The sequence below is a fragment of the Gemmatirosa kalamazoonensis genome (assembly GCF_000522985.1).
GTDB classification, from domain to species: domain Bacteria; phylum Gemmatimonadota; class Gemmatimonadetes; order Gemmatimonadales; family Gemmatimonadaceae; genus Gemmatirosa; species Gemmatirosa kalamazoonensis.
The window spans coordinates 341288-571973 of sequence record NZ_CP007129.1; the positions used below are offsets into that span (position 1 = coordinate 341288).

Annotated in this window: 198 protein-coding genes, 2 pseudogenes and 1 riboswitch (2 of these 201 cut by a window edge); of the genes and pseudogenes, 100 read left to right on the plus strand and 100 right to left on the minus strand. The window is 73.4% G+C overall.

The annotated features are described in order from the left end of the window. The 8 genes from J421_RS24480 to J421_RS24515 form a co-directional block, all read left to right on the plus strand. A protein-coding gene (locus J421_RS24480) for a VPS10 domain-containing protein (protein ID WP_025413750.1) crosses the window boundary here: on the plus strand, window positions 1-231 show its final stretch. Its footprint begins 3150 nt before the window's first position; the window shows 231 of its 3381 coding nt (coding positions 3151-3381); its start codon lies beyond the left edge, outside the window; its stop codon occupies window positions 229-231. 210 nt (window positions 232-441) lie between these two features. Continuing rightward, on the plus strand, window positions 442-1713 hold the full coding sequence (locus J421_RS24485; RefSeq protein WP_025413751.1) for a M24 family metallopeptidase: 1272 nt from the start codon (window positions 442-444) through the stop codon (window positions 1711-1713). Window positions 1714-1769: 56 nt separating this feature from the next. Next, complete coding sequence (locus J421_RS24490) at window positions 1770-2516, plus strand: GntR family transcriptional regulator (RefSeq protein WP_025413752.1); 747 nt, start codon at window positions 1770-1772, stop codon at window positions 2514-2516. Further along, complete coding sequence (locus J421_RS24495; RefSeq protein ID WP_025413753.1) at window positions 2513-3976, plus strand: aldehyde dehydrogenase family protein; 1464 nt, start codon at window positions 2513-2515, stop codon at window positions 3974-3976. The genes J421_RS24490 and J421_RS24495 overlap by 4 nt, the downstream gene beginning before the upstream one ends. Before the next feature lie 53 nt (window positions 3977-4029). Next, entirely contained in the window at window positions 4030-4998 is a 969-nt protein-coding gene (locus J421_RS24500; protein ID WP_025413754.1) for a proline racemase family protein, read from the plus strand. Between the two features lie 54 nt (window positions 4999-5052). Then, window positions 5053-6216 (plus strand): NAD(P)/FAD-dependent oxidoreductase, encoded by a 1164-nt coding sequence (locus J421_RS24505; RefSeq protein ID WP_104023253.1) that lies wholly within the window; start codon window positions 5053-5055, stop codon window positions 6214-6216. Between the two features lie 77 nt (window positions 6217-6293). Beyond that, window positions 6294-6569 carry a (2Fe-2S)-binding protein gene (locus J421_RS24510; RefSeq protein ID WP_025413756.1) on the plus strand — a complete coding sequence of 92 codons (276 nt, stop codon included), beginning with the start codon at window positions 6294-6296 and terminating at the stop codon, window positions 6567-6569. Further along, window positions 6569-7876 carry an NAD(P)/FAD-dependent oxidoreductase gene (locus J421_RS24515; protein WP_025413757.1) on the plus strand — a complete coding sequence of 436 codons (1308 nt, stop codon included), beginning with the start codon at window positions 6569-6571 and terminating at the stop codon, window positions 7874-7876. Before J421_RS24510 ends, J421_RS24515 begins: the two co-directional genes overlap by 1 nt. 162 nt (window positions 7877-8038) lie before the next feature. Here the strand turns inward: J421_RS24515 and J421_RS24520 are convergent, their stop codons facing one another. Continuing rightward, window positions 8039-9007, minus strand: a complete 969-nt coding sequence (locus tag J421_RS24520) for a dihydrodipicolinate synthase family protein (protein ID WP_025413758.1) — start codon at window positions 9005-9007, stop codon at window positions 8039-8041. Between the two features lie 129 nt (window positions 9008-9136). On the opposite strand from J421_RS24520, the gene J421_RS24525 reads away from it, so the two are divergent. The 4 genes from J421_RS24525 (at window position 9137) to araD (ending at window position 14549) form a co-directional block, all read left to right on the plus strand. Then, complete coding sequence (locus J421_RS24525; protein WP_025413759.1) at window positions 9137-10189, plus strand: proline racemase family protein; 1053 nt, start codon at window positions 9137-9139, stop codon at window positions 10187-10189. A gap of 140 nt (window positions 10190-10329) precedes the next feature. Beyond that, the gene (locus tag J421_RS24530) at window positions 10330-12132 is read left to right on the plus strand and encodes a hypothetical protein (protein WP_148306519.1); all 1803 of its coding nucleotides are present in this window, start codon (window positions 10330-10332) and stop codon (window positions 12130-12132) included. 34 nt (window positions 12133-12166) lie between these two features. Next, entirely contained in the window at window positions 12167-13852 is a 1686-nt protein-coding gene (locus J421_RS24535) for a ribulokinase (protein ID WP_025413761.1), read from the plus strand. Further along, window positions 13842-14549: an L-ribulose-5-phosphate 4-epimerase AraD gene (gene araD, locus J421_RS24540; protein WP_025413762.1), complete on the plus strand. Its 708-nt coding sequence runs from the start codon at window positions 13842-13844 to the stop codon at window positions 14547-14549. The genes J421_RS24535 and araD overlap by 11 nt, the downstream gene beginning before the upstream one ends. Before the next feature lie 78 nt (window positions 14550-14627). On the opposite strand, the gene J421_RS24545 is transcribed toward araD, so the two are convergent. After that, on the minus strand, window positions 14628-15296 hold the full coding sequence (locus J421_RS24545; protein WP_025413763.1) for a hypothetical protein: 669 nt from the start codon (window positions 15294-15296) through the stop codon (window positions 14628-14630). 124 nt (window positions 15297-15420) lie between these two features. Between J421_RS24545 and J421_RS24550 the strand changes: the two genes are divergently transcribed. From J421_RS24550 to J421_RS24560, 3 genes are read left to right on the plus strand one after another with little or no spacing between them, the layout of a single operon-like run. Beyond that, window positions 15421-17865 carry a protein kinase domain-containing protein gene (locus J421_RS24550; RefSeq protein ID WP_025413764.1) on the plus strand — a complete coding sequence of 815 codons (2445 nt, stop codon included), beginning with the start codon at window positions 15421-15423 and terminating at the stop codon, window positions 17863-17865. Next, window positions 17862-20246, plus strand: a complete 2385-nt coding sequence (locus J421_RS24555) for a protein kinase domain-containing protein (protein ID WP_158508890.1) — start codon at window positions 17862-17864, stop codon at window positions 20244-20246. The genes J421_RS24550 and J421_RS24555 overlap by 4 nt, the downstream gene beginning before the upstream one ends. A 10-nt stretch (window positions 20247-20256) precedes the next feature. After that, window positions 20257-21756, plus strand: coding sequence for an aminopeptidase P N-terminal domain-containing protein (locus J421_RS24560; protein ID WP_025413766.1), 1500 nt, complete (start codon window positions 20257-20259; stop codon window positions 21754-21756). A 189-nt stretch (window positions 21757-21945) separates the two neighbouring features. On the opposite strand, the gene J421_RS24565 is transcribed toward J421_RS24560, so the two are convergent. The 6 genes from J421_RS24565 to J421_RS24590 form a co-directional block, all read right to left on the minus strand. Then, window positions 21946-24588, minus strand: a complete 2643-nt coding sequence (locus tag J421_RS24565) for a DUF5916 domain-containing protein (RefSeq protein ID WP_025413767.1) — start codon at window positions 24586-24588, stop codon at window positions 21946-21948. Between the two features lie 63 nt (window positions 24589-24651). Further along, entirely contained in the window at window positions 24652-25914 is a 1263-nt protein-coding gene (locus tag J421_RS24570; protein ID WP_025413768.1) for a DUF6895 family protein, read from the minus strand. Between the two features lie 102 nt (window positions 25915-26016). After that, entirely contained in the window at window positions 26017-26280 is a 264-nt protein-coding gene (locus J421_RS24575) for a hypothetical protein (protein WP_025413769.1), read from the minus strand. A 113-nt stretch (window positions 26281-26393) separates the two neighbouring features. Then, window positions 26394-27041, minus strand: coding sequence for a YceI family protein (locus J421_RS24580; protein ID WP_025413770.1), 648 nt, complete (start codon window positions 27039-27041; stop codon window positions 26394-26396). 231 nt (window positions 27042-27272) lie between these two features. Further along, window positions 27273-29918 (minus strand): ABC transporter permease, encoded by a 2646-nt coding sequence (locus J421_RS24585; protein WP_025413771.1) that lies wholly within the window; start codon window positions 29916-29918, stop codon window positions 27273-27275. Window positions 29919-29931: 13 nt separating this feature from the next. Next, the gene (locus J421_RS24590; RefSeq protein ID WP_025413772.1) at window positions 29932-30264 is read right to left on the minus strand and encodes a PadR family transcriptional regulator; all 333 of its coding nucleotides are present in this window, start codon (window positions 30262-30264) and stop codon (window positions 29932-29934) included. An 85-nt stretch (window positions 30265-30349) separates the two neighbouring features. On the opposite strand from J421_RS24590, the gene J421_RS24595 reads away from it, so the two are divergent. After that, window positions 30350-30664: a GNAT family N-acetyltransferase gene (locus J421_RS24595; protein WP_025413773.1), complete on the plus strand. Its 315-nt coding sequence runs from the start codon at window positions 30350-30352 to the stop codon at window positions 30662-30664. A 16-nt stretch (window positions 30665-30680) separates the two neighbouring features. Here J421_RS24595 and J421_RS24600 read toward each other — a convergent pair whose 3' ends face one another. The 3 genes from J421_RS24600 to J421_RS24610 are packed head-to-tail and all read right to left on the minus strand — an operon-like array spanning window position 30681 to window position 36433. Continuing rightward, complete coding sequence (locus tag J421_RS24600; protein ID WP_025413774.1) at window positions 30681-33365, minus strand: ABC transporter permease; 2685 nt, start codon at window positions 33363-33365, stop codon at window positions 30681-30683. Between the two features lie 6 nt (window positions 33366-33371). Continuing rightward, window positions 33372-36080 (minus strand): ABC transporter permease, encoded by a 2709-nt coding sequence (locus J421_RS24605; RefSeq protein WP_025413775.1) that lies wholly within the window; start codon window positions 36078-36080, stop codon window positions 33372-33374. Between the two features lie 17 nt (window positions 36081-36097). After that, window positions 36098-36433 (minus strand): PadR family transcriptional regulator, encoded by a 336-nt coding sequence (locus J421_RS24610; RefSeq protein ID WP_025413776.1) that lies wholly within the window; start codon window positions 36431-36433, stop codon window positions 36098-36100. A 173-nt stretch (window positions 36434-36606) separates the two neighbouring features. Between J421_RS24610 and J421_RS24615 the strand changes: the two genes are divergently transcribed. Continuing rightward, window positions 36607-36852, plus strand: coding sequence for a DUF2191 domain-containing protein (locus J421_RS24615; protein WP_148306521.1), 246 nt, complete (start codon window positions 36607-36609; stop codon window positions 36850-36852). After that, complete coding sequence (locus J421_RS24620) at window positions 36849-37283, plus strand: type II toxin-antitoxin system VapC family toxin (protein ID WP_025413778.1); 435 nt, start codon at window positions 36849-36851, stop codon at window positions 37281-37283. The genes J421_RS24615 and J421_RS24620 overlap by 4 nt, the downstream gene beginning before the upstream one ends. Before the next feature lie 24 nt (window positions 37284-37307). Here J421_RS24620 and J421_RS24625 read toward each other — a convergent pair whose 3' ends face one another. After that, complete coding sequence (locus J421_RS24625) at window positions 37308-38126, minus strand: hypothetical protein (RefSeq protein ID WP_025413779.1); 819 nt, start codon at window positions 38124-38126, stop codon at window positions 37308-37310. A gap of 203 nt (window positions 38127-38329) precedes the next feature. Here J421_RS24625 and J421_RS24630 point away from each other — a divergent pair, with 203 nt between their 5' ends. Together J421_RS24630 and J421_RS33065 are read left to right on the plus strand one after the other, a co-directional pair. Then, a complete protein-coding gene (locus J421_RS24630; protein ID WP_025413780.1) occupies window positions 38330-39451 on the plus strand; it encodes a sensor histidine kinase in 1122 nt (373 codons plus the stop codon). Next, window positions 39448-40227 (plus strand): LytR/AlgR family response regulator transcription factor, encoded by a 780-nt coding sequence (locus J421_RS33065; protein WP_025413781.1) that lies wholly within the window; start codon window positions 39448-39450, stop codon window positions 40225-40227. Before J421_RS24630 ends, J421_RS33065 begins: the two co-directional genes overlap by 4 nt. Window positions 40228-40462: 235 nt before the next feature. Here J421_RS33065 and J421_RS24645 read toward each other — a convergent pair whose 3' ends face one another. Beyond that, complete coding sequence (locus J421_RS24645; RefSeq protein ID WP_025413782.1) at window positions 40463-41908, minus strand: phytoene desaturase family protein; 1446 nt, start codon at window positions 41906-41908, stop codon at window positions 40463-40465. Beyond that, entirely contained in the window at window positions 41905-42705 is an 801-nt protein-coding gene (locus J421_RS24650; RefSeq protein ID WP_025413783.1) for a helix-turn-helix transcriptional regulator, read from the minus strand. The genes J421_RS24645 and J421_RS24650 overlap by 4 nt, the downstream gene beginning before the upstream one ends. Window positions 42706-42854: 149 nt before the next feature. Between J421_RS24650 and J421_RS24655 the strand changes: the two genes are divergently transcribed. After that, window positions 42855-43697: an alpha/beta fold hydrolase gene (locus tag J421_RS24655; protein WP_025413784.1), complete on the plus strand. Its 843-nt coding sequence runs from the start codon at window positions 42855-42857 to the stop codon at window positions 43695-43697. A gap of 12 nt (window positions 43698-43709) precedes the next feature. Here J421_RS24655 and J421_RS24660 read toward each other — a convergent pair whose 3' ends face one another. Then, window positions 43710-44306, minus strand: coding sequence for a GNAT family N-acetyltransferase (locus J421_RS24660; protein WP_025413785.1), 597 nt, complete (start codon window positions 44304-44306; stop codon window positions 43710-43712). 172 nt (window positions 44307-44478) lie between these two features. Then, window positions 44479-46854 carry an ABC transporter permease gene (locus J421_RS24665; RefSeq protein WP_025413786.1) on the minus strand — a complete coding sequence of 792 codons (2376 nt, stop codon included), beginning with the start codon at window positions 46852-46854 and terminating at the stop codon, window positions 44479-44481. A gap of 60 nt (window positions 46855-46914) precedes the next feature. Here J421_RS24665 and J421_RS24670 point away from each other — a divergent pair, with 60 nt between their 5' ends. Next, entirely contained in the window at window positions 46915-48135 is a 1221-nt protein-coding gene (locus tag J421_RS24670) for an amidohydrolase family protein (RefSeq protein WP_104023256.1), read from the plus strand. Window positions 48136-48445: 310 nt separating this feature from the next. Continuing rightward, the gene (locus tag J421_RS24675; RefSeq protein WP_104023257.1) at window positions 48446-50431 is read left to right on the plus strand and encodes a glycoside hydrolase family 3 protein; all 1986 of its coding nucleotides are present in this window, start codon (window positions 48446-48448) and stop codon (window positions 50429-50431) included. Here the strand turns inward: J421_RS24675 and J421_RS32290 are convergent. Then, on the minus strand, window positions 50425-51801 hold the full coding sequence (locus J421_RS32290; protein ID WP_148306522.1) for a PAS domain-containing sensor histidine kinase: 1377 nt from the start codon (window positions 51799-51801) through the stop codon (window positions 50425-50427). The two genes, J421_RS24675 and J421_RS32290, sit on opposite strands and share 7 nt — an antisense overlap. A gap of 166 nt (window positions 51802-51967) precedes the next feature. Here J421_RS32290 and J421_RS32295 point away from each other — a divergent pair, with 166 nt between their 5' ends. The 3 genes from J421_RS32295 to J421_RS24695 are packed head-to-tail and all read left to right on the plus strand — an operon-like array spanning window position 51968 to window position 54767. Then, window positions 51968-53602: a tetratricopeptide repeat protein gene (locus tag J421_RS32295; protein WP_025413789.1), complete on the plus strand. Its 1635-nt coding sequence runs from the start codon at window positions 51968-51970 to the stop codon at window positions 53600-53602. A gap of 2 nt (window positions 53603-53604) precedes the next feature. Beyond that, the gene (locus J421_RS24690; RefSeq protein WP_025413790.1) at window positions 53605-53937 is read left to right on the plus strand and encodes a hypothetical protein; all 333 of its coding nucleotides are present in this window, start codon (window positions 53605-53607) and stop codon (window positions 53935-53937) included. Beyond that, window positions 53934-54767, plus strand: coding sequence for an N-acyl homoserine lactonase family protein (locus tag J421_RS24695; RefSeq protein WP_025413791.1), 834 nt, complete (start codon window positions 53934-53936; stop codon window positions 54765-54767). The genes J421_RS24690 and J421_RS24695 overlap by 4 nt, the downstream gene beginning before the upstream one ends. A 15-nt stretch (window positions 54768-54782) precedes the next feature. On the opposite strand, the gene J421_RS24700 is transcribed toward J421_RS24695, so the two are convergent. After that, window positions 54783-56573 (minus strand): response regulator, encoded by a 1791-nt coding sequence (locus J421_RS24700; RefSeq protein ID WP_025413792.1) that lies wholly within the window; start codon window positions 56571-56573, stop codon window positions 54783-54785. 136 nt (window positions 56574-56709) lie between these two features. Here J421_RS24700 and J421_RS24705 point away from each other — a divergent pair, with 136 nt between their 5' ends. Both J421_RS24705 and J421_RS24710 read left to right on the plus strand, forming a co-directional pair. Then, a complete protein-coding gene (locus J421_RS24705; RefSeq protein ID WP_104023260.1) occupies window positions 56710-57147 on the plus strand; it encodes a YceI family protein in 438 nt (145 codons plus the stop codon). Further along, the gene (locus J421_RS24710; RefSeq protein WP_236646372.1) at window positions 57102-57713 is read left to right on the plus strand and encodes a tetratricopeptide repeat protein; all 612 of its coding nucleotides are present in this window, start codon (window positions 57102-57104) and stop codon (window positions 57711-57713) included. Before J421_RS24705 ends, J421_RS24710 begins: the two co-directional genes overlap by 46 nt. A 26-nt stretch (window positions 57714-57739) precedes the next feature. Here the strand turns inward: J421_RS24710 and J421_RS24715 are convergent, their stop codons facing one another. Both J421_RS24715 and J421_RS24720 read right to left on the minus strand, forming a co-directional pair. Further along, window positions 57740-58273, minus strand: coding sequence for an opioid growth factor receptor-related protein (locus tag J421_RS24715; protein WP_025413793.1), 534 nt, complete (start codon window positions 58271-58273; stop codon window positions 57740-57742). 130 nt (window positions 58274-58403) lie between these two features. After that, window positions 58404-59366: an MBL fold metallo-hydrolase gene (locus tag J421_RS24720; RefSeq protein ID WP_025413794.1), complete on the minus strand. Its 963-nt coding sequence runs from the start codon at window positions 59364-59366 to the stop codon at window positions 58404-58406. 186 nt (window positions 59367-59552) lie between these two features. Here J421_RS24720 and J421_RS24725 point away from each other — a divergent pair, with 186 nt between their 5' ends. Continuing rightward, window positions 59553-61142 (plus strand): serine hydrolase, encoded by a 1590-nt coding sequence (locus J421_RS24725; RefSeq protein ID WP_025413795.1) that lies wholly within the window; start codon window positions 59553-59555, stop codon window positions 61140-61142. A gap of 37 nt (window positions 61143-61179) precedes the next feature. Here J421_RS24725 and J421_RS24730 read toward each other — a convergent pair whose 3' ends face one another. The 8 genes from J421_RS24730 to J421_RS24765 all read right to left on the minus strand — a co-directional run bounded on the left by J421_RS24730 (window position 61180) and on the right by J421_RS24765 (window position 70020). Continuing rightward, window positions 61180-64032: a hypothetical protein gene (locus tag J421_RS24730; RefSeq protein WP_025413796.1), complete on the minus strand. Its 2853-nt coding sequence runs from the start codon at window positions 64030-64032 to the stop codon at window positions 61180-61182. Window positions 64033-64130: 98 nt separating this feature from the next. After that, a complete protein-coding gene (locus J421_RS24735; RefSeq protein WP_025413797.1) occupies window positions 64131-65510 on the minus strand; it encodes a 1-acyl-sn-glycerol-3-phosphate acyltransferase in 1380 nt (459 codons plus the stop codon). Between the two features lie 9 nt (window positions 65511-65519). Then, entirely contained in the window at window positions 65520-65801 is a 282-nt protein-coding gene (locus J421_RS24740; protein ID WP_025413798.1) for an ArsR/SmtB family transcription factor, read from the minus strand. Between the two features lie 236 nt (window positions 65802-66037). Continuing rightward, window positions 66038-67402: an aminotransferase class V-fold PLP-dependent enzyme gene (locus tag J421_RS24745; RefSeq protein ID WP_025413799.1), complete on the minus strand. Its 1365-nt coding sequence runs from the start codon at window positions 67400-67402 to the stop codon at window positions 66038-66040. Next, on the minus strand, window positions 67396-67971 hold the full coding sequence (locus J421_RS24750; protein ID WP_025413800.1) for a rhodanese-like domain-containing protein: 576 nt from the start codon (window positions 67969-67971) through the stop codon (window positions 67396-67398). The genes J421_RS24745 and J421_RS24750 overlap by 7 nt, the downstream gene beginning before the upstream one ends. Continuing rightward, a complete protein-coding gene (locus J421_RS24755; protein WP_025413801.1) occupies window positions 67968-68570 on the minus strand; it encodes a YeeE/YedE thiosulfate transporter family protein in 603 nt (200 codons plus the stop codon). The genes J421_RS24750 and J421_RS24755 overlap by 4 nt, the downstream gene beginning before the upstream one ends. Continuing rightward, window positions 68567-69082: a YeeE/YedE thiosulfate transporter family protein gene (locus J421_RS24760; RefSeq protein ID WP_025413802.1), complete on the minus strand. Its 516-nt coding sequence runs from the start codon at window positions 69080-69082 to the stop codon at window positions 68567-68569. The genes J421_RS24755 and J421_RS24760 overlap by 4 nt, the downstream gene beginning before the upstream one ends. Beyond that, entirely contained in the window at window positions 69082-70020 is a 939-nt protein-coding gene (locus tag J421_RS24765) for a sulfurtransferase (RefSeq protein WP_158508891.1), read from the minus strand. The genes J421_RS24760 and J421_RS24765 overlap by 1 nt, the downstream gene beginning before the upstream one ends. Before the next feature lie 168 nt (window positions 70021-70188). Here J421_RS24765 and J421_RS24770 point away from each other — a divergent pair, with 168 nt between their 5' ends. Both J421_RS24770 and J421_RS34540 read left to right on the plus strand, forming a co-directional pair. Then, complete coding sequence (locus tag J421_RS24770) at window positions 70189-72831, plus strand: ABC transporter permease (RefSeq protein WP_158508892.1); 2643 nt, start codon at window positions 70189-70191, stop codon at window positions 72829-72831. 41 nt (window positions 72832-72872) lie between these two features. Next, the gene (locus J421_RS34540) at window positions 72873-74804 is read left to right on the plus strand and encodes an exo-alpha-sialidase (protein WP_312845252.1); all 1932 of its coding nucleotides are present in this window, start codon (window positions 72873-72875) and stop codon (window positions 74802-74804) included. On the opposite strand, the gene J421_RS24780 is transcribed toward J421_RS34540, so the two are convergent. From J421_RS24780 to J421_RS33075, 3 genes are all read right to left on the minus strand, one after another. Continuing rightward, a complete protein-coding gene (locus tag J421_RS24780; protein WP_236646365.1) occupies window positions 74786-75472 on the minus strand; it encodes a response regulator transcription factor in 687 nt (228 codons plus the stop codon). The genes J421_RS34540 and J421_RS24780 overlap by 19 nt on opposite strands. Before the next feature lie 121 nt (window positions 75473-75593). Then, window positions 75594-77018 (minus strand): sensor histidine kinase, encoded by a 1425-nt coding sequence (locus J421_RS33070; RefSeq protein ID WP_025413807.1) that lies wholly within the window; start codon window positions 77016-77018, stop codon window positions 75594-75596. After that, complete coding sequence (locus J421_RS33075) at window positions 77015-77404, minus strand: hypothetical protein (protein ID WP_025413808.1); 390 nt, start codon at window positions 77402-77404, stop codon at window positions 77015-77017. Before J421_RS33075 ends, J421_RS33070 begins: the two co-directional genes overlap by 4 nt. Before the next feature lie 161 nt (window positions 77405-77565). Here J421_RS33075 and J421_RS24795 point away from each other — a divergent pair, with 161 nt between their 5' ends. Then, a complete protein-coding gene (locus J421_RS24795) occupies window positions 77566-79452 on the plus strand; it encodes a multicopper oxidase domain-containing protein (protein WP_025413809.1) in 1887 nt (628 codons plus the stop codon). 64 nt (window positions 79453-79516) lie between these two features. Here J421_RS24795 and J421_RS24800 read toward each other — a convergent pair whose 3' ends face one another. Further along, window positions 79517-80446: a sulfite exporter TauE/SafE family protein gene (locus tag J421_RS24800; protein ID WP_025413810.1), complete on the minus strand. Its 930-nt coding sequence runs from the start codon at window positions 80444-80446 to the stop codon at window positions 79517-79519. Window positions 80447-80584: 138 nt separating this feature from the next. Between J421_RS24800 and J421_RS24805 the strand changes: the two genes are divergently transcribed. Both J421_RS24805 and J421_RS24810 read left to right on the plus strand, forming a co-directional pair. Further along, entirely contained in the window at window positions 80585-83875 is a 3291-nt protein-coding gene (locus J421_RS24805) for a WD40/YVTN/BNR-like repeat-containing protein (RefSeq protein WP_025413811.1), read from the plus strand. A 143-nt stretch (window positions 83876-84018) separates the two neighbouring features. Beyond that, entirely contained in the window at window positions 84019-85260 is a 1242-nt protein-coding gene (locus J421_RS24810; RefSeq protein WP_025413812.1) for a M28 family peptidase, read from the plus strand. Here J421_RS24810 and J421_RS24815 read toward each other — a convergent pair. Next, window positions 85250-85588 carry an antibiotic biosynthesis monooxygenase family protein gene (locus J421_RS24815; protein WP_025413813.1) on the minus strand — a complete coding sequence of 113 codons (339 nt, stop codon included), beginning with the start codon at window positions 85586-85588 and terminating at the stop codon, window positions 85250-85252. The two genes, J421_RS24810 and J421_RS24815, sit on opposite strands and share 11 nt — an antisense overlap. Before the next feature lie 27 nt (window positions 85589-85615). Between J421_RS24815 and J421_RS24820 the strand changes: the two genes are divergently transcribed. Then, window positions 85616-88021 carry a bifunctional YncE family protein/alkaline phosphatase family protein gene (locus J421_RS24820; protein ID WP_025413814.1) on the plus strand — a complete coding sequence of 802 codons (2406 nt, stop codon included), beginning with the start codon at window positions 85616-85618 and terminating at the stop codon, window positions 88019-88021. 166 nt (window positions 88022-88187) lie between these two features. Further along, window positions 88188-89480 (plus strand): NAD(P)/FAD-dependent oxidoreductase, encoded by a 1293-nt coding sequence (locus J421_RS24825; protein ID WP_025413815.1) that lies wholly within the window; start codon window positions 88188-88190, stop codon window positions 89478-89480. 443 nt (window positions 89481-89923) lie between these two features. On the opposite strand, the gene J421_RS24830 is transcribed toward J421_RS24825, so the two are convergent. From J421_RS24830 to J421_RS24840, 3 genes are read right to left on the minus strand one after another with little or no spacing between them, the layout of a single operon-like run. Continuing rightward, the gene (locus tag J421_RS24830; RefSeq protein WP_025413816.1) at window positions 89924-90424 is read right to left on the minus strand and encodes a hypothetical protein; all 501 of its coding nucleotides are present in this window, start codon (window positions 90422-90424) and stop codon (window positions 89924-89926) included. A gap of 34 nt (window positions 90425-90458) precedes the next feature. Continuing rightward, on the minus strand, window positions 90459-94028 hold the full coding sequence (locus J421_RS24835; protein ID WP_025413817.1) for an ABC transporter permease: 3570 nt from the start codon (window positions 94026-94028) through the stop codon (window positions 90459-90461). Next, entirely contained in the window at window positions 94028-94903 is an 876-nt protein-coding gene (locus J421_RS24840; RefSeq protein ID WP_025413818.1) for an ABC transporter ATP-binding protein, read from the minus strand. The genes J421_RS24835 and J421_RS24840 overlap by 1 nt, the downstream gene beginning before the upstream one ends. Before the next feature lie 71 nt (window positions 94904-94974). Here J421_RS24840 and J421_RS24845 point away from each other — a divergent pair, with 71 nt between their 5' ends. The 5 genes from J421_RS24845 to J421_RS24865 all read left to right on the plus strand — a co-directional run bounded on the left by J421_RS24845 (window position 94975) and on the right by J421_RS24865 (window position 101646). Further along, window positions 94975-95886: a LysR family transcriptional regulator gene (locus J421_RS24845; RefSeq protein ID WP_025413819.1), complete on the plus strand. Its 912-nt coding sequence runs from the start codon at window positions 94975-94977 to the stop codon at window positions 95884-95886. Between the two features lie 84 nt (window positions 95887-95970). Further along, the gene (locus tag J421_RS24850) at window positions 95971-96366 is read left to right on the plus strand and encodes a GxxExxY protein (protein ID WP_025413820.1); all 396 of its coding nucleotides are present in this window, start codon (window positions 95971-95973) and stop codon (window positions 96364-96366) included. Between the two features lie 205 nt (window positions 96367-96571). Beyond that, window positions 96572-96648: riboswitch (SAM riboswitch) on the plus strand. A gap of 185 nt (window positions 96649-96833) precedes the next feature. Next, on the plus strand, window positions 96834-97766 hold the full coding sequence (metX, locus tag J421_RS24855; RefSeq protein ID WP_104023267.1) for a homoserine O-succinyltransferase MetX: 933 nt from the start codon (window positions 96834-96836) through the stop codon (window positions 97764-97766). Beyond that, window positions 97763-99013: a cystathionine gamma-synthase gene (gene metB, locus J421_RS24860; protein WP_104023268.1), complete on the plus strand. Its 1251-nt coding sequence runs from the start codon at window positions 97763-97765 to the stop codon at window positions 99011-99013. Before metX ends, metB begins: the two co-directional genes overlap by 4 nt. A 125-nt stretch (window positions 99014-99138) precedes the next feature. Then, window positions 99139-101646 (plus strand): aspartate kinase, encoded by a 2508-nt coding sequence (locus J421_RS24865; protein ID WP_025413823.1) that lies wholly within the window; start codon window positions 99139-99141, stop codon window positions 101644-101646. 169 nt (window positions 101647-101815) lie between these two features. On the opposite strand, the gene J421_RS24870 is transcribed toward J421_RS24865, so the two are convergent. Then, the gene (locus J421_RS24870) at window positions 101816-102412 is read right to left on the minus strand and encodes a hypothetical protein (RefSeq protein WP_148306527.1); all 597 of its coding nucleotides are present in this window, start codon (window positions 102410-102412) and stop codon (window positions 101816-101818) included. An 89-nt stretch (window positions 102413-102501) separates the two neighbouring features. Between J421_RS24870 and ligD the strand changes: the two genes are divergently transcribed. The 3 genes from ligD (at window position 102502) to J421_RS24885 (ending at window position 107192) form a co-directional block, all read left to right on the plus strand. Next, the gene (gene ligD / locus J421_RS24875) at window positions 102502-103551 is read left to right on the plus strand and encodes a non-homologous end-joining DNA ligase (protein WP_025413825.1); all 1050 of its coding nucleotides are present in this window, start codon (window positions 102502-102504) and stop codon (window positions 103549-103551) included. A gap of 56 nt (window positions 103552-103607) precedes the next feature. After that, a complete protein-coding gene (locus tag J421_RS24880; RefSeq protein ID WP_158508893.1) occupies window positions 103608-106424 on the plus strand; it encodes a serine/threonine-protein kinase in 2817 nt (938 codons plus the stop codon). A gap of 84 nt (window positions 106425-106508) precedes the next feature. Then, window positions 106509-107192 carry a VPLPA-CTERM sorting domain-containing protein gene (locus tag J421_RS24885; protein ID WP_025413827.1) on the plus strand — a complete coding sequence of 228 codons (684 nt, stop codon included), beginning with the start codon at window positions 106509-106511 and terminating at the stop codon, window positions 107190-107192. On the opposite strand, the gene J421_RS24890 is transcribed toward J421_RS24885, so the two are convergent. Next, window positions 107189-107755, minus strand: coding sequence for an ECF-type sigma factor (locus J421_RS24890; protein WP_025413828.1), 567 nt, complete (start codon window positions 107753-107755; stop codon window positions 107189-107191). The genes J421_RS24885 and J421_RS24890 overlap by 4 nt on opposite strands. A 67-nt stretch (window positions 107756-107822) precedes the next feature. On the opposite strand from J421_RS24890, the gene J421_RS24895 reads away from it, so the two are divergent. The 9 genes from J421_RS24895 (at window position 107823) to J421_RS33400 (ending at window position 118832) form a co-directional block, all read left to right on the plus strand. Beyond that, entirely contained in the window at window positions 107823-108857 is a 1035-nt protein-coding gene (locus J421_RS24895; RefSeq protein ID WP_025413829.1) for an LLM class flavin-dependent oxidoreductase, read from the plus strand. A gap of 3 nt (window positions 108858-108860) precedes the next feature. Beyond that, the gene (locus J421_RS24900; RefSeq protein ID WP_025413830.1) at window positions 108861-109421 is read left to right on the plus strand and encodes a hypothetical protein; all 561 of its coding nucleotides are present in this window, start codon (window positions 108861-108863) and stop codon (window positions 109419-109421) included. A 293-nt stretch (window positions 109422-109714) separates the two neighbouring features. Continuing rightward, a complete protein-coding gene (locus J421_RS24905) occupies window positions 109715-113479 on the plus strand; it encodes a TonB-dependent receptor (RefSeq protein WP_025413831.1) in 3765 nt (1254 codons plus the stop codon). Between the two features lie 130 nt (window positions 113480-113609). Then, window positions 113610-114983, plus strand: coding sequence for an SMP-30/gluconolactonase/LRE family protein (locus tag J421_RS24910; protein WP_025413832.1), 1374 nt, complete (start codon window positions 113610-113612; stop codon window positions 114981-114983). 84 nt (window positions 114984-115067) lie between these two features. Next, entirely contained in the window at window positions 115068-115661 is a 594-nt protein-coding gene (locus J421_RS24915; RefSeq protein WP_025413833.1) for a YdeI/OmpD-associated family protein, read from the plus strand. Between the two features lie 78 nt (window positions 115662-115739). Next, window positions 115740-115934 carry a hypothetical protein gene (locus J421_RS24920; protein ID WP_025413834.1) on the plus strand — a complete coding sequence of 65 codons (195 nt, stop codon included), beginning with the start codon at window positions 115740-115742 and terminating at the stop codon, window positions 115932-115934. 221 nt (window positions 115935-116155) lie between these two features. Beyond that, window positions 116156-116860 carry a DUF969 domain-containing protein gene (locus J421_RS24925; RefSeq protein WP_025413835.1) on the plus strand — a complete coding sequence of 235 codons (705 nt, stop codon included), beginning with the start codon at window positions 116156-116158 and terminating at the stop codon, window positions 116858-116860. Beyond that, on the plus strand, window positions 116857-117813 hold the full coding sequence (locus J421_RS33395; protein WP_025413836.1) for a DUF979 domain-containing protein: 957 nt from the start codon (window positions 116857-116859) through the stop codon (window positions 117811-117813). The genes J421_RS24925 and J421_RS33395 overlap by 4 nt, the downstream gene beginning before the upstream one ends. Next, window positions 117810-118832: a DUF2891 domain-containing protein gene (locus J421_RS33400; protein ID WP_025413837.1), complete on the plus strand. Its 1023-nt coding sequence runs from the start codon at window positions 117810-117812 to the stop codon at window positions 118830-118832. Before J421_RS33395 ends, J421_RS33400 begins: the two co-directional genes overlap by 4 nt. 364 nt (window positions 118833-119196) lie before the next feature. Here J421_RS33400 and J421_RS24935 read toward each other — a convergent pair whose 3' ends face one another. Further along, window positions 119197-120015 carry an MBL fold metallo-hydrolase gene (locus tag J421_RS24935; protein WP_025413838.1) on the minus strand — a complete coding sequence of 273 codons (819 nt, stop codon included), beginning with the start codon at window positions 120013-120015 and terminating at the stop codon, window positions 119197-119199. A 24-nt stretch (window positions 120016-120039) separates the two neighbouring features. Beyond that, entirely contained in the window at window positions 120040-121977 is a 1938-nt protein-coding gene (locus J421_RS24940; RefSeq protein WP_025413839.1) for a HAMP domain-containing methyl-accepting chemotaxis protein, read from the minus strand. 325 nt (window positions 121978-122302) lie between these two features. Between J421_RS24940 and J421_RS24945 the strand changes: the two genes are divergently transcribed. Both J421_RS24945 and J421_RS24950 read left to right on the plus strand, forming a co-directional pair. Next, entirely contained in the window at window positions 122303-123328 is a 1026-nt protein-coding gene (locus J421_RS24945; RefSeq protein ID WP_025413840.1) for a DUF72 domain-containing protein, read from the plus strand. Window positions 123329-123460: 132 nt separating this feature from the next. Next, entirely contained in the window at window positions 123461-124234 is a 774-nt protein-coding gene (locus J421_RS24950) for an RNA polymerase sigma factor (protein ID WP_025413841.1), read from the plus strand. Here J421_RS24950 and J421_RS24955 read toward each other — a convergent pair. Beyond that, the gene (locus J421_RS24955) at window positions 124155-127088 is read right to left on the minus strand and encodes a serine/threonine-protein kinase (protein WP_158508894.1); all 2934 of its coding nucleotides are present in this window, start codon (window positions 127086-127088) and stop codon (window positions 124155-124157) included. The two genes, J421_RS24950 and J421_RS24955, sit on opposite strands and share 80 nt — an antisense overlap. 91 nt (window positions 127089-127179) lie before the next feature. Here J421_RS24955 and J421_RS24960 point away from each other — a divergent pair, with 91 nt between their 5' ends. Continuing rightward, the gene (locus J421_RS24960; RefSeq protein ID WP_025413843.1) at window positions 127180-127908 is read left to right on the plus strand and encodes an AfsR/SARP family transcriptional regulator; all 729 of its coding nucleotides are present in this window, start codon (window positions 127180-127182) and stop codon (window positions 127906-127908) included. A 102-nt stretch (window positions 127909-128010) separates the two neighbouring features. Here the strand turns inward: J421_RS24960 and J421_RS24965 are convergent, their stop codons facing one another. Further along, window positions 128011-128628: a hypothetical protein gene (locus J421_RS24965; RefSeq protein WP_025413844.1), complete on the minus strand. Its 618-nt coding sequence runs from the start codon at window positions 128626-128628 to the stop codon at window positions 128011-128013. 157 nt (window positions 128629-128785) lie between these two features. Continuing rightward, a complete protein-coding gene (locus J421_RS24970) occupies window positions 128786-129379 on the minus strand; it encodes a peroxiredoxin family protein (protein WP_025413845.1) in 594 nt (197 codons plus the stop codon). Between the two features lie 214 nt (window positions 129380-129593). Here J421_RS24970 and J421_RS24975 point away from each other — a divergent pair, with 214 nt between their 5' ends. Beyond that, window positions 129594-129854, plus strand: a complete 261-nt coding sequence (locus J421_RS24975) for a hypothetical protein (RefSeq protein ID WP_025413846.1) — start codon at window positions 129594-129596, stop codon at window positions 129852-129854. Between the two features lie 31 nt (window positions 129855-129885). Here the strand turns inward: J421_RS24975 and J421_RS24980 are convergent, their stop codons facing one another. The 5 genes from J421_RS24980 to J421_RS25000 form a co-directional block, all read right to left on the minus strand. Next, window positions 129886-130647, minus strand: a complete 762-nt coding sequence (locus J421_RS24980; protein WP_025413847.1) for a class I SAM-dependent methyltransferase — start codon at window positions 130645-130647, stop codon at window positions 129886-129888. A gap of 10 nt (window positions 130648-130657) precedes the next feature. Then, window positions 130658-131440 (minus strand): hypothetical protein, encoded by a 783-nt coding sequence (locus J421_RS24985; RefSeq protein WP_025413848.1) that lies wholly within the window; start codon window positions 131438-131440, stop codon window positions 130658-130660. Between the two features lie 91 nt (window positions 131441-131531). Then, on the minus strand, window positions 131532-132362 hold the full coding sequence (locus J421_RS24990) for a hypothetical protein (RefSeq protein ID WP_025413849.1): 831 nt from the start codon (window positions 132360-132362) through the stop codon (window positions 131532-131534). 176 nt (window positions 132363-132538) lie between these two features. After that, window positions 132539-133222 (minus strand): response regulator, encoded by a 684-nt coding sequence (locus J421_RS24995; RefSeq protein ID WP_025413850.1) that lies wholly within the window; start codon window positions 133220-133222, stop codon window positions 132539-132541. After that, window positions 133219-134946 (minus strand): sensor histidine kinase, encoded by a 1728-nt coding sequence (locus J421_RS25000; protein ID WP_025413851.1) that lies wholly within the window; start codon window positions 134944-134946, stop codon window positions 133219-133221. The genes J421_RS24995 and J421_RS25000 overlap by 4 nt, the downstream gene beginning before the upstream one ends. Before the next feature lie 123 nt (window positions 134947-135069). On the opposite strand from J421_RS25000, the gene J421_RS25005 reads away from it, so the two are divergent. The 5 genes and pseudogenes from J421_RS25005 (at window position 135070) to J421_RS25025 (ending at window position 140551) form a co-directional block, all read left to right on the plus strand. Next, window positions 135070-135870 carry a succinate dehydrogenase gene (locus J421_RS25005; RefSeq protein ID WP_025413852.1) on the plus strand — a complete coding sequence of 267 codons (801 nt, stop codon included), beginning with the start codon at window positions 135070-135072 and terminating at the stop codon, window positions 135868-135870. A gap of 106 nt (window positions 135871-135976) precedes the next feature. Further along, window positions 135977-137791, plus strand: a complete 1815-nt coding sequence (locus J421_RS25010; RefSeq protein ID WP_025413853.1) for a fumarate reductase/succinate dehydrogenase flavoprotein subunit — start codon at window positions 135977-135979, stop codon at window positions 137789-137791. Next, window positions 137788-139086: a DUF418 domain-containing protein gene (locus tag J421_RS25015; RefSeq protein WP_025413854.1), complete on the plus strand. Its 1299-nt coding sequence runs from the start codon at window positions 137788-137790 to the stop codon at window positions 139084-139086. Before J421_RS25010 ends, J421_RS25015 begins: the two co-directional genes overlap by 4 nt. Before the next feature lie 192 nt (window positions 139087-139278). Then, window positions 139279-140039: pseudogene (locus J421_RS25020) on the plus strand (succinate dehydrogenase/fumarate reductase iron-sulfur subunit). Beyond that, a complete protein-coding gene (locus J421_RS25025) occupies window positions 140036-140551 on the plus strand; it encodes a hypothetical protein (RefSeq protein ID WP_025413855.1) in 516 nt (171 codons plus the stop codon). The pseudogene J421_RS25020 and the gene J421_RS25025 overlap by 4 nt, the downstream one beginning before the upstream one ends. A gap of 99 nt (window positions 140552-140650) precedes the next feature. Here J421_RS25025 and J421_RS25030 read toward each other — a convergent pair whose 3' ends face one another. After that, window positions 140651-141166 carry a hypothetical protein gene (locus J421_RS25030; RefSeq protein ID WP_025413856.1) on the minus strand — a complete coding sequence of 172 codons (516 nt, stop codon included), beginning with the start codon at window positions 141164-141166 and terminating at the stop codon, window positions 140651-140653. Between the two features lie 155 nt (window positions 141167-141321). On the opposite strand from J421_RS25030, the gene J421_RS25035 reads away from it, so the two are divergent. Further along, window positions 141322-144045, plus strand: a complete 2724-nt coding sequence (locus J421_RS25035; RefSeq protein ID WP_025413857.1) for a DUF5916 domain-containing protein — start codon at window positions 141322-141324, stop codon at window positions 144043-144045. 239 nt (window positions 144046-144284) lie between these two features. Here J421_RS25035 and J421_RS25040 read toward each other — a convergent pair whose 3' ends face one another. The 3 genes from J421_RS25040 to J421_RS25050 all read right to left on the minus strand — a co-directional run bounded on the left by J421_RS25040 (window position 144285) and on the right by J421_RS25050 (window position 146235). Further along, on the minus strand, window positions 144285-144737 hold the full coding sequence (locus J421_RS25040) for a cupin domain-containing protein (RefSeq protein ID WP_025413858.1): 453 nt from the start codon (window positions 144735-144737) through the stop codon (window positions 144285-144287). 76 nt (window positions 144738-144813) lie between these two features. After that, entirely contained in the window at window positions 144814-145668 is an 855-nt protein-coding gene (locus J421_RS25045) for a PEP-CTERM sorting domain-containing protein (protein WP_025413859.1), read from the minus strand. Window positions 145669-145755: 87 nt separating this feature from the next. Beyond that, a complete protein-coding gene (locus tag J421_RS25050; protein WP_025413860.1) occupies window positions 145756-146235 on the minus strand; it encodes a MarR family winged helix-turn-helix transcriptional regulator in 480 nt (159 codons plus the stop codon). A gap of 56 nt (window positions 146236-146291) precedes the next feature. Between J421_RS25050 and J421_RS25055 the strand changes: the two genes are divergently transcribed. Continuing rightward, window positions 146292-146699, plus strand: coding sequence for a VOC family protein (locus J421_RS25055; protein ID WP_104023274.1), 408 nt, complete (start codon window positions 146292-146294; stop codon window positions 146697-146699). 10 nt (window positions 146700-146709) lie between these two features. Here J421_RS25055 and J421_RS25060 read toward each other — a convergent pair whose 3' ends face one another. Beyond that, window positions 146710-148425, minus strand: coding sequence for a M28 family metallopeptidase (locus J421_RS25060; RefSeq protein WP_025413862.1), 1716 nt, complete (start codon window positions 148423-148425; stop codon window positions 146710-146712). A gap of 234 nt (window positions 148426-148659) precedes the next feature. Here J421_RS25060 and J421_RS25065 point away from each other — a divergent pair, with 234 nt between their 5' ends. Beyond that, entirely contained in the window at window positions 148660-149745 is a 1086-nt protein-coding gene (locus tag J421_RS25065; protein WP_025413863.1) for a flavodoxin family protein, read from the plus strand. A 14-nt stretch (window positions 149746-149759) separates the two neighbouring features. Here the strand turns inward: J421_RS25065 and J421_RS34390 are convergent, their stop codons facing one another. The 3 genes from J421_RS34390 to J421_RS25075 all read right to left on the minus strand — a co-directional run bounded on the left by J421_RS34390 (window position 149760) and on the right by J421_RS25075 (window position 152269). Continuing rightward, entirely contained in the window at window positions 149760-150065 is a 306-nt protein-coding gene (locus J421_RS34390; RefSeq protein WP_260525866.1) for a POT-type proton-dependent oligopeptide transporter, read from the minus strand. Continuing rightward, window positions 150062-151060, minus strand: coding sequence for a peptide MFS transporter (locus J421_RS25070; RefSeq protein WP_260525867.1), 999 nt, complete (start codon window positions 151058-151060; stop codon window positions 150062-150064). Before J421_RS25070 ends, J421_RS34390 begins: the two co-directional genes overlap by 4 nt. 72 nt (window positions 151061-151132) lie before the next feature. Beyond that, the gene (locus tag J421_RS25075; protein WP_025413864.1) at window positions 151133-152269 is read right to left on the minus strand and encodes a tyrosine-type recombinase/integrase; all 1137 of its coding nucleotides are present in this window, start codon (window positions 152267-152269) and stop codon (window positions 151133-151135) included. A gap of 72 nt (window positions 152270-152341) precedes the next feature. On the opposite strand from J421_RS25075, the gene J421_RS25080 reads away from it, so the two are divergent. After that, window positions 152342-154006: a peroxidase family protein gene (locus J421_RS25080; protein ID WP_025413865.1), complete on the plus strand. Its 1665-nt coding sequence runs from the start codon at window positions 152342-152344 to the stop codon at window positions 154004-154006. 26 nt (window positions 154007-154032) lie between these two features. Here J421_RS25080 and J421_RS25085 read toward each other — a convergent pair whose 3' ends face one another. After that, entirely contained in the window at window positions 154033-154872 is an 840-nt protein-coding gene (locus tag J421_RS25085) for a helix-turn-helix domain-containing protein (RefSeq protein ID WP_025413866.1), read from the minus strand. A gap of 111 nt (window positions 154873-154983) precedes the next feature. On the opposite strand from J421_RS25085, the gene J421_RS25090 reads away from it, so the two are divergent. Further along, on the plus strand, window positions 154984-155211 hold the full coding sequence (locus J421_RS25090) for a hypothetical protein (RefSeq protein ID WP_025413867.1): 228 nt from the start codon (window positions 154984-154986) through the stop codon (window positions 155209-155211). A gap of 55 nt (window positions 155212-155266) precedes the next feature. On the opposite strand, the gene J421_RS25095 is transcribed toward J421_RS25090, so the two are convergent. Continuing rightward, the gene (locus tag J421_RS25095; protein ID WP_025413868.1) at window positions 155267-156487 is read right to left on the minus strand and encodes a tetratricopeptide repeat protein; all 1221 of its coding nucleotides are present in this window, start codon (window positions 156485-156487) and stop codon (window positions 155267-155269) included. Between the two features lie 14 nt (window positions 156488-156501). Here J421_RS25095 and J421_RS25100 point away from each other — a divergent pair, with 14 nt between their 5' ends. From J421_RS25100 to J421_RS25110, 3 genes are read left to right on the plus strand one after another with little or no spacing between them, the layout of a single operon-like run. Beyond that, complete coding sequence (locus J421_RS25100) at window positions 156502-156834, plus strand: hypothetical protein (protein ID WP_148306529.1); 333 nt, start codon at window positions 156502-156504, stop codon at window positions 156832-156834. Window positions 156835-156877: 43 nt separating this feature from the next. Beyond that, the gene (locus tag J421_RS25105; RefSeq protein ID WP_025413869.1) at window positions 156878-157129 is read left to right on the plus strand and encodes a hypothetical protein; all 252 of its coding nucleotides are present in this window, start codon (window positions 156878-156880) and stop codon (window positions 157127-157129) included. 56 nt (window positions 157130-157185) lie between these two features. Beyond that, entirely contained in the window at window positions 157186-158796 is a 1611-nt protein-coding gene (locus tag J421_RS25110; protein WP_025413870.1) for an alkaline phosphatase D family protein, read from the plus strand. Window positions 158797-158812: 16 nt separating this feature from the next. On the opposite strand, the gene J421_RS25115 is transcribed toward J421_RS25110, so the two are convergent. From J421_RS25115 to J421_RS25125, 3 genes are read right to left on the minus strand one after another with little or no spacing between them, the layout of a single operon-like run. Further along, window positions 158813-159613: a heme ABC transporter ATP-binding protein gene (locus J421_RS25115; RefSeq protein ID WP_025413871.1), complete on the minus strand. Its 801-nt coding sequence runs from the start codon at window positions 159611-159613 to the stop codon at window positions 158813-158815. 12 nt (window positions 159614-159625) lie between these two features. Beyond that, entirely contained in the window at window positions 159626-160693 is a 1068-nt protein-coding gene (locus tag J421_RS25120) for a FecCD family ABC transporter permease (protein WP_236646366.1), read from the minus strand. Beyond that, entirely contained in the window at window positions 160693-161592 is a 900-nt protein-coding gene (locus J421_RS25125) for a heme/hemin ABC transporter substrate-binding protein (protein ID WP_025413873.1), read from the minus strand. Before J421_RS25125 ends, J421_RS25120 begins: the two co-directional genes overlap by 1 nt. Before the next feature lie 185 nt (window positions 161593-161777). Here J421_RS25125 and J421_RS25130 point away from each other — a divergent pair, with 185 nt between their 5' ends. The 4 genes from J421_RS25130 to J421_RS25145 all read left to right on the plus strand — a co-directional run bounded on the left by J421_RS25130 (window position 161778) and on the right by J421_RS25145 (window position 168436). After that, window positions 161778-162422 (plus strand): DUF4230 domain-containing protein, encoded by a 645-nt coding sequence (locus tag J421_RS25130; protein ID WP_025413874.1) that lies wholly within the window; start codon window positions 161778-161780, stop codon window positions 162420-162422. Between the two features lie 338 nt (window positions 162423-162760). Further along, window positions 162761-163519 carry a hypothetical protein gene (locus J421_RS25135; RefSeq protein ID WP_025413875.1) on the plus strand — a complete coding sequence of 253 codons (759 nt, stop codon included), beginning with the start codon at window positions 162761-162763 and terminating at the stop codon, window positions 163517-163519. Continuing rightward, the gene (locus J421_RS25140; protein ID WP_025413876.1) at window positions 163431-165062 is read left to right on the plus strand and encodes a hypothetical protein; all 1632 of its coding nucleotides are present in this window, start codon (window positions 163431-163433) and stop codon (window positions 165060-165062) included. Before J421_RS25135 ends, J421_RS25140 begins: the two co-directional genes overlap by 89 nt. After that, window positions 165053-168436 carry a DNA polymerase III subunit alpha gene (locus J421_RS25145; protein WP_158508895.1) on the plus strand — a complete coding sequence of 1128 codons (3384 nt, stop codon included), beginning with the start codon at window positions 165053-165055 and terminating at the stop codon, window positions 168434-168436. Before J421_RS25140 ends, J421_RS25145 begins: the two co-directional genes overlap by 10 nt. Window positions 168437-168661: 225 nt before the next feature. Here J421_RS25145 and J421_RS25150 read toward each other — a convergent pair whose 3' ends face one another. The 4 genes from J421_RS25150 to J421_RS25165 form a co-directional block, all read right to left on the minus strand. Continuing rightward, on the minus strand, window positions 168662-169840 hold the full coding sequence (locus tag J421_RS25150) for a hypothetical protein (RefSeq protein ID WP_158508896.1): 1179 nt from the start codon (window positions 169838-169840) through the stop codon (window positions 168662-168664). 272 nt (window positions 169841-170112) lie between these two features. Continuing rightward, window positions 170113-170856: a hypothetical protein gene (locus J421_RS25155; protein WP_025413879.1), complete on the minus strand. Its 744-nt coding sequence runs from the start codon at window positions 170854-170856 to the stop codon at window positions 170113-170115. Window positions 170857-170886: 30 nt separating this feature from the next. Then, complete coding sequence (locus J421_RS25160) at window positions 170887-172410, minus strand: hypothetical protein (RefSeq protein WP_025413880.1); 1524 nt, start codon at window positions 172408-172410, stop codon at window positions 170887-170889. Window positions 172411-172442: 32 nt separating this feature from the next. After that, window positions 172443-173177 carry a hypothetical protein gene (locus tag J421_RS25165; RefSeq protein ID WP_148306530.1) on the minus strand — a complete coding sequence of 245 codons (735 nt, stop codon included), beginning with the start codon at window positions 173175-173177 and terminating at the stop codon, window positions 172443-172445. A 134-nt stretch (window positions 173178-173311) separates the two neighbouring features. Here J421_RS25165 and J421_RS25170 point away from each other — a divergent pair, with 134 nt between their 5' ends. From J421_RS25170 to nagE, 5 genes are all read left to right on the plus strand, one after another. Further along, window positions 173312-174187, plus strand: a complete 876-nt coding sequence (locus J421_RS25170; RefSeq protein ID WP_025413882.1) for a hypothetical protein — start codon at window positions 173312-173314, stop codon at window positions 174185-174187. Next, window positions 174184-176208, plus strand: a complete 2025-nt coding sequence (locus J421_RS33080; RefSeq protein WP_025413883.1) for a hypothetical protein — start codon at window positions 174184-174186, stop codon at window positions 176206-176208. Before J421_RS25170 ends, J421_RS33080 begins: the two co-directional genes overlap by 4 nt. A gap of 11 nt (window positions 176209-176219) precedes the next feature. After that, window positions 176220-177512 carry an alkaline phosphatase family protein gene (locus tag J421_RS25175; RefSeq protein WP_025413884.1) on the plus strand — a complete coding sequence of 431 codons (1293 nt, stop codon included), beginning with the start codon at window positions 176220-176222 and terminating at the stop codon, window positions 177510-177512. A gap of 73 nt (window positions 177513-177585) precedes the next feature. Then, on the plus strand, window positions 177586-180093 hold the full coding sequence (gene ptsP, locus J421_RS25180) for a phosphoenolpyruvate--protein phosphotransferase (RefSeq protein WP_025413885.1): 2508 nt from the start codon (window positions 177586-177588) through the stop codon (window positions 180091-180093). A 31-nt stretch (window positions 180094-180124) separates the two neighbouring features. Next, entirely contained in the window at window positions 180125-181924 is a 1800-nt protein-coding gene (gene nagE, locus J421_RS25185) for an N-acetylglucosamine-specific PTS transporter subunit IIBC (RefSeq protein ID WP_025413886.1), read from the plus strand. Window positions 181925-181970: 46 nt separating this feature from the next. Here the strand turns inward: nagE and J421_RS25190 are convergent, their stop codons facing one another. The 23 genes from J421_RS25190 to J421_RS25300 form a co-directional block, all read right to left on the minus strand. Further along, a complete protein-coding gene (locus J421_RS25190) occupies window positions 181971-182441 on the minus strand; it encodes a universal stress protein (protein ID WP_025413887.1) in 471 nt (156 codons plus the stop codon). 5 nt (window positions 182442-182446) lie between these two features. Beyond that, window positions 182447-182998: a hypothetical protein gene (locus J421_RS25195; protein ID WP_025413888.1), complete on the minus strand. Its 552-nt coding sequence runs from the start codon at window positions 182996-182998 to the stop codon at window positions 182447-182449. Next, window positions 182995-183396: a contact-dependent growth inhibition system immunity protein gene (locus tag J421_RS25200; protein ID WP_025413889.1), complete on the minus strand. Its 402-nt coding sequence runs from the start codon at window positions 183394-183396 to the stop codon at window positions 182995-182997. Before J421_RS25200 ends, J421_RS25195 begins: the two co-directional genes overlap by 4 nt. After that, a complete protein-coding gene (locus J421_RS25205) occupies window positions 183389-183838 on the minus strand; it encodes a hypothetical protein (RefSeq protein WP_025413890.1) in 450 nt (149 codons plus the stop codon). The genes J421_RS25200 and J421_RS25205 overlap by 8 nt, the downstream gene beginning before the upstream one ends. 797 nt (window positions 183839-184635) lie before the next feature. Then, window positions 184636-185073, minus strand: coding sequence for a hypothetical protein (locus J421_RS25210; RefSeq protein ID WP_025413891.1), 438 nt, complete (start codon window positions 185071-185073; stop codon window positions 184636-184638). Window positions 185074-185178: 105 nt separating this feature from the next. Continuing rightward, window positions 185179-185550 carry a hypothetical protein gene (locus J421_RS25215; RefSeq protein ID WP_148306531.1) on the minus strand — a complete coding sequence of 124 codons (372 nt, stop codon included), beginning with the start codon at window positions 185548-185550 and terminating at the stop codon, window positions 185179-185181. Window positions 185551-185615: 65 nt separating this feature from the next. Next, window positions 185616-186344, minus strand: a complete 729-nt coding sequence (locus tag J421_RS25220; RefSeq protein ID WP_104023280.1) for a methyltransferase family protein — start codon at window positions 186342-186344, stop codon at window positions 185616-185618. Between the two features lie 19 nt (window positions 186345-186363). Beyond that, window positions 186364-187164, minus strand: a complete 801-nt coding sequence (gene cmoA / locus J421_RS25225) for a carboxy-S-adenosyl-L-methionine synthase CmoA (protein WP_236646367.1) — start codon at window positions 187162-187164, stop codon at window positions 186364-186366. A 93-nt stretch (window positions 187165-187257) separates the two neighbouring features. Further along, the gene (locus tag J421_RS25230) at window positions 187258-187512 is read right to left on the minus strand and encodes a DUF542 domain-containing protein (RefSeq protein WP_025413895.1); all 255 of its coding nucleotides are present in this window, start codon (window positions 187510-187512) and stop codon (window positions 187258-187260) included. After that, window positions 187509-187985, minus strand: a complete 477-nt coding sequence (locus J421_RS25235) for a plastocyanin/azurin family copper-binding protein (protein ID WP_025413896.1) — start codon at window positions 187983-187985, stop codon at window positions 187509-187511. Before J421_RS25235 ends, J421_RS25230 begins: the two co-directional genes overlap by 4 nt. 28 nt (window positions 187986-188013) lie before the next feature. Next, complete coding sequence (locus J421_RS25240) at window positions 188014-188814, minus strand: ABC transporter permease subunit (protein ID WP_025413897.1); 801 nt, start codon at window positions 188812-188814, stop codon at window positions 188014-188016. Beyond that, window positions 188811-189545, minus strand: a complete 735-nt coding sequence (locus tag J421_RS25245; RefSeq protein ID WP_025413898.1) for an ABC transporter ATP-binding protein — start codon at window positions 189543-189545, stop codon at window positions 188811-188813. The genes J421_RS25240 and J421_RS25245 overlap by 4 nt, the downstream gene beginning before the upstream one ends. 2 nt (window positions 189546-189547) lie before the next feature. Beyond that, window positions 189548-190822: a nitrous oxide reductase family maturation protein NosD gene (gene nosD / locus J421_RS25250; RefSeq protein WP_158508897.1), complete on the minus strand. Its 1275-nt coding sequence runs from the start codon at window positions 190820-190822 to the stop codon at window positions 189548-189550. Next, entirely contained in the window at window positions 190812-191306 is a 495-nt protein-coding gene (locus J421_RS25255; RefSeq protein ID WP_025413900.1) for a hypothetical protein, read from the minus strand. The genes nosD and J421_RS25255 overlap by 11 nt, the downstream gene beginning before the upstream one ends. 3 nt (window positions 191307-191309) lie before the next feature. Next, a complete protein-coding gene (locus J421_RS25260; protein WP_025413901.1) occupies window positions 191310-191951 on the minus strand; it encodes a hypothetical protein in 642 nt (213 codons plus the stop codon). Window positions 191952-192011: 60 nt separating this feature from the next. After that, a complete protein-coding gene (gene nosZ / locus J421_RS25265) occupies window positions 192012-194057 on the minus strand; it encodes a Sec-dependent nitrous-oxide reductase (protein WP_025413902.1) in 2046 nt (681 codons plus the stop codon). Beyond that, window positions 194054-194512, minus strand: a complete 459-nt coding sequence (locus J421_RS25270) for an RrF2 family transcriptional regulator (protein WP_158508898.1) — start codon at window positions 194510-194512, stop codon at window positions 194054-194056. The genes nosZ and J421_RS25270 overlap by 4 nt, the downstream gene beginning before the upstream one ends. Window positions 194513-194739: 227 nt before the next feature. Next, entirely contained in the window at window positions 194740-196122 is a 1383-nt protein-coding gene (locus J421_RS25275; RefSeq protein ID WP_025413904.1) for a hypothetical protein, read from the minus strand. 45 nt (window positions 196123-196167) lie between these two features. Continuing rightward, entirely contained in the window at window positions 196168-196785 is a 618-nt protein-coding gene (locus tag J421_RS25280) for a YceI family protein (protein WP_025413905.1), read from the minus strand. A gap of 172 nt (window positions 196786-196957) precedes the next feature. Then, window positions 196958-197761, minus strand: coding sequence for a DUF3108 domain-containing protein (locus tag J421_RS25285; protein WP_025413906.1), 804 nt, complete (start codon window positions 197759-197761; stop codon window positions 196958-196960). A 133-nt stretch (window positions 197762-197894) separates the two neighbouring features. Continuing rightward, entirely contained in the window at window positions 197895-198656 is a 762-nt protein-coding gene (locus J421_RS25290; protein WP_104023281.1) for a response regulator, read from the minus strand. Window positions 198657-198775: 119 nt separating this feature from the next. After that, complete coding sequence (locus J421_RS25295; RefSeq protein ID WP_025413908.1) at window positions 198776-199867, minus strand: sensor histidine kinase; 1092 nt, start codon at window positions 199865-199867, stop codon at window positions 198776-198778. Between the two features lie 92 nt (window positions 199868-199959). Beyond that, window positions 199960-200370 carry a PAS domain-containing protein gene (locus tag J421_RS25300; RefSeq protein WP_025413909.1) on the minus strand — a complete coding sequence of 137 codons (411 nt, stop codon included), beginning with the start codon at window positions 200368-200370 and terminating at the stop codon, window positions 199960-199962. 186 nt (window positions 200371-200556) lie between these two features. Here J421_RS25300 and J421_RS25305 point away from each other — a divergent pair, with 186 nt between their 5' ends. Further along, on the plus strand, window positions 200557-202152 hold the full coding sequence (locus tag J421_RS25305) for a peptide ligase PGM1-related protein (RefSeq protein ID WP_236646368.1): 1596 nt from the start codon (window positions 200557-200559) through the stop codon (window positions 202150-202152). A 27-nt stretch (window positions 202153-202179) separates the two neighbouring features. On the opposite strand, the gene J421_RS25310 is transcribed toward J421_RS25305, so the two are convergent. Next, entirely contained in the window at window positions 202180-202725 is a 546-nt protein-coding gene (locus J421_RS25310; RefSeq protein WP_025413911.1) for a hypothetical protein, read from the minus strand. A gap of 220 nt (window positions 202726-202945) precedes the next feature. Here J421_RS25310 and J421_RS25315 point away from each other — a divergent pair, with 220 nt between their 5' ends. Next, window positions 202946-203620, plus strand: coding sequence for an HdeD family acid-resistance protein (locus tag J421_RS25315; RefSeq protein ID WP_025413912.1), 675 nt, complete (start codon window positions 202946-202948; stop codon window positions 203618-203620). Window positions 203621-203659: 39 nt separating this feature from the next. Here J421_RS25315 and J421_RS25320 read toward each other — a convergent pair whose 3' ends face one another. Continuing rightward, window positions 203660-204259, minus strand: a complete 600-nt coding sequence (locus tag J421_RS25320) for a DUF2225 domain-containing protein (protein ID WP_158508899.1) — start codon at window positions 204257-204259, stop codon at window positions 203660-203662. Window positions 204260-204584: 325 nt separating this feature from the next. Between J421_RS25320 and J421_RS25325 the strand changes: the two genes are divergently transcribed. The 6 genes and pseudogenes from J421_RS25325 to J421_RS25350 all read left to right on the plus strand — a co-directional run. After that, window positions 204585-204959, plus strand: coding sequence for a hypothetical protein (locus J421_RS25325; protein ID WP_025413914.1), 375 nt, complete (start codon window positions 204585-204587; stop codon window positions 204957-204959). Between the two features lie 28 nt (window positions 204960-204987). Continuing rightward, window positions 204988-205935, plus strand: a complete 948-nt coding sequence (locus tag J421_RS25330; protein ID WP_104023284.1) for a universal stress protein — start codon at window positions 204988-204990, stop codon at window positions 205933-205935. Window positions 205936-205967: 32 nt separating this feature from the next. Beyond that, a complete protein-coding gene (locus tag J421_RS25335; RefSeq protein ID WP_025413916.1) occupies window positions 205968-206978 on the plus strand; it encodes a PEP-CTERM sorting domain-containing protein in 1011 nt (336 codons plus the stop codon). Window positions 206979-206986: 8 nt separating this feature from the next. Next, the gene (locus tag J421_RS25340; protein ID WP_025413917.1) at window positions 206987-207892 is read left to right on the plus strand and encodes a helix-hairpin-helix domain-containing protein; all 906 of its coding nucleotides are present in this window, start codon (window positions 206987-206989) and stop codon (window positions 207890-207892) included. Window positions 207893-208154: 262 nt separating this feature from the next. Beyond that, complete coding sequence (locus J421_RS25345) at window positions 208155-208646, plus strand: pyridoxamine 5'-phosphate oxidase family protein (RefSeq protein WP_025413918.1); 492 nt, start codon at window positions 208155-208157, stop codon at window positions 208644-208646. Between the two features lie 76 nt (window positions 208647-208722). Then, a pseudogene (locus J421_RS25350) lies at window positions 208723-208932 on the plus strand (universal stress protein); the annotation flags it as partial. Here J421_RS25350 and J421_RS25355 read toward each other — a convergent pair. The 3 genes from J421_RS25355 to ppsA are packed head-to-tail and all read right to left on the minus strand — an operon-like array spanning window position 208919 to window position 212944. Next, window positions 208919-209590, minus strand: a complete 672-nt coding sequence (locus tag J421_RS25355) for a DUF4389 domain-containing protein (RefSeq protein WP_025413919.1) — start codon at window positions 209588-209590, stop codon at window positions 208919-208921. The pseudogene J421_RS25350 and the gene J421_RS25355 sit on opposite strands and share 14 nt — an antisense overlap. A gap of 7 nt (window positions 209591-209597) precedes the next feature. Next, window positions 209598-210509 (minus strand): universal stress protein, encoded by a 912-nt coding sequence (locus J421_RS25360; protein WP_158508900.1) that lies wholly within the window; start codon window positions 210507-210509, stop codon window positions 209598-209600. Window positions 210510-210559: 50 nt separating this feature from the next. Then, window positions 210560-212944 carry a phosphoenolpyruvate synthase gene (gene ppsA, locus J421_RS25365; protein WP_201773176.1) on the minus strand — a complete coding sequence of 795 codons (2385 nt, stop codon included), beginning with the start codon at window positions 212942-212944 and terminating at the stop codon, window positions 210560-210562. Window positions 212945-213074: 130 nt separating this feature from the next. On the opposite strand from ppsA, the gene J421_RS25370 reads away from it, so the two are divergent. From J421_RS25370 to J421_RS25390, 5 genes are all read left to right on the plus strand, one after another. Next, entirely contained in the window at window positions 213075-214727 is a 1653-nt protein-coding gene (locus J421_RS25370; protein ID WP_025413922.1) for a L,D-transpeptidase family protein, read from the plus strand. A gap of 24 nt (window positions 214728-214751) precedes the next feature. Further along, complete coding sequence (locus tag J421_RS25375) at window positions 214752-215369, plus strand: flavodoxin domain-containing protein (protein ID WP_025413923.1); 618 nt, start codon at window positions 214752-214754, stop codon at window positions 215367-215369. A gap of 37 nt (window positions 215370-215406) precedes the next feature. Then, on the plus strand, window positions 215407-216798 hold the full coding sequence (locus J421_RS25380) for a hypothetical protein (protein ID WP_025413924.1): 1392 nt from the start codon (window positions 215407-215409) through the stop codon (window positions 216796-216798). A gap of 82 nt (window positions 216799-216880) precedes the next feature. Further along, window positions 216881-217315 carry a response regulator gene (locus tag J421_RS25385; RefSeq protein WP_025413925.1) on the plus strand — a complete coding sequence of 145 codons (435 nt, stop codon included), beginning with the start codon at window positions 216881-216883 and terminating at the stop codon, window positions 217313-217315. A gap of 17 nt (window positions 217316-217332) precedes the next feature. Continuing rightward, window positions 217333-218109, plus strand: a complete 777-nt coding sequence (locus J421_RS25390) for a TrkA C-terminal domain-containing protein (protein WP_025413926.1) — start codon at window positions 217333-217335, stop codon at window positions 218107-218109. 141 nt (window positions 218110-218250) lie between these two features. Here the strand turns inward: J421_RS25390 and J421_RS25395 are convergent, their stop codons facing one another. After that, window positions 218251-218958, minus strand: a complete 708-nt coding sequence (locus J421_RS25395; protein WP_025413927.1) for a L,D-transpeptidase — start codon at window positions 218956-218958, stop codon at window positions 218251-218253. 393 nt (window positions 218959-219351) lie between these two features. Here J421_RS25395 and J421_RS25400 point away from each other — a divergent pair, with 393 nt between their 5' ends. Next, entirely contained in the window at window positions 219352-220149 is a 798-nt protein-coding gene (locus tag J421_RS25400) for a glucose 1-dehydrogenase (RefSeq protein ID WP_236646338.1), read from the plus strand. An 80-nt stretch (window positions 220150-220229) separates the two neighbouring features. Here J421_RS25400 and J421_RS25405 read toward each other — a convergent pair whose 3' ends face one another. Next, complete coding sequence (locus tag J421_RS25405; RefSeq protein ID WP_148306532.1) at window positions 220230-220607, minus strand: hypothetical protein; 378 nt, start codon at window positions 220605-220607, stop codon at window positions 220230-220232. 228 nt (window positions 220608-220835) lie between these two features. Between J421_RS25405 and J421_RS25410 the strand changes: the two genes are divergently transcribed. Next, window positions 220836-221732 (plus strand): sigma-70 family RNA polymerase sigma factor, encoded by an 897-nt coding sequence (locus tag J421_RS25410; RefSeq protein ID WP_025413930.1) that lies wholly within the window; start codon window positions 220836-220838, stop codon window positions 221730-221732. On the opposite strand, the gene J421_RS25415 is transcribed toward J421_RS25410, so the two are convergent. The 4 genes from J421_RS25415 to J421_RS25425 all read right to left on the minus strand — a co-directional run bounded on the left by J421_RS25415 (window position 221729) and on the right by J421_RS25425 (window position 226168). After that, on the minus strand, window positions 221729-222907 hold the full coding sequence (locus J421_RS25415) for an efflux RND transporter periplasmic adaptor subunit (protein ID WP_025413931.1): 1179 nt from the start codon (window positions 222905-222907) through the stop codon (window positions 221729-221731). The two genes, J421_RS25410 and J421_RS25415, sit on opposite strands and share 4 nt — an antisense overlap. Before the next feature lie 17 nt (window positions 222908-222924). Then, entirely contained in the window at window positions 222925-224697 is a 1773-nt protein-coding gene (locus tag J421_RS34545; RefSeq protein WP_312845253.1) for an ABC transporter permease, read from the minus strand. Further along, window positions 224601-225278 carry an ABC transporter permease gene (locus tag J421_RS34135; protein WP_236646339.1) on the minus strand — a complete coding sequence of 226 codons (678 nt, stop codon included), beginning with the start codon at window positions 225276-225278 and terminating at the stop codon, window positions 224601-224603. The genes J421_RS34545 and J421_RS34135 overlap by 97 nt, the downstream gene beginning before the upstream one ends. A gap of 119 nt (window positions 225279-225397) precedes the next feature. Then, window positions 225398-226168, minus strand: coding sequence for an ABC transporter ATP-binding protein (locus J421_RS25425; protein WP_025413932.1), 771 nt, complete (start codon window positions 226166-226168; stop codon window positions 225398-225400). Window positions 226169-226179: 11 nt separating this feature from the next. Between J421_RS25425 and J421_RS33085 the strand changes: the two genes are divergently transcribed. The 6 genes from J421_RS33085 to J421_RS25450 all read left to right on the plus strand — a co-directional run bounded on the left by J421_RS33085 (window position 226180) and on the right by J421_RS25450 (window position 230643). Further along, window positions 226180-226320 (plus strand): hypothetical protein, encoded by a 141-nt coding sequence (locus J421_RS33085; RefSeq protein WP_158508901.1) that lies wholly within the window; start codon window positions 226180-226182, stop codon window positions 226318-226320. Window positions 226321-226351: 31 nt separating this feature from the next. Further along, window positions 226352-227020, plus strand: a complete 669-nt coding sequence (locus J421_RS25430; RefSeq protein ID WP_025413933.1) for an SRPBCC family protein — start codon at window positions 226352-226354, stop codon at window positions 227018-227020. Window positions 227021-227194: 174 nt separating this feature from the next. Beyond that, on the plus strand, window positions 227195-228502 hold the full coding sequence (locus J421_RS25435) for a universal stress protein (protein WP_025413934.1): 1308 nt from the start codon (window positions 227195-227197) through the stop codon (window positions 228500-228502). Between the two features lie 191 nt (window positions 228503-228693). Next, window positions 228694-229359 (plus strand): DUF6064 family protein, encoded by a 666-nt coding sequence (locus tag J421_RS25440; RefSeq protein WP_025413935.1) that lies wholly within the window; start codon window positions 228694-228696, stop codon window positions 229357-229359. 56 nt (window positions 229360-229415) lie between these two features. Beyond that, window positions 229416-229910, plus strand: coding sequence for an Hsp20/alpha crystallin family protein (locus J421_RS25445; RefSeq protein ID WP_025413936.1), 495 nt, complete (start codon window positions 229416-229418; stop codon window positions 229908-229910). Between the two features lie 34 nt (window positions 229911-229944). After that, entirely contained in the window at window positions 229945-230643 is a 699-nt protein-coding gene (locus tag J421_RS25450) for a VIT1/CCC1 transporter family protein (protein WP_025413937.1), read from the plus strand. 19 nt (window positions 230644-230662) lie between these two features. On the opposite strand, the gene J421_RS25455 is transcribed toward J421_RS25450, so the two are convergent. Then, window positions 230663-230686, minus strand: partial view of a hypothetical protein gene (locus J421_RS25455; protein ID WP_025413938.1) — the 3' end only. The gene runs 498 nt beyond the window's last position; the window shows 24 of its 522 coding nt (coding positions 499-522); the start codon falls outside the window, past its right edge; its stop codon occupies window positions 230663-230665.

The window sequence follows — 230686 nt, forward strand, 5'->3', positions numbered from 1 at the left end:
TACCGCGTGTACATGAACCTGATCTGGCTCTCTGGCGAGGTCGGGAGCGGTGCCGGCGACGTCGCCGGCGGCGCCGAGTACCGCCCCACCGACGCGTCGCTCGCCACGCTCGCCGACATCGAGAAGGATCTCTCGGCCGCGAAGAGCGCCTACGCGCGGCTGCTGCGCGAGGACGTGCCGGCGTTCAACAAGGCGATGAGCGGGAAGATCGCCACGATCGCGATCATGTGACGTTCGACGCGCCGGCGCATGACTCCACGTACGTGTTCTCGTTGGACTGAAGAGGGACTGAAGGAGGACTGAAGCAGGACTGAAGCAGGACAACAACAAAGACGTTGTGTTTGGTCCTTCTTCAGTCCCTCTTCAGTCCTCCTTCAGTCCTCCACGAACACGTACGTGGAGCCCAGCCCGGCGAGCATCCACCGCGCACTCCGACCGCCCATGCGCCGCCGCGACTTCTGGAAATCGACGTTGGGCCTCCTCGGCGCTTCCGCGCTCCCGCGCGGCGCGCGCGCCGAGATGGCCGACGACTGCGACCTGCCGGCGCCGATCGCGAAGCTGACGCCGATGACGGCGGGGATCGTGAAGATCACCGACGACGAGCGGCGGGCGCGGATCGAGAAGGCGCGGCGGCTCATGACCGAGCACGGGATCGACGCGCTCGTGCTGGAGCCGGGGTCGAGCCTGTTCTACTTCACCGGCGTGCAGTGGGGGCTCAGCGAGCGGCCGTTCGTCGCCGTGCTCCCGGCGAAGGGCGACCTGGCGTACGTCGCGCCGGGGTTCGAGGAGGCGCGGGCGCGCGAGCAGACGCGGTTCTCGAACGATGTCCGCGTGTGGCAGGAGGACGAGAGCCCGTACCGCGTGGTGGCGCAGATCCTTCGCGAGCGCGGCGTGGGCACGGGGCGCGTCGGCGTCGAGGAGCGCATGCGCTTCTTCGTCGTCGACGGCGTGCGGCGCGAGCTGCCGCAGGCGACGTTCGTCGAGGCGGTGCCGGTCACGGCCGGCTGCCGCATGATCAAGTCGCCGGCGGAGATCGCGCTCATGCAGCGCGCGAACGACGTCACGCTCGCCGCGTACAAGGCCGCGTTCGCGACGCTGCACGAGGGGATGACGCAGTTCGAGTTCCAGCGCAACGTCGAGAGCGCGTTCGCGCGGCTCGGCGTGCCTAACGGGTCGGCCGGCGCGCAGTTCGGGCAGTACTCGGCGTACCCGCACGGCAGCGTCACGCCGCAGAAGCTGCGCGCGGGCGACGTGGTGCTCGTCGACGGCGGGTGCAAGGTGGAGGGGTACTCGTCGGACATCACGCGCACGGGCGTGTTCGGCACGCCGTCGAAGCGGCAGCGCGAGGTGTGGGATCTCGAGCACCGCGCGCAGGACGCGGCGTTCCGTGCGGCGCGGCCGGGCGCGACGTGCGAGTCGGTGGACGCGGCGGCGCGCAAGGTGATCACCGATGCCGGCTTCGGTCCCGACTACAAGGTGCCCGGCCTGCCGCACCGCACCGGGCACGGCATCGGCCTCGACGGGCACGAGTGGACGAACTTCGTGCGCGGCAACACGACCGTGATCCAGCCCGGCATGTGCTTCAGCGACGAGCCGATGATCGCGATCTACGGCGAGTTCGGGATCCGGCTCGAGGACTGTCTGTACATCACGGAGAGCGGGCCGCGCTTCTTCACCGCGCCGGCGACGTCGATCGACCGACTGTTCGGCTGACCGTCTTCAGGATATTTTATCCGCAGCCCCCCGCCGACCCTCAGCTCGGAGCCCCGATGGCACGACGCTCCACCGCCGATGCATCGCCCCGCACGACGCCGCTCGCTCCGCCGCCATCGCGCGGCGCCGAGCCGCGCGTCCTGCCCATCCAGCGGCAGACGCTCACGAGCATGACGCTCGACGCGCTCCGCGAGCGCATCCTGCACGGGACCTATCCCGAGGGCGAGCCGCTGCGCCAGGACGCCCTCGCCGAGGAGCTCGGCGTCAGCCGCATCCCCGTCCGCGAGGCGCTCCGCCAGCTCGAGGCCGAGGGGCTCGTCACGTTCAACCCGCACCGCGGCGCCGTCGTCTCCACGCTCTCGCTCGGCGAGATCGAGGAGCTGTTCGACCTCCGCGCGCAGATCGAGACCGAGCTGCTCCGCCGCGCCATGCCGCAGGTGCGCGCCGAGGACATCGCGCGCGCGAAGGACGTGCTCGACGCCTACGAGACCGCGCTGCGCAACGGCGACGTCGCGTCGTGGGGCGCCATGAACTGGCAGTTCCACTCCACGCTGTACGCGCCCGCCGACCGCCCGTTCACGCTCACCGTCGCGCAGAAGCTCCACCAGCAGTGCGACCGGTACCTGCGCATGCAGCTCGCCCTCACCCACGGCGAGATGCGCGCGAACGACGAGCACCGCGGCATCCTCGCCGCCGTGCGCAAGCGCGACGCGAAGCGCGCCGTGCAGCTGCTGCGCGACCACATCGTCGGCGCGGGACGGCTGCTGCACGACTTCCTGCAGAAAGAACGGAGCGTGTCGTGACCGGATCCAGCGTGAAGGGCGTGGGGAGCGTGAAGCTCGAGCACTTCATCAACGGCGGCTGGCGCGCCGGCGACGCCGCGGGGTGGCGCACCCACGTCAACCCGAGCGACTCCGCCGACGTCGTCGCGGAGGTGCCCGTCGGATCCGCGGCCGACGTCGCGCTCGCCGTCGATGCCGCGAGCGAGGCGCTCGAGACGTGGCGCGCGCTCCCCGGCCCGACGCGCGCCGAGCATCTCTACCGCTGGGCCGCCGCCATCGCCGACCGCCACGAGACGATCGCCGAGGCGATGATGCGCGAGGTCGGCAAGCCGATCGGCGAGTCGCGCGGCGAGACGACGCGCGCCGTCGCCATCCTGCGCTACTACGCCGGCGAGGCGGTGCGCGCCCTCGGCGACGTGATCCCCGCGCAGGCGCCGGGCGCGCTGCAGTTCACGCTGCACGAGCCGTTAGGCGTCGTGGCGCTCATCACGCCGTGGAACTTCCCGCTCGCCATCCCGCTGTGGAAGGCCGCGCCCGCGCTCGCGTTCGGCAACACGATCGTGCTGAAGCCGGCCGAGGCGGCGTCGCACACCGCGGTGCTGCTGGCCGAGGCGGCGGCCGCCGCGGGGCTCCCGGCCGGCGTGTTCAACGTCGTGCTCGGGACCGGCTCCGCGATCGGCCCCGCGCTGCTGCAGGCGCCCGCCGTGCGCGCGGTGAGCTTCACGGGCTCCGGCGGCGTCGGCGCGCAGGTCGCGGCCGCCGCGGCGGCGCGCAACATCCGCTACCAGACGGAGATGGGCGGGAAGAACGTCGCCATCGTCCTTCCCGACGCCGACCTGCGTCAGGCCGCGACGCTCACCGCGGCCGGCGCGTTCCGCTACGCGGGGCAGAAGTGCACCGCGACGAGCCGCGTCGTCGTCGCGCGCGAGGTGGAGGCGCCGTTCCTCGACGAGCTGCGCCGGCAGGTGGCGTCGCTCCCGTTAGGCCCGGTGAGCGATCCGTCGGCCGCGGTGGGTCCGGTCATCAGCGAGGGCTCGCGCACGTCGATCCTCTCCGCGCTCGACGGCTTCGACGCCGAGATCGTGGTGCCGGTGCCCGACGCGCCGGAGTACGCGCGCGGCTGGTTCGTGCCGCCGACGCTCGTGCGCAACGCCGCCGTCGACTCGTCGCTCGCCCAGAACGAGTTGTTCGGCCCCGTGCTCGCGTCGTTCGCCGCCGAGGACCTCGACCACGCGATCGAGCTGGCGAACTCCACGCCGTACGGGCTGAGCGCGTCGCTGTTCACGCGCGACATCCGCAGTGCGCTCCGCTACATCAATCGCATCCACGCCGGCCTCGTACGCGTGAACGGCGACACGACAGGCGTGGACCCGCACGCGCCGTTCGGCGGCATGAAGGGATCGAGCTCGGGGACGCGCGAGCAGGGGCCGGCGGCGCGCGAGTTCTACACGGAGATCAAGACGGTGCAGATAAATCCATGACAGACGCTCCACGCTCCACGCTCCACGCTCCACGCTCGACATCTCCCGCGACCATGCCGAGCGTGGAGCGTGGAGCGTCGAGCCTCGAGCGGATCCATGTGGTCGACAGCCACACGGAGGGCGAGCCCACCCGCGTCGTGATCGACGGCTGGCCGCTCCCCGACGGCGCGACGATGGCCGAGCGCCGCGACGTGCTGCGGTCGCGGTTCGATCATCTGCGGCGCGGCGTGGTGCGCGAGCCGCGGGGGAGCGACGCGGTCGTCGGTGCGCTGCTCACGCCGCCGGTGAACGAGGGCTCGGCCGCCGGGATCGTGTTCTTCAACAACGGCACGTACCTCGGCATGTGCGGCCACGGCCTGATCGGCGTCGTCCGCACGCTCGAGCACCTCGGCCGCCTGACGGTCGGCACGCACCAGTTCGACACGCCGGTCGGCACCGTGCGCGCCGAGCTCGCGGCCGACGGCACGGTGACCATCGAGAACGTGCCCGCGCGGCTGCACGCGCGCGACGTGTCGGTCGAGGTGCCCGGCTACGGCACGGTCACCGGCGACGTCGCGTACGGCGGCAACTGGTTCTTCATCACGCACGCGCATCCGGTCGCGGTGGACGTCGCGAACGTGCGCGAGTTGACGCGCTTCACGCAGGCGGTGCAGGACGCGCTCGACGCCGCGGGACTCTCGCGCGTCGACGGCGGCGGCGCGATCGACCACATCGAGATCTCCGCCGAGTCGGAGCAGGCGGACTGCCGCAACTTCGTGCTCTGCTCCGGCGGCGAGTACGACCGCTCGCCGTGCGGCACCGGCACCTCGGCCAAGCTCGCGACGCTCCACGCGCGCGGCGAGCTCGCCGTCGGCCAGCCCTGGCGCCAGGAAGGGATCGCGGGCGGCGTGTTCACGGGATGGCTCGCGCCTAACGACGCGGGCGAGATCGTGCCGTTCGTGCGTGGCACCGCGTACGTGACCGCCGAGTCGACGCTGATCCTCGACCCGAGAGATCCGTTCCGGTTCGGGATCGGCGGGTGACGTGCCTGGCCATGTCGCACGCGGAGGCGCGGAGAAGGCGGAGAACGGATAGCCATGCGCCCTGATGCCATCGTCGTCGGCGCCGGCATCGTCGGCGCCGCCTGCGCGCGGGAGCTCGCGCGCGACGGCCGCAAGGTGCTGGTGCTCGACGCGTCGTTCGCGTCGTCGGGCACGACGGCGGCCGGCATGGGGCACCTCGTGGTGATGGACGACTCGCCCGAGCAGCTCGCGCTCACGTCGCTCTCCGTGTCGCTGTGGCGCGAGCTGGCGCCGTCGCTGCCGCCGTCCGTGGAGTACGAGCCGTGCGGCACGGTGTGGGTCGCCGCCGACGAGTCGCAGCTCGCGGCCGTGCGCGCGAAGCGCGACGTGTACGCGTCGGCCGGCATCGCGAGCGAGGTGCTCGGCCCGCGCGAGCTCGCCGCGGTCGAGCCGTACCTGCGGCCGGGGCTCGCCGGCGGGCTGCTCGTGCCGGGCGACGCCGTCGTGTATCAACCGCGCGCGACGACGTGGCTGCTCGAGCAGGCGCGCGCATCGGGCGCGGTCGTGCGCGAGGGGTGCCGCGTGGACGCGATCACCGAGCGCGCCGTCGTCTGCGCGGGCGAGACGCTGCGCGCCGACGTGATCGTGAACGCCGCGGGCGCCGAGGCCGCGCGCCTGACGCCCGAGCTGCCGATCGTGCCGCGCAAGGGACACCTCGCCATCACCGACCGCTACCCGGGCACCGTGCGCCACCAGCTCGTGGAGCTCGGCTACCTCGCGAGCGCGCACGTGATGACGACCGAGTCGGTCGCGTTCAACGTGCAGCCGCGCGCCACGGGGCAGCTGCTCGTCGGCTCGTCGCGCGAGCTCGTCGGATGGGACGGCTCGATCAACCGGAGCGTGCTGCGCCGCATGCTCGACCGCGCGGCCGAGTTCCTCCCCACGCTCGCCGACCTCTCGGTGATCCGCACGTGGACCGGCTTCCGTCCGGCGACGCCGGACAAGCTGCCATTGATCGGCGCGTGGCCGGCGATCCCGGGGATGTGGATCGCCGCGGGACACGAGGGGCTCGGCATCGCCATGGCGTTAGGCACGGCGCGCCTGCTCGCCGATCTCGTCGCGGGACGGACGCCGCCGATCGACGCGGCACCGTTCGCGCCGTCGCGCGTGCTCGATGCGGCGACGATGGACGAGGCGTCGCACGCCGGGGCCGGGCTCCATGACGAGCACATTTCCTAGAGGTTTGGTAACGGATCGACTGATCCGCCGATCCGCGGCCAGACACGAGGAGCCTTGCATGCACATGGAGTTCTGAGATGGCGCACCCGAAGCACCACGATCCGACGACGATCGCTCTCACGCTCGACGGCGAGACGCTGCTCGTGCGCGAGGGCGTCTCGCTCGCCGCGGCGCTGCTCGACGCGGGCGTGCGATCCTTCCGCCGATCGGTGTCGAGCGAGTCGCGCGCGCCGCTGTGCGGCATGGGCATCTGCCACGAGTGCCGCGTTACGATCGACGGCGTGCCGCACCGGCGCGCGTGCCTCGTGCCCGTCGCGGCGGGAATGGACGTGCGCACGGGAGGCGCCGCGTGATGCACGGGTTGGGCGCCCGCGACGTCGTCGTGGTCGGCGGCGGGCCGGCGGGGATCGCGGCGGCGACGCGCGCCGCGGAGTCGGGTGCGCGCGTGGTGCTGGTCGACGAGAGCCCGCTGCCGGGCGGCCAGATCTGGCGTCACCGCACCGACGCGCCGGCGGCCGCGCGACCGTGGCTCGAGCGGCTGCGTCGCTCCGGCGCGACGCTCATGGCGAGCAGCGCGGTGATCGACGCGTGGGCCGAGCCGTCGGACGACGGCGAGCTGCTCGCGCTCGCGGTCGAGCGCATCGCCGCGGGCGACGGCGCGTCCGCCGGTGCGCCGAGCGTGGTGCGGACGCACGCGGTGGTGCTCGCGACCGGGGCGCGCGAGCGGTTCCTCCCGTTCCCTGGCTGGACGCTGCCCGGCGTCGTGGGCGTCGGCGGCGCGCAGGCGCTGCTGAAGGGCGGCACGTCGTTCGCCGGCCGGCGCGTGGTGATCGCGGGGAGCGGTCCGCTGCTCCTCCCGGTCGCGGCGGCGCTCAGCGGGGCGGGCGCGCGCGTGGCGCTCGTCGCCGAGCAGGCGCCGTTAGGCCGCGTGGCCGCGTTCGCGGCCGGACTGTGGCGCCGCCCGCGCGCGCTCGTGGAGGCCGCACGCTACCGCGCCGGCTTCCGCCGCACGCCGTACCGCGTGGGAGAGTGGGTCGCGGCCGCGCACGCGGGTGCGAACGGCGCTCTCGCCGCGGTGGAGGTGACCGACGGGACGCGCGTGCGCACGCTCGACTGCGACCTGCTGTGCGCCGGCTACGGCCTGGTGCCGAACACCGAGCTGGCGCGACTGCTCGGCTGCCGCACGCAGGCTGGCGCCGTCGTCGTCGACGCGCGACAGGCGACGACGCGCGCGGGGGTGTTCTGCGCGGGCGAGCCGACCGGCATCGGCGGCGTCGACCTCGCGCTCGTCGAGGGAGAGATCGCGGGGCTGTGCGCCGCGGGGCGCGACGACGGCGCGGCGGCGCTGCACGGTCGCCGCGAGGGGCTGCGCGCGCTCGCCGCGGCGATGGACCGCGCGTTCGCGCCGCGGGCCGAGCTGCTCGCGCTCGCGCGTCCCGACACGATCGTCTGCCGTTGCGAGGACGTGCCGCTCGGCGCGATCGAGCCGGGGTGGTCGGCGCGTCAGGCGAAGCTGCAGACGCGCGCCGGGATGGGTCCCTGTCAGGGACGCGTGTGCGGCGCGGCGCTCGAGCTGCTGCGCGGCTGGCCGGCTGATGCCGACTCCGTGCGTCCGCCCATCGCGCCCGCGTCGCTCGGCACGCTGCGGCGCGTGCAATGAGCGGTCTCACGTGGAGACGCGGAGCGTGCGGAGAACTGCCTTGGCAGTGTGAATGAACCACAGAGGACGCAGAGGGCCGCAGAGGAAACCAACAGCGATTGGTTCTCCTCTGCGGCCCTCTGCGTCCTCTGCGGTTCAGACTCGAAGAGACCCTTCCTCAGCTCACCGCCCCGCCGCGACCTTCGCCGAGCCGCCCTGGCCGTTGCTGGCGCCGTGGGCCGACGCGTTAGGCAGGGGGGGGCGGCTCGCCAGGCGCTCGCGGACGAGCTTCAGTGCCTCGTCGCGCTCGGCGCCCTCGAGCGGGAGGCGCGGGGGGCGCACGGTCTCGGTGCCGCGGCCGACCTCGGCCTGCACGAGCTTGATGAGCTGGACGAACTTCGGCACGGTGTCCATGCGGAGCAGCGGCAGGAACCAGTGGTAGAGCGCGTGCGCCTCGGCCCAGCGGCCGTCGCGCGCGAGCTCGTACACCCGCACCGACTCGACGGGGAGCGCGTTCACGAGGCCCGCGATCCAGCCGGCGGCGCCCATCGCGACCGCCTCGACGATCATGTCGTCGAGCCCGGCGAAGACCGCGAGGCGGTCGCCGAGCGCCTCACGGACGGCGGTGACGCGCCTAACGTCGCCGCTCGACTCCTTCACGGCGTGCAGGTTCTCGTGCCGCTCGGCGAGCTCCGCGAGCTGCTCGGGGAGGACGTCGGTGCGGTAGGCGATGGGGTTGTTGTAGAGCATGCACGACAGCCCCGTCGCGTTGATGATCGCGCTGTAGTGCTCCCGCGCCTCCGGCCAGTCGCTGTAGTAGACGTAGGCGGGGAGGGCCATGATGCCGTCGCAGCCGACCTGCTCGGCGGCGCGCGCGAGGGCGACGCACTCGGCGGTGGCGAGGCCGGCGATGCCGGCGACGACGGGGACGCGACCGGCGAGCGTGCGGACGCACGTCTCATTGACGGCGACCTTCTCCTCGAAGGAGAGCGTCGCGGCCTCGCCGAGGGAGCCGCCGGTGACGATGCCGGTGCAGCCGCTATCGACGAGCCAGTTGACGTGATCGGCGAGCGCCGCGTGGTCGACGGTGAAGTCGTCCCGGAGCGGGGTGGTGATGGCCGGGATGACTCCGGTCCACTGGGGCTGTTCCATCGGCATGGGCGCAGGGGCGGGGGTGGCGGATATTGTATCCATCCGCTCGGGGTGTGGCAATAGGCGGGGTTGCGGGAGGCGGTCCCACGGATATTGTATCCGATTCCTGTCCCCTCGGAGAGCCCCCGCGTGCGACTCACCAGCGCGATCCACGCCGTCGACGCCCACGCGTGCGGCGAACCGGGCCGCGTCATCGTCGGCGGCGTCCTCGACGTCCCCGGCGCCACGATGTTCGACAAGATGCAGCACCTCGCGACCCACATGGACGGCCTCCGCCGCCGCATGCTCCGCGAGCCGCGCGGCTACCCCGCCGCGAACTGCAACCTCGTCCTCCCGCCGACGCACCCCGACGCGCAGGCCGGCTACGTCATCATGGAGCAGGTCGAGTACCCTGGCATGTCGGGCACGAACACGATGTGCGTCGCCACCGTGCTGCTCGAGACGGGGATGCTCCCCATGCAGGAGCCGGTCACGGAGCTCGTGCTCGAGGCGCCCGCGGGGCTCATCCGCGTCCGCGCCGACTGCTCGAACGGCAAGGTGACCCGCGTCACGTTCCGCAACGTGCCCGCGTTCGCGACCCACCTCGACGCCGCCGTCGAGGTCCCGCACCTCGGCACCGTACGCGTCGACGTCGCCTACGGCGGCATGTTCTACGTCATCGCCGACGCCGAGCCGCTCGGCCTGCGTCTCACCGCGGACGAGGGGCGCGACATCGTCCGCGTCGGCGAGATGATCAAGGCCGCCGCCCGCGAGCAGCTGCCGGTGCGACACCCCGAGCAGCCGGGCTTCGAGGGGATCACCATCGGCCAGCTCTCGGGCCCACCGCACGACGCGGACAACGACATGCGCAACGCGGTGATCGTCTCCACCGGCACGCTCGACTGGGAGAAGCCGTCGACGTGGACCGGCGCGATCGACCGCTCCCCGTGCGGCACCGGCACCGCCGCGCGCATGGCCACGCTCCACGCGCGCGGCCGGCTTCCGCTCCACCGCGACTTCCGGCACGAGGGCGTGTTAGGCACCGTCTTCACCGGCCGCCTGCTCGAGGAGACGTCGGTCGGTCCGCACCGCGCCGTCGTCTCGTCGATCAGCGGCACCGCGTGGATCACTGGCATGGCCACGTACGTCGTCGACGCCGACGATCCGTTTCCCGAGGGGTTCACCGTGGGGGACATCTGGTGAGCACTCGCGATGTCTCGCGCGGAGCACGGCTTCTCACGCGGAGCCGCGGAGAACGCGGAGCACTGCAACACAACGTGTTGGTTTTCTCCGCGTTCCCCGCGGCTCCGCGTGAGCATACTCAGCGCAACCGAGTCCGACCCATGACCTGCCCTTCCCGCAGCCTTCGCACGCTGACATGCGTGGCGCTCCTCGCCGCGTGCTCCTCCGGCTCGCCCGCTCGCACCGACGTCACCGTGAACCGCGCCGTCACGCACGACGTCTCGGCGCCGCTCGCGGCCGGCGCGCCGCCTAACGCGCTCGCGCCCGAGAACGAACGCGAGGAAGAGTCGGCCCGTCCGGTGAGCCACGACGTGCCGCCGGGCGGCGCGGCGGTGGAGCAGACGGCCGAGGGGACGCGGCCCGCGGCGACGGTCGTCGCGAGCTTCGACGGGCTCGGCGTCGGATTCACGGGGCCGCAGGGCTACATGCCCACGCTCCGCAATCCGTCCGACAACACGCTCGCCGTCGGGCCCGACCACGTCGTGCAGATCGTCAACACGCGCATGGCGATCTACACGAAGAGGGGGAAGCTGTACGACACGACGGGCAAGGTGCTGTACGGCCCCGTCGAGACGCGCACCGTGTTCCGCGGCTTCGGCGGCCCGTGCGAGCAGCGCAACAACGGCGACGCCGTCGTGCGCTACGACCAGCTCGCGAACCGGTGGCTCGTCGTCATGCCGATCTTCTCGCGCGTCACCGACCGGCCTAACGAGCCGCCGCCGATGCAGGCCGGGCCGGCGCAGCGCACCGTGCCCGGCCGACCGGGACAGCCCGGCGCCGCCGTGCGCCTGTACGTCCCCGAGCCGACGCCGCCGCCCGCGCCGCCCGCGCCGGGCGACACCGGCCCGCGCCGCCAGGGCCAGCGCCCGCCGCAGCCGACGACCGGGTCGTACGCGATGTGCTACGCGGTGAGCACCGGTCCGGATCCCATGGGCTCGTACTACCGCTACGAGTTCGTGCGCCCGCTCTTCCCCGACTACCCGCGTCCCGCCGTGTGGCCCGACGCGTACTACGTGCCGACGAGCACCGGCGACGAGGTGATTCAGAAGCACACGTGCGCCGTGGACCGCAAGCGGATGCTCGCCGGGCAGGACGCGACCGAGCAGTGCGTCGTGATCGACGGCGTGAACTTCCTGAACAACGCGGACCTCGACGGCACGGCGCTGCCGCCGAAGGGCGCGCCGAACATCGTCCTCGCCGCCGGCGGCACGCAGCTGAAGAAGGTGATGGAGGACTCGGCCATCTACGCGTGGAAGTTCCACGTCGACTTCGACGACCCGTCGAAGACGCGCCTGGACGGGCCGCAGACCATCGCCGTCGCGCCCTACCACTACCTGTGCGACGGCCAGCTCACGAGCTGCGTGCCGCAGCCGGGCACCGACCGCCGGCTCGACGCGCAGGGCGACAAGCTCATGGCGCGCGTCGTCTACCGTCGCGTCGGCGGCCGCGAGATGGTCGTCGCGACGCACTCGGTGAACACGAGCGCCGGGGGCGGCGGCGTGCGCTGGTACGAGCTGCGGCCCGACAAGCACCGCGACCTCTCGCTCGCGCAGCAGGGCACGTACGCCCCGGGCGGCTTCTATCGCTGGATGGCGAGCCCCGCGATCGACAAGAAGGGGAACATCGGCATCGGCTACTCGTTCGGCGGCCTGCCGCACTTCGCCGGCCAGCGCTTCGCCGGCCGGCTCGCCGGCGATCCGCCCGGCGTGCTCACGCTGCACGAGACGGTGCTCGTCGAGGGCGAGGGCGCGCAGGCCAACACGCTGCGCTGGGAGGACTACACCCAGACCGCCGTCGACCCGAGCGACGACTGCACGATCTGGTACGTCGGCGACTACTACCACAAGGACGCGCCGAGCTACTCTACACGCATCGCCGCCGTGCGCATGCCCGGCTGCCGCTGACTCCTGCCCTCACGCCCTCCTGCCCTCCTGCCCTGTGTATTCGTTAGGCATCGACTACGGCACCAACTCCGTCCGCGCGCTCGTCGTCGACGTCGACACGGGCGCGGAGCTCGGGACCTGGGTGTACGACTATCCATCGGGACAGAAAGGGATCCTGCTCGACCCCACGGACCCCGACCTCGCCCGGCAGAACCCGCGCGACTACCTCGTCGGCCTCGAGGGCGCGGTGAAGGGCGCGCTCGCGCGCGCCGCCGAGCATGACGGGTTCGACGCGTCGCGCGTCGTCGGCATCGGCGTCGACACGACGGGGTCCACGCCGATCCCCGTCGACGTCCTCGGCCAGCCGCTCGCGTTCCAGGAGCGGTTCCGCACGGAGCTCGACGCGTACGTGTGGCTGTGGAAGGACCACACCGGCCACGCCGAAGCGCGTCGCATCACCGAGACCGCGGCGCGGATGCGCCCGCACTACCTCGCGAAGTGCGGTGGCACGTACAGCGCGGAGTGGTACTGGGCGAAGATCCTGCACTGCCTGCACTCGTCGCCCGACGTGTTCGACGCCGCGCACACGTGGGTGGAGCACGCCGACTGGATCCCCGCGATCCTCACCGGCACCGAGCGCCCCGCGGCGCTGCGCCGCTCCGTGTGCGCGGCCGGGCACAAGGCGATGTACCACCGCGAGTGGGGCGGCTACCCGGATGCCGAGTTCCTCGCCGCGCTCGACCCGCGGCTCGTGCGGCTGCGCGACGCGTTGCCTAACGAGGCGCACAGCGTCGCCGACGCGGCGGGCGGTCTGACGGTGGAGTGGGCCGGTCGGCTCGGCCTCCCGACCGGGATCCCGGTCGCCGTCGGCGCGTTCGACGCCCACCTCGGCGCCGTAGGATCGGGCATCCGGCGCGGCACGCTCGTGAAGATCATCGGCACGTCGACGTGCGACCTCATGATCGCGCCGCTCGACGCGGACTGCGCCGACGTCCCGGGGCTGTGCGGCGTCGTGCCCGAGTCGGTGCTGCCGGGACAGTTCGGCCTCGAGGCCGGGCAGAGCGCGGTCGGCGACATCTTCAACTGGTTCGTCGAAGGGGTGAAGCCGGCGGGGAAGGGGCACGCCGAGCTCACCGCGGAGGCGGAGCGGCTGCGCCCCGGCGAGAGCGGGCTGCTCGCGCTCGACTGGCTGAACGGCAACCGCACGGTGCTCGTCGACCAGCGCCTCACGGGCATGATCCTCGGCCTCACGCTGCACACCACGCCGGCCGAGATCTACCGCGCGCTCGTCGAGGCGACCGCGTTCGGCGCGCGCGTCATCATGGAGCGCTACGAGGAGTACGGCGACGCGGTCGATCGCATCGTGAACTGCGGCGGCATCTCCGACAAGAACCCGTTCGTCATGCAGATCTACGCCGACGTCATGGGACGCCCGGTGCAGATCTCGCGCAGCGCGCAGACGTGCGCGCTTGGCGCCGCGGTGGCGGGCGCCGTCGTCGCCGGCACGGACGCCGGTGGACACGACTCGTTCGACCGAGCGATGCAGGCGATGACCGGCGTGCGCGACACGGTGTTCGAGCCGGTGCCCGAGCGGCGCGCGGTGTACGACCGGCTGTACGCGCTCTACCGTCGCCTGCACGACGCGTTCGGCGTGCCGGGCGCGAACGGGGACCTGTACGACGTCATGAAGGATCTGCTCGACATCCGCGACGAGATGCGCCGGGAGTCCCATGTCGCATGACGCGCTGCGCGAGCAGGTGTGCCAGGCGAACCTCGACCTCGTGAAGGCGGGGCTCGTCATCCTCACGTGGGGTAACGTGAGCGGCGTCGATCGCGACGCCGGCGTGATGGCGATCAAGCCGAGCGGCGTCGCGTACGACGCGCTGCGGCCGGAGGACATCGTCGTCGTGTCGCTCGACACCGGCGACGTGGTCGAGGGCTCGCTCCGTCCGTCGTCCGACACGCCGACGCATCTCGTGCTCTACCGCGAGTTCCCGCGCATCGGCGGCGTGGCGCACACGCACAGCGCCGCGGCGGTGAGCTGGGCGCAGGCCGAGCGGGACGTGCCGTGCTTCGGCACCACCCACGCCGACCACTTCCGCGGCTGCGTTCCCGTGACGCGCCGCATGCGCGCCGACGAGATCCGCGGCGCGTACGAGCACAACACGGGGCTGCTGATCGCCGAGTCCTTCCGCGAGCGCGGCCTCGACCCGTCCGACGTGCCCGGCGTGCTCGTCGCCGGCCACGGGCCGTTCGCGTGGGGCCACGACGTGCCTAACGCCGTCGAGAACGCCGTCGCCCTCGAGGCCACCGCCCGCATGGCGCTCGACACGCTGCGCATCAACCCCGACGCGCGCGCGATCGACGACACGTTGCTCGAGCGTCACCACCGCCGTAAGCACGGCGCGGAGGCGTACTACGGCCAAGGCAAGGCTTGAACCGCAGAGGACGCAGAGGAGAACCACGTTGTTGGTTTCCTCTGCGGCCTTTGCGTCCTCCGCGGTTCAATGCCGTTGCTAACGCGTGCGCGTGACGCGCAGGTTCGCGAAGTACCCGGGCGATCCCTCGCCGATCCAGACGCCGACGGAGCCGCCGGTGCGGTCGGTCAGCTCGTCGACGACGAGCGACGGCGCCGGCTGGTCGTCGACGTAGACACTCACCTTCGGCCGCTGCACGACGACGCGCACGTGGAACCACGCGTCGCCGTCGGGCTCGGGGACGATCGGCTTCTCGTACTTGCCGGGCTGCCCCGTGCGCAGCGGCTGCCACGGGAACTTCGGGTGCGACACGTACTGCACGGCGTGGGCGTGGCGCGTCGAGTCGGTCGCGCGGAAGTTGAACGGCCGGAAGTACACCGCCTCGTGCGTCGTGTCGTCGACGACGTGGAACGCGACGCCGAGGAAGCTGCCCTGCACGGGTTGGCTGCGACCGAGCACGTCGAGCTCGATGACGCCGTTCGTGAACTCGAAGCCGTCGAGCCAGATCACGTCGTAGCCGGGCGCCGAGTCGACGGCGAGCGCGCGCTTGCCCTTGATGTCCACGACCCGCGTCGCGCGGCCGGCGGGCGTCTTCCAGCGCGGGTCCTTGCCGACGGTCGTCAGGTCGAGGTTCTCCGGCGTCTGCGCGCGTGCTATCGCGGCGGCGAGCGTGAACGCGGCGGCGAGACAGCGGTGAGCGATGCGCATGGGCTCTCCTGGCCGTGGTACGCCCGATACGATCCGACCGCTGGGGTGGTTTCGCGAGCGCGTTCCGCCGGACGCTGGCGGTCGGCCGGGCGGCCGCGCACGTTTGCCGCCTCATGCGGCCCCGATGACCGACCTCCGCGAGCGCCTCCAGACCTCCCTCGGCGACGCCTACACGATCGAGCGCGAGCTCGGCGGTGGAGGGATGTCGCAGGTGTTCGTCGCCGAAGACACCGGACTCGGGCGGCGCGTCGTCGTGAAGGTGCTTCCCGCGGCGCTCGCGGCGAGCGTCTCCATCGCGCGCTTCCGGCGGGAGATCGCGCTCGCGGCCAGGCTGCAGCATCCGCACATCGTGCCGGTCCTCGCCGCGGGACAGACGGACGACGGGCTGCCGTACTACACCATGCCCTACGTCGAGGGCGAGAGCCTGCGCGCGCGCCTCGGCCGCGGCGGGCTGCCGATCCGCGAGGCGGTCGGCGTCCTGCGCGACGTCGCGAAGGCGCTCGCCTACGCGCACGCGCAGGGCATCGCGCACCGCGACGTCAAGCCGGACAACATCCTGCTCACCGACACGTCGGCGGTGATCACCGACTTCGGCGTCGCCAAGGCCCTCAGCGCGTCGGCGACGGGCGAGGCGTTGACGTCGGTGGGCATCGCGTTAGGCACCCCGGCCTACATGGCGCCCGAGCAGGCGGTCGCCGATCCGGCCACCGACGCGCGCGCGGACCTCTACTCGCTCGGCGTCGTCGCGTACGAGATGCTCGTCGGGCACCAGCCGTTCGCGGGGCGTACCGGGCAGGCCGTCCTCGCCGCGCACGCCACCCAGATGCCGACGCCGATCGCCACGCTGCGGCCGTCGGTGCCGTCCGCGCTGGCGGCGCTCGTGATGCGCTGCCTGGAGAAGCGCCCCGAGGACCGCCCGCAGACGGCGCGCGAGATCCTCGACGCGCTCGACGCGACGCCGGCGGCCGGCTTCGCGCCGGCGCGTGGCGCGCGCTCGGTGGCGCTCGCCGGCGGCGCCCGCCTCGCGCTCGCCGTCGGCGCCGTCGTGGTGTTGCTCGCCCTCGTGGCGGGTGCGTTCGCGTGGCGCGCGCGCACGGGCCGCTCCGCCAGCGGCGAGATCCGCTCGCTCGCCGTGCTGCCATTCGTGAACACGAGCGGCGATCGGCAGGACGACTACTTCAGCGACGGGCTCACCGACGAGCTGGCGCACGCGCTCGCGCACGTCCCGGGGCTCACGCTCGCCGGCCGCACGTCGACCTACGCGTTCAAGGGCAGGTTTGTGTCGGCGCCGGAGATCGGCAAGGCGTTAGGCGTCCGCGCGCTCGTGACCGGCACCGTCAGGCGCGCGGGCGACCGGTTGCGCGTGACGACGCAGCTCGTGAGCGCCGCCGACGGCACGGTGATGTGGGACAGCGTCTACGAGAGCCGCTCGGGCGACGTGTTCGCCGTGCAGGACTCGCTCACGCGCGCCGTCGCCGCCGCGCTCGCGCGGACGTTAGGCGGCCGCGACGACCCGGCCGACCGGCCGCGCGCGACCGAGGTGACGGTCGGGCGGGGCACCACGAACGCGGAGGCGTACGAGCTCTATCTCAAGGGGATGTACTACTGGCACGAGCGCGGCGCGGAGAACGTCGCGCGGTCGATCGGGCTGTTCCAGCAGGCCATCGCCCGCGACCCCACGTTCGCGCGCGCGTACGCCGCGCTGGCGTTCGCCTACGAGGTGCTGCGCGTCTACGTCCCCGACCCCACGGACTCGGCCACGTCGCTGTTCAATGCGAGTGCGCGGCGCGCGATGACGCTCGACTCCACGCTCGCCGACGCGCAGATCGCGCAGGCCCTCGCGTTCGAGCACGACTTCCGCTTTCCGGAGGCGGAGCGATACTACCGCGCCGTGATCGCCGCCGAGCCGTCGAACGAGTTCGCGCACCACGTGCTCGGCTTCATGCTGCGGAGCATCGGGCGCACCGACGAGGCGATCGCCGAGCTGCGCGTGGCGACGCGGCTCGACCCGCTGGCCAAGTCGGCGGGGACGGTGCTCGGGGCGACGCTCACCGAGGCCCGTCGATTCGGAGAGGCCGAGACCGCGATCCGTCGCATCCTGGCGATCGACTCCACGTTCTCGCTCGCGCTCGGCGACCTCGGGCTCATCCAGGCGTTAGGCGGCCGGCCCGACTGCGCGGTGCGCACGCTGGAGCGTGGCGTACGGCTGCACCCCGAGGCGCGCGGGATGCACGGGAGACTGCTCTTCGCGTACGCCGCGGCGGGCCGGTGGGATGACGCGGAACGCGTGCGCGCGAGCCTTCACCAGCCCGGAGGCGATCTGTCGGGCGGCGTCGAGACGGCGTTCGCGGACTTCGTGCTCGACGACCGCGAGCCGCTCGTGCGCCTGCTCACCACGCGCGCGGGCCAGTACCACTGGATCAGCACCTTCGGCAGTCTTGGCTGCAACCCCTTCCTCGACCCGCTGTGGACCGACGCGCGCTTCCGCGCGGCGATGCGCGATCTCGGCGTCGCCCCGTGCGCGCTCGCCCGGCCATGGCCGTTCGCCCCGCCGACGCTCGCTCGATGACCCACCTCCGCGAGCAGCTCCAGGCATCGTTAGGCACCGGGTACACCATCGAGCGCGAGCTCGGCGGCGGTGGCATGTCGCAGGTGTTCGTCGCCGAAGATACGACGCTCGGCCGCCGCGTGGTCGTGAAGGTGCTGCCGGCGGCGCTCGCGGCCGGCGTCTCGATCGCGCGGTTCAACCGGGAGATCGCGCTCGCCGCGCGCGTGCAGCATCCGCACGTCGTTCCCGTGCTCACTGCCGGGCAGACGGGCGACGGGCTGCCGTACTACACCATGCCGTACGTCGAGGGGGAGAGTCTCCGGGCCCGACTCGCGCGCGGCGAGCTGCCTGTAGCCGATGCGGTCTCCGTGCTGCGCGACGTCGCGAAGGCGCTCGACTACGCGCACGGGCAGGGCGTCACGCACCGCGACATCAAGCCCGACAACATTCTCCTGAGCCGGGGCTCGGCGGTCCTCACCGACTTCGGCGTGGCGAAGGCGCTCAGCGAGTCGGCCGCGGGCGAGGGGCTGACGTCGGTCGGCGTCGCGTTAGGCACGCCGGCCTACATGGCGCCCGAGCAGGCCGTCGCCGACCCGCATACCGACACACGCGCCGACATCTACGCGCTGGGCGTCGTGGCGTACGAGATGCTCGCCGGGCAGCCGCCGTTCGCCGGGCGCAACGCGCAGGCGCTGCTCGCCGCGCACGCCACCGAGGCGCCGGTGCCGCTCGCGACGCTCCGCCCCGCCTGCCCTCCGGTGCTGGCCGCGCTGGTGATGCGTTGCCTCGAGAAACGCCCGGGCGACCGGCCGCAGACGGCGGGGGAGATCCTGCACGCGTTAGGCACCGTCCCGACCGCCGACGTCGCGCCGACGCCCGCCGCCCGACCGACGCCGCCGCGCCTCGCCGGCCGCCTCCCACTCGCGCTGGCCGCGCTCGCGGCGCTGGCCCTCGTGGCGGGCGCACTCGCGCGGCGCGCCGGCGCGCCCGTCGGCGACGCGATTCGCTCGGTCGCCGTGCTCCCGTTCGAGAACACGAGTGGCGACACGTCGTATGCGTACCTGGAGGACGGGCTCGCCGACCGCGTCCGCGACGCGCTCAGCGCCGCGCCGGCGCTCACGGTGAAGGCGCGTGGATCGTCGCGGCAACTGAAGGGTCGGGACGCGCGCGAGGTCGGCCGCGCGCTCGGCGTCGACGCGGTGGTGCAGGGGACGGTGAGCCGGTCGCGCGACCGGCTGCACGTGACGGCGGAGCTCGTGCGCTCCGCGACCGACGCGGCGCTCTGGAGCCGCACGCTCGACGGCGGGGCCGACGAGCTTCCGCGCATGCAGGACACGATCGCCAGCGACATCGCCGAGCGGCTGCACGTGGCGACGGCGACGGCCCCCGTGACCAGCGCGCGCGGCACGACGAACGTCGACGCGTACAACAGCTTCCTGCGTGGGCGCTACGCCGCCGACCGCCTCGACTGGCCGCACGCGATCGCCCACTTCCGCGACGCCGTCGCACGCGACCCGGGCTTCGCGCGCGCCCACGGCTACCTCGCGATCGCGTACGTGAACGGCCCCACGCTCGGCGCCGCGAACGTCGACTCGATGAACGCGCTGGCGTCCGCGAGCGCGCGGCGGGCGCTCGCGCTCGACTCCACCATCGCGGAGGCGTACGCCGCGCAGTCGCTCGTGCTCACCGCCGAGATGCGTTTCGGCGACGCCGTCTCGCCGCTCGCGAAGGCGCTGGCGTTCGACTCCACGAACAGCGACCTCCTGGCGGGCTACGGCTTGGCGCTGGATCAGGTGGGGCGCGTGTCCGACGGACTCATATGGACGCGCCGCGCCCACGACCGCGACCCGCTCTCCGGGGCCGCGACGGGCATCTACGGCTACGCCCTCGGGCTGGCCGGCCGGTACGACGCCGCAGTCCCGATGATCCGCGCATCGCTCGAGATCGATCCGAACAACGTGCTCGCGCTCCAGGGCGTCGGCGTCCTCTACGCGCTCGTCGGGCGACCCGACAGCGCGGCCGTCTACCTCGAGCGAGCGTACCACACCGCGCCCGGCATGTTCTGGCGGCGCGCCAACCTCGTGCTGGCCGACGCGATGCGCGGGCGTCGCGCCGACGCGGCGCGGCAGCGCGCGCTGATGGAGCACGAGGACCTGGGCAACTCGCCCAACTTCCTGCGGGCGGTGGCGAGCATCGCGTTAGGCGACACCGACAAGGCGATGACGGCGCTCGAGCGCAGCGTCGCCGCGAAGGAGTCGCTCGCCGGCCTCGTCAGCCTGCCATGCGACCCGATGTTCGACTCTCTCAAGTCGGATGCCCGATTCGACGCGCTCATGCGCCGCGTCGGTGCGCGCGCGTGCCCCGCGACCGCGAAGTGGCCCATACCCCGCCGAACGCCCTGAGAACCCAGCCATGCGCCTCCGCCTCGCCTACTGCCTCATGATGCTCGTCGCCGCGCTCCCGAGCGCGGCGAGGACTCTCTCCGCGCAGATCCCAGCCGGTGAGTACGCGGACCGCCGCGACCAGCTGCTCGCGCACATCGACTCCGGCGTCGTCGTCGCGTTCGGCGGTGCGGGCGAGGTCACGCACTGGCCGCCGACGCGACAGCTCCCGTCGTTCATGTATCTCACCGGCTTCGACGAGCCCGACGCGGTGCTGCTGCTCGTGAAGCGCGGCGGCGCGCGCGCGGCGACGCTGTTCGTGCCGCCGCGCAACCCGCGCATGGAGCTGTTCGTCGGCGCGCGCGTGGGGCCGACGGAGGTACAGGAGCGCACCGGCATGACCGGCCGCCCCGTCGCGGACTTCCGCCGCGCGCTCGACTCGCTGCTCGACGCGGGCTTGCCGATGTACGTCGTGTCGGACGTGCACTCGATCGACTACGCCGCCGTCGACACGCTCACGCGCAGCGCGCGCTTCGTCGAGCACCTGCGCAGCGGGCGCCCCGCGCTCGGCGTGGTGTCGCTCGACTCCGTCGTGGAGCGGATGCGCGCGCGGAAGAGCCCCGCCGAGCTCGCGCTGCTGCGCCGCGCCGCGCAGATCTCCGTCGCCGCGCACCGCGAGGCGATGCGCGCCGCGGCGCCCGGCTGCAACGAGGGCGAGATCCAGGCGCTGATGGAGGGCGTCTTCCGACGCATGGGTGCCGAGCGCCCATCGTACGGCAGCATCGTCGGCTCGGGACCGAACGCGCTCGTGCTGCACTACGATCGCAACGCGCGGCAGATGGAGGCCGGCGATCTGCTGCTCATCGACGCCGCCGCGGAGTTCGACCACTACGGCGCGGACGTGACGCGCACCATGCCGGTGAGCGGCCGCTTCACGCCGGCGCAGCGCGCGGTGTACGACATCGTGCTCGCGGCGCAGGCGGCGTACGTCAGGCAGATCCGCCCCGGCGGCACGGTGCGCATGGCGAACGACTCGGGGCGCGCGGTCGTCGGCGCTGGGCTCGCGCGGCTCGGCCTCATCGACTCCGCGAACGCGACGTACGACGCACCGTCGCCGAACCGCTGCCCGCCCGCGGGGTGTCCGCAGATCGGGTTGTACGCGTGGCACGGCTTCGGCGGGCACGGCATCGGCCTCGAGGTGCACGACCCGGCTCAGTACTACGACGCACCGGGCAACTTCGCGCCGGGCGACGTGTTCACCGTGGAGCCGGGGATCTACGTCAACCCCGCGATCCTCGACGGCCTGCCCGACACGCCGCGCAACCGCGCGCTCGTCGCGCGCCTGCGTCCGGTGATGGACCGCTATCGCAACGTCGGCGTGCGCATCGAGGACGACTACGCGGTGACGGCGACCGGCGTCGAGTGGCTCTCCGCCGGCGTGCCGCGCGAGGCCGCCGAGATCGAGGCGCTGCGCCGACGTCCCTCGCCGCAGCTGCCCGGCGGCGGCACGTGCGCGAAGCCGCGCATGTGAGTGTCGCGTCCTCGTGCGCGCTCGTCCTGGACTCCACGTACGTGTTTATTGAGGACTGAAGGAGGACTGAAGAGGGACTGAAGCAGGACCAAACACAACGTCTTTGTTGTTGGTCCTTCTTCAGTCCTTCTTCAGTCCTTCTTCAGTCCTACCAGACCACGTACGTGGAGTCGTGAGGGCCGGGCCCGCCTAACGACTCAGCCAGTAGTTCGCCTTCACGAGCAGCACGTTCTGCGGCGGCAGGCCCAGCAGCGACCACAGATCCCCCGCGCCGCCGTAGCGGGCGCCGGTCGCGTAGTCGCTGCGCGCGTGCTGCCACACCGCGAACAGCGTCGCCCCCGGACGATATTCCCAGCGGAGCACGGCGCTGCCGCGGAGCGAGCGGAAGCGCGCGTCGGGGTCGTCGACGGTGAACTCGCGCACCACGCGACCGTCGCGCGCGAGCGTCACGCGGAACGCCCCCGACGCGAGCCGCTCGACGTGGGCGTTCGGGTCGTCGCGGTAGGGCACGATCTCCGACGTGCCGGGGCGCCGCAGCTCGCGCAGCTCGGACACCGACGCGCCCGAGGTGAACGGCTCCGCGTAGAGCTGCAGCGACAGCGCCGGCGTGAACGTCACGTTCGCGCGCAGGGACGCCGAGAGCGTCGACTGCGCGAGCGGACCGAAGACGTAGCGCGCGCCGAACGTGCTCGTGGCGAGCGTGTCGGGCACGCGCGCGACGAGGTAGCCCACCGTACGGCTGCGGCTCCAGCTCGGCCCCGCGCTCAGCTCCACCGCCGTCGTCGGGCGCCACGTGAGCGAGCCGTCGAGCGTGCTCCCGCTCGTCCCCGCCTCGCTGAGATAGCGGATCCAGGCCGTCGAGAACGACAGGGCGCGGCGCTCGTCGCTCGACACCGAGAGGTACCCGGACCGCGACGCGGTCTGCAGCACCGACGGACCGCCGCGCGTCGGCACCGGTGTGATCGACGACAGGCCGCGCGCGATGCTCCCGAACACGACCCAGTGGCTCTGGAGCTGCGCGACGACGTTGAGGTTCGCCGACGCGCCCGTGCGCTCGCCGCCGTTGTTCCAGCTGGCCAGCGCCACGAGCTCGGTCGCGATCTGACGGAAGCGGCGCGTCGGCTTCGGCGTCCCCCAGCTCACGCGCGCGAGCGTGCTGCGCGCGTCGGCCTGCTGCAGGTACCCGAGGTCGTTCAGCTCGTAGCCGGGCGTCGTGAGCGCGCCCTGCACGCGCCATCCGAAGCCGCTCGCGCCCGAGTAGACGAGGCTCGCCGTCGCCGTGCCGCCGTCGAGCGCCGTCGCCGTGGAGTCGAGGCGCAGGTAGTGCTGGTCGGGGCGCTGGTAGTAGCGCGCGCTCGACGTCTGCGCGGCGACGATCGCCGTCGGCGACCCGGCGATGCGGCTCCACACCGCGTTCCCGGTGAGGATGTACCGGCTGCGCGACCACCGGTGCTGCCAGTCGACGCCTAACGCGTCTGCCTCGCGCCGGAACAGCGAGTCGAGCCGCGCCGAGCGCAGGTCGCGCGCGGCGCGCGTGTAGATCGCGCCGACGGTGGTCTGGCCGCCGCGGAAGTCCTGGCGCAGCCGCGCGACCGTGTAGTGCGCGCGCGGCTCGACCTCGTCGCCGTATCGCACCGGCCCCGCGGCGACGCGCGCGAACACGCGCCCGGTCTCCGCCTGCAGCAGGCCGATCGACGTGCCGCGCGCGAGCTTGCCGCTCAGCTTCGCGGCGCCGAGGATCGGCGATGCGCTCGGCACGTCGGTGAACGTCTCCGCGTCGCCGGCGCGCGCGAGGTCGGGTGACAGCGTCGGTGCGCGGCCGATGCGGCGCGAGTAGAACAGCGACCCGGTGCTGCCGAAGCCGCCCGCGCCGAACTGGAAGATCGACGCGCCCTCGACGAAGAACGGCCGCCGCTCCTCGAACAACGGCTCGAACACGGTGAGGTTGAGCTGCGCGGGGTCGGCCTCCACCTGGCCGAAGTCGGGGTTCACCGTCGCATCGAGCGTGAGGTTCGACGTCACGCCGTACTTCACGTCCACGCCCCCGGCCTCGCTGCGCGCGCGGCCGTCGAAGAACGGATCGCCGGGGCGCGCGCGGTGCGCGTCGACCTGCGCGCGCACGTAGGGCAGCAGCTCCACGCGCTTCGGCTGCGGCACGCCGCGCACGCCGACGAGATGCGCGAACCGCGACGCGAAGCCCTGCTCCGTCTGCGGCACGACGACGAGCGCGTCGCTCTCGTTCCGCGCGGTGAGCGTGCGGAAGACGTTGATCCCCCACGTCTGCGCCTCGCGCGGCGGGAACCGCAGCTGCGAGAGCGGGATGCGCATCTCCACCGTCCACCCGCCCGCGTCCTGCCGCACGGCCGCCTGCCACACCGGGTCCCAGCTGTCGTCGCCGAACGCCTGGTCGTTCCCCGTGAGGCGGTCGGAGCGGACGCCTAACGGATTGACGCTGAAGACGGCCGCCGTCTGATGGTCGTGATACGTGTCCAGCGCGATCGTGAGCTCGTCGCTCGGCGACGATCCGTCGCGGCGCGTGAGCATGGCGCGGCGCTCGGCGGGGCCGCCGTCGTCGAGCCGCGCGCCGACGTAGAGCGCGGCGTCGTCGTAGACGATGCGCAGCGCCATGGGACGCGTCGCCGGCGCGCCCTGGTCGGGGTTCGCCTGCCGGAACGCCGTGACCGCGGGCGCGTCGCGCCACGCCGCGTCGTCGAGCCGGCCGTCGACGTCAGGCGCGTGGCGGGCGCGGACCGCGACGACCGTGGGGACGTCATCGGATCGCGTCGGCGGTCGGCCCGGTAGGGCGAGCGCGAGCAGGGACGGGACGAGCATGCGCGGCGGATCTCCATCGTGGGATGCATCCCACTAACTCCGCCGCCGCGTCCCGCGACACACTCACCATGCCTCCGCGCACGCGGCGACCCGGCCCAGCAACTCCGCCGCCTGCGCGCAGAGCGGCGTGTCGGCGAGGTCGTGCTGCACGGCGAGGCCGAGCAGACGTGCCACCGCGGCGTAGTCGTGACGCCGGCCGCGGTCGAGCAGCGCGAGGTCGAGCAGGAACGGCGCGAGCGCGCACCGTTCTTCACGCGCGAGTCGCCGGAACGTCTGCCGCCACGGCGTCTCGACCTCCGCGATGCTGTCCGACAGCTCGTCGATCAGCGCGTCCGACGCCGGCCGCCCATCGATGGTGGCCGGCGGCGCGTGTTCGGGCCGCAGGCCGAGCGCGCACAGCATGCCCATGACGAACGCCGTGTGGTACGCCGCGGCGAGCGCGTACTTCGTGCGCTCGTGGCCGGTCAACGTGAGGAACTTCTCCGGCGTGCCGTGCTTCGCGGGAAGGAAGCCGACCGTGTCCTCGAGCTCCGCGAGCGTGCGGAACCCGAACGCGGCCGCCGGGCTCCACGACGCGCCCGTGAGCGGCCATGCCATGAGCACTTCCGCCGTCAGATCGTAGTCCTCGACGAGGAGGCTGCGCGCGAGCAGGGCGCTCGACTCGGCGAGGACCTGCGCGCGCGGCCGCGGCAGCGTGCGCGACGCGTACCCGAAGTCGGTGGCGTACATGAGCGCGTGCGTGTGCGCGTACGCGTCGTCGCGCGCGCCCCACATCAGGTCCAGCGGGTGGTTCAGCACCGAGAGGGATGCGGCGACGTCGAACGCCGCGTCGAGCGCGCCGTCGTCGCGCCACATCGAGCGGAGCCACAGCCGCTCGAGCGCGCGGTGCGGCACCACCTCGCGCCCCTCGGCGGCCGGCGACGCGGCGCTGAGCGCGAGCAGACGATCGAAGCGTTCGTCGCGCAGCCCCAGTCGGCGCAACAGCAGGTGGGGCATCGCGAGCTGGAAGCAGATCGTCGGGTGCAGCGCGATCGCGCACGCCGTGCGATGCGAGCGCGCGAGCCGGGCGAGCAGCGCGCCGAGCTCCGCGACCCCCGCGTCGACCGCGGGCTCGTCGCGCGCCGCGGCCGCGACGTGGAGCAGCATCGCCGTCTCGGCGAACGGCTTGTCCGGCCCGAAGCTGCCGTCGGGCTCCTGCTCGTCGCGGTAGCCGTCCTGCGCGAGCACGGCGAGCGCGCGCTTCGCGATGTCGAACGCCAGGCATACACGCCGCACGAGATCGTCGCGCGGCCATGCGACGGGCGGGGAGAGCGGAGCGTGTCCCACGGGGCGGGTCGCGGGAGGGCCTAACGAGAACACCGAGCCGGCAGCTCTGGTCGCATGCCGGCTCGGTGGGGAACGGAAGCAACGATGGCTACGCGCGGCTGCCTAACGGCCCAGCACCTCGGACGCGATGCCGCTGCGCGCGATGTCGGCCCCGTTGAAGACCGGCGGCCCGATGTTGAAGCAGGCGAGGATGTTGTAATGCCCGAAGCGTACGCCGTAGTCGCCACGGCCCGAGATGACGATGGATTCGCCGAAGTTCGCGACGAACTTGCCGAGTGCGTTGAAGTCCACGGCCTTCGCGCCGAGGAAGTGCTTCACGATCTCCTCGTGGCTCAGCAGCTGCGCCCTGTCCTGGTTGTCGGCCATGTGGATCTCCTGCGCTGAGGTGGCCTGCGACGAGAAGCGTCACGACGATACCGATCGCCGGCGATTCGCGAAATGGTCGACGGGACGGACAGCGGACGAGCTCGGTGCCGGCGTCAGCGCACGGTGTCCGGCGTGAAGCGGAAGTCGTATTCGAGCTTGATCGTGTCCGCCACGCTGAGCACCACCGGCACGCGCGGCTGGTCGAGCCCCACGTCCTTGAACGTGAACGCGGTCCTCGCCGTGCCGACGACGTCCCTGCCGTCGGCGCGCGCCGTGACCTGCCACGTCGTCGGGTGCGTCACGCCGTGCACGGTGAAGTCCCCGACGAGCGAGAACGTCTTCGTCGCGCCCGCGGCGATCGGGGCCGCGAGCCCGTCGAACGTCGTCGGCACGAGCTCCACCTGCGGGTACTTCTCGGTCTCGAGCGTGCGCCGCTGCAGGAAGCCATCGCGGCGCGACTTGTCGCTCTTCAGGTTCGTGAGCAGCACGACGATCCGCGAGCTGTCCTTCACGACCTTCCCGTCCGACTCGACGACGAGGCGGCCCGTGATGTCGTGCGTGACGCCGACGGCGTCGTTGGGCAGGTCGAATCCCGCGAGCTGCTCGCGCACGCGGTAGCGCGCCTCGTTGCCCGCGGGCGCGACGACGTAGCGGAGACGCACGGGCTTCGCGGCCGACTTGGCGGGCTTCTTCGGTTTCGGCTGCGTGAGGCTCGTGCCCACGGAGAGCAGGGCGACGGAGGCGAGGAGGAGCGTCTTCATGCGGGCGTGGAAGGGTGAGGGATTCCCATTCCTACGCACCGCGGACGGCCGGCGTTAAAGCCTGTCCCAGAATGGAACCGCCGAGGACGCAGAGGGCCGCCGAGGACTGCCTCTTCGAACAGCAAAAAGATCTGGGGATGAGAGGAGTCTTAGGATCCTGAGATCCTTTCATCCCCAAGTATTGCTGTTGATGTTCTCTGCGGCCCTCTGCGCCCTCTGCGGCTCGAACGATCAGTCCGTGCGCAGCGTCACCGCCGGATCGACGATCGCCGCGCGCCGCGCCGGCAGCCAGCTGCCGAGCGTCGCGACGCCGAGCAGGATGACCGACACGCCGACGAACGTCGCCGGGTCGGTGGACGCGACGCCGTAGAGCACTCCGGCGATCACGCGGTTCAACGCGAGCGCGCCGACGACGCCGAGCACGACGCCGATGCCGGCGAGCGCGAGCCCGCGCTTCACGATCATCCCCGACACGTCGCTCGGCTTCGCGCCGAGCGCGAGGCGCACGCCGATCTCGCGCGGGCGCTGGCTCACGAGGTACGCCAGCACGCCGTAGATGCCTAACGCGCCGAGCCCGAGGCCGAGCACGCCGAACGCGCCCAACAGCACGAGCAGCAGCCGCGGACGGGCCACCGAGTCGCCGATCGCCTGGTCGAACGTGAACACCGCGCCCATCGACTGGTCCTTGTCGAGCGACCAGATCGTCTGCTGGATCGGGCGCACCATCGCGAGCGGCTCGCCGCGCGTGTGCACGACCACCGTGTGCCGCACCCGCCCGTTCCTGCGGTAGTTGATGTAGATCGTCGGCGTCGCGGGCTTGTCCATCGACTCCTGCCGGATGTCGCCGACCACGCCCAGGATCGGCGTCGGGTCGCCGCGCCCGAACCGGATCGCCCGTCCCGCGAGGTGCTGGCCGGGGAAGTACTTGCGGACGAACGCCTGGTTCACGATGAAGCCGACCGCGCTCGCCGAGTCGTCCTGCGTCGCGTACTCGCGCCCCTCGAGGATCGGCGTACCGAGCGTCTTGAAGTAGTCGTCGCTGATGTAGTTGATCGCGACCTGCGCGCTGTCGCCGCGGCCGCCGTAGAGCGGGATCTTTGCGGCCTCGCCGAGGCCGCGCAGCGGCGCGTCCTTCGCCGCACCCGCGGAGATCACACCGGGCGTCGCGCGGATCGCCTCGAGCATGCGGTGCGCGAACTCCTCGGCGCCCTTGCCGTACTTGTCGTAGCTGACGTTGACCGTCACCGCGACGAGATGGTCCGGCTTGAACCCCGGGTCGACGCTGAGCAGCGTCACGAAGCTGCGCGTCATCAGCCCCGCGCCCACCGCGAGCACGAGCGCGAGCGCGACCTCGGCGACGACGAGCCCGTCGCGCAGGCGCTGCCCCTCGCCGCCCGTCAGCCCGCGGCCGCCGGCGCGCAGCGTCTCCTGCAGGCCGCTCGTCGCGAGCCGCACCGCCGGCACGAGCCCGAACAGCAGGCCGGTGACGAGCGACAGGCCTAACGCGAACGCGAGCACCGGTCCGTGCAGCCCCGCCTCGGCGAGACGCGGGAGCTGATCGGCGCTCTGCGCGCGGATGAGCGCGAGCGCGCCCCACGCCACGAGGATGCCCGCCACGCCGCCGGCGAGCGACAGCACCACGCTCTCGGTGAGCAGTTGCCGCACAATGCGCCCGCGGCCCGCGCCGAGCGCGGCGCGCAGCGCGATCTCGCGCGAGCGGGCGACGGCGCGCGCGAGCAACAGGCTCGCCACGTTCACGCACGCGATGAGCAGCACGAAGCCGACGGCGCCCAGCAACACGAGCAGCGGCGTGCGCATCTTGCCCGTGATCGCCTCGTGCAACGGCTTCACCGTGACGGCGTCCCACTGCGCGTTCTCCGGATACTGCTGCGCGAGCCGGCGGGCGATCGCGTTCAGCTCCGCGGTGACGGCGGTGCCGCTCACGCCCGGCTTCGCGCGCGCGACGACGCCGAGCAGGCGGTTGGGTCGGATGCGCGGGATGCCCCCGTCGGGGATGACGTCGTACGGGAGATAGATCTCCGTCTGCCGCGCCGGGAACTCGAACGACGGCGGCATGACGCCGATCACCTCGTACGGCTGCCCGTCGAGCGTGACCGACTGGCCGACGACCGAGCGCGCGCCGGCGAACTCGCGCTGCCAGAAGCCGTGCGACAGCACCGCGACGTGCAGCTGCCCCCCGCGCACCAGCTCCTCCTGCCGCGGCCACCGGCCGACGAGCGCCGGCACGCCGAGCGTCGAGAAGAAGCCCGCCGAGACGTAGACCGCCTCGAGCCGCTTCGGGTTGCCGCGCCCCGTGAGGTCGACGCCGGAGCCCATGTTGCTCTGGTAGAACCACCCGCCGAGGTCCGCGATCTGCCGCCGCTGCGCGCGGAAGTCGTCGATGTCGACCGGCGAGACCTGCGACTCCATGACGTCGTCGGTCTTGTTCGCCGACCACACGCGATAGAGCTGCTGCGGATCGGGGAACGGGAGCGGGCGGAGCAGCACGCCGTGCACGACGGAGAAGATCGCGACGTTCGCTCCGATGCCCAACGCGAGCGTGACGACCGCGGTGAGCGTGAACAGCGGCGCGGCGACGAGCGTGCGCACCGCGTAGCGCACGTCCTGCGCGAGGTCGGCGAGCGAGCCGCGGCGGCGGCGGTCGCTCTCGGTGCGGTTGTCCATCGACCGCATGTAGTCTCGGGCGTCGTTCACGTCGCCGAACTCCTGCAGCGCCTGCGCGCGCGCCGCGGCCGGGGAGAGCCCGCGGGCGACGAGGTCCTCCGCGCGGGCGTCGAGGTGGAACCGCAGCTCGGCGTCGACGTCCTCGCGGATGTCGCGCGCGGAGCGCGAGGGGAGGTGGAAGGAGCGTCGCATGCGCGGGACGCCCTCAGGTCGGCTCGAGCACGCGGAAGACCGCCTCGGCGTAGCGGCGCCAGGTCGCCTCCTCGGCACCGAGCCGCTGACGGCCGCGCGGGGTGAGCTCGTAGTAGCGCGCGCGGCGATTGTTCTCGGACACACCCCACGACGCGGTCACCGAGCCGTCGTGCTCCAGACGGTGGAGCGCCTTGTAGAGCGGCGCGTCCTGGATGTCGAGCGCCCCGTCGGTGCGCTCGCGGATCCAGCGCGAGACGGCGTAGCCGTGCATCGACTGCCAGGCCAGCGTGCGGAGGATGAGGACGTCCAGGGTCCCCTGCAGCAGGTCCATCGCGTTCTGCGCCATTCGCCTCTCCCATTCCCAGGTAAGGGGAAAGTGCGAAGGTTTTCGCATCCTGTCAACGGCGAGATCGCGGGGCCACCTTCCGACCATGTCCGACGCCCCCGCGCTCGTCCCCACCGTCCTCGACGCGCCCGATGCGCAGCGCTACGAGGCGCACGTGGCCGACGTCGACGCCATCGGCACGCTCCACTACCAGCTTCACGACGGCGCGATCGTGTTCACGCACACCGAGGTGCCGCCCGCGCTCGAGGGGCACGGGGTGGCCAGCGCGCTCGCCCGCTTCGCGCTCGACGACGCCCGGCGGCGCGGGCTCCGCGTGCGGCCGTTCTGTCCGTTCGTCGCCGCGTTCATCCGGCGGCACCACGAGTACGCGGACCTCGTCGCCGGCGCCGCGAGCCGTTAGGCGCCGTGCGCTGCGCTCATTCCTCCTGCAGCGCCGCCGTCGGCGCGACGCGCGACGCGCGCAGCGCCGGCACGAGCCCCGCCACGAGCGCGACGAGTGCGAGCACCGCCGCCGCCCCCGCGAGCACCGCCGGCTCGACCGGCCGGGTGTGGAACAGGAGCGACGCCATCTCTCGTCCCACGAGCGCCGCCGCCGCCGTCCCGACGAGCGCGCCCACCAGCACGACCCGCCCGACGTCGCCGAGCACCATGCGCACGACACGCACACGGTCGGCGCCCAGCGCCTGCCGCACGCCGATCTCCGTCGTGCGCCGCGCGACCGAGTACGCCATCACCCCATAGAGCCCGAGCATCGCGAGCGCGAGCGCCACGGCGCCGAACACCGCCGAGAGCACCGCGAGCAGCCGCTCGCGGCTCACCGACGCCGCGAGCTGGTCGGAGAGCGTGGTGAGCTCGACGACGATGCGCGGATCGAGCCGTGCGATCGCCGCGCGCACCGCGGGGACCAGCGACGCCGGATCGCCGGTCGTCCGCAGCTCGGCGTTCATCGTGACGCCCGGCTCGCCCTGGGCCATCGCGACGTAGACGATCGGGCCGGGCTCCTCGCGCAGCGTCTGATACTTCGCGTTCTCCACGACGCCGACCACGGTGAGCGGTGCCGACAGCGTGTCGCCGACGCGGGTTCGGAGCTGGCGGCCCAGCGGGCGCGGGGTGCGGAAGAACCGTCGCGCGAACGCCTCGTTCACGATCGCCGCGCGAGGCGCCGTCGGCGCGTCGGTCGCGTCGAAGTCGCGTCCGGCGAGAAGCCGGGTGCCTAACGTGGCGAAGAAGCGCGGCGCGACGCGGTTGAACAGGATCTGCGCGTTGTCCGGATCGCGCGGCGTGTAGCCGTCGACGACGACCACGTCGTTCCACCGGTCGCCGCTCACCGGCGTGACGTGCGACTGGCTCGCGTCCGCCACGCCGGGCACCGCGCGCAGCGCCTCGAGCAGCGCGTCGCGGTAGGCGCCGAGCTGGCCCGGCGGCGCGCCGCCTCGCCGCAGGTCGGCGGTGACGAGGAGCACGCCGTCGGGCCGGAAGCCGGGGTCCTCGGTCGCGAGCCGCCGCAGCGATCCGACGAGCAGCCCTGCCGCGACGAGCAGCACGAGCGACAGCGCGACCTGCGCGCCGACGAGCGCCTTGCCGAGCGTGAAGCGCGAGTGCCCCTCGGCCACCGTACGCCCCGCGCGCTGCATCGCCGTCTGCGGCGCGACGCGCGTCGCACGGCGCGCGGGGAGCACGCCGAACAGCGCGACGGTCCCCGCGGCGACGAGCGCGGTGACGGCGAGCAGCCGCAGGTCGAGCGGCAGGTCGAGCTCCACGCGGCCGCCCGGTATCGTGATCATCCCGACGAGCGCGGACGCGCCCCACCGCGCGAGCAGCAGCCCGCCCGCGGCGCCCAACGCGGCGAGCAGCGCGCTCTCGGTGAGCAGCTGCCGCGCGAGCCGCCCGCGTCCGGCGCCGAGCGCGGCACGCACCGCGAGCTCGCGCCGGCGGCCGGCGCCGCGCGCGAGCAGCAGGTTCGCCACGTTCGCGCACGCGATCAGCAGCACGAGCGCGACGAACGTCATCAGCGCGACGAGCGCGCGGCCGAAGCGATCGTGCAGGCTGGAGAGGCCGCGCGGGAGCGCGCCGAGGCTGAACGTGTGCGTCAGATAGCTCTGCCGCTGCGCCGTCCCCGCGCCGCGCGGCAGCGTGGCGGCATACGATGCGGGCGCCATCGCCACGAGACGCGCCGCGATCTGCCGCGGGTCGACGTCGTGCGGGCGCCTCCCGATGACGTAGAGCCACCAGTCGCTCCGTGCGTCGAGCCGCGAGCGCTCGCCGCGCACCACGGCCTCGGCGCACAGCGGCACGAGGAACTGCGGCATGCGCCCGACCTCCGGGCCGCTGAACGGCCCGCGCGCCACGCCGACGATCTCGAACCGCTTGCCGTCGAGCGACAGTGTGCGACCGACGACGCGCGGGTCGCGCGCATACTCGCGCTCCCAGAACCGGTCGCTCAGCACCGCCACCGGGCGGCAGCCGCGCACGTCGTCGCGTGCGCCCAACAGGCGCCCGAGCGCCGGCACGACGCCGAACAGCCGGAAGTAGTCGCCGCTCACGACCGCGCCGAGCGCGTAGCGTGCCTCGCCTTCCTCGGCGAGGTTCACGCGAAGGTTGCCGTACGCGGCCACGGCGGCGAAGCCGTTAGGCCGATCGCGCAGCTGCTCCCACAGCGGGTTGCTGAAGCGCTCGTCGTCCGGCTGCACGCCGACGAAGCCGCCCTCGCCGACGTGCGCGACGCCGACCTGCAGCAGCTCCTCGGGATGCGGTACGGGAAGCGCGCGCAGCGACACGGCATCGACGAGCGAGAAGATCGCGGTGTTCGCGCCGGTGCCGAGCGCCAGCGAGCCGACCGCGACGACGGCGAAGACCGGCGACCGACGCAGCGCGCGCACCGTGTATCGGAGGTCGTCGGCCGCCGAATCGAGCCACGTGCCGAGGCTCGTCGGCGGCATCGGATTGCCGAAGCGGCGCCGCGCCTCGGCCGCCGCGTCCCGCTCCGCCAGCCCCGCCGCGCGCAGCTCGTCGGCGCGCTCGGCGAGGTGGAACGCGCGCTCGCGCTCGAACTCCGCCGAGCGGCGGCGGACGACGCGGAGCAGCCGACGGAGCCAGGTCATGCGCTCTCACTCCTCGCGCAGCGCGGTCATCGGCGCGACGCGCGACGCCCGGCGCGCCGGCACGAGCCCCGCCACGAGCGCGACGAGCGCGAGCAGCGCCGCCGCGCCGGCGATCACGAGCGGCTCCACGGGGCGCGTGCGGAAGAGCAGCGACTCCATGAACCGCCCGACGGGCGCCGCCGCCGCCGCGCCGACGATCGCGCCCACGACCACCACGCGGCCGACGTCGGCGAGGACCATGCGCACCACGCGCGCGCGGTCGGCGCCTAACGCCTGCCGCACGCCGATCTCCGTCGTCCGCCGCGTCACGGAATACGCCATCACCCCATAGAGCCCGAGCGTCGCGAGCGCGAGCGCCACGGCGCCGAAGACGGCCGAGAGCACGGCGAGCAGCCGCTCGCGGCTGATCGACGACGCCACCTGCCCCGAGAGCGTCCGGAACTCGACGACGACGCGCGGGTCGACGCGCGCGACCGCCGCCCGCGCCGCCGGGGCGAGCGCCGCCGCGTCGGCCCCGTCGCCCGCAGCGCGCAGCTCCGCCGTCAGCACGGCGCTCGAGAGATGCTCCTGCGTCATCGCGACGTACACCGTGGGGCTGGGGTCCTCGCGCAGCGTGCGGTACTTCGCGTTCTCCACCACGCCCACGATGGTGAATGGCGCCGACATCGTGTCCCCCATCCGCCGGCCGAGGTGGCGCCCGAGCGGGCTCGCCGCGCCGAAGAACTTCCGCACGAACGCCTCGTTCACGATCACCACGCGCGGCGCGCCCTGGCGGTCGGTCGCGTCGAAGTCGCGGCCGAGCAGCAGCCGCGTGCGCATCGTCGCGAAGTAGTGCGGGGTCACGCTGTTGAACCACACCAGCGCGTCCTCCGGGCTCTTCGGCGTGTAGCCGTCGATGACCAGATCCTCGTTCCACGCGCTGTCGCCGATCGGCGTCATCTCCGACGCGCTTGCGTCGGCCGCGCCCGGGACCGCGCGCAGCGCCGCAAGCAGCGCCTCGCGCAGCGCGCCGAGCCGCTCCTCCGGCAGACCGGTCTGCCGGAGGTCGCTCCTGACGATCAGCACGCCGTCGGGGCGGAAGCCCGGGTCCTCGGTCGCCAGCTTGCGCAGCGACCCGACGAGCAGGCCAGCGGCGACGAGCAGCACGAGCGAGAGCGCGACCTGCGCCGCGACGAGCATCTTCGCGGTGGTGAAGCGCGAATGCCCCTCGGCGACGCCGCGTCCCGCGCCCCGCATCGCCGACTGGGGCGCGACGCGCGACCCGCGCCACGCGGGGAGCACGCCGAAGATCACGAGAGTCGCCGTCGCCGCGAGCGCGGCGAAGGCGAGGAGCCGGCCGTTCAGCGCGAGGTCCAGCTCCACCGTGTCGCGCGGCGTCGAGATCATCGCGACGAGCGCCGCCGCGCCCCAGCGCGCGACGAGCAGACCCGTCGCCGCGCCGGAGACGGCGAGCAGCACGCTCTCGGCGAGCAGCTGGCGCACGAGCCGCGCGCGCTCGGCGCCGATGGCCAGGCGCACCGCGAGCTCGTGACGCCGCGCCGCGGTGCGGGCGAGCAACAGGTTCGCGACGTTCACGCACGCGATGACCATCACGAGCGCGACGAACGCCATGAGCGCGGCGAGCGCGCGGCCGAAGCGCGAGCGGAGCTCCGACAGGCCACGCGGCACCGGCGCGACGGCGAACGTGCGCGACGCGTACTCGCGCTGCTGCGATACGCCCCACTGCGACGGCACGGTAGTCCCGTAGACGTCGGCGGCGATCGCCTGCAGCCGCGCAGCGACGGTGGTGGGGCTCACGTCGGACGCACGGCGTCCGATGATGGCGAGCCACCACGTGCTCCGCGCGTCGAGCCACGACTGGTCGCGGCGCATCGCCGCCTCGGCGCACAGCGGTACGAGCACCTGCGGCACGCGTCCCACCTCGGGGCCCGTGAACCCGGCGCGCGTCACGCCCACGATCTCGAACGGCGTGCCGTCGAGCGAGATCGTGCGGCCGACGACGTGGCGATCGCCGGCGTACGTGCGCTGCCAGAACGCGTGCCCGAGCACCGCCACCGCGGGGCAGCCGCGTACGTCGTCGCGCTTCGAGAACAGGCGGCCGACCTCCGGCGCGACGCCGAACAGGCGGAAGTAGTCGCCGCTCACGAACGCGAGCGTGGCCCACCGCGCCTCGCCGGCGGGGGCGAGGTTCACGCGGCCGGTGCCGTACGCGGCGACCGACGCGAACCCGTTGGGCCGGTCGCGCAGCGCCTCCCACAACGGGTTCGTGAAGAACTGGTTGCCGAACGGGACCTCGCGGACGCCGCCCCGGGAGCGGTCGGCGGTGCCCACCTGCAGCAGCTCGTCGGGGTGCGGTACGGGGAGCGCGCGCAGCGACACGGCGTCGAGCAGCGAGTAGATCGCCGTCGTGGCGCCCATGCCTAACGCGATGGAGCCGACGGCGACGAGCGCGAACAGCGGCGAGCGGCGGAGCGAGCGGGCGGCGCGCCGCGCGTCGCCGGCCGCCGACTCGAGCCACGTCGCGACGCTCGGCCCGCGGGGAACCGCGGGGTTGCCGAAGCGTCGCCGCGCCTCGGCCGCGGCGGCGTGCGGCGCGAGGCCGGCGGCGCGCAGCTCGTCGGCACGCTCGGCCAGGTGGAACGCGCGCTCGCGCTCGAACTCGCGCGCGCGTCGTCCGGCGCGCGCGACGGTGAACAGCCGACGATACCAGGCCATGGCGGTGTCCTCGTCCGTCAGGTGTAGCGGAGCGCCCGGCCGACGCCCTCGGTGAGCCGCTCCCAGCTCTCGCGCTCCGCGTCGAGCTGCCGGCGCCCCTTCGGCGTGAGCGCGTAGAACCGCGCCTGGCGGTTCTTCTCCGTCGTGCCCCACGACGAGCGCACCCATCCCTCGTCCTCCATGCGGTGGAGGGCGGGGTAGAGCGAGCCTTCCTCGACGCGCAGCAGGTCCGCGGAGACGCGCTGGATGTGCTGGGTGATGGCGTAGCCGTGCAGCGGCCCCGCCGCCTCGAGCGCGCGGAGGACGAGGAGCGTCAGCGTCCCCTGGAGGATGTCGTTCTTCTGTCGTGGCACGCGATACCTACCTAGCTAGGTAAGCTAGCTAGGGATATGCGGCGCGCCGGCTCGGTCGTCAAGCGCTCCGCCGCGGCGACGTGACGAACCGCACGAAACCGCGGGCCGCGACCGGCGCGCGCGGCGGGTGATATGGATTGCCCATACTCGCCGATATGGGTAGTATGCATACCATGAAGACGACGGTGGACATCTCGGACGCCCTGTTGGCTCGGGCCAAACGCCACGCGCAGAAGGTCGGCAAGCCGCTCCGTGCGATCATCGAGGACGGTTTGCGTCGGGTGCTCCACGAAGAGTCGGCTGCCGTCCGCTACCGGCTTCCCGACCGGAGCGTGGGCCGCGCGGGCGGCGAGAATCCGTTGGACGCACTGTCCTGGCAGGATCTGCGCGCCGAGATCTACGGCGAGCCGCGCGCGTGATCGCCGTCGACACCAACGTGCTCGTCTACGCGCACCGGCGAGAGACCGCCGAGCACGCCGCCGCGTTTGCGCTGCTGCGCGACCTCGCCGAGGGCGCCCAGCCGTGGGGGATCCCGTGGCCGTGCGTGTACGAGTTCTTCAGCGTCGTCACCAATCCGCGCATCTGGAAGGAAAGCGCGAGCACTCCGAACGAGGCATGGGCACAGGTCGAGGCGTGGCTCGGCTCTCCCTCGGTGCGGCTGCTCGGTGAGACCTCCGACTTCGTGCAGCTGCTCGGCGGATTCGCCCGCCGCCCACGCGTACGAGGTCCCATCATCCATGACGCGCGCGTCGCCGCGATCTGTGTCGCGCACGGCGCGGAGACGCTGCTCACGCGCGACCGCGACTTCTCCCTCTTTCCGGAGCTCTCGATCGGGAATCCGTTCTCGTGACGACGCGCTGCGCGTCACGCGGCTTCACGGCTCGCGCGCGAGCTCCTGATCGATCCGCACCGAGCTGCCGTCGGAGTTGAGGATCGTCCACCGCACGAGCTTCGGCGCGCCGTCCACGATCCACATGCGGCCGAGCAGCGCGCCGTCGGCACCGTGGTCCTCGACGACCCAGGCCCGCGCCTGGGTGCGCCCGAACACCTCCACGTCCTCGCGCGCGGCGAACGTGTAGAGGTGCGTCTCCTCGCGCAGCGTCGGGCCGTCGGGGCCCGGCGCCGGCTGCCAGAGGCGCAGCCGGTACGTGCGCCCGAGCACGTGCGGCAGCTCCTCGACGACGAAGTCGGACCATGGCGCGTAGAACCCCGGCGTCGAGAGCACGAGGCGCGCCGAGCGGGGACCGGCCGGCGTCGGCATCGTCACGTCGACCGCATCCGACTCGGCGCGCAGCCGCATCTCGCCGCGCGGCGACGTGGAGCGCATCTCGCGCAGCGCGAGCGAGCGGCGGTCGAACGCGAAGTCCACGCGCACGTCGGCCGGGCCGTTAGGCGTCGTGACGCGCGAGAGGCTCCGCACGCGCACGAGCCGCACGCCCCCGGAGTCCGCGAACGAGATGGCGTTCGTCCCGTCCTGCTGCGGCGCCTCGCCGGTCGCGGTCACGCGCGTGACGGCGAGGTGCGTCGTGAACGCCGACATGTGCTCCCCGGAGACCAGCGGGGAGCCGAGCGGCACGTCGACGGTGTCGGCCGCCGCGGCACGGCATTCCGGCAGGCGCGCCGATGCGGGCGGCGGCGTGGGTGTCGCGCTGAAGAGGGGCATGGCGCACAGGCACAGGACGGTGGCGCGCATCCGTGGACCTCCGGTCGGGAAGGGGTCGTCGCGTGGTCGTGTCGCGTGCAATACGCGGCGTCGACACCGCGCTCGCCACGACGCCGGCGCGAACCCGCGCATCGCGAGCGCCAAGCGGACCGAGAGCGGCGCGAAGATCCGGCGCGCGAATCGACGAGGCGATCGCGTTGCGTCGGCCCGTCGCGTCGTGAAGATTCGGCGACATGAGCGACACGCGTCTCTCGTCGCGCCGCGGGATCGCGCGGCTCATGCTGCTCGTCGCGCCGATCGCCGTCGTGCTCACGGTGCTGGCGACGGCGCAGGAGGTGGTGCGCAGCGGCGGCGCGTACGGCGTCCGCGGCGTGGGGCGCGCGCTCGCGCTGAACGCGCTCGACTGGTTCGCGTGGGGACCGTTCGTGCCGCTGATCGTGTTCGTCGGCGAGCGGCATCGGCTCGACGTCCCCGCGCATCGGCTGCGCCGCGTGGCGGTGTGGCTGGCGCTCGGGCTGGCGTGCTGCGTGGGGGTCGGCCTCGTCACGGCGACCGTCGTGCTCAACGTGCCGCTCATGCCGCGCGGCGCGATCCCGGCGCACGTGCCGCTGCCGCGCTTCCTGCCGATGTGGATCCTCAACACCGCGCCGTTCAACCTGCTGCTGTTCTGCACGATCGGCGGCGCGCTGCACGCCGTGCTCGCGTACGACGACCTGCGCCGCCGGCAGCTCCGCGAGGCCGAGCTGGAGGCCCGCGCGACGCGCGCGGAGCTCAACGTGCTGCGCATGCAGCTGCAGCCGCACTTCTTCTTCAACGCGCTGCATACCGTGTCGTCGCTCATGATGACGGACGTCGCCGCCGCGCAGCGCGTGATCGCATCGCTCGGAGAGCTCGTGCGCGCGTCCATCGACCACACCGCGGCGCAGGAGGTGCGTCTGGGCGAGGAGCTGCAGTTCGTCGAGCGCTACCTCGAGATCCAGCGCGCGCGCTTCCGCAGCCGGTTGCGCGTCGAGGTGCGCGTGCCCGACGAGACGCTCGACGCGGTGGTGCCGAGCCTCATCCTGCAGCCGCTGGTGGAGAACGCGATCCGCCACGGCGTGGAGCGCACCCCGGGCGGCGGCGCCATCAGCATCGACGCGGCGCGCGAGCCGTCGCACCTGCGCCTGTCGGTGCGCAACGACTGCGATGCAGCGACGATGGCGGTGCAGCGACCGGGCTCCGGCATCGGGCTCGCGAACCTGGAGGCGCGGCTCTCGCAGCTGTACGGCGCGGACCACTCGTTCCATGCAGGCGCGGGCACCGACGGCGCGTTCGTCGTCGTGCTGCGCGTGCCCTATCGCCGCTGGGCCGCGTGAGCGCCGCCGTCGTGCGCGCCGTCGTCGTGGACGACGAGGAGCCCGCGCGCGAGCTGCTGCGCGCGCTGCTCGGCGAGCGCGGTGGTGTGGACGTCGTGGGGGAGGCCGGCGACGGCGCGGAGGCGGTGCGCACGATCGACGCGACGCGCCCCGACGTCGTGTTCCTCGACGTGCAGATGCCCGGCATGAGCGGCCTGGAGGTGGCCGCCGCGCTGGGGCGCGCGGCGTCGCCGCCGCTCGTCGTGTTCGTCACCGCGTACGACCGCTACGCCATCCAGGCGTTCGAGGTGAGCGCGTGCGACTACCTGCTGAAGCCGTTCGACGCCGCGCGCCTCGACGCCACGGTGCGACGCGTCGCGGCGCGGCTGCGCGACGCGGGCGCCACGAGCGCCGCGCAGCTGCGTGAGCTGCTGCGGCTCGTGGCGGCCGATCCCGCGCCGCTCGCGTTGAAGGTCGACGACCGCCACGTGTTCGTGGACCCGCGCGACGTCGAGTGGATCGAGATGGACGGCAAGGAGGCGCGCGTGCACCTCGTCGCCGGGCGCGGCGCGCCGCTCGTCGTCCGCGAGTCGATGCGCAGCCTGGAAGCGCGCCTCGACGCGGCGACGTTCCTCCGCGTGCACCGCTCGGCCATCGTGAACCGGCACCACGTGCGCGAGATGCAGCCGTGGTTCAAGGGCGAGCAGGTGCTGGTGCTGCGCGGCGGCGCGCGCGTGATCACCGGGCCGACGTACAGCGACGCCGTGACGCGCCTCCTGGTCGGGAAGGGGCGCTGACGGCCTCGCCGTCTCGAACCGCAGAGGGCCGCAGAGGGCCGCAGAGCCTTTCATCTGAACCACAGAGGACACGGAGGACACGGAGGAAAACCAACGAGTGACGTGGTTCTCCTCCGTGTCCTCCGTGTCCTCCGTGTCCTCCGTGGTTTCAATGCAAAGAGGCAGTCCTCTGCGGCCCTCTGCGTCCTCCGCGGTCCATTCGCGGAGCACCGGGCTCTCTGCGGCTGCCTCTTGCTCACCCGCGCGCGTCGCGCAGGGCGTCGCGCAGGGCGTCGCGCAGCGCGGCGCGCGCCGCGTGGTAGCCGCACATGCCGTGCACCCCGCCGCCCGGCGGCGTCGACGCGGAGCAGAGATAGAGCCCGCGCACCGGCGTGGCGTAGGGCGTGAGGCCCAACGTCGGCCGCGCGAAGACCTGGCGCAGCGTGTTCGCGCCGGCGCCGATGTCGCCGCCGACGAGGTTCGCGTCGTAGCCCTCCAGCGCGCGCGTGTCGCGCGTGGCGCGCGCGAGCACGCAGTCGCGGAAGCCCGGCGCGAACCGCTCGATCTGCGCCTCGATGCGCGCCGTCATGTCCTCCGTCGAGCCGTGCGGCACGTGGCAGTACGCCCACAGGGTGTGCCGGCCCGCCGGCGCGCGCGTGCCGTCGCAGAGGCTCTGCTGCGCGACGAGCACGAATGGCCGCTCCGCGTGCTCGCCGCGCCATGGCGCCGCCTCCGACGCCTCGATCTCCTCGAGCGTGCCGCCGAGGTGCACGGTGCCGGCGCGGCGGCACGCCTCGGCGCGCCACGGCACCGGCTCCGATAGCGCCCAGTCCACCTTGAACACGCCGGGCCCGTAGCGGAAGCGGTCCAGCGCGCGCGCGTATCGCGCGGGAAGTCGGTCGCCTGCGATGCGCACGATCTGCCGCGGCGTGAGGTCGAGGATCGTCGCGCGCGCGTCCAGCTCACGGAGCGACGTCACCGGCGCGTCGGTCACGATCTCCCCGCCCAACGATCGCAGGTACGCCGCCATCGACGCCGCGATGCCCGCCGAGCCGCCGCGCGCCACCGGCCATCCGATCGCGTGCGCGAGCGCGCCGAGCACGAGGCCGAACGCCGCGGTGCCCGCGTGGTCGAGCGGCACCATCGCGTGCGCGCAGAGCCCCGCGAACATCCCGCGTGTGCGCGCCGTCGTGAACGTGGCGCGCGCGAGCCCGCCCGCCGAGCGCAGCGCGCGCATGCCGAACCGCGCGAGCAGCCACGGATGGTGCGGCCGGTGCAGCAGCGGCCCGAGGATCTCCGGCGCGAGCGCATCCCACCGCTCGGCGAACGGCCCGACGAGCGCGCGCCACGCGTCGCCGTCGACGTCGAGCGATGCCGCGCTCTCGTCGATCGAGCGCACGAGCACCGCGGCCGATCCGTCGTCGAGTGGATGCGCGAGCTGGACCTCGGGCTCGACCCACCCGAGCCCGTGCTCGTGCAGCGGTACGCCGCGGAAGAACGGGGAGCCGAGGCCGAGGGGGTGCACCGCCGAGCAGACGTCGTGCGCGAAGCCGGGGAGCGTCAGCTCCGCGGTGCGCGTGCCGCCGCCGACGACCGACGCGCTCTCGCGCACGAGCACGGAGCGTCCGGCGCGGGCCAGCGTGATGGCGGCCGCGAGACCGTTAGGCCCCGAGCCGACGACGATCGCGTCGCGCGCCGTCAATCGCGGATGGATCGACGCGAGTGAATGCCGAGCTTCGCGAAGATGTTCTCGACGTGGTGGCGCACCGTGTGCGGGCTCACGTCGAGCCGCTCGGCGATCTCGCGGTTGGTGGCTCGCCGCGCGAGCAGCCGCGCGATCTCCGCCTCGCGCCTCGTCAGGCCGAAGCGTCCGAGCGACAGCTCCGCCGCCGCCGTCGCGCGGTCGTGCGCGAGGCGCATGGTCACGCCGACCTTGAGCGCGGGGAGCAGCAGCTTGAGCACCGCGCCCGCCGCGTGACGTGGCGTCGAGCGCCGCGGCCGCACCGACGACTCGGCGTTGCCGTACGAGATGCACAGCGCCACGTGCCCGCCGTCGACGGACCAGTCGATGTTCTCGCTGTCGGCCATGCGACCGGGCGTGACGACCTCGCCGAGGAACGCGGAGCGGCGCCGCGCGGAGGGCTGGCCGGCGGCGGCACGCCAGAACGCGCGGAGCCGGCTCCACACCTCCGCGCCCGAGCGCAGTCGCTCATGCTCGGCGGCCTGCAGCCACGGATCCGTCGGCAGGTCCGGCAGTCGGCCGAAGAGCGTCTGGATCGCCCGCTGCGGCTGCGTGCCAACGTTCATCGAGTGGACGTGCATCGGCATGCCGGCGCGCGGCATCCCGAACACGACGTGGTCGCCGTCGAGCAGCACCGCGACCGCCGACTCGACGGCGAGGCGCCAGTCGTCGCACCGCTGATGTGCCAGCGGCGACAGGATCGTGGTCAGCGTGCGGTCGAGCCGATCGAGATCCACGCGTCGCAACGCGAGACTCATGGCGTCGCATCCTCCGCGCATCGGACGATGTCTCCCGACGCGAACGTAGCGGCGCGCGTGCCGCCGCGCATGGGACGAATCGTCCGATGCGAACATACCGCGGGTCGCCCACCATCTCAATGCGGCGCGACCATCCACGGAGGCATCCCATGACGCACCACACCATCTCGGGCGGCGGCGGTACCCGGCTCCACGTCGTCGAGGCGGGGAACCCGACAGGCCCGTCCATCCTGTTCGTGCACGGCATGTCGCAGTCCTGGCTCACCTGGCAGCGACAGCTCGATTCCGAGCTCGCCCGCCGGTATCGGCTCGTCGCGATGGATCTGCGCGGGCACGGCGCGTCGGAGGCGCCGCGCGACGGCTACGACGACTCGCGGCTGTGGGCGGCCGACGTCGACGCCGTCGTCGGCACGCTCGGCCTCGATCGGCCGGTCCTCTGCGGCTGGTCGTACGGGCCGCTCGTCATGCTCGACTACGTGCGGCACTACGGCGAGGAGCGGGTAGGCGGGCTCCACCTCGTCGGCGCGGTCACGAAGCTCGGCAGCGCGGCGGCGCTCGCCGTGCTCACGCCGGAGTTCCTCGAATGTCTGCCCGGCCTGTTCTCGACCGACGTGACGGAGAGCGTGGGCGGGCTCCGCGCGCTGCTGCGCCTCTGCTTCTTCCGCCCCCCAGAGCAGTCGGATCTGTACACGATGCTCGGCTTCGGCTCGTCGGTGTCCCCGTCCGTGCGCCACGCGATGCTGACGCGCGTGGTCGACAACGACGACCTGCTGCCGACCATCACGCGCCCCGTGCTCGTCACGCACGGCGTCGCGGACGCGATCGTGCGCGCGGAGGTGGTCGAGCAGCACCGCGCCGCGATGCCGCACGCGCAGATCGACGTGATGCGCGGCGCGGGCCACGCCGCGTTCTGGGACGATGCCGCGTCGTTCAACCGGCGCCTCGCCGCGTTCCGGGATGCGATCGCGGCCGACGCGCTCGCGACGCGATGACCCGGCGACGGCCTATTCCGCGTGCCGCGCGAGCCGCGAGGCGAGATGCCGCTTCACGTCCGGCCACTCGCCGCGCAGGATGCTGAACATCACGCTGTCGCGCACCGTGCCGTCGCGGCGCGGCCAGTGATGGCGGATGACGCCGTCCTTGTGCGCGCCGAGGGCGGCGATGGCGCGCTGCGACGCGAAGTTGAAGTTGTCGGTGCGCAGTCCCACTACCGCGCAGCCGAGCGTGTCGAACGCGTGCGTGAGCAGCAGGAGCTTGCACGCGGTGTTCACGTGCGTGCGCTGCGCCCGCGACGCGTACCAGGTCCACCCGATCTCGACGCGGTCGATGTTCGGCACGATGTCGTGGTAGCGCGTGGTGCCGACGATCGTGTCGGTGCCGAGGTCGCGCACTGCCCACGGCAGCATGTGCCCCGCGGCCTGACCGTCGAGCGCCTGCGCGACGTAGGCGGCGGTCTGGGCCGGCTCGGGGACGGAGGTGAACCACAGCTCCCACAGACGGCCGTCGGCCGCGGCGGCGGCGAGCGGGTCGACGTGCGCGGTCGCGAGCGGCTCCAGGCGGACGCCGTGGCCTTCGAGCGTGACGGGGGCGAGAGAGATCACGGGCGGATGGGTGATGGGGCGGGACGCGGTGCCGCGTCGAAAGGAACGCCGCCCGGCCGCGGCCCGCCGTCAAGAAGCTGCACCCTCGCGCCGCGCCGGCGACGATCGCGATCGGCGCCTGCGGCTCGCGCTCGGGCGCCTGGACCGGCGCTGAACGGCGGCTCGCGCATCGTCAGTCCGCGCGCAGGCACTCGGCGGGATGCACGCGCGCCGCGCGCCGCGCGGGTGCGAGGCTCGCCACGAGCGTGACCGCCGCGAGCAGCGCCGCCGCGCCGGCGAACGTCATCACGTCGCTCGCCCGAACGCCGTAGAGCAGCGTCGCGAGCGCGCGTGCGAGCACCGCGGCGACGACGAGTCCCGCCACGATCCCCGTCGCGGCGAGCGCCGCTCCCTGCCGCAGCACGAGCGTCGCGATCTCGCGCGCCGTCGCGCCGAGCGCGGCACGGATGCCCATCTCGCGCGTGCGCCGCGCCGCCGCGTACGCCACCACGCCGTACACGCCGACCGCGGCGAGCGTCGTCGCGGCGAGCGCGAAGCCGCCGAGCAGCACGAGCAGCGAGCGGCGCACGTAGACCGCCGGCGTGCTCGCGACCTGCGTCGCCATCGTCGCGGCCCCGTAGACGGGGAGCGTCGGATCCACCTCGCGCGCCGCGCGCCGCATCGCGGCGACGAGCGCTGCCGGGTCCGCGCTCGCGCGCAGCACGACGGTCATGCGGTTCTCCGGTGCCTGCAGGTGCGAGCGGTAGACGATCGCCGGCGCGGCCGCGTCGAGGCTCGTGGCGCGCACGTCGGCCACCACACCGACGACGGTCCATGCCGTTTCGGGAGCCGCGTCGAAGCGAATGCGCCGGCCCACCGCCGTACCGGGCGCGAACAGGCGCCGCGGGAGCCCCTCGCTGACGACGACCACGCGCGGCGCGTCGGCGTCGTCGCGCGCGCCTAACGGCCGCCCGTCGAGCACGCGGATCCCCATCGCGCGGAAGTAGTCGCCGGCCACGCCGCGCAGCATCGCCGTGGGGCGCGCATCCGATGCCGGCTCCGGCGCGCCCTCCACGCGGAACGCGGCGGCGCCCGAGCCGGCGAGCGGCACGTTGCTGACCGCGCCCGCCGCTCGCACGCCCGGCAGCTCGCGCGCCCGCGCGACGAACGCCTCGAAGAACCGCTGTTGCGCGACCGGTGCGTCGTAGCGCGCGCCGGCGAGCGCGATACGGGTGGTGACGACGTCCTCCGTCGCGAACCCGGGATCGACGCGGAGCAGCGCGACGACGCTCCGGGTCATGAGCCCGGCCCCGACGAGCAGCACGGTCGTGAGCGCGATCTCGCCGACGACGAGCGCGCGACGCGCGCGTCCGGCGAGCACGGACCCGTCGCCGTCGCGCCGGCCGAGCGACGCGGTCGACAGGCGTCCCGCCTGCAGCGCGGGCACGAGCCCGAACGCCACGCCCGTCGCGAGCACGACGACGAGCGTGGCGCCGAGCACCGCGGGATCCATCGTCAGCGTGCGTAGGAACGGCATGCGGTCGACGACGTACGCCGGGGCCGCGGCGGCGAGCCACCACACGCCGAGCGCGGCGAGCGCCGCCCCGGCCGCGCCGCCTAACGCTGCGACGAGCAGGCTCTCCGTGAGGAGCTGTCGCGCGATGCGGGCGCGTCCCGCGCCGAGCGCGGTGCGCACCGCCATCTCGCGCGCGCGGCCGAGCGCGCGGGCGAGGAACAGGCTCGCGACGTTCGCGCACGCGACGAGCAGCACGAGGGCCACGCCGCCACCGAGCGCGACGAGCAGCGGGCGCGTGGGCCCGACGACCGCCTCGCGCAGCGGGACCACGAGCGCCGAGCGGCCGGCCGGCGTGTCCGCCGAGCGCGTGGCAAGCCGGCGCTCGATCGTCGCGAGCTCGGTCGACGCTCCGCGCACCGTCGCGCCGTCGCGCAGCCGCCCCACGACCGACAGCACGCGGTCGTCGTGCACCGGCAGCCACACCTCGGCGTCGCCGGCGGGCGCGAACAGGACGTCGCGCGGCAGCACCCCGATCACCGTCGCCGCGCGGCCGTCGAGCGTGAGCGTGCTCCCGACCGCGGCACCGAGCCGCCGCGCGAGCCCATCGCTCAGCACGGCCACCTCGGCGCCGGAGTCGGCCGGCACGAACGCGCGGCCGACCGCCGGCCGCACGCGCAGCATGGCGAGGAAGCCCGGCGTCGCGCGGATGCCCTGCAGCCGCTCGGGCGCGTCGCGGCCGGTGAGCGTGAGGTTCGTGCCGTCGAAGCCTTCGAGCATGGCGAACGCGCGGGCCCCGTCGCGCCACGCGCGCAGCTCGGCGGCCGTCGCCCTCGCCCGCACGGTGGGATCGCGCGCGTCGGTGGCCGATACCTGCACGAGGCGATCGGCCGCGTCGAACGGCACCGCGCGCACGAGCGCCGCGCGCGCGACCGTGAGCATCGCGGTGGTGGCGCCGATGCCTAACGCGAGCGTGAGCAGCGCCGCGGCGGCGAACGCCGGCTGGCGGCGCAGGGTCCGCGCGGCGTACGACAGGTCGGCCACGAGGCGTCGCATGGTTCCCCCTCGAAGGGACGATCGGCATAATACCGTCGCCTTCCAGCCCCTGCATCCGCCATGCGATTCCGCGCGCTCGCGCCGCTCCTGCTCGCCGTGTCCACCGCGCACGCCCAGACGCGCGCGTTCACCGGTCTCACGCTGATCGACGGCACCGACCGCGCGCCGGTGCGCGATGCGACCATCGTCGTGCGGGACGGCCGCGTGGTGGACGCCGGCGCCGCATCGCGCGTGGCGATCCCCGCGGGCGCCGAGCGCGTCTCGCTCGCCGGCAAGACGGTGATCCCGGGCATCGTGAACGCGCACGGCCACGTCACCGACGCCGACCGCGATCTCCGCACGTACGCCGCGTACGGCGTGACGACGGTGTTCAGCCTCGGCGACGAGCCGCCGGCGGTGTTCGCGGCGCGCGCGGCGCAGAACGTCCCCACGCTCGACCGCACACGCGTGTACCTCGCCGGCCCGGTGCTCGCGCCGAAGACGCCGGAGGAGGCGCGCGCGCTCGTGGCGCGCGACGACAGCCTGCACGTCGACGTCGTGAAGATCCGCGTCGACGACAACCTCGGCACGACGGCGAAGATGGCGCCGGAGATCTGGCGCGCGGTGATCGACGAGGCGCACCGGCGCGGGCTCCGCGTGGCGGTGCATCTCTTCTACCTCGCCGACGCGAAGGCGGTGCTCGACGCGGGCGCGGACTTCGTCGCGCACAGCGTGCGCGACGCCGACGTGGACGCGGAGCTGATCGCGAAGCTGAAGGCGCGCGGCGTGTGCGTGAGCCCCACGCTCATGCGCGAGGTGTCGACGTTCGTGTACGGGTCGACGCCGGAGTTCTTCTCCGATCCGTTCTTCCTCGCGCACGCGAACCCCGCGTGGGTCGCGACGCTCCGCGACACGGCGCGGCAGGCCTCGGTGCGCGCGAGCCCCGCGGCGCGCCGCTATCGCACCGCGCTGGAGGTCGCGAGCCGCAACGTGAAGGCGCTGTCGGACGCGGGCGTGCCGCTCGCCATGGGGACGGACACGGGCCCGGTGGGGCGCTTCCAGGGCTACTTCGAGCTCATGGAGCTGGAGTACATGGTGCGCGCCGGGCTCACGCCGTCGCAGGCACTGCGCGCCGCGACGCGCGACGCCGCGCGGTGCATGCATCTCGCCCGCGACGTCGGCACGATCGAGCCGGGGAAGTGGGCCGACTTCGTCGCGCTCGACGCGGATCCGCTGCAGGACATCCGCAACGTGCGACGCATCTCGTCCGTGTGGATCGCGGGGAACCGCGTCGCGCGATGAGGGATCGTTGGTTGTCGTTCGTGCTCACGCGGAGGCGCGGAGAACGCGGCGGGCGCTGGCGCTGCATACTTGAACCGCAGAGGGCCGCAGAGGGCCGCAGAGGACTGCCCTTTTGACTTGAACCACAGAGGACACGGAGGACACGGAGGAAATCAACTGCTTCGCTTGAAGGGTTGTCCTCTGTGTCCTCCGTGTCCTCCGTGGTTAGAAAAGCAGTTGTCGTTCTCTGCGGCCCTCTGCGGCCCTCTGCGGTCAATAAAGGGTGTTCCCCACATCTCCGCGCGAGACAGTCGAGTCAATCGGAGGATGGATGCTCTTCTCACGACGCTTCATGGCCGCCGCCGTCATCGCGGTCGCGCCGCTTGGCACCGGTGCGCAACCCGCGCAGCCCGTGCTCGGATCACGCTCGGCGCCGATCCTCACGATCGGCGGGCTCCGCTTCCGCGACCTGAATCGCAACGGCGCGCTCGACCCGTACGAGGACTGGCGGCTCACGCCCGCGGCGCGCGCGCGGGACCTCGTCGCCCGCATGACGCTCGAGGAGAAGGCGGGGACGATGATGCACGGCACCGCGCGCAGCGGCGGCCCAGGAGGCGCGTCCGGCGCGGGCACGGGCTACGACACCGCCGCCACGCGCGCGCTCATCGACGGCGCGAAGGTCACCAGCATGATCACGCGACTCGGCGGCGCGCCGGCGACGCTCGCGGCGCAGAACGATCTGCTGCAGGAGATCGCCGAGTCGACGCGGTTGGGCGTGCCGCTCACCATCAGCACCGACCCGCGGCACCACTTCCAGTACGTGCTCGGCGCGAGCGTCACCGCCGGACAGTTCTCGCAGTGGCCCGAGCCGTTGGGGCTCGCCGCGATCGGCGACTCGGCGCTCGTGCATCGGTTCGGCGACATCGCGCGGCAGGAGTACCGCGCCGTCGGGATCCACATGGCGCTGTCGCCGCAGGCCGACCTCTCCACCGAGCCACGCTGGAGCCGCATCAACGGCACGTTCGGCGAGGACGCCGCGCTCGCCGAGCGGCTCGTGCGCGCGTACGTCGAGGGGTTCCAGCACGGGGGCGCGGGCGTCGACAGCGTCGGCGTCGCCACCGTCGTGAAGCACTGGGTGGGCTACGGCGCGCAGAAGGAGGGGCTCGACAGCCACTCGTACTACGGCCGCTACGCCGAGATGTCGCCGTCGGCGCTGGAGTACCACATCCGGCCGTTCCTCGGCGCGTTCGCCGCGCACGTCGCCGGCGTGATGCCGACGTACTCCATCCTCGAGGGCGCCGCGTGGAACGGCAAGCCGCTCGAGCAGGTGGGCGCCGGGTTCAACGCGCAGCTCCTCACCGACGCGCTGCGCGGCCGCTACGGCTTCCGCGGCCTCGTCATCACCGACTGGGGCGTCACGAACGACTGCTCGGCGCGGTGCCGCGAGGGGGTGCCTAACGGCGAGCGGCCGTCGTTCGCCGACGTCGCGATGCCGTGGGGCGTCGAGGCGCTGCCGATGCGCGAGCGGTTCGTGAAGGCGGTGCGCGCGGGCGTCGACCAGTTCGGCGGGACCGAGCGCGCCGACGCGCTCGCGGCGGCGGTGCGCGCGGGCGAGCTGCCGGAGGCGCGCCTGGACACATCGGCGGCGCGGGTGCTGGAGCAGAAGTTCGCGTTAGGCCTGTTCGAGAACCCGTACGTGGACCCGGACGCCGCCACGCGGCGCGTCGGCACCGACGACTTCCGCGAGGCCGGGCTCGACGCGCAGCGCCACGCGCTCGTGCTGCTCGAGAACAAGCGCGGGATCCTTCCGCTGCGGCCGGACCCGCGGAGGCGGATGCTGCGCGTCTACGTGCGCGGGCTGTCGCCGGAGGTGGTGGCGCGCGAGGGATGGGAGGTGGTCCCGGATCCGGCGATGGCCGACATCGCGATCGTGCGGCTGTCGGCGCCGTTCGAGCGGCTGCACCCGGGCTACGTGTTCGGCGCGATGCAGCACGAGGGCAGCCTGGAGTTCCGTCCGGGCGACGCCGACTACGAGGCGTTCCGGCGCGCGAGCGCCGTGGTGCCGACGATCGTCACCGTGTACCTCGACCGGCCGGCGATCCTCGAGCCGGTCAGGGTGCGCGCGCGCGCACTGCTCGCGAACTTCGGCGTGAGCGACGCCGCGCTGCTCGACGTGCTCACCGGGCGCGCGCGGCCCGAGGGCAAGCTGCCGTTCGAGCTGCCGTCGTCGATGAACGCGGTGCGCGCGCAGCGCTCGGACCTGCCGCACGACAGCGCGAAGCCGCTGTACCCGATCGGGTACGGACGCCGCTACTGATCGGGGCCGGCGGCAGGGGCGCTGCGGCCGGCGCGGCCGCGTGGGAGCGTGAGCGTGAACACGCTGCCGACGCCGAGCGTGCTCTCCACCGTGATGTCGCCGCCCATGCGACGCGCGAGGTCGCGGCTCGTCGCCAGCCCCAGGCCGACGCCGTCGGTGTACGACGCGCCCGACCCCACGCGCACGAACGGCTGGAAGATCGCCTCGTGCTGCGAGGCGAGGATGCCGCATCCGGTGTCGCACACGCGCACGTGCACGGCGGGCCCGCCCCCCGCCGCGTCCACGGTCACGGTGCCCGCGCGCGGCGAGAACTTGATCGCGTTGCCGACGAGGTTCACGAGGATCTGCAGCACGCGCTCGGCGTCGGCGTACACGACGAGCGGACCCGTCCCGTCGTCGTCGTGCGCGTGCGCGTCGGCGCCGCCGATGCGGCAGTCGTAGCGCAGCGCCTTGCTCGCGACGTGCGGGGCGATGAGCATGCCGAGGATGTCGCACAGCGGATCCAGCCGCACGTCGGAGAGCGTGAGCGGCACGTCGGCCACCGCCTCGGCGCGCGCGGCATGCACGATGTCGGTGGTGAGCGCGAGCAGGACCGCCTGGGCGATGTCGATCCGCTCGAGCGCCTCGCGCTGCGCTTCGGTGATCGGGCCCATGACGCCGTCGGCGAGCAGCTCCACGTAGCCGGCGATGGCGGCGAGCGGCGCCCGGAGGTCGTGCGACGCGGCGGCGAGCACGCGCCCCTTCGCCGCGGTCGCCGCTTCGGCCGCCGCGCGCGCGGCCTGGGCCTCGGTGAGCGCCGTGTGCGCCGCGGCCTCGGCGGCCACGAGGTCGGTGATGTCGATGTTCGCGCCGACCCACTCGCACACCGCGCCGTCGGCGCCGCGCACGGGGACCATGCGCACGAGCGTGTGGCGCCACTCGTGCCCGCCCCCGCGGTCGGCGCGGCGGATGCGCGCCCGGTGCTCGTAGCGCGCCGCGCCGCGCCCGATGGCCTCGCGGCAGGTGCGGAGCGCCTCGGCGCGGTCGTCGGGGTGGATCGCGTCGGCCCAGCCATAGCCGTCGCGGCCGCGCGCGTCGGTGAACGACTGCCCGGTGAACGCCTGCCACGCGGGCTGCGGCGCGACGATCCGGGCCTGCGCGTCGAGCACCCACGTCACGTGGCCGGCGACCTCGACGAGGGCACGGAAGCGCGCCTCGCTCGTCTGCAGTCGGGCGGCGAACTCGGTCGTGGCGGCGCGGTCCGCGGCGCGGCTCTCCGTCAGCGCGCGGCTGTGCGCGACGGCGTCGGTGGCCCGGGCGATGTTCGTCCGCACCTCGTGCTGCACGCGCTCGAGGTCCGCCGGCCGGTCGGACGCGCGGCGGCGGGGCACGCTCTCGGACCCCTGTGACAGTTCCATGACTCGACCGGATCGGGCACCGTGGAACGACTGACCTACCATGCGCGTCCATCGGGAGTCCCGCAACGCTCGGCCGCTCCGTACCGTATCCTTTAGCTGCCGTCGATTCGTCGCGGCCCCGGATCGCCCTCCGTCGCAGATGACCCGTCCCGCTCCCACGCCCGACCGCCAGCGCCTCGTGCGTCGCCTCGTCCACCGCCTGCTGCTGCTGCCGGTGGTGCTGCCGGCGGCCGCGACGGCGCTCGCCACGCCCGCGCTGGCGCAGAAGAAGCCGCCGATGGAGTTCACCCGGCAGGGGCTGCTCGTCCTGAACTTCACCCCGGGGCCGGGGGTGGACGTGAAGGTCGGCCGCAAGGCGGGCGACCGGGTGCGCGATCGGGCGGGGGACCTCGTGAACTCGCGCGAGGTGGACGTCGTCTCCGCGGCGCGAGCGCGCGAGCGGCTCGAGCGCGACGGCTTCCCGTCGGACATCGGCCTCGAGCCGGCGGTGTTCAACCAGGTGTCGCGCGCGCTCCGCGCCGACGAGTACGTGATGGGCACCGTGACCCGGCGCGGCGACGCGTACCGGATCGACGGCGAGCTGCGGCTCGTGCGCAGCGCCGGGACCAGGCAGCCGCTGGAGCCCGGCGTGAACGCCGACCTCGATCTCGCCGGCGACGTGGTCGCGAGGTCGCTCGTCGCCATGCGCGCGCAGCTCGTCCACGAGCGGCGGTGCATGAACGCGCTGCGCGAGGGGCGCGGCGCGCAGGCCCTCGACGCGGCGAAGCAGGGGATCACCGCGGTGCCGCGCGGCGCGTTCGTGCGCGCGTGCGAGGTCGGGGCGCTCATCGCCACGAGCGCGCCGGCGGCGCGCGTGCTCGCGGCCGCGGAGTCGCTGCTCGCCATCGACTCGACGAGCCGCGAGGGGCTCGACGGGGCCGGCCGCGCGCTGAACGCGCTGCAGCGGCGCGACGCCGCGGGCACGATGTGGCTGCGGCTCGCCGCCACCGACACGGAGAGCGTGGACCTCACGCTGCGCGCCGCCGGCGGGCTGCTGGAGGGCGGCAACGCGAAGCGCGCGCTGCCGCTGCTGAAGAAGGCGATCGAGCTGCACCCCGAGGACGTCACGCTGGTGCGCCTGGAGTGGCAGGCGGCGTTCAACGCGAAGGAATGGGCGCTCGCGGCGGAGGTCGGCGACTCGCTCCTCACGCGCGACGAGCCGTCGGCGTCGGACACGACGTTCCGGCTGCGGCACGCCGCGGCGCACCGCGCGGCGGGGCACACGCTGAAGGCGATGGAGCTGGCCGCGCGCGGCGTGCAGCAGTTCCCGAAGCACGCGCCGCTCTACGTGCTGTACACGGAGCTCGTGCAGGCCGAGCGCGACTCGGTCGTGCCGCGCGGGCTCGCCACGTTCCCGAAGAGCGCCGAGCTGCACGCGCTCGCAGCGAAGGATCTGAAGACGCGCGGCAAGGCGGAGGAGGCGCTCGCCGCCATGCAGCAGGCCGTGGCGCTCGACTCCACGCTGCCGCAGGGCGTGCTCGCGATCGCGCAGGCGGAGTTCGACCTCGGACGGCCGGACAGCGCGTTCCTGTCGCTGTCGCGCGCGCTGAAGCGCGGCGAGGACACGGCGGCGGTCGCGCAGTTCGCGCTCGCGAAAGGGAACGTGCTGCTGCGCGCCGCCGGCCAGACGCAGGTGCGCGACGACTACGCGCGCGCGCGCTCCGCTTCTTCGCGCTCGCCGACTCGGCCCGCTCGACGCCGCAGTCGAAGTTCCTGCTCGGCACCGCGGCGCTGAACGTGTCGAAGGCCGCGCTCACCGAGGCGCCGAAGCTCACCGACAAGCCGGCGAGCTGCACGCTCGCGCGGCTCGGCGGCGAGACGCTCGCGGCGGCGCGCGCGGGGCTCGAGGCGGGACAGATGGTCGCCCCCGAAGTGGCGAAGCAGTACCTCGACTACGTGGGCCAGCTCGCGCCGTTCGCCGAGAAGCAGCTCACCGTGTACTGCGACGGCACGCCCGCCGCGGTGGGCGGCAACGGCTCGGCCACGCCCGCGCCGCGCGACACGCTGCCGGCCGCCGCCGCCGCACCGACGCCGACCGCGACGACGACGCCGGCGACGAAGGTGCCGTGAGGCGCCGCGCGGCGCTCGCGTTAGGCGCGGCGCTCGTCGCGTCGTGCCGCGGTCCGCACCCGGCGGCACCGGTCTACGACGTCGACGCGGTGCGCTACGCGACCATCGTCGGATTCCCGGCGCGCGCGCTCGTCGCCGGCGCCGACTCCGCGCGGCGGCAGGACATCGCGATGATGGTGTGGCTGCTCCGCGCGCCCGGACGCACGGTGCTCGTCGACGCCGGGTTCCACCGCGACAAGTTCGTGCGCCAGTGGAAGCCCGCGGACTACCGCACACCCGCCACCGCGCTCGCCGCGCTCGGCGTCGACTCGGCCGCGGTGACCGACGTCGTGCTGTCGCACGTGCACTGGGACCACGCCGACGGGCTCGATCTCTTCCCGAACGCGCGCGTCTGGATCCAGCGTGCGGAGTACGAGTACTACGTCGCCCCCGACGGCACGCCCGCGCACCCGGGGATCGACGCCGACGACGCGGCGATGCTGCACGCGCTGCGCGGCGCCGGGCGCGTGATGCTCGTCGACGGCGACGCGCGCGAGATCCTGCCGGGGATCGCGGTCTACACCGGCGGGCGTCACACGTACGCGTCGCAGTACGCGACGGTGCGCACGCACGCCGGGACGGCGGTGATCGCGTCGGACAACTGCTACCTCTACGAGAACCTCGACCGCCGCCGGCCGATCGCGCAGACGTTCGACTCGCTGTCGAACCTCGCGGCGCAGGACCGCATGAAGACGCTCGCGAGCTCGGCGCGGCTCATCGTGCCGGGACACGATCCGGCGGTGTTCGCGCGATTTCCCTCGCCGGGGAACGGAGTGGCGCGGATCAGGTGAGGTTCGTGAGCCCACTCAGCCGCCGAGCCGCTTCAGGAACTCCTCGCGGTAGCTCGGCCCCACGGTCACCCGCGTCCCGTCCGCGAGAATCAGCAGCTGCTCGCCGCGGAACCACGGCTGGATCTCGCGCACGCGCGACAGGTTGACCACGGCCGAGCGATGCACGCGCGCGAAGCGCGACGGGTCGAGGCGCGCGGCGAGCCCGCCGAGGGTGCTGCGCATCGTGCACGTGCGCCGGCCCGCGTGCACGGCGACGTAGTTGTCGCGCGCCTCGAGCCAGTCCACCTCGTCGAGATCGAGCACCACGGTGCGCTCGCCGGCGCGCGCCACGAGGCGGCGGAGGAACGGCTCGGCCGGTGCGAGCGCGGCGGCGCGGCGCGCGTGCACGCGCGCGACCGCCTCGGCCAGCTCGGTCGGGCTCACCGGCTTCACGAGGTAGTCCACCGCGCCGCTGCGCAGCGCGGCGATCGCGTGGGCGTCGTACGCCGTCACGAAGACGATCGGTGGCGCGTCGGCGCCGAGCGCGCTCGCGACGCCGAGGCCGTCGAGCCGCGGCATCTGCACGTCGAGGAAGAGGACGTCGGGGGCGAGCGCGCGCACGGCGCGGATCGTCTCGTCCCCCGCCGCGCACTCCCCGACGATCTCCACGCCAGGGACTGCAGCGAGCAGGCGGCGGAGCTGCTGCCGCGCGAGCGGCTCGTCATCGGCGACGACGGCGCGGAGCGCGGTCACGGCACTCTCATGTCGGATACGCGCGCGGCAGCGTGAGCACGACGCGCGCGCGCCGCGCGGCGTGTTGGGCAGGCAGGCGAGCGTGTGGTCGTCGCCGTAGAGCGAGGCGAGCCGCGCGCGCACGTTAGGCAGGCCGAGCCCGGCGCCCGCGCCCTCCGCGGCGCCGAAGCCGACGCCGTCGTCGCTCACCGAGAGCCGCAGCGCGCCGCCGGCGACCGCCGCCTCCACGCGCACCGCGCCCTCGCCCCGCGCGCCGACGGAGTACTTGATCGCGTTCTCCACGAGCGGCTGCAGGATGAGCGGCGGCACGAGCGCGCCGCGCGCCGCCGGCTCGGCGTCGAGCGTCACGGCGAGCGTCGGGAAGCGCACGCGCTGGATCGCGACGTAGCGCTCGAGCGTCGCCAGCTCGTCGTCGAGCGTGGTGACCGTCCCCCGCAAGCCGGTGAGCGAGCGGCGCAGAAGCTCCGACAGGCTGCGCACCATGCGCGCGGCCGCCCGCGGGTCGCTCTCGATCAGCTCCACCGTGGCGTTCAGCGCGTTGAACAGGAAGTGCGGCTGGAGCTGCGCGGTGAGCAGCCCGAGCTCGGCGCGCGCACCGCGCGCGTCGGATTCGGCGCGGGCGAGCGCGTGGCGCTGCGCCTGCACCGCGGCGACGAGCGCGACGTAGACGAGCAGGTTCACCACGAACGCTCCCGCGACGCGCTCGCGGAACACGTCGCGCAGCGCGGCCGCCGACGGCGCGTAGTAGAACAGCGGGTACACCGCCGCCACGAGCAGGCTGTGCGCGACGCTCACCGCCGCGCCGGCCGCGGCGTGCACCGTCAGGCCGCGGGCGAGCGCGCCGCGACGCAGCGGGACGCGCCGCGCCAGCTGCACGACGATCGGCGCGAGCGCGGCCCACGCGAGCCAGCTCACCGTCTGCCGCAGGAGCAGCGAGCGCCAGCCGCGCGTGCCGCCGTACCACCGCACGGCGAACAGCTCGTGCGCGGTGAACAGCGCGACGACGAGCGTCCATGCGGCGGCCCACGCGAGCGCGCGGCGGCGCGCCGACGGCGCGGGAAGGAGTGACGTCATCGCGGCTAGCGTACGTGTCGCCACCGCCGACGGCAAGCATCGCGCGCTCGCCCCACGACGCGCGCCTTCGCCCCTGCACGTGCGCCCTTCGCCCCCGCGCCGTGGCGCCGCCGCGCGCCGTGCCTACCGTGGCCGCATGCGCACCACACTCCGAGTACTGGCCGCGCTCCTCGTCGCGCCGCCGCTCGACGCGCGGCTCGACGCGCAGAGCGACCTACCCGCGCGCTACGGCATCGACGCCGCGCACTCCAGCGTCGGCTTCTCGATCGGGTTCATGGGGATGTCCACCGTGCACGGCGCGTTCACGTCGTACGACGGGACGATCCTGTACGACGAGCGCGACCCGACACGCTCGTCAGTGAGCGTCGCGATCGACGTGGCGAGCATCAGCACGAACTCGCGCGATCGCGACCGGCACCTGCGCAGCCCCGACTTCTTCGACGCCGCGCGCTACCCCCGCATCACGTTCCGCTCCACGAGCGTCGCGCGCGCGCGCCGCGCGGCTTCGTGCTGCGCGGCGTGCTCGCGATGCACGGCCAGCGCCGCGAGGTCGAGATCCCGTTCGAGCGGCTGAACGGTCCGATGCCCGACGCGTGGGGGAATCGACGCATGACGCTGCGCGGCACGCTCTCGGTGAGCCGCAAGGCGTGGGGGATCGAGGGCACGGCGTTCTGGAACTCGGAGTTCGATCCCGGCCGCATGGCGGTGAGCGACCGCGCCGACATCGAGCTGCTCGTCTCGGCCACGATCCCGAATGTCGACCGGTGGGCGCATCCGGTCGGCGACTCGCTCCTCGCGAGCGTCGAGCGCGACGGGGTGAACGAGGCCACCCGCCGCTTCCGCGCGGCGTATGCGGGCAGCACGCGCGCCGACTCGATCCCGGAGTTCGCGTTCGTCGACGCGGGGCAGAAGCTCGTCGCGCGCGGCCGCGCGGCGGACGCGATCGCGTTCTACCGCGCCGTGCTCGACGTGCGCCCCACGGCGACGACGACGCGCTTCCTGCTCGGCGAGGCATACCTCAGGTCGGGGCAGACCGCGGCGGCGCGCGAGGAGTTCGCGCGCGTGGTGCGCGAGGATCCGGATGCGACCGGGGCGGCGGAGTGGCTGCGCGTGCTCGACGAGCGAGCGGGCAGCGGCTAGCCAACGGCGACCACCGGCTACGCCACCTACGACTCGCCACTCGCGGCCCGCGTCCAGAACGCGAAGGTCCGCTCACCGATGGTCGAGCGACGCTCACGGTACAGCGCTTCGAGGCACGCGTAGAGCGCGCCGGCGCGCGGCGCCTCTCCAAGCAGGTGGAGCGAGCGCAGGATGCGCGTCAGGCGCAGGAAGTTGTGGTTCTGCCGCGTCAGCCAGTTCTCGGCGTGCCGTCCGAAGTCCTCCGCCCGAACGACCGTCAGGCCCTCGGCGCCGACGACGAGCCGCAGCCCGTAGAACGTGAGCATCCGATCGAACGCGCGGTGCAGCGTGGCACGCAGGCGCGGGTCGGCGGCGAACGCATCGCCGCAGTCGCCGTCGACCAGCGGCGCGTGCGGCATCACGCCACTCGGCACGTCGAGCGGGAAGAGCCACTGGATGTAGTCGTGCACGTCTTCCAGCGCCGAGTCGTCGAACGCGAGCACGTCGTCGATGCGACGTCCGCGGTCGTCGACGCCCGTCCCCGCGTAGAAGGCGAGGACACGTGTGCAGTCCGAGCTCACGGCGGCCTCCTCATGTGGCGTACAGGGCGAGCACGCGAGCCATCGTCCGGCGCACGAGCCGTGTGTTGATCTCGGGAGGGTCCTTCGGGCCGCGCTGATAGGTCGGGGGTGATCGCTCGCGCGACGCCTGTCAGCCCGCCAGCTCCCGATACCACGCCGCGAACGCGCGCTCGTAGAACACCGGATTCAGCAACACCCAGTCGCCTAACGCCGCCGGCAGCGTGAAGGCGGCGGCGCCCTCGGCGGCGGTCTTGCCGGCGGCGTGCGCCGCGCGCGCCGCCCGCTCCACCTCGCCCAGCATCGACATGTACCGGTCGAGGTCCGCGAGCCGGCCTAACGGCCCGTGGCCCGGCACGTACACCGTGTCGCGCGCGCGTCGCAGCGCGGCCACCGAGCGCGCGAGCCGGCTCGGCGTCGCGTCCACGTAGTTCGGGAACATCGCGTTCCACACGAGGTCCCCGGCGAACACCACGCTCGGCTCCTCCAGCTCGAGCGACGCGTCGCTCGGCGTGTGCCCGTCGCGCGGCACGAAGCGCACGACGCGGCCGCCGAGGTCGAACGTCGACGCCTCGGTGGCGGAGAGCAGCACGGCGTCGGCGAGCGCCGCGGTGCGCGCCGCGTCGGCGGGGAGGTTGCGCTCGTGCACGAGCGTGTGCGTGCGCTCCGTCGCCGACACCTGCGGCCGCGCCTCGCCGAAGTAGCCGGCGACGCCGCTCGTGTGGTCGGCGTGGAAGTGCGTGAGCGCGACGTGCGTCGGCCAGCGGCCGGTGAGCTCCTTCGCGCGGGCGGCGAGCCACGCCGCACCCGCCGGCTGGAAGAATCCCTCGACCGCGAGCACCCGCTCGCGGCCCACGACGATGCCGCCGTTGCACAGCGTCGTGCGATCGCCGCCGAGCGGCGTGGAGACGAGCGCCCACACGCCGTCGGCCACGCGCTCGAGCGTGCCGAACGGCTCGCGCGCGACCACGGCGCCGAGCGGGCGCTGCGCCCACGCCGCGCGGAGCGGGGCGGGGAGCGCCGCCGCGGCGAGCGCGAGGTGCGCGGCGCACGAGCCGGTGTGCGCGAGGAAGTCGCGACGTGAGATGCGAGACATGGGAGCGAGTGACTCTGTGGTCGTCTCACGCGGAGGCGCGGAGGACGCGGAGAACACCAATGCCGCTGGTCGTTCTCCGCGTCCTCCGCGCCTCCGCGTGACCAACGCGAGGGCTGGCGAGGATGTTCACCTTGCCTCACCTTGCGACGTCGCTCCCCGTTCCGCCACCCCGCCGCGAGTCGCTGCATGCGTCGCACGCTCCTCCCCGTCGCTCTCCTCCTCGCCGCCACGCCGGTCGCCGCCCAGAGCGGCGCGGGGCTCGATTCGATCTTCCGCGCCTACGCGCGCACCGACGGCCCGGGCTGCGCCGTCGGCGTGTCGCGCAAGGGCGAGCCGCTCGTCGAGCGCGCGTACGGCATGGCGGACCTCGAGCACGACGTGCCCAACACACCGCGCACGGTGTTCGAGGCCGGGTCGGTGTCGAAGCAGTTCACCGCGGGCGCCGTGGTGCTGCTCGCGCTCGACGGCAAGCTGTCGCTCGACGACGACGTGCGGAGATGGCTCCCCGAGCTGCCCGACTACGGCACGCCGATCACCATCCGCCACCTGCTGAACCACACGAGCGGGCTGCGCGACTGGGGGAGCGTCGCGGAGCTCGGCGGATGGCCACGCGGCACGCGCGCGTACACGAACGACCTCGTGCTCGACATCGCGCGGCACCAGCGCGCGCTGAACTACACGCCGGGGCAGTACTACTCGTACACCAACACCGGCTACAACCTGCTCGCGCTCATCGTCGGGCGCGTGTCGGGCAAGCCGCTGGCCGAGTTCACGCGCGAGCGGATCTTCCAGCCGTTAGGCATGACGCAGACGTCGTGGCGCGACGACTTCACGCGCGTCGTGAAGGGGCGGGCGATCGCGTACGCGCGCGCCGGCGCGGGCGGCTATCGCATGGACATGCCGTTCGAGAACGCGCACGGCAACGGCGGCCTGCTGACGACGCCCGCCGACCTGCTGAAGTGGACCGCGAACCTGGAGACCGGCGCGCTCGGCGGCCCGCGCTTCCTCGAGGAGATGCACCGCCAGGCCCGCCTCAACGGGGGACGCACGCTCGAGTACGCGAGTGGGCTGGTCGTGACGCGCTTCCGCGGCGTGCCGGAGGTCGACCACTCGGGCGCGACGGCCGGCTACCGCGCGTTCCTCACCCGCTTCCCGACGCAGGGGCTCGCGATCGCGGTGCTCTGCAACGACGGCACGGCCAACCCGACGGCGCTCGCGCACGCCACGGCGGCCGCGTACCTCGGCGACGCGCTGCAGCCGGTGACGCCGGCCGTGCGCGCCACGCTGGTCGCCGCGAGCGTCGACGGGGCGGGGCCTGCCGCGTTCGTCGGGACGTACCGCAGCACGCGCGACGGCGCGCCGCTCCGTCTCGTGGTGACGAACGGTCAGCTCCGCCTGTCGACGGGCGCCGTCGTCACGCTCGACTCGTCGGCGCACGCGCCGACGACGCTCCGCCTCGTCACCGCCGACGGCGACACGCTGCGCTACGAGGCGACGGCGCCGTTCACCCCGACCGCCGCGCGGCTCGCCGAGTACGCCGGCACCTACGAGAGCGACGAAGTGGACGGCACGATCGTCGTCACCGTCGACGGCACGGGGCTGCGGCTCGCCGACCGCTACGGCCGCGTGCAGCGCACCGCGCCGCCGCTCTACACCGACACGTTCGGCGACGCGAGCGGACACGTGCGCTTCGTGCGCGACGGCCGCGGGCGCGTCACCGGGCTCAGTGTGCGCGAGTCGCGCGCCTGGGACGTACGGTTCCGTCGGACGCGGTAGCGCGCCGCGCCGCGCGCTGCCGTCAGGCATCCCCGTCTCACCGCACCTCGAAGCGCCGCGCCGCGGACCAGGGACCCGCGCCGCCGCTCGCCGAGTTGGCGCGGACGCGATACCACATCGTCCGCGCCGGCAGCGCCGCCGTCGTGAGTTGCGACGCGGTGACCGTCTGGCTCAGCACCGCCGGCGCCGGGAACTTGTCGTCGTCGTCGATCTCGATCGTGTAGCTCGCCGCGCCCGACACGTCGCTCCAATCGAAGGTGATCGACTGGCCGAGCGTGAACCGCTGGTCGGCCGCGGGGCTCACGAGGCTCGGCGCCGTCAGCGCGGTGCCGGGCGGGTTCACGGTGAGTGTCGCGGTGCGCGTGACGCCGCCTGCCGTGGCCGTGATCGTGACACTGGTCGCACCCGCGACCGCGGACGTCGAGATGGCGAACGTCGCCGACGTCGCGCCGGCGGGGACCGTCACGCTCGTCGGCACGCTGGCGGCCGCACTGTTGTCCGAGAGCGTGACGACGATCCCGCCGCTCGGCGCGGCGGCGGTCAGCGCGACCGTGCCGTTAGGCGTGCCCCCGCCCGTGACGCTCGTCGGGCTCACGGCGACCGACGCGAGCGCAGCCGTGGTCGTCGTCGTCGCGGCCAGCGGCGTGAACCGGCGCGCGGCGGCGTACGGCCCGAACGTGCCGGCCGAGTTCTGCGCGCGCACGCGCCACCAGAGCCGCCGCGCCGGGAGGCCGCCTAACGTCGCCGCCGACGTCGTCACCGTGGCGCTCGTGACCAGCGGCGCGGCGAACGTGTTCTCGTCGTCGATCTCGATCACGTAGCGTGCGGCGCCCGTCACGTCGCTCCAGTCGAACCGGACCGGCTGCGCCGGCGTCGCATCGACGGCCGGGGAGAGCAAGGTCGGCGCGGTCGGCGTCGGCGGCGGTGTGGTGGCCGCGGGGGTGACGGTCAGCGCGGCCGAGCGGGTCACGCCGCCGCCGGTCACGGAGATCGTCACGACGGTGGTCGTGGACACCGCCGCCGGCAGCACGAGGATGCTCCCGCGCGTCGTTCCGGCGGGGATCACCGTCGCCGACGAGAGGAACGGGAGCACCGTCGGGTTGTCGCTCGTGACGCGCAGCGTCTGATCGAACGGCGAGGCGGCCGCGATGGTCACGAGGCCGTCGACCGAGCCCGGGCCACCGCCGACGAACGACGTCGGCGTGAGCGTGAGCGACGTCGGTGCGGGCGAGGGGCTCACCGTGAGCTGCGTGTGCACCGAGGTACCGTTCCAGCTCGCGGTGATCGTCGCGGGCGTGCTCGTCGCGACGTCGCTCGTCGGGATGCTGACCGGCACCGAGGCGCTGCCCGCCGGGACGGTCACCGTCGACGGGGGCAGGGCCGCGGCGGTGCTGCTCGTCAGCGCCACCACCGCCCCGCCCGTGGGCGCCACCCCGTTCAGGAGCAGCGTGGCCCCGGCCGGCATGCCGCCGCTCACGTTAGGCGACGAGACCGTGAGCGACTGGAGCGACGGCGGGAGCACGGTGACCGCGTTGCTCGTCGACACGCCGTTCAGCGTCGCGGTGAGCGTCACCGGCGTCGGTGCCGTCACCTGACCCGCCGTCGTCTGGAACTGCACGAGCCCGAACGTGCCCGGCACGGCGAGCGTCGCCGGCACGGGAAGCACCGCCGGGTTCGAGCTCGCGAGCGTGAGCGTCGCGCCGCCCGCGGGCACGCCCGCGCTGAGCTGCACCTGCACGAACGTGACGTCGCCGCTGTAGAGCGGCGTCTTCACCGGCGTGATCGACACCGGCGTCGCCGGCGCCGTGGAGAGGGTGAACGTACGCACGGTGGACCACGCGGTCATCGCGACCGTGGTCGACGACGCCATCCCCTGCGCGGAGCGCACGCGCCAGAACTTCTTGCCGGCCGTCAGCGACAGGACGTCGAACCGCGGGTTGGTGAGCTGCGCGCCGAGCACCGCCTCGTTCACGGCGAACGATGGGTCGGCGGCGATCTGCACCTCGTAGCCCGACGGCTGCGGGTTGGGCACGTCGGCCCACGTCAGCGTGAACGGGAGCGTGACCGCGGCGCCGTCGGCGGGCGCGGTCAGCACGGGCGGCGGTCCGATCGGGTTCGTGTAGGAGACGGTGAAGTCGATCGTGTTCGACGGGAGGCTGCGGACGCCGGTCTGCGGGTTGTCGGCGCTGACGGCGAACACGCGCGCGAAGAAGCGACCCTGGCCGAGGCTCGTGCCCCACTGGAATCCGTAGGTCGTGTCGGGGACGTTGTCGATCGCGAACGACACCGCGCCCGCGGTGACCGTCGCTGGGAACGTCGCGTCGCTCGACACCTCGAGCCGGTAGGTGACCGCGCCCGTCGCGGGCCGCCAGTGGAAGCGGATCACCTCCTCCGGGTGGAACGTCGAGTAGCCCTGCGTCGGCAGCAGCGTCGGCGTCGCCGGAGCGCCCGCGCCGGTGCCGGTCACGATGAAGCTCCGCGTCGCCGACCACGCCGACACCCCGTCGGTGAAGACGGGGCTCGCCGCGTCGACGCGCCAGTAGTACGTGCCGTTAGGCAGCCCGCTCACGACGGCCTGCGTCGTCTGCGGGTTGGTCGAGTTGGCCGCGGCGATCGTGGCGAACGTCGGCGACGTGCTGACCTGCCAGTTGTAGCCGCCGTTCGTCGCCGCGGGATCGATCGTCGCCGACCACGAGATGGTGAGCGGTGCGGTGACGCCGGCCCCGTCCGCGGGTGAGAGCGGCGTCGGTGCGGCAGGCGCCGACGTGGAGAACGACGGCAAGCCCGGCAGGTGGGCGGGCGACGTCGTCGGCGCCGCGTCGGGGCCGCAGGCGACGGCGAGGACAGCGAGTGCCGGAGCGAGCGCGAGGAGTCGGGTGCTCTGCTGCATCGTGAGTCTCGGGAACCGGGCCAGTCCGGGAAGGCCGACCGGTCCTCCCGCACCGAGCGACGCTGCGGCGGTGCGGATTTATTCCGGAGCGCCGGGCGCTAGTGCTGGAGCGTGTCCAGCCGCGCGACGACGGCCTCGATGCGGTGGGCGAGCGCCGCCTGTCGCGCGCGCAGCTCGGCCACCCGATCGGCGCGGCGGCGCAGCGTGAGGAAGCGGCGCGCATCGCGCCACGCGGCGCCCGTCGCCTCGTTCGTCATGAGCGCGACGACGAGCAGCGGCGGCACGAGCACGAGCGTCGCCAGCGCCGCCCACCAGCCGATGCGCCACCACGCCACGACGGCGAGCAGCACGATCCACGCGAGGAACACCGCGCCGCCGATCAGCGCCTTCGCCGTCGCGCGCACGTCGACCTCCGACGCGCCGGGGAACCGCGCGGCGATCGGAGCGGTCAGCCGGTAGGGGATCCAGCCGAGCACCGAGCCGACCGCGGCGAGCGCCGCGAGCAGCAGCAGATACGCTCGTCGACCCGCCCAGTGCAGCGCGGTCGCCGCGTCGGTCCGGAGCGCGAGGTCGCGCGGCCGCAGCCGCAGCGCGTGCAGCAGCCGCGCGTGGCGCCGCAGCTCGCCGCCTAACGCCGCGACCTCGGCGCGCAGCTCGCCGTGCGGCGCATCGTCGCCGTCCGCGCGGAGCCGCGCGAGCACCGTCGCGCCGAGCCGGCGCCGCTCGAGCCGCTCGCCGCCCGCGACGTGGGGCGTGTCGGACGGCGCCGTGGACGCGAGCTGCACCTCGTCAGCGAGCGCGATGAGCCGCGCGTCCTCCCACGACTCGTAGCTCACCGTGACGGCGGCGATCGCGCGCTCGATGCGCGCCGTCAGCTCGCGCACGCGCGTCGCCTCCACGGGGTCCGCGCCGTCGCGCGCCGCCGCGGTCGCGAGGTCGTCCCACGACACCGCGTCGCCGAGCGCGACGAGGCCGCGCGAGCGGAACGTGGCGCGGTCGTCGAGCGTGATGCCGACCGGCACGATGGGGAACGCGCCGCCGAGTCGCGCGGCGACGCCTAACGCGAGGCGCGCCGCGCCGGTCTTCAGCGGCGCGAGGCCGGGGCTCGCATGGCTGATCCCCTCGGGGAACAGCGCGATCGCGTCGCCCGCCACGAGCGCCGACTCGGCGGCGCGCAGCGAGTCGTCGTTCGCGCCGCTCGGCACCGCGCCATCCTGCCGGCGATACACCGGGATCGCGCCGCTCGCGCGCACGAGCCAGCCGACGCTCGCGTCGGTGAACAGCGGCGCCTTCGCGAGAAAGCGCACCGGCCGGCCGACGGCGAGCGTCACGAGCGCCGGATCGAGCAGCGAGTTGGGATGGTTCGCGACGGCGAGCAGCGGGCCGCGTGCGGGCGGCCGTTCACCGGCGAGCTCCAGGCGGTAGAACAGCCGCGCGACGAGCGTGGCGAGCCGGGACACGTGCACGTGCGGGGACATGCCGCGTGCCTAACGCATCCAGAAGCGCCGGTACGGCTCGGCCCACTCGGCCACCTGCCGCAGCGGCGCCGCGTCCAGCGTGCACGGACGCCACTGCGCGTCGCGGCCACGGCAGATGAGGCCCGCGCGCTCGAGCACCTTGAGGTGCTTCGACACCGCCGGCCCGGTCATCGCGAACGGCGCGGAGAGCTCCTTCACCGTCGCGGGGCCGTCGGCGAGACGCGCGAGGATGGCGCGCCGCGTGGGGTCGGCGAGGGCGGCGAACGTGAGGCTCAATGGGTCGGTGGCCATCGGCGGTTACCTAACCGGGCGGTTACGTAACCTGGCAACGTGCGCGCGGGCCGGCGACCCCCCCGGTCGTCGGCCCGCGCACTGGCTTCCACACATCGGCTGCTGCGTCCGTTGCTGCTTCCGTCTGGCACCGGAGCGCCCCCGTGACGGGTGCCCGGCGATCGGTGGACAGCGTCACCCCCGTGCGCTGACCGATCGATCGGCGACGAGTCTAGAGGGGGCCCGTCAACCGTTCGTCACCCGATCGTCATCCCGTCCACCACCGCCACGAGGCGCTCGAGATCGGCCGCGTTCGTCGGCACGCCGGTCGACGCGCGCACCGCGCCCACCGGGCGATCGCCGAGGCACGCCGCGAACCGGTCGAGCGACCAGCCCGTGCGCCGCGCCGCATCGAGGCAGGCGACGGTGGCGTCGCGCGGGAAGCCGAACGCCGCGGCCGCCGCGCCCGGGTTGCAGAAGCAGCCGCCGCGCACGGAGACGCGTGCCGCTCGTGCTCGCTCTTCGACGCGACAGTACGGCACCACGCGCCCCGCCGTATCGAGCACGTTGAACGACAGCGTCGCGCCGCGGCCCACGTCGTCGGCCGGCCCGTAGAGCGTGACCGACGGGTTCCCGTTGCGGTGCCGCAGCGCGCGCAGCTCGGCGGCGAGCGCGCCCGTCAGCTCGCCGGTGCGCTTGCGGATGCGCTCCATCCCCACGCCGTCGAGGAAGTCGAGCCCCGCGCACACGGCGGCGATGGCGAGAAAGCTCGGCGTGCCGTCCTCGAACGCCTCGACGCCGTCCTTCAGCAGGTGCGCGTCGTGGTGCACCGACACGAACTCCACGGTGCCGCCCGAGAACCATGGCCGCTTCAGCGCGTCGAGCGCGTCGATGCGCGCAACGAGCGCGCCGAGCCCCGTGGGGTAGCCGAACATCTTGTAGAACGAGAGCGCCACGAAGTCGGCGGGGACGTCGCGCAGGCTGAGGGGGCTCGTGGGCACGTACGCCGCCGCGTCGAGCAGCACGCTGTAGCCGAGCGCGCGCGCCTGGCGCACGAGCGACAGCGGATGCCGCACGCCGGAGAAGTTGGACTGCGCGGGGAACGCGAACAGCCCGCCGGTGCCTAACGCCTCCAGCTCCTCGGCCGCGCCGACGAGCCGCAGCTCCTCGTCGAGCGGCAGGTAGAGCACCGGTGCGCCGGCGCGCCGCGCGTACTCGCGCATGCCGTTCACCGAGTTGTGGTCGTCCTGCGCGAGGACGAGCGGCGCGCGCGGCGCGAACCGGAACCCTTCGGCCACGAGCCGGATCGCGCCGGTGGTGTTCGCGGTGAACACGACGCCGTAGCGCGCCGGGTCGGCGTCGAGGAAGCGGAGCACGCGCGACCGCGCCTCGGCCAGCAGCGCCGAGCTGGCGAGCGACGCGGGGCTCTCGGAGTGCGGGTTGCCGAGCACCGCCTCGCGCAGCATCGCCGCGTGCTCCGCGACGAGCGACTCGGGGTACAGCGCGCTCCCCGTGAAGTCGAGGTACGCGTGCGCGCCGGCGTCGAGCCGCGAGAACTCGCGCGCGCGCAGCTCGGCGAAGTCGACGATCGCGCGTGGCCGCTCGACGCGCTCGGTCAGCACCCGCGCCTCCGCAGCCGCGCCACCGCCGCGGCCGACGACGATTCGTCAGGCACGTCCGCGCCCGACCGCGGCGTGCCGCCGAAGTAGCGGCTGAGCGCCGCGACGCGCTCGGCGTCGGGCCCCGCGGCCACGGCGGGGCGCATGACGTCCTCCATCCAATCGAGCAGCCCGCCGGCGAGGAAGTACACGTCGCGGAAGCCGAGCGCGCGGAGCAGCACCCACGCCTGCCCGGCATGCGCACCGCCCTCGGAGTAGAGCACCAGCGTCTCCCCGGCGCGCGGTCGCATCGCCGCGAGCGTGGCGAGCGGCACGTGCTCGGCGGACGGGATGTGATACGTCTCGAACTCCGCCGCCGAGCGCACGTCGAGCACGCGCAGGCCGGGGCGGCGGTCGCGGATCCACCCCGCGAGCTCCAGCGCGCTCACGTGGTCGGTCTGGCCGTCGATCTCGCGCGCGAGCGCGGCGACGTCGATCGTGGTCGGCGCGTTCGGCGACGGCCGGCCGGCGATCGCTGCCAGCGCGCCGAGCACGCCGGCGGAGGTGCCGAGAACTCGTCTCGTGGTGATCATCGGTGCGTCGGCTCGTTGAAGGGCAGACGCTTCTCGATTCGCTCGGCCACCGCGAACCCGCCTAACGCGAGCAGCGCGATGCCGAACGCGACGAGGCCGTACGGCAGGTGCAGCGCGTCGGGGATCGTGTACGCGCCGCGCGGCGTGCTCGCGAAGAAGCGCGACATCGACGGCACCGCGGCGCCGGCGCCCAGCACGCCGAGGAACACGCCGAGCACCACCGCGAGCCCGTCGAGCCGCCCGGTGACGGCGGCGACGCACGACGTGCCGGGGCAGAGGCCCGCGAGCGGGAAGCCGACGCCGAACACCAGCCCACCGACGAGCTGCGGCGCGACGAACGTCTCCGGCACGTAGACGCGGCCGAGATCCAGCAGTCCGAGCCGGCCGAGCCAGAACGCGCCGAGCATCGCGGTGACGATCGCGCTGAACATGACCTTGAACACGGTGAGGTCGGTGAGATAGAACTGGCCGATCAGCTTGCGCGCGCTGCCGAGCCCCGCGCGCTCGAGGCACCAGCCGAACGCGACGCCGATGGCGAGCGCCGCGGCGAGCGCGCCGCCGGTGCCTAACGCGCCGTACTCCGTGAGCGGGGCGGTCACGTCCACACCCTCCGTGCGGCCCACGCGGCCGCGTACGCGGCGCCGAACGCGCCGGCGACGAACGTCCAACTCCCGACGCTGAGCAGTGCGCCGCCGGTGAGCGCCTGCCCGCTCGTGCAGCCGCGGGCGAGCACCGCGCCGGCACCCATGAACGCGCCCCCCGCGATCGCGAACGCGAGGCGCGCGCCGACGCCGGTGCGCGGGCCGCGCTCGACGTCGAGCCGCAGGCGCCGCGCGAGCGCCGCGGACAGGAAGCCGCCGAGCAGTACGCCGAGCATCTCCACCACGAGCCAGCCGCGCAGCAGCGGCCCGCCGAGGTGCTCGGCGAAGAACGCGTTGCCGCGCGCGCGAGCGAGCGACGCGACCTCCGCCGCCGTCGCCGCCACGCTCGCGAACGCGCCCGACGCGCCGAGCCCGCGTCCCACGATCACGTAGGCCGACAGCAGCACGAGGCCGAGCGCGACGCCGGTGACGTACGGGTCGGCGTACGGGCGAGCACGCGTGTCGCGCATCACCGCTTGCCCTCGGCCGGGTTCTCGACCGGGAGATCCGTGCGGCGCGACCACTCCTGGAACGAGCCGTCGTACAGCCGCACCGGGTGCCCCAACGTCCGCGCCGCGAACAGCACCGCCGTGCCCTGCTGCCCGATGTGGCAGTACGCGACGACGGTGTCCTTCGGGCCCACACCGGCCTTCGTGAACAGCGCCTCGAGCTCGGCGGCGCTCTTCAGCCGTCCCTTGTCGTCGGTGACCTCGGTGAACGGCACGCTCGCCGCGCCGGCGATGTGGCCCTTGCGCGGGCCGCCCGCCTCGACGCCGTCGTAGAACACCGCCGCGCGGCCGTCGACGACGCGCACGCCCGGCGCGGCGAGGTGCGCCTTCACCCACGCCGCATCGACGACGAGCGGCTTGATCTTCAGCGGAGCGAGCGTGCCCACCGTGCGCGCGGGCACCTCGCTCGTCGTCGGACGTCCCTCGGCCACCCACGCCGTGAGGCCGCCGTCGAGCCACACGGTGCGCGCGCCGAGCCCCGCGGCGTCGAGCGCGAAGACGACGCGCGTCGACGGCGACACCCACTCGTTCGCGTGGTAGACGACGATCCGCGAGCGGTCGGAGATGCCTAACGCCTGGAGCTGCTGGCGCAGCGAGTCGGGGGACGGCAGCTCGAGCATGAGCCCCTTCTCCATGTCGTGCCCGTGCTCGGGGACGGAGACGTCCTGCAGGCTGACGAAGCGTGCGCCGGCGATGTGCGTCGCCGGATACTCCTTGGGGTCGCCGACGTGCAGCAGCACGAGGTCGGGGTCGTGCAGGTGCTGGGCGAGCCACGCGGTGGAGACGGCGATCTGCGCGCGCGGGTCGGTGGTCTGGGCGCCGGCGAAGTGGACGCACGGCGAGTGCGCATAGAGGAGCAGCGAGACGACGGCCGGCACGACGCGACGAGTCCTACACATCGATTCCTCTCCTGTTGGGGGGTGCGGCGACAGGATGCGGGATCGGCCGGCCGAGTGGATGTGCGCGCCGTGGAGAGGTTGTGCAGGAGTTGTGACGTCCAGCGGCCCGTCCTCTTGATTTCTACAAGAAGCCGCCCAATGTTGACCGCGCATCCGAGGGAGGCCCGCATGAGCCGAGTGCAGGGGATCGCCGCCCGACTCCGCGCCGCGCTGTTCCGGCGCGCCGCGGACCGCCGCGCGCGGGAGGAGTTCGCGTTCCACCTGGAGATGGAGACCGCGGCCAACGTGCGTCGCGGCCTCCCCCCCGACGAGGCCCGGCGCCGCGCCCTCGCCGCGTTCGGCGGCGTGGAGCGCCACCGCGACGACCTGCGCGACCTGCGCGCCGCGCTCCCCGACGATCTCGGACGCGACGTGCGCATCGCGTGGCGCTCGCTGCGCGCGACTCCCGCGTTCATGCTCGCCACCGTCGCGTCGCTCGCCTTCGGCCTCGCGCTCGCCGCGTCTGCGGCGGCGGTCGTGCACGCGTACCTCGGCCGCACGGCGCTGCCGTACGCGCACGCCGACCGGCTCTACCACGTGATGTACGCGCCGCCGGGACCGGTCGAGCCGCACGGCATGTCGACGCTCGACTGGTCCACCCTGCGCGACGTGGTGCGCGACGCCGTCACCTCGCAGGGCGTGAGCTACACGCTCGGCGAGGGCGCCGACGCGCAGGCGCTCGCCGCGCTCCGCGTGTCGTTCGGCTTCGTGCGCGGGCTCGGCGTGCGCGCGACGATCGGCCGGCCGCTCGTCGCCGACGACTACGCGTCGGACGCCGACGGACGCGCGGCGCTCATCAGCGACGCGCTCTGGCGCGGGCGCTTCGGCGCCGACTCGCGCGTGCTCGGCCGCCGCCTGCGCGTCGAGGTCGAGGGGCACCCGGGCACGTTCGAGACGCTGCACGTCGTCGGCGTGATGGCGCCCGGCTTCTGGTACGGGCGCACGAGCGACACGCAGGTCGACGTGCTCACGCCGCTGCGCACGCACGCCACGACGTACGTCGTACGGCTGCGCGACGACGTGACGGCCGAGCGCGCGGCGCGGCGCCTAACGGAAGCGGTGCGCGCCGCCGCGACGTGGATCCCGCCGGACTGGCCCGGCGTCACCGTCGAGGGGATGCAGGAGCGCTACGTGCGCGAGATGCGTCCGCGGCTCGTCGCGATCGCGGTGGCGGCGGGGCTCGTGCTCGCCATCACGTGCGTCAACGTCGCCGTGCTCACTCTGCTGCGCACCATGCGGCGCGGCCGCGACGTCGCGGTGCGCGTGATGCTCGGCGCCGGCCGCGCGTCGCTGCTGCGACTGCATCTGGTGGAGATCGGCATGCTGTGCGGCGCCGCGCTCGCCGGCGGCGTCGCGCTCACCGCCGCCGCGCTGCGCGCGCTCGCGCCGCGCATCGAGGCCGAGCTGGGGAAGCCCGCGCCGGCCGGCCCGTCGGCGATCGGCGTCGACTGGACGGTGCTCGCGCTCGTCGGCGGCGTGAGCGTGCTCATCGCGCTGCTGCTGGCGTGCGTCCCCGCGCTGCTGCCCTGGCAGCGGCGGCTCGCCGAGTCGCTCCGCCGCGCCGGACGCGCCGGCAGCGACGGACCCGTGATGCGGCGCGCGCGCTCCACGCTCGTCGCGCTCGAGATCGCGGGCTCGCTCGCGCTCGTCGCGGGCTGCGGGCTGATGATCCGCAGCGCCGTGGCGATGATCGGCACGGACCTCGGCTACGACACGGCGGGGATCGTGCGCGTGCGCGTGCGGCTGCGACAGGAGACGTACCCCGACGCGGCCGCGTTCCAGCGCTTCTACGCGCGGCTGGCCGAGCGGATGGCCGCCGCGGGCGGCCCGCGTCCCGCGTACGCGAGCTGGCCGCCCTACGCTGACGTGCCGACGCAGACGGTGGACGTGGACGGGCGCGCCGGTGAAGGCGTCGCCGGCGGCGTCGTGGCCGTCGGCGACGGCTACTTCGCGACGCTCGGCATCGCGCTGCGGAAGGGCCGCGCGCTCACCGACGCCGACCGCGTCGAGAGCGAGCCCGTCGCCGTCGTGAGCGAGACGCTCGCGCGGCGGCTGTGGCCTAACGGCGACGCGCTCGGCCGGCGCATCCGGCCGCACGAGACGATGCAGCCCGGCGCCGCGCCCGCGCCGTGGCGCACCGTGGTCGGCGTCGTCGCCGACGTGCGGCAGACCTACGTCGACGCCGACGCGAACGACGTCTACATCCCGTACTATCAGAACCCGCAGCTCGGCCGCTACGGCTCGTTCTACCTGCGCGCACGCGGCACGTCGCCCGGCGCCGCCGCGCGGATGGCCCGGGCCGCCGTCGCCGAGGTCGACCCGCGCGCGATCGTGCGCGACGTGCTCACGGTCGACGACGAGGATCGGGAGCTGGCGAGCGCGCGGTTCATGACGTCGCTGCTGACGGGCTTCGCGGCGTTCGCGGCGCTGCTCGCGACGCTGGGCATCTACGGCGTGGTCGCCTACGCGGCGCAGCAGCGGCAGCGCGAGCTCGCGATTCGCATGGCGGTCGGCGCGACGCGTCCTGCGGTGGTCGGGCTGTTCGTGCGCGACAGCGGCGCGGTGGTCGGCGCCGGGCTCGCGCTCGGCGTGCTCGCGGCGCTCGCGGTGGCGCGCGTGCTGGCGCACCAGCTCTACGGCGTGGGCCCGTTCGACGCCGCCACGCTCGCCGCATCGTGCGCGGTGATGGCCGTCGTCGCGCTCGTGGCGGTGTGGTGGCCGGCGAGCCGCGCGACGGCGCGGAGCCCGGTGACCGTCCTCAGCGAGCCGTGACGCGACGTCTTCTCCGCGCGTGTCTCGCGCTCGGTCTTCTGGTGCCTGACACGGTCCATTCGCAGCGCGTCGTGCGCGCGGAATTCGTCTACGAGTCCGCGCCGTTCCCATCGGCGCACGCGTCGACGATCGTGGAGACGCGCGACGGGCTCGCCGCGGCGTGGTTCGGCGGTACGCGCGAGCGGGCGCCGGACGTCGGGATCTGGCTGTCGCGCTACGCGCACGGCGCGTGGACCGCGCCCGTCGAGGTGGCCACCGGCGTGGAGACCGACGGCACGCGCTACCCGTGCTGGAACCCGGTGCTGTTCCGCATGCCCGACGGCACGCTCTCGCTGTTCTACAAGGTGGGTCCGAGCCCCGCGGAGTGGTGGGGCATGGTGCGCACGTCGCGCGACGAGGGGCGCACGTGGAGCGCGGCGCAGCGGCTGCCCGACGGGATACTCGGCCCGATCAAGAACAAGCCGGTGCGTCTCCCGTCGGGAACGATCCTCGCCCCGAGCAGCACCGAGTCGAGCGACGCGCCGAGCGTGTGGCGCGCGCACGTGGAGCGCTCGACCGACGGCGGCCGGAGCTGGACCGCGGTCCCGCTGCCCGAGCCGCGCGACGGCGCCGCGATCGAGGCGATCCAGCCGAGCCTCCTGCTGCACGCGGGCGGGCGCGTGCAGGCGTTAGGCCGCACACGGTCGGGGCGCATCTTCGAGAGCTGGTCGGACGATGGCGGTCGGTCGTGGAGCCCGGTCGCGCTCACAAGCCTCCCCAACCCGAACGCCGGCATCGACGCGGTGACGCTCGGCGACGGCCGCCAGCTCCTCGTGTACAACCGGTCCACCGACGCGCGCACGCCGCTGAACGTCGCGCTCTCCACCGACGGCGCGTCGTGGACCGACGCGCTCGTGCTCGAGCGCGACCCGGGCGAGTACTCGTACCCGGCCGTGATCCAGACGTCGGACGGGCTGGTGCACGTGACGTACACGTGGAAGCGCGAGCGCATCAAGCACGTCGTCATCGATCCCGCCGCGCGATCGTCCGAGGACGCGCCGCGCGTCGCGTTCGCCTCGAAGCGCGACGGCAACTGGGAGATCTACCTCGCCGACGCCGACGGCCGCATGTCGACGAGGCTCACGACGCGCGCGGACCAGGACCGCTTCCCACTCCCGTCGCCCGACGGCTCGCGCATCGCGTTCGCCTCGCAGGTGAGCGGCACGCACTGGGAGCTCTGGGTGATGGACGCCGACGGCCGCGGCGCACGGCCGCTGTTCTCACCGATCGTCGCGAAGAGCACGCGCGAGTGGTCGCCGGACGGCACGCGCATCCTCGTCACGTCGCAGCGCGACGGCGACGCCGAGGTCTACGTGGTACGCGCCGACGGGTCGGGCGCCGAGCGCCTGACGCGTTCACCCGGCGACGACCGCGACCCGTCGTGGTCGCCCGACGGCTCACGCATCGTGCTCTCGTCGACGCGCGACGGGAACGCGGAGATCTACGTCATGAACGCCGACGGCAGCGGCGGGACGCGTCTCACGACGAACGCCGCGCAGGACGCCGAGCCCACGTGGTCGCCCGACGGCGCGTGGATCGCGTTCGTGTCGAACCGCGACGGCAACCGGGAGCTCTACCGCGTGCGCCCCAACGGACGCGACCTGGAGCGGCTGACGAACGATGCCGCCGAGGACGACGTGCCCGTGTGGTCGCCGGACGGCACGCGGCTCGCCTTCCAGGCCACGCGCGGCACGAACTACGACATCGAGGTCGTGCGCGTCGCGGACCACCGGCGCACGCGCCTAACGGTCGACGCGGCATACGACGGGCAGCTCGCCTGGTCGCCCGACGGCGAGCGGCTCGCGTTCATCTCCGCGCGCGGCGGCGCCGACGCGCTCTACGTGATGAACGCCGATGGGACGGGCGTGCGAGTGGTCTCCGCGGATCCGGCGCTCGACCCGCGGTGGGTGCGCGCTCAGCGCTCGAATCGATAGCCGACCTTCCACACCGTGACGACGTGGCGCGGCGCGGCGGGGTCGTCCTCGAGCTTGCGCCGCAGCTCCGCGACGTGCGAGTCGACGGTGCGCGACAGCACGAACGCGCCGTATCCCCACACCTCGCTCAGCAGCTCGGCGCGCGTGGCGACGGAGCCGTTGCGGCGCACGAGCGCGAGCAGCAGGTCGTACGCCTTCGGCGACAGCGTGCACGCGTGGCCGCCCTTCGTCACGGTGCGCGCCGCGGTGTCGACGACGATGTCGCCGAAGCGGATCTCGGCGCTCGGCACACCGGCACGCGCGGCGGAGCGGCGGAGCAGCGAGCCGACCCGCTCGAGCAGCTCCAGCACGCCGAACGGCTTCGTCACGTACTGGTCCGCGTCGAGCCGGAAGCCGCGCACCTTGTCCGCCTCCTCGCCGCGCGCGGTGAGGATGATGACCGGCACCTGGTTGCGGTCCTGCCGGATCGCCTGCAGCACCTGGTAGCCGTCCATCTGTGGCAGCGTGAGGTCGAGGATCACGAGGTCGGGTCCCCATGCGCGCACCTCGGCGAGCCCCGCGCGTCCGTCCTCGGCGATGCGCGCCTCGTGCCCCTCGTGCCGCAGGTTGTACGCGATCCCCTCGGCCAGCGGCAGGTTGTCCTCGACCACGAGCACGCGGCCCATCATGACAGCAGCCGTTGCCTTTCGTGCTCGACAGGATGCACAGGACGGACAGGATGAACTGCACCACCAACACCAAAGACATTGCCTTTGTTGTCGGTGTCGAAAGGCATCCTGTCCGTCCTGTTCATCCTGTCACAACGCCACGCGGCACGTCCTGTCGTTCGTGCACGCGCGCGGCGGCCGAGGGCGCGTCCATCCTGTCCGCCGGCAGCTCGACGACGAACGTGGCGCCGGCGCGGCCATCGTCGTCGGCGACCCACGCGCGTCCGCCATGCTGCGACACGACGTCGTGCACGATTGCGAGCCCGATGCCGCTTCCCGACGTGTGCCCCGCCGTGCGGCCGCGCTGGTACGGACGCCAGATCGCCTGCCGGTCGGCGGCGGGCACGCCGGGGCCCTCGTCGTGCACCTCGAGTCGCACCCGGTCGCCCGTCGATCGCACGCGCACGTGCACCGTCTGGCCGGTGGGGCCGTACTTCACCGCGTTGTCGAGGAGGTTGAGCAGCACGTGGCGGAGCGCGCCCTCCTGCAGGCGCAGCGTGGGCGTCGGCTCGGCGTCGCACGTCACCGTCGCGCGCCGCGCCGCGGCGAGCGGACGGAACTCGTCGACGATGCGCGCCGTCTCCGCGGACACGTCCTCCGGCGCGCGCGACACGTCGCCGCCGAGCCGACGGCCGACGCCGGAGAAGCGGAGCACGCGCTCCACGAGGTGGCCCAGGCGCGTCGTCTCGCGCTCCACGTTGTCGAGCGACCAGCGGCGCTGCTCCTCGGTGGTGAAGCGGCCGAGGCGCAGCGTCTCGAGGTAGACGCGCATCTGCGCGAGCGGCGTGCGCAGCTCGTGCGAGATGGAGCTCACGAAGTCGGCCCGCATGCGCGCGAGCTCGCCCTCGCGGCGGATCTGCCCGAGCGCGACGAGCGCGAGCGCCGCGGACAGGCCGAGGATGCCTAACAGGAACGGGAGGCGCGACTTCGGCAGGCCGCCGATGACGAGCGTGCCCGCGAGCTCGGGGCGGATCTGCGCGCGCACGAGCACCGAACCGTAGGTCTTCGGCAGCCGCGTCGTGTCGTCGAGCGTCCATCGCCCGGACCCCGGGTCGGAGTCGAACAGCGGCGTGCCGTGCGCGTCGCTCACCTGGAGACGCAACACCTCGCGCGGCCGGCGCCCGCGCGCGAACGTCTCGGGGAGCAGCGCGCGCTCGTTCATCACCTCGCGGAACAGCGCCTCGAGCGACGACCGCGGGTACTCGGCGCCGTACACCAGCGTGTCGCCCCACGACGTCGGCATGACGGTGTACACGAGCAGCCGCGGCACGCCGTCGTACGAAGCGAGCACGACCGGGAAGTAGCCGAGCCGTCCGGCGCCGCGCACCTGGCGCGAGATCGTGTCGTTGATCCACCGCCGCTCGCCGGCCGTGTAATCGACGAGGCGCCCATGCATCATGTGGTCGGCCATCATGTGGCCCATCATGCGCGGCGAGTGCGCGACGAACTCCTGCGGCAGCGGGCGGTCCACCTCCCATCCCTCGGTCGGATCGGGGTGCGTGTTCACGCCGAGTCCGAGCGTGTCGCTGCCGAGCTGCCAGCCGAAGAAGATGAGCGGGCTGCCGCCGTAGCGCGGGCGGTGGCAGTAGCAGCGCGGGTCCCATGGCAGGTAGTGCGCGAGGTCCGCCGCGGGGGGATGCGGTGGCTCGTGTGCACGCCCTCGCCGTGGTTCACCGCGCCGAGCGCCTCGCTCGTCGCGCGGCCGATCGCGTCCTGCACGTGCTGCGCGTAGCTCCACGCCGCGAACCCCGCGTAGTCGCGGAGCGCGTGCTCGGCGACCTCGCGCTGCCGCCGCACGGCGCGCGTCGCCTCGAGCAGGCCGAGCGCGGTGAGGCCGATGCTCGCGAGCAGCAGCAGCGTCGGCCAGCGGACGGCGGGGAGGCGGGGGGGCATGGGTCCACGATGCGCGTGCCCGCGCCGTCGAGGCAATGCCGGACGTGTGGAGAAGTTGTGAAGCGCGGCGTTCCGCGCCGGCACGCCGAGCCGTACGTTCGCCCGGCACGTCCCCGCGAGCAGCGGACCCGGACGCTCGAGACAACGAAGGGGAGGCGAGGATGTGGAGCTCGTTCGTCGCGGCCGGCGTCGTCGCGCTCGGCGCTCGCCACCCGGCTTCCGGAACACCCGCCGCCGACTGCGCGGGGCTGCCACGCGTCGAGGCGCCCGCGGCGGCGCCCAACGACAACCGTGTCGCCGCGGGCCGGCTGCGGGAGGGCGTGCTGACGGTGCACCTCGTCGCGCGCGGGGTCAGCTGGCGTCCGGACGGACCGCGCGGCTGCGCGTTAGGCGTACGCGCGTTCGCGGAGGAAGGGAAGACGGCACGCATCCCCGGTCCGCTCGTCCGCGTCCGCGCCGGCACCGAGGTGCGCGCGACCGTGCGCAACGCGCTCGCGTCGCCGCTGTGGGTGCGGGGGCTGCGGGATCGCGCCGACAGCACGTTAGACTCGGTGCTCGTGGCGCCCGGCGCGACGCGCGAGTTCCGCTTCCGCGCGACTGCGCTCGGCGCGTGGTACTACTGGGCCGGCGCCGTCGATGCGCGCGTCCCCGTGTCCGACGTGAACGGCCAGCTGGTCGGCGCGCTCGTCGTCGATCCGGCGAATGGGCCGCGGCTCGGCGACCGCGTGTTCGTGATGACACGCTGGACGCCCGACGGGCAGATCGGCACGGCGACGTTCCAGCTCAACGCGCTCAATGGGCTGTCGTGGCCGCACACGGAGCGTCTCGCGTACGCGGTCGGTGACTCGGTGCGCTGGCACGTGATCAACGCGTCGGACGAGCTGCACATGATGCACCTGCACGGCTTCTACTACCGCGTGATCGCGCGCGGCGACGCGGCGCACGACAGCGCGCTCACGAGCACGATCAAGCCGATGGCGGTGACGATCGCGACGCGGCGCGGCGAGTGGATGTCGATCGTGTGGTCGCCGGACCGGGCGGGCAACTGGCTCTTCCACTGTCACATCCTCGCCCACATGAGCGCCGCGCAGCGGCTCGGCGCCACGGACGGCCATGAGGCGCACGACATGGCGGGCCTGCTGCTCGGCATCACCGTGCGCCCGCCACCGGGTGCGCACACGGCCGCGGCGACGGCGCGGCCGGCGCGCGTGCTGCAACTCTACGCGGACACGCGGCCGCGCGTGTTCGGCGAGCGGCCGGGCTTCGGCTTCGTGCTGCAGGACGGGGCGCGCACACCGGCGCCGGACTCAATCCGTATCCCCGGCATGCCGCTCGTCCTCACGCGCGGGGAGCCCGTGCAGATCACGGTGCACAACCGACTGCCGACGCCGATCGGCGTGCACTGGCACGGGATAGAGCTGGAGAGCTACTACGACGGCGTCGGCGGATTCAGCGGTGCGGCGGGACGCATCGCACCCATGATCGCGCCCGGGGACTCGTTCATCGCCCGCATGACGCCGCCCCGCGCGGGGACGTTCATCTACCACGTGCACAGCGAGCGTGGCGACGAGCTGGTGTCGGGTCTCTACGGGCCGCTGCTCGTGCTGGAGCCCGGGGCGCCGCTCGACGCGCGCGTGGAGCGGCTGCTCGTGATCGCCACCGGCGGGCCGGGCGCCGACGCGCCGACCTTCGTCAACGGGAAGGCGACGCCCGACACGCTGTCGCTGGTCGCCGGCACGCGCTATCGCCTGCGCGTGATCGACATCTCGGCGAACGACGCGCACGCGCTCGCGCTGCGCGAGCCGGGCGGGGCGCTCGCGACGTGGCGAGTGATTGGGCGCGACGGGCGCGACGTGCCCGCCGCCCAGGCCGTCCCGCAACCCGCGCGGGAGAACACGGCGGCAGGCGTGACGCGCGACTTCGAGCTCACCCCCACCGCACCGGGCGACTACGCGCTGAGTATCGCGCTCATCGTCGCCGGGCGACCGACGGCGCACACGACCGTCGTGCCCGTGCGGGTCAGAGCGTCGCCGTCAGGGGATCGCTAGGCACACCGCGCCATGCTCACGGCTCGGGGGAGGACCAGTGAGACGGCGCGCGGGCATCCGCCTCTCAGGGCGTCGCCACCCCCGGCTCGTTAGGCACCGGCGCCGGCTGGCCGAGCGCCTCGCTCGCCTCGCGCTTGCGCGCCGCGAGCAGCAGCGTCGTCGCCGTGTAGAGCACGACGACCACGACGATCCACTTCACGACGGTGAGCGGGAGCGACTTCACGATGAGCCCCGCGATGAGCACCGCCGGCACGCCGCCGATGAGCAGGCCGAGCGCCGCGCGCACGTCGAACGCCTGCTCGCGCACGAACCGCGCGCTCGCCACCGGCATGAGGAACGCGCACGATCCCATCATGATCGGGAACGCCGCCTTCGGGTTCATGCCGAGCAGGCTGACGAGGATCATGCACGGCGCGTAGAGGCCGATGCCCAACGTCATCAGCATGCCGAGGAAGAAGTTCCCGGCGAGCGCGAGGACGAGGAGCGCGCCGTCGAGCTCCAGCAGGTTGCCGCCCGTCGGATCGCCGACGCCGGTACGCCACGCCATGATGAGCGCCATCGCGATGAGCGCGATCCCCATCCCGATCTGCACGCGCCGCCGCGACCAGCTCGCGACGACGCCGGCGCCGAGCCACGCGCCGAGGATCGCGGCGGCGATCATGCCGATGAGCGTCTTCGCACCGACCGGCACGAGCGTCGTGAAGATGAACGCCTGCGCGATGGTGGGGAGCGTGTGCCCAACGTTCAGCGTGCCCGGGATGCGCTCGTCGCGCACCATGCGCCACTGCCGGAAGATCGCCGTCGTCGTGGCGAACGAGCCGATGCCGAGCGTGTCGAAGAAGTTCGTCACGAAGCCCGTGGCGACGCCGGCCGGCGTCGCGGTGCCGCGGTCGCCGGTGCGCTGCCGCGCCTGACGGGCGCCGCGCACGAGCACGGCGAGGTAGAACGCAGCGAACAGTCCGAGCGCGACGAGGAGAGCGAGCTTGGCACTCATGAGTCGGGTGGGCCGGGGGGAGGGGCGCGCCTGTCCACACCATACCGCGCGCCTCTCTACTACGCAGGGGGGCCGTCGCTTGCTGCGGGGGGAGCCGCCGAATAGCGTTTCCGGCCTTCCCCCCAGGAGCGAGCCCTCGTGCGTCCGTTCTACCGCCTCACTTTCGCCCTCCTTCTCGCCCTCCCGTCCGCGGCCGCGGTCGCCCAGGCGCCGGTCGCGCCGGCCGACGTGTGGTCCGCGCTCCGCTGGCGGCAGATCGGCCCCACCCGCGCCGGCCGGGCCCGCGCCGCCGCCGGCGTGCCGAGCCAGCCGAACGTGTTCTACGCGGGGTTCGACAACGGCGGCGTGTGGCGCTCCACCGACTACGGCGCGAACTGGGTGCCGATCTTCGACGACCAGCCGACGGGCTCCATCGGCGCGATCGCGGTGGCGCCGAGCGACCCGAACGTGATCTACGTCGGCACCGGCGCGGGCATCATCCGCCCCGACCTCTCGACCGGCAACGGCGTCTACAAGTCCACCGACGGCGGGCGCACGTGGACGCACCTCGGCCTCGACGACACGCGGATGATCGCGATGATCGACGTCGACCCGCGGAACCCGGACCGCCTGTTCGTCGCCGCGTTAGGCCACCCGTACGGGCCGAACGCCGAGCGCGGGATCTACCGGTCCACCGACGGCGGGCGCTCGTTCCAGAAGGTGCTCTACAAGGACGAGTACACGAGCGCGAACGACGTGCGCGTGGACCCGCGCGACCCGAACGTCGTCTACGCGACGCTCTGGCAGCAGCAGCAGAGCTTCATCGAGGGCCAGGGCTTCGGCGGCGCGGGGAACGGCGTCTTCAAGTCGACCGACGGCGGCACGACGTGGAAGCAGCTCACCGAGGGGCTGCCCGCCGTCATCCAGGCGAACATCGCGCTCGCGCCGAGCAACCCGAGCGTCGTGTACGCGATGATCGCCGGCAATGCGCCCGGCGCGCAGGGGCCGCAGGCCGTCACCGGCATCGTCGGCTTCTACCGGTCGAACGACGGCGGCGAGCACTGGACGCTCGCCACGCCGAACACGCGCGACCCGCGGCCGCTCGCGCGCATCGGCGGCGGCGACCTGCCGACGGTGGCGGTGGATCCGAAGAACGAGAACGTCGTCTACAGCGCGTCGGTGGTGATGTGGCGCACCGAGGACGGGGGCGCGACGTGGAGCGCGGTGCGCGGCGCGCCGGGCGGCGACGACTACCAGCGCGTCTGGATCAACCCGAACGACACGAACATCCTCCTCGCCGTCTCCGACCAGGGCGCGGTGGTGAGCGGCAACCGCGGGCTGTCGTGGAGCGACTGGTACAACCAGCCGACCGCGGCGATGTACCACGTGACGACCGACAACGCGTTCCCGTACAACGTCTGCGCGGGCCAGCAGGACTCCGGCTCGGCGTGCGTCGCGAGCCGCGCGACGCTCGGCGAGATCACGTTCCGCGACTGGTTCCCGGTCAACATCCAGGAGTACGGCATCGCGGCGCCCGACCCGCGGGATCCGAACGTCATCTTCGGATCCGCGCGCACGAACGTGTCGCGCTACGACCGTCGCACGGGGCAGACGGCGCAGGTGGGGCCGAGCGCGGAGGCGCGCGGCACGCAGTTCTCGCGCAACGTGCGCACGATGCCGATCGCGTTCTCGCCGGCGAATCCCGACGTGCTGTTCTACACGTCGAACGCGGTGTGGAAGTCGACCGACCGCGCGCACAGCTGGACGCGCATCAGCCCCGACCTCGCGCGCCCGACGTGGGCCGTGCCGGCGAACACGGGCAAGTACGCGAGCCAGGTGACGCCGGCACCGTTGGGCAGCATCACCGCGCTCGGGCCCTCGCCGCGCGACGTGAAGGTGCTGTGGGCCGGCACCGACGATGGCAACGTCCAGGTGACGTTCGACGGCGGCACGACGTGGTCGAACGTGACGCCGCCGGCGATCACGCCGTGGACGCGCATCTTCAACATCGACGCCGGGCACTTCGACACGCGCACGGCGTACGCGGCGGCGAACACGTTCCGCGTCGACGACGACAACCCGCACTTCTGGCGCACGCACGACGGCGGCAGGACGTGGACGGAGATCAACACCGGCATCGCCGGCGGCGCGGTGGCGAACGCGATCCGCGAGGACCCGCGCAAGCCCGGGCTGCTGTACGCGTCCACCGAGACGCAGGTGTGGGTGTCGTTCGACGACGGCGACCACTGGCAGTCGCTCCGGCGCAACATGCCGGCGGTCTCCGTGCGCGACCTGCAGGTGAAGGACGACAGCACGTGCCTGTGCGCGGACCTCATCGCCGGCACGCACGGACGCGGCTTCTGGATCATGGACGACATCACGCCGCTGCGGCAGGAAGCCGAGCGTCGCGCGGCGACGACGTCCGGAGGCGCGTTCCTGTTCACGCCGGCGACGGCGGTGCGCGTGCGCTTCGCGACGGTGGACCCGACGCCGCTGCCGCCCGAGGTGACGGCCGGCGAGAACCCGCCGCCGGGCGGCATCATCGACTACGCGTTAGGCGCCGACGCGACGGGGCCGGTGACGATCGAGATCCTCGACGGCGCGCGGGTGATCCGCCACTACACGAGCGCCGACAACCGCACCGGCCCCGATCCCGCCGTCGACCCGCTGGCGTACGATCAGATCTGCCGCCGCACGCCGACCGCGCCCGACTGCGGCCTGCCGCTCTACTGGCCGGCGCCGCGCATGACCATCGGCACGAGCGCGGGGCTGCACCGCGTCAGCTGGGACCTGCGCTACGACCCGGTGTCCGAGGCGGACGTGCCGGCGGGGAGCGACGACGACGCGACGGGCGCGGTGCCGCGGCGCACGTTCCCGCAGGTGTACGCGCCGTGGGCGCCGCCGGGTCGGTACACGGTGCGCCTAACGGTCGGCGGGCGAAGCTACACGAAGCCGCTCACGCTGCGCCTCGACCCGCGCGTGAAGACGCCGGCGGCCGAGCTGACGCGGGTCGCGACGCTCACGCGCACGCTCTACGACGCGGCGGTCGCCGCGCACGCCGCGGCGGCCCGTGCGGCGACGCTGCGCCAGCGGCTCGATTCGGCCGGCGCCGACGCCGAGGCGTTCCGCGCGCAGGTGGAGTCGCTGGCACCCGCGCCGCAGCGGCCGGCGGGCGGCCGGCTGCCGGCCCGCTTCCGCCGCGGCGCGGCCGCGAACGCGCCGCCGACGCTCGAGTCGGCCAGCTCGGCGCTCGTCGCCGCGGCGATGGCGATGCAGAACGCCGAGGTGCCGCCGACGGCCGACCAGCTCGCGGCCGCCACCCGCGCCCAGCAGCGGGCAGCCAGCGTCATGGCCCGGTGGCGCGTACTGGAGACGACGGGGCTCCCGGCGCTGAACGCTCGCCGCCGAGCCGCGGGCCAGCCGCCGATCGCGGTGCCCGAGTCGCGTTAGAAGGTCGCGTTGGAACGCGCCCGGCACGGTTCCACGTTCTGGTTCTTCGATTCAGTGAATTCGTGGAATTCATTGAGTTGCGATCCTTCTCCGTGGAGTCGTGCGTGGCGCGAGAGGTCGAACCACGAGGAGCCAGCATCTACATGAAGACTCGCATCATCGCCGCGTCGCTCGTGCTGCTCGCCGCCGAGGCGGGCGCGCAGCAGGCGCAGGTCGTCCCGCTGCCGCCGGCGACGGTCGACACCACCGACCCCGCGTCCGTGCTCGTGGGTCGGCTCGACCTCGAGCACTACAAGGCGACGGTCAAGGGGCTCACGCAGTTCGGCGACCGGCGGCAGGGGACGAAGCGCAACCGCGACGCGGTCGACTGGATCGAGGCGCAGCTGAAGAGCTACGGCTGCACGAACACGGAGCGCATCAAGTACACGTACGAGCCGCCGCCGCCGCGCACGGTGGACAGTGCGACGCGGGCGCGCGCGGCCGCGGCGGGACGCAGCGCGCAGGCGCAGGGCGGCGGCCGGCTGCGCGGCGTGCGCACGCGCACCGGCGTGAACACCGACTCGCTCCGGCAGCCCGACCCGCGCATCCGCGCGCTCGACGCCGAGCCGACGACGCCGGGGCCGCGCGAGGAGGTCTACTGCACGAAGATCGGCGAGACGCATCCGGAGGAGATGTACATCGTCGGCGGCCACATGGACGGCCACGGCTGGAACGAGGCGGCGAACGACGACGGCTCCGGGACCGCGGTCGTGATGGAGCTCGCGCGCGTCTTCAGCATGCCCGACGTGCACACCGACCGCTCGATCCGCTTCATCCTCTGGAACAACGAGGAGACGGGGCTGAACGGCGCGCACGCGTACGTCGACCAGCGCGCGGCGCTGCAGGGGAAGGAGAGCCCGGCGGGATCCGGCAAGTACCCGGAGCCGAAGTGGCTCGGCATGATCCAGCACGACATGATGATGTTCGACCACGGCATGCCGCGCCCCGACGGCACGATCAGCCCCGAGCAGCGTCCGGAGGCCGACGTCAACATCGAGTTCCAGTCGAACTCGAAGATGGCCGACTCGTCGCAGAAGCTCGCGTGGATCTTCCACCGCGCGAACGAGAAGTACGCGACCGACTACCCGGCGCAGGTCGGGCCGCACATGACGAACACCGACAGCGACCCGTTCAAGGATCTCGTCGCGGCGATCAGCCTGCGCGAGAACGAGCGCGGCCGCGAGGTCGGCGCAGGTTGGGACCCGCACTGGCACCAGCCGACGGACGTGTTCGCGACGTTCAGCGACAAGGACTTCCGCCTCGGCCTGAACGCGGCGCAGACGACGTTGGGCGCCGTCGCGACGCTCACCGGCGCGAAGCTCGGCGGGATCCCGGTCAGGAAGTAGCGCGCATCTGCTCGCGCACCTGCTCCGGCGAGAGCACGGTGTCGTAGTGCACCGAGCGCTCGTCGAAGCGGGTGAGCAGGGCGCGGGCAGGCGGGTGGATGACGGCGCGCGTGTAGTCCTCGCCGGCGAACGCGCGCACCGCGTCGAGGTCGTCGAACAGCGTGATGGTCACGAACTCCACCTCCGCGCCGTCGTCGCGGCGCAGGAGGTGGGCCCCGCGGTAGCCGCGCACGCGGCCGATGCCCGGCAGCACCTCGGCGCGCAGCATCGCCTCGTACGCGTCGGCGTCGGCGCGCTGCGTCCAGCCGTGCCAGATGCGACTGATCATGGCGGCAGTCTAACCAGGAAGCCTCCGGTGGCGCACACCTCGACCGCGCCGGGCATCGCGTCGTGGGTCCGGCGACTGGCGGCAGTGGTCGCCGTCGCGGCCGCGTGCCGCGGCGAGACGCACGAGCTGAACGCCGGCGTCGGCGGCACGCCGCGGCGCCTTCCCACGGGGCACACGCTCGACCCGGCCGGCCGCACGATCGACGTCGGGAACATGCCGCTCGCCATCGCGGTCGCGCCCGACCGCCGGCACGCGGTGCTGCTGCTCAGCGGCTGGCGGGAGGTCGGGCTCCAGGTCGTCGATCTCGACGCGGGTCAGGTGATGCAGACGCTCCCCCAGCCGGGCGCGTTCCTCGGCCTCGCGTTCAGCCCCGACGGCCGGTGGATCTACGCGTCGGGGGCGGGGCGCGACGTGGTGTACCGCTACGCGTGGAGCGGCGCGCGCGCCGAGCTGCGCGACAGCATCGCCCTCGGCCCGTTAGGCACCGCGGGCGAGCCCCGATTCGTCGCCGGCCTCGCGACGTCGCGCGACGGGCGCACGTTGTACGTGGCCGAGAACCTCGCCGACTCGCTCGCCGTCGTCGACCTCGTGACGACGCGCGTGGTGCAGCGCGTGGCGGCGGGCCACTACCCGTACGGCGTGATCGTCGCGCCGGGCGGCGACGTGTTCGTGTCGGCGTGGGGCGGCTCGACGGTCGCGCGCTACGCCGTGGGCGCCGACGGCCGGCTCGTCGAGCGCGCGCGCATCGACGTCGGGCGCCACCCGTCGGCGATGGCGCTCGACGCGGCGGGCACGCGGCTCTACGTCACGTCGTCGAGCACCGACCGCGTGGTGGTGGTCGACGCGCGCGCCGATCGCGTGCTGGCGAGCGTGTCCGATTCCGCGCCGGGCGCGCCGTCGGAGGGCAGCACGCCGAACGCGCTCGCGCTGTCGCCCGACGGCGGCCGGCTGTTCGTCGCCGAGGCGGACAACGACGCCGTCGCGGTGCTCGACGTGCGCGGCGACCGCCCAACGGTGTTAGGCCGAGTGCCGTCGCTGTGGTATCCGGATGCGCTGGCGCTGGCCGGCGACTCGCTCGTCGTGGTGAGCGGCAAGGGACGCGGGACCGGCCCGAATCCCGCGGGCCCGCGCAACGGCCTCGCCGGCATCGATCCGCGCACGTACACGCTCGGCCAGCTCACCGGCACGCTCTCCGTGCTGCCGACGACGTGGAGCGATGCCGAGCTCGCGGCGCTCACGCGGCGTGTGGCGCGGAGCAACGGCTGGGACGCGGCGGCGGCGCGGCCGCGCTATCCGCCGCTCGAGCACGCGGTGCTCATCATCAAGGAGAACCGCACCTACGACCAGGTGCTCGGCGACCTGCGCGGCGGCGACGGCGACACGTCGCTGCTGTTCTTCCCGCGCGCCGCCTCGCCGAACCACCACGCGCTGGCCGAGCGGTTCGGCATCTACGATCGCTTCTTCACGAACGCCGAGGTGAGCGCGCAGGGGCATCCGTGGTCGACGTCGGCGTACGTCACGGAGTACGGGGAGAAGACGGTGCCGTCGGTCTACGCCGACCGTCGCCCCGACCGCGACGAGGGCGACGCCGACGAGCCGTCGACGGGATTCCTGTGGACCGCCGCGGCGCGCAGGGGCCTCACGGTGCGCAACTACGGCGAGTACGCCGAGCCGGCGCCGGCGGGGGGCGGCGTGCGCTATCGCGCGGCGAAGCCGAGCCTCGCGCCGTACACGAGCCCCGACTATCCGCCGTTCGACGTCACGATTCCCGACGCGCGCCGCGCGGACGTGTGGATCGGCGAGCTGGGGACGTTCGTGCGGCAGGGACGCATGCCGGCGCTCGAGATCCTGCACCTGCCGATGGATCACACCGCCGGGACGCGCCCCGGCGCGTGCGCGCCGCGCGCGTGCATGGCCGACAACGACCTCGCGCTGGGGCGCATCGTCGAGGCGCTGTCGCGCTCCCCGTTCTGGCGGAGCACCGCGGTGTTCGTGCTCGAGGACGACGCGCAGGCGGGACCCGACCACGTCGACTCGCACCGCTCGGTGCTGCTCGTGATCTCGCCGTGGTCGCGCGCGCGCACCGTGCACCGCTTCGTGAACACGACCGACGTGCTGGCGACGATCGAGGAGATCCTGGGGCTCGCGCCGCTGTCGCAGTTCGACCGGTTCGGCCGTCCGCTGCGCGACGTGTGGAGCGAGGAGCCGGACCTCACGCCGTACGTGGCGCTCGCGCCGACGCAGCCGCTCGACGAGAAGAACCCGCCCGCTCGCACCGGCGCGCGCCCCGCGCCGCGACTCGACCTCGCCGCCGCCGACCGCATCGACGACATGACGTTCAACCGGATCCTGTGGCGCGCGATCAAGGGCGCCGACGTGCCGTACCCCGCGGGGCGGCGCGGCTCGACGCTGGATCTCGTGCGGGAGCGGTGACCGTCGTCTGGCGTTCAGGGCTCCACGTACGAAATTTTCTGGGGGACTGAAGAGGGACTGAAGAAGGAAACACCAACAAAGTGTTGGTCCGTCTTCAGTCCTCGTTCAGTCCGCCGTGGTCCAACGAACACTCGTACGTGGAGCCCATGCGCGACGCGAGCGGATCATGACCGGATCGGAGCCCATCGTCATCGTCGGCGCCGGCCTCGCGGGTGTGGCGGCCGCGTACCACCTCGCCGCGCGCCGCGGCGTGCCTAACGTCGTGCTCGTCGACGAGCGCGAGCCGCTGACGCTGACGAGCGCCGTCGGCACGATGGGCTACCGCAACTGGTGGCCCGGCCCGGACGACACGATGTGCCGCTTCGTGTCGCGCAGCATCGATCTCCTGGAGGAGATGGCCGACGAGAGCGCGAACGCGTTCCGGCTGTCCGCGCGCGGCTATCTGTTCGCGACGGCACGCGCCGAGGAGGCGGCGCGCCTGCGGGCGACCGCGCGCGAGGTCTCGGCGTACGGCATGGGCGAGCTGCGCGAGCACGCCGACGTCGCCGGCTACGAGCCCGCGCGCGCCGAGGGCTACCGCGGCGCGCCGACCGGCGCCGACCTGCTGCTCGGCGAGGCCGCACGCGCAGCGTTCCCGTATCTCGCGCCGGACACGGTGGCCGCGCTGCACGTGCGGCGCGCGGGCTGGATGAACGCCGTGGCCCTCGGCGCGTGGATGCTGCGCCGCGCGTTAGGCGCCGGCGCCACGTTCGTGCGCGGCCGCGTCGACGCGGTGGACACGGCGGGCGGCCGCGTGCGCGGCGTGCGGCTCGACTCCGGCGCGACACTCGGCTGCGACCGGGTCGTGCTCGCGGCGGGGCCCGGGCTCCCCCGCGCGCTCCGGCTGCTCGACGCGGACGTCCCGCTGCTGCTCGAGCTGCACGCGAAGATGCTGTTCCGCGATCCGTTAGGCGCGGTGCCGCGCGGCGCGCCGTTCCTCATCTGGAACGACCCGGTCGACGAGCTGCCGCCCGGGATCCACGTGCGCCCGGTGGACGGCCCGCACGGCGACGAGACGTGGCTCATCTGGACGTACGACATCGAGCCGCGGGCCGAGCCGGTGTGGCCGCCGACGTTCGACCCGCGGCACGGCGAGTTCCTGCTCCGCGGCGCGGCGGCGCTGATTCCCGGGTTCGCGGCCTACGCCGGACGCGCGGGGGTCGTCGACGGCGGCTACTACTGCAAGACGCCGGAGAACCGTCCCGTGATCGGGCCGCTCGGCGCGGAGGGCGCATTCGTGTTAGGCGGGCTGTCGGGCTACGGCATCATGGCATCGCACGCGGCGGCGGAGCTGGCCGCGGCGCACGTCACGGGCGACGTGCTGCCGGCGTATGCGGGGGCGCTCTCGCCGGCGCGATACGAGGACGCGGGGTACCGGGCGCGGGTGGTGGCGGGAGAGGCGGGGGTGGGGCAGCTGTGAGCCTGATAGGGCGGGACGATCGACGGCGGGACGATCGACGGCGGGACGATCGACGGCGGGACGATCGACGGCGGGAAGGCTGCGCGTTCAGAGGGTTCCGATCGGCGTCGGATTGGTCCCGCGGCGCTTCGCGCGCATACCACCTTGGGCGAAGGGGGGGGAGCCCCCCTGGGACCTAGGTACGCGCCCGCAGTGGATCGTCCCGCAGTGGATCGTCCCGCCGTCGATCGTCCCGCAGTGAATCGTCCCGCAGTGAATCGTCCCGCGGTTGATCGTCCCGCCGTCAGGCGTCCCGCCGTCAGGCGTCCCGCCGTCAGGCGTCCCGCCGTCAGGCGTCCCGCCGTCAGGCGTCCCGCCGTCAGGCGTCCCGCCGTCAGGCGTCCCGCCGTCAGGCGTCCCGCCGTCAGGCGTCCCGCCGTCAGGCGTCCCGCCGTTCCAGCCTTTCAGTGCCACGCCCGCCCGTCGAGATCCTCCCGCGCCTGCTCCCCCGGCGGCCGGTCCGCCACCCCCGGCTCCAGCGCCACCGTCCCGCCGAGCGCCAGCTCCGCGAGCGGGATCGCGTCCCGGAACGGCGCGTACAGCACCCCCAGCACCACCCCCGGCAGCACGTCCGCCACGAGCAGCGCCACCACCGCCGTCGTCGCGAGGTACTGCGCCGCCATCTCCGATGGCGCCACCGGCGTCCCCGGCGGCCGCTGCTCGTACCACGTGCTGCCGCGGAACACCTCGTAGATCCGGTCCTGCACCGTCCACATCACGCCGTCGCGCCGAGCGCGCGCGACCGCGTCGCCGACTGCGTCCTCCGCCGCGTACCACGCGTCGCTGTCCCGCAGCGTGGCGCGCCAGCGACGCACCACGGCTTCGAAGTCCTCGAGGCGGAACTGCGCCAGGCGATCGAGGAAACGTTCGACGAAGCGGCCGCTCGGACCGTATGGGGATGTCACGGCCGGCGACGGAGCAAGCGCCGCGCCGCATCGCTCACCGAACGGCCACCCGCCGCCGGTCGTTCGTCCGGTCGCGGTCGATCCGCGTCACCGACGGGTCCGCGACCACCCACGCCGGACGCCCCGGCAGATCGAGCGTCAGATCGAACCGGCCGCCGCGCGCGCGTCCCGCGCCCGTCCACAGCACCCGCCCCACCTCCGGACGATCGTCGTAGACCGCGACGCCGATCGACTCGCCGTCCGCCGAGCGGGGCGTCTCGCCTGAGACGCCGCGCGCCCACTTGCCGACCGTGACGTGCGCCGCGAGCCGCCACCGGCCGCCGCCTAACGGGACCGCCGACGCGGTGTCGACGCGCAGGTCGTACACCGTGCGGTCGCCGAGCCACTCGCCGACCAGCGCGCTGTCCGCTGCCGTTAGGCACTCGGCCCACAGCGCCGCGCGCAGGTCGAGCGTCGTCGCCATGCCGGTGGGGCCGGCGTGCGCGTGCAGCAGCGCGGCGAGCGCGCGGTCCACGGCGGCGGGGCCGAGCAGGTCGCGCAGGCCGCGCATCACCACCGCGCCCTTGCCGTAGTACAGCCACGCCTCGTCCGCTGCCTCCAGCAGCGTCGGCTCGCCGCGCCGCGCCGCCGCGCTGCCGGCCAGGTAGCGGTCCTCGTCGAACGCGAGCATCGGCGCCAGCGCGCCGTCGCCGTACGCCGCGCCCACGACGAGCTGCTCCGAGTGCTTCGCGAGCGTCTCGGTCAGCGTCGACGCGCCGGCCATCGGCGCCGGGTCGAGCGTGTGCGCCCACCACTGGTGCGACACCTCGTGCGCGACGCGCCGCGTCACCAGATCCACGTCTGCATCGCGCGCGTCGGAGAGGAAGCCGCGGTCCTCGGGGAAGAAGATCATCCCCGGCAGCGACAGCGCGCCGAACGACGACCACAGCGGGATCTCGGCCACGCGCAGCTGCGGCAGCGCGTACGCACCGTACCGCGCGCCCAACAGGTCCAGCGTGCGCGTCGCCGATGCCAGCATGCGGTCGACGTTCACCGCGTGCGCGGGATGATACCACACCTCCACGTCCACGCCGGCGTGCCGCGTGCGGCGCACCGCGTAGCGCGCCGACACGATGCCGAAGCGCGGCGTCATCGGCCGATCGGCGACGTAGTGGAACCACCGTCGTCCGTCGGCGCGCCACGTGCGCACCAGCCGTCCGGGCGCGAGCGCGGTCTGGTCGTCGTCGGTGGCGACGGTCGCGTCGAGCGTGAGCCACGCCGCGTCGCGCGGCGCGCGGCGCACCGAGTCGGCGGCGGCGAGCGGCGCCTCGCGCGTCGGCTCGCTCGCGAGGCCGTGGCGACGACGCGCGGCGGGCTCGTCGAGCTCCCATCCGGCGCGGTAGCCGAGCGACGGTAGCGCATCGACGCTCGTGAGGAACGTGCCGTTCGCCGCGACGTCGCCGGAGAAATCGTCGGCCCGCACGCCGCCGCGATCGAGCGTGCCCGCGTAGCGCAGCACCACGCGCTCGCCGGGCGCGAGCGGGCGCGCGAGCGCGAACACGTGCACCGGGAAGCGCGTGTCGCGGGTCGCGGTGCGCGTGCCCGCGAGCGACACGCGGGCGCCGGTCACGCCGCGCGGCACGACCGCCCACACCGTGTCGATCGGCCGCGTCCACCGGTTCTCGAGCACGAGCGTCGCCTCCACCGTCGCCCGACGCGCGGCCGGAACGAGCTGCGTCGTCATCGCGACGTGCACGACGCTCGGCTGCGGCTGGCCCTCGAGGCGTCGGTAGGCGCGCTCGTAGTCGGCGCGCCACTGCTCGCGGGTCGCGCTCCCCGCCCACGCGTGCGCGGCCTGCGTGCGCGCGAACAGCAGCGCCGCCGCGGCGACGAACGCGACGACGCTGACCGCGAACGCACGGCGCCCGCCGCGGCCCCAGTGCGACGGCAGCTGCGCGAGCCGCGCGCGCAGCCCCACGTTCGCACCGCGCCGCCACAGCCCCCAGCTCACGCACGCGAGCACCACCGCGGCGAGCGTCCAGTAGCCCATGAACGCCGCGAACGACGCGGCTGCCGGCCCGAAGCCGTCGAGATCCGAGTGCTGCACCGACGGGCCGGCGCCGAAGTGCAGCATGGGGTGCTCGAGGCCCACCGTGTCGCCGCGCCGCGCGACGAGCGCGAGCGCGAGCCCGCCTAACAGCCCGAGCCACCGGTTCGGCGCCACCGCCTGCACGGCGAGCGCGCCGATCGCGAACAGCGCGAGCGGCACGCCGCCGAACCAGAGCAGCGACAGCCACAGCGCGGGCTCGACCTGCGTGTAGCCGTTCGCGAGCTGCACCACGATGCCGACGAGCACCGCGGCGAGCGCGAGGATCGCGGGCAGCGCACACAGCGCGGCGGCCTTCGCGAGGTAGAGCACCGCGCTCGACGCCGGCGTCGCGTCGACGAGCGGGTCGAACCCGACCACGCGCTCGCGCCACGCGACCTCCGCGGCGTAGTAGACGATCGTGATCGTGCCGACGAGCAGCAGCGGGAGCTGCATCGCGTCGAGCAGCAGCCCGGTGGTTGGCAGCACGTGCGAGCCGTACTCGCCGCCGAGCTGCGCGACCGCCTCCATGCCGGCGACGAACACCCAGAGCGCGAGCAGCGCGAGGAACGTCCAGCCGCGCAGCACGTGGCGCAGCTCGAGCCGCGCCGCGGAGCCTAACGCGGGCCGGAACGCGCCGCGCGTCGCGGGAGCCACCACGTGGTACGTGGCGACGGCCATGACGTCGACGGCGGTCGCGCCACGTCGGCGTGGCGCGCGCCGCGTGACCACCTCGAAGCGGAAGCGCGCGTACGTCCACGCGAGCACCGTCGCCGCGACGCCCATCCACAGCAGCCGGTTGAGCAGCATCCGTCCGCTCAGCGCCACCATGCGCACGTCGCGCTCCGCCGGCGTCCAGTAGCGCGTCTGCTCGAAGAACGCCGACAGCCCGAACGGATCGAGCAGCGCGGCGCGCGCGAGTCCTTCCGGCGTCGGCGGCGCGGCGCCGGCCATGAGCGGCGAGTCGACGAGCAGCGCGGTCACGAGGTACAGCGCGTAGATCGCCACCGCGCCGACGTACGTCGCGAGCGTCGAGCGCGTCAGCGTCGCGACGGCGTACAGCACCGCGCCGACGAGCAGCAGGTTCGGGAGCACGAGCACGACGAGCGCCCACAGATACGCGACCGGCCGCACGGCGCCGAGCCGGTCGGGCTCCACCTGGAGCACGAGTGGCGCGAGCATCAGCACGAGCGCCGCGAGCGTCATCGCCGTGAGTGCGGCGAGCAGCGCCCCGGCGAACCGGCCGAGCAGGTAGCGCGGCTTCCCGATCGGCCGCGAGAACACGAGCTCCGTCATGCCGTGCTCGGTGTCGCGCAGCGCCGCGTTCGCGCAGAAGATCGTGAGCACGAACACGGAGAACAGCGACAGGAGGCCGAGCGACTGCGCGATCGTGTAGGGCGCGTTCACGTCGACGCTCTTCGGCCCGTAGCCGGTGCCGACGAGCGTCGCGGCGCCGCCGGCGAGGGCGAGCGCGGCGGCCGCGAACGTGAGCCGGCGCGTGTGGTAGCGCCACTCGAAGCGGAGGATGCCTCCCAGCATCACGCCGCTCCCGCGGTGCCTAACGCGGCGAAGTACACGTCCTCGAGGTCCGGCGCGAGCGGCTCGAACCCGTCGTCGGGCGCCGCGTCGGCGAGCACGCGCAGCCGCGTGCGCCCCGCGTGGAGCTGGGCCGAGAGCACGCGGAGCCGCGCGGCGTACGATGCGACGTCGGACTTCGCGACGGTCCTCCCCCACACGCGCCCGTGCAGCTCGTCGACGAGCGCGTCCGGCACGCCCTCGCGCACCACGGCGCCGCCGGCGAGGATCGCCATGCGCGGGCAGAGCTGCCGAACGTCCTCCACGATGTGCGTGGAGAGGATGACGACGACGTTCTCGCCGATCTCGCTCAGCAGGTTGTGGAACCGGTTGCGCTCCTCGGGGTCGAGCCCCGCCGTCGGCTCGTCGACGATGACGAGCCTCGGGTCGCCGAGCAGCGCCTGCGCGATGCCGAAGCGCTGCCGCATGCCGCCGGAGAAGCCGCTCACCGCGTGCTTGCGATGCGCCCACAGGTTCGTCTGCGCGAGCAGCGCGTCGACCTGCGTCCGTCGCGCGCGCCGATCGGTGATCCCCTTCAGCAGCGCGAGGTGATCGAGCAGCTCCAGCGCCGACACGCCGGGATACACCCCGAAGTCCTGCGGCAGGTAGCCCAGCGCTCGGCGGTGCGCCTGCGGGTCGTCGAGCACCGGCCGGCCGTCGAGCGAGACGGTGCCGGCGTCGGGCGCCTGCAGCGTGGCGAGCGTGCGCATGAGCGTCGACTTCCCGGCGCCGTTCGGGCCCAGGAGGCCGAACAGCCCGCGGCCGATGGTGAGGTCCACGCCGCGCAGCGCCTGCACCCCGTTCGGGTACGTCTTCGTGATGCCCTGGATGATCAGCATGTCCTGGCCAACGGCCCCGGCCGGCGCCGGGATTCGCCCGTCCGGTAACTGTCGTGTTAATCTCCGACTTAATGCTGACGTCCTCCGACCTTCACTTCTTTGCCGGCATCGCCCGCGCCGAGTCGCTCGCCGCGGCCGCCCGGGCGCTCGGCGTCACGCCGCCCGCGGTGACCCAGCGCCTCCAGGATCTCGAGCGCCGACTCGGCGTCCGGCTCGTCGAGCGGAGCGGGCGGCGGGTGACCCTGACGGCCGAGGGAGAGCTGCTCGCCGCGCGCGGTCAGGAGATCGCCGACGACCTCGCGAGCCTCACCGAGACGCTCGCCGCGCGCCGCGGCGTGGTGGCGGGCCACCTGCGGGTGCTCGCCCCGCTCGGCTTCGGCCGCGCCCACGTCGCGCCGGCGGCGGGTCGCTTCTTCGCCGACCACGCCGAGGTGACGCTCGACCTCGTGCTCTCCGACCGCATGGGACGCGTGGCCGAGACGTCGTGGGACGTCGCCGTGCACATCGGCGAGCTGCGCGACTCGTCGCTCGTGGCGACCCGCCTCGCGCCGAACGACCGCATCCTCTGCGCATCGCCGTCGTTCGTCGCGCGATACGGCGTGCCCGACGCGCCCGCCGACCTGCGCGACTTCGCGTGCATCGCGCTCCGCGAGAACGACGAGGACGTGACGATGTGGCGCTTCGCGCGCGACGACGGCGCGGCCGAGTCGGTACGCGTGGAGCCGCGACTCGCGACGAACGACGGCGAGGTCGTGCGCGAGTGGGCCGTCGCGGGACGCGGGATCATCGTGCGCTCCGAGTGGTCCGTGGCCGCCGACCTGCGCGCGGGCCGACTCGCGCGCCTGCTCCCCGGTTGGCGTCTCCCCTCGGCGGACGTCATCGCGTTCGTGGGCCCGCGACGCGGACGCTCGGCGCGGGCGACGCGGTTCGTGGAGTACTTGCGAGAGGCGCTGACGCCCGTCCCGTGGCGCGCGGACTCCTGAGCTCGACGGCACCCGTCGCGTCGTGAGAGGTGCGCCGGCGTCGGAATGATGTCGTGGAAGGATGCCGGCCATCGAAGTTGCGCCATGAGCCGACACGATCTCATCGAGCGCGACCTCACGTACTCCGTCATCGGCGCCTTCTTCGAGGTGTACAACACGCTCGGCTACGGCTTCCTCGAGCAGGTGTACGTGGAAGCGCTCACGCTCGAGCTGCGCGACCGCGGCCATCTCGTCGAGCGCGAGCAGTCGGTGTCGGTGAGCTACAAAGGCCGAGTGATCGCGCGACTGAGGATGGACGTGATCGTCGATCACAAGATCGTGGTCGAGGTCAAGTCGACGCAGCACCTGTCGCCGTTCGCGTCGCGACAGCTGCTCAATTACCTGCGAGCGACCGATCTGCTCGTCGGGCTCCTGCTGCACTTCGGGCCGGAGGCGAAGCATCACCGCGTCGTCTGCGAGCGCGTGCGACGCTCCTCGTGACGCACGACGCCGAAATAGGAGACGCGGATGCCGCGGATCACGCGGATAGGCTCGCGACTGAAGCCTATCCGCGCGATCCGCGTGATCCGCGTCCGAACCACGAGGAGCTCTGCAGTCCAGGGAGCGACGCCCCGGCGCAGAGGCGCTCGCATCGCCGTCCCCCGCTTGACGCCGACCCGCCCCACCACTAGCATCCCAGACACAACTGAACGCCCGTGGTGATTTGCCGCCTATTGCCGCCACGTAAAACAAGGTGCTAAAACGCGACGCGCCCGGCGGCCATCTCCGCCCGGGCGTTTGTCGTTGGTAGCCAGGACCCACCGCGGCGCGGGGGGCTCGGCCACCGACTCCAGCAGAAAGCAGGTCGCTGGCGGCTCGTCCTCCCCCGGGAGGACGGTGGTCCGGCGGCCCCTCCAGCAGCGACCCCCGGACCTCGTCGGCCCGGGGGTCTTCGTTTGGAGGGTGCGATGCTGACAGTGGAGCGCGCGACAGGGGTGCCTAACTACGAGCTCGTCGGCCCGGCCGGTGCGCCGGTGGTCGTTGCGCTCGGCGGCATCTCCGCGAACGCGCACGCGGGCGCCACGGCGGCCGATCCCGCGCCGGGGTGGTGGGACCCCGTCGTCGGACGCGGCCGCGCGCTCGACACCACGCGCCTGCGCGTGCTCGGCATCGACTGGCTCGACGGCGGCCGCGGCGACGACGGTCGGCCGGCGCGCATCGTCACCACGTACGACCAGGCCGACGCGCTCGTCGCGGCGCTCGACGCCGTCGAGGTCGAGCGCGTGCACGCCGTGATCGGCGCGTCGTACGGCGGCATGGTGGCGCTCGCGTTCGCCGAGCGCTACCCGGAGCGCGTCGAGCGGCTCGTCGTCGTGAGCGCGCCGCACGAGGCGCATCCGCTGTCCACCGCGCTGCGCACCGTGCAGCGGCGCGTCGTGGAGCTCGGCATCGAGACCGGTCGCGCGCACGACGCGCTCGCCCTCGCGCGCGCGCTGGCGATGACGACGTATCGCGGCGCGCGCGAGTTCGCCGAGCGGTTCGACTCGCGCCCCGACACGATCGACGGCGCCGACGCGACGTTCCCCGTCGAGCGGTACATCCTGCACCACGGCCGGAAGTTCGCCGCCGCGTGGCGCCCGGAGCGCTTCCTCGCGCTCTCGCTCTCCGCCGACCTGCACCGCGTGGATCCCGCCGCGGTGCGCGTGCCGACGACGCTCGTCGCCGCGGAGGGCGACGCCATCGTGCCGCGCGAGCAGATGGCCGAGCTGTCCATGCTGTTAGGCGCGCCGAACACGCTCGTCGATCTCGCGTCGCGCAACGGCCACGACGCGTTCCTCACCGAACCGGCCGCGATCGGCCGCATCCTCGCCACCGCCCTGTGTACCCGGAGCTTCGCATGAGCGTCGACCGCACGATCCGTCAGCAGGCGACCGCGACCCGCGCCGTCCGCGCCGGCATCGCCTCGGACACGCAGCACGGCGCCGTGGTGCCGCCGATCCATCTCTCGTCGACGTTCGCGTTCGACGGCCTCGGGGGGAAGCGCGAGTACGACTACACGCGCAGCGGCAACCCCACGCGCACGCAGCTCGCCGACGCGCTCGCGGAGCTCGAGGGCGGCACGGCGGGCGTCGTCACGAGCACGGGGATGTCCGCGGTCACGCTCGTGCTGCAGCTGCTCGCGCCGGGCGATCTGGTGCTCGCCGCGCACGACTGCTACGGCGGCACGCACCGCCTGCTGAACGCGCTCGCACGCCGCGCGCACTTCGACCTGGGCTTCGTGGATCTCACGGCGACGACGAGCGCCGTGGCCGAGATCGCGCGCCGCCGCCCGCAGCTCGTGTGGATCGAGACGCCGAGCAATCCGCTCCTCCGCATCACCGACGTGCGCCGCATCGCCGCCGCCGCGCATGCCGCCGGCGCGCTCGTCGTCGTCGACAACACGTTCCTGTCGCCCGCGCTGCAGCAGCCGCTGCTGCTCGGCGCGGACGTCGTCGTGCACTCGACGACGAAGTACCTCAACGGCCACAGCGACGTCGTCGGCGGCGCGGTCGTCGTGCGCGACCCCGCGCTCGCGGAATCGTTGGGCTGGTGGGCGAACTGTCTCGGCATCACCGGCGCGCCGTTCGACAGCTACCTCACGCTGCGCGGCGTGCGCACGCTGCACGCGCGCATGGTGCAGCACCTCGCGAACGCGCAGGCGGTCGTCGACGCGCTGCTCGCGCACGACGCGGTGGCGCGCGTGAACTATCCCGGCCTGTCGACGCATCCGGGCCACCAGGTGGCGACGGCGCAGCAGTCCGGCTACGGCGCGATGGTGAGCTTCGAGCTCCACGGCGGGCTGCCGGCGGTGGAGCGGTTCGCGCGCGCGCTGCGCTGCTTCACGCTCGCCGAATCGTTAGGCGGCGTGGAGAGCCTCGTCGCGCACCCGGCGTCGATGACGCACGCGTCGATGGACGCCGCGGCGCGCGCCACGGCCGGCATCTCCGACTCGCTCGTGCGCCTCTCGGTCGGGATCGAGTGCGCCGAAGATCTCGTGGAGGATCTCGAGACGGCGCTCGACGAGGCGCTCGTGGTGACGCCCGCCGTGCCGCCCGCGTTCACCCTGGCCGAGCCCGAGGCGGCGCGCCAGGTCGCGGCGGTCGCATGACTGCTGTTCCGGCAGTCGGGACTCGGGACCCGGGACTCGGGACTCGACCGCCGTCCGCCCACGAGTCCCGAGTCCCGAGTCCCGAGTCCCGACTCCCCGAGTCCCGACTCCCCAGTCCCGCCGCCTTGGCGGTCTACAAGTTCGGCGGCGCCTCCCTCGCCACGCCCGACGCGGTCGCCCACGCCGTGTCGCTCGTCGCGCGGCGCGATGGCGCGCCGACGGTCGTCGTCACCTCCGCGCTCGCCGGCGTGACCGACGCGCTGCTCGCCGTCGCGCACGCGGCGGCCACCGCGACGCCCGCGCAGCTCGACGCCGCGCTCGGCCGCCTGCGCGCCACGCACGCCGCCGTCCTCGACGCGCTGCTCGACGGCGACGACGCGCGCACGCTGCACGACGCGCTCGACGCTTCGCTGGCCGAGGTCGCGGCGCTCGCCGCGGCCGCGCGCGCCATCGGTGAGCTGGCGCCGCGCGAGGTGGACCGCGTCGTCGCGCGCGGGGAGCGGCTCGCCGCGCGCATCGTCGCCGCGGCGCTCGGTCGCGCCGGCGTGCGTGCCGAGTACGTCGACGCGACCGATCTCGTCGTGACGGACGGCGCGTACGGCGAGGCGGCCCCCGATCTCGCGGCCACCGCGCCCGCCGCGCGGCGCGTGCTGCGGCCGCTGCTGCGCGCGCGCGTGGTGCCGGTGGTGCCGGGATTCGTCGGCCGCGGTCCGCGCGGCGAGACCGTGACGCTCGGGCGCGGCGGTTCCGACCTCTCCGCCACCGTGCTCGCCGCGGCCCTGGGCGCGCGGCGCGTGGTGCTGTGGAAGGACGTGCCGGGGCTGCTCACCGCCGACCCGCGCGCGGTGCCTAACGCGCGCGTCGTGCCGCGGCTCGGCGCGCGCGAGGCGGCGGCGCTCGCGCACTACGGCGCGAAGGTGCTGCACCCGCGCGCGCTGGCGCCGCTCGCGCTCGCGCCGGCGGGGAAGGGCACGCGCGTGCTCGTGCGGCCGTTCGCGCGGCCGGACGAGCGCGGCACCGAGATCGTCGCGCGGCGCGTGGAGTCGCGCGCGCCGGTCGTCGCGGTCGCGGCGACCATGGACCAGGCGATCGTGCGGGTCGTCGGACGCGGGCTGCACGCGCTCCCCGGCGTCGCGGCGCGCGCGCTCGCCGCGCTGCACGCCGCAGGCGTGCCGGTCTCGCTCGTGTCGCAGGCGGCGTCGGCGTACGACGTGTCGGTCACCGTCGACGGCGCGCGTGCCGCGCACGCGCTCGACGCGCTGCGCCGCGCGCTCGCGCCGGAGCTCGCGAGCGGGGAGCTGGAGTCGGTCGACGCGCGCGTCGGCGTCGCGACGGTGGGCGTCGTCGGCGCGTGCGCGGCGGACGACGCGCGCGCGGCCGCCCGTGCGCTCACGACGCTCGCCGACGCCGGGATCGCGCCGCTCGCCACGGCGCAGGGCGCGGCGGGCGCGAGTCTGTCGCTCGTCGTCGACGCGACGCGCGCGGTGGAGGCGCAGCGCGCGCTCCACGAGGCGTTCCGGCTGCATGAGCCGGCGGCGGCGCGCACGGCGCGCGTCGCGCGCACCGACGTGGTGCTGTTGGGCGCCGGCGCGATCGGACGCGAGCTCGCGGCGCAGATCGCGGCCGCGGGCGCGCGCTCGCCGCTCCGCGTCTGCGCGCTGGTCGACCGCTCCGGCTTCGTGTTCGACGCGGGCGGGCTGTCGCGGCGCCGCATCGCGGAGCTGTGCGGCGCGAAGGTCGCGGGACGTCCGCTCGCGCTCGCTCCCGGCGCGCGCGCGGCGACGGCGGCGGAGGCGCTCGACGCCATCGCGGCGCACCGGCCGTCGCGGCCCGTACTCGTCGACGTCACCGCCGCCGACACCGGTGCGCTGCTGGAGCGCGCGTTAGGCACCGGCTGGGACGTGGTGCTGGCGAACAAGGTGCCGCTCGCCGCGCCGCAGGAGGCGGTGGACCGGCTGCACGCCGCGGGGCGGGCCGGCGGCGGACGGCTGCTGCACGAGGCGACGGTCGGCGCGGGCCTCCCCGTGATCGACACGCTGCGCAAGCTGCTCGAGGCGGGAGACCGCGTGCAGCGCATCGAGGGGTGTCCGTCGGGGACGCTCGGCTTCCTGTTCGGGGAGCTGGGACGCGGCCTCGCGTTCTCGGCCGCGCTGCGCGACGCGATGGCGCGCGGCTACACCGAGCCGGACCCGCGCGACGATCTCTCGGGGCAGGACGTCGCGCGCAAGGCGCTCATCCTCGCCCGACTGCTCGGCTTCCGCGGCGACCTGTCGGACGTCGCGGTGGAGTCGCTCGTGCCGGAGGCCATGCGCGCGCTGCCGCGCGACGCGTTCCTCGCGCGGCTCGCGGAGCTCGACGCGCCGTGGGAGGCGCGCGTGCGCGCGGCGCGGGCGCAGGGGCGCGTGCTCCGCTACCGCGTGCGCGTGACGCGGCGCCGCATCGCCGTCGGGCTCGTGGCCGTCGCGCCGTCGGATCCGTTGGGCGCGCTGAGCGGCACCGACAACCAGTTCGCGTTCACCACGGCGCGATATCGCGCGCAGCCTCTGGTCGTGACCGGGCCGGGCGCGGGCGCCGCGGTGACGGCATCGGGGGTCTACGGCGACCTCCTGCGGCTGGCGGCCGAGCGGCGTTAGGCGTGGCATTCACGGCTCCACGTACGTGTTTTCGTTGGACTGAAGGAGGACTGAAGAGGGACTGAAGAAGGACCAAACACAAGAAAGTGTTGTTGGTCCTTCTTGAGTCCTTCTTCAGTCCTCCTTCAGTCCTACAAGAACACGTACGTGGAGCCAGGCCCGCCGCGCGTCACGCCGCGCGCGTCCCGTCGCGGATCGCGCGCTCGATGCGCTCTTCCGTCGCCTTCCGCTCGCGCTCGCGCTGCTCCTCCGCGCGCAGCCGCTCGGCCTCCAGGCGCGTCGCCTCGGCCATCGCGGTGACGAGCGCTTCGCGCTCGTGCTCCTCCTCGGCCGTGCGCGCTTCCTCCTCCGCGCGTCGCGCGATCGACTCGGCCCGCGCCGCGGCCTCCGCGGCCTCGCGCTCGGCGGCCGCCTTCCGCGCCGCCTCGCGCTGGCGCCGCGCCTCCTCGCGCGCCCGCTCGGCGGCGGCCTGGCGGGCGGCGCGGGCGATCCGGCGGCGGCGGTCGATCGCCCCCGCGCGTGCGGCGGCGGCGACCATGCCGAGCCCCGCCGCCACCACCGCGTCCACCAGGCAGCGCCACTGCAGCGTGATCGCCAGCGCGCGCTCCGCCCGGTGCGTGATGGCCAGCACGCCGAGGGCGATCCCTGTCACGCCCACGACGACGAGCGCGAAGACGGCCGTGCGGGTCGTCCACACGAGCAGTCGCAGCGGCAGGTCGAGCGTCACCGCTTCGGGAGCGGTGGCGGCGGGGGCGGAGGTGCTCACGATGAAACGACGATCCTCGCCCCAAAACGTCTCGCGCGGGCCGCCGCCGGGTCGCCCGGGAACACATCCTGCGCTCGGCGAACGTCGAGATGCCGACCTCCACCAAGCGCACGCCCGCCGCCGCGCGCCGCGGCGCGGGGCCCTTCCTCCCGATCCCGGAGCCGATGTACGCGACCATCGGCCGCGAGGTGCCGACGGAGCCGGGATGGGTGTTCGAGCCGAAGTACGACGGCATGCGCGTGCTCGCGTTCGCGGCGCCGGGCATGCCGACGCGCCTCGTGACGCGCAACGGCGCCGACAAGGCCGCGCAGTTCCCCGAGGTGGCCGATGCCGTCGCCGCGCTCGCCCGCCGTCGCCGCCGCGCACTCGTGCTCGACGGCGAGGTCGTCGCGCTCGACCGCCGCGGCCGGCCGGCGCGCTTCCAGGCGCTGCAGGCGCGGCTCCACATGAAGGATCCCGAGGAGATCGCCGAGCGCGTCGAGGACACGCCGGCGGCGCTGCTCGCGTTCGACCTGCTGCAGAGCGGCGACCGGTCGCTGCTCGACGCGCCGTGGCGCGAGCGTCGCGAGGCGCTCGACGCGCTGCTCGCGTCGGTCGACCTCGACGCGCTGCGGTTAGGCACCGTGCTGCGCGGGAGCGGCGCATCGGCGGTCGCGGCGGCGCACAAGCGCGGCTGGGAGGGCGTCATCGCGAAGCGCGCCGACGGCACGTATCGCCCCGGCGAGCGCGCCGACGACTGGCAGAAGCTGAAGGTGGAGCACCGGCAGGAGCTCGTCGTCGGCGGCTTCACGGAGCCGCGCCGCACGCGGCCGTACCTCGGCGCGCTGCTGCTCGGCTACTACGACCGCGACGGCCGCTTCGTCTACGCGGGCCACACCGGCGGCGGCTTCACGCGCGAGGGGCTGCGCGTGATGCGCGCGCGGCTCGACGCGCTGGAGCGCGCGAAGCCGCCGTTCGTCGACCCGCCGCGCCCGAACGAGGCGGTGCACTGGGTGAAGCCCGACGTCGTCGTCGAGGTGAAGTTCGCCGAATGGACGGCGGACGGACGCCTGCGGCAGCCGATCTACGTCGGGACGCGCGACGACAAGAACGCGCGCGACGTGACGCGGGAAGCGGAGAGCGTGCAGGGGAAGGGCTGAGCTATCCGATCCCGCCGGGCGCGCGTACGTTGGACGCGCCTCAGCGGAGATCGGCCATGGCTGCCATCGATCGCGACCGTTGGCGTGTGATCGAGCCGCTGCTCGACAGCGCGCTGGAGCTGCCGATGGAGCAGCGCGACGGCTGGCTCGACGCCCTGCGCGCGGAGTCGCCCACCCTCGCTGCGGACCTCGCGGCGCTGCTCGACGCGGAGCGCTCCGCGGACCGGCGCGGGCTGCTCGTCGAGCCGCTCGCGACGCCGTTCACGAACGCGCTCGGCGGCTCGCTCGAGGGGACGGAGCTCGGCGCGTACACGCTCGAGCGCCCGTTAGGCCACGGCGGCATGGGCTCCGTGTGGCTCGCCCGCCGCACCGACGGACGGTTCGAGGGACGCGTCGCGGTGAAGCTGCTCGCCCTCGCGCTGCTCACGCGCGCCGGTCAGGAGCGGTTCCGCCGCGAGGGCTCCGCGCTCGCGCGCCTCACGCATCCCGGCATCGCGCGGCTGCTCGACGCGGGCGTGAGCGCGGGCGGCCAGCCGTATCTCGTCCTCGAGTACGTCGACGGCGTGACGATCGACGCGTGGGCCGACGCGCGATCGTTAGGCACCACCGAGCGCGTGCGACTCGTGCTCGACGTGCTCGACGCGGTCGCCCACGCGCACGCGAACCTCGTCGTGCACCGCGACCTCAAGCCGTCGAACATCCTCGTGACGGCCGACGGCCACGCCAAGCTGCTCGACTTCGGCATCGCGAAGCTGCTGGACGTCGACGTTGCGGCGCGCACGACGCTCACCGCGGAGGAGGGGCGCGCGCTGACCCCGGAGTTCGCGGCGCCCGAGCAGGTGCGCGGCGACCCGGTCACCACCGCGACCGACGTCTACGCGGCGGGCGTGCTGCTCTATCTCCTGCTCTCCGGCCGCCACCCGACCGCCGAGGGCCGTCGCACGCCCACCGACGTCGTCGCCGCGACGCTGGCGGTGCAGCCCGCGCGGCTCGGGCTCGGCGACCTCGACACGATCCTCGCGAAGGCGCTGCGCAAGGAGCCGCACGAGCGCTACCAGACGGCGGCCGCGCTCGCCGACGATCTGTCGCGCTACCTGCGCCACGAGCCGGTGCGCGCGCGCGGCGACTCGCTCGCCTACCGCGTGCGGAAGTTCGTGCGCCGCCACCGGGTCGCCGTCGCCGGTGCGGCGGCGGGCGTGGTGCTGCTCGCCGGCGCGGGGCTGCGCGAGCGCACCCTGCGCGCGCGCGCGCAGGCGGAGGCGCGCAAGGCGGCGGTGGTGGCCCAGTACCTCGAGAGCGTGTTCGGCGGCGCCGATCCGTACGGGGTGCCTAACGAGAAGCCGGGCGACGTCACGGCGCGCGTGCTCCTCGACCGCGGCGCTGCGCGCATCGACTCCGCGCTCGCCGGCGAGCCCGACGTGCAGGCGCAGCTGCGCGTCGCGCTGGGACGCGTCTACGTGAGCCTCGGCGTCTTCGACCGCGCCGTGCCGGTGCTGCGACGCGCGCTCGGCCAGCGGCGCACGCTGTACGGCCCGCGACACCCGGCGGTCGCCGAGGTGGCCAACGCGCTCGGCGTGGCCTTGCGGGAGGTGGACAGCCTCGATGCGGCCGAGCCGCTGCTGCGCGAGGCGCTCGCCCAGCGCCGCGCGTTCGCGTCGGGGCCCGACACCGGGGTGGCGACGAGCCTGCGGGATCTCAGCGTCCTCCTCGAGGAGCGCGACGACCTCGCCGGCGCGGAGCGGCTGCTGCGCGAGGCGCTCGCCATCCGACGGTCGGTGTACGGACCGGCGAGCGAGCAGGTGGCCGCGTCGCTCGGCGACCTCGGGGTGCTGTTCTACCAGCAGAGCCGCTACGACGAGGCCGAGCCGCTGCAGCGTCAGGCGCTCGCGATCAAGCGGCGCCTCTACGGCGACGAGCACGTGATCACCGCGTTCACGATGCACGACCTGGCGCAGGTGCAGGCGCAGCGCGACCACCTCGCGGAGGCCGAGTCGCTCTACCGCCGCGCGCTCGCGGTGGACCGCAAGGCGTTAGGCAGCGCGCATCCGGTGGTCGTGCTCGACCTCAACAACTTCGGCGACATGCTCTATCGCCTGGCGGGGCGTCCCGGCGACGCGGTGCCGCTGCTGCGCGAGTCGCTCGCGATCACGCGGAAGCTGTACGGCGCGCGACACCGCGACGCCGCGGCGGCCCTCAACAACCTCAGCAACGCGCTGCGCGGCATCGGCGACTTCGCGGGCGCCGAGGCGGCGGTGCGCGAGGCGATGGAGATCAACACCGCGCTCTACGGGCCGGAGCACAGCAGGGTCGCGCTCAACCTGAACAGTCTCGGCGGCGTCCTCGCCCAGTCGGGGCGCAACGAGGAGGCGATCCCGATCTTCCGGCAGGCGCTCGCGCTGACCGCGCGCACGGAGGGGCCGGACGACCAGAACACGCTCGTCACCACGAGCAATCTCGGACGAGCGCTGCGCGACGCGGGGCACCTGGCGGAGGCCGAGCGGGTGCTCCGCGCGCTGCTCGCCCGCTCCGACACGGCGACGGCGGCGCACCGACTGATCCAACGCACCGTGCTCGTCGCCCTCGGCCGCACCCTGACGCAGACCGGCCGCGCCGCGGAAGCACGACCGCTTCTCGAGCGCGGGCTCGCGCTCGCGAGCGGGCAGCTCACGGCGAGCGACCCACGCCTCGCCGACGCGCGCTATGGCCTCGGCGCGTGCCTGGTGGAGCTCGGGGAGTACGCGCGCGCCGACACGCTGCTGCGCCAGGCGCGCGCCGCGCTGGACCCGCAGCGGCGCGCGCAGCCGCTGCTTTCCGCGCTCACCGACACGGCGCTCGCCCGCCTCGCCGAGCGCTCGGGAGGTCGGACCAAGTAGCGCGTGTCGTGTTTCGCGGCGCCTTTGCGTCTGATGGGATGGCGGCGAGCGGTCCCCCTCTTCTCCGTCCCATGAGGTCCCGTCATGCGAAAGGTGCTCGGACTCGTCGCGGTGGCGCTGCTGCTCCCGCTCCCGGCGCGCGCGCAGGTGCAGGTGCTCGACTTCGAGGGGATCGGGGACTTCGACCCGATCGGCAACGCGTACCCGGGCGTCTCGTTCTTCGGCAACGCCGTCGCGCTCGAGCAGGTCGGGTTCAACGTCACCGACCCGTGTCAGGGAAGCAGCGGCTTCCCGAACGCGCCCTCGGGCTGCGGGGTGCTGTTCTACTACACGAACCAGCTCGGGAGCAACGCGGGGATCAACGTCGCGTCGGGGTTCTCGAACGGGTTCTCGTTCTTCTACTACGCGAAGTACGCCACGGGCAATCCGGCATCGTTCGGCGTGTACAGTGGCCTGAACGGCACCGGCACGCTGCTCGGCTCCGGCGGGCTGCCGTACTACGGGTTCGGGCAGGGGACGAACACGTGGGGACCGGCGGGGTTCAGCTTCCTCGGCAGCGCGCAGTCGGTCGTGTTCACGAACGCGGGCGGGAGCCTGATCTTCGACAACATGACGCTCGGCAGCGGCATGCCGGCGGACGCCGCGCCGCCCCCAGGGGGCGACGGGGGAGACGGCGCGGTCGCCCCGGAGCCGGCGTCGTTCGTGCTGTTAGGCACCGGCTTCGGCGCGCTCGCCGTCGTCTCGCGACGCCGCCGGACGGTCCGTTAGGCCTCGTCGAGCACCGTTCGCGCGAGCAGCAGGCGCGCCTTCCGCCAGTCGCGCTGCACGGTGCGCTCCGACACACCGCGCAGCGCGGCGATCTCGGCGAACGTCAGCCCCGAGAAGAAGTGCAGGTTCACCAGCTCGGCGAGCGCGGGCTCCAGCGTCGCCAGCTCCTCCAGCGCGTCGTCGAGGCGCTCGAGCTCCGCGGCCGTGCGCGCCGCTTCCGCCGACGGCTGCTCGTCGCCGGTGAGCGTGACCTCCGCGCGGCGGTCGCGCTTCTGCGCCCGGCCGCGGCGCGCGTAGTCGATCACGAGACGGCGCATCGCACGCGACGCGTAGGCGAGGAAGCGGCCCCGTTCCGAGAACGCCGGCGCATCGCCTCCGACGATGTGCAGGTACGCCTCGTGGAGCAGCGTCGTCGTGCGCAGGCTGAGCGCGGCGCCGTCGCGCCGCAGGTGCGCGGCCGCGATCCGGTGCAGCTCGCGGTACAACGTCGCGAACAGCAGCTCCGCGGCGACGGGGTCGGCGGCGTCCGCGCGGCGGATGAGGGCGTCGAGGTCCGCGTCCACGGGCCCCAATGTACAACGTCCGCGCGGGTTGCTTGTCTTCGGAGATGACGACTCCGGAGCGACCGACGTGCGGGTGAGCGTGCTGGACCAGTCGCCGATCTCCGCCGGCATGACCGGCGCGCAGGCGCTGCACAACTCGGTGGATCTCGCGCGCCGCGCCGACGCGTTAGGCTTCCACCGCTTCTGGGTCGCGGAGCACCACGGCTCACCGATGCTCGCCGGCGCGAGCCCGGAGGTGCTCCTCGGCCCGATCGGCGCGGCGACGTCGCGCATCCGTCTCGGGAGCGGCGGAGTGATGCTGCCGCATTACAGCCCGCTGAAGGTGGCCGAGAGCTTCAGCATGCTGAGCGGGCTCTTCCCCGGACGCGTGGACCTCGCCGTGGGACGCGCGCCCGGCACCGACCCGCGCACCACGCTGGCCCTGCAGCGCGACCGCACGCGCCCCATGCGCGACGACTTTCCCGACCAGCTCGCGGAGCTGCTCGCGTACGTGCGCGGCGCGCTGCCGCCGGGGCACCCGTTCGCGCGGCTGCCGGCGATGCTCCCCGGGCGCCCGGAGCATCCCGCGCCGTGGCTCCTCGGCTCGTCGGCGCAGAGCGGGATCTGGGCGGCGGAGCTCGGGCTGCCGTACGCGTTCGCGGACTTCATCAACCCGGTCGGCGCCGAGGTCGCGCGGCGCTACCGGGCCGAGTTCGTGCCGTCGGAGTTCGCGTCTACACCGTACACGATCGTCTGCGCGTGGGTGGTGTGCGCGGAGACCGACGACGAGGCGGAGCGGCTCGCCGCGAGTGGGCGCATGACGCTCGCGCTGCTGCTGCGCGGGGAGCTGATCCCCGTCCCGCCGGTGGACGAGGCGCTCGCGTTCCTGGAGGCCGAGCGGGCGCGGGAGGCCGCGTCGCCGTTCGCGGGGCTGCCGCAGGCGCGGCTCGCGCCGGCGCGGCGGCGCATCGTGGGGGCACCGGACACCGTGGCGCGCGACATCGGCGTGCTGGCGCGCGACTACGAGGCCGACGAGGTCATGGTGGTCACCATCACGTACGACCACGCGGCGCGGGTGCGGTCGTACGAGCTGCTGGCCGAGGCGTTCGGGCTCGCGGACTGACCATTGGACGAATTCGGCTACCTCTCCGTCCTTCTCTCGATCATCATCGGGCTCGCCGTCACGCAGATCCTCACCGGGCTGCGCGGCCTCATGCTGCGGCGCGCGACCGTGCGGATCTACTGGGTGCCGGTGACGTGGAGCTTCGTCTTCCTCGCCGTGCTCACGCAGACGTGGTGGGCGATGTTCGGTCTGCGCGGGCGCCACGAGTGGACGTTCGCCGCGTTCGCGGTGGTGCTGCTCCACACCGTGCTGCTGTATCTCGCGGCGGGACTGATCTACCCGGACATCGGGTCGGAGCCGGTGGACCTGCGCGCGCACTACTTCGCGCACCGCGGCTGGTTCTTCACGCTGCTCGTGCTCGTCACCCTCGTGAGCCTGGCGAAGGACCTCGTGCTCACGGGGTCGCTGCCGAACGCGACGAACACCGGGTTCCACGTCGCGTTCGCGAGCCTCGGCCTGGTCGCCCTCGCCACGCCGCGCCCGCGCGTGCACGAGCTCCTCGCGGCGACGATCGCGCTGCTGTTCGCCGCGTACGTCGCGGCGCTCTTCACGCGGCTGGACTGATCGTCCCGCGCGGGGCCGCGGCCGTCCCGCAGCGCTGGACTCTCAGAGGGGGGCTCCCCCGGATTAAACGGCGGCGGCGTTCCTTACGACTTCCTTACGACGCGACGCGAGACGCCAAGCGTCGCAATTCGTCAGGAGAGTCTGGGAACCCTTTCCCCGGCCTGGCGTGTCGAACGCACCGGCAACGAGCCACGCTGCAACGACGTAGTCCCGTGACGGCGCATCGCCGCTGAGGGTCCGGTGCCGGACCCGACCGCGGTGGTGCGTCTCCCCTCTCAGCCACGGTATTCCTCGTGTCATCCCGTCATCTCCTGGGCGCGGCCATCGTCGCCGCCGCGATCCCGGCACTGGCGCCCCACCGACTCGCCGCGCAGCAGGTGGACGTCATCCGGGGGCGCGTCACCGGCCAGGACCGGCAGCCCGTCGAGAACGCGCAGGTCACGGTCACGTCCATCTCGGGCAACGTGAACCGCACGGCGCGCACCGACAAGAACGGCCGCTTCACCGTCACGTTCCCGAACGGCGACGGCGACTACTTCGTGACGTTCGCCGCGATCGGCTTCGCGCAGAAGCGCTTCGAGGTGAAGCGCGTCGCCGACGAGGACTTCCTGCTCGCCGACGCCACGCTGCAGCCGGCCGCGACGCAGCTCGACGCGGTGAAGGTCACCGCGCAGCGCGACCGCGTGAACCGCAACGACGCGCAGCCGACCGACATCAGCGGCAGCGAGAAGCGCGTCGACAACTCGGCGGTGCCGGCGACGCAGATGGGCGACCTCGCCGCGATGGCCAGCTCCCTGCCGGGCGTGACGCCGGTGCCCGGCGCCGACGGCGACCCGGCGGGCTTCTCGGTGCTCGGCCTCTCGAGCGACCAGAACCAGACGTCGCTGAACGGGATGGCCGGGATGTCCGGCAACAACATCCCGCGCGACGCGGCGATCTCCACGTCGTTAGGCACGTCGAACTACGACGTGTCGGTGGGCGGCTTCTCCGGCGCGCGGTTCAACCTGCGCGCGGGGTCGGGCTCCAACTACGTGCAGCGCGCGGGGAGCCTGTTCGGCACCACGCCGCAGCTGCAGATGACCGACGCCGCGGCGCGCGCGCTCGGCCAGCAGACGACGAACGTGTCGCTCAGCGGCCGCACGTCGGGGCCGATGGTGTTCAACAAGGCGTTCTACAACGTCTCGTACCAGCTCGGCCGCTCGGCGAGCGATCTGCAGACGCTGCTGAACACCGACGCCGTCGGGCTCACGGCGAGCGGCATCTCGCCCGACTCCGCGCAGCGGCTCATGAGCATCCTCGGCGCGGTGCACGTGCCGACGGTGGTCGGGAAGCTTCCGCAGAGCCGCCTCAACGACCAGGGCTCGGTGCTCGGCTCGTTCGACGTGACGCCGCCGTCGTCGAGCTCGGGGCAGAGCTTCAACGTCACGTTCAACGGCGGCTGGAACCGGCAGACGCCGGCGTTCGCGTCGGCCACCGAGACGCCGGCCCACTCGGGCGACCGCACGAACTGGAACGTCGGCGTGCAGGGCCGCCACTCGAGCTACATCAAGAACATCATCCTCAGCGAGACGTCGTTCGGCGTCAGCGGCTCGCGGAGCTCGGCGAACCCGTACCTCGACCTCCCGTCGGGGTCCGTGCTCGTGAACTCGTCGTTCGTCGACGGCACGAACGGCGTCCGCTTCCTGTCGTTCGGCGGCAGCCCGTCGATGAGCACGAGCCAGACGTCGAACAACGTCGGCCTCACGAACCAGCTCTCCTGGTTCAGCTCCAACAACAAGCACCGCCTGAAGCTCGCCACCGAGCTGCGGCGCGACGGGTACGCGCAGGACCAGTCGCAGAACCTGTTAGGCTCGTTCTCGTTCAACTCGCTCGCCGACATCGAGGCGAACCGGCCGTCGTCGTTCTCGCGCCAGCTCTCCGACCGCACGCGCAGCGGCGCGGGCTACGTCGGCGCGGTCTCGCTCGGCGACTCGTACAAGCGGACGCCGAACTTCCAGCTCCAGTACGGCGTGCGCGTCGACGCGAACCACTTCGACCGCGCGCCGACGCTGAACCCCGACGTCGAGAAGACGTTCAGCGTGCGCAACGACGCGGTGCCGAACCGCGTCTACGTGAGCCCGCGCGTCGGCTTCTCGTGGCAGTACGGCAAGGCGTCGCAGATCGGCGCGTTCGAGGGCGCGTTCCGCGGCCCGCGCGCGGTCATTCGCGGCGGCGTCGGGCTGTTCCAGAACACGCCCGGCGCGCAGCTCATCGGCCAGGCGGTGGACCTCACCGGGCTGCCGAGCGGGCTGCAGCAGATCACGTGCGTCGGCCCCGCGGCGCCGGTGCCCGACTGGAACCTCTACGCGTCGAACCCCGCCGCGATCCCGACGCGCTGCGCCGACGGATCCACGGGCAGCGTGTTCGCGAACGCGGCGCCGAACGTGACGCTGTTCGCGAAGAGCTGGGCGGCGCCGCGCTCGGTGCGCTCGAACCTGAACTGGAGCGGCCCGGTCCTCTCCAACCGGTTCAGCCTCTCCGTCGACGGCACGTACTCGCTGAACCTGAACCAGTCGGGCTTCGTCGACCGCAACTTCGCCGGCGTGCAGCGCTTCGCGCTCGGCGACGAGGGCGGACGGCCGGTGTACGTGCAGCCGACGAGCATCGTGCCGCAGACCGGCGTGATCGCCGCCGCCGACGCGCGCGTGTCGCCGCTGTTCCAGCGCGTCACCGAGCAGCGGAGCGACCTGCGCTCGGAGACGAAGCAGCTCTCGCTCTCGGTGAGCCCGCTCACGTTCAACACGAAGCTGAGCTGGTCGCTCTCGTACACGCTGCAGGACGTGCGCGAGCGCTACAACGGCTTCCAGAGCGCGGCGGGCGATCCGTTCGTGCAGGCGTGGAGCGCCGGCGCCGGCTCGCCGCGGCACCAGTTCACGTACTCGCTCGGCTACAACGCGTTCGACGTCGTGCGCTTCAGCTGGTTCGGCAACGTGCGCTCGGGGTCGCGCTTCACGCCGCAGATCGCGGGCGACATCAACGGCGACGGCTACAGCAACGACCGCGCGTTCGTGTTCGATCCGGCGCGCACCACCGATCCCGCGGTGAAGGCGGGGATGCAGTCGCTGCTCGCGAGCGGCTCGGGGATCGCGAAGGACTGCCTCGGCAGCCAGATGGGCAGCGTGGCCGCGCGCAACAGCTGCACCGGCCCGTGGTCGCACCTCGCGAACCTGTCGGTGTCGTTCAACCCGCTGAAGGTGCGGATGCCGCAGCGCGCCGTGCTGTCCTTCTCGGTGTCGAATCCGTTGGGCCTCGCCGACCGCGCGCTGCACGGCGAGGACAACCTGCACGGCTGGGGGCAGATGACGTTCGTCGACCCGGCGCTGCTCTACGTGCGCGGCTTCGACCCCGTGGCCAAGCGGTACAAGTACGAGGTGAACCAGCGCTTCGGCGCGACGAACCCGCAGTTCCAGCAGTTCCGCCAGCCGGTGACGGTGACGGCGCAGCTGCGCTTCGACCTCGGCCCGACGCGCGAGAAGCAGAACCTCGTGCAGATGCTCGACCGCGGCCGTCGCAAGAACCACGAGGGCTCGAAGATGCAGGAGTCGCTGCTGCGCGCGATGTACTCGCAGACGGGCGGCATCATGAACCCGATCGAGCAGGTGCTCCGCCAGGCCGACACGCTGAAGCTCACGGGCCCGCAGGCCGACTCCGTCGCGACGATGAACCGGTGGTACAAGATCCGGCTCGACTCGATCTGGTCGCCGGTGGCGAAGGTGCTCGGCAACCTCCCCGACGCGTACGACGAGGGCGAGGCGTACCAGCAGTACATCACGGCGCGCCGCGCCTCGGTGGATCTCCTCACGAAGCTCGCGCCGGACATCAAGGGCCTGCTCACGGCCGAGCAGCGCCGCAAGCTCCCGGCGTTCATCGCCAGCTACCTCGACCCGCGCTACCTCGCCTCCATCCGCTCCGGCACCGCCGGCGCGGGGATGGGCGGCGGCCCGATGATGATCATGGGCGGCGGCCCGATCATGATGGGCGGCGGTGGCGGCGGTGGCGACCGCGTGATCATTCGATGACACTACGGCGTGGCTGCGTCGCTGCGTGGCTGCGTGACAGCCTAACGGCGACGCAGCCACGCAGCCACGCAGCCACGCAGCCACGCAGCCACGCAGCCACGCAGCGCACTTCCTTACAATCACCAGCCTCATGACGCGACACTTCTTCCACGCGGCCCCCGTCGCCGTTCTCGCGTTCGGCACCGTCGCCGGCGCGCAGCAGGTGCCCAACGCCCGCCCGCTCGGCGCCACGATCGCCACGGTGGCGGAGCCGTTCGGCGGCGTGCAGTCGCTGCGCCAGCTTCCCGACGGGCGCCTGCTCGTGAACGACCCGTCGAAGCGGCGCGTGATCCTGTTCGAGGCGGACCTGTCGAAGTACACGGTCGTCGCCGACTCCACGAGCGCGACGGCGAACGCGTACAGCGGCCGCATGGCGGGGCTCATCCCGTACCGCGCCGACTCGACGCTGTTCGTCGATCCGACGTCGATGTCGATGCTCGTCATCGATCCGAAGGGGAACCTCGGCACGCGCGTGATGTCGGTGCCGCGTCCCGACGACGCGTTCGCGCTCACGGGCCTCGCGTTCGGCCTTCCCGGCTTCGACAAGCAGGGCCGCCTCGTCTATCGCGCGCAGCCGCGCTTCGAGTTCCGCGGCGGCCCCGGCCCCGGCCAGCCCGGCTTCAAGCCGCCGCAGATGCCCGACTCGGCGCCGATCGTCCGCGTCGAGCTCGCGACGCGAAAGGTCGACACGGTGACGTTCGTGAAGACGTACGCGCCGAAGATGACGATGACGCAGGGCGAGAACGGCCGCATCTCGATGTCGTCCGTGCTGAACCCGCTGCCGACGGTCGACGACTGGGCGATCACGCCGGACGGGACGGTCATCGTGCTGCGCGGCCGCGAGTTCCGCGTCGACTACACGGACGCGAGCGGGACGCTCGTGCAGGGCCCGAAGGTCGCGCACGACTGGCAGCGCATGTCGGACGAGGAGAAGGTCGCCTTCCTCGACTCCACGAAGACGGCGATGGAGAAGGCGCGCGCCGAGATGCAGACGCGCATCCAGCAGAACGGCGGCAACGTCGAGCGCGCGATGGCGGCCGGCGCGGCGGCGGCCGGCGCCGGCGGCGGTGCGCCGATGCCGATGATCCGCATCGAGATGGCCGGCGGCGGCGGCGAGCCCCCGCGCCGCGGCGAGCAGCGCAGCGGCCCGAACGGCGCCGCGCCTAACGCGAACATCACGATGCCGCCGCTCACCTTCGTCGAGCCGAGCGAGCTCCCCGACTACAAGCCGGCGTTCGCCGCGGGCGCCACGCGCGCCGACGCCGACGGGAACGTGTGGGTCCGCCTCATCGCCACGAAGCCGATGCCGGGCCCGGTCTACGACATCATCGACGAGAGCGGCAAGCTGCTCGACCGCGTGGTCCTTCCGCCGAACTCCGCCATCGCCGGCTTCGGCCCGGGCGTCGTCTACCTCGCGACGCGCGACGCGGAAGGGACGCATCTGAAGAAGGTGGCCGTGAAGTAAACGTGGCTGCGTGGCTGCGTGGCTGCGTGGTGCGTACCTTCAACGGTCACGCAGCTACGCAGCCACGCAGCCACGCAGCGTCTCATGCCCGATCCCGTCTTCTTCTCCTCCCCCAAGGAGTTCGCCCGCTGGCTCGCGAAGCATCGCGACAGCGAGACGGAGCTGTGGGTCGGCTTCCACAAGGTGCACACGGAGAAGCCGAGCCTCACGTGGGCGCAGTCGGTGGACGAGGCGTTGTGCCACGGCTGGATCGACGGCATCCGCAAGTCGCTCGGCGACGACGCGTACATGATCCGCTTCACGCCGCGCAAGGCGACGAGCACGTGGAGCGCGGTGAACCTGAAGCGCGTGCCCGAGCTGATCGCCGAGGGGCGCATGACGCCGGCGGGGCTCGCGGCATACGAGCGGCGCAGCGCGGCGCGGTCGGGTCTCTACTCGTACGAGAACCGGCCCGCCGAGCTCCCGGCCGAGCACGAGCGGACGTTCCGGAAGAACCGGACGGCGTGGACGTTCTTCGAGGCGCAGCCGCCCGGCTATCGGCGCACGTGCATCTGGTACGTGGTCAGCGCGAAGCGGCCCGAGACGCAGGCCAAGCGGCTCGCGCAGCTCGTCGACGTCTCGGCCCGCGGCGAGCGGCTGCCGATGCTGACGTCTCCCGCGCACAAGCGGGCCGACTAGCGCCGGGTCGATCGACCCATGTCCGGGGGCGGCGCCGGTCGTAGGATGCCGCTCGTCCACGTCCCCCGGAGGGAAGCCATGCGCCGCCTCGCCGTCAAAGCCCTGCGTCTCCGCCGCGCACTCCGCGCGCACCCCGTCGCGCGGCGCACGCCCGTCGCGCGCGCCGAGTCGCGGCCCGCCGTGGCGCACATCGTCGCCGATCCCGACGACGCCGAGGCCACGGATCTCGTCGCGGCCGTGGCATGGAGGCGGCGCGCCCGGGTCGGGGCGTAGCGCCGGGTCGGCGCCGGGGCGATACTGCGCGGAACAACGCCGCGTAGTTCGCGGGCGATACGGCGCGGCCGATACGGCGCGATGATGCGCGAACGACGTCTCACACCGCTCGACCGCGCAGCGCGGCGCAGTGCGGCGGTGTGAGACGTCGCTTGCGTTTCACGGCGCAGCATCGTCAGCGCCGTATCGCCCGCGCCGTTACCGGCGCAGTATTCCCCCGCATGCTGACCCTGCTCGGGATCCTCGTCGTCGTCCTCGGCTTCGCGCTCCGCGTCAACCCGCTGCTCGTCGTCGCCGTCGCGGCGCTCGTGACGGGGCTCGTGAGCGGCCACGGCCCGCTCGACGTCGTCGCGCTGCTCGGCCGCGCGTTCCGCGACAGCCGCTCGGTGCCGATCGTGTGGCTCGCGCTGCCCGTCATCGGGCTGCTCGAGCGCGCGGGGCTCAAGGAGCGTGCGCGCGACGTCGTGTCGCGCGTGCGGGTCGCCACCACGGGGCGCGTGCTACTCGTCTACCTCGCGGTGCGGCAGATCACCGCGGCGCTCGGCCTCACGTCGCTCGGCGGGCACCCGCAGATGGTGCGGCCGCTCGTCGCGCCGATGGCCGAATCCGCGGCGGAGGCGCGGTTCGGCGCGCTCACCGACGCGACGCGCCATCGCATCCGCGCCCACGCGGCCGCGGTCGACAACGTCGGCGTGTTCTTCGGCGAGGACGTGTTCATCGCCATCGGCTCCATCCTGCTGATTCGCGGCTTCCTCGAGCAGAGCGGCATCCGCGTGGAGCCGGCGCGGCTCGCGCTGTGGGCGATCCCGACGGCGATCGCCGCGTTCCTCATCCATGGCACGCGGCTGCTCCTGCTCGACCGCTCGCTGCGCCGTGAGGCGGCGCTGCCTAACGACGTGGCTGACGAGGCGGAGCGCGGCGCGTGATCGGCCTCGAGTTCGTCTACGTCGTGATGGGCGCGATGCTCGCGAGCGTCGCGGTGGTGAGCGCGCGCGACGCGAGCAACCCGCGACGGTGGAACAACACCGCGTTCTGGGGGATCTGGGCGGTGACGTTCGTCCTCGGGTCGCGGCTTCCCGATCTCGTGAACGGCGCGCTCGCGATCGTCATGGTGCTCGTGGCGAGCGTCGGGAAGCTCGGCCACGGGGTGGGGGAGAGCACCACGCGCGCCGAGCGCGAGGCGAGCGCGCGGCGGTGGGGGAACCGGCTCTTCCTCCCTGCGCTCACGATTCCCGCCGTCACCATCCTCGGCGCGTGGGCCTTCAGGCGATGGACGGTCGGCGGCGTGCCGGTCGTCGACCCGAAGCAGGTGACGCTCGTCGCGCTCGGCGTGGCGACGATCGTCGCGCTGCTCGTCGGCGTGGCGATGGTGCGGCCGCCCGCGTCGGCGCCGCCGACGGAGGCGCGGCGGCTGATGGATGCCGTCGGGTGGGCCGCCGTGCTGCCGCAGCTGCTCGCCGCGCTCGGCGCCGTGTTCGCCGCCGCCGGCGTCGGCGGCGCGGTGACGACGATCGCCGAGCGGTGGCTCCCGTTAGGCAGCCCGGGTGCGGCGGTCGTCACGTACACGCTGGGGATGGCGCTGTTCACGATCGTCATGGGCAACGCGTTCGCGGCGTTCCCCGTCATGACCGCGGGGATCGGCCTGCCGCTCATCGTCGGCCGCTTCGGCGGCGACGTCACGGTCATGTCGGCGATCGGCATGCTCTCCGGCTTCTGCGGCACGCTGATGACGCCGATGGCCGCGAACTTCAACATCGTGCCCGTCGCGCTCCTCGAGCTCCCCGATCAGCACGCGGTGATCCGCGTGCAGATCCCGACCGGGCTGCTCCTCCTCGCCGTGAACACGGCGCTCATGTCCCTTCTCGTCTACCACCGGTGACCTCCGCCACGCTCACGCCCGCGTGGGCGACGAAGCTCGCGTCGGTCGCGCTCGGCCATGTCGCGCGCGAGTATCCGAACAAGCTCGATCACGTGCTGCGCGGGCCCGAGGACGTGCGCCGCCCGCGCGAGCTGCACCCGGTGTTCTACGGCAGCTTCGACTGGCACTCGTGCGTGCACTCGTACTGGCTGCTCGCGCGGATCCTGCGGACGGCGCCCGACATCCCCGACGCGCCGCGCATCCGTACGTTCCTCGACTCGCACCTCACGAAGTCGCGCGTGCGCGCGGAGGCCGAGTACCTCGAGACGCCGGGGCGCGGCACGTTCGAGCGACCGTACGGGTGGGCGTGGCTCCTCGCGCTCGCCGCGGAGCTCTCGCGCCACGCGTCGTGGGAGGGACGCCGGTGGACCGACGCGCTCGAGCCGCTCACGGCGGCCGTCGTGCGTCGCTTCCTGGAGTGGCTGCCGAAGGCGACGTACCCGATCCGCGCCGGCACGCACTTCAACACCGCGTTCGCCGTCGCGCTCGCGCTCGAGCACGCGTGGGCGGCGCAGGACGCGGCGCTGGATGCGGCACTGCGCGAGCGCGCGCTCGCGTGGTACGGCGGCGACGCGGACTGCCAGGCGTGGGAGCCGGGGGGCGACGACTTCCTGTCACCGGCGCTCGTCGAGGCGGAGTGCATGCGCCGCGTGCTGCCGCCCGACGAGTTCACGGCGTGGCTCGCGCGCTTCCTCCCGCGCCTCGCGGCCGGCGACCCGGCGACGCTGTTCACCCCCGCGACGGTGAGCGACCGCAGCGATGGCAAGATCGCGCACCTCGATGGGCTGAACCTGTCGCGCGCGTGGTGCTGGCGCTCGCTCGCATCGGCGTGGCCGCCACGCGACCCGGCTCGTGCGCTCGCGCGCGAGGTCGCGGATGCGCACCTGGCGGCGAGCCTGCCGCACGTGACGGGGGACTACATGGGGGAGCATTGGCTGGCGACGTACGCGGTGCTGGCGCTGACGGCGCCTAACACGTGACGGCGGGACGGCTCACGCCTGACGGCGGGACGGCTCACGGCGGGACGCCTCACGGCGGGACGACGAACGGCGGGATGAATACGGCGGGATGTCTACGGCGGGACGTCCACGGCGGGATGTCTACGGCGGGAGCGCGCGCGGGATCGTAGTTACCAGGGGGGCTCCCCCCCTTCGCCCAAGGTGCTATGCGTCGAATGCGCGACGGTACCAATCCGACGCGCACCGGATCCCCCCGAACGCCTCACGATCCCGTCGTAGACGTCCCGCGGTCGATCGTCCCGCGGTCGATCGTCCCGCCGTATTCATCCCGCCGTATTCATCCCGCCGTGAGCCGTCCCGCCGTCAGGTGTGAGCCGTCCCGCCGTCACTCGTCCGTCGGCGTCGTCGCCCACCGCGCGTACCGCTCCGCCGACGCCCGCACCGCCGCGTCGCCCCCGCGGTCGATCGTGCGATCCCACCACGCGCCGATCACGCGCTCGTACCGGTACGGCGCCAGCCGCTCCACGATCCGCCGCACGGTCGCGGGCGCGAGCGGGATCATGTTCGGGTAGCTGCGCATGAAGCTCACCGTCCGGCCGTCGGGCGCGACCTGTACGATGTCGCCGGAGAGGAGCGCGCCGCGGCCGCCCGCACCCTCGGGCCAGTGCAGCACCGTGCCCCCTGCGAAGTGGCCGCCGGCGCGGATCAGCGTCAGCCCGCCGGCGAGCGCGCGCGTGTCGCCGTCCCAGAACGCGAGCCGCTCGTCGGGGCGCATCACCCACTGCCGGTCGGCCGCGTGCAGCAGCACCGGGCAGTCGAACGCGTGCGCCCACTCCACCATCGTCGTGTAGTAGTGCGGGTGCGAGATCGCGATCGCGGCGATCCCGCCGAGCGCGCGCACGATGTCGACCGTCGCGTCGTCGAGCAGCGCGACGCAGTCCCACAGCACGTTGCCCTCGGGCGTGCGCACGAGCAGCGCGCGCTGCCCGATCGCGAACGACGGCTCCGTGCCGATGCCGAGCAGCGCCGGCTCCTCCTGACGGAACGCGTTGCGGTGCGCGCGGCGCAGCGCATCGAGCGTCGTCCACCGCTGCCCCGACGCGGGCACCCACTGTCGCTCGTCGTCGCAGACCGCGCAGCGCGGCGGCGGCGCGTCGCTCGCCGCGTGCTGGGTGCCGCACGTCGCGCAGATGTAATGGGTCATGCCGACAGCCTAGCGGTCGACCGCCTATCCGTCGAGCGCCTCGCCGTCGAGCGCGAACTGCTCGGTGAGCGCGCGCAGACGCGACGCGTCCTGCGCGAGCTCCGCGGCGGCGGCGGCGGCCTGCTGCGCGCCGGCCGCGGTCTGCTGCGTGACGCGCGTCGCGCCCTCCATCGCCTCGGAGATCTGCGCCACGCCGCGCGCCTGCTCGTCGCTCGACGCGGCGACGTCGCCGAGCATCTCGCGCACCGCCTGCACCGCGGCATCGACCGCGGCGAACGCGCCGAGCACGTCGGCGTTCATGCCGACGCCCGCCCGCGCGCTCGATTCCACCTGGGTGATGAGCTCCGCCGTCTGCCGCGACGCGTCGGCCGAGCGTTGGGCGAGCGCGCGCACCTCGTCGGCGACGACGGCGAAGCCGCGCCCCGCGTCGCCGGCGCGCGCCGCTTCGACGGCCGCGTTCAGCGCGAGGAGGTTCGTCTGGAACGCGATCTCGTCGATCGTCTTCACGATCCTCGCCGCGGAGTCGCTCGCGCGCTTGATCTGCTCCACCGCGTCGGTGAGCGCGTGGGCGCGCGTCACGCCGTCGCCGGCGACGCGCCGCGCATCGTCGGCCCGCTCGTGCGAGCGTTGGGCGCGCTGCGCGTTCTCGCGCGTGGTGGCGGCGAGCTCCTGGAGCCCCGACGCGATCTCCTCGAAGTTCGCCGCCTGCGCCGCCGCGCCGTCGGCCACCGACTTGCCGCCGGCGGCGATCTGGCCGCTCGCCGTGCTCACGCGCTCCGCGCTGCCGCGCACGAGCGAGATCGCTCCGGCGAGCTGCGCCGCGGTCGCGTCCACCGCCGCCGTGACGCGCGCGTGGTCGCCGCGATAGGCGCCGTCGACGCGCGCCGTGAGGTCGCCCGCCGCCACGCGGTCGAGCGTGCGCGCCGCGTCGCGCACCGGCGCCACCATGGCGTCGAGCGTCGCGTTGATCCCGTCGATGACGTCGCGGTACGAGCCGGCGAACGCGTCGGCCGGAGCGCGCACGTCGAGCCGCCCGTCGCGCGCCGCGGCGGTGAGCGCGTCGGCCTCGGCGACGAGCCGTGCCACCGTGGCCCGCGCGCCATCGAACGCCGTGCACGCGCGGCGCGTCTCCACGATGATGCCGTCGAGCGCCGCGGCGAGGCTCGCCACCTCGTCGCGTCCCGTGTCGTCGAGCAGCGGCAGTTCCACACGCACCTCGTGGGACGTGTCGCCCGCCGCCATCGCCGCGGCGGCCGCGCCGATCGGCGCGAGCGCGTCGCGACGCAGCGCTTCCGCTCGCGCGACCACGAACCGGAGCGGGCCGGTGATGCTCGTGCCTAACACCCACGCCAGCAGCGCGCCGACGACGAGCGCGACGCCGCCGAAGACGACGACGAGCTGCAGCCCCGCGGCGGCGTCGCGTCGTGCCCGCGCGCCGCCCTCGCTCACCGCGGAGTCCTGCGACGCGCGGAACGCGTCGATGGCGGCGAGGTACGCGTGCAGCGTGGGGAGCACCGCCGCCGAGACCTGCGCCGCGGCGGCGGAGTCGCGCCCCGTCCGGTGCAGCGCGGCCGCCGAGTCGAACGCCGCCGCGTGCACCTTGCGGAGCTCCTTCACGTGTTCGATCGCGGCGCGCTCCTCGACGTCGTCGGCCACGCTGTCCAGCCGTGCGTACGCGGCGTCGATGTGCCGGCGCGCCTCGGCCACCTTCGCCGTCGCGTCGTCGGCGTCGGCGCCGTGGAGCACGAACAGCGACAGCTTCGCGCGCGCGGCGTCGTTCACGGCGTCGCTGAGCGCGGCCGCCGCGGCGGCGGTGCGCCAGCGGTGCGCCGTGAGATCCTCGAGGGCCGCGTCGAGCCGGCGCACGCGCGCCGCGGCGACGGTCGAGGTGACCACGCCGAGCGCGAGCAGGCCGCCGAGACCGAGCAGCAAGCGCGTGTGGATGGACAGACGCCGGATCATGCGGGAGCCGGTGTGGGTGGGGCCGAGTCGCCCACTTCCGTCTCGTCACGACGGGCGGGAATCTTGAGCCGCGGACGCGGACAGTACCGAAAAAGTCACGCTGTCGTGCTGGCGCGTTGGCGCGCTTCAGGACTCCACGTACGTGTTCTTGAAGGACTGAAGAAGGACTGAAGAGGGACTGAAGAAGGACCAACCACAACGTCTTTGTCGTTGGTCCTTCTTCAGTCCTTCTTCAGTCCTCCTTCAGTCCAACGCACACTCGTACGTGGTGCCCTCCTGGGCGCACCACCGCGGGCCCGGCTCGAAAGCGCGCTAGATTCCGGGCATGACACGAGCCGAAGAGGACGACGGCGTCGACGCGGCGCACGATCCGGGGTTCGACGTCGCGCGGCAGCGTGCCGAGGCGGTGAGCGGCGCGCGGCCGCATGCGGTGATCGTGAACGCCGGCGAGGGGCGCACGATCCGCGTCGGCACCGCGGGGTGGACCGACCCGACGCTCACCGCGCCGGGCGTGTTCTACCCGAGCGACGCCACGACGCCCGAGGCGCGGCTGCGCTACTACGCGTCGCGCTTCCCCACGGTCGAGATCGACGCGCCGTACTACGCGCTGCCGACGCCGCGCAACGGCGAGCTGTGGGCCGCGCGCACGCCGGACGACTTCGTGTTCGACGTGAAGGCCTTCGCGCTCATGACCGGCCATCCCACCGAGGTCGCGCGCTTCCCGAAGACGATCCGCGACGCCCTGCCGAAGGATCTCGCGGCGCGCACGCGCGTCTACGCGAAGGACCTGCCCGGCGAGATCGTCGACGAGGTGTGGAGCACGTTCCGCCTCGCGCTGCAGCCGCTCGTCGACGCGGGCAAGATGGGCGCGGTGCTGCTCCAGTACCCGCGCTGGCACATGCCCAACGCGTTAGGCCGCGACGAGATCCTCGACGCGCGCGCGCGGCTGCCCGACGTGCAGCTCGCCGTGGAGTTCCGCAACCGGCGCTGGCTCGCGCCCACCGTCGCCGACCGCGTGTTCCGCTTCCTCGCCGACCACGACATGGCGTACGTCGTCGTCGACGAGCCGCAGGGGCTCGCGAGCAGCGTCCCGCCGGTGACCGCGGTGACGTCGAGCGAGCTCGCGATCGTGCGCATGCACGGCCGGCGCGGCGACCAGTGGGAGCGGCGCGGCGCGTCGGTCGCCGACAAGTACCGCTACCTCTACGACGCCGAGCAGCTCGCGGAGTGGGCCCCGCGCATCGCGGAGGTCGCGGCCCAGGCGAAGCAGACGCGCGTCGTGTTCAACAATTGCTATGGGAACTACGGCACCACGAACGCGCTCGAGATGACGGCGATGCTCGCCGAGTGACCCGTCGCGCGAGGCCGGGATGGCCGTGTAACGCAAAATGAACGCTCCGCGGCCGTCCCACCCGACGGCCGCGTGCGCCCCGTGGCGCACCTTCCCCACCGGTTCTCACGTCGTCGGGGAAGGGGGCGAAAGATGTCCGAACTGCATGCCTGCGAGGCGACGTTCCTCGCGCACCTGGACTGGATGCGGCACACCATGACGTCGCTCTGCCGGCGGCACGCCATGGGGCACGCCGACGCGGACGACTTCGCGTCGTGGGCGCTGCTGCGCATCCTCGAGAACGACTACGCGATCCTCCGCCGGTTCCGCGGCGAGAGCGCGCTCACGACGTACCTCGTCGTCGTCATCGCCACGCTGCACCGCGAGTACCGCGTGCGGTGCTGGGGACGGTGGCGCCCCTCCGCCGCGGCGCGGCGCGCGGGCCGCGTCGCCATGCGGCTCGAGGCGCTCGTGCACCGCGACGGCCACACGGTCCGGCAGGCGGCGCTCGTCCTCCGCACGTCGGGCGAGACCGACCTCTCCGAGCGCGAGCTCGTCGAGCTGTTCGTCGCGCTGCCGCGGCGCGCGGCGGGACGCCTCGTCGAGATCCCGGTGGAGCTCGTGGACGTGCCGTCGAACGATTCGGCGGAGGCCGCGGTGAGCGACGAGCAGCGGCACGACGAGCGGCAGCGCGTCGAGGCGGCGCTCGTGCGCGCGCTCGACGCGCTGCCTAACGAGGACCGCGTCGTGGTGCGCATGCGCTTCTGGGACGGGCTCACCGTCGCCGACATCGCGCGCGCGCTCGGCGTTCCGCAGAAGCCGCTCTACCGCCGCCTCGATCGCGCGCTCATCGCCCTCCGGCGCTCGCTGGAGGAGGCGGGGCTGTCACGAAGGCAGGCGCGCTCGGTGCTCGAGCAGGCTGCATGAGCGACCGCCACGGCTCCTCCGCGCGCCCCCACTGCCGCCGGATGCGCTCGTAGGCGCGCCGCGCGTCGGCGGCGTCGCCCATGCGCTCGGACACCCGCGCGCGCTCCAGCAGCGCGACACCCTCGAGCGCGGTCGGATCGGCGTCGGTCCAGCCGGCGAGGATCGCGCGCGACTCGGCGAGGCGTCCGAGCGCCGCCAGCAGCCGCGCGCGCACGATGCGGTCGATGCGGAAGCACGAGAAGCAGAGCGTGTCGGGCAGCGCGAGGAAGCGCCGCAGCGCGTCGACCGAGTCGCGGCGCGCGAGCGCGAGGTACGCGCGCGCCGCCGCCGTGTCGTACGCCGCGCGCTCGCGGTCGATCGCCGCCGCGGCATGCGTGCGCCGCTCCGCGCGCGCGAGCACGCGGCGCAGCGCCGCCGTGTCGCCGTGCGCGCTCCGCCACGGGAGCGTCAGCGCGAGCCACTGCGAGCCGTCCGCCTCCCACCGGTCGAACAGCGCCGCGATCGAGTCGTCCGGCGCCGCGCCGACGAAGGCGAGCTCGCCGGCGAGCGCGAACCGCCGGCGACCATCCGCGCCCAGCACGCACCACGCCTCGCGCATGCGGCCGCGGAACGCGAACCGCCACGCCACCTCGCCCCGCCGCGCGGCGCACGGACCCGGCGTCGAGTCGCGAGACAGCCGCGCCGCGACCATGCGCTCGATCGCCACGGCCGTCTGCCCCGTGTCGAGCCAGCGGTCGATCATCTTGCGCGTCGCGATGAGCGCGTCGGTCGTCGCCGTGTCGAAGCGCACGCCGCTGCCCGCGAGGCCGCCCGCGGCGACGAGACCGGCCGTCGCGCTCACCGCCCTCGCGCTGATGTCGGCCTGGTTCAGCGTCAGGTACTTGCGCGCGTAGCGCATCCCGGCGGAGTCGCCGCCCAACAGCAGCCCGAGCTCCACCGCGTGCAGGTAGCTCGGCGCGAACCCCGAATCGAGCGCGATCGCGCGGTCGAAGCTCGCGAGGATCGACTCCGGCGGCACGGCCATCGGCCCCACCGCGTAGTGGTACCGCTTGTCGCCGAGCTGATACCAGAGCTCCGGATCGTTCGGGTAGCGCGCCGTCGCGTCGCGCAGCGTCGCGAACAGCCGGCGCTCGTCGCGCCACAGCGCCGACGCGGGGACGTCGGGGTCGCGCCGCGCGATCGCCACCGCGGCCGACAGCGAGTCGACGACGACGAGCAAACTCTCGCGCGCGGGAAGGCCGTGGTTGAAGCGCGCGGCGCGCAGCCGGTACACCTGCACTAGCGAGTCGGCCTCCGTCCCCTGCCATCCCATCGCCGTCGCCACGCGCCGCAGCGCGGGCGCGAACGTCGAGTCGACGGCGAGCGCGCGCTGGTAGTGCTCGATCGCCGCGCCCCAGTCCGAGCGGCGCCACGCCTGCTCGCCGCGCAGGAACTCGTTCAGCGCCGGCTCGGTGGTGTGCGCGCCGAGCCACGAGCCCGATACGGCGCCGATCGGCACCACGCGATCGAGCGCGACGAGGATGCCGCGCGACAGCGAGTCGCTCAGCTCCGTTAGGCGCATCCTCGGCATTTCCCACCGGAACTCGCCGACCGTGCGCGCGCCGTCGTCGCGCACGTCGACGAGCACGGCGGCGAGCCGCACCGAGTCGACGCCGATGGCGGCGAGCGTGCCGTACACGCCGAACCGCGCGCCCGTGCGCCGTGCGAGCTCCGCGGTCGACGTCGCGTCCGCGTGCGCCGGCCAGTACGCGTCGGCGACCGACGGCGGCACGGCGCGGATCGGTCCCGCGTCCGCGAGGTTCGTGCTCAGGAGGTCCACGATCCCCTCGCGCCACACGAGCACCGCGGAGTCGGACGACACGACGTTGAACGGCGCGACGACGAGCCCCGTGTCGTCGGCCCGCGGGCGCGGCAGCGTCGGGCGCAGCTGCATCGCGAGATAGGCGAGCGCCCCGACCGCGAGCGCCGCCGGCAGACGACGCCACGCGCGCCGCCACGTACGCGCGCGCGGCGGCATCGGCACCGACGCCCCGTCGAGCGACGCGACGAACTCGCTCGTCGACGCGAAGCGGTCGGCGGGCGCCTTCGCGAGCGCGCGCATGACCGTCGACTCCACCGACGGCGGCACGGTGCCACGGTAGGCGCGCAGCTCCGGGGGCGTGCCGGTCTGGTGGAGCGCGAGCAGCACCTGGCCGTTAGGCCCATGGAACGGCGGCACGCCGGCGAGCATCTCGAACAGCACGCACCCGAGGCTGTAGATGTCGCTCCGCGCGTCGACCGCCGCGGCGCCGCTCGCCTGCTCGGGGCTGACGTACGCGGGCGTGCCGACGACCACGCCGCTCGTCGTGAGGCCGGTGCCGTCGCTGCCGATCGCGCGCGCGATGCCGAAGTCGGCCACGAGCGCGTGCCCCTCGGCCAGCAGCACGTTCTCCGGCTTCACGTCGCGGTGCACGATGCCGCGCGCGTGCGCGTAGCCGAGCGCCGCGGCGACGTCGCGCGCGATGCGCACCGCGTCGTCCACCGGCAGCTGCCCGTCGCGCTGCAGCCGGTGCCGCAGCGTCTCGCCGGCGACGTACGGCATCACGTAGTACAGCAGCCCGTCGATCTCGCCGGAGTCGTGCAGGGCGACGACGTTCGGGTGCTGCAGGCCCGCGGCGAGGTGGATCTCGCGCAGGAACCGCTCGGCGTACGTCGACGCCGCGAAGTGCGGGTGCAGCACCTTCACCGCGACGCGCCGGCCGTGGCGGCGGTCGGTGGCGAGGAACACCGTCGCCGTGCCGCCGCGCCCGATCTCGCGCTCGACGTCGTACCGGTCCTGCAGCGCCTGCCGCACGCGTTCTGCGAAGTCTCGCATCGATGTCCCCGGAGCCGTCCACTTGATTACAGACGGCCACGCGGCGGAGACTTCCGCGGGACCAGCGACGGACGCACGCAATGGGAACGCCATGATCGAGCTGCGCCTGCTCGGCGCGACGGACCTCGGGGGCCTGCCCGCGGCCGCCGCGGAGGCGCTGCTCGCGCAGCCGAAGCGCATCGCCATGCTCGCCTACCTCGCGCTCGCGCAGCCCCGCGGCTATCACCGCCGCGACCGGATCGTCGGGCTGCTGTGGCCGGAGCTCGACCAGGAGCGCGCGCGCGTGTCGCTCCGCCGCGCGGTGTACGATCTCCGCCGCGCGCTCGGCGACGACGTGATCGTGGGACGGGGCGACGAGGAGATCGCGCTCGCCCGCGACGCCGTCTGGTGCGACGCCGTGGACGCGGACGAGTCCGTCGACGCCGGGCGCTACCTGCGCGCGCTCGAGCTGTACAAGCGCGGCGACCTGCTGCCGGGGTTCTTCGTCCAGGACGCCGGCGCGTTCGAGGACTGGCTCGAGCGCACCCGCTCGATGCTGCGTGACAAGATGGCCGCCGCCGCGTGGAGCCTCGCCGCCGAGAGCGCCTCCGGCGGCCAGCTCACGAACTCCAACCGCTTCGCGAGGCGCGCCAGCGAGCTCGCCCCGTCCGACGAGCGGATGCTCCGCCGCGTGATGCAGCTGCTGGCCGAGCACGGCGACGTGGCCGGCGCGCTCCACGTCTACGACGACTTCGCGCGGCGGCTCCGGCGGGACTTCGACGCGGAGCCGTCGAGGGAGTCGCGCGAGCTGGTGGAGCGGATGAGGCGGGAGGGGCGGTGACTTCAATACGGATCACGTTCATGGCGCTACCATCGGTCTCCATCGAGCGCGGTATGGACATGATGGAAACGCGATGGCCATGATGCGTCCCACGCCCGCGCCCTAGTCCCTCAGTAACGCCAGCCCGAGTCCGATGTACCACGCCGGGCTCACGACGAACCCCGCCGCCAGTGCAGGGAACGCGATGAGCGGGCTCGCCGGGTTCAGCACCACGAGCCGACCGACGTAGAGCGCGAGCGAGAGCACGCCGGAGAGCACGCCTAACGGCGCGAGCCACGCCGGCGTGCGCGCGTCGCGCGTGAGGAGCCGCGCGAAGGCGAGCGTGCCGAGCCCGGAGAGCCCGAACGTGAGCAGCCCCCGCGGGTCCACCGCGTTCGGCAGGTCGGGGCTCGACACCGCCGGCGGGTGCAGCACGTTCGCGAGGTCGAACCCGCCGTGCACCATGGCGCCGAGCGCGCCGAGCATCGCGACGAGCAGCGCCCACAGCGCGGCCGGTGGCGCGATCGGGCTCGTGCGCGCATGGAGCGCGACGAACACCGCCGTGGAGGTGAGCGCGCCGAGCATCAGCGTCGCCGCGCTCAGCCCCGGATCGCGCAGGACGACGAACGCGACCGCGTAGAGCACGCCGAGCGCCGCGCTCGCGAACGCAGCCCACCCCGCGCTCCGGTCGAAGGCGACGGTGAGGAGGTGCTGGGGACGGGGGACGACCGTGCTGGCCATGATCGGGACCTCGGCTGGTGACGCGCGATCTACGGCGCGTGGAGCCCGATCGGATTGCCGTTGCGTTGGAACCGCAGAGGACGCAGAGGGCCGCAGAGGACTGAACTCGATGTCCTCTGCGGCCCTCTGCGTTCCTCTGCGGTTCGATGCCGTCGACCTAGCGCGCGGCGGCCACCGCGGCGGCGAGCGCCTTGTACGCGTCTTCCGAGAGCGCGTTGAACTTCATCTCGCGGTACGCGATCCGGCCGTCCTTGCCGATGACGAACACGGTGCGCGAGGCGATCGGCCGGCCGGCCATGCGCGAGCCGTACTTGTCGGCGATCGCGAGGCTCGGGTCGGAGGCGAGCGCGAACGGGAACTTCATCTCCGACGCCCACGACACGTGCGAGTCGATCGAGTCGGCGGAGACCGGGACCACGACCACCCCGTCGCCGAACAGCGACGCGTACTCGTCGCGGAACTTCGTCAGCTCGGCCGTGCACCCGCTCGTGCGGTCCTTCGGGTAGAACGCGACGACGACGACCTTCCCCTTGAGGTCCGAGAGCGCCACCGGCGTCGCGCGGGCGCCGCTGCCGTCGGCCCACGGGAGCGAGAAGTCGGGCGCCGCCTCGCCGACGGCGGGAGCGACGACGGTCGTCGTGGTCGTGGTGGTGACCGTGGTGGTCGTGCTGCTGGCCGTCTGGGCCCGAGCGGCGCCGGCGTCGAGCGCGAGCACGGCGACGGTCGCGGCGAGAGTGAGCGAGGAGCGCATTGGGAGGTCGGGTGAGGGGAGGCCTAACGCCGGCGGGCCGCGGCTGAAGAGCGGCGGCGGGCCGGCCCCGCGTCGTTCCAGTCGTAGCATACCGGGATTTCCTTCCCGACCCAATGGGATGCGCGAAAGCCCTCCAAGGGCCGGGGCCGCCTGCCCCTCGACCCTTGGCCCTCGTCCTGCAACGCTCACCCCCGATGCCATCAGCGGAGGACGCATGACCGACACCCGCGCCGTCGCGCCGCAGCCCGCCGACCGCCCCGCCGCGGGCCGCGAGCGACGCCGACACCATCACCTCCGCGACCTGATCGACGAGATGCTCGCGTCGCTCCGCGCGGCGGCCAACCGCGACCTCTTCACCCCCCAGGAGCGCGCCGACGCCGAGACCCAGCTCGCCGCGATCATGGAGCGGGTGCACGCGGAAGCCGTGAACCTGGGAGGGCGACCCGAGCACGCCGACCGCGGCGCTGCGACCTGACGACGGCGACCCTTCCGGTGCCCGGCGTCGGTCAGCTCTCCACGCTCGCGACGAGCACCGGCTGGAACAGCACCCCGTCGCGTCGCTCGACGCGGCGGAAGCCGGCCTGCAGCGCGAGCTCGGTGAGCCGCGCGATGGACACGGCGTAGTAGCGGCTGCGGTGCACGGTGGTCGTGCACAGGCCGTCCGCCTCCTCCTCCGTGACGTAGATGCGGACGTCGTAGCGGCGGCCGTCGTCGTCCCACTCCCACACCTGGACGGCGAGCACCCGACGTCCATCGACGCGCCGCAGCCCGTACGGGTGCACGTCGGGATCCTGGCGCGCCATCGCCGCGTAGTCGCGCACCGACACGACGAGCGCGCCGCCGGGACGGAGCACCGCGCGGAAGCCGCGGAACGCCTTCAGGATCTCGTCGTCGGTGAGCAGGTGCGGTACGGCGTTGTCGCACGCGATCACGGCGTCGATCGGCTCGCGCAGCAGCACGGGCAGCGCGCGCATGTCGGCCACGCGCACGTCGGCCGTCGCGCCGCGCCGCGCGAGCTCGTCGCGCGCGCGCGCCGCAGCGCCGGGCGAGAGGTCCGACGCGGAGAGTCGGTAGCCCCGCTGCGCGAGCCCGATCGTCTGCGTGCCGATGCCGCACGCCGCGTCGTGCACCCGTGCGCCGGCGCACACGCCGAGCTCGCCCAGCAGCCCGGCGAGCGCCGCGCCCTGTCGCGCGATGCTCCACTCCCAGTCGGCGTAGAGCAGGTGATAGCGCGCGGCGAGCGCGTCGTAGCAGGTCGTGTCGGTCATGGTCGGCGGGTCATCCGGTTCGGCGGCGTCGGCCGGCATTCCATCGTGCCTCCATCGCGAGGCATTCCTCCTCGGTGTGCGGCACCGGCCCACCGACGCAGTCGTCGCCGCGCGTGCACGGCAGCTCCGCCGCCGCCGTCAGGCGGGTGACGCGCTCCTGCGTCGGCCACAGCGCGCGCTGCACCGACGACACGACGAGTCCGGCCGGGACGTCGGGATCGGCGTGCCCGTGCAGCCACCACCGCACGACGTCGTGCAGCACCGCGTCGCGCGACGGCTTCACCGGCGACGCGAGCACGAGCGGCGTGATCGGCGTGGCCTCGCCGCGCGCGCGGAGGAACGCGAGCGCGGTGCGCGCGACGTACCACGCCGCCGCCTCGTCCGCGTGACGCCCGCGCGCGCCCGGCTCGCCGTGGCCGAAGACGAGCGTTCCCAGCTCGACGACCGGCCCCGTCGCCGGCGCCTCGGCCACGAGCTCGCGCCATGGTGCGAGCTCCCGCGCGCCGAACCCGCCGCCCACCCCGACCACGACGAGCGCGTCGGCGAACCGCGCGCGCACGTCGAGCTCCTGCGACCACGTCGGCCGCACGGCGCGCACGCGGAAGCGTCCCGCGCTGTCCGTCACCGCGCTCCCGAACGGCGAGCGGCACGCGCGATCGTCGGGAAAGCCGCGCACCTCGACGCGCACCCCGGCGAGCGGCCGCCGCCGCACCACCAGGGCGCCGTCCTCGCCGCAGGTCGTCCATGTCTCGTCGACCGCGAGCGTGCCGCGAACGGTCCACATCTGGGTCATGGCGGGAGAGTCTCCGGTTGGTGGCTGCGTGGCTGCGTGGCTGCGTGATCCGTTAGGCCCTCACGTAGCCACGCAGCCACGCGGCAGTCGTTCACTTGATCGCGTGCGGCTCGCCGTACACGAAGTCGTCCATCACCACGAGGTCCGCCGAGCCGCCACGCGTGGCGTCGCGCACCGACGCGCCGAGCGGCGCCTCGCCCGAGGTGATGCGCACGCGCGCGACGATCGGCGTGTCGAACACGAGGCCGGCGAAGGAGAGCCCCGCGGCGCCGTTCTGGCGCGGGCCGGCGACCGCGGCGATCAACCGGCCGGCCACGTCGTAGTACTCGATCGTCGTGCGTCCCGAGCGGCCGACGTCGGCGAACACCGCGCCGAAGCCGGTCACGGTGGCCGGCGTGGCGGAGCCCGCGACGAAGAAGCGCACCTCGAGCGCGGCGCTGCCGACGGCGGCGAACACCTTCGCCGGGCTGAACACGTTGAACTCGCCGGCGTACGAGGGGTTCACCGCGGCGAAGCCGTCGTCGGCCACCCGGAATCCGGTGCCCGTCGTCGCGAGCACGGCGCCGCGCGGGGAGTTCTTGTTGAAGAAGTCGGCCGGGAACGCGTCGGTGTTGGTGACCGCGGCGGGGACGCCGTCCCAGTTGATCTCGCGGCGCCCGGTCGCCTGCTCGCCCGCCGTGTTCGGGTTGAGCGTGCCGAGCAGCGCGCGGTACGCGTCGATCCCCGACTTGATGTCGCCCGTCGCGCGCACGACCTGCTTCGCGCCGTCGCGCGTGACGAGGAAGCCCGCGGCGGCGAGCGCGTCGTCCGCCGCGACCGCGGGGTCCACCTGCGGCGTCGTCGGATCGTCGTAGGCGTTGCCGCAGTCGGCCAGAAGGCAGGCGCCTAACAGCGCGCCGACGAGCGTGATGGTGCCTCGCATGGGTCGATCTCCAGAAGAGGTGAGACGAGCGCCGGACGCTGCACGGCGCACCACCAAGGTCTCGGTCTCACGCGCGCGGCGCATTCCGGCGACCGGCCGGATCTCGGCCCCGCGATGGATGGGCGGACCCCTGCCGAAAGACAGGGGCAGCGGCGGCTCGGCGGCCGCTCAGCGCGTCAGGTCAGCCCGTGCTTCGTGGCGAACAGCGCCGCCTGCGTGCGGTCGCCGACGCCGAGCTTCGGGAGGATCGCGCTCACGTAGCCCTTCACCGTACCGAGGCTGAGGAAGAGCGCGGCGGCGATCTCCTTGTTGCTGCGTCCCTGCGCGATGAGCCGCAGCACGTCGCGCTCGCGCGGCGTCAGCCCGTCGAACGGCGACGGCGCGGCCGGCTCGGCGAGGTGGCGCATGAGCAGCTGCTGCGCGCGCGGGTCGAGCGTCGGCGTGCCGCGCGCGGCGGCGTGCACGGCGCGCACGAGATCGTCCTTCTGCATGTCCTTCAGCAGGTAGCCTAACGCGCCCGCCTGGATCGCCTCGCGCACCTTCGCGTCGTCGCCGAAGGTGGTGAGGATGAGCACCGCGCGCGCCGTGCCCGCGGCGCGGATGCGGCGCAGCGCCTCGAGCCCGTCGGTGCCGGGCATGAGCAGATCCATGAGCACCACGTCGGGGCGCAGCTCGCCCGCGAGCCGCACCGCCTCGTCGCCCGTGCCCGCCTCGCCGACGACGTCGATCGCCGCGCCGCCTAACGGGGACGCGTCGCCGAGGATCATGCGCAGCCCCTCGCGCACGATCTCGTGGTCGTCCGCGATCAGCACGCGCACCGCGCCGGCGCCGTCGTGTCCGCTCGTGTCGCGCGCGCTCATGGCATGTCCGCCTCGCCGAGGGGAAGCGCCGCCTCCACCGTGGTGCCGCGGCCCGGCGCGCTCTCCACGTGCAGCGCGCCGCCGCGCTCCGCCGCGCGCTCGCGCATGGATCGCAGGCCGAGCCCACCGTCGCGCCGCCCGCCGATGCGCGTGCCCGGGTCGAATCCCGCGCCGTCGTCGTGCACGGTGAGCCGCGCCACGCCGCCGCGCGTCGTCGCGCGCACCTCGGCCCGTGCGGCGTGCGCGTGCTTCACCACGTTGTGCAGCGCCTCGCGCGCGATGCGGTAGAGCGTCTCCTCGATCGCCGGCGGCTGCGGCGTCCACCCGTCGTCGACGACGTCGACCGCGACCTCGCCGACGGCGCCCGACGCGACGTGCGTGCGGACCGCCTCCACGAGCCCCACGCCACGCAGCCGCGCGAGCCCGGCGTCGGGGATCGTCAGCACCGGCCACTCCGCCGACGGCCGCAGCTCGGTGAGCAGCGCGCGCATCTCGGCCAGCGCGCCGCGCGTGATGTCGACGAGCATCGAGGCGCGCCGCTCGCCCTCCACCATGTCGCGCGCGTACGCCGCGCCCACCGACTGCGCGACGAGCGACGCGGTGAAGAGCTGCTGCGTCACCGAGTCGTGCAGCTCGCGCGCGAGGCGGTGCCGCTCCTCGAGCGCGGCGGCGCGCTGCGCGGCCTCGTAGAGCTGCGCGTTCTCCAGCGCGACCGCGAGCTGGTCGGCGACGATGCGCAGCCCGTCGACGTCCTCCGCCGCGAACGGCTCGCGCCGCTCCACGTTCAGCACGCCGAGCACGCGGTCGCCGGCGAGCAGTGGGAGCACGACCTCCGCCTGTCGGCCGTCGGTGCCCGGCGTCGGGAGATAACGTGGGTCGGACGCGGCCTCGTTCGCGAGCACGACCTCGCGCGTGCGCGCCGCGGCGCCCATGAGTCCGCGGTCGATCGGGATGTGGTGGCGTCCGCCGATCGCGCGCTTGTAGCCGCCGCCGAGCGAGTGCAGCAGCAGCGTGTCGGGATCCTCGGGGAGCAGCAGCGCGATCGCGACGTTCTCGTAGCCGAGGATCTCGTGGATCGCGTCGGCGGCGCGCTGCAGCAGCTCGTCGCGCTGCAGGTCGCCGGTGACGAGCCGCCCGACGTGCGCGATGAGCGCGAGCCGCTCGCCGCGCAGCCGTTCGGCCGCGAGGCGCCGCGCGTTGTGCACCGCGATCGCCGCGTGGCGCGCGAACTCCTCGAGGGTCTCCACGTCGCGCGCGCCGAACGGCCGCCGCCGCCCGGTGGACGCGTCGGGGGCGCGGCCGAGCGCGAACACGCCCATCGGCGCGTCGCCCCAGTGCACCGGCACGCCGATCATCGCGTGCTCGTCGAGCGCGGGCACGATCGGCGTCGGGATCTCCGCGTAGCGGCGCACGCACACCGGCGCTCTGCGCTCGAGCACGAGCCCCACCATGCCGACGCCCGGCGGGATGATGTCGCCGATGCGCACCGCGGGCATGTCGCGCACCGCGGCGGCGCGCACCGTACCGCGCGACTCGTCGACGAGGCTGATCGCGCCGTGGTCGGCGGCGAGCAGCGCGCACGCGTGCTCGAGCACGCGCGCGAGCAGCGGTGCGAGGTCGGTCTCGCGTCCGATCGACGCGATGACGCCGCGCAGGCTGTCGCGCTCGCGCGCGAGCCGCGCGAGCGGGGAGGGCCGGAGCGGGACGACCGGGGGCTCGGGCATCGAGCGCTAATGTGTCTGTACGACGAAGGGGCGGAAAGAGCGGAAAGGGCGGTCGCCGTGTTGACAGGGCGTGTACCGGACTGTCGAATAGCCGACACCGCCCACCGAGACCGGAGGATAGCGATGGCTCACGCGCCGCTCCCGCTCGCTCCCCCACGCCGCTTCGGCGAGACGTCGCGCCGCGACGCCTGGTGGGTGCAGTCCGCGGTGACGTTCGCGATCCTCGGCGCGTTCGTCGTGTACGCGACGTGGGCCGCGTTCCAGGGCGCGTACTACGAGTCGGGCCCGTACCTGTCGCCGTTCTACTCGCCGCTGCTGTTCGGCGACTCGACGCACGCGTGGTTCGGGCCGCAGCCGGCGTGGTGGCCGCACGCGCTGCCGTTCTCCGCGGCGCTGCTCATCCTGTGGGCCCCGGGCGGCTTCCGCTTCACCTGCTACTACTACCGCGGCGCCTACTACAAGGCGTTCTGGGCCGATCCCGTGTCGTGCGCCGTCGGCGAGCCGGGGTTCCGTACCACGGGACGCTATCGCGGCGAGCGCTACTTCCCGCTCATCGTGCAGAACGTCCACCGGTACTTCCTGTACATCGCGTTAGGCTTCCTCGTCGTCCTCGCGTACGACGTCGTGAAGGCGACGCGCTTCCCCGACGGCTTCGGCATCGGCGTCGGCACGCTCGTGCTCGCGGCGAACGTCGTGCTGCTCGGCTGCTACACGCTGGGCTGCCACTCGCTGCGCCACGTCGTCGGCGGCTACCTCGACCGGCTGCACGGCCGCCCCGCGCGCAAGGCGGCGTACGACTGCGTGAGCTGCCTCAATCGCGTGCACATGCGGTTCGCGTGGGCGAGCCTCGTCTCGGTCGCGTTCGCGGATCTCTACGTGCGACTGTGCGCGATGGGGATCTGGCACGACGCGCGAATCTTCTGATCTCCTCCACGCTCCACCCTCCACGCTCCACGCTCGGCGTCCCCGCGAGACGGAGTGAGCGTGGAGCGCGGAGCGTGGAGCGTGGAGACACCTCGAGTTCTAGATTATGCCCGAGTTCGAGACGCACGACTGCGATGTGCTGGTGATCGGTGCCGGTGGCGCGGGACTGCGCGCCGCGATCGAGGCCGAAGCCGCGGGGTGCCGGGTGACGCTCGTGTGCAAGTCGCTGCTCGGTAAGGCGCACACCGTGATGGCCGAGGGCGGTGCCGCGGCGGCGATGGCGAACGTCGACGAGCGCGACTCGTGGCGCGTGCACTTCGCCGACACCATGCGCGGCGGGCAGTACGTCAACAACTGGCGCATGGCCGAGCTGCACGCGCAGGAAGCGCCGGCGCGCATCCGCGAGCTCGAGGCGTGGGGCGCCGTGTTCGACCGCACCGACGACGGGCGCATCCTGCAGCGCAACTTCGGCGGCCACCGCTACCCGCGGCTCGCGCACGTCGGCGACCGCACGGGGCTCGAGATCATCCGCACGCTGCAGGACCGCGTCGTCCACCGGAAGGGGATCGAGGTGCACATGGAGTGCACCGTGCTGCGCCTGCTGAAGGACGGCGACCGCGCGGCCGGCGCGTTCGGCTACGACCGCGAGCGCGGGCGGTTCAGGGTGTGGCGCGCGCGCGCCGTGGTGCTCGCGACCGGCGGCATCGGCAAGGCGTTCAAGATCACGAGCAACTCCTGGGAGTACACCGGCGACGGGCACGCGCTCGCGTACGAGGCGGGCGCGGAGCTGATGGACATGGAGTTCGTGCAGTTCCACCCCACGGGGATGATCTGGCCGCCGAGCGTGCGCGGGATCCTCGTCACCGAGGGCGTGCGCGGCGAGGGCGGCGTGCTCACGAACCGCGACGGGCGGCGGTTCATGTTCGACGACGTTCCGGAGAACTACCGCGCGCAGACCGCCGACACGCCGGAAGAGGGCTGGCGCTACACGCAAGGTGACAAGAGCGCCCGCCGCCCGCCCGAGCTGCTCACCCGCGACCACGTCGCGCGCTGCATCATGCGCGAGGTGAAGGAGGGTCGCGGCTCCCCGCACGGCGGCGTGTTCCTCGACATCGCGTGGATCAAGGAGAAGCTGCCTAACGCCTCGGAGCACATCAAGAAGAAGCTCCCGAGCATGTACCACCAGTTCAAGCAGCTCGCCGACATCGACATCACGACGACGCCGATGGAGGTCGGCCCCACGACGCACTACGTCATGGGCGGCGTGCGCGTCGACGGCGACTCGCAGATGTCGACCGTGCCCGGGCTGTTCGCCGCCGGCGAGGTGGCGGCCGGACTCCACGGCGCGAACCGGCTCGGCGGCAACTCGCTCTCCGACCTGCTCGTGTTCGGTCGCCGCGCGGGCGAGCACGCGGCGTGCTTCGCCCGGGAGAACGCCGTGCCGTCGCTCGACGCCGGCGCCGTGGATGCCGCGGCGCGCGACGCGGTGGCGCCGTTCGAGCGCGCGGGGGGCGAGGCGGCGTACGCGGTGCAGCACGCGCTGCAGGAGATGATGCAGGACCTCGTCGGCATCGTACGGCGCGAGGAGGAGATGACGCGCGCGCTCGACGGCATCACGGCGCTCCGCGAGCGCGCGCGGCTCGTCTCCGTCGTCGGGAATCGCGAGTACAACCCGGGGTGGCACACCGCGCTCGACCTCGCGAACCTGCTCGTCGTCTCCGAGGCCGTCGCGCGCGCGGCGATCGAGCGGAAGGAGAGCCGCGGCGGACACTTCCGCGACGACTACCCGGCGAAGGATCCGCAGGGCGCGACGTTCAACATCGTGCTCCGGCGCGGCGGCGACGGCGCGATGCAGCTCGAGCGGCGCCCCATCCCGCCGATGCGCGACGACCTGAAGGCGATCATCCAGGAGCTGGGATGACGACCGCGGCACCCCCCACGATCGGGGTCGTCCCGAGCGCGGCGATGGACGCGCGGCCGGACGCGGGGACCTCCGCCGCGCCCCTCGGCGCCGGGGGGCGCATCGCGCCGATCGACGTGCTGCGCGGCGTGGCGCTGCTCGGCATCCTGTTGATGAACGTCCAGTCGTACGGCCTGCCGTCCGCCGCGTACCTGAACCCCACGGCGTACGGCGGCCTCGCGGGCGCCGACTGGTGGCTGTGGGCCGTCGGGCGCGTGCTCGTCGACCAGAAGATGTACGGGCTGTTCGCGATGCTGTTCGGCGCCGGCGTCGTGCTGATGACCGAGCGCGTCGAGTCGCGCGGGCGGCGGCCGGCGGCGCTGCACGTCCGGCGCATGGCGTGGCTCCTCGTCTTCGGCATGCTGCACGCCTGGCTGCTCTGGTCCGGCGACATCCTCTACACGTACGCGCTGTGCGGCATGGCCGCCTACGCGTTCCGCCGCAAGGCGCCGCGGACGCTGTTCGTGGTCGGCGGCGTGTTCCTCGTCGTGGGAGCGCTGATCTGGCTCGGCGCGGGCTTCTCCATGCGGTTCTGGCCACCGGCGACCGTCGCCGGCTTCGAGCAGGACATGTGGCGCCCGACCGCGGCCCAGCTCGCGCGCGAGATCGCGACGTACCGCGACGGCGGCTGGCTCGCGCAGACGTCGTCCCGCGTCGACGACGCGATCGCGATGGAGACGTACATCTTCTTCTTCTTCGTGGCGTGGAAGACGCTCGGCCTCATGCTCGTCGGCATGGGGCTGTTGAAGGCGCACGTGCTCGACGCGTCGCGCCCGCGCGCGTTCTACCTGCGGATGCTCGCCGTGGGCGCGGCGGTCGGCGTCGCGCTGAACGCGTGGGGGATTCGCGAGGACGCGCGCCACGGGTGGAGCGTGCGCTACTCGTTCTTCTTCGGCGACCAGTGGAACTACTGGGGGGCCGCGTGCACGTCGTTCGCGTGGCTCGCGCTCGTCATGCTGCTCTGCCGCTCGTCGCTCGCCGCGCGTACCGGCCCGCTGGCGGCCGTGGGACGGACGGCGTTCACGAACTACATCCTGCAGACGGTGCTCTGCACGACGCTGTTCTACGGGTACGGCTTCGGCCTGTTCGCGAAGCTCGATCGCGTGCAGCTGCTCGGCGTCGTGGCCGCGGTATGGGCGGTGCAGCTCGCGCTCGCGTCCTGGTGGCTCGCGCGCTTCCGCTTCGGCCCGCTCGAGTGGCTCTGGCGATCGCTCACCTACTGGCGCCGGCAGCCGATGCGGAGAGTGGCTGCGTAGCTGCGTGGCTGCGTGACACGAACTGCCCACGCAGCCACGCAGCTACGCAGCCACGCAGCCACGCAGCCGGTTTCTCATCCATCAACCTGGTCGCTCATGTCCGCCTCCGTCCCGAGCCTTCGCGACACCGCCGCCTACGACGCGCGCACCGGCCTTCCGCGGCCGGAGACGCGCACCGCGGAGTCGCGCGCGATGCGCACGTTCCGCGTGTGGCGCGGCGCCGCGGGGCAGGGCGCGCTCGTGGACTACGCGACCACGGTGAGCGAGGGGATGGTCGTGCTCGACGCGATCCACCAGATCCAGGCCGAGCAGGCGAACGACCTCGCGGTGCGCTGGAACTGCAAGGCGGGGAAGTGCGGCTCGTGCTCGGCGGAGATCGACGGCAAGCCGCGGCTCATGTGCATGACGCGGCTCAGCGACCTCCCCGGCAACGCGCCGATCACGGTGGAGCCGATGCGGTCGTTCCCGCCGGTCCGTGACCTCGTGACCGACGTGTCGTGGAACTTCCGGCAGAAGCAGGCCGTGGCCGAGTTCACGCCGCGCGCGCGCCCGACGCGCCCGACGGCACGTGGCGCATGGGGCAGGCCGACGTCGACCGCGTGCAGGAGTTCCGGAAGTGCATCGAGTGCTTCCTCTGCCAGGACGTCTGCCACGTGCTGCGCGACCACCGGCTGCACGAGGAGTTCGTCGGGCCACGCTTCCTCGTGCACGCCGCCGCGCTCGAGATGCACCCGCTCGACGTGGCCGACCGCGTGCCGGCGCTGCGGCACGAGCACGGCATCGGCTACTGCAACATCACGAAGTGCTGCACGACGGTGTGCCCCGAGGGGATCCGCATCACCGACAACGCGATCATCCCTTTGAAGGAGCGCGTGGTCGACGAGTTCTTCGATCCGTTGGGCAAGCTCGTCAAGCTGTTCAGCCGCCGCCAACTGCAAGGGAGGGCGCCATGAGGTTCGACCCGAAGCCGATCTCCGCCGAGAGCGTCGCCGCCGCGCTCGACAAGGCGCACCGGTATCGCCTGCTGAACGAGCCGTCCGCCGCCGAGAGCATCTGCCTCGACGTGCTCGCGGTGGACGCCGACAACCAGCAGGCGCTGGAGACGATGCTGCTCGCGATCACCGATCAGTTCGAGCACGAGAACAACGCCGGCATGCGCCGCGCGCGCGACCTCGTGCCGCGCCTCGACGACGAGTACCGCCGCCAGTACTACGCGGGGATCATCTGCGAGCGTGCGGCACTCGCGCAGCTCCATCGTCTCGCGCGCACCACCGCGCACGGCGCCGCGCAGTCCGCGTACGCGTCGTTCCGCGAGGCCATGGAGCACTTCGAGCGCGCCGAAGCACTGCGCCCCGCCGGCAACGACGAGGCGATCCTCCGCTGGAACACCTGCGCGCGCATCCTCGACCGCAACCCGATCCTCGCGCCGGCGCCGCGGGAGGAATACGTCCCGTCCTTCGATTGAAGCCCCGAGGGAAGAGGCGAGGGCAGGAGGGCAGGAGGGCAGGAGGGCAGGAGAGCGTCGGACTCTCCTGCCCTCCTGCCCTCCTGCCCTCCTGCCCTCTCAGGTATACCGCGCGATCGCCATCATCGCCGCCGCGAGCAGCAGCAGGCCGGCGACCGTGTGCATCGCCTTGCCGAGCCGCGTCTGCAGCGCGGCCATCTGCGCGGCCTGGGCGGCGGTCGGCGGGGCGCCGCCCGACTGGATCTGGGCGCCGAGCGCCGCGATGCGCACCGCCGTGCGGCGGTTCACCGTGCTGCCGATGATCCCGCCGAGCAGCGCGAGCGCGCCGCCGAGGAGGAACGTGTGCGACGAGCTCGCGCGGAACCACGCGCCGCCGCTCAGCGCACTGTTGTGCCAGATCATGCCGAGCCCCGAGAGCAGCGTGAAGAGGCCCGCCGCGTTGAGCCAGACCGACAGCTTCTTCACGTTCATCAGGTAGCCCATCACCTGCCCCCCCGCCGGCGCCGTCGCGCGGATCGCAGGGAAGAGCAGGAACGCGAGCATCGCCATCGCGCCGGCCCAGAACACGCCGGCGAGGATGTGCAGGAGGCGCAGCACGAGCATCAACGGGTCCATGGCAGGGAGCCTCGGGGGAGGGAGCGGTGCGGATGGCCGACAGTATAGCCCGCCCGAACCCCAGGCAACTCGGTCGAATGACCTATGCGGGGCGGTGAAACCCTGCGCGGGAGCGGCCTGTCGCAGTAGTGCCACCGCCTCACCCGCCTCGTCCGATGCCCGTGTCCCGCCTCGCCATCGCGCTCGTGGTCGTGCCGTCGCTCGTCGGCGCGCAGGCCACGTCGTCCGTGCATCCCACGCCGCCGCCGGTCGCCGCCGCCGCGCACCGCACGAGCCCCATCGCGCTCGACGGGCGCCTCGACGAGGCCGCGTGGCGCGCCGCGACGCCGATCACCGGGCTGCGGCAGTACCAGCCCGCCGAGGGCGAGCCGGCGGCGCTCGCCACCGAGGTGCGCGTGCTGTACGACGACGACGCGCTGTACGTCGGCGCGCGCATGAGCGATCCGTTAGGCGCCGCCGGCGTGCGCGCGCCGCTCGCCCGCCGCGACCAGCTGCTCGACGGCAGCGGCGACAACGGGTCGTTCAACTCGCTCACGACCGACAAGCTCGCGATCGTCCTCGACCCGTACCACAACCACATCGACGAGGTGTGGTTCGAGGTGAACCCGGCGGGCGTGCGCGGCGAGTCGTACAGCGGCGACGGGTCGTGGGATCCCGTGTGGGAGGCCGCGGCGCGCATCGACTCCGCGGGGTGGACCGCGGAGCTGCGCATCCCGTACTCGCAGCTCCGCTTCGCGCGCGGGTCGGCGCCGCAGACGTGGGGGCTGCAGGTGTGGCGCTACGTCGACCGGCTCAACGAGCGCGACATGTGGGCGTACCGTCCGCGCGATGCGACCGGCGGCGCCGCGTTCTACGGTCACCTCACCGGGCTCGCGATCCCCGAGCGGCCGCGCGGCGTGGAGCTCATGCCGTACGTCGTGTCGCGCGGCCAGTTCCGCTACGCGGCGCCGGGCAACCCGTACCACGGCGGCAGCGCCCTCGGCGCGCGCGTCGGCGGCGACGTGAAGTACCTCGTGACGTCGAACCTCACGCTCGACGCGACGCTGAACCCCGACTTCGGCCAGGTGGAGGTCGACCCGGCGACGTTGAACCTGTCCGCGTTCGAGACGTTCTACGACGAGAAGCGGCCGTTCTTCGTCGCCGGACGCGGCGCGTTCTCGTTCAGCGGGATGAGCTGCTACTTCTGCAGCAACACGTCGAGCCTCAGCGTGTTCTACTCGCGGCGCATCGGGCGGCCGCCGCAGCTCAACGGGTGGGTCGACGACCGCGCCGCGTTCGACGACACGCCCGGGGACGCGACGATCCTCGGCGCGGCGAAGCTCACCGGGCGCACGAGCTCCGGCTACACCGTGGGCGTGCTCGACGCCGTGACGAGCCGCGAGACGGCGCGCTACATGCCCCTGCCTAACGGGCCGGAGCGGCGGCAGCTCGTCGAGCCGCTCGCGAACTACTTCGTGGGGCGCGTGAAGAAGGATCTGCGGCGCGGCGCGACGACGATCGGCGTGATCGCCACGTCGACGGCGCGCCGGCTCGAGGGCGACACCGTCGTCGTCGACCGGCTGCACACGCACGCCGAGGCGGTGGGGCTCGACTGGAACCACACCTGGCACCAGCGCGCCTACGGGTGGCGCGGCGGCGTCGTGGTGTCGAACGTCGCCGGGTCCGCGGCGTCGATCGCGCGCGTCGAGCGGTCGAGCGCGCACTACTTCCAGCGCCCCGGGCGCGAGGTCACGGGCGACGGGCTGTTCGACGCGTCGTACGACACGCTCGCCACCGCGCTGCGCGGCTACGGGCTCTACACGCGGCTCGCGAAGCAGAGTGGGCGCTGGCTCTGGGAGACGGCGCAGAACTGGCGCAGCCCCGGGTTCGAGGTGAACGACCTCGCGTTCCTCGGCCGCGCGGACTACCGGTGGATGAACGCGAACCTCGGGCAGCAGTACACGCGTCCGACGCGCTGGTACCGCAACATCTTCTGGACGATCGGCGGGCAGCAGGAGCTCGACTACGACGGGAACCGCACCGACCTGCAGGCGCAGGCGTACTACGGCATGGAGCTCCCGAACTACTGGAACCTGCGCACGTTCGTCATCCACCACCCGACCGTGTTCGACGACCGCCTCACGCGCGGTGGGCCGACGGTGAAGCGCGCCGGCTACGACTTCCTGCACCTGCAGCTCTCCACCGACGCGCGGCGCCGCGCCGTGTTCGATCTCAGCGTCGAGCCGTCGCGCGGCATCGATGTGACGTCGCACGGCCTGACGGTGCAGCCGGGGATGGCGCTGAAGCCGGCGGCGAACGTGTTCGTGCAGGTGCAGCCGACGTACAACGCGGGCGACGATCCGGCACAGTACGTCACCGCGGTGACCGATCCGACGGCGACCGCGTTCGGCGGCACGCGCTACGTGTTCGCCGGCATCCACACGCGCACGCTGTCGCTCGACACGCGCGTGAACTGGACGTTCCGCCCCGACGTCACGCTGCAGCTGTTCGCGCAGCCGTTCTTCGCGAGCGGCGACTACCGCGCGTTCCGCGAGTTCGCCGCGCCGCGCACGGTGCGCACGCTCGACTACGGGCGCGACGTCGGCACGGTCTCGCGCGACGGGGCGACGCGTGTATACACCGTAGACCCCGACGGGACGGGCCCGGCCCGCGCCTTCGACATCGCCGACCCGAACTTCACCCAGCGCTCGCTGCGCGGCACGGCAGTGCTGCGGTGGGAGTATCGCCCCGGCTCCGCGGCCTACCTGGTGTGGACCCAGCAGCGCTTCGGCGCCACGGCCGACGGCACGCTCGACCTGCCGCACGAGTCGAGCGCGCTGTTCCGCGACCGGCCGGAGAACGTGTTTCTCGTGAAGGTCACGTACTGGGTGGGCCGATGAAACGGTTCTGGTGAGGCGGTTCTGGTGAGGCGGTTCTGGTGAGGCGGTTCTGATACGGCGGGAGGGGCGGGTGAGGCGGGGCGGGTGCGGCGGGGCTGTAAAGGCGGTTCCGGAACGGCGACCAGTCGCTCTTCCAGCAGCGCCGTATCGGCTTCGCCGTATCAGCCCCTCCCGCCTCACCAGAACCGCACGATCAGAACCGCACGATCAGAACCGCCTCACCAGAACCGCCTCATCGATCAGTGCTCCGGCGCCTTCACCGTCACGTAGCGGATCGATGCGCCGGGCGCGACCTGCACCTGGTGCGGCATCCCGGCGGGAATCACGAGAAGATCCCCCACGGCGACGCGCTGCGCGTTCGCGCCGACGAGCTGGCCGCCGCGCGTCTCGCCCGGCGTCTCCTCGTGCCCGCCCTGGTACTGGCCGCCTAACAGCACCGTCGCCGAGCCGGCCTGCACGAGCATCACGTCGGTCCACCGCGCGTGCATCTCGGGGCCCGCGGTCGCGTCGCGCGTCACGAGCACGTACTGGTAGCTCCCGCGGTCGCCGAGGACCTTCGCGACGGACTTCGCGGTGCGGAGCGAGTCGGCCGTGCGCGCGAGCGCGCCGGCGGAGTAGTACTCGGCGCGCGCCTGCGCGGCGGCGGGCGAGGCGAGGAGCAGGGCGGGGGCGGCGGCGAGCAGGTGGCGCATGGCAGACGGTGCGGAAGGCGGCCGGTGTCCGAGTCGTAACATAGCGATGCACGCGTGCCGAATCGTCGATGGTCGCCTAACGGCCGGCCACCGGGCCCACTCGGCATCGGCGGCGTCGCGTGACGACCACGCCGACGGCGAGCATTCCCGTGCCGACCAGCAGCCCCGGCGCGGGCTCCGGCGCGGTCGCCGTGGGCAACCCCTGATAGCGGGCACCCGACCCCGTCGTGTAGGTCACCGACGACGTGATGTCGTTCCCTGCGGCGTCGAAGAATGTCAGCCCGGTGATCAGCCCCGTGTGCGACGCGTCGGTGATCGTCGTGCCCGAGAAGGGAGCGAGCGTCGGGTATGACGGGTTCGCGATCGTCGCGAACGCGCTGATCTGATACGACAGGGTGAGCAGGCCCGTGCTCGGGATCTCGCAGCTCACGCTCCGGCCCTGCGAGAAGGAGCCGGCGGCGTACGAGGCGAGGTAATCGTTCGTGCAGAAGTACGCGCCCCCGACCGTCAGCTCGGAGGTGAACGCGTTCGGGCCGAGCCCCATGTACGAGCTGCCCTGCGTCCACGTCTCCTGCAGGGAGACGACCACGGTGCTCGGCCGCACGCCGGTGAAGACCAGTGGGTCGTCGAGTCGCCCGAGCGCGCTCATGGTGAGGTACTGGATCGACGGCAGCGCGCTGGTGGCATCGACCTCGGCGAACACGTGCAGCGCGCCGAAGCTCGCGTCCCAGTTCCCCACGCCGTTCGCACCGGGCCCGGTGCAGATCGTCTGTCCGATCGGGGCGACGACGGTCGCGATGGGGTTGCTGCAGTTCGGCGCGAAGTCGAACCCGTTGCCACCGGCCGCGCCCGAGAGGACCTGGCCCCTCGCGGTGCACGGGACGACCAGCGCAAGCGTGACGATCGTGGAACCGACGATGCTGTGGCGCATGTCTCACCCCCAGGGAACTCGGTGGCGTGCGTGCAGACCGGCCCATGATGACGCAGCGGCAAACCCTGCGCGTTCCTCGACCGTTCGTCAATCGTTCGTCGGCGCGCGCAGCATCGCCTCGACGAGGTCCGCGGCGCGGGCGAGCGTCTCACGCTCCTCCGGCGTCAGCGCGTCGACCTGCGCGGCGAGCGTCGCGACGCGGCGTGCGCGGCCGGCCGCGAGCAGGCGCTGGCCCTTCGCGGTCGCGCGCACGCGCACCACGCGCCCATCGGTGGGATCGGGGTCGCGCGCCACGAGTCCCTGCGCCTCCAGCGCCGCGACGAGCCGCGTCATCGTCGGCGGCCGCACCTGCTCGGCGGCGGCGAGCTCGCCGAGCGTGCGCGGGCCGCCGAACACGACGACGGAGAGCGCCGAGAGGCGCGGCGCGGTGAGCCCCGTGCGCACGTCCTCGCGGCGCAGCGACCGCAGGAGGTGGATCGCCGCCGAGTGCAGCCGGTCGGCGACCGCGACGGCGGTGTCGTCGGCCGGCGGGAGAACGGGGTGGGATCTTGCGCGTCGCGTCGCCACGGTGCATCATCCTCGCGAGTTACTTAGCAAAGCTAACTATCTGCGCGGGAGGGGCAATGACCTCGTCGGCAGCGGTGACGGCGCCGGTGGCGCCGGAGCGCATCGGTCAGATCTCGGTGCTCGTGCAGGACGTGGAGCGCGCCACGGCGTTCTACCGCGACGTGCTCGGCCTGCGCTTCCTATTCTCGGCGCCGCCGGGACTCGCGTTCTTCGACTGCGGCGGCGTGCGGCTCATGCTGAGCCGCCCCGAGGGGGAGAGCGGCGGGACGTCGGTGCTGTACTACCTCGTGCCCGACATCCGCGCCGCGTACGATACCCTCGCCGCCCGCGGCGTCACGTTCGTCGACGAGCCGCACCTCATCGCGCGCATGCCCGACCACGACCTGTGGATGGTGTTCCTGCGCGACAGCGAGGGGAACACGGTCGGGCTCATGAGCGAGGTGCGGCCGCCAGCGCCGCGTTAGGCCGCGCCGCTCAGCGCATCATCGAGTCCCGCTTCGCCTTGAACTCCGTGCCCGGCTTCCACGTCGGCATCGCGTCCTGCTGCGCCACGAGGTAGCCGACGCGGAACAGCGCGCGCAGGTCGTCCACCGCGCCGGCGAAGTCCCAGCCGGGCTTCACGTCGTCCGACGGCTTGTGGTAGTCGGTCTCGTCGAACGTCTGCCGCCGCTTGAGCCCCGTGCCGGCCGGCTGCCCCACCGCGTCGACGCCGATCTCCGTGTAGAGCGCGGGGACGCCCTGCTTCGCGAACTCGAAGTGGTCGGAGCGGTAGTAGAACCCCTTCTGCGGCTCGGCGTCCGGCGTGATCGTGCGCCCGTCGGCCGTGAGCACGCGGCGCAGCACGTCGTCGAGCGTCGAGTTCCCGAGCCCGATGACGATCATGTCGCGCGTCCGTCCCCACGGGTTCAGCTCGTCCATGTTGATGTCCGCCGCCGTCTTCGCGAGCGGGTAGAGCGGATGCGTCGCGTAGTACTTCGCGCCGAGCAGCCCCTTCTCCTCGCCGGTGACGGAGACGAACAGGATCGAGCGCCGCGGCGCCGGCTGCAGCCCCTTGAACGCCTTCGCCAGCTCCAGCAGCCCCGCAGTTCCCGTCGCGTTGTCGAGCGCGCCGTTGAAGATCTGATCGCCCTGCGCCGTCGTGTCGCGGCCGAGGTGATCCCAGTGCGCGGTGTAGATCACGTACTCGTCCTTCCTGTCCGTCCCCTCGAGCTTCGCGACGACGTTCTTCGAGCGCACCCTGCGTACGGCGATCTTCACGTCGAACGTCGCCTTCGCGTTCAGCGCCACGGGGCGGAAGTCCTTGCGCGTCGCGGCGGCCTTCAGCGAGTCGAGATTCTGCCCCGCGGCGGCGAACAGCTCGCGCGCCTTGTCGACGGTGATCCACCCCTCGGCGCCGACGCGCTTCTCCGCGTCGGGCGACGGCACGTCGAACTGCTCGGCCGCGTAGCTGCCCTTCACGACCTCGTACGGGTAGCCGGCGGGGCCCGTCTCGTGGACGATGAGCACCGCGGCGGCGCCCTTCTGCGTCGCGATCTCGTACTTGTACGTCCAGCGGCCGTAGTACGTCATCGCCTTGCCGTGGAACATCGTCGAGTCGAGCCGCTCCATGTCGCCTAACGGCGCACCCGGCGCCGGCACCGCGGGATCGTTCACGAGCATGACGATCGTCTTGCCGCGCACGTCGACGTCCTTGTAATCGTCCCACCCGTACTCCGGCGCGACGACGCCGTAGCCGACGAACACCACGTCCGACGCGTCGATCCTCGTCTCCGGACGGTCGTGCCGCGAGTTCAGCACGTAGTCGTCGGGGAAGCGCAGCGCCATCGTCTTGCCGGCGACCGCGATCGACGCCGTGGGCCGCGACGTGTAGCCGACGAGGTCGACGTTCTGCACGTACGTGCCGTCCGGGTTGCCGGGCGCGAGCCCCAGCGACTGGAACTGCCGCGTGAGATACGCGACCGTCTTGTCCTCGCCGGGCGTGCCCGGACCGCGCCCCTCCATGGAGTCGGCGGCGAGATCCTTCACGTGGGCGAGCAGACCCTGGGCGGTGATCGCCTGCGCGGCCGATGCGACGTTAGGCGCGGTCGCGGCCGAGTCGGACGCCGCGCCGGCGGCGGATGGGGAGTCGGACGTCTTCGAGCACGCACCGACGAGCAGCGCGGCGAGGAGCACGGCGTGGTGACGGGGCACGAGATCGAGGGCTGGGGCCGGATGAGGGGACTGCTGCTGCAGTCTGCCCTGCTGCTCACGTCGCCGCCAGCGGCCAAGACGCGCCGGGCGGGGCTCCACGTACGTATTTTCGTTGGACTGAAGAGAGACTGAAGGAGGACTGAAGAAGGACCAACAATTCAGGAGTTCCTTCTTCAGTCCTCCTTCAGTCCTTGCAGTCCTCCTCCCAAGAGGACTCGTACGTGGAGCCGTGAGATGCCCGACCAGCCAGCGCCAGAGACGCCGCGCGTGCGCAAGGGGCAGGGCGACGTGAAGCTCACCCGCGAGGAGTTCGCGCGTCGGCTCGGCGAGCGGTTCTACGATCCGTCGTTCGATGCCGTGCGCGCCGAGATCGAGCGCGTCATCGACGTCGCGTGGAAGAACTACGACGAGTACCACAAGAGCCCGCGGAAGCGCAAAGCGGGCCCCGGCTTCGCCGATCCGGAGTTCGAGCTCCCCATCGAGTGGCTCGATGCGCGGCAGGCGATCCTCGACGCGCAGCGGCGGCACGACGACCCCGCGGCGCCACGCCGCATCCTCGTCGTCTGCGCCGCCGACCGCCACGACCAGACGTGTCCCGGCGAGATGTCGAAGACGTTCCGCCTCGTCACGCTCGCGCGCGAGGTCGTGGAGGCGAGCGGTGGCATCGAGTGCGATGTGCTCGATCTGAGCCACCTCACCGCGCAGTACGGGCGTCAGATCCTGCCGTGCAAGGCGTGCGTGTCGACCGCGATGCCGCTGTGCCACTGGCCGTGCTCGTGCTACCCGAACCACGCGATGGGGCAGGTGAACGACTGGATGAACGAGATCTACCCGCGGTGGGTCGCCGCGCACGGTGTGCTCATCGTGACGCCGGTGTACTGGTACCAGGCGCCGAGCGTGCTGAAGCTCATGATCGACCGGCTCGTGTGCGCCGACGGCGGCAACCCGGATCCGACGACGACGCACGGCAAGACGCCGGAGGAGGCGAAGGCGCTCGAGCTGAAGGGATGGGACTATCCGCGCCACCTCTCGGGCCGGCGCTTCGGCGTCGTGGCGCACGGCGACACCGAGGGCGCCGATGTGGTCCGCCGCGCGCTCACCGACTGGCTCCGCGACATGGACCTCGTGCCGGCCGAGAACCGCGCGATCCTCGACCGGTACGTCGGCTACTACGAGCCGTACGCCACGAGCCACGACGCGCTCGATCGCGACACGGCGTTCCAGGAGGAGGTGCGCAACGCCGCGCGCACGCTCGTCGACGCCGTGCGCCTGACGATCCCACGGCCCGGCGTGTCGCTGCCCGAGCCCCGGCCGAAGTAGCGCGCCTAACGTCGTCAGTGCGCGGCGCCGGCCGTCATGCGCCGGATGGCCGGCACGAGCAGAAGCAGCAGCAGCGCGCCGCCGAACGACGTCGCCACCGTGATCAGGAAGAACGGCGCGCTCGGCATCGACGGCGCGAGCTCGGCGAGCGTGCCCGCGAGCTTGTTGCCGAGTGCCGTGGCGAGGAACCATGTCGCCATGAGCAGCGACGCCCACCGCACCGGCGCGACCTTCGTCACGTACGACAGCCCGACCGGCGAGAGGCACATCTCGCCCACCACCTGCACGACGTACGCGGCGACGATCCACCACGGGCTCACGAGCGCCCCGCGTCGGCGCGACGCCCCGCGAGCGCGAGGATCACGAAGCTCGCGCCGAGCAGCGCGAGCCCCGCCGTCATCTTCGTCGGCGTCGACGGCTCGCGGCCGCGCCGGCCGAGCGACTGCCAGAGCGCCGCGAACGGCAGCGCCAGCAGCAGCACGGCGAGCGGCTGCACCGTCTGGAACCAGCTCGTCGGGATCTCGAAGCCGCCCACGACGCGGTTCGCGTGGCGCTCGGTGAACAGGTTGACCGAGCTGCCCGCCTGCTCGTAGCCCATCCAGAACACCGCCGCGAAGCCGAACACGAGCAGCAGCGCCATGACCCGGCGTCCGGCGGCGGCGTCGCGCGTCGGCGGCTCGACGTCGGCGCGATCCGGACGGCCGCCCATCGGCCGCTCGCCGAGTCCGCGCAGGTAGCGGTCGCGGCCCCACACGAACAGCGCGAGCCCGAGCAGCATGCCGACGCCGGCCGCGCCGAACCCCCAGTGCCACGCGACGCGCTCGCCGAGGTATCCCGTCACGAACGGCGCCACGAACGCGCCCGTGTTGATGCCGAAGTAGAAGATCGTGAACCCCGCGTCGCGGCGCGCGTCGTCGGGCGCGTAGAGCTGGCCGACGAGCGTCGACACGTTCGGCTTGAACAGCCCCGTGCCGACGACGACGAGCGCGAGCCCGGTGTAGAACGCCGCGAGCGCCGGCAGCGCGAGCACGAAGTGGCCTGACGCGATCAGCACGCCACCGAGCAGCAGGCACCGCTTCGTGCCGAGCCAACGGTCGGCCACCACGCCGCCGGCCATCTGCACGCCGTACGCGAGCCCCGTGTACGTGCCGTACAGGCTCGCCGCGTCGGCGTCGCGCCAGTGCAGGCCGTTCACGAGATACAGCACGAGCAGCGCGCGCATGCCGTAGTACGAGAACCGCTCCCACATCTCGACGCCGAACAGCAGCGCCAGCCCGCGTGGGTGGCCGAGGAACGCGCGGTCGGTGGATGGCATGCGCCGCAGTCTCCGCCCGCGGCGCGACCCCGAGCCAGCCGCCGTACGTCAGAGTCCCGTCAGACGGGACGGTCAGCGCCGCAGCACGTTGTCCCGGCTCAGCTGCTCCATCGTCTCGAACCGCTGCGCCTCGCTCGCCTCGACGTACACCGTCGTCGTGCGCACGTCCTCGTGGTCGAGGAGCCCCTGCACGTCGGTGATCGAGTGGCCGTCGGCGAGCGCGTGGTAGGCGATCGCGTGCCGCAGCTTGTGCGGGGAGAGCTGCCGCACGACCGCCGGCGAGAGGCCCGCCTCGCGCGCGGCGAGCAGCAGCCGCTCCCACGCGCGCTTGCGCGACAGCACGCGCCCCGTCCACGGATGCAGGAACAGGTACGCGTCGGGATCGCCGAGCGGCCTGCCTAACGGCGAGACGGCGTTCGTCTTGCGCCGCCGCACGGGCGCGCGCGGCGTGAGGCCGAGCCGCACGTCGAGCCACCGCTGCACGTCGGCGCGCACCACGCCGGCGACGATCTTCCGCCGCGGCTTGTTGCCCTTCACGTACACGGTCACGATCCACCGGTGCGGGTCGGCCATGTCCAGCTCGCGGAGCTGGATCCCCTGCGCCGACGAGACGCGGAGCCCGAGGTGATAGCACAGGCGGAAGATCGCGACGTCGAGCACGTGCAGGTCGCGCTCGCGCTTCGCCTCCGCGGTACCGTCGGCCTCGCACTCGGCGATGCGCGCCTCCCACCAGTCGAACAGCGTGCGCAGCGCCTCGCGCGCCAGCCGCACCGGGTCGGGGCGGATGAACTGCGGCGTGCGGAGCTGCGCGACGGGCGAGAACGCGACCTTGGGGCGTGCCGCGTCGTCGTCGCGCGGCGTCTCGCGGCACCACCGGTAGAACGCCTTCAGCGACGCGAGCTTGCGGGCCGCCGTGCGCGGCGACCAGCCGACGGTGCTGCCGCCGCGGCTCGGGTCGCGGGTGTGCGCGTGCAGCCAGGCCCGCACGTCGTCGGGGCGCACGTCGAGCAGCGACTGTGGGCCGAGCGCCGCGGCGAACGTGCGCAGGTCGGCGAGGTAGGCGCTGCGCGTGTTCGGGCGCAGCTCGCGCTGCACGAGGAACTGCTCGATGAGCGCGGCGTTCTCGGGCGACGGCTCCGGACGCTCGGGCGCGTCGGCGGGCCCCGCTCCCTGGGCCCGCGCGGGATTCCTGCTCTTCCGGGCGGGCACTCGACGCGGCATATCGCAATATACCCCGCCCCTGCCGCATCGTCCCACACCCGCCCACGCCCGGAGGGGACCATGACCATCGAGCGGCCGAATCAGCCGGTCGTCACGCCGGCATCCGTTCGTCCCCACGGCGCGCTGCCGCGCGGGCTCGCGATGGACACGCGCAGCCGCCTGTTCGAGGGACGCTTCGGGCGCCTGTTCCGTGCGCTCCCGCCGGCGGATTTCGGCGCGAGCGACGCCGAGGCGGAGTCGCTGCTCGAGACGCTCGCCCGTGCGATGATCCACGAGGTCGACTGCCCGAAGGACGGCGCGGACGACGAGGAGAGCGGCATCCCGTCGGCGTACACGTACCTCGGACAGTTCGTCGATCACGACATCACGTTCGATCCGGCGAGCAGTCTGATGCGGCAGAACGATCCCGACGCGCTCGTCGACTTCCGCACGCCGCGGCTCGACCTCGACAGCGTCTACGCGCGCGGGCCGGACGACCAGCCATACCTCTACCACGGCGGCGACGACCCGCGGCACCTCGAGAAGACGCTCATCGAGGGGCGCGAGCTGCACGGCGCGGCGCTCGGCACGGCGATCCACAGGTCGCGCGACCTGCCGCGCGCGGCGAACGGACGCGCCATCATCGGCGACCCGCGCAACGACGAGAACGTGATCGTGTCGCAGCTCCAGGGGCTGCTCCTGCGCTTCCACAACCGGTATCGCGCGGAGCATCGCTCGCTGTCGTTCGAGGCGGTGCAGCAGCACGTGCGATTCCACTACCAGTGGGTCGTGACGACGGACTTCCTGCGGCGCGTGGTGTCGCGTGCGGTGCTCGAGCGCGTGATGCCGCACGTGTTCGGCAACGGCGATCGCCCCTCAGACGTCGTGGACGATCCGCCGGTGCTGCGCTTCTACCATCCGCGCGACGCCGCGTTCATGCCGCTCGAGTTCTCGGCGGCGGCGTATCGCTTCGGCCACTCGATGGTGCGTCCGGGGTACCGACTCAACGACGCGATCGGCGTGCTCCCGATCTTCGCGCTGACGTCGTCGCCCGACGGCTGCGAGCCGGCACCGGACACGCTGCGCGGCTTCCGTCCGATGAACCACGCGTGGGCGATCGACTGGGCGCGCTTCGTCGACACCGCGCCGCGCGCCGCGGGGCTCGAGGACGCGCCCGACGGGGAGAAGCGCCAGCGCCTGCAGCTCGCCTACAAGATCGATCCGTCGCTCGTCGATCCGCTCGCGAACCTCGACGCGAGCGTCACCGGACCCGACCCCGGCGTGTTCCGCTCGCTCGCCGCGCGCAACCTCGTGCGGGGCTGGCGCATGCGCCTCCCGTCGGGGCAGGCGGTCGCGCGCGCGATGGGCGTCGCGCCGCTCGCCGACGACGAGATCCGGATCGGCGCCGCGTCGGACGACGCCGGCTCGCTGCCGTCGATCACGCAGGTCGCCGAGGCGTTCGCGGGGAACTGTCCGCTGTGGACGTACGTGCTCGCCGAGGCGGCGCGCGACTTCCGCGCCGCGCCCGAGAGCGAGACGGTGCCGACGACCACGGACGGCGACCTGCTCGTGGGAACGCCGAAGCTCGGGGAGGTCGGCGGCACCATCGTGGCCGAGACGTTCGCCGGCATGATGCTGCAGGACCGGCACTCGTTCTGGAACCTCGACCCGCGGTGGCGGCCCACGCTCGTCGGCGCCGACGAGCGGTTCACGCTGCGGGAGCTCGTGCGGTACGCGCTCGGCTGAGCGCCTAACGATCTGGCGCCCGGCCGTTAGGCGCCCACCGGCACCGGCGCGTCGTCCTTCAGCAGCGCGCGCAGGAACAGCGCGTCGAGCGTCGCCAGGCTCCCCTTCGCGCGGAGCGCGGACGGCGTGAGATCCGTGTACCGCTTCAGCATGTTCCGCAGCGCCGTGCCGGACGAGAAGCTGAGATCCACCGCGACCTGGTTCACGCTGCGCCCCGGCGCGTCGAGCAGCTCCGCGGCGACGAGCAGACGGCACCACGAGTTGATGACGCGCGGCGGCGGGAGGTGCGCCGCGGCCATGCGGTTCACGAGCGTCTTGCGATGCACGCCGAGCTCGGACGCGGCGTCGCTCACGGTCGTGGTGGACGCCGCGTGGCGAAGGAAGCACGCCACGATCGGCCGCGCCGCCTCGGGCAGCCGCGGCGCGAGCCGCTCGTAGACCTGGTCCACCACGCACTGCCGCCGCGCGTGCTCGATCGTGCGCCCGAGCACGAGCCGCACATCGTCGACGCCGCGGAGCAGCACCTCCGACACGCCGGCCCGCGCCATGTCGACGATGTGCCCCGACCCGCGCGTGTACGGATCGCAGTACGCGAGCACGGGCAGGTACGGGAACCCGTCGCGGAACTGCCGCACCATCGCCGCCGTGATGCGCCCGGCCGGACAGCGCGGCTCGAGCACCACGACGTCGGCGTCGCCGGCCGTGACCGCCGCGCGCAGCGCCTGCGTGTCGGCGACGAACACGATCCGCGCGGTCGCCGGCATCGCCGACTCGAGGCGCGCGCGGTCGCGCGCGTCGGCCACGAGCGCCACCACCGTCGGCGTGCGGGAGGGCCGCAGCAGCGGGGAGCGCCGGTGCGACGACACCGCGCCGGGCGACGGGCGCGCGTTACGTCGCGTATCGCCGTTGCCCGTGGCGTGTCCAGGGCGGACCGGCAGCGTCTCCAATTCTGGAGCTCCACTCATCAGGAGCTCTCCATGTTCCGTTCCACGCGCTGCACGCTCGCCCTGCTCGCGCTCCTCGTCGCCCCGCTCGCCGCGTGCGGCACGAGCGATCCCACCGCCCCCGACGCCGTCGTCGCGCGCCAGGGGTCGACCCAGCTCGCGCGGTCCGCCACGGACACGTCGACGGCGACGACCGTGGGGCGCATCGCGCAAGGCAGTCGGAACCTCTGCGACGCGACGCAGCCGTGGTGGCTCTGCTGAGGGAAGCGCGGTACGGCGGTGGCTCGGCGATGCATCGTTCGTCGGAGCGGTCGACTCAGGTGCCGACGAGAGCGTCCACGGTGGCGTCGTCGACGGGCAGGGCGCGGATCTCCGCGATGACCGCGGAGGAGGGGGCGCCGAGGGGTGGGGGTGGAGCGACGGTCCTCGCCCGCGTGGGGCGATGCTCGCGCGGCGCGGCAGCGAGTGCGTTGGCCATGTCGTCCGTCTGCCACGTGAGCTCGTGGAATCCCGCGGGGATCGTGATGGCGCGAGCCGTGTGCACGTACCGCTCCGCGGCGCCACGCGCGCCGCGGGTCAGCGCGCCCGAGGCGAGGTCGATCCACGCGCAGGCGCGCTCGTACGCCGGCTCCCCCGCCGCCGCCAGACGCTCGGCGACGGCGGACAGGGCGTCGGCCGTGGCGTGGTCGCCGAGCGCGCTCGCGGCGAGCACCGCGCCGCCGAGCGCGGGGAGCTGCAGACGGCGCACCGTCGTGAGCCCCAGGCTCGCCTGGAACGCGCGCAGCGCGGCGGCGTACTCGCCGACCTTGCGGCAGAGGCGCGCGAGGTTGATGAGCATCTCGGCGCGACCCTCGGCGTCGTCGTGCGCGTGCACGAACGCCTGCCAGCCGTGCTCGAACGCGGCGTCGTAGTCCTCCGCGGCGGTCGCCGCGAGCATCAGCCCGTGGTGCGCGCCGCGCGCGATCGGGCTGCCCGCGGGGGCCGCCGCGAGCGCGCGCCGGTACGCGTCGCGTGCCGCCGGGTAGTTGCCGCGCTGCCCGTGCACGACGCCGAGTCCGACCGCGGCGCGCGCCGCGAGCTCGTCGTCGTGCGCCCGCGCGGCGAGATCGCGGGCGCTCTCGTAGTAGCGCGTCGCGGCGTCCAGCTCGCCCATCTGCCGGGCGACGCGGCCGAGCTGCGCGAGGACGTGGCCGCGCCGCACGAGCGCGTCGTCGGCGAGGAGCGGCACGAGCGACTGGAGCGCGGAGAGCGCGAGGTGGAGCGCGGCGGCGCGCTCCATCGCCTCGACCTCGCGCTGGACGAGCCCTGCGAGCGCGTCGGGGGCCGCGGGGCCGCGCCACGCGAGCAGCTCGCGCGCCATCGGCTCGACCGCCTCGGCGCAGCCGTGCGCGTACCCCGCGCGGTCGGCCGCGTCGACCTGGCCCAGGCGGGCGAGCACGGTGGCGACGACGAGCCACCGCGCCGACGCCTCGTCGGGAGCGTCGGTCGTGTCGAGGTCCGCGCGCAGCGCGGCCGTGGGGAGGAGGCGTGGGAGCACTGTGGCGCGTGAGTATGGCGGCACCCGGCGGTGACGCAATATGCGTTGCCCACCGGGTAACGGGGATGCCCGAGGCGGAACCGCGCGGCGAGGAACGCGCACGCAGCGTCCGTCGCGAGAGCGATGGCAGCGACGACGCGGCGACCACCTCGGACGACATCGACATGGCGGATCCGGCACAGCACGGGCCAGCAGGGGAAGTGACGCAGCGGGAGGGCGTCCAGCGGATCGTCCAGGAGGTCGCGCGCGACGCCCGCGCGGTCCACGACGACGTCTCGTTCGCGCGGCTCGTGCGCAGCCTCGACGAACGCGTGACGGAGGTGCTCAGACTGTTCGGCCGCACCTGACGCCGCGCGCCGCTCGCATTCACCGCAAGCCCTGAGGAAGACGATGTCCGAGGACCGACCCACCGCGCAGGCCATCCTCGAAGCGGCGCAGCGGATCGACATGAACCTCACGCTCGAGGCGGCCGAGCGGCTCGCGCGCGGCGAGAGCCTGCACCCGGACTGGGAGCGGCACCATTTTCTCCCGGCGGTGGGAAGCAGCGGCGGGTGCGACGGCGTCTGCTTCGGCCGCATCGGCGACTTCCAGTTCTGCATCACGGTGCGGCCCCCGAGCGTGCACATCTGCCGGCGGGCGTAGGCGCGGCCTAACGGCGGGCGCTTTCGCCCGACCGGTGCGGGTGCGATCGTCCAACCATGCCCGAGCCGCTCCTTCCGCGCCGCGCGTTCGTCGGCGCCTCCCTCGCCGCCGGCGCCGCCGGCGCCGCCGCGCTCGTGCGCGGCCGCCGCGTGTGGACACCCGCCGACGGCGCGCCCGCGCTGATCACGTCGGAGCAGCTCCGGCCGCAGCTGCCGAGCGGCGTGCAGGCCGGCGATCCGCTGCCCGACCGCGCCATGCTGTGGAGCCGCACCGACCGGCCGGCGCGCGTGTCGGTGGAGTGGGCCACGCGCGAGGACTTCCGCGGCGCGCGCCGCGTGCGCGGCCCGGTGGCGCGCGCCGACGCGGCGTTCACGACGCACCTCGACCTCGCCGGCCTCCCGCCCGGCGCGACGGTGCACTACCGCCTGCGCTACGAGAGCGAGGCGTCGCCCGGCGCGTGGAGCGAGCCGCTCGTCGGTCGCTTCCAGACCGCGCCGCTGCCTAACGCTGCACCGACGCGCGGCGTGCGCGTCGCGTGGTCGGCCGACATGGTGGGGCAGGGGTGGGGGATCGACGCGTCGCGCGGTGGACTGCGCATCTACGACGCGCTGCGGCGCGCCGAGCCCGATCTGTTCGTGCACTCGGGCGACAACATCTACGCCGACGGCCCGCTCGCGTCCGAGGTGGCGCTCGACGACGGCACCGTGTGGCGCAACCTCGTGACCGAGGCGAAGAGCAAGGTCGCCGAGACGCTGGACGAGTTCCGCGGCAACTTCGCCTATCACCTGCTCGACCCGCACGCCCGCGCGTTCCACGCCGAGGTGCCGATGGTCGCGCAGTGGGACGACCACGAGGTGTGCAACAACTGGTATCACGAGCTCGTGCTCGCCGACGACGCACGCTACACCGAGAAGCGCGCGCACGTGCTGGCCGAGCGCGCGAAGCAGGCGCTGTTCGAGTTCCTCCCGATCCGGCCCAACGCCGCGGAGCCGCGCCGCGTGTACCGCCGGTTCGCGTGGGGGCCGCTGCTCGAGGTGTTCGTCGTGGACCTGCGCAGCTACCGCGCCGCGAACTCGCCGAACCGCCAGCCGACGCCGTCGGCGGCCACCGCGCTGTTCGGCGCCACGCAGCTCGCGTGGCTGCAGCGCGCGCTGCGGTCGAGCCGCGCGACGTGGAAGGTGATCGCGAGCGATCTGCCGATCGGGCTCATCGTGCCGGATCCGCCGCGCGGTCCCGAGCGCACGTACGAGTCGTTCGCGAACGCCGACCCCGGCCCGCCGCTCGGCCGAGAGCACGAGATCGCGGCGCTGCTCGGCTTCCTCAAGCGCGAGCGGATCCGGAACGTCGTGTGGATCACGGCCGACGTGCACTACGCGGCGGCGCATCACTACGCGCCGGAGCGCGCGGCGTTCACCGACTTCGACGCGTTCTGGGAGTTCGTCGCGGGCCCGATGCACGCGGGCACGTTCGGGCCGAACGCGCTCGACGCGACGTTCGGCCCCGAGGTGCGCTTCGCGCGCGTGGCGCCGAAGCCGAACCGGCCGCCGAGCGACGGGCTGCAGTTCTACGGCACGCTCGACGTCGACCCGCGCACGCGCGCGCTCACCGCGGCGCTGCACGACGTGGCCGGGACGCGGCTCTGGTCGACCGATCTCGCGCCGGCCTGACGACTCACAGGATCCTTCAGAGCCGGAACCGCCAGAACGCCTCGCCCGTCTCGGCGTCGACGGCGCGGTCCGCGCGCACGCGGAACACGCGCTCGAGCAGCTCGCGCGGGATCGCGGTCGCGTCCTCGGTCTCGAGCACGAGGCGCCCGCCGTCGAGCAGGAAGAAGACGTCGCCGTACTGCAGCGCGACGTTCAGATCGTGGAGCACCGCGACGACGGTGCAGTCGACGTCGCGCAGCCCGCGCGCGATCTCGAGTAGGTGCAGCTGGTAGTGCACGTCGAGGCTCGCCGTCGGCTCGTCGAGAAAGAGGACCTTCGGCTGCCGGTCGACCGCGTCGGCGTTCCAGATCTGCGCGAGCACGCGCGCGAGCTGCACCTTCTGCTGCTCCCCGCCGGAGAGCGTGGGGTACGCGCGCCCCGCGTAGCCGAGCATCCCCACGAGGTCGAGCGCCTGCCGCACGATGTCGCGGTCGCGGGCGCCCGGCGAGCGGCCGAAGTGCGGGTAGCGGCCCATGAGCACCACCTCCTCGACGGGCAGCGGGAACACCAGCTCCACGTGCTGCGACAGCACGGCGCGCGTGCGCGCGAGCGCGTCCGGTGAGAACGCCGCCGGCGTGCGGGCACCGCCGCTCGTCGCGTACCGGACCTCGCCCGACGTCGGCGCGAGCAGCCCGGTCGCGATCTTGAGGAGCGTCGACTTGCCGGCGCCGTTCGGCCCGAGCACGACGTTGAGCCGATTCGGGCGGAAGTGGACCGTCACGTCGTCGAGGAGGCGCGCGCCGTCGACGACGTAGCCGACGTTCACGACATCGACCATGCGCGACCTCGCTCAGCCTCGCGCCCAGCCGACACCGGCGCGCGTCTGCCGGCGCAGGATCGCGAGGAACACCGGCGCGCCGACGACGGCGGTGATGATCCCGATCGGCAGCTCGGCCGGCGGGATGACGAGCCGCGCGACGACGTCGATCACCTCCATGAGGAGCGCGCCCGACAGCGCCGAGGCGGGGAGGAGGAACGTGTAGTCGGACGAGCGGAGCATGCGCAGCGCGTGGGGGATCACGAGCCCCACGAACGCGATCACGCCGACCATCGCCGTCGCCACCGCGACCATGAGCGTGTTGACGACGAGCAGGCGCATCACGAGCCGTCGCGGATCGACGCCGAGGTATGCCGCCTCGTCCTCGCCGAGCATGAGCGCGTTGAGCGCCTTGCCGGCGCGCAGCGACCAGCCGAAGCACAGCGCGAAGCAGACCGCGACGAGCGCGACGCCGCGCCAGTCGGCGGTGGTGAACGTGCCGAGGTTCCAGAACGTGATGTTGCGCGCCTGCGGGTCGCGCGCGACGTACGACAGGAACCCGGTGCCCGCGCCGCACACCGCGTTCACGGCGATGCCGGCGAGCAGCAGCGTGAAGACGTGCACCTTGCCGAACGACGAGGCGAGCCGGTAGACGAGGAGCGTCGCGCCGAACGCGCCGGCGAACGCGAGCGCGGGGACGGCGAGGGTGCCTAACGGTCGGGTGAACGTCCCGGCGCCGAACACGAACACGCACGCCGCGCCGAGCGCCGCGCCGGCCGACGTGCCGGCGAGCCCCGGCTCGACGATCGGGTTGCGGAAGAGCCCCTGCATGAGCGTGCCCGAGACGCCGAGCACCGCGCCGGTGAGCCCGGCGAGCAGCACGCGCGGAAGGCGGAGCTGGAGGAACACGTTGCGGTCGAGCGCATCCGACGCCGTCGCCGGCGACCAGCCGAGCGCCTGGGCCACGATGGTCGCGATGCGCGCCGGCGTGAACGTGAACGCGCCGACCGACGCCGACACGACGAGCGACCCGACGAGCAGCGCGACGAGCACCGCATAGACGCGCACGTGGCCGCGGCGCATCGCGACGGCGCCCTGCATCAATGCTGCGCGACGGGCGGCGTGGACGCGCTGTCGGGGTGGAACCACGCCGCGAGCTTGCGCACGACCGCGGGCGTGCGCGGCCCGAAGTACATGATCTCCTGCTCGTCGACGCGGTGGATCCGGTTCGACTGCGCCGCGGGCGTGAGCGCGACACCCGGCAGCGTCTTGAACTTGTCGACGGTTCCGTAGCGGTCGAAGCCGACGTCGGTGGCGATGATCACGTCGGGCGCGGCGCGCGCGATGAGCTCGGGCGACAGCCGCGCCATCCCGCCCACCGAGTCGATGGCGTTCTCGGCGCCGGCCCAGTGGAGCATCGCGTCGGCCGAGCCGCCGCGCTTGAGCGCGAGGTAGTCGTTGCGGATCTGGCCGAAGTGGATGATCAGCACGCGCGGGCGCTTCTGCCCGGCCCACTTCACGGTGTCGCGCCAGAGCGAGTCCATGCCGGCCCGCCACGCGGCGAGCACGCTGTCCGCCGCGTGCTCGCGGTGGAACTCCTGCCCGAGCTTCGTGAGCAGCGCCTGCGCGCTGTCGACCGTTCCGCCGGGCGCCAGGGTCTCGACGCGGATGCCGACCTTGCGCACCTGATCGAGCACCGGCTCGGGCCCCACGTTGCCGTCGGTGACGAGCAGCGTCGGCTTCGTCGAGATGATCCCCTCGGCGGAGAGCGCGCGGTGGTAGCCGACCGACGGCACCTGCTTGATCTGCGGCGGATAGATCGACGTGAGGTCGCGCCCGACCAGCACGCTCTCCGCGCCGATCGCGTAGAGGAACTCGTTGATCTGCTTCGAGACGCTGACGACGCGTGGGCCGCTGGTGCTCCGCGACGAGCACGCGGCGACGAGCGACGCGGCGGCGATCAGGGAGACGAGGGACGCGCGACGGGCGGGGCGTGGCATGGGCGGGGCGGGCGCTGGGACGACGTGCACGGCAGCAACTTACACGTGGAGTGGCCGGGCTCCACCGGCGGCCGACACGGAGGCAGGACGCGCCTCTAAAGGAACCCGCAAGGGTAATTATGGGCTCCGTTGGTGCGCTCCCCGGACGACGTGTGCCCCGCACAGCTTCTGCGTGATGGCCGGCCATGCCCAGACTCGGTCCGAGCGGCTTCGGCATGACGCCTCGGCGCGTGCTCGTGTGGGGGCTCGTTCTCGTCGCCCTCGCCACCGCCACCGCCGTCGGCGTGGCACTGGTCCAGCGCGTCCGCGCGCCGCTGGCCCGCGGCGGCGCGCCCGAGCCGCCGCGCATCACCCAGCAGATCGCCGTCGAGCGCCTGCAGGCCGTCGCGAAGCTCGTCGCCTCCGAGATGACGCTGCGCGACGTCGTGATCTACGAGCAGACGCGGTTCGCGGCGACGAAGCGCGCGCTGCTCGTCGTCACCGGGCGCGTGTCGGCCGGCATCGACCTGGAGCACGGCACCGGCGTGGAGATCGACTCCGTGGCGAAGCGCATCGTCTTCACGCTGCCGCCGGCGCAGATCCTCGGCGTCGACGTGCTGAACCTGACGACGTACGACGAGCGCGCCGGGCTGCTGAACCCGTTCCGCCCGTCGGACCGCGACGAGATCCAGCGGCGCGTCCGGACGCAGCTGATCGAGGCCGCACGCCAGTCCGGCATCCTGACGCACGCCGACGAGAGCGCCGGCCGCATGCTCCAGGCGCTGTTCGGCCGCGACGGCTACACGGTCGAGATCCGGCGGCCCGTCGTCGAGCGGCGGCCCGCGGGCTAACCGATCCAGTCGGTGCACACATCGCAGTCGCTTCGAGTGCGAGACGCGCCAGGGGCCCGGACACCTCGCTGTTGCACGGCCGCCACATCCCCGAGTCCGCGGCGGACGCCAGGTAGAGCGGGTCGGCGACGGCGGAGAGTTCGCCGGCTGACCTCGGGCCGGTGACCGCAGGAGAAGGCCGGGCGTTGGCATGATTCGTCCCATTGATTTCGGTTTTCGTTCGGGTGTACTCTATGTCCCCCCGAGCTCGGACGAGAGCGAGCTCGGCGAGATCGTCTCTCTCGGACTCGGTCCCGCTGGTTGTTCCGCTCCTCGTCTCGCGCTGACTCACGTGCCCCGTGGCCGCCGTCCCCGTTCGCTCGCTCCCTCAGCTCCGGCAGTACCTCGCCGAGCGCTTTCCCGACGCGCGACCGCTCGTCGAGCGCGACGCGGAGCGCCTGGCGCGGCCGGTCGCGACGGGGATCCGCGCGCTCGACGCGGCGCTGCCGGGAGGCGGCTTCCCGCGCGGCAAGCTCTCGGTCTGGACACCGGCCGGCGGCGCGGCGGCCGTGCTGCGGGCGTCGGCGCGTGCCGTGATCGCGACGGGCGAGCGGGCGGTCTGGGTGGACGCGTCGCGCACCCTGACGTTCGGCTGGATGTCCGAGCGGTCCGAGCCGGAGCCGCTCGTCGTGCACCCGCCGGACCGCATGCAGGCGCTGCGCGCGACCGAGCTGCTGCTGCGCTCGGGCGCGTTCGCGCTCGTGATCCTCGACGGCGCGGAGCCGATCGGCACGGAGACCGTGCGGCTCACGCGCGCGGCCCGCGACGGCGGCGGTGCGTTCGTGACGCTCACGCGGCACACCGCGATGGCCGCGCTCCGCATCGCGTCGAAGCTCCTCACGCACACGATCCGCTGGCGCGCCGGCCCGTTCGGCGACCCCGCGATGCCCGAGCGCGTGCAGGCCGACGTGCGCGTGCGCGCCATGGGGTGGAACGCGCGCGCCGAGATCGTGCTGCCGGTCGCCCCGTATGACGTTCGTTGCGCTGTGGCTCCCGGCCCCGACCGACGCGGCGCCGGGCGGCGAGCCGACGCGCTCGCACACGTCGACGTCGAGTAGCATCGACATCGCGCTCGTCGACGCGCTGCTCGTCGCGACACCGCACGTGCTCGTCCGCCCGACGGAGGACGGGGGCACGCTGGTCTGGGTGGACGCGCGTGGGCTCTCGGCGCGGCGCGTGGCGGCCGGCGCGCTCGCCGCCGCACGGGCCCATCTCGCTCCACGGTTCGCCGTCGCGATGCGCGTCGGCGTCTCGCGCGTCGCGATCGCGGCGGAGCTGGCGGCGCGCACCGCGACCAACCGCCCGACACACGCGCGCATGGTCGTCGGCGTCGCACCCCGCGCGGAGCGCGCGTTCCTCGCGGCGCTGCCACTGCGCGCGCTGCTCGCGACGCACGCGTGGTCGGACGAGGTGCGCGCCCTCGACGTGCAGCGCGTCGTGACGGCGCTCGCCGACGTCGGCGTGCTGCTCTGCGGCGAGCTCGCCGCGCTCGCGCCGGACGCGGTCGCCGTGCGCTACGGCGCGGCGGGCGCCGCGCTGTGGCGACTCGCGCGCGCCGACGACCCGCGGCGACTCTTCGTCGCATCGCCGCGCGAGCTGCCGAGCGCCTCGGTCGAGTGGACGACGTACGAGCTGCGCGATCCGGAGCGGCTCGCGTTCGTGGCGCACCGGCTCGTCGAGCGCGTGGTGACCGAGGTGCGCGGCTGGGGCGACGCAGCGCGGAGTCTCGTGCTGCGGTTCCTGCTCGCCGGCGGCGGCGTGCACGAGACGCCGGTGCGCGGCGCGCGGCCGTCGAGCGACGTGACGACGTGGTCGCGGCTCGTGCGCACCGCGCTCGAGCGGGTCGTGCTCCCGGACGGCGTCGTGGGGCTCGCGCTGCGCGTCGAGACGGCGGCCTCGGTGGAGGCGCCGCAGGGGGATCTGTTCGATCGCGGGTTCCAGTCGGGCTCCGCGGCGGAGAGCGCGGTCGCGCGCCTGATCGACGACGGGGCCGGCGTGCCGGTGCGGATGGCGCGCGGCGGGCATGCGCTGCCGGAGCGGCGCGCGTCGTGGCGCGCGCTCGAGTTCCGCGAGGTCGCGCAGACGCTGCGTGCCGCGCCCCCGCTGCGCGACGCGTCCAGCGCCGATGCAGCGGAGCACGGAGCCGTTAGGCACGCCGCGGGCCGGGCCGAGCCGCGCGTGCTCGACCTGCGGGCGGCACGCGCGAGACAGGACACGCGCGCGGTCGCGGCGTCGGCCGCTGCGCCGCCAGCGCTCGAGGTGCCGGAAGCGCTCGCGCTGCGCGTGCTCCCCGAGCCGCGCGAGATCGTCGTCACCACGCGCGCCCGCCGCGGCATGCGCGTGCCCGCGCGCTACCGCGAGCGACTCGCCGACGGCGAGCGCGCGCCGAGCGGCCGCCCGCTCGTGGAGATCGCGACGGCGCTCGGGCCGGACCGCGTGTTCGCCGGCGGCGAGGCGGGCGACGAGGTGCGCCGCGAGTACTGGCAGTGCCTGACCGACGAGGGGCGGCTCGTGCTCCTCTACCGCGACGTGCACGACGGTCGGATCGGGCATGAAGACGAGCCGCCCGGGAGCTGGTACCTGCAGGGCTGGTGGGATTGACGCCCACGGCACGTGGCGTCGACTACGTGGACTACGTCGAGCTCCGCGCGCACACGGCGTTCAGCTTCGGCGACGGCGCGTGCACGCCCGAAGCGCTCGCCGCGCGCGCCGCGACGCTCGGCTACCGATCGTTAGGCATCACCGACCACGCCGACCTCGGCGCGGTGATCCGCTTCGCGCTCGCCTGCCGGACGCTCGAGCTGAAGCCGGTCGTCGGCATCGAGCTCGCCGTCGACGGCGCGCCGCTCGCGCTCATCGCCCGCACCGAGGCCGGCTTCCACGCGCTCGGCGCGCACGTGACCGCCGCGCGCGCGGGCCACGTGGGCGAGTGGCAGCGCGACGACGCCGGGCGCACCGCCGGGACCCCGCCCCGCGGCCGGCCCAACGTCTCCTGGCGCCGCGTGGCCGCGCGCGCGGAGGGCGTCGTGCTGCTCACCGGCCCCGCGTCCGGTCGGCTCGCGCGCCGGCTGCTCCGTGGCCAGCGCGCGGAGGCGGAGCGGCTGCTCGCCGAGTACCGCGAGGCGTTCGGCGAGCACGTCGCCGTCGAGGTGCAGCTCCACCACGCCGGGCGGCGCGAGGAGGCGCTCGCCGGCGCGCTGATCGACCTCGCCGAGCGATCCGGCGTGCCGTGGGTCGTCACCGGCGACTCGCGGTGGGTCGACGACGCCGGTCGCCGAGCGCACGACGTGCTCACCGCGCTCCGTCACGGCGTCACGATCGACGAAGCCGCGTCGCGCGGCCTGCTGCTGCCGAACGACACGTGGGGCCTCGAGGCCCCCGCGGTCGTCGCGGCGCGGTGGCGCGCACGCGAGGCGGGCATCGCAACGAGCGCGGCGATCGCCGCCGCGTGCACGTTCTCGCTCGCGTGGGTGCGGCCGCCGCTGCCGGACTTCCCGGTGCCTAACGGCAGCGCGAGCGCGCGCTCCGTCGACGACTACCTGCGCGAGCGCACCTACATCGGCGCTCGCGAGCGGTGGGGCGAGGATCTCAGCGAGCGGCACGTCGCGCAGCTCGAGCACGAGCTGGGCGTGATCGGCCGCCTCGGCTTCGCGGGGTTCTTCCTCACGATGTGGGACGCGGTGCGCGAGGCGCGGAGCCGGCGCATCATGTGCCAAGGACGCGGCTCCGCCGCGAACAGCGCGGTCACGTTCTGCCTCGGCATCACGGCGGTGGACCCGATCCGCCACGGCCTCCTGTTCGAGCGCTTCCTGAGCGAGGCGCGCGTCGACGGCCTGACGGAAGCGCCCGACATCGACCTCGACGTCGAGCACGATCGGCGCGAGGAGCTGCTCGACTACATGTACGCGAAGTACGGCCGCGCGCACGCCGCGATCACCGGCGTGACGCAGCAGTACTCCGCGCCGACGGCGATCCAGGACGTCGGTCGCGCGTACGGCATCCCCGCGCAGACCGTGTTCGCGATGTCGAAGCGCGTGCACAACCTGGAGCCCGCGGCCGGCGCCGCGCGGCTCCGCGAGGGGCTCGCCGCGGAGCACGGCGTGGACGTCACGACGGCGCGCGGCACCGCGATGCTCGCCGCGATCGCCGCGTTCGAGGGACTGCCGCGCATGCGGTCGACGCATCCCGGCGGCTTCGTGCTCTCGTCGGCGCCGCTCGGCGAGTACTGCCCGATCGAGCCGACGACGATGGGGCGCACCATCATCCAGTTCGACAAGGACGATCTCGACGCGGCTGGCATCCCGAAGTACGACTTCCTCGGACTCGGCTCGCTCGCCGCGGTGCGCCGCGCGTTCGACGTGCTGGAGGAGCGGAGCGGGACGCGTCCCACGCTCTACGGCCTGCCGCAGGACGACGCGAAGGCGTACGACCTCATCGCGCGCGGCGACACGGTGGGGCTCTTCCAGATCGAGAGCCGAGCGCAGATCGCGTCGCTCGTCAACACGCGGCCCGATCGACTGTACGACATCGTCGTGCAGGTCGCGCTCATCCGGCCCGGTCCGATCCAGGCGAAGTTCGTGCACCCGTACACCGAGCGGCGCCGCGGACGCGAGGCGGTGACGTACCTGCACCCGGATCTCGAGCCGATCCTGAAGCGGACGATGGGCATCCCCATCTTCCAGGAGCAGGCGATGGCGCTCTCGATGGCGCTCGCCGGCTACTCCGCGGCGGAGGCCGACGAGCTGCGGCGCACGATGGGCCATCAGCGGAAGCTCCAGCGGCTGCTCGACGCATTGCAGCGGCTCACGGCGCGCATGATCGAGCGCGGCATCGCGCCCGACGTCGCGGTCCAGATCGCAGAGGACCTGACGTCGTTCGCGAACTATGGCTTTCCCGAGAGCCACGCGTGGTCGTTCGCGCTCATCGCGTACGCGACGGCGTGGCTCAAGGCGCATCACGCCGCCGCCTTCTACATCGGCCTGTTGAACGCGCAGCCGATGGGCTTCTACTCGATCGCGACGCTCGTGCACGACGCGCGGCACCACGGCGTCGAGGTGCGGCTGCCGGACGTCGTGCTGGGCGGCCCGCTCTGCACCGCGGAGTCGTCCGAGGCTTCTGCGGACGGCGTCGCGATGCGCGTGGGGTGGAAGTTCGTGCGCGGCATCGGCGACCAGGCGCTCGAGCGGCTCACGGCGGCGCGTGCGGAGGCGCCGTTCGCGTCGGTGGCGGACGTGGTGCGGCGCGCGCGGCTGTCGCGCGCGGAGGCGCAGGCGCTCGCGCGCGCGCAGGCGTTCGCGTCGTTCGAGCGCGACCGACGCCGCGCGGGCTGGGACGCGCTCGGCGCCGCGGGCGACACGCTGCCGCTCGCGCCGGTGGCGTCTACGGTGTATACGTCGCCGGCGCCTCCCGACGCGGCGCCTCCCGACGCGGCGCCTCCCGACGCGGCGCCTCCGGCCGACGGCTTCGCGCCGCCGGCGATCGGTCGGATCGAGTCGGTGTTCGCGGACTACCACGCGCTCGGCCTCAGCACCGCGGGCCATCCGACGGAGCGCTTCCGCGCGTGGGCGCGTCGCGTCGGCGCGATCGACACGTCGGAGCTGCCGCACGCGAAGCAAGGGTCGCGCGTGATCCTCGTCGGCCTCGTGACGGTGCGGCAGCGTCCGCACTCGGCGAACGGCACGATGTTCCTGCTGATGGAGGACGAGCACGGGTCGGCGAACGTGATCGTGTGGCCGAAGCTGTACGAGCAGCACCGGGAGACGATCGCGTTCTCGCCGTTCCTCGCGATCTACGGCACGGTGGAGCGCGACGGCGGGCAGGTGTCGATCATCGGGCGGCGGTTCCAGGCGTTAGGCACGGCGGAGGCGGTGGAGGAGGCGCGGCATGAAGAACCTGGTGGCGGCGCGGAGACGCGGGCGGGGCCTGCGGCGGCCGAGCTGGCGGTGATGGCGCGGCAGGCGCGGAGCTTCCGGTGATGATTGGTACTGGGCAATGGTGCGCGAACTAGCGAACCAACCAAGCCGTCCGGCGGCAACTGCGCGCCACGAAGACCGTCGCGTGACGGCCCTAGGACTCGATCCCGACAATGGACCAACGCGTCTACGTTTGGGATCGCCGGCCTACTTCTTTCGCAGCCGGACCGAGCTGCTCGCGCTCCTCGAACGAAAACGACGGCTTCTCGCGCGGCGAGCCGCGCTGACCTACGTGCTCGCGGGAAGCGTCTGGGTAGCCCAGCGGAAGATCGCTTCACGAATTAGAGCATGCCCCGACAGTCGTATGTTCACGCGCTCCCATGGGCCTGGATCGATAGCATCCGTCAGACCGCTCAAGAAGTCACCCAGTGGGAACGCCCCACCGTGGAAATGAGAACTCCGGACCTTTGAGTAGAGCGTATCGAGGAACGTGCGCAAAGCCGACGCGTTCGATACATGCTGCTCCATAAAGTTGGTGAAGCCCCCAAAGCCACCCGCCTGGCTCAGTGCATCCACGGCGGCGACCTGGTACGCGACGCGCACTGTGGGAAACCGCTCGCCAACGACCATCGACAACTGATAGAGCCTCGAGCAACTATCGAATGCTTCTTGGATACCAGTAGGCGCATTCTCCACACCCCTGAGAATCACGCGCGTCTCCTTTCGGCAACAGAGGAACCCTGCCTGATTTCTCCCGCTGTTGATATCTGTGTCTAGCACGGACCAAGCGAACTCTCCAAGCGGCGCTTCAACCCCCTTCTCGGGCATGCTGGTCGTCGGCCTCATGCCGCGCACGAAGTAACCGCGGGAGCCGCGAATGGATGCAGGCGTGCCAAGTGGATTCCAGATCCACACGTACTCTTTGGGCGCGTCGTAGAGGCCTACATCTAGGATCAACGATAGCCGTGCCGCGTATCGCATGGCTCGCTCGAATGCGAGCGCTCGCGCCAATCGCTCATCGATCGCGGACACGTTCTGATCGATGTAGACACACCGCTCCAGATTCCCGGAGCCAGGATGCTCGTCATCAACAGGCACCGGCGCGATCCGAAATCCTGGGAGCCAGTACTCGCCAGAGAGTTGGGTGCCGATGTAGTAGAGCGGCACCCGCTGAAAGAACTGCTGTGTGATTTCTGCGAGTGTGGCGGTAAGTATGCTGTTGTAGACCTCGTGGGCGACGGAAGCGTACTCTGATTCTGGGACGTTCTCGTCTCTCGGAATTACTTCAATGTGCGGGATGCTACCGTCGGGCATCCGCACGAACGACCAGAACAAAACGAGCTCTCGGTTATCTTGTTTATGAGCTACCGCGAGTCGAACGTGGTAGGTCCCGTCAGCATGCGGTTGGTAGTACCCCCCCTCAGCGAGACCGATACTCCGAAGAGTCGCGCTGAGATACTCGAGCATGAGGCGAAGCTTCGCCTTCGGTAACGCGTCCGTTCGGAAGCGCATCAGTTCGCTCGGTAAGTGAGCGGGCTCGGTGAAGCCGCGGCGCGAAGTCGTCGCCGGCTTTTTCGTTCTCCGCACTGGTGCCGGGTACCGACGACGTTGGCCATGGAGGCGCGAGCCATTCGCGATCCTGCCTGATGCCTAACGGATCACTCGCTCTCCTGCCGCTCCGCGCACAGCTCAATTGCTCGATGTCGCATGACACGGAGCCCGTGCGACGGGCTCGAAGGTCAGGAGTCGAGCAGCTCCGCAATCCCCGGCCGCACGAACGCCGCCGCCGCATGCCGCTCAACCGCCTCCGCCCCCCGCACCGGATCGAGCGACGACCCGCCGAAGAGATGTCGCCGCAGCCGCACGCACGAGTAGAGCGGATGCAGCCCCTCGCCCCCGATGACCTGCACGAGCCGCCCGTGCGTCGACTTCACGCTAAGCGAAACCCGTGGATCGGCGAGCGACACACCGGGGATCGGCACGTCCGCGCTCGCGTCGATGACGAGACCCGCCGCGCTGTCCTCCGACACGATGACCGTCGCGCGTGTCGCCGCGTGCACCGCCTCCACCAGCAGCCACTCGTCACGCCACTGTCCCGACTCGGCCAGTGACCTGACCCGCTCCTCGAGCGCGACGCGATCCCGGATGCTCCACTGCTGCAGGCCGGTGGCGTGAAAGACGAACGCGCCGCTCGCCGCGAACTCGATCGAGACCTCGGCCTTGCCGACCGTCGCGACCGCGGCGCCGGCGGAGCTCTCGACGCGGACACCTTTGGTCGCGGTGTACTGCACGTTCTGCGGCGCGCCGGCCTCCTCGACCGCGACGTCGACACCCAGCTCGCGGAGCGTCGCCATCTTCCGGAAGCGGCCCGCCTCGAGCACGCCCGCGTCACCGACCTCGATGCGATCGCCGGGAAGCCACGTGGCGTAGAAGCCCATGTTGTCGTGCATCTCCTTCTGATAGAGCCGCACCGGACTGGCCATGGATCCCCCTCGTCTCGTTAGGCGCCTCGCTCAGTGCGACACGCGCGTGCCGCGCTCGCGCAGGTCGCGGACGTCGAGATAGTGGCGCAGCGACAGGCCCTCGCGCCGGAGCAGGCGCTCCGCCGCGTTCCGCGCGTCCTGGAAGCTCAGGAGCTTGTCGTGCCGCTCGTCCGGCAGCTCCGCGCCCACCGGACTGTCCGCCTCCGTCGCGCCGGTGACCTCGAACAGCACCGCGTCGCCCCGCGCCACCGCGCCGCGGAGATCGCCCAGGTCGTTGGTCTCCCAGGCAGGCTCCCCGTGCGCGCGGTAGCCGGCGAGCGCGTGCGCGAAGTTCGGCCCCTCGACGACCACCAGCAGCGGATTCTGCCCCGCGTTCTCCAGCAGGGACGCGAACAGGCACGCGATGTCGATGCACGTCGCCGTGCGATGCGTCGCGATGTTCGTGGGCGATCGGATCGCCTGCACGCCGGCGACGCCGCTCACCGCCTCGATCTCGTACGCGAAGTGGTGTCGCTGGATCCCCTCGTAGAACACGCGGAACAGATCGAAGCACTCCTCGCGCGAGCGGAGCCGGCCGACGGCCTTCCCCAGCTGATTCGCCGCGCGCCGGACCTCGTCGCCGACGAACACGTGCTCCGGACGGACGTGCGCCAGCAGCCCTGGTCCATCGTCGAGCCGCCAGAGCTGCTCCTCCTTCGGCTGCCACCGCATGCGGCTCGTGTCTCTGGTGGGCCGCACGAGCCCCGACTGGTAGCTCTCGAGCTGCCGCGTCAGCTCGACGAGCATGTCGTCGCGAACGCTCCAGCGCACGACGCCGGAGAGCGACGGGCTGCAGTCGGTCCATCCCTCCTCGTAGCGGAGGCGGATGGACGGGATGCAGTGGGCGTGCGCCATGGCGAGCGCGAGATGCGCGTCGGACAGCCGCTCGCCCAGCAGGAACACGCAGACCTCCGCCCGCCACAAGCTCTCGAGCAGCCGGATGTCGTTCAGCCCGTGCTCCGGGTCGTTGCCGAGTGGACGTGTCACGGCATATCCGGCGCGCTGGAGCACCTCCTCGACGTCGCGCGCCGCCTCGCGATGGAGTCGCTTCCCCGCCCCGATGATCACCGCGGCCTCGCCGGCGCGTGCCGCGCGAGGCGGGCGATACGTCGTCTCCAGCGTCTTGCCGAAGTCCTGGACGGCGGCGACGAAGCGCGCGTTCCCTTCGTCCAGCGCATCGGGGCGGAACTCCACCGCGTCCTCGGGAAAGTCGAGGCGGTGCCGCCGGTAGACCAACTCGTCGACGAAGAGCAGACGCGGGACGCGCGCTCGGCGCGCGAGGTTCAGCTCCTGGCCGATGTACGCGGAGTAGGCGCCGGGATCCGTGTCGGTGACGCGTCGCGGGATGATGGACACGAACCCGGCGATCTCGCCGAGGTAGCGCTCCAGCTTCGCGACGCACCAGATGTCCGTCTTCTGGTCGGCTCCGAGGGCGATCTCCTCGTCCTCGAAGCAGCGCCGGAAGTGCGCGTTGACCGTCTCGTCGCGGTAGCTGTGGCTGAAGTACACCTGCATGCTGTCCGGTCCCGCCCCCAGTGCCCGGTTCTCTAGTGCCCGTCGCGCCGGATCTCCCACCCCGACGACGTCCGCACCAGCCGCTCCGGCGTGACGCGGCACCGTCCCGGCGCGCCGTCCACCGGCACCGCGTGCCCGTACGCGAGCTCGGCGCCGACCCAGCGCACGTGCACCGGCGCCCACGACTCGGCGCCCTCGGTCCCCGACGTCGTGAGCGTGTAGTCCAGGCGCGCGCCGTCCGGCGTCAGCGCGATCACGTCCAGGCCACTGTCCTCGAAGTCGGCCTCGAGGTCCGCCTTCGCGGCCGCCGCGTAGTGTCCGTCGGGCGACGGCACCGGCAGGTCGCGCACGCCGAGCGTGTCGCCGGTCGGCAGGTGGACGAGCAGGTAGTCGAGCGCCTCGTAGCGCGTCCGGCTGACGGCCGCGTACTCGGTCCCCGCGAGGCGTCCGACCAGCTGGTGGCTGACGTAGCCCTCGTCGTCCGCGGAATCGTCCACGAGCGCGAGCGATGCGCCGCGCGGCGCGGTGTAGCGCAGCGTCACGCCGTCGCGGCGCCACCCCGTGAGCGCCTGGAGCGCCGTCGCCTCCGACGAGGAATCGACGGCCGGTGCGCCGCCCGCGATCGCCTCGCACGCGTCCGTGAGCGCGGCCGCGGACGGCGTCGCTGCGGTCGTCGCCCCGTCGGCGGTCGTCGCCGCCGTGCGCGGCGTGTCGCCGCACGACGCCACGACGACTGCGCCGCCGAGGAAGATCAGGAATCGTCTCACGATGAGGAGCGCTGGACCGGCCGGAGTTAGGCGCCCGCCCGAGTCGGGCCGCGCGGCGCACACCTTCACACCGATCACCGGGCACGCACAAGGGGGCGTGGCGCGATCGCGGCAGCGTCGCGTATGATGGCGACATGCGCCTCACACCGCACTCGCTCGCCGCGCTCGCGCTCCTCGCGATCGCACCTCTCGCGTGCGGTGTGCCCGACCCGCCTAACGATCCGGTGACGCGCGCCGACCGCGCCGACGGCCAGTGGGTGTGGTCCGCCGCCGACGCGGCGCGCTTCGCCGAGAGCCGGCGCGCGGATCGGGCGCTCCTGCCGGGTGTGTGGGTCGCGACGATCGCGTTCGCGGGCGACTCGGTGACGCAGCGGCTCGCGCGCTCCCCGGCGGCGGCACGCGATACCGGCGGCGCGCCGGTCGTCGCCGTCGTGCGGTTCGACGACGCGTTCCACCGCGCGTGGGACGTCATGGACGACCGCGCGCTCGCCGCGGCGCTCGGCGCGCGGCTCGGCCGGCTGCTCGCGGCGCTCGACGCGTCGGACGCCCGCGTGGCCGAGGTGCAGCTCGACTACGACTGCCCCGAGCGGCGCCTCGCGCGGTGGGCCGCGGTGGTGCGCGCGCTCGGCCGCGGCCCGCTCGCCGGGCGGCCGCTGTGGATCACCAGCATCCCGGCGCACGTCCGCCACGCCGACTACGGGACGCTGTTCCGCGGTGCGGTCGCGGGCCACGTGGTGCAGGTGTTCGACACGGGCGACCGGTTCGACGCCGCGGCGTTAGGCACCCTGGCCGCGGCGCTCGACGCGCGGGCGCTGCCGTTCCGGCTCGGCGTCGGCGCGTTCGAGCGCGCGACTCGGCGCGGCCCGACGGCGGCCCGTACGTCGCACCGCGCGTGGTTCGCCGCCGCGCCGCGGCTCGCGCGCAGCCGGTGGTACCGGGGCACGTGGGTGTTCCCCGCCGGCGAGCGGTGGCTCGACTACCGCGTCGCGTCGAGCGAGACGGCGCCATGAGACGATTTCCCGAAGCGCGCGCGGCGCTCCTCGCGCTCGTCGCGGCGGCGGCGTTAGGCACCGGCGCGACGCTGGCGAGCGGCGCGCGCACGCTCGCGTGCGCCTGTGGCGGCCCGGCGAGCTACGACATCGACGCGCCGCTCGCCGCGCCGGAGAAGTGGCTCGACGGCGTCACGCTCGTCGACGCGTTCGAGGGCACGCCGCGCGACGAGCTGCGCTTCCTCGCCCCGTTCCGGTTCGGCGACCCCGCCGACTCGGCGCGCATCGACGCGCTCTGGCGGAGCGCGTACGGGTCGTCGGGCGACGACTCGATCCCGCCGGTATCGGTCGACGCGCTCGACGCGGCGCTCCGCGCGGGCGATCTCGCGCGCGCCGAGCGCGAGGCGCGCGCGGTGGCGACACGCGTGCTCGACGAGCCGGCGCCGATCGCCGACGCGCACCAGGGCGCGCTCCGCCGCGCCGTCGAGCTGCTGGAGCTCGCGCCGTCGCTGCGCGGCGTCGACGCGGCGCTGACGGCGCGCGTGCTCGCGACGGGGCTGGACGCGCGGGCGGTGCCGGGCACGCCCGCATCGCTGCCGGCACCGCTCGCCGCCGCGGTCGAGGTGCGACGGCTCGCGTTCCCGGCGCTCGCCGCGCTCGCCGTCAGGCGCCCCGACCATCCGCGCATCGCGAGCCTGCGCTGGGTCGCGCTGCAGGAGCGGCTGCGCACGGAGATCCCGAACGGGTGGCCCGACGAGATCCGCAAGCAGGTGCCGGCCGCACGCTGGCGCGCGCTCGACGACGCACACGCGCGCTGGCTCGCCGACTACCCCGATCACCCGCTCGCGGACCTCGTGCGGCTGTCGCGCGTGCGCGTCGCGTACTACGAGGGTGACTCGACACGTGCGTGGCGCCTGACGCTCGCGGCGTGGCCGCGCCGCCTGCCTCGGGTGCTGGGCGAGCTGCGCGTGCTCGCCGTGCGCGGCATGGTGGGCGAGCCGCAAGGTCCCGCCGCCACCGACCCGCGTCTGCGCTCGGCGATGCTCACGGTCCGCGCCCCGTCGCGCGCCGAGTGGGATGCGCTGTGGCGTCTCTCGGAGGACAGCCTCGCGCGGCCGTGGGCGGTGAACCTGCAGGAGCGGCTGCTCGAGCGCGCCGTGCGCACGGCGCTCGCCGGCGAGCCGCTGCCGACGCGTTTCCCCGCGCGCCCCGAGCGGCGCACGACGCTGTGGGGACGGCTGCGCCTCGTCGCGCTCTACGCGGCGGGCGACGAGCGCGGAGCGGAGTCGCAGGCCGCGGCGTTAGGCGCCGACTCGGTCGCGGCGCTCGTGCGCACGCGGCTCGCCGTCACTCGGCGCCAGTGGTCGCGCGCCGCGCGGGAGCCGCTGCTCGTCGAGGACGCGCGCACCTACCTCGTGCGCGTGCTGCTGCCCGACAGCGCGCTCGCGGCGCTCGCCGACTCCACGCGCGACGCGGCCGTCACGCTCGGCGCGCGCGCGGCGGCGCGCGGCACGTGGAGCGCCGCCGCGTGGAACGCCGGGGTGCAGGCGCTCGCGCGCGGCGGGCGCGCCGTGCCCGCGGAGCTCGCGACGCGGTGGCGCCGCGCGGCCGCGCTCGCGGGCGACACGTCGCTCGCCGGGCGCCTCGCCTACGCGCGGTGGCTCGCCACGCAGCGCGGGCAGCTGTTCCACGGCGTCGACAACGCGTGGTACCGGTCGCTCGGCTGGCGCGTCGCGGCGCTGCGCGATACGGCGGTGCACGGGCGCGCCGCGGCCTTGAGCGCGGACGAGGAGATCGCGGCGATCCGCACGCATCTCGAGGCGACCACGGAGCCGTATCTCGCGGTGCATGCGTACGGCGAGTGGCTCGCGCGCACGGAGCGCGGCGGCGCGACGGCCGACGAGCGTCGACGCGTCGCGCGCGAGGCGGACCGCGTGTACAACGTGCTCGTGAACTGGGACGCGACGAACACCTCGTTCTGGGCGGACGTGCTCGCGCGGAGCGAGATCGCGCGCGCGATCCGGCGCGCGGGCCGCGGTTAGGCGGCGCTGCCGTGAACGCTCGCGCGCGCGCCGACCACGTCGTGCTCGTCTCGATCGACGCGCTGCGACCGGCGTTCTACCGCGACCTCACGTGGCCGATGCCGACGCTGCAGCTGTTCGCGTCGAGCGGGGCGTACGCAGAGTCGGTCCGCAGCGTCTTCCCGGCGCTCACCTATCCGGCCCACACCACGATCGTCACCGGCGAGCTTCCGGCGCGACACGGCGTCAGGCACAACCGCCCGTTCGAGCCGGCGGGCCAGAGCGGCCGCTGGCTGTGGGAGGCCGAGCACATTCGCGTGCCGACGCTCTGGGACGCGGTCCGCGCCGCTGGCGGCACGACCGCGGCGATCAGCTGGCCCGTCACCGTCGGCGCCGCGATCGACTGGAACGTGCCGGACGTCTGGCCGCTCGACGACGGCGATCCGATGGCGCCGATCCGCGCCACGACGACGCCGGCGGGCCTCATCGAGGAGCTCGAGCGGGAGGCGACCGGTCCGCTGCGCGGCGCGAACTTCGGCATTCGGCAGCTCGCACGCGAGGACCGCGTCGGCGCCATCGGCGCGTATATCCTCGAGCGTCGTCGCCCCACGCTGCTGCTGATGCACTGCATCGGCACCGACCACGTGCAGCACGAGCTCGGACGCGACAACCCGCGGCTGAGACGCGCGTGCGGCGCGGCGGATCGTGCGATCTCGCAGGTGCTGGAGGTCGTCGAGCGGCTGGGCATCGCGGACCGCACGACGTTCGTCGTGACCGGCGATCATGGCTCGTCGGACCTCCACAGCCAGCTGCGGCCGAACGTGTGGCTCGCGGAGGCCGGATTCATGGAGCGGCGCGACGACCGCGGCGCGTGGCGCGCGACGTTCATGGCGAGCGGCGGCTCCGCGTTCCTCATGCTGCGCGACCCGGCGGACACCGAGGCCGTCGCGCAGGTGGAGGCGATCCTCGCGACGCAGTCGCCCGGGCTCCGGCGGCTGTTCACCATCGTCCGCGCCGACGAGCTGCGCGCGCTCGGCGCGGACCCGGAGTCGCCGCTCGCGCTGTGCGCCGTGCCGGGCGTCGAGCTGCACGAGAGCCCGTTCGATCCGCCGCTCGTCGCGAAGCTCGGCGCGGCCCACGGGTATCTGCCCGACATGCCGGAGATGCGCACCGGCTTCGTCGCGGCGGGCGCCGGGATCCGCCGCGGCGCCGTGGTTCCAGAGATGGGCCTCGAGCACATCGCGCCGCTCGTCGCGGCCCTCCTCGGCCTGACGTTCCCCACGGTCGACGGCGTGCTCCTGCCGGGATTGGTCGCGCCCGCGTAGAGCGCACGGGCGGCACGGCGGATAAGATGGGGTGGCCGGGCGTCGCCCGCGCCGGAATCCCGATCGAACTCCCATGACCTCACTGGAACTGCGTGCGCCCGTGGCCGGCTGGTGCCTGCCACTCTCGGAGGTGCCGGACCCGGTCTTCGCCGCGCGCATGGTCGGCGACGGCGTCGGCATCGACCCGACGGACGGCGTGCTCCACGCGCCGTGCGAGGGCGTCGTGGTGCCGACGCGCGGCACGCACGCCGTGACGCTGCGCACCGTGCTCGGGATCGACATCCTCATGCACGTCGGCATCGACACGGTGCAGATGGGCAGCACGGGGTTCGAGCTGCTGGTGCGTCCGGGACAGAGCGTCCGCGCCGGCGATCCGCTGCTGCGCTTCGACCTCGACCTCGTCGCGCGGCACGCGAAGAGCGCGGTGACGCCGGTCGTCGTCGCGACCGGCGACGTCGAGGCCGTGGTGACGCGTCGCGCCGAGCATCGCGGCCTCGCGGTCGGCGACTTCCTCATGGAGGTCCGCGTCGACACCACGGAGACGCGCGCGGAGCCCCCGGTGGCCGAGCTCGCGGAGGCGCGCGGCACGTTCACCGTGCCGTTCGACCACGGCATCCACGCGCGGCCGGCCGCGCAGCTCGCGGCGGCGCTGCGCCCGTTCGCCGCCGACGTGTCGCTCGTCTCGCGCGGCCGCAGCGCGAATCTCCGCAGCGCCGTCGCGCTCATGACGCTCGGCGTGCACACCGGCGAGACGGTCGAGGTGCGCGCGGTGGGACCCGACGCGGCGCGGGCGCTCGCCGCCGTCGCGTCGCTGCTCGCGGAGCCCGCCGCGCCGCCGCCCCCGCGCGCGGAAGCGCAAGCGGCACGACCGCGCCGCACCGCGGACGACGGCCGCGGTCGATACGACGCCGTGATCGCGTCGCGCGGCGTCGCGGCGGGCCGCGCCGTGCAGCTCATCCCGGCCGAGGTGCCGATCGCGCCGTCGAGCGGCGACCCGGCGCGCGAGGCGAGCGCGTTGAGCGCCGCCGTCGCCACCGTCGCGCAGTACCTCGAGACGCTCGCCGCGAGCGCCACCGCGGAGCAGCGCACGATCGTCGACGCGCACATGGAGCTCGTGCGGGATCCCGAGCTCGCGCGGCACGCGGACGGCGCGATCCGCGGCGGCGCGAGCGCGGGCGCCGCGTGGAGCGGCGCGACGCGCGCGACGATCGACGCGCTCACCGCGCTCGGCGACGCCCGCATGCTGGAGCGCGCCACCGATCTGCGCGATCTCGAGAACCAGGTGCTGCGCGTGCTCGCCGGCCAGGCGCCCGGCGCCGTTAGGCACGACCTGCCCGAGCAGGCGGTCGTCGTCGCCGACGACATCCTGCCGTCGCTGTTCGTGTCGCTCGATCGGACGCGCATCGCGGCCATCGTCACCGCGCGCGGCGGCCCCACGTCGCACGCGGCGATCCTCGCGGCGTCGATGGGGATCCCGATGCTCGTCGCGGCGGGAAGCGAGATCCTCGACGTCCCGGACGGCACGCGGGTCGTGGTGGACGCCGTGCGCGGCCGCGTCGACGTCGACCCGCCGGCCGCGGAGTGGGATGCCGTGCAGCGGTCGATCGCCGACCGCGCGACGCAGGACGCGTCCGACCGCGCCACCGCGTCGCAGCCCGCGCAGACCACCGACGGCGTGCACGTCGCGGTGTACGCGAACTGCGGATCGGTCGAGGAAGCGGAGGCCGCGGCATCGCTCGGCGCCGAGGGCTCGGGGCTCGTGCGCACCGAGTTCCTGTTCCTCGAGCGCCGCGACGCGCCGGACGAGGAGGAGCAGCTCCGCGTCTACCAGCGCATCGCCACCGCGCTCGCGGGGCGGCCCGTCGCCATCCGCACGCTCGACATCGGCGGCGACAAGCCGATCCCGTATCTCCCGCTGCCGCGCGAGGAGAACCCCGCGCTCGGCCTGCGCGGTCTGCGCACGAGCCTCTGGCGACCCGATCTCCTGCGTGCGCAGCTGCGCGCGATGCTGCGCGTGCAGCCCGCCGAGCACGTACGCGTGCTGCTGCCGATGGTGACGGACCTCGACGACGTGCGCGCGGTGCGCTCGGTGCTCGACGAGGAGCGCGCCTCGTTGGGCGTGGCCGCGGCGCCGAAGCTCGGCGTGATGATCGAGACGCCGGCGTCCGCCCTGCTCGCCGACCAGCTCGTGCGCGAGGTGGATTTCCTCTCCGTCGGCACGAACGACCTGTCGCAGTACGCGCTCGCGCTCGACCGCGGGCACGCCGAGCTCGCGCCGCGGCTGGACGGGCTGCACCCGGCGGTGCTGCGCCTCATCGCGACGGCGAGCGCCGCCGCCACGGCCGCCGGCCGCGAGATCGCGGTGTGCGGCGGCCTCGGCTCCGACCCGGACGCGATCCCGATCCTCCTCGGCCTCGGCATCCGCGAGCTGTCCGTGGTGGCGGGCGCGGTGCCGCGCGTGAAGCGCATCGTGCGCGGCCTGTCCGAGGCGGCGTGCAGGTCGCTCGCGACGGAGGCGCTCGCGCAGACGAGCGCGCGCGCGGTGCGCGAGCTGGTGCAGGCGAAGACGTTAGGCACGTGAGCCACACCTTTCAGCACACGAGGATCTGCGGATGAAGCGGTGGATCGAGGCCACCCAGCCTCTCGGGCGCGCGCTGATGCTGCCGATCGCCGTGCTGCCCGCGGCGGCGCTGCTGCTGCGGCTCGGCCAGGGCGATCTATTGAACCTTCCGTTCGTCGCCGCCGCGGGGAACGCGATCTTCTCCAACCTCGGCCTGCTGTTCGCGATCGGCGTCGCGGTCGGGCTCGCGCGCGAGAACCACGGCGCGGCGGGCCTCGCGGGCGTCGTCGGCTATCTCATCGCGACCGAGGGCGCGAAGGTCCTCATCGCCGTCCCGCCGACGATCGGCGCGGGGCTCGCGAAGGACGCCGCCGACGCGGCGGTCGCGGCGTTCAAGTCGAAGGAGCTGTCGCGGCTCAGCGTCCCGATCGGGATCATCAGCGGACTGATCGCCGGGTGGCTGTACAACCGCTACAAGGACATCAAGCTCCCGAACTATCTCGCGTTCTTCGGCGGACGCCGCTTCGTGCCGATCGCGGCCGGCTTCGCGGGGCTCGTCGTCGCGGCGGCGTTCGGGTTCGGGTGGCCCGTGCTCACGCGCGGCATGGACGCGGTCAGCAACGCGGTCGTCTCGTCGGGGCCGATCGGCCTGTTCGTCTATGGCCTGCTGAACCGCATCCTCATCGTCACGGGACTGCACCACATCATCAACAACGTGGCGTGGTTCCTCGTCGGCAGCTACCACGGCGTCACCGGAGACCTCAACCGCTTCTTCGCCGGCGACCCGACGGCGGGCGCGTTCATGAGCGGCTTCTTCCCGGTGATGATGTTCGGCCTCCCCGCGGCGTGTCTCGCGATGTACCGCACGGCGCTGCCCGCGCGGCGCGCGGCGGTCGGCGGCATGCTGCTGTCGCTCGCGCTGACGTCGTTCCTCACCGGCGTCACCGAGCCGATCGAGTTCAGCTTCATGTTCCTCGCGCCGGCGCTCTACGCGCTGCACGCGGTGCTCACCGGCGCGGCGCTGGTGACGATGGATCTGATCAACTCGAAGCTCGGCTTCGGCTTCTCGGCGGGGCTGTTCGACTACGTGCTGAACTTCAACAAGTCCACGAACCCGCTGCTGCTGTGGCCCGTGGGACTGGTGTACTTCGCGCTGTACTACGGGCTGTTCCGCTGGGCCATCGTCCGCTTCGACCTCAAGACGCCGGGACGCGAGCTCGAGGAGGACGTCGCGGCGACGACGGCGGCCGCGTCGGCGCCGACCGCGGGCGCCGACGACAGTCGGGCCGGCCGCTTCATCACGGCGCTCGGCGGTCCCGCCAATCTGCGCACCGTCGACGCATGCGCGACGCGCCTGCGCCTAACGGTGAACGACCAGGGCGCGATCGACGAGCGGACGCTCCGCGGGCTCGGCGCGAGCGGCACGATGAAGGTGGGCGCGAACGGCCTCCAGGTGGTGCTCGGCCCGATCGCGGATCTCGTCGCGGGCGAGATCCGCGATCGGCTCCACGAGCTGCCGCGCAGGGCCGCGACGCCGCCGGCGCCGGCCGCCGCACCGGTGCCGGCGAGCGCACCCGCCGCGACCGACGGCGCGGCGCGCGTGGACGGCGAGCTGGCGGCGCACGCGTCCGACATCCTTGCGGCGCTCGGCGGCCCGCCAGCGGTGCGCAGCTTCGAGGCGGCCGGCGGCCGCGTGCTCGTCACCGTCGTCGACGGCACACGCATCGACGAGGCCGCGCTCCGGACGCTCGGCGTGCGCGGCGTCGCCCGCCCCTCGCGGACGAGCGTGCACCTGCTGCATGCCGACCCCGACGCGCTCGCGCGTGCCCTGAACGCGTCGGCCGAGCGCTGACGCTGGAAGAGCGCCGTCGGATCGCACGAGCCGTCGCCGGCCACCTTCAGACGCGTCTCGGCACGACCAGCACGGCCGCCGTGCGGCGCTCGATCAGTCGCGCCGCGAGGCGTAGGGCGGGCTGCCCGTCCACCTCGTCCCGGCCGATGCAGATCAGCTGCGCCTGCATCTCCGCGCCGACGGCGGCGAGAACGTCGGCGACCGACCCGCGCCGAGCGAGCGGCGTCACGCGCTGCACCGGGAGCAGTCCGGCGAGCCCGCGCAGCGCGCCGACGATGGCGTCCGCTCGGGCGTCCGTTCCGCCGCGCGCCGCAGCCGCGACGGGCGGCAGCGCGTGTACCAGCACGAGCTCGACGTGGGGCCCGAGCGCCTCGCCGACCCACCGCGCGGCGGCGAGCGACGCGAGGCTGAAGTCGATGCCGGCGACGACGCGTGGCAGCTCGCGCATCGAGGCGCGCGATTCGCGGCTCCGCTCGGGCAGCGGAGCGGCGCGATGCGAGAGGGCGGATCCCGGCATGCGTGTCACCTCCACGAGGGCACGCGCGACGCACGCGCCGCGGGCCGCATCCGGTGATGGTGCACGGCGGCGTACAGCACCTGCACGATCGTCAGGCAGACGTCGAGGCTCGTGTCCTCGGAGAGCAGGAACTCGATCGAGAACGCATTCGCCTCGGGCGTCGGCGGACACGCGCTCGGGCCGCCGCATGCCAGCACCTCCTCGATCGACGGCACCGCGTCCGCGGAGGTCGGCGGCACCAGCCGCGCCACGCGCGTCGCGTGGACGTACACCCACTCGTGCCGGCCGTCGTTCAGCACGCGGACGCCGGCGCGTGCCTCGCCGCCCGCGTCGTTAGGCGGCCGGGCGGCCCCGGGGCCCGCATGCAGCACGCGCGACGTGGTGCCGCCGGCGTACGCGGCGAGCGCGAGCGCGCCCTGCACCGCCGCGGCCACGGCGTCGCGATGCGAGGCGAAGCACGTGAAGCGGACCGTCCGCGCCTCGAGCCAGCCGACCGTCGCGTGACCGGCGTCGCGAAACAGGTACGCTCCGGGGCTTCGCGGAATGATCCTCATCATGTCGATCCTCTCGGGTGAACCTGGTGGTCGATCGGGTGCTCCACCGCGGCGTCGCGCGGGAGGTCGGCCAGCGGCGACCAGAACTGCATGCGCTGCTCGATCGGCAGCGTTCGCCGCGCCTCGGCGCTCGCGCGGAGCACCATCTGGTAGCGCGCGTACAGCGTGGGATGACGCGCCCAGAACGCGCCGGGCACCTCCATCAGCCCGCGCACGATGTCGCCGGTGAACCATCCGCCCGACGCGAGCGGATCCCGCTCGGCCACGTCGAGCGCGCGCGGCACCGCGCTCGCGAAGTCCCAGCCGCCGAGCAGCGCGCCGAGCAGCTCCGTGAGCCGCGCGTCCGCAATCGGTCGGCGCGTCGTCGGTGCGCAGGTGGCGCGCGCGCGAGAGTCAGGCATCCGGACGCGCGTCCGGCGACGGTCCCGCCACCGCGCCCTCGGCCAGCGCGCGGCTCATCGACTGCGCGGCGCTCACCAGCGTGCCTAACGTCGCGTACGACGGCAGGTCGAACTCCACCGCGAAGCTCTCCATGCCCGGCGGCGCGTCGTCGACGCGCAGGAGCCGCGCGAGCTTGCGCGTGTCGTCGGCGATCCACTCGTGACGACCGTCGTGGAGGATGCGGAGCCGGTCCACGACCGGCTCGTAGCGCGGCCATCCCGGATACTGGCGTCGGAGCGCCGTGTCGAGCGCGCGCCACGCCGCGGCCGCCACGGTCATGGCGCGGTGCTCGTCGCCGGATCCGTGGAGCCCGATGGTGCGATCCCGGATCCAGCCGACCACCGTTCCGTCGAGCCGCTCGAGTCTGTGCAGTTCGTCGCCCTGGGCGAGTACGTTCAGCATGGCGTCTCCTCCAACGCGTGCCGCGAGTGATGAGCGGGATGTCGTCCGGCACGCGGACCACGCCGTGATGCCGTCGTTCGGCGCGGCCCGGTGCCCGACCGTTCAGCTGGTGGTGCGATCGGATGTCGATGGTGGATGCGGCCCTCCTCTCTCTCGCGTGAGGTGCGGGTGGGCTGCGCGACGCGCACGGCGACCGCGGAAGTCGCGTTTTTTTTGTGCGGCCACGCGTGCGCGCGCGAGCCCACCGGAAGCGGTGCCTAACGTGGGACCGCCCCCCCGGCGTCGTGCGCAGGAGGGGCGGTCGGTCGCGGCGCCGGTGAGGGTCGCCGCGGGAGCCGGTCCAGGCCGGGGCTCAGCCGCTCCGGTGCCGCCCTCGGAGCGATGGCCCACGGCGCCTGCGCGCGCGCGGGAGGTCGGCCGCCACGTCTCGCATCTCGGACACCCGCGTGCGATGCGTGCCCGACTTCACGAGGTACGGCACGCCGCTGTCGGTCGCGCGCGACGTCGCCGCCCGCCCCGTCCACGACCCCGTCGCACCCGTGCACGCTCCGCGCGCCGGCGTGGCGGTGCGCGCTGGTCGCGTCGCGGATCGAGCGGTGGTGGTAGCAGCAGTCATGACGGCGTGCACGCGAGTGGGTGAAACGCACGAAGTCGCGTCACCGATGTCACCGGCCAGCACACACGGCTGCCGGGGGCGACCACCCGCGCGACGCGCGGCGGCCACCTTCCACATCGGGACGCGACTCCCGCATCGGAGTGTAGCCCGCGCGCCGATGAAGTCAAGCGAGGTCGACACGTTAGGCGGCCACGCGCCGATCGGCCGTGCGCGCCGTCGTCGGCCGCGGGTGCTCGGTGAACGGCCCCTGCCGGACGAGCATCGCGATGCTGAGGACGAGCAGCAGTCCGCTCAGGCCGAGCAGCAGCGCATGGAACTCCTGCGGCGTCGCGAAGCCGACGGCGATCGGCACGAACGCCGCCAGCACGACCGAGAGCCACGGCTCGCGGCGGTACCACGGCCACGGCGTGTCGTGCGCCACCGTCGACGTCGTGGACGATGCGGGCGATGTGGACGCCGTCGACGTGCGCGCGGCGGCCACCGTCTCCGACGGCGCGGTCGGCGACTCGGCCGGCGGATCGTCCATCGGCGACGCGAGTCGCACCTGCGGCTGCGAGGTGTCGTTGCGACCACCCGGCAGATGCGCGGGGATCGGGATCGGGCGAGCGTGGAAGGACATGGCGATTCTCCAGGGCGTGTCGGACGGATCCCGGGCGCGCGCGCCCGGGGCGGAAGTCGACGGGTGCCCTCGCCTCAGCGCGTGGCGCGCGAGCGCGGAGGGCGATCAGCCCTGGAGAGGTGGGGCCGTCGCGAAGTACGGGAGGACGGCGCCGAGGGCGGCGACGGCGTGCGACGCGCGCAGCGTGCGCAGGCTCGCGTCGGGCGCGCCGACCAGCGCGCGCAGCAGCGCCGCGGGCGACCCGAGCGAGGTCGCCGGCGTGGGATGCGTGGCCGGCGGCGCGCCCGTCGCCGACACGACGCCCGTGACGACACGCGTGAAGCGCGGCGCGTCGCGCGTCGGGCGGGGCTCGCTCCGTCGCACGCTCGTCTCGACCGCGGCGCTCGCCGCACGAGCGGCGGCGCCGTCAGGCCGCGTCGCCGGATGACCGGCGAGCGCCTGGAAAATCGAGAGCCAGAGGGCTACGAGGAGGGACACGCTCACGGAGCCTGATACACCGCGCTGGACCAAGAGGGTCCAACCGCCGAGCATCGCGAGCCGGCTCAGGTCGAGGCGACGAGCCGACGCGACTTCTTGAGCCACCGCGCCAGCGCCCACAGCACCGCGGTCGCCGGCACGCCGGCGAGCAGCGCCGCGTGATACGTCGGGCGCGCGTCCCACGGCTCGTGCGCGAGCGAGTCGCCGAGCATGAGCAGGCACGCGCCGGCCACCCAGTACGCCGCGCTGCCGTACTCCTTCACGATCACGCGGCGCCAGTCGAACGGCAGCCCCGCGAGCGACGCGCGCAGCCCGCGCGGCCGGAACCCCCACCGCGGCACCGCCGCGCTGTACGCGTCGTACGCCGCGCCGAAGCGGTCGCGCAGGAACGCCTCCTCCGCGGCCACGATGGCGACGTAGCCTAACACGAAGAACGGGATGCCTAACGCGTAGGTGAAGGGATTGTTCCACACGACGAGCAGCCCCGCGAGGATCAGCAGGTTGCCGACGTACAGCGGGTTGCGGCAGTGCGCGAACAGCCCACCGGTGACGAGCCCCTCGGCGTACACCCGCCGGTCGCGGCCGCCGCGGATGATGTACGCGTAGCCGATCACGGCGACGCGCAGCGCCTGCCCCACCACGGCGAGCGACACGCCCAGCAGGTCGAGCAGGTCGTCGAGCCGCCGGTCGCCGCTCGGCCAGTGCGGGCGCGTGAGGCCGAACAGCGCGAGCAGCACGACCGGGAACAGCGCGTCGCGGTAGCGGAACAGGAAGTTGCCGTAGCGGATCAGCATCTCGGCGGCCTCGCGCCCGTCACTTCACCGCGATCATGCCGGCGAAGTTGTACCACCGGAAGAACTCCTGGAACCGCGTGAACCCGCAGCGGAGCAGCAGCTCGCGGTTCTCCTCCACGCGGTACGGGATCAGCACGTTCTCCAGCGCCTCGCGCTTGCGCGCGATCTCCATGTCCGAGTACCCGTGGCGCCGCTTCATCGCGTAGTACTTGTCGATGAACACGCGGTTGAAGAGCGTCTCGCTCTCGATCACCTTCTCGCAGAAGATCAGCGCGCCGTCGGGGCGCGTTCCCGCGGCGATGGTGCGCACGACGCGCTCGCGGTGCAGCGGCCGCACGAACTGCAGGGTGAACAGCATCACCGACACCGACGCGTCCTCCACCACGAACGGCGCGTGCAGGTCGACGAGCCGCACCTCGCGCCGGCGCGTCGGCGTCAGCCCGTCGAGCCGCTCGCGGGCGCAGCGCACCATGTCCGGCGCGTTGTCGACGCCGACGAGCCGCACCGACGGGTCGAGCCACGAGTCGAGCGCCAGCAGCGTCGTGCCGGTGGAGCACCCGAAGTCGTACACCGTCGATCCGGGCGCCGCGAACTCCGCGGCGAGCTCGCACGTCATCCGCTGGATCTCGCCGTAGAACGGCACCGAGCGGTTGACCATGTCGTCGAACACCCGCACGGTCGCCGCGTCGAACGCGAAGTCGGAGCCGCGCGGCGCTCCGTCCGCGAAGATGCGATCGGTCGGTGCGCCGCCGGGGGTGATCGGGCCCGGCATGGCCCCGTCGGGACGGTACGACGCGGGCGTCGTCACGACGTCTCTCACGCTCGGCCTCCCTGGTGAAGACTCGTCGACCTCCCCGGATATACCGCGCCCGGGCCGGCTGTCAACGAGCCTCACATCGCGCGAGACGTTCGGTCACTCCTCGTCGAACAGCGCCCACTCGAGCGCGGCGACGAACGCGCAGCAGTCGGCGCCGTCCTCTCGCGCCGCGTCGCGGAGCGTGCGCGCGCCGCCGCAGCACGCGTCGATGCCGAAGCCGTCGAGCACCGACGCGACGGCGGGGTGCTGCCGGAGCAGCTCGTTCACGGTCGTGGCGGGGTCGACGCGCGGAATGGGCCGGCTCTCGCGCCCGTCCGAGAGCGACCCCGCCGCGCCGCGCACGCCGCTCACCGCGCCGAGACCTTCAGGTGTCCCTTCATGCCCAGCAGCGCGTGGGGGTCGCACTGGAAGTAGTACGTGCCCGGCGCGAACGCGACCTTCACGTCGTACGTCTGTCCCGGCAGCTGCAACATCTCGCTCGCCGGCGGGAGCCCCTGCACGCCGGGGTTCGAGTCGGGAAGGAAGTGCACGTTGTGCACGCCCTGGCCGAGCGTGTAGCGCACGACGTCGCCCGGCTTGGCCTCGACCGTCGCGGGCTGGAACACGTTGTTGCCCTGCGCGTCGGTCGTCGCCGTGACAGTGATGACCTGTCCGCCGGCGTCCGGCGTCTGCGGTCCGCCAGCGGCCGCCGGCGCCGCGGCGTTGGCCGCCGCGTTAGGCGCCTGCTCGGCGGCGGAGGCGGCGCCGTGGTCCTTGCCGCCGCACGCGGCGACGAGGGTGGCGGCAGCGAGGGCGGCGAGCGTGGAGATCCGGGACTGCGTCATTGAGTGAGGCTCGAGTCGAAGTGGTTGGTCAGAAATCCCTGCGGCGGAACGCGCGCAGGCCGAGGCCGAGCGGCAGGACGATCCAGGCGAGCAGTGCCGACGCGGCGACGAGCGATCCGGCCGTGCCGCCGAAGAAGCGCGCGAACACCGCGCCCGTGTAGCCGAGGAGCGCGGCGACGTCGAAGCGCAGGAGGAGCAGCACGCGCGCGAGATCGATCGGGTTCGTCAGCATCGCGGCGAGCAGCGGCCGCTCCACGGGGTAGTCGGCGAACACCGCGACGGCGAGCAGCACCGCGCCGTCGTAGACCAGGCCTAACGCGAGCCACAGTCCGACCGCGGCGCCGAGCCCGCGAACCTTGTCGTCGCACCGCGTGGCGATGACGAACGCCAGCGCGACGAACACCAGCGTGAGCGCGACGCCGCAGGCGAGCAGCGTCGCCAACGTCGCCGCCTCCGCGCGGCTGCCGAGTCCGTGGATCGCGAACGGCAGCCCCACGCCCGCGACGAAGCCGACGGCGAGCGGCAGCGCGAGCCCCAGCAGCAGGCCGCCGAACAGCGGCGGCCGGCCGACGGGCTGGGTGAGGAGCAGCTCGGTGAACTCGCGCGCGTCGTACAGGTACGTGGTGCCGAACACGAGGGCGACGAGCGGCACGACGAACAGCACCACGTTCACGAGGCTGAGCAGCGCGCGGCCGTCGCCGCCGCCGAAGCGGAGCAGCGCGTCGGTCACCACCGCGAAGAACCCGACGTACGCGAGCAGCCACCGACTGCGCAGCACGTTGCTCGTCCCGTAGCCGGCGACCCTGAGAACCACCGCGGCAGGCGTCATGCGGCGGCCTCGCACGGCGCGAAGGATTGCGCCGAGAGCAGCTGCGCCACGGCGCGCTCGAGGCGCGTCTGGCCGGATGCACGGAGCAGCGCGTCGACGCGGCCGTGAAACTCGACGCGGCCGTCGACGAGCAGGGCCACGTCGTCGGCCAGCTCCTCGATCTCGCTCATGATGTGCGACGTGAGCAGCACGCTCCGCCCGGCGGCACGCTCGGCGAGCACCTTGTCCTTGAGGATGCCGCTCGAGATCGGGTCGAGGCCGGCGGTCGGCTCGTCGAGCACGAGCAGGTCGGGGCGGAACAGGAACGCGAGCACCGCGTTCACCTTCTGTCGGGTGCCGCCGGAGAGCGTGCGCAGCGGCTTGCGCAGGTGCGGCTCCAGCGCGAACCGCTCGACGAGCTCCACGTCGCGGTCGGCGGTGGCGGCCGCGTCGCGAAGATCGACGAGCATCGCCATCAGGTCGGCCGCGGTGAGGTTCTCCGGGAAGCGCGCGATCTGCGGCATGTAGCCGATCCGCGCGCGGTACGCGTCGCCGCGCACGATCTCGCCGCGAAAGCGGATCTCGCCGGCGTCGGGCCGCGTCAGGCCGAGCACGGACTTGATGAGCGTCGTCTTCCCGGCGCCGTTCGGGCCGACCAGCGCGAGCACGCGGCCCGGGTCGAGCGCGAGGTCGACGCCGCGCAGCACGTGCGCGTCGCCGAACCGCTTGGTGAGTGCCTGGATGCGGAGCATCGTCAGTGAAGCGAGGAGACAGTCGTGCGACGCGCGACGGGCCGCATCGCCGGGTGCGCGTCCACGACCGCGTCGGGCGTGAGCGACGGGATGCCGCGCTCCGCCACGTCGAGGAGGTCGACGAAGAAGCTCCGCAGGAGCACCATCGACGGCTCGTAGCGCGCGACGAGCAGCGAGAAGAGCCGCACGGGCCGGTGCGGCACGTCGCCGCGCCCGTCGCGATCGAGGTCGTAGCCGCGGTAGGCGTCGAACCAGTTGCCGGCGAACGCCGCGGTCGCGTCGCGGCCGCTCGTCGCGACGTCGAACGTGTTCGCGGAGAAGTCGTTCGCGTCGAAGCGCGAGTCCTGCACGTTGGACATGAGGCGCACGCCCCAGCCGTTCGACGCGAACACGTTGCGCGACGCGAGGAGCCGCGTGGTGCCGTCGGCCATGAGGCCCACGGTGTTGCGGGCGAACGTGTTCCCCTCGAGCACCGGGTCGCCGATCTCCTTCAGCAGCAGCCCGTACGCCGCGCCGCCGCGATTGTCCTCGAAGCGGTTGCCGCGCATCACGACCTGCTTCGTGTACATGACGGCCACCCCCGACCCGTTCGCGCGGAACGTGTTGTCGAGGTAGCGGCAGCTGTCGGAGTACATGAAGTGCAGCCCGTAGCGCAGGTTCCTCTCGCTCACGTTGCGCTCGACGGTGCTCGCACGCACGAACTCGAAGTAGATGCCGTCGCGGTGGCCGCGGATCTGATTGTCGGCGATGACGACGTCGCGCGCGCTCCACAGGTGGATGCCGTTGCCGCTCGCCGACTCGCCGGTCTTGCGCGCCGAGAGGACGTTGCGCTCGATGCGGCACCCCGCGACGTTCGCGAGATAGACACCGAAGAACGTGTCGTCGAACCGGTTGTCAGCGATGGTGCAGCCACCGGTATCGCGCACGCGGAGCGCGGCGCGATCCTCGGTGAACGCGGTGCCGACGCGCGCGAAGCGTACGCCGCGCACGGTCACGTCGCGCGCGGTCACGACCATGATCTCGCGCGCGTTCTCGCCGTCGAGCGTCGGCAGGCCCTCGCCGACGATGGTCACGGCGCGCGTCACGTGGAGCGTGGGCTCGCGGTACGTGCCGGCGCGAATGACGATGCGCGCGCCGGCCGGCGCGACGCGCAACGCCTCGGTCACCGTGCGCACCGCGCCGGTCGGCGAGACGACGACCGCGGGCTGCGCGAGGGCCGCGTGTGCGCCCAGCAGCAGCGCGGCGCCGAACGCGACCGGGCGGCGGTCAGTCCGCACGCGCCGCATGCGTCGCCTCCGCGAGGGCTCCGTCGTGCCGCGCGGCGGCGAGCACGTCGCTCCACCGCATCGTCGCCCCGGCTGCGCGAGCGCCGGCCGGCACGACGCCGCGCTGCGTCGCCACGAACCCCTTCCCCATCGGGCTCCCGGCAGCGCCCTGCAGACGGCGGAACTCCGCGCTGTCGGCCGCGAGGAACGTGCCCGGGTGGTTCCAGTCGCTCACCCACACGCCGCGCACCGCCGCCGAGTCCTGTGCGAGAACGAACGCGGCGAGGCACTCGACGGAGTCGAAGGTGTGGATCCTGCCCGTCGCGGTGATCACCTCGGCGCCGAACCGCCGGTCGCTGATCGTCATGCGACAGAAGCCGCACGACTCCTCGTCGTAGGCGATGGCCCGCGGGCCGTCGGGCGTGCACGCGGCCGCGAGCGCGGCGACGAGGGCGAGACGGCGCGCCGTCGCGCCGAGCGTGGGAAGGCGCGGCATGCGTCAGCTCCGCGCCGGCGCGACGGGCGGCGGCACCGGGGCAGCAGCGTGCGTCGCGGCGCGGTGCGCGACGTGCCACGGCCGCACCAGCAGCGCCATGACGCCGAGCAGGAACGCGACGCCGAGCAGGATGCCGCCCGCCGCCGGCCACGACGTGGCGACGAAGTTGAGCAGCGTCTTCGCGCCGATGAGCGGCGGCTGGTACGTCATGCCGGGGATGCTGATCGCCGCGCGCGGGTCGAGGTTGTGGCCGTAGTCGCGCTCCCACTCCCAGAAGTCGAACAGCCCCCACGCGCCGAAGGCGGCGAACGCGCCGAGCCACACGTGCAGCAGCCACCGGCGGCCCGTCGCCGCGGCAGCGAGCACGCCGACGATCAGCGCCGCGAGCACCCACGGCATGACCGTGAGCTCGGGGATCGCGTCGGGCACGATCTGCTTCATGCCGATGTAGTGATTCAGCTCGTTGATGTTCGCGAGATCCTGCGGCTGCACGCCCGTGATGGTGTGCACGCGGATCAGCATGCCGAGCCCCTCCGGGTACTGCGGCGCGACGAGCCCGATGCGCCACAGCGGGAAGACGTAGGCGCCGGCCAGCGCCGCCGCGGCGGCGACGAGCAGCAGGCGGGAAAGTCGAGGGAGCGTCATGGCCGTGAGGCGTTGGGCGTGGACTCCGACCGTCATCACGGCCGGAGTCCACGTCTCGGGTCAGTCGTTGCCGTGCTTGTGGGCCCGGGGAGCGGCGCTCCCGTTAGGCAGCCGCGCGAGCTGCGTGGCGGCGCGCGGGCTCGTGTTGGCCGACAGCGTGACCGTCGAGCCGGCGGGGCTCACGCGGACGTAGCCCTGCATCTCCTGGTGGAGCGCGGAGCAGAAGTCGGTGCAGTAGAACGGGTACACGCCCGTCGCCGCCGGCACCCACTTCAGCGTCTTCGTCTCGCCCGGGTTCAGGATCAGCTCCGCGTTCGTCGCGCCGAGCACCGCGAAGCCGTGCAGGATGTCCCAGTCCTGCTCGATGTTCGTCACGTGGAAGTAGACCGTGTCGCCGAGCTGCACGCCTTCCAGGTTGTCCGGCGCGAAGTGGCTGCGGATCGCGACCATGTTCACGTCGACGCGCTTGCCGGCGCGCTTGATGCCGCCCTGCGCCTCGGCCTTCGTCACGAACGGGTGCGTGTTCTCGGTGAGCTTGTAGAACTTGACCTGCTGCTGCTCGATGAGCGACGCGGGGACCGCGTTCGCGTAGTGCGGCTCGCCGATCGTCGGGAAGTCGAGCAGGAGCTTGATCTTGTCGCCGCTGATGTCGTAGAGCTGCGCGCTCTGGGCGAGCTCGGGGCCGGTCGGCAGGTAGCGGTCCTTCGTGATCTTGTTCATCGCCACGAGGTACTTGCCCCACGGCTTCTTCGTGTCGCCGCCCGGGATCATGAGGTGGCCGACCGAGTAGTACGTCGGCGCGCGATCGAGCACCTCCCAGGTGCCGAGCTTCCACTTCACGACCTCGGACGAGATGAACATCGAGGTGTACGCGTTGCCGCGGCCGTCGAACTCGGTGTGCAGCGGACCGAGGCCGGGCTTCTGCACCTCGCCGGCGAGCACCGCCTGGTACTTCAGCACCGGGATGCCGTCGATCTCCGACTCGAACTGCTTGTCGGCGATCGCCTTCAGCAGCTTGGTGGCCGAGTGCACCGGGATCACCGTGGCGAGCTTGCCGCCGGCGACGATGTACTCGCCGGTCGGGTCGACGTCGACGCCGTGCGGCGACTTCGGCGTCGGCAGGTAGTAGACGAGGCCCGGGCACGTGCGCGGGTCGAGCATCGGCACGCTGGCCACCATCTCCGACTTCGCGGCGCGCGAGCCCTCGTCCATCCAGTTGTGCGCGTACCGGGTGTTGACCGTGCGCGCCTTCCCCTGCGCGACGCAGCTCTCGGCCTGCTTGTAGTTCACGGCCGCGATGTAGTCCTTGTCGGCCTGCGAGGCGTTCGCCTCGAGCTTCGTGTACGCGCGCTCCGAGTTGTACGACGTGAAGAAGAACCAGCCCTCGCTCGGCCCCTTGCCGGCGTGCCCGAGATCGTAGTCGTAGCCCGGCATGAGGATCTGGAACGCGATCCGCATCTTCGTCGGCTCGTCGGCCTTCACGAACGAGAGCGTACCCTTGAACGTGTCCTTGTAGCTGTCGATCGCGACGTCGCGGTTCTCGCCGGCGTCGCCGATCGGGATCGAGAAGCGCGTCGCGCTCACGACGTAGCGGCCGTCGGGCGTGGTGAACGGCGACGCGTGGCCGCCGGCGGCGTTCGGGATCTGGACGATCTCGTCGGTCTCGAACGTCGTGAGGTCGATGCGCGCGATGCGGGGCGTGTTGTTGCCGTTGATGAACAGCCACTTGCCGTTCGGCACGCCGTCGGTCTGCGACAGCTCGGTGTGGTGCGAGTCGTCCCACGGGATGAACCCGTAGGTCGTCTCGAGCATCGGCTTCGTCTCCTCGTTGTAGCCCCAGCCGTTCTCGGCGTTCTGCGAGAACACGGGGATCACCTTCAGGAGCCGGCCGGACGGCAGGCCGTACACGGAGACCTGGCCGCTGAAGCCGCCCGACATGAACGCGTAGTACTCGTCGTGCTGCCCGGGGGCGACGTAGACCTTCGACGCCGCGTCGCCGACGGCGAGGTTCGCGGACGGCGTGCCCGTCGTGCGGCACGCGAGGAACAGGAGGCCGCCTAACAGCGCGGCGCCGCCGCCCACGAGCAGGGAGCGGGATGTCTTCATGGAGTGTCTCCGTCGATGACGGATCGGTGGAGGGAGGAGAGCGCTCCGGCGGCGCCCTCCGCGCCCCCGGTGAGATCGGCGACGGTGGTCGCGCCGAAGAAGGCGTGCACCTGTCGGGCGACCGGCGCCCAGCGCGTGTGCGCTTCGCAGGCGTGCGCGTCGCCGCAGGGGTGGTCGTGGAGCAGGCAGCGTGCAGTGTCGAGGCCCATGAACGGCGCCACGACGCGGTCGAGCGTCAGCTCCGAGGCCGGGCCGGCGAGCCGGAATCCGCCGCTCGGCCCGCGCGTCGAGCGCAGCACGCCGGCGCGGGCGAGCTGGTTGAGCGTCTTCGACAGGTAGTTGCGCGGGACGCCGGTGGTGCGGGCCAGCTCGGACACGTGCGTCCACGCCCCGGTGGGGCGGCCGGCGAGGTGCAGCACGGCGCGTAGCGCGTATTCGGCGGTGTTGCTCAGCACGAGGTCTCCGGCGTGGTGTCTGCCATACATCATCGGCGAATCCGAAATGCCGGGCCGTAGGGCGCTCGCCGGAAATCGCACTCCGATTCCCCGACAGCCGTGCCGGGGAACGGCGCGCGTGCCTAACACAGGCGAAACGGCGGGGGCACCGAGCCGGTGCCCCCGCCGTCCTGTCACCTCCGCCTCCTTGTTGGGAGTCTTCTGGATTCCTCGCACGCCCCGCTCGCTCAGAAGGCCACGGTGCCCTCGAGCATGAAGCCCTTGAACTGGGCGCCGTTGCGGATGTCCTTCGTCGGGAAGTCGTAGTACTTCTGGTTCACCCACTCGAGCTTCGTGAGCACCGTCGGGGTGACGAACCAGCCGCCGCCGACCTGGTAGCGCTTCACGCTGACGTCGTTCGCGATCCCGGCGAGCTTGCCCGACACGGTGTTGTAGCGGCCCGAGAGGTACACGTTCTCACCGAGCCCCCGCAGCGTCACCTCGTTCACCGTCTGGGTGATCGTGCGGAGCGCCGTCTCCGAGGCCAGGCGTCCCTTCGCCTGCTCGAAGTTGCCGAAGTACTCGAGGCCCCTGACCTTGAGGAACGGGTTCACGACCACCGAGTGCAGCGGGCCCGTGGGACCCGAGAACGGCTGCACCGCACCCGTCCAGGCCGTCGCCGTCTCGTCCGTGCTGTTCGTGATCACGCTGTAGTACCGGCTGCCGGCGCGGTCGCCCGAGAAGAGCACCTGGTTCGCCGCCTTGCTCTGCCCGTACCACGAGCCGGTGAGGCGTGCGCGGACGTCCTTCGTGAGCTGGCGGTCGATGCCGATCTTGCCGACGAACGCGGGCGAGCGCTGCGCGGCCTTCTGCACCATCCCCTTCTCCTCGCCGTTCGTCACGCCGCCCATCACGAACGCGCCCTGCGCGAGACCGCGGCCGCGGAGGTAGAGCTCACCGCCGATCTGCGGCACGAACGCGTCCATGATGTAGTTGCCGACGAGCGGGTTGAACATCGCGTTCCCGTTGTCGGTGCGGCGGAAGTGCGCGTCGCCGTAGTTGATCTCGAAGTGGCCCGCCTTGATCGTCACGTACTGCATCAACGTGTTCAGCGGCTGGAAGTCGATCGGCGAGTCGTCGACCTGCAGGTAGCCGTCCTTCACCCACGTCTCGTTGTGGTGGCGGGCCGACAGGTATGCGGTCATCGAGACGCGGATGCCCTTCGCGAGCTGCGCGCCGACGTAGGCGTTCGCGACGGCGTTGTTCGGCCCGTGGCCGATCTGGACGAGCGCGTTCGTGTTCGCGCCGTTGACGACGTTGGGCGCGGCGGTGTTCGACTGTCCGAGCCCCTGGAACTGCTGCGTGAACGCGGCGCCGAAGCCGAGCCGGAAGCCCGTGAAGGGGATGGGGTCGTCCTTCGGCGTCTCGAACACGTTGATGCCGCGCTTGTCGGCCGGACGCAGGCGCTGGAGCGTGATCGGCGGCAGGTTGCTCGGCTTCGCGGTCGACGGGGCCGCGGAGGTCGTGGTGTCGGCCTTCGAGGCGGGACCGTTTCCATCCTGCTGTGCCGCGAGCGGGGCGCCGGCCAGCAGCGCGGCCGCGAGTGTGACGATGGTCGTGTGAGTGCGCATGGTGGTTCTCCCGTAGGGGTGCCGTGAGTCGTCGAGGGCGTGAAGTCAGTTCGCTACCGACGTCACGGGCTTGAGGAGCAGGTCGAAGTTGACGGTCACGAGCTCGTCGACCTTCATCGTGCCCATCATCAGCGAGGGCGGCTTGAGGCCGAACTGGGTCATCCGGATCTGGGCCGCTCCCGTCACGTGCAACGTTCCGTTAGGCGCCGGCTCCGCCTGCGCCTCGAGGCTGATCGGCCGCGTCTGGCCGCCGAGGGTGAGCGTGCCGTTCAACGTGCCCTGCACGCCGGCACTGCTCTTCGCGACGTCGTAGCCGCTCAGCTTGAACTCGATCGTCGGCGCGTCCTTCGCCTTCAGCGCCTTCAGCATGTGCTCGTTCATCGTGCCGTTGCCGCAGTCCATCTTCTCGGCCGGCACGGTCACGGTGGCCGTCTGCACGGCCTTCGTGCCGGCGAGCACCGCGGCCACGGCGCCCGGCGCCGCGTCGACGTCCACGGAGAACACGGGCGCCTTGCACGAGAAGCGGCGCACGGTGGACTTGCCGTCGATCCAGATGCGGCTCTGCGGCTGCATCACCAGCGGATCGTTGGCGGAGCGCCACGCGATCGCCGCGGGCGCGAGGCTGAGGAGCGTGGCGAGGGCGAGCCGAGTATTCGCGCGCATGGTATGCTCCGGTCGGTGTCTCGATCGCGGAGGTCGTCGCGATCGTCGTGCGTGCTGTCTGTAGTGAGGTTAGGCCGGCCGGTCGCCCCGCTCAGGAAGGGAAGCCCGGATCCTTCGTCGGGCGTCAGCGGCGGGCGTGTCGGGGATCGCCCGACGTGCCGACGTCGGCGGCTCAGGGCAGCTGCGCGAGGTGGTGCTCCGCGGGATGGTTCTGCGCCTCGAGCGTCATCGTCGTCTTGCCGATGACCGGCATCGTGCTCTCGATGCGCACGGGGATCCGGCAGTGGTCGTCGGTGAGGTCGAGCAGGATGACGCCCTCGCCGCGGAAGCGCCGCGGATCCTGCACCCGCATCTCCACGAGCACGGTGCGGAACGTCCCCGCCTCGGTCGTCACGCTGCGGCGGCCGAGCACGCGGACGCGCGTCGGGTTGCGGGCGGCGTCGAAGTGGCGCGCGTAGGTCACGCCGGTGTCGGTGAGCGACAGCGTGCGCAGGACGTACATGAACGACAGCTCGTCGAGCGGCGCCTCCGACGCGATCGTGCCGCTCGCGCCGTCTTCCGCCGCCCACCGGTGCGTCTCGGGGTAGAGCTCCACGCGCTCGTCGTGCTTCGAGAGCGGGTGCCGCTCGTGCTTGTGGAAGCGCAGCGACGTCAGACGCTCGGGATCGAGCCACGACTCCGTGTGGTCCACGGCGCCGATCGGGCCGACCTTCGCGTGGAAATCGAAGCGGAGCACCCACGCCGTCGTGCCACGCAGGACCTGCGGCGTGTCGACGACCATCGTCGTGCGCCCCACCGCGCCGACGCGTCCGGCGCGCACGCGGTACTCGAGCCGCTCGCCGACGAAGAACGGGAGGCGCGCGGCGCCCGACGAGCTCTGGGCGGTGGCGCCGCTCGCCGTGGTCAGCGCGGCGCCGAGGGCGATCGTCGCCCGGGCGATCCGTCGAGCCCACTCGCCGTACGCGTTCGTGCACATGGTGTCTCCGTGGCCGGGTGTCACTCCCACACACGGAGGGTACGGCGAGCGGGCGGCGGTCACCGTCGGGGCTCGGGCACGGCGTCGGTCGAAACCCCCGACGGGGAGCCGTGGGGAAACCCCCGACGCGCGGCTACTTGCGAATGAGGTCGATGTCGAGCGCGAAGCGCACGTAGTCGGTGCGGTGCGCGAGACCGACCTTCTCCTCGACGCGCTGCTTGTACGTGTCCACGGTCTTCGCGCTGATGCCGAGCTGCTGGCCGATCTCCGGGCCGTTGTAGCCCTCGGCGACGAGGCGCAGCACCGTCTGCTCGCGCGCGCTGAGCGAGTCGAACGCCGCGCGCCGCGCGTCGGGCGCGGGGCCGTGTCGCACCGACTCGGCGAGCATCCGCGCCACCCGCGGTCGCACGTAGACGTCGCCCGACGCGACCACGCGGATCGCGTCGACGAGGTCACGCTCGGCGGCATCCTTCGCGAGGTAGCCGCTCGCGCCGGCGTCGAGCAGCGGGAGCAGCCGCTCCTCCTCGGTGTGCATGGTGAGCACGAGGACCTTCGGCGGCACCGGCAGCGCGTGCAGCGCGCGGGTCGCCGTCGTGCCGTCGACGCCGGGCATCTCGAGGTCCATGATCACGACCTCGGGGCCGAGCCGCTCGACGAGCGCGACGGCGTCGCGGCCGTCGGCGCCCTCCCCCACGACGACCACGTCGGGGACGCCGGCGAGCAGGGCGCGGATGCCGGCGCGCACGACGGCGTGGTCGTCCACGATCACGACGCGGATCGGCTCGTCGCGCATGGCGACGCCGCGGCGCACGTAGGGGCGGGCGGCGAGCGTGAGGCCTAACGCCTCGAGGTCACTGCCGGGCGGCAGCATCGGCGTGTGGGTGGTCCGGGTCATGAGATCCTCCGCGAGGTGTGTGACGCCGAGTGTCCCGGCGCCGACCTACGCTCGCCTGCTCGCCCGCGTCCGCCCGTCGGGCATCTCCCGCATCTCCGGCGCAGGATTCCCCGATGACCTCAGGGCGCGATCGGGACGGATGCGCGGATCCGCGTGCCGCGACCCGGCGCCGCGTCGATGTGGACGCGCCCGTTCACGAGGTCGACGCGCTCGCGCATCGCGAAGAGTCCCATGCCGGGGCGGCGGGCTTCGGCGTCGGCGAGCGAGAACCCGTCGCCGTCGTCGCGCACCTCGAGCACGAGCGCGGCGTGGTCGCGCGCCAGACGGACGTCGGCCGTGCGCGCGTGCGCGTGCCGCTCGACGTTGCGCAGCGACTCCTGCGCGACGCGATACAGCGCCGCCATCACCTCGGGCGACGCGCCGTCCGCGACGTCGGGCGCCGCGGTGACGGTCACCTGCAGGTCGCTCCGCTCGCTCATGGTGCGCGCGAGCCATTGCAGACCCGGCACGAGCCCGAGGTCGTCGAGCACCCGCGGATGCACGGTGTGCGACAGCGCGCGCACCTCCTCCAGCACCGTGCCGGCGAACGCGCGCAGCTCCGCGAGGCGGGCCGTGGTGGCGGGATCGGTCGCGTCGCGCGCGGCGGCGGTGAGCTGGTACGCGAGCGCGGCGATCGACTGCGCGACCGAGTCGTGCAGCTCGCGCGCGATGCGGGAGCGCTCGGCGTCCTGCGCGCGCATGGTCTGCGCGGCGGCGGCCCGGAGGCGGTCGCGGTCCGATGCCAGCCCGTCGAGCAGGAGGTTGAGCGTGCAGCCGAGTCGCGCGAGCTCGGCGTCGGCGACCGGCGACGGCACGACGCGCGCGCCGAAGTCGCCGCGCCACACGCGCGCCGCGACCGCCTCGATCTCGCGGACCGGACGCAGCGCCAGCACGACGAGCATGCCGTTGAGCAGCAGCGCGAGGCCGAGCGCCACGGCCAGGATCTCGACGCCGCGCGCGCCGCGCAGCGCATCCGGCGTCGTCAGGAGCGCGACCGCGGCCGCGAGCGCGACGAGGACGTTCGCGCCGACGAGCTTCGCGAGCAGCGACACCCCGAGGACGCGGCGCAGCCAGCCGGCGCGCGGGGCCGTGTTAGGCACGCCGACGGCGCGGCGCAGCACGGGCCCGCCGGTCGACGCCGGCTCCCAGCCTTTCTTCACGATGACCGTCATGGCGAGGACGATAACGCGGCCCGCCGGGCGGCCCGGTCGGGGGAGCGCTGATTCGCTGTGCGCATCCGACCCGTGCCGCGTGAGGCGATTCCCTACAACCGGGCGAGCGACTCCACCATCGGCTCCAACGCCTCGGACCACTTCCGGTCCGTGACGTCGGCCATCGTGAGCACCGCACCGTCGATCGCATCGAGGCTCGCGCCGAGCGGCGTCACGCTCACGCTCGCGTAGCGGCGTCGGCCCGTGGTGCTCCCGAGCTCGATCTCCTCGTCGCGCACGACCTCGCCGGTGAGCAGTGCGCGGCCCAGCAGCGAGCCGACGGCGTCGGGCAGCGCGGCAACGTCGCGCCGCGCCGCCGCGTTCGCGTACACCAGTCGGCCCTGCCGGTCGGCCATGAACACGGCGACCTCCAGCTGCTCGAGGAGCGCGCGCAGCGCCGACGGCCCGAAGCACGAGGCGTCGTCCGCGACCGAGCGTTCGCGGAGGGTAGTGTCGATCGGCATGGGAGATCCTCGGTGACGTGTGCGCCAATCGTGCGCCGGCCGCCACGCCAGCGCCGTAGGCGAACCCCCGCGCTCGTGAAGGGGATCGTCCGGCAGCGAAACGCCGCCGCGCCGCCAAGTTGGGCCGCGGTCCGCCGCACCACGCACCGACGTCACGGTGCCCGCGCATGAGACGTGGGAGCGATCATGCCCGACTCGCCAACCGAGCGCACGAACGACCGGCCGCCCCGTGCGGCACCGATGCCGGGTTCACCGGACGAGCGGCGCGCGTTCGCCGATCTGCAGCGGGGGCTGGCGCCGATGTACCGGCGAATCTTTCCCGATCCGCTCGCGCCGCGGACCGTCGTCGTCGTGCCCAGCATGTCGCTCGACGCGGAGGCGCTGACGAAGCTCGTCGGCGCGTCGCACTACGAGGAGCGGCTGCTCTGTCTGCTCATGCTGCTCCGGCTGCCGCACACGCGTCTGGTCTACGTGACGAGCCAGCCGATCGCTCCGTCCATCATCGACTACTATCTCCACCTGCTGCCGGGCGTCCCGGTGAGCCACGCGCGCCGGCGCCTGACGCTCCTGTCGTGCGGCGACGACTCGCCCGCGCCGCTGACGCGCAAGATCCTCGACCGGCCGTGGCTCGTCGACGCGATCCGCGCGGCGATCGCGGACCCCACGACCGCGCACGTCAGCTGCTTCAACGCCACGGCGCTCGAGCGCACGCTCGCCGTGCGACTCGGCGTGCCGCTGTACGCGTGCGATCCGGCGCTCGCGGATCTCGGGACGAAGAGCGGCAGCCGCGAGGTGTTCCGCCAGGCGGGCGTCGCGATGCCCGACGGACACGAGCGCCTGCGCGACGTGGACGACCTGGTCGACGCGCTGGTCGCCCTCAAGCGGCGCCGACCGCTCCTGCGCCGCGTCGTGATCAAGCTCGAGGAGGGGTTCTCCGGCGAAGGCAACGCCGTCCTCGCGCTCGACGGCGCGCCTAACGGCTCGGGCCTCGCGCGGTGGCTGCGCGCGGCGCTGCCCGCACGGGCGCGCTGCGTGGCGCCGGGCGAGACCTGGGAGAGCTATCGCGCGAAGCTCGCGCGCATGGGCGGCATCGTGGAGGCGTTCGTCGAGCACGGCGACGCCGGCTCGGCATGCTCCCCGTCGGTGCAGTGCCGGATCGACCCGCTCGGCCGCGTGCAGATCGTGTCCACGCACGACCAGGTCCTCGGCGGACCGACGGGGCAGGTGTTCCTCGGGTGCGCGTTCCCCGCCGATCCGTCGTGCGCCGCGGGGCTGCACGAGAGCGGTCGACGGATCGCGGAGGTGCTGCGCGACCGCGGGGCGATCGGCCGCTTCGCCGTGGACTTCGTGTCGACGCGGCGCGGCGCGGCGTGGGACCACCGCGCGATCGAGATCAACCTGCGAAAGGGCGGCACCACGCATCCGTACCTGACGCTGCAGTTCCTGACGGACGGCGCGTACGACCCGGCGACGGGACTCTACCACACGCCGACGGGCCAGCCGTGCTACTACGTCGCGTCGGACAACCTGCACGACCCGGCGTATCGCGGGCTGGCTCCGGAGGACCTGTTCGACATCGTGGGCAACGAGCGGCTGCACTTCGACGGAGCGACCGCGCGGGGCGTCGTGTTCCATCTCCTCGGCGCGCTGTCGGATCACGGAAAGCTCGGCGCCGTGTGCATCGGCCCGACGCGCGAGCACGCGCAGAAGCTCTACGACGACACGGTGGACGCCCTCCAGCGCGTGGTGGGCGCGGCGCGCACGCCCGTGCGCGCGGCGTGATCGCAGGCAGGTCGCCGAGTCGACGCCTCAGCGCAGGGTCGCGTTGTACCACCACACGGCGCGGCTCAGATGCCCGTCGGCCGCGAACTGCAGCGGCACGCTCACCGCGAACGCCGCGGCGCCCGCACCCAGCACGATGCTTCCGCCGCGATCGAGGCGGCCGGCCGCGAGCGCGCGCACGCCACCGACCGCGAGCAGCAGCGCGCCGCCGTCCGTCAGCGCGCTGGCCTGCCGCCGCACGCGGACGGCGCGCGCCGCGTAGTGCGCGGCCGAGTCGTGCGCGGCGAACAGCGGCGGCAGCGGACGCGCGCGGAAGAAGCCCAGCGTCGCGACGTGCGCGCCGGACGACCCACGCACCACCGCGAGGCCGTTCCACACCGGCGCGATGCCGAGCGCGCAGCGGACGTAGGGACACGCGCGGCTCGTGTCCGCACGCGACGGCGTCGGGCCGGAGTCGACCGCCGTGCCCTGCGCGCCGGATCGTGCCGCCGCGCCGAGCAGCGCGGCGAGGAGGGCCGCGCGCGTACCCGCGTGCGTACCCGCGTGCGTCATGGTGTCGCGAAGCCGCGTCATGGACATGGACGTGAGATCCCCTCGTGTACGCGGCACACGCCGCACCCGCGCAACGTCGGTCCCCGCGCGCGCGCGCACCGTCGGGTGAATGGGCCGACCTCGCGCGGGATTGCCCGACGCGGCATCGGTCATCGGCCGATGGCCGCGTGGCCGACATCGCGAAATCATGCAGGGGCGACGACCTGCGAAGCCGGCCGTCGACCACACCGGGGGGCCGACCATGTCCGCCATCCATCATGAGCTCGCGCACGTCGCCACCGAGACCGACCGCCGCGTCACGCGCGCCGGCGAGCACCATCACATTCGATGGCCGGGCGTCGCGCTGCGCGCTGCGGCGGCCGTCGTCGTGGGTCTCGGCACGCTCGTGCTGCCGGAGCTGTCCATCGCCGCGCTGCTCGCGCTGTTCGCCGGCTACACCCTCGTCTCCGCCGCCGCGGCGGTGAGCGTCGCGCGCGAGCTCGCGCGGCGACACGAGCGGGCCTGGCCGTTCCTCGTCTACGGACTCGCGGCGGCGCTCGTGTCGGTGGTGCTGCTCTCGTGGCCGACGGCGCTCACCGGTGCGCTGCTGGGCGCGCTCGCCGTCTGGATGGCGCTCGCCGGGACCTCGGAGCTCGTGCTCGCCACGCAGCTGAGCCGCGTGCTGCCGCATGCGCGCCTCGTCGCCGCCGTCGGCGCCACCTCGGTGATCGCCGCGGGCGCGTTGCTCGCGCAGCCGGCGGGGGCCGCGGCGACGGCGGCGCGCGTGATCGGCGTGTACGCGCTGCTGTCCGGGCTGTTCCTCGCCGGGCTCGCGGTACGGCTACGCCGCGAGCAGCACGTGCTTCGACGTCGCGTGCAGTCACGAGCCGTCCGACGGCACGACGTCACGCCGCGGCTCGACGTGCCTCGCCCGTGAGCCACTCGCTCGGCCGGTCGCGCTGCTGGACCGCGAGCGTCACGAGCCACCGCTGCCCGGTCGCGTCGACGATCTCGTCGGCGACGCGGTCGAACCACGCGCGCGCGCGCGCGCCGCATCGCCGGCGCGCCGCCAGAGCTCTCCGACGAGGTACGTCACCACCGCGCGGCGCTCGCGCGCCACCTCGTCGTAGAGCGCGAGCGCACGCTCGAACGTTCGCGCCGCGCGACGCCGGAAGAACCGTTCGGCCTCGACGTCGCCCTCGTCGATGCAGCACCACGCGGCCCGCAGCAGGAGGTCGGCGACGGCGGCGTCGCCGTCACCGCGCCGCGCCGCGATGTCCGCCGCGGCCTCGTACTTCTCGGACGCCGCGACGCGGTCGCCCCGCGACGCCATCACGCCGTCCAGCGCGGCCGTCGAGGCGCCGGTGACGACGTCGCACGCGAAGTCGTCGCGAGGACCCGCGAAGCCGCACGCGCCGCACAGCGCGACGAGGTACGCGACCGGCTCGGGGCCGTCGACGCGACGGTGAAAGTCGGTGCTCGTCCGGGCGCGCGCGTCGCTCTCCTCGGGCGCCGCGGCCGAGAACCATGTCCCACACACCGGGCACTGCAGCGTGATCTCTCGTGAAGCGCGCATCGTCCGTCCCGGCGACGTCCGGCCGGCCTCCGCTGTCGGTGACATCCGCGCAGGCGTCGGAGAGACATTCACCGCGCTGCCGCGACTGTCGGCGAGAATGCCGTTCGCGGTCGGATGATTCCATCGGGGGCTTCCCGAACGTGGCGCCCAGCGTCGCCCGCCACGCCGTCGGGCGATCCCCGACACGAGCGACGCTCGCGACGTCGGCGAGCGCCGGCGCGACGGAACCACGGCGTGTCCGTGACTGCCCGACACCGGCCGGCCGCCTCGTCCGGCACGTTAGGCGGCGTCCACGCACGCCCTCGCTCGGTGGGAGAACCGCACGATGTCGATCGCCCTCATCACCCGCGCGCCGTCGGCCGAGGACGCCGGGATCGCGCCGACGTCATCCGAGCGTGGCTCGGAGGTCGCCGAGCGCTGCCTCCGTCGTCTCGACACGGCCATGGCCCGCCCGTCGCCGGAGACGGCCGCGGCGCTGCGGGCCGCGGTCACCGATCTCGTCGACGAGATGCGCGCACGGGGCCTCTCGCGCGACCAGGTCGTCGGCGCCGTGACGGCCCTCGCGCGCGAGCACACGCTCGGCAGCGGCGTGCTGCGTCTCAGCGGCCGCACGCCGTCGACCGCGTCGAGCCCCGCGGCGTTCGACGCGCGGCTCGCGCAGTGGTGCACGCGGGCGTACTGCGACGACGCGTGGTGGTGAGCGCGATCATCGGCAACCGGAGGGTTCGATGTCCTCACTGTCCATACCGAACGGAGCGTGCGCGCTCCCGGACCGCGTCACGGCGCCCGGGCCCATCGTCGTGGGCACACCAGGCGACGAGGGCGACGCCGCGCTCGAGACGGTGCGACGCCTCGTCGCGTACGACGGCCGCGCCGTCTCGGTCGTCTCCGCGCTGGAGCTTCCGACGCTCGACGTGAGCGTCGCCGGCGTGCCGTACGTGCCCGACGTGGAGGAGTACGCCGCCGCCCGCCGCGAGCGCGTCGCGCGACAGCTCCGCGCCGCCGGCGAGGTGCCTAACACGTGGCCCGTCACGGTGAGCGGCGACGATCCGGCGCACGCGATCGCCGACGCCGCGCGCGCGGCGAGCGCGTCGCTCATCGTCGTCGGCGCCGGCCACCACGACGTGACGGCCCGCCTGTTCGGCGAGGTCGCGGTACGCGTGGCGCGCCACGCGCCCTGTCCGGTGCTCGCGATCGCGCGGGAGCCGATGCGCGTGCCGCCGCACGTCGCCGTCGCCGCGATCGACTTCAGCGCGTCGAGCGTGATCGCGGCGCGGGCCGCGCGCGACCTGCTCGCGCCCGGCGGCACCCTGCACCTCGTGCACGTGTGGCGGCGCCACGCGGTCGACACGCCGGCGCACGCCGAACAGGACGCGGCATACGAGCGCGCCCTCCCCGAGCGCTTCGCGCGCGTCGAGCGCGAGCTGCTCGACCATCCGCGCGACATCGCGATCGTGCCGGCGTCGCTGCAGGGCGACCCGGTCGAGCGCCTCACGGCGTTCGCGTGGTCGCACGTCGCCGACGTGATGGCCGCCGGCCGGCAGGGGCACACGTTGCTCGAGCGGCTGTTCGTCGGGCGTGTCACGACGGGGCTGCTGCGCGCGGCACCGTGCGCCCTGCTCGTCACGCCCGAACCGGCGCTCGGCGCCGCGGACCTCGTCGCCTCGAACGCCTAACGCACGACGATCCTCTCGACCCGGAGGCTCCAGTGCCGCGTCATCGCAATCGGTGGCTCGCCCATCGCCGCGTCCTCGGCGTGGCGGTGCTCGCGCTCGGGCCGAGGCGCGCGAGCGCCCAGCGCACCCAGAGCGACGCGCACGTCACGTTCACTCCGTCCGCCGCCGTCACGGGCTTCACGTACGACTGGAGCACGTGGGCGTTCGCGCGTCCGGGAAACCTGCTCGGCACACCGAACTCGCGCGGGCGGATCGACGTCCCGGGCGACCAGGACACGTTCGCCGCGAGCGCGTTCTCGCAGCGGTTCAGGCCCTCGGGTGGGGAGGCGCATTCGCGCGCGGACGTCGACCTCGCCGGCGTGCTCACCGGCCCGCCGTACGACATCTCGCTCCTCTCCAGCGCGGAGTCGAACGGCGGCGAGGCCTCGGAGGCTCACTCGACGCTGACCGCGCTCGGTGGAGCGTCGCTCCTCCACGGCACGATCTCGTGGGGCCCGAGCGTGTTCGGGTCCGGCGGCCTCCTGGGCCTCTCGTCGCCGGGCGCGGGCGTGGGAGCGTGGGCTCAGGACCCGGCCACGCAGGCGACGACGTACTTCGCCCCGTTCCTCTCCATGGAGTCGGCGAACTGGGGCGGCCAGGTCACGTGGGACAGCAACACCGGCCTGTTCGCCGTGAACGCGAAGCAGATGACGTTCAGCCTGCGGATGTCGAGCCCGTTCACGTCGGTGAACGGGCTGTTCGAGTTCACGATCTTCCGAGGGCAGGTGACCCAGTTGACGCATACCGGCATCTTCGCCTCGATGCCGTTCCATTTCGCGTCGCCGGGCAGCTTCACGACGACGCTCGCCCCGATCGAGTTCGACTACGCCGTTCCTGATCCGAGCGGTGGCGCCGATCCCGTCGACGCGGGCGCGTATTTCTTCGCCAGCAGCGGTGCGGCCACGATCACGCCGGAGCCGAGCACGCTCGTGCTCCTCGGGAGCGGCATGTCGCTCCTGCTGGTCGCGGGCGTGCGCCGGCGCCGAGCCGGCCGGACCGGGTGAGCGAACCGATGCCCGACATCCTCGTCGTACTGCCGCCCGCGCGTGCCGGCCGTCCGACGCGTGCAGCGCCCGACACGTCCAACCGCGCGATCGCCGCCGCGCTGGAGGAGGTCGCGCGGCTGCTCGAGGAGCAGCGCGCGAACCCGTTCCGGGTGCAGGCGTACCGCCACGCCGCCGCCACCGTGCGCGGCCTGCGCGTGACCGTCAGGCATCTGCTCGACGGCGGCGGCATCGACGCGCTCGAGCAGATGCCCGGCATCGGCGCGCGGCTCGCCCGCATGATCCAGGAGCTCGCGGCCACGGGCCGCCTCGAGCTGCTCGACCGGCTGCGCGGCGGGCACGACCCCGTCGGCGTCCTCGGATCGGTGCCGGGCGTGGGACACACGCTGGCCGAGCGCGTGCACGAGCGGCTGGGCATCGCGTCGCTCGCCGATCTCGAGGCCGCGGCGCACGACGGGCGGCTGCGCACGGTGCCGGGCTTCGGCGCCAAGCGCATCGAGGGCGTCCGCGCCGCGCTCGCCGAGCGGCTGGGCCGGGGCCGGACGTTAGGCACCGCGCCGGAGCCGGACGTGCGTGAGCTCCTCGACGTCGACCGCGAGTACCGCGAGCGCGCCGCGGCCGGCGACCTGCCGCGCATCGCGCCCCGGCGGTTCAACCCGAAGCACGAGGCGTGGCTGCCGGTGCTGCACACCACGCGCGGCGACCGCCACTATACCGCGCTCTACTCCAACACGGCGCGCGCCCACCGGCTCGGCGCGACGCGCGACTGGCTCGTCATCTACCACGACGGCGCACGCGGCGAGCACGCGAGCACCGTGGTGACGGCGCGGTACGGGCCGATGGAGGGACGGCGGGTGGTGCGCGGCCGCGAGGCGGAGTGTCTGGCGCTCGAGGCGGCTTTATGCACATCCTGACCACAAATGCGTACGCCCGGGCGCGCGGTGCGCGCACGAAGCGTCGCGACTCAGAGCGTCACGCCGCGTCCGTTGATCGGCATCGCGGGCCTCGCGCTGCGGCGGGTGCGCGTGCCGACGCTGCTCATCGTGGGCGGCAACGACCCCGAGGTTCTCGCGCTCGACCGCGCGGCAATGCACGATCTGCGGTGCCCGGCGCGGCTCGGCATCCGGCGCGGGCCGCCGTGCCGGCGGCCGCCGGACCCTCGTGAGGAGACCGGTCATGTCCCACAGTTCCCACCCGCCGCCGCGCTTCCGCGAGCTGTCGCACGACGAGTGCGCCGCGCTGCTGCGCCGGCAGCACGTCGGCCGGCTCGCGTACGCGCTGCACGACCGCGTGTGGATCGAGCCGATCCACTACACGTACGACGACGGCTGGCTCGTCGGACGGACCTCGGCCGGCTCCAAGCTGGCGACGCTCGCGCACAACCCGTGGGTCGCGCTGGAGACGGACGAGATCCGCGACACGTTCGACTGGGAGAGCGTCGTCGTGCGCGGGACGTTCTATCGACTGAAGCCGCACGGCAACACCGTCGATCGCGCGAGCTACGCGCGCGCGCTGCCGCTGCTCCGGGCGATCGTGCCCGAGTCGCTCGGCCCGGACGACCCGGTGGCGTTCCGCGACGTGCTGTTCCACATCCACGTCGACGAGATGACGGGCCGCGCGGCCGCGCCGCCTAACGCGGAGACGGACGGCGAGCCCGCGAGCGGCTGAGCACCGCGACGACGCCCGGGGGGCCGAACCCGTCGGCCGATGCTGGACACGGTTCGGTGAAGCGCCCGATGGCCGCGCCGCGCCGGCCGCCGCGGCGGACCTCCGCGCGGACGTCGTCGTGCTGGGGACGCACGGGCGCGGCCCGATGGGCCGGCTGGTCTTCGGCAGCGTCGCGGACAAGGTGCTCCGCACGGCGCCGACGGCCGTGCTCCTCTACCACATCCCGCGACCGCAGCGGCACGAGGGCGCGACCGCACGGCAAGCCGCCAGCGCTAGCCGAGGCTGAACGGCGGATACTCGTCGTGCAGCAGCAGCAGGTACGCCTCGACGCGGACGGTCCAGCGAAGCACGCCCACGGCGAAGCGGTACAGCGGCGCGGGATGCTCGCCGGTGAACAGGATCGCGAACCAGGCGACGACGGTCACGATCGCCCACGCGATGCCTAACGCCCAGATCGCGACGAGATGCGGGATGGCGAGGAACAGCCGGAACCCGACCGACACGCGGTCGCGCTCCCCCGACGGCGCGCGCACGTCGAGGAGCGCCGGATAGCGCCCGTCGCCGAACGGCGGGTACTCGTCGCGCAGGAGCGCGACGTACGCGATGGCGCGCGTCCGCCACCGCAGGTAGTACTCGGCGAGGCCGTAGAGGCCCTCCGGGTACCGGCCGGTGAACAGGATCGCGAACCACGCGATGACGGCGGCGGCGAACGCGACGGCGCCCAACACGCCGCCGGCGCCCATCTCGTACCGCCGCTCGGCGCCCGCGCGCCACGTCCAGGAGACGGCGGCGGCGATGGGGCCGCCGACCATGATCAGGTGCGGGATCGCGAGGAGCGGCCGGAACGCGACCGTCGGGCGGTTGCGGCCCGTCGTCGCGGGCACGACGTGTACCTGCACGGGATGGGTGGCGGCGTGCCCCGCCGCCGCGGCGATGGAGCTCATGGTGTCCTCACGCGTGCGATGTCGATGCGCTCGCGATCGGCGGCACGACGAGCAGCGAGACGCGCCCGTCGCGCGCGACGTCGGTCGCCACGCTGCCGAGCAGCCAGCGGTCGAGCGGGCCGTAGCGCCGGCTGCCTAACGAGATCAGGTCGGTGCCCGTGCGCTCGGCGAACTCGACGAGCTGCTCGCCGACGGGGCGGCGAGACGTGCATCCCAGGACGGCGGTCTCCACCGCGACGTCGTCGTCGCGGTCGAACGTCTCGCGCAGGCGGGCGAGCCCGGTCTCCACGCCGAGCGCGTGGACGTACCCTTCCCCGTCGTCTTCCTGGAACGGCAGAGCGGCGGAGACGTAGACGAGCGTGAGCATGCCGCCCGGCGCCACGAGGTCCCGCGCCAGACGCGCCGCCGCTCGGCTCGCACGACTGAAGTCCACGGCCGCGACGACGCGCTCGGGCAGCCCGCGGAGCGATGGCACGATGCCGAGCACGGGGCATGGCGCGTGTCGCATCACGTGGAGCGCCGTCTCGTCCTGCAGCGCACGGCCCAACGACCCGTGCCGCCGGAGGCCGAGCACGATCATGCCCGCGAGCGACTGTCGCGCCTCACGCACGATCGCCGACGCCGGCGCGCCGATCGCGACGTGCACCGGCCACGTCACCGGCGTGCGCAGCGCCGCGGCGAGCCCCATGCGGATCTCGGTGCGCTGCGTCTCGTGCACGACGTGCCCCACCAGCTCGTCGCCGAGCCCGATCGCGACGTCGAGGGGCGGCGGCAGCGGCACGCCGCGCGTCTCCATCACCCGGATCACCTCGATGGGGAGCCCGTGCTGCCGCGCGACGGCCAGCGCGACGCGGGCCGCGTCGTTCGCCAGCTCGGACTCGTCGGTCGCGAGGAGGATGCTGCCGACGAGGTGTGTCATGACCTCGGGCTCGCACAGTGGCCTGTGCTCGGATGTCGAGATGGCGGTGATCATGGGGACCTCCGGTCGAATGTCGGTCCAGCATCGCGGCGCGCGGCGTCGAGCAGCAGCCGCTGCTCGGCCGCCGCGACGTTGCGGCGCGTCGCGTCCACCGCGTCCGGATTCACCGAGATCGAGTCGACGCCGGCGCGCACGAGGAACTCCGCGTACTCGGGATGCACGCTCGGCGCCTGCCCGCAGATGGAGCACGTGATGCCCAGGCGACGGCACTCGCGCACGATCGCGCGAATCGCGTCCTGCACCGCGCGGTCACGCTCGTCGTAGAGCGGCGCCACCAGCTCGCTGTCGCGGTCGACGCCGAGCACGAGCTGCGTGAGGTCGTTCGAGCCGATCGAGACGCCGGTGACGCCCAGGCGCACGTACTCCTCGAGCCACGACACGACCGACGGCACCTCCGCCATCACCCACAGCCTGAACCGCGGGTCGTCGGTCAGCCCGCTCGCGTCGACGACGTGCTTGCACGCGCGCAGCTCGCTGCCCGTGCGCACGAACGGGATCATGAGGTGCAGGTTGGGCCAGCGGGAGCGCACCCGCGCGATCGCCTTCAGCTCGAGCGCGAACAGGTCCGGCTCGCGCGTGTAGCGGAAGCAGCCGCGGTAGCCGATCATCGGGTTCTCCTCGTGCGGCTCGAACGCGTCGCCGCCCGCGAGGCCGCGGAACTCGTTCGTGCGGAAGTCGGTCGCGCGGTAGATGACGGGACGCGGCGCGAACGCCGACGCGAACCGCTCGAGCGCGGCGGCCATGCGCGTCACCAGCTCGTCGCCGCGCCCGTCGCGCAGCAGCACGCGCGGATGCGTGCGGTCGAGGGCGGCGAGGAGCATGAACTCCGCGCGCAGCAGCCCCACGCCGTCGACGTCGAGGCAGGCGACCCGCTCCGCGAGATCGGGCTCGCCGAGGTTCACGTAGATGCGCGTCGCCGTGACGATGCCGCCCGCGCGCGGCTCGACGGCCGCCGTCGCGTTAGGCAGCGCCGCCGGCGCGGCCGCCGTCTCGGGAGCGCCGTCGACCACCGTGCCGAGCCGCCCGTCGACGGTCACGACCTGGCCGGTGTGCAGCGCACGCGTGGCGGAGCGCGTGCCGACGACGCACGGGATGCCGAGCTCGCGCGACACGATCGCCGCGTGCGACGTCATGCCGCCCGCGTCGGTGACGACGGCGGCGGCGCGGCGCATGACCGGCACCCAGTCGGGCGACGTCATCGCGGCGACGAGCACCTCGCCGGCCCGCAGCGCGCCGCCCTCGTCGGGGCTGCCGAGCACGCGCGCCGGCCCCGAGGCGGTCCCGGGACTCGCGCCGAGGCCGTGCACCAGCTCCGCGCCCGTGCCGTGCCCCTCCGGCTTCTCGGTCAACGTCGTGATGGGGCGCGTCTGCACGAGCCAGATGCGGCCGTCCTCGATCGCCCACTCGGCATCCTGCGGCGCGCCGTAGTGCGCCTCGTCGGCGAGCGCGAGCTCGGTGAGCGCTCGCACCTCGGCGTTCGAGAGCACCGGCTCGCGCCCCTTCACCTCGTCGAGCGCGACGCGCACCGTCTCGCCGCTCGCCGCGTCGCGCGTGAGCATGAACTCCTTGCGGGCGACGTCGCGCTCCACGACGGCGAGGCCCTGCTTGTCGACCTCGTAGTGGTCCGGCGTCACCTCGCCGAGGACGACGACCTCGCCGAGCCCGAACGCGCCCTCGATGACGACGCGCGTGCGATCGTTCGTCGCGGGGTTCGCGGTGAACATCACGCCCGAGCGGTCGGCGTTCACCATGCGCTGCACGACCGCGGCGACGAGCACCGGCGCGGTGAGGTGCTGCTTCGCGCGGTAGAAGATGAGCCGCTCGGTGAACGCCGACGTCCAGCACTCCTTCACCGCGCGCAGCAGCGCGTCGGCGCCGCGCACGTTCAGCGTGCTCTGGAACATGCCGGCGAACGAGAACTGCGCGCTGTCCTCCACGGTCCCCGACGAGCGCACCGCGACGAGCGTCGTGCCGTCGTTGCCGAGCGGCGCGAGCGCGCCGTACGCGTCGAGGATCGCGCCGCGCACGTCGTCCGGGGTGGGCGCCTCGCGAACGAGCTTCTGCAGCGCGAGCGACGCCGCGCGCAGCTGGTCGGTGTCGTCGACGTCGGTGCGCGCGAGCCGCGCGCTCACCTGGGCGGCGATGTCGTTCGCGCCGGCGAATCGCTCGTACGCCGCGACGGTCACGACGAACCCCGGCGGCACGGGCAGCCCGGCGCGCGTCATCTCGCCGAGGTTCGCGCCCTTGCCGCCGACGAGCGCGACGTCGTCGCGCGAGAGGTCGCGGAACCAGCGGATGTACGACGGCGACGCGGACGGCGACGGTACGGTCGCGGCATCCAGCCGCTCGGTGGGTGCGACGGCGATGGCGGACATGGCTCACTCCCGATGCGCGTGATGCCGTCAGTTTGGGTCGCCGCCCACGCGCGCGCCGTCGGGGAGTCGATGCGCGACCGACGGGGCCTGCCTGACAGACGCATGCCACGCGGCGACGCATGATCGCGGCATGCGCACGTTCGCGATCGCACTGCTGGCGCTGCTGCTCGCCGCTCCGGCGCGCGCGCGGGCGCAGCCGACGGTCGCGGCCGCGACGGACGGCCCGCGCTGGATCGACGCCGGCGGTCGCGCGACCGCGGGGGCGTACGCGCTCGTCGCGCTGCTCCGTCGCGCCGACGAGCGCGGGCTGCGGCCGGCGGACTACGGCGCGCAATCGTTAGGCGCGCGGCTCGCGGCGCTGCCGGGTGCCACCACGACGGAGGCCGCCGCGCTCGACGTCGCGCTCACGCGCGCGGCGCTGCGCTTCCTGACGCACCTGCACATGGGCCGGCTCGACCCGCACGCCCTCGGCTTCCACCTGCCCGACTCGCACGGCGAGCTGGATCTCGCGCCACCGCTGCTCGCGTTGAGCCGGGCGCGGAGCGACACCGACGCGGCGCGGGTGCTGGCGTCCGTGGAGCCGCCGTATGCCGGCTACCGCGCGCTGCTCGCGATGCTCGGCCGCTACCGCGCGCTCGCCGCCGATCCCGCGCTGCACGCGCCGCTCCTGCCGCGCGGCGGCCTGCGCCGCGGCGACGCGTTCGCCGACGCGCCGACGCTCCGACGCCTGCTCGCCGCGCTCGGCGATCTGCCCAACGGTGCGCCGGCGGCCGACAGCGCGCGCTACGACGATGCGCTGGCGGGGGCGGTGCGCGCGTTCCAGCGCCGGCACGGGCTCGCGTACGACGGCGACGTCGGCCCCGCCACCGCGGCGGCGCTGGCGGTGCCGCTCGCGCGCCGCGTGCGGCAGATCGAGCTCACGCTGGAGCGGTGGCGCTGGCTCCCCGACTCCGCGGCCCAGCGGTTCGTCGTCGTCAACATCCCCGCGTTCCGTCTCTACGCGTTCGAGGACGACCCCACCGCCGCGCACCCGGCGCTGCGCATGGACGTGATCGTGGGCCGCGCCGCCGGCGCGCGCCGCACGCCGGTGTTCGCGGCGACGATGCGCGAGGTCGTGTTCCGCCCCTACTGGGACGTCCCGCCGAGCATCGCGGCGAACGAGCTGCTGCCGCGCATCCGGCGCCGGCCCGGCACCCTCGACGCGGAGGATCTGGAGATCGTGCGGGCGGGCGACGACGGGCGGGCCGCGCGCACGTATGCGCCTAACGCGGCGAACCTCGCCCGAGTGGCGTCGGGCACGCTCCGGCTGCGGCAGCGCCCAGGCGATCGCAACGCGCTCGGCCCTGTGAAGCTCGTCTTCCCGAACCCGTACAACGTCTACCTGCACGGGACGCCGGCGCGGGAGCTGTTCCGCCAGACGCGCCGCGACTTCAGCCACGGCTGCATCCGCGTCGCCGATCCCGCGGCGCTCGCCGCGTTCGCGCTGCGCGGGCAGGTCGAGTGGGACAGCGCGGCCATCGCGCACGCCATGGCGAGCGGCCCGTGGTCGCGGCGCGTGGCGGTCGCGCGTCCCATCGAGGTGCTCACGCTCTACGGGACCGTCGTGCAGGGCGACGACGGGCTGGTGCGCTTCTACCCCGACGTCTACGGCCACGACGCGGCGTTGGAGCGTACGCTCGGCCTCGTGCCGGTCGCGGCGCGGGTCTCCCGACCGTCAGGCGTCCCCGCACCGCGCATCGGTGGTCCGCCCGATGTCATGCCCCGCGCGCCGGGCGCACCGTAGGGCCGAACCCGAACGGAGCGTCCCATGTCTGCGCGCGACATCCTCATCGTGTACGGCACGAGCTACGGTCAGACCGAGAAAATCGCACGGCGCATGGCCGAGTGGCTGCGCGAGTCGGGCGACCGTGTCGTGCTCGCGAGCGCCGACGCGATCCCGTACGACCTCGACGTCGCGGACTTCGACGGCGTCCTGATCGGCGGCTCGGTGCTGTTCGGCCGTCACAAGGCGTCGCTGCGAAAGTTCGTGCACGCCGAACGCCGCGCGCTCGGCCGCCTGCCATCCGGCTTCTTCTCCGTCAGCGGCGCCGCGGCGTCGCGCGATCCGCACGAGCGCCGCAGAGCCAGCGCGTTCCTCGATCAGTTCGCGCAGCGCACGGGGTGGCAGCCGACGCTCTCGCTGTCGGTCGCGGGCGCGATGTCGTACACGAAGTACCACCCGCTCGTGCGCTGGATGCTGCGGCGCATCAGCCGCGCCGAGGGCGGCCCGACGGACACGTCGCGCGATCACGAGATGACCGACTGGACGGAAGTGCGGCGGTTCGTCGACGCGTTCGTCGCGCTGCTGGAGCGGCACCCCGCGCGGCCGCGGCCCCGTGTCGCCGTCGGACAACGCCGTACGTCGGGCGTCGCGGTCGGGCTCTGAGCACTGCATTCCACCATTCATCGCAGGAGGCATCTCCATGCGCACCTTTCTCACCCTCACCCTCGGGATCGCGCTGACCGCCGCGCCGCTCGCCGCGCAGCAGAGCGTTGCGACGTCCGGCTCGGTCACGCGCGACTCGGCGAACGGCACCGTCGATTCCGCGACCGCGACGGCCGCGAAGCCGAGCAACCTGCCGCCGATCCAGATCGGCCGGCTGCGCGCGAACGACAAGCGCGGGATCAACGTGTTCGAGGCCCCGAAGGAAGCGGACGTGCCGTTCACCGGGTTCCGGCTCGGCTTCGGCGCCGCGTTCACGCAGCAGTTCCAGGGGCTCGGTCAGTCGAACACCGCCGCGCCGAACGTCGTCAACGGCGCGAACGCCAACCAGCTCGTGACGCTCGGCCACGGCTTCAACAACGCCGTCGCGAACGCCTATCTCAACGCGCAGCTCGCGAAGGGCATCCGCGTCTCGATGACGGCGTACCTGTCGGCCCGCCACCACAACGAGACGTGGGTGAAGGACGGCTATCTGCAGGTCGACGACTCGCCGATCGACTTCCAGCCACTCAACACGTTGATGCAGTACGTGACGATCAAGGCGGGCCACTTCGAGATCAACTACGGCGACGCGCACTTCCGCCGCACCGACAACGGGAACGCGCTGTTCAACCCGCTCGTCGGCAACTACATCCTCGACGCGTTCGCCCCGCAGGTCGGCGGCGAGGTGTACCTGCACGGCGCCGGCGCGCTGAAGGGCGCGTTCGTGATGGGCGGCGTGACGAACGGCGAGGAGAAGGGGATGGTGCAGAAGGCCGCGCAGCGCTCACCCGCGTTCATCGGCAAGGTCGGCATCGACCACGCGTTCACCACCGACGTCCGCGCCCGCCTCACCGGCTCGTGGTACGCGCAGAGCAAGGCCGCGAACCAGGTGCTCTTCTCGGGCGACCGGGGCGGCAGCCGGTACTACAGCGTGATCACGAACAGCACGGACGAGACGGCGACGGCCTGGACGGGCATGGTGCAGCCGTTCAGCGGCCCGAGCGCCGGGCTGCACTCGGCGGTCCTCAACCCGTTCCTCAAGTACAAGGGGCTGGAGTACTTCGGCAACTTCGAGCGGGCCAAGGGCAAGGGCGCGTCCGAGACGGCGACGCGCACGATCACCCAGATCGTGAACGAGCTGACGCTGCGCGGGCTCGGTGACGACGTCTACCTCAGCGGCCGGTACAACACGGTGAGCGGGCAGCTCGCCGGCATCGCGAACGACGTCGACGTGAAGCGCTACCAGGTCGGCGGCGGCTGGTTCATCACCCCGACCGTGCTGGTCAAGGGCGAGTGGGTCGACCAGAAGTACGTCGACTTCCCCGTGAAGGACATCCGCAACGGCGCTCGCTTCAAGGGATTCGTCGTCGAGGGGACCGTCGCCTTCTGACGGCCTAACGATCTCCCGCAACGCGCCGGCCGCGCGCCACGAGTCATACGGTGGTTGCGCGGCCGGCGCCGTGGAGGGGCTCATGCCGCATTCGATCGAGATCCTCCTCGTCGAGGACAATCCCGGCGACGTCGAGCTGACGCGCGAGGCGCTGCACGAGAGCAAGCTGCACATCGACCTGCATGTCGTCGACGACGGTGACGAGGCGCTGGCGTTCCTGCGGCACGAGGGCGCATACCGCGAGGCCCCGCGTCCGGATCTCATCCTGCTCGACCTGAACCTGCCGAGGACGGACGGCCGCGCCGTGCTGCGCGAGGTGAAGAGCGATCCGGCGTTGCGTCCCATCCCGGTCGTCGTGCTCACGAGCTCCGGGGCCGACCGCGACATCGCGCAGGCGTACGCCCTGCACGCCAACTGCTTCGTGACGAAGCCGATCGGTCTCGACCAGTTCCTCACGATCGTGCGCTCGATCGAGCAGTTCTGGCTCACGATCGTCAAGCTCCCACCGGAGACCTGACGCCGCCGGGGTGCCGCATGGTCGCGCTGCTCTCCCTCCTCGTCGTGCTGGTGGTCTCGCACCTCGCGATCCGGGCCGGCGCCGCCGCGCTGGCGCTCACCGGCATCGCCGAGGAGGCGGCGCGCTTCCAGGCGCAGTCCGCGTTCCTCGGCGTCGGCTTCACCACGCGCGAGTCGGAGCAGGTGCTCGACCACCCGGTGCGCCGCCGCATCGTGATGCTGCTCATGCTGCTCGGCAACGCGGGCGTGGCCGCGAGCATCTCCAGCGTGGTGCTCGTCTTCGTCACCGGCGCGAACGGCGAGAGCGAGTGGACGCGCGCCGTCGCGCTCGTCGGCGCGGTGACGGCGCTGTGGATCGTGGGGCGCAGCGCCGTCGTGGACCGCAACCTGACGCGCGCGGTACGGTGGGCGCTCAGGCGATGGACCCGGCTCGACGTGCGCGACTACGTGCGGCTGCTGCACCTGACGGGCGACTTCGCCATCGTGGAGCTGGAGGTGCGCCCCGGCACCTGGCTCGCCGGCCGCACGCTCGCGGAGCTCGACCTCCGCAGCGAGGGGCTGCTGGTGTTGGGCATCGAGCGCCCCGGCGGTGCCTATCTCGGCGTGCCGCGCGGGCCGACGCGCCTCCTCGTGGCCGACGTGCTGCTCGTCTACGGCATCGCCGGGCTCCTCGAGGATCTCGACCATCGCCCGGTGGGCGACGCGGGAGACCGCGCCCACGCCGCGGCGATGGAGCGTCAGATGCGCCGGCTCGGGCTGCGCGTCCCGAGCGTCACGGCCATCGCGCGCCGATGAGCCGCGGCGGTGGGGCCGGTGCGACGCGCACGCGCGCGACCGAGCCGTCGCGCAGCGTCACGCACGCGCACGTGTCGTCCACGCCCTCGAGGACGGGAACGACGAAGTCGCGCGCCTGTCCGGGAATCGCTGGCCCTGCGCTCAGTAGATGAAGACGCGCGTGCCGACGGGGATGAACTCGTACAGCCACGCCATGTCGACGTCGCCGACGCGGATGCATCCGTGCGTGACCGCCTGGCCGATCGACTCCTTCCACGGCGTGCCATGGATCGACACTCCATCGCCGAGGTCAAGACGATAGCGGCCGAGCTCTCCCGCGATCCGCCGGTTGCGCGTGCCGAGCGGCGGGATGAACAGCGCGCCGTCGAACACGATCTCCTCGTCGACCGGCAGCTCGGCGAACGTCCCGTCCGGATCCACGACGCCGACGACGGCGCGCCGGATCTCGAGCCGCCGGCCGTCGCTCAGCGTGACCGGCCGGTCGGCCGCGAGCCGCCTAACGGCGAGCCCGTGCTCGCGCGCGACCTCGTAGTAGTGCCACTCCGGCGGCGTCCACACGGGGAGCGAATCCTTGCGCACGACCCTCCGCTGGCCGCGCGGCGTCGCGAAGCGCCACCGCCTGGCCTCGTACTGCAGCACCGCGTCGCTGCCGACGGCGACGGGCGCGGTCAACAGCGTGTCGTCGTCGGCGATCGCCCACAGGCGGCGGTCGAGCACCGACACGACGACGCGCAGCCCCCGCGCGCGCTCCTGCGCCGCGCTCGATGTCCCACCGCGGGCGTGCGCCGCGGCGCCTAACAGCAGCGCGGCGAGGCCGGCGACTCGCAGCGATGGTGGGATCGGTCGCATGTGGCCCTCCGCTCGAGGACGTGCGCGCGTCCACACGACGGCGCACGCTCCGACGATCGGCCCGCGGTCGGTGCGCGGCCATCGGGCATCGCCGGGCGGTCCGCGCGCGCGCGTCGGGCGTCGCCCGACGCCGACGCGTGCCGTACCCCGACAGCAGCCGAGTGCGCGCGCGGCGAACGTGGACCGAGAGGATCGCCGGAGGACCTCGGCCCGGGTTCAGATGACCTCTTCCACGATCAGAGCGTCGAGCATCGGCGGCGCGGACGTCGCGCAGTGGGTTGCGTGCGCCGGTGCTGTGGGGCGTGGTGACGGCGTGCGTGTCGGTGCTGCCGGTCATGGGGAGCGCGCTCGTGATGCCATCACCATGAAGCAACCTGGAGGCTCGACGGAATCATGACCAGCAACGGAACGATCTACGACATGCGCGACAAGGTCGCGCTGGTGACGGGCGCGAGCTCGGGCATCGGCCGCGCCACGGCGCTCGCGTTCGCGAAGGCCGGCGCCCGCGTCATGCTCGCCGACGTGCAGGACGAGGCGGGCGACGCCGCGGCGCGCGAGATCGCGGCGTGCGCCCGGCTCCGCGGCGGCGACGCGCGGTTCGTCCATGCCGACGTGTCGAGCGCGGCCGACGTGCGCGCGATGGTCGCCCACACCGTGGAGACGTTCGGCGGGCTCGATTACGCGTTCAACAACGCCGGCATCGAGGGCGCGCTCGCGCCGACCGCGGACTATCCCGACGAGACGTGGCAGCGCGTGCTCGCGATCAACCTCACCGGCGTCTTCCTGTGCATGAAGCACGAGATCCCGGCGCTGCGCGCGCGCGGCGGCGGCGCGATCGTGAACAACGCGTCGATCCTCGGGCTCGTCGGCTTCGCGAGCGCACCGGCGTACACGGCGGCGAAGCACGGCGTGCTCGGGCTCACGAAGGTCACGGCGCAGGAGCTGGCCACGGAGGGGATCCGCGTCAACGCGGTGTGCCCGGGCTTCATCGAGACGCCGATGGTGATGGAGCGCGGCGTGGCGCTCGCCCACGACGACGCGGCGCGCCGGGAGGTCGCCGGGCTGCACCCGATGAACCGGCTCGGCACGTCCGAGGAGATCGCGGCCGCGGTGCTGTGGCTCTGCTCCGGCGCCGCGTCGTTCGTCACCGGCGAGCCGCTCGTGGTGGACGGCGGCTACGTCACCCGTTAGGCGCCGGCCGGCCGGCGGCCGGCATCCATCGCGCGTGGGCGGTCGCGGGATCCTGCGCGATCACCCGCCGCCCACGTCGCTCAGCGCGGTGGAACGCGCAGCGCGAGGTGCTCGCCCGGCGCGACCTTCAGCAGCTGACTCGACAGATCCGGTCCGCCCTCGGGATGCACGAAGACGCGGAGCGAGCTGTTAGGCAGAACCACCGACTGCGGGAAGCGCAGCGTGAGACGGCTGCACGCGGGGACCTGGCCGAGGCGGACGTCGTAGGTGCCCGGCTCGGCGAACACCGTCACCGGCACGCCGCGCGGGTTGTCCACCGTCAGCGTCGCCTCGAACAGGGCGTCGGGCGGGATGACCGCCACCATCAACGCCGGCACCCGCCCGAGCCGGCGGTCGAAGCTGCCGTAGTCCACGTAGATCGTGGCCGGCGCGCTGCGCTGGTTCTGGACGGTCAACACGTTCCTCGCGGCACCTGCGCCGCAGCGACGCCGCGCTGCGCATCGCGCACGGCGGCGCGCAGACGCTGCTCACGTTCCTGCCGTGACGCCCAGCGGCGATGCGCGGACGGAAGAGACCGTGCCCGGCCTCGCCTGACGCAGCTTCCGGAGGCCGCCGACGGTCGACGCGCGCAGCGCGGTGCATGGTTCGCTAGGACCGCGCTGCGCTCGCCTTCTCGTCCTCCGGCCATGACCGCGCTCCCCCTGAGCTCCGCCGACGACCGCTCGCACCGCCGGCGCGCCGAGCCGCCGACGGACGGCCCGTCGCTCGCGTCGTACCTGAACGAGATCGGCGCACACCCGCTGTTGTCGCGGGAGCAGGAGGCCGCGCTCGCGCGTCGCGTCGCGCGCGGCGGCGACGACGCGGGCGAGGCGCTCGACGCGCTCGTCAGCGCGAACCTCCGCTTCGTGGTCTCGGTCGCGAAGCGTTACCAGCACCTCGGGCTCGCGCTGTCCGACCTGATCGGCGAGGGGAACCTCGGCCTCGTGCGCGCCGCGCGCCGCTTCGACGCCACGCAAGGCGTGAAGTTCATCTCGTACGCGGTCTGGTGGATCCGACAGGCGATCTTCCAGGCGCTGGCCGAGCACTCGCGCATCGTGCGACTGCCGGTGCACCGTGCCGGCGCCGTGTTCCGCGTGAGCCGCCACGCGAGTGCGCTGCAGCAGGAGCTCGGCCGCGAGGCGACGGTCGCCGAGCTCGCGCGGCGCGCCGCGCTGACGGAGTCCGACGTCGAGATCGCGCTCGCCGTGCCGCAGCGTGCGCACGTGTCGCTCGACGCGCCGCTCGCGCGCGACGCCGACGATCCGCTGCGCGACCGTCTGGCCGACCGGACGACGCAGCCGCCCGACGAACCGGTCATGGAGCACTTCCGCTCGACGCTCGTCGAGACGGCGCTCGCGTCGCTGCGTCCGCGGGAGGCGCGCATTCTCCGGCTGTACTACGGCTTCGACGGCGAGCCGCTGACCCTCGAGGAGATCGCCGCGCGCCTCGGCGTGACGCGCGAGCGCGTGCGTCAGATCAAGGAGCGGGCACTGTCGCGGCTGAGGAGAAGCGCGGCCGCCGCGTCGCTCGCGCAGCTGCGCTAGCGCGTCGTCACTCGCGCGCCGGGGCGCAGCTTGTCCGACGGGAAGACGACGACCGTGTCCGACTCGCGCAGCCCGCCGAGGATCTGCGCGGCGCCGTCCCCGAGCTCGCCGAGCTCGACGTGCTGCACTCGCACGCGGCCGCCGCGCACCGCGTAGACGGCCCACGCGCGCCCGGCGCGCACGAGCGCCCCGGCCGGCGCGGTGAGCGCGTCGGATGCCGACCACACGACGATGCGCACATCCACCCGAAAGCCGTCGCCGAGCGGCACGGTCGCGTTAGGCACGTCGACGATCACGTTCACGCGCTGCTCCTCCACGCCCAGCGCCGAGATCTTCGTCGACGCCGCGGGCTCGACGAGGCGCACGCGTCCCGTGTCCCGGCTCGCCGCGCGATCGGCGCCCCACCGTTCGACCACCACCGGCATGCCGGGGCGCACGCGCGCCGCGTCGCTCGACAGCACGTCCACGACGACCTCGAGCCCCCGCGTGTCGCCGATCTCCGCGATGACCGTTCCCGGCGCGACGACGCGCTCGCTCCGCTCGGGCAGCCGCAGCACGCGGCCGGCGGCCGGCGCGCGCACCAGCACCACCGCGGCGCCCTCGCCGGCGTAGAGCAGCGCGGCCTGTGCCTGCGCGACGTCGGCGCGCGCGCTCGTCGCGCGGCCTCGGGCCGACGCGAGCGCCACCGCGCGCGTGACCGTGGCGAGCGCCGACTCCTCCGCGGCGCGCGGCGCGAGCGCGCCGGCGGCCACGAGTCGGCGTGTGCGCTCCTCGTCGCGTTGCGCCTGCTCGAGCGACGCCTCGGCGAGCGTCACCTGCGCCGCCGCCTCCGAGGCCGCCGCGCGCGCCGCGTCGAGGCGCGACCGGGCCTGCCGCGCCGACGGCTCGTCGAGCGGCACGGGAGCGAGCCGCGCGACGACGTCGCCCGCGCGCACCACCGCACCCTCCGCGAACGGCAGGCGCGCCAGGCGCCCGGCCACCGGCGCGGCGAGCACGTAGCGGTCGCGCACGCGGGTGCGCCCGTCCGCGTCGACGGTCACGCGCATCGGCGCACGCCGGACGACGGCCGTCTCGACCTCGGCCGCCTTCGGGCGCAGCGCGCCCGTCACCGCCGCCACCACCGCGACCGCCGTCGCGGCGATCAGCGCGCGTCGCATCTTCGATCGCTTCTTCATGCGTCCTCCCCGACGCGTCACTCGCGCGTCTTCAGCACGGCGACCAGATCCATGCGGTTCAGGCGGCGCCGCATCGCGAGCCCCGCCAGCAGCGCGGCGGCGACCACCACGGCGACGGCGCCGAGGTGCGTGCGCGCGACGACGACCGTCGGGAACCGCTGGTACTCCCCCTCGAACGCGCGCGCGATGAACGCCGCGAGCGCGACGCCGAACAGCGCCCCGAACGGCAGCGCCGCGGCGACGACCGCGCCCTGCTCGCCGAACAGCATCGCCGCCACCTCGCGGCGCGAGAAGCCGAGCACGCGCAGGCTCGCCAGCTCGCGCCCGCGCTCCGAGAGCGCGATGCGCGCCCCGTTGTAGACGACGCCTAACGCGATCACCGCGGCGAACGCCACGATGATCGAGCCGGAGATGCGAATGCTCTCGGCCATCTGCCGCTCCCACGCGTCGATCATCGCCCGGCGCGACGACGCGCCCGCGACGGCCGGCAGGCGCTTGAGGCGCGCCAGCACGGCGTCCGCCGCCGCGGGGTCGATGCGCAGGTACGCGCCGCTCACCAGCGCGCCGTCGCCGACGAGCCGGTCGAGCGCCGCGCGGTCCATGTACACGTTGGCACCCACCATCTCGTCGACGAGGGCGACGACGACGACCGCGCGCGTGCGGCCGCGCTCGAGCAGCTCCACGCGGAGCGTGTCGCCGGTCGTCAGGCCGAGCAGTCGCGCGAGGCTCGTCGTGAGCACCGCGCCGGCCGGCGGCACGCGGTACACGGCGCCCCACTGGTCGGTCACGCGGTGGAGCCGCGCGTCCGGCTCGACGCCGGTGAGGGCGACGGTGCGCACCACCGCTCCACCGCGCACGCGCGCCGGAACCGCGCGGAACGGCTCCACCGCGAGCACGCCCGGCACGCGCAGCAGCTCGCGCGCCGCGGCGACCGGGCGCGCGTGGGTGAAGGCGACCGTGACGTCCTCGCGCTGCGCGACGCGAAACAGCACGTCCGCCATGTTGTACGCCGCGTCGAACACCGACATCGTGCCGGCGAGCATCCCGGTCGCCAGCGCGACGCCGAGCGCCGACGACGCCGCGCGCAGCGGCTTGCGCTCGATGGTCCGCAGGACCATGCGCGTCGCCGGCGACAGCGCGCCCTCGAGCCCGAGCCGCTCCAGCAGGAGCGGGCGGTAGCGCTCCGGCGACTCGGGGCGCAGCGCCTCCGCCGGCGGCAGCCGCACCGCGCCGCGCACCGCGGCGAGCGCGCCGGCGAGCGCGGACACGCCGCTCGCCGCCACGGCCACCGCCGTCGACACGACGTCCACGCGGAACGCGAGCGTCGGAAAGCGGAACAGCCGGCCGTACGACGCCGTGTAGCCGGTGCCCATCCACGCGCCGACGGCGATGCCGCCGAGCGCGCCCAACACCACCGCCACACCGGCGAACGCGAGGAAGTGCGCTCCCACCTCGCGGTCGGTGTAGCCGAACGCCTTCAGCGCCGCGATCTCGCTCCGCTGGGTCGCGACGAGCCGCGCGAGCACCACGTCGAGCAGGAACGCGGCGACGAGCAGGAAGATGAGCGGCAGCGTGATCCCGAACACGCGGAGCTGCCGGAACTCGTCCTCCAGGATGCGGTGCGAGCGCTGTCGCTCGCGGCCGACGGCACCGAGTCCCCCGTACGGCGCGAGCAGCGAGTCGAGCGACGCGATCACCGCGTCACGGCTCGCGCCCGGGGCCAGTGTGAGCGCCACGTCGTCGAACGCGCGGCGCATCCCCGCCGCGGCGTCCACGGCAGCGCGCGACATCCACAGCACGCCGAACGCGCGCGCGTCCATCGTGAACGTGCCCGCGGCGGAGAGCTCCCACGCGAACTCGGGGCGATGGCCAGCCCGACCACGCGCAGCCGCCGCCAGCGGCCGTCGAGCACCGCGCCGAGGCTGTCCCCGACCTGCAGGTGATTCGCCTCGGCGAAGCCGGCGCCCAACACCACCTCGTCGGTGCTGCGGGGCCGCACCATCCGGCCACGGACGACGTGCACGCCGTCGAGCGCCGGCTCGCCCTGCTCCGGCACCGACAGCAGCAGCCCTCCCGCCGGCAGGGCGAGCCCCGGCACGTCGAGCGACACGCGCAGCGTCGCGCGCGTCTCCACCGTCGCGACGCCGGGGATCGCCGCGATCCGCGCGGCGAGCGCGTCCGGCGCCCGCGTGGCCGAGGCGAACACGTCGGCGAACCGGTAGCGCGCGTAGAAGTCGTCGCGTGCGCGCGCGATCGCCCGCATGGAGCCGTACATCGCGACCACCGTGGCGACGCCGCACGACACGAGCGCCGCGATGGACAGCACCTGGCCGCGCAGCCGCCACACGTCGCGCAGCAGCTTGCGGTTCAACGCGGAGAGGAGTGTGGGCTCGGCCGTCGCACGCGGAGCCGCGGAAGCCGCGGAGCCCTGCGCAACGGTCGTTGCAGGTCTCCGCGTCCTCCGCGCCTCCGCGTGAGATGCCGTTACCATCACCACGTCAGATCCTCCGGCCGCGCGCGCCGCTCGTTGCGCGTCTCCTCCGTGATGCGCCCGCTCGTCATGCGGCACACCCGGTGCGCCATCGCCGCGATCGGCGCGTTGTGCGTGATCACCGCGGTCGTCGTACCCAGCTCGCGGTTCACGCGGTCGATCACCGACAGCACGAGCCGGCCGGTCTCCGCGTCGAGCGCGCCGGTGGGCTCGTCGCACAGCAGCACGTCGGGGCGCTTCGCGATCGCGCGCGCGATGGCCACGCGCTGCTGCTCGCCCCCGGAGAGCTGCGCCGGGAAGTGGTCGAGCCGCTCGCGCAGCCCCACGAGCGCGAGCGCGTCGTCGGGGCGCATCGGATCGTCGGCGATGTCGGTCACCAGCGCGACGTTCTCGCGCGCCGTCAGGCTCGGGATCAGGTTGTAGAACTGGAACACGAACCCCACGTGCTCGCGCCGGTAGCGCGTCAGCGCATCGGCGTCCGCGCGCGCGAGGTCGTGGTCGCGGAAGCGCACCTCGCCCGCGGTCGGCGTGTCGAGACCGCCGAGGATGTTGAGCAGCGTCGACTTGCCGCTCCCCGACGCGCCTAACAGCACGAGCAGCTCGCCCTCGCGCAGCTCGAAGTCGACGCCGCGGAGCGCGGGTACCTCGACGTCGCCCATGCGGTAGACCTTCGTGACGCCGCGGGCGACGAACACCGCGTCACGCGCGTCCTCGTCGCGCGGAAGCGCGGTGCGACGGGGGGCGAGCGGCTGCGCGACGACGGACGCCATGGATCCTCCGGATGCCGATCGTGCACGCGCTGCACGGTGTGCCGCGACGCGTCGCGCTGCCGCCGGCGAACCGCCGCCCGCGTGTCAGGCGACCGACGACGACGATCCGGGTGACGCCCGATCGCCCCGCGCCGCGCGCGACGCGAACGTGAAGGCGAACGACACATCGCCGCCGAGGTCACCATGCGATCGATCCGCAAGCTCGCCGAGTCGCTGTGGGGCGCCGTCCAGATCGCGACCCAGCTCGCCCTCGGCCCCGTGCTGCATCGCTGGCGCACGCGGTGGGGCGCCACGGACGCCGAGGCGCACCGTCCGCTCCCCGGCGACGACCTCGTCTCGCGTCCGGACTGGGACTACACGCACGCCATCACCATCGACGCGCCGCGCGCCGCCGTGTGGCCGTGGCTCGTACAGCTCGGACAGGCACGCGGTGGCTTCTACAGCTACGAGGGGCTTGAGAACCTCGTCGGCTGCGGCATCCACAACGTGGAGGAGATCCGCCCCGAGCTGCAGCAGCTGCACGAGGGCGACATCGTGCGGCTGCACCGCACCGGCTACGGGCCGGCGGTCGTCGAGCTCGAGCCGCGGCGCGCGCTCGTCCTCGGCGGCGACCCCGACGCGCACGGCTCGCGGGCCGTGTGGTCGTTCCATCTGGTCGAGCTCCCCGACGGCCGCACGCGGCTCATCGAGCGTGGACGCAACCGCGTGGGGCGCGGCCTGCTCGCGACGCTCGGCTTCGGCCCGTACCTGCTCGACCCGGTCGGGTTCGTGATGAGCCGCAAGATGCTCCGCACGATCAAGCGGCTGGCGGAGACGGTCGGCCGCGCGGCAGGCTCGTCGAGAAGACCGTGACGATGGAGCTCGCGCCGGTGCTCACCGGACTCGCGCTCGCGGGAGGCGCCACCGTCGGGTGATCCCCGACGCGCCCCGCCCCTTCGACCGACTGCGCCGGCGCGGCCCCGGTCGCACGCTGTGGGGCAGATCGGAACCGCTCGCCGTTCCCACTCTTCGCACGGGAGTCTCACCATGTCCTCCACCGTGCCGGCAGATCGCAGCTCGCCCGCCGAGCCGCGCGCGACGGGCCGCGCACTGCGTGGCCCCGTCGTTCTCGCCTGCGACGGCCGCGCGCCTAACGACGCGGCGGCCCTCGCCGCGCGCGCCGCGGCCGAGCGCCTCGGCGCCCCGCTCGAAGTCGTCGCGGCGCTGCGGCCGCTGCCCGTCCCCGTCGGACCGGATTTCGCGCCGATCCCGCCGGAGGTCGACGCGGCGCGCCGGGGCGCGCTGCGAGAGGCCGTGGTCGCGCGCCTGGAGCCGGTGCTCGGCTCGCAGGCGCGCTGGCGGATCACGGTGCGCGACGGCGCGCCCGGCGGTGTCATCGCGGACGTGGCGCGCGAGCGACGGGCGGCGCTCATCGTGCTCGGCACCGGCGCGCACGGCGTCGCCAACCGACTGCTCGGCGAGGAGATCTCGCTGCAGGCCGTTAGGCACTCGGGCGTGCCGGTGCTCGCGCTGGCGCACGATGCGGCCGGCCCGATGCGCCGCGCCGTGGCGGCGATCGACTTCAGCGCGTCGAGCGTGCACGCCGCGCGAACGGCACTCGCGCTCCTCGACCCCGGGTCGCACGGCGGCGCGGTCCTCACGCTCGTGCACGTGCGCTCGCCCCGCGAGCGGTCGCCGCTGCTGCCGCCGTGGGAGAGCGCGCACGACGCGTTCGTCGGGGCGCTGTTCACGCGGCTGTGCGACATGCTGCGGCCGCACGTACCCGACGGCGTGACGGTCGAGACGTACGTCGCCACGGGCGGCGTGGTGGAGTGCATCGACAGCGTCGCCACGTACCTCGGCGCCGACCTCGTCGCCGTCGGCACGCACGGACCCGGATGGGTGGAGCGACTCTTCGTCGGCAGCGTCGCGACCGACGCGCTGCGACGGCTCGACACGAGCGTGCTCGTCACCCCCCCGCCGGCGGCGGCCGAGCGCGTCCGGCTCGAGCTCCAGCTCCACGGCCGTGTGGCCATGGAGCGTCACGACGACTGGCGGCACGCGCTCGACGTGCTCTCGCACCGCAACCTGCGCCGGCGCGTGCGCCTCGAGGTCGTCGACGAGCACGGGAACGAGTATCACGTCGACGCGTATCGCTTTCACGGCGCGACCTACGACCCCCACGACCGGCGCGTGGGCATCATGCTCGGCGACGCCGACGACCGCGCGCACCATCTGACGCACGCGATCACCGGCGTGCGGTCCGTCGAGATCGTCGGCGAGGACGACCGGCGGGATCACGCGCTGCTCGTCGCGAGCGGACGTGGGGAGGCCACGCTCACGTTCCTGGATTGACGGTGCTCGCGCGGCGCTGCGACATCCGATCGCGCGCGAACGCGTCGATCGCGTGCTGCCCGGCAGCGTGACGACGGAGCTCGTGCACCACGCACGCCGCTCGCTGCTCGTCGTGCCACCACCGGCCGACACGCGCTCGACCCGGCTCGACGTGCGCCGCGTCTGACCACACCCGACGGCGAGCATCGGTCATGCGCCTCCCCTTCACCACCGAACAGTTCCTCGACGTCTTCGGCCAGTACAACGAGACCGTGTGGCCGGCGCAGTGGCTGCTCGTCACGCTCGCCGCGTTAGGCATCGCCGCGGCGCTTCGCGGCAGGCCGGCGGCGAGTCGTGTCGTGAGCGCCGTGCTCGCGATCCTCTGGGCGTGGATGGGACTCGCCTACCACCTCGCGTTCTTCCGCGCGATCAACCCGGTGGGCGCGAGCCTCTTCGCCGCGTTCTTCGTCGCACAGGCGGCGCTGCTGGCGTGGAGCGGCGTGGTGCGCGGCCGCCTGACGTTCCGCGTGCGGCACGACGCGGCGGGCCTCGCGGGCGCGGCGCTCCTCGTCTACGCGCTGATCGTCTACCCGCTGCTCGGCAGCACGCTCGGCCACGCCTATCCCGAGGCGCCGACGTTCGGTCTCCCGTGCCCGACGACGATCTACACGCTCGGCCTCCTCCTCTGGGCATCGCCGCGCGCTCCGCTGACGGTGCTCGTGATCCCGGTGCTGTGGGCGCTGGTGGGCACGTCGGCGGCGTTGCAGCTCGGCATGGGCGAGGACTTCGGTCTCCTCGCGGGCGCCGCGATCACCATCGTTGTCCACGGTGTGTCGGTCGTCGGCCGACACCAGTCACGAGCGGACGCCGCATCTTGATCGGCGGCGCCGAGCCATCCGGACCCGGCGCCGCACCAGCGCACGAAGGAGGCGTTATGAAAACGCGTCTACTGCCCCGGCGCCTCGCGTCGAGGTTCCACCCATCGCTCGGCGCGGAGCTCGACCGGCTCGATGCGGACATCCGTGGGATCTTCGAGAACCCGTTCCGGTCGATGGCGCAGCTCTTCGCCGAGGTGCCGCAGCCGATCGGCTGGATGCCGCCGGTCGAGATCGCGGAGGACGGCGACAAGCTGACGATCTCCGCGGAGCTGCCGGGCATCGATCCGGCGAACGTCCACGTCGAGCTGGACGGCAACCTGCTCACCATCCGCGGCGAGAAGGAGGAGGAGCACACCGAGGACGAGAAGGCGAAGAAGTTCCACGTCGTGGAGCGCGCCTACGGCACGTTCCTGCGCTCGTTCACGGTGCCGAGCAACGTCGACACGGCGAAGGTGAGCGCGACGTTCGAGAAGGGCGTGCTGAAGGTCGAGATGCCGACGATGAAGGAAGCTCGCCAGCGCGGCCGCGAGATCGCGGTCACGGCGAAGTGACGGCACCGCTGCGCGACGACGATCGCTCGTGACCATGCCCCGTCTGCCTCACGTCGAGCGGCACTACACGGAGCGCATCGGCTGGCTGCGCGCCGCGGTGCTCGGCGCGAACGACGGCATCGTCTCCACCGCGGCGCTGGTCGTCGGCGTCGCCGCGGCGGAGAGCGGTCGCAGCGCGGTCCTCGTCGCGGGCTTGGCCGGGCTCGTCGCCGGCGCGATGTCGATGGCGGCCGGCGAGTACGTGTCGGTGAGCTCGCAGTCCGACACGGAGAAGGCGGACCTCGCGCGCGAGCGGCGCGAGCTCGCCCAGGATCCGGAGAGCGAGCTGCGCGAGCTGCAGGGGATCTACGTCGCGCGGGGACTCGATCCCGCGCTCGCCTTGCGGGTCGCCGAGCAGCTCACGGCGCATGACGTGTTGACGGCGCACGCGCGGGACGAGCTGGGCATCACCGAGGCGCAGGCGGCCCGCCCGATGCAGGCGTCGCTCGCGTCGGCGGCGACGTTCTCGGTGGGGGCCGCGCTGCCGCTGGCGGTCGCGGCCCTCGTGCCCGTGCGTCTGGTCATCCCGGTGGTCGCGGCGAGCTCGCTCGTCTGCCTCGCGGCGTTAGGCGCGCTCGCCGCGCACGCCGGCGGCGCGAGCCGCGTGCGCGGCGCGGTGCGCGTCACGTTCTGGAGCGCGCTGGCCCTCGCGCTCACGGCGCTCGTCGGCCGCGTGTTCGGCGCCACGGTCTGACGGCCGCGGCGCCGGCACGTCACGGCGCGGGTGGTCCACCGGG

Coding starts and splice junctions, on each gene's coding strand:
- J421_RS24485 (WP_025413751.1), top strand. CDS start 442: ATGCGCCGCCGCGACTTCTGGAAATCGACGTTGGGCCTCCTCGGCGCT.
- J421_RS24490 (WP_025413752.1), top strand. CDS start 1,770: ATGGCACGACGCTCCACCGCCGATGCATCGCCCCGCACGACGCCGCTC.
- J421_RS24500 (WP_025413754.1), top strand. CDS start 4,030: ATGCCGAGCGTGGAGCGTGGAGCGTCGAGCCTCGAGCGGATCCATGTG.
- J421_RS24505 (WP_104023253.1), top strand. CDS start 5,053: ATGCGCCCTGATGCCATCGTCGTCGGCGCCGGCATCGTCGGCGCCGCC.
- J421_RS24510 (WP_025413756.1), top strand. CDS start 6,294: ATGGCGCACCCGAAGCACCACGATCCGACGACGATCGCTCTCACGCTC.
- J421_RS24515 (WP_025413757.1), top strand. CDS start 6,569: ATGCACGGGTTGGGCGCCCGCGACGTCGTCGTGGTCGGCGGCGGGCCG.
- J421_RS24520 (WP_025413758.1), bottom strand. CDS start 9,007: ATGGAACAGCCCCAGTGGACCGGAGTCATCCCGGCCATCACCACCCCG.
- J421_RS24530 (WP_148306519.1), top strand. CDS start 10,330: ATGACCTGCCCTTCCCGCAGCCTTCGCACGCTGACATGCGTGGCGCTC.
- araD (WP_025413762.1), top strand. CDS start 13,842: ATGTCGCATGACGCGCTGCGCGAGCAGGTGTGCCAGGCGAACCTCGAC.
- J421_RS24545 (WP_025413763.1), bottom strand. CDS start 15,296: ATGCGCATCGCTCACCGCTGTCTCGCCGCCGCGTTCACGCTCGCCGCC.
- J421_RS24550 (WP_025413764.1), top strand. CDS start 15,421: ATGACCGACCTCCGCGAGCGCCTCCAGACCTCCCTCGGCGACGCCTAC.
- J421_RS24555 (WP_158508890.1), top strand. CDS start 17,862: ATGACCCACCTCCGCGAGCAGCTCCAGGCATCGTTAGGCACCGGGTAC.
- J421_RS24560 (WP_025413766.1), top strand. CDS start 20,257: ATGCGCCTCCGCCTCGCCTACTGCCTCATGATGCTCGTCGCCGCGCTC.
- J421_RS24565 (WP_025413767.1), bottom strand. CDS start 24,588: ATGCTCGTCCCGTCCCTGCTCGCGCTCGCCCTACCGGGCCGACCGCCG.
- J421_RS24575 (WP_025413769.1), bottom strand. CDS start 26,280: ATGGCCGACAACCAGGACAGGGCGCAGCTGCTGAGCCACGAGGAGATC.
- J421_RS24580 (WP_025413770.1), bottom strand. CDS start 27,041: ATGAAGACGCTCCTCCTCGCCTCCGTCGCCCTGCTCTCCGTGGGCACG.
- J421_RS24585 (WP_025413771.1), bottom strand. CDS start 29,918: ATGCGACGCTCCTTCCACCTCCCCTCGCGCTCCGCGCGCGACATCCGC.
- J421_RS24590 (WP_025413772.1), bottom strand. CDS start 30,264: ATGGCGCAGAACGCGATGGACCTGCTGCAGGGGACCCTGGACGTCCTC.
- J421_RS24595 (WP_025413773.1), top strand. CDS start 30,350: ATGTCCGACGCCCCCGCGCTCGTCCCCACCGTCCTCGACGCGCCCGAT.
- J421_RS24600 (WP_025413774.1), bottom strand. CDS start 33,365: ATGACCTGGCTCCGTCGGCTGCTCCGCGTCGTCCGCCGCCGCTCGGCG.
- J421_RS24605 (WP_025413775.1), bottom strand. CDS start 36,080: ATGGCCTGGTATCGTCGGCTGTTCACCGTCGCGCGCGCCGGACGACGC.
- J421_RS24615 (WP_148306521.1), top strand. CDS start 36,607: ATGAAGACGACGGTGGACATCTCGGACGCCCTGTTGGCTCGGGCCAAA.
- J421_RS24625 (WP_025413779.1), bottom strand. CDS start 38,126: ATGCGCGCCACCGTCCTGTGCCTGTGCGCCATGCCCCTCTTCAGCGCG.
- J421_RS24630 (WP_025413780.1), top strand. CDS start 38,330: ATGAGCGACACGCGTCTCTCGTCGCGCCGCGGGATCGCGCGGCTCATG.
- J421_RS24650 (WP_025413783.1), bottom strand. CDS start 42,705: ATGAGTCTCGCGTTGCGACGCGTGGATCTCGATCGGCTCGACCGCACG.
- J421_RS24655 (WP_025413784.1), top strand. CDS start 42,855: ATGACGCACCACACCATCTCGGGCGGCGGCGGTACCCGGCTCCACGTC.
- J421_RS24665 (WP_025413786.1), bottom strand. CDS start 46,854: ATGCGACGCCTCGTGGCCGACCTGTCGTACGCCGCGCGGACCCTGCGC.
- J421_RS24670 (WP_104023256.1), top strand. CDS start 46,915: ATGCGATTCCGCGCGCTCGCGCCGCTCCTGCTCGCCGTGTCCACCGCG.
- J421_RS24675 (WP_104023257.1), top strand. CDS start 48,446: ATGCTCTTCTCACGACGCTTCATGGCCGCCGCCGTCATCGCGGTCGCG.
- J421_RS32295 (WP_025413789.1), top strand. CDS start 51,968: ATGACCCGTCCCGCTCCCACGCCCGACCGCCAGCGCCTCGTGCGTCGC.
- J421_RS24700 (WP_025413792.1), bottom strand. CDS start 56,573: ATGACGTCACTCCTTCCCGCGCCGTCGGCGCGCCGCCGCGCGCTCGCG.
- J421_RS24705 (WP_104023260.1), top strand. CDS start 56,710: ATGCGCACCACACTCCGAGTACTGGCCGCGCTCCTCGTCGCGCCGCCG.
- J421_RS24710 (WP_236646372.1), top strand. CDS start 57,102: ATGCACGGCCAGCGCCGCGAGGTCGAGATCCCGTTCGAGCGGCTGAAC.
- J421_RS24720 (WP_025413794.1), bottom strand. CDS start 59,366: ATGTCTCGCATCTCACGTCGCGACTTCCTCGCGCACACCGGCTCGTGC.
- J421_RS24725 (WP_025413795.1), top strand. CDS start 59,553: ATGCGTCGCACGCTCCTCCCCGTCGCTCTCCTCCTCGCCGCCACGCCG.
- J421_RS24730 (WP_025413796.1), bottom strand. CDS start 64,032: ATGCAGCAGAGCACCCGACTCCTCGCGCTCGCTCCGGCACTCGCTGTC.
- J421_RS24735 (WP_025413797.1), bottom strand. CDS start 65,510: ATGTCCCCGCACGTGCACGTGTCCCGGCTCGCCACGCTCGTCGCGCGG.
- J421_RS24740 (WP_025413798.1), bottom strand. CDS start 65,801: ATGGCCACCGACCCATTGAGCCTCACGTTCGCCGCCCTCGCCGACCCC.
- J421_RS24750 (WP_025413800.1), bottom strand. CDS start 67,971: ATGATCACCACGAGACGAGTTCTCGGCACCTCCGCCGGCGTGCTCGGC.
- J421_RS24760 (WP_025413802.1), bottom strand. CDS start 69,082: ATGCGCGACACGCGTGCTCGCCCGTACGCCGACCCGTACGTCACCGGC.
- J421_RS24765 (WP_158508891.1), bottom strand. CDS start 70,020: ATGTGTAGGACTCGTCGCGTCGTGCCGGCCGTCGTCTCGCTGCTCCTC.
- J421_RS24770 (WP_158508892.1), top strand. CDS start 70,189: ATGAGCCGAGTGCAGGGGATCGCCGCCCGACTCCGCGCCGCGCTGTTC.
- J421_RS24780 (WP_236646365.1), bottom strand. CDS start 75,472: ATGATGGGCCGCGTGCTCGTGGTCGAGGACAACCTGCCGCTGGCCGAG.
- J421_RS33075 (WP_025413808.1), bottom strand. CDS start 77,404: ATGCCCCCCCGCCTCCCCGCCGTCCGCTGGCCGACGCTGCTGCTGCTC.
- J421_RS24795 (WP_025413809.1), top strand. CDS start 77,566: ATGTGGAGCTCGTTCGTCGCGGCCGGCGTCGTCGCGCTCGGCGCTCGC.
- J421_RS24800 (WP_025413810.1), bottom strand. CDS start 80,446: ATGAGTGCCAAGCTCGCTCTCCTCGTCGCGCTCGGACTGTTCGCTGCG.
- J421_RS24810 (WP_025413812.1), top strand. CDS start 84,019: ATGAAGACTCGCATCATCGCCGCGTCGCTCGTGCTGCTCGCCGCCGAG.
- J421_RS24815 (WP_025413813.1), bottom strand. CDS start 85,588: ATGATCAGTCGCATCTGGCACGGCTGGACGCAGCGCGCCGACGCCGAC.
- J421_RS24825 (WP_025413815.1), top strand. CDS start 88,188: ATGACCGGATCGGAGCCCATCGTCATCGTCGGCGCCGGCCTCGCGGGT.
- J421_RS24835 (WP_025413817.1), bottom strand. CDS start 94,028: ATGCTGGGAGGCATCCTCCGCTTCGAGTGGCGCTACCACACGCGCCGG.
- J421_RS24840 (WP_025413818.1), bottom strand. CDS start 94,903: ATGCTGATCATCCAGGGCATCACGAAGACGTACCCGAACGGGGTGCAG.
- J421_RS24845 (WP_025413819.1), top strand. CDS start 94,975: ATGCTGACGTCCTCCGACCTTCACTTCTTTGCCGGCATCGCCCGCGCC.
- J421_RS24850 (WP_025413820.1), top strand. CDS start 95,971: ATGAGCCGACACGATCTCATCGAGCGCGACCTCACGTACTCCGTCATC.
- metX (WP_104023267.1), top strand. CDS start 96,834: ATGCTGACAGTGGAGCGCGCGACAGGGGTGCCTAACTACGAGCTCGTC.
- metB (WP_104023268.1), top strand. CDS start 97,763: ATGAGCGTCGACCGCACGATCCGTCAGCAGGCGACCGCGACCCGCGCC.
- ligD (WP_025413825.1), top strand. CDS start 102,502: ATGCCGACCTCCACCAAGCGCACGCCCGCCGCCGCGCGCCGCGGCGCG.
- J421_RS24880 (WP_158508893.1), top strand. CDS start 103,608: ATGGCTGCCATCGATCGCGACCGTTGGCGTGTGATCGAGCCGCTGCTC.
- J421_RS24885 (WP_025413827.1), top strand. CDS start 106,509: ATGCGAAAGGTGCTCGGACTCGTCGCGGTGGCGCTGCTGCTCCCGCTC.
- J421_RS24910 (WP_025413832.1), top strand. CDS start 113,610: ATGACGCGACACTTCTTCCACGCGGCCCCCGTCGCCGTTCTCGCGTTC.
- J421_RS24915 (WP_025413833.1), top strand. CDS start 115,068: ATGCCCGATCCCGTCTTCTTCTCCTCCCCCAAGGAGTTCGCCCGCTGG.
- J421_RS24920 (WP_025413834.1), top strand. CDS start 115,740: ATGCGCCGCCTCGCCGTCAAAGCCCTGCGTCTCCGCCGCGCACTCCGC.
- J421_RS24925 (WP_025413835.1), top strand. CDS start 116,156: ATGCTGACCCTGCTCGGGATCCTCGTCGTCGTCCTCGGCTTCGCGCTC.
- J421_RS24935 (WP_025413838.1), bottom strand. CDS start 120,015: ATGACCCATTACATCTGCGCGACGTGCGGCACCCAGCACGCGGCGAGC.
- J421_RS24940 (WP_025413839.1), bottom strand. CDS start 121,977: ATGATCCGGCGTCTGTCCATCCACACGCGCTTGCTGCTCGGTCTCGGC.
- J421_RS24945 (WP_025413840.1), top strand. CDS start 122,303: ATGACACGAGCCGAAGAGGACGACGGCGTCGACGCGGCGCACGATCCG.
- J421_RS24950 (WP_025413841.1), top strand. CDS start 123,461: ATGTCCGAACTGCATGCCTGCGAGGCGACGTTCCTCGCGCACCTGGAC.
- J421_RS24955 (WP_158508894.1), bottom strand. CDS start 127,088: ATGCGAGACTTCGCAGAACGCGTGCGGCAGGCGCTGCAGGACCGGTAC.
- J421_RS24960 (WP_025413843.1), top strand. CDS start 127,180: ATGATCGAGCTGCGCCTGCTCGGCGCGACGGACCTCGGGGGCCTGCCC.
- J421_RS24965 (WP_025413844.1), bottom strand. CDS start 128,628: ATGGCCAGCACGGTCGTCCCCCGTCCCCAGCACCTCCTCACCGTCGCC.
- J421_RS24970 (WP_025413845.1), bottom strand. CDS start 129,379: ATGCGCTCCTCGCTCACTCTCGCCGCGACCGTCGCCGTGCTCGCGCTC.
- J421_RS24975 (WP_025413846.1), top strand. CDS start 129,594: ATGACCGACACCCGCGCCGTCGCGCCGCAGCCCGCCGACCGCCCCGCC.
- J421_RS24980 (WP_025413847.1), bottom strand. CDS start 130,647: ATGACCGACACGACCTGCTACGACGCGCTCGCCGCGCGCTATCACCTG.
- J421_RS24985 (WP_025413848.1), bottom strand. CDS start 131,440: ATGACCCAGATGTGGACCGTTCGCGGCACGCTCGCGGTCGACGAGACA.
- J421_RS24990 (WP_025413849.1), bottom strand. CDS start 132,362: ATGCGAGGCACCATCACGCTCGTCGGCGCGCTGTTAGGCGCCTGCCTT.
- J421_RS24995 (WP_025413850.1), bottom strand. CDS start 133,222: ATGAGCGCGCGCGACACGAGCGGACACGACGGCGCCGGCGCGGTGCGC.
- J421_RS25000 (WP_025413851.1), bottom strand. CDS start 134,946: ATGCCCGAGCCCCCGGTCGTCCCGCTCCGGCCCTCCCCGCTCGCGCGG.
- J421_RS25005 (WP_025413852.1), top strand. CDS start 135,070: ATGGCTCACGCGCCGCTCCCGCTCGCTCCCCCACGCCGCTTCGGCGAG.
- J421_RS25010 (WP_025413853.1), top strand. CDS start 135,977: ATGCCCGAGTTCGAGACGCACGACTGCGATGTGCTGGTGATCGGTGCC.
- J421_RS25015 (WP_025413854.1), top strand. CDS start 137,788: ATGACGACCGCGGCACCCCCCACGATCGGGGTCGTCCCGAGCGCGGCG.
- J421_RS25025 (WP_025413855.1), top strand. CDS start 140,036: ATGAGGTTCGACCCGAAGCCGATCTCCGCCGAGAGCGTCGCCGCCGCG.
- J421_RS25030 (WP_025413856.1), bottom strand. CDS start 141,166: ATGGACCCGTTGATGCTCGTGCTGCGCCTCCTGCACATCCTCGCCGGC.
- J421_RS25035 (WP_025413857.1), top strand. CDS start 141,322: ATGCCCGTGTCCCGCCTCGCCATCGCGCTCGTGGTCGTGCCGTCGCTC.
- J421_RS25040 (WP_025413858.1), bottom strand. CDS start 144,737: ATGCGCCACCTGCTCGCCGCCGCCCCCGCCCTGCTCCTCGCCTCGCCC.
- J421_RS25045 (WP_025413859.1), bottom strand. CDS start 145,668: ATGCGCCACAGCATCGTCGGTTCCACGATCGTCACGCTTGCGCTGGTC.
- J421_RS25055 (WP_104023274.1), top strand. CDS start 146,292: ATGACCTCGTCGGCAGCGGTGACGGCGCCGGTGGCGCCGGAGCGCATC.
- J421_RS25065 (WP_025413863.1), top strand. CDS start 148,660: ATGCCCGACCAGCCAGCGCCAGAGACGCCGCGCGTGCGCAAGGGGCAG.
- J421_RS25070 (WP_260525867.1), bottom strand. CDS start 151,060: ATGCCATCCACCGACCGCGCGTTCCTCGGCCACCCACGCGGGCTGGCG.
- J421_RS25080 (WP_025413865.1), top strand. CDS start 152,342: ATGACCATCGAGCGGCCGAATCAGCCGGTCGTCACGCCGGCATCCGTT.
- J421_RS25090 (WP_025413867.1), top strand. CDS start 154,984: ATGTTCCGTTCCACGCGCTGCACGCTCGCCCTGCTCGCGCTCCTCGTC.
- J421_RS25100 (WP_148306529.1), top strand. CDS start 156,502: ATGGCGGCACCCGGCGGTGACGCAATATGCGTTGCCCACCGGGTAACG.
- J421_RS25105 (WP_025413869.1), top strand. CDS start 156,878: ATGTCCGAGGACCGACCCACCGCGCAGGCCATCCTCGAAGCGGCGCAG.
- J421_RS25110 (WP_025413870.1), top strand. CDS start 157,186: ATGCCCGAGCCGCTCCTTCCGCGCCGCGCGTTCGTCGGCGCCTCCCTC.
- J421_RS25115 (WP_025413871.1), bottom strand. CDS start 159,613: ATGGTCGATGTCGTGAACGTCGGCTACGTCGTCGACGGCGCGCGCCTC.
- J421_RS25120 (WP_236646366.1), bottom strand. CDS start 160,693: ATGCAGGGCGCCGTCGCGATGCGCCGCGGCCACGTGCGCGTCTATGCG.
- J421_RS25125 (WP_025413873.1), bottom strand. CDS start 161,592: ATGCCACGCCCCGCCCGTCGCGCGTCCCTCGTCTCCCTGATCGCCGCC.
- J421_RS25130 (WP_025413874.1), top strand. CDS start 161,778: ATGCCCAGACTCGGTCCGAGCGGCTTCGGCATGACGCCTCGGCGCGTG.
- J421_RS25140 (WP_025413876.1), top strand. CDS start 163,431: ATGACGTTCGTTGCGCTGTGGCTCCCGGCCCCGACCGACGCGGCGCCG.
- J421_RS25150 (WP_158508896.1), bottom strand. CDS start 169,840: ATGCTCGAGTATCTCAGCGCGACTCTTCGGAGTATCGGTCTCGCTGAG.
- J421_RS25155 (WP_025413879.1), bottom strand. CDS start 170,856: ATGGCCAGTCCGGTGCGGCTCTATCAGAAGGAGATGCACGACAACATG.
- J421_RS25160 (WP_025413880.1), bottom strand. CDS start 172,410: ATGCAGGTGTACTTCAGCCACAGCTACCGCGACGAGACGGTCAACGCG.
- J421_RS25170 (WP_025413882.1), top strand. CDS start 173,312: ATGCGCCTCACACCGCACTCGCTCGCCGCGCTCGCGCTCCTCGCGATC.
- J421_RS33080 (WP_025413883.1), top strand. CDS start 174,184: ATGAGACGATTTCCCGAAGCGCGCGCGGCGCTCCTCGCGCTCGTCGCG.
- ptsP (WP_025413885.1), top strand. CDS start 177,586: ATGACCTCACTGGAACTGCGTGCGCCCGTGGCCGGCTGGTGCCTGCCA.
- nagE (WP_025413886.1), top strand. CDS start 180,125: ATGAAGCGGTGGATCGAGGCCACCCAGCCTCTCGGGCGCGCGCTGATG.
- J421_RS25190 (WP_025413887.1), bottom strand. CDS start 182,441: ATGCCGGGATCCGCCCTCTCGCATCGCGCCGCTCCGCTGCCCGAGCGG.
- J421_RS25195 (WP_025413888.1), bottom strand. CDS start 182,998: ATGATGAGGATCATTCCGCGAAGCCCCGGAGCGTACCTGTTTCGCGAC.
- J421_RS25200 (WP_025413889.1), bottom strand. CDS start 183,396: ATGCCTGACTCTCGCGCGCGCGCCACCTGCGCACCGACGACGCGCCGA.
- J421_RS25205 (WP_025413890.1), bottom strand. CDS start 183,838: ATGCTGAACGTACTCGCCCAGGGCGACGAACTGCACAGACTCGAGCGG.
- J421_RS25210 (WP_025413891.1), bottom strand. CDS start 185,073: ATGTCCTTCCACGCTCGCCCGATCCCGATCCCCGCGCATCTGCCGGGT.
- J421_RS25220 (WP_104023280.1), bottom strand. CDS start 186,344: ATGCTGATCCGCTACGGCAACTTCCTGTTCCGCTACCGCGACGCGCTG.
- J421_RS25235 (WP_025413896.1), bottom strand. CDS start 187,985: ATGACGCAGTCCCGGATCTCCACGCTCGCCGCCCTCGCTGCCGCCACC.
- J421_RS25240 (WP_025413897.1), bottom strand. CDS start 188,814: ATGACGCCTGCCGCGGTGGTTCTCAGGGTCGCCGGCTACGGGACGAGC.
- J421_RS25245 (WP_025413898.1), bottom strand. CDS start 189,545: ATGCTCCGCATCCAGGCACTCACCAAGCGGTTCGGCGACGCGCACGTG.
- J421_RS25255 (WP_025413900.1), bottom strand. CDS start 191,306: ATGCCGCGCCTTCCCACGCTCGGCGCGACGGCGCGCCGTCTCGCCCTC.
- J421_RS25260 (WP_025413901.1), bottom strand. CDS start 191,951: ATGACGCTCCCTCGACTTTCCCGCCTGCTGCTCGTCGCCGCCGCGGCG.
- nosZ (WP_025413902.1), bottom strand. CDS start 194,057: ATGAAGACATCCCGCTCCCTGCTCGTGGGCGGCGGCGCCGCGCTGTTA.
- J421_RS25275 (WP_025413904.1), bottom strand. CDS start 196,122: ATGCGCACTCACACGACCATCGTCACACTCGCGGCCGCGCTGCTGGCC.
- J421_RS25280 (WP_025413905.1), bottom strand. CDS start 196,785: ATGCGCGCGAATACTCGGCTCGCCCTCGCCACGCTCCTCAGCCTCGCG.
- J421_RS25285 (WP_025413906.1), bottom strand. CDS start 197,761: ATGTGCACGAACGCGTACGGCGAGTGGGCTCGACGGATCGCCCGGGCG.
- J421_RS25290 (WP_104023281.1), bottom strand. CDS start 198,656: ATGACCCGGACCACCCACACGCCGATGCTGCCGCCCGGCAGTGACCTC.
- J421_RS25295 (WP_025413908.1), bottom strand. CDS start 199,867: ATGACGGTCATCGTGAAGAAAGGCTGGGAGCCGGCGTCGACCGGCGGG.
- J421_RS25300 (WP_025413909.1), bottom strand. CDS start 200,370: ATGCCGATCGACACTACCCTCCGCGAACGCTCGGTCGCGGACGACGCC.
- J421_RS25305 (WP_236646368.1), top strand. CDS start 200,557: ATGCCCGACTCGCCAACCGAGCGCACGAACGACCGGCCGCCCCGTGCG.
- J421_RS25310 (WP_025413911.1), bottom strand. CDS start 202,725: ATGACGCGGCTTCGCGACACCATGACGCACGCGGGTACGCACGCGGGT.
- J421_RS25315 (WP_025413912.1), top strand. CDS start 202,946: ATGTCCGCCATCCATCATGAGCTCGCGCACGTCGCCACCGAGACCGAC.
- J421_RS25320 (WP_158508899.1), bottom strand. CDS start 204,259: ATGCGCGCTTCACGAGAGATCACGCTGCAGTGCCCGGTGTGTGGGACA.
- J421_RS25325 (WP_025413914.1), top strand. CDS start 204,585: ATGTCGATCGCCCTCATCACCCGCGCGCCGTCGGCCGAGGACGCCGGG.
- J421_RS25330 (WP_104023284.1), top strand. CDS start 204,988: ATGTCCTCACTGTCCATACCGAACGGAGCGTGCGCGCTCCCGGACCGC.
- J421_RS25340 (WP_025413917.1), top strand. CDS start 206,987: ATGCCCGACATCCTCGTCGTACTGCCGCCCGCGCGTGCCGGCCGTCCG.
- J421_RS25345 (WP_025413918.1), top strand. CDS start 208,155: ATGTCCCACAGTTCCCACCCGCCGCCGCGCTTCCGCGAGCTGTCGCAC.
- J421_RS25355 (WP_025413919.1), bottom strand. CDS start 209,590: ATGAGCTCCATCGCCGCGGCGGCGGGGCACGCCGCCACCCATCCCGTG.
- J421_RS25360 (WP_158508900.1), bottom strand. CDS start 210,509: ATGACACACCTCGTCGGCAGCATCCTCCTCGCGACCGACGAGTCCGAG.
- ppsA (WP_201773176.1), bottom strand. CDS start 212,944: ATGTCCGCCATCGCCGTCGCACCCACCGAGCGGCTGGATGCCGCGACC.
- J421_RS25370 (WP_025413922.1), top strand. CDS start 213,075: ATGCGCACGTTCGCGATCGCACTGCTGGCGCTGCTGCTCGCCGCTCCG.
- J421_RS25375 (WP_025413923.1), top strand. CDS start 214,752: ATGTCTGCGCGCGACATCCTCATCGTGTACGGCACGAGCTACGGTCAG.
- J421_RS25380 (WP_025413924.1), top strand. CDS start 215,407: ATGCGCACCTTTCTCACCCTCACCCTCGGGATCGCGCTGACCGCCGCG.
- J421_RS25385 (WP_025413925.1), top strand. CDS start 216,881: ATGCCGCATTCGATCGAGATCCTCCTCGTCGAGGACAATCCCGGCGAC.
- J421_RS25390 (WP_025413926.1), top strand. CDS start 217,333: ATGGTCGCGCTGCTCTCCCTCCTCGTCGTGCTGGTGGTCTCGCACCTC.
- J421_RS25395 (WP_025413927.1), bottom strand. CDS start 218,958: ATGCGACCGATCCCACCATCGCTGCGAGTCGCCGGCCTCGCCGCGCTG.
- J421_RS25400 (WP_236646338.1), top strand. CDS start 219,352: ATGACCAGCAACGGAACGATCTACGACATGCGCGACAAGGTCGCGCTG.
- J421_RS25410 (WP_025413930.1), top strand. CDS start 220,836: ATGACCGCGCTCCCCCTGAGCTCCGCCGACGACCGCTCGCACCGCCGG.
- J421_RS25415 (WP_025413931.1), bottom strand. CDS start 222,907: ATGAAGAAGCGATCGAAGATGCGACGCGCGCTGATCGCCGCGACGGCG.
- J421_RS34545 (WP_312845253.1), bottom strand. CDS start 224,697: ATGTCGCGCGCTGCCGTGGACGCCGCGGCGGGGATGCGCCGCGCGTTC.
- J421_RS25425 (WP_025413932.1), bottom strand. CDS start 226,168: ATGGCGTCCGTCGTCGCGCAGCCGCTCGCCCCCCGTCGCACCGCGCTT.
- J421_RS33085 (WP_158508901.1), top strand. CDS start 226,180: ATGCCGATCGTGCACGCGCTGCACGGTGTGCCGCGACGCGTCGCGCTG.
- J421_RS25430 (WP_025413933.1), top strand. CDS start 226,352: ATGCGATCGATCCGCAAGCTCGCCGAGTCGCTGTGGGGCGCCGTCCAG.
- J421_RS25435 (WP_025413934.1), top strand. CDS start 227,195: ATGTCCTCCACCGTGCCGGCAGATCGCAGCTCGCCCGCCGAGCCGCGC.
- J421_RS25440 (WP_025413935.1), top strand. CDS start 228,694: ATGCGCCTCCCCTTCACCACCGAACAGTTCCTCGACGTCTTCGGCCAG.
- J421_RS25445 (WP_025413936.1), top strand. CDS start 229,416: ATGAAAACGCGTCTACTGCCCCGGCGCCTCGCGTCGAGGTTCCACCCA.
- J421_RS25450 (WP_025413937.1), top strand. CDS start 229,945: ATGCCCCGTCTGCCTCACGTCGAGCGGCACTACACGGAGCGCATCGGC.